Raw genomic sequence first — 230,686 nt, 5'->3', positions numbered from 1 at the left:
CATCCCGCGTTTTCTCATCGGTTAATAGTTGGAACGCGTTAGCGCGAAGCCGAACCGGTACCCGCGTTGTTCCGCCACCCGCCGGAACCTCAATTCGTTGATTTAGAAAGCCGTTAAACAACTCCTGGTCAGCCAGCAGAATTTTATACTCCAACTGGTTAATCCCCGCCTTCCGATTTGTCGGATTGTAGATATCGAGGTTCAGGCGGGCACTCAGGGGCACGCTCTTGGCAAAAACTCCCGCTGCTAACTGCGGATACTTTAGCGGATTAATATCGTCCAGCTTTTTAAATTGGCGCACATCGATGCCCGATAAAAAGATGCTATCGGCTGATGCAACGCTGTATTTACAGTCGCCCAGAACCTTCGCTTCGGCGAGTTGTCGGTTAACGCTGCATTGGCTGAAGGTAAGCATGGCAACCAGCACCACCAGGAGAGAAATACTTTGTTTCATGATTGGAAAAATCAGTTCGATTTATAAACAGAAATAGGCCAAAAAAGTCTGATAGGCGACGTAAATAAGGCCTATTTTTATGAATTTAGACCTAAAAGTAAGCCTTGGGTTTAAAATGTGATCTACTATTTTACGGCTTTCGAGAATTTGTCCTCTAATTCTTTTGTTTTTGCTTTATAATTATCTGGCGCGTGGATTTTAAGCTAGGAAATCAGGGAAAAATTTTGTATTTTTACTACTCCAATACCTGCCTTTTCCTATAGATTTTTATAACATTTCCGCAAAACGGTAATAGACAAATTACTGATTTATGACGAACGAATTAATTGAAACTGACATCAAGCCTGAAGACAGTACACCCAAGGAATATGGAGCCGGTAATATTCAGGTATTAGAAGGACTGGAGGCTGTCCGGAAGCGCCCGGCCATGTACATCGGTGATGTTGGAATCAAAGGATTACACCACCTCATTTGGGAGGTAGTTGATAACTCAATTGACGAAGCCCTAGCTGGTTACTGTGACACCATCCACGTCACGATCAACGAAGACAACTCAATAAAGGTTAGTGATAACGGACGAGGGATTCCGACTGGAATGCACAAGACAGGCCGATCGGCCCTGGAAGTTGTAATGACCGTGCTCCACGCAGGAGGAAAATTCGATAAAGATACTTACAAGGTCTCGGGTGGTCTTCACGGCGTGGGGGTTTCCTGCGTTAACGCCTTGTCGACCCATTTGCGGGTAGAAGTGCACCGGGAAGGAAAAATATTTGAGCAGGAATACAGCACGGGACATCCCCTGTATTCTGTTCGGGAAATCGGAACGGCCGAAGATACGGGAACGCAGGTTCAATTCAAGCCTGATGATTCCATCTTTACGGAGGTCGTTTACAAATATGACACCGTAGCCGGACGTTTGCGCGAGTTAGCCTTCCTCAACAAGGGCATTCGTATCACGCTGACGGATCTACGCGACCGGAATGAGCAGGGCGAACCGCTTTATACAGAGTTCCTATCGGAGGGCGGGTTGATTGAGTTCGTAAAATACATGGACGAAAATCGGCAGTCGCTCGAAGGCATGTCTCCAATTTATATGGAGAGCGAAAAAGGCTCTACACCCGTTCAGGTGGCCCTAGTTTATAACCTGGAAGCAGGGGAGAACATTTCGTCGTATGTGAACAACATCAACACAATTGAAGGCGGGACCCACGTTCAGGGATTCCGTTCGGCTTTAACGCGGGTGTTGAAGAATTACGCGGAACGCAACGCGCAGGTGCTGGGCAAGAATGCCGGTAAGGTTACCTTCAGCGGGGAAGACTTCCGCAAAGGATTGACCGCCGTTATCTCCGTGAAAGTAGCTGAGCCTCAGTTTGAAGGACAGACGAAAACCAAACTGGGTAACCAGGATGTGGTAAGCGCTGTTAGTCAAACCGTTTCCGAAATGCTCGAAACCTGGCTGGAAGAACACCCGAAAGAAGCGCAGGGAATTATCCGTAAAGTGTTGATTTCGGCGCAGGCACGGATTGCTGCTGAGCTGGCTTACAAACGCATCATGGCCGACCGCAAGGACTTCATGAGCGGAATGGGCCTGCCCGGTAAACTGGCTGACTGCTCCGATACAAACCCGGAACACTGTGAGCTATACCTGGTAGAAGGGGATTCGGCCGGTGGTTCAGCCAAGCAAGGACGGAACAGGGCTTTCCAGGCAATTTTACCACTACGCGGTAAAATTCTGAACGTGGAGAAAGCCATGGAGCATAAAATTTACGAGAACGAGGAGATTAAAAATATCATTACAGCGCTTGGAATCCGGTTTGAACGGCAGGGCGATGAGACAGTGATGAATCTGGAAAAACTCCGGTATCACAAAATCATCATCATGACCGATGCTGACGTTGATGGTAGCCACATTCGGACCCTGATTCTGACGTTGTTTTTCCGGTACATGCGTCCACTGATTGAGAACGGATATCTGTATATCGCCCTGCCGCCCCTGTATTTGGTGAAAAAAGGCAAAGAAGAGCGGTATTCCTGGACCGAACAGCAGCGCGAAGCGTCCATCCGTGAACTGGCGGGTGCTGGCCGGGAGGAAAACGTAGGCGTGCAACGTTACAAAGGTTTGGGTGAGATGAACCCTGAACAGTTGTGGAGCACAACCATGGATCCAGAAAGACGGACCCTCAAACAAGTAACAATTGAATCGGCTGCCGAAGCTGACCACGTTTTCTCCATGCTGATGGGGGATGAAGTAGCCCCAAGGCGGGAATTCATCGAGCGAAACGCCAAATACGCTCGGGTGGACGTGTAAGAAAAGAAGAGAAAAACGGGCCGAAAGGCCCGTTTTTTTGTTATAGGTAGTATAAAGATAAAGCCGGAAACTAAAACTTAACATACATGCTTTATGATTTATACGTTACTTAACTAGCGATAAGCATACAGTACATCATGTCCACGAAATACTCTTCCGATAAATCAGATAAAAAAGGTTCTTTCGGGAATCTTTTTTCGTTTCTCTCGAGCCGAAAACCCATTGTTGCGCCCGATGGCGAAGATAGCAAGGCCGTAAAAATAAGTGAAAAACTGGCGAATGTAATTGACCAGAGTAATTACATCAGTCGGGATTTAAGCTGGCTCAAATTCAATGATCGGGTGCTGGACCAGGCTAAGAATCCGGACCGGAACCTGTTTGACCGATTGAAGTTTCTGGCAATTACGGCTTCAAACCTGGACGAGTTTTTTACCATCCGGGTTGGGAGTTTGTATAATTACCTGGACTACAACAAAGAGCGGATTGACTATTCCGGTTTGCGCGAAATTCCGTTTCGTAAGGCATTGCTAAAATCCGTACAGCAGTTCAGCAAGGACCAGCGGACGATTTTTGCGGAATTGAAAGAGGAGTTCTCCAAATACGATTTTCAACTGGCCAAGCTAGGCGACCTGACGGACGACGAACGCGAACAGGCGATTGCGTATTTTGATCGGACAATTTATCCGATGCTGACGCCCATGGTGTATGATTACACCCATACGTTTCCTGTTTTGCTGGCAAAGGTCTTGATCTTTGGGGTAGTTACACACGATCCTACGCGCCCAGCCAAGCCTGGGGATGAAGACGAAAGCCACCGTTTATCTTTTGTTCAGTTGCCGGCAAATTTACCCCGCTTTTTATCTTTTGAGCGGGACGAAGAATTGTTGTTGCTGCCCATTGAAGAGGTTGTGCGTCAGGAGATCAGGAAGCTATATCGCAACATTGAAATCCTGTCGGTTAATCTGTTCCGAATGACCCGAAATGGAGACTTTACCCTGGAAGAGAGCGACGATATAGAGTCTGATTTTATCGATGAAATTAAGCAGAAGATCAAAAACCGCCGCCTGGGACGGGTAGTTCGGGTGGAAATGGAGCCGGGCGCTTCAGAGTGGATGATCAATCTGCTGAAAAAAAGGTGGGAAATCGACGAATACAACCTCTTTGAAAACGACCAACTGATTGATTATACCAGTCTGTGGCAGATTATTCGTCATCCGGAGTTTCGGGATCAATTGACAACGGCCCCGCCGCCCGTACCTGCGTTAGGATATAGTCGGGAAAAAAATCTGGATATTTTTGACGTGATGAAAGAGCGGGACATTCTGCTGCATCATCCCTACAATAATTTCGAGCCGGTACTGTCTCTGCTGGAAGAAGCGGCTGAAGACCCTAACGTTCTGTCGATTAAGCTAACTGTTTACCGCCTGGCGAAAAATTCGCGCGTGACGGAAGCTTTGTTGAAAGCGGCAGAAAATGGCAAGCACGTTTCTGTTCTTTTTGAAGTAAAAGCCCGATTTGACGAAGAAAATAACATTCGTGAAGCGCAGCGTCTGCAAAAGGCAGGATGTTTTGTGATTTACGGAATTAGCAAATACAAGACGCACACGAAGCTTTTGCTGGTGGTCCGCAATGAAGGCAGCCGGGTTGTGCAATACGCCCACCTGTCGAGTGGGAACTACAACGAAGATACCGCAAAACTATACACCGATATTGGTTTGCTAACGACAGACCAGGTCTATACACGCGATATTTCGGAGTTTTTCAATGTCATTACCGGACACTCCTTGCCGAGTAGTTACCAGTACCTGATCACGGCACCGCGCGACATGCGGAAGCAATTGATCAAACTGATTCAGGGGGAAGCTGAGAATGCCATGAACGGTTTACCCAGCGGCATTTGCATTAAACTCAACTCGTTGGAAGACAAACATATCATCGACGAGTTGTATAAAGCTTCCCAGGCAGGTGTGCCAATCCAGCTTATTGTGCGGGGAATTTGCTGCCTGCGCCCCGGAAGGCAGGGCTTAAGTGAAAACATTGCGGTCCGATCCATTGTAGGTGATTTTCTGGAACATACGCGTCTGTTTTATTTCCATAACAACGGTGATCCTAAAGTATACGGGGGAAGTGCCGACGTGATGGTTCGCAGTTTTGACCGGCGGATTGAGTCCCTGTTCTTGCTGGTTGATGAGCGGGTTAAACAACAAGCCATTCATATCCTGTCGTATAATTTACAGGACAACATCAATACGTATGTTCTTCGGGAAGATGGCTATTATGAAAAATGCTGCCTTGTAGAAGGCGTAGAAGAGCCCTTCGACATTCACAAAAAGTTCTTTGAAGTGACAGATGAAGAGGTAATGGAAGCGCATTTGTTCGCCAACATACAACTGGGAGTTGGTCAGGAAGCCAAAGAACAGGAAACTCAGGACGAACCGACCGATGTGCAGGAGAATGAAAACAAAAATGAGGCTATAAAAGAAAGCTTGTAAAAGCGTGCTCGGGCTACCCAGGTAGCCCGAGCAAAACCTACCGCACAAACTCCAGAACTGCCTGTATAAACTTATCTGTTTCAGTTAAGAAAGGTTCGTGCCAGGACTCTTCAAAAGCGACAAAGGAAGTTCGTGTATTGCTAAGCAGATCACGAGTTTCATACCCTACTCCAACAGGCACGACTCCATCTTTGGTACCCCAGAAAAGCGCGACAGGAATACGGATATTCTTCAAGAGGGCCCCTTTCTCAAATCGGCGCAATTCAGTTTTACCGTATTCTTCATAGGCTTTGGGGTGCGTAAACTGCGCCAGGGCTGTATTGGGTGAGGCAAATGCATAATTCAGCAAAAACTTTTTATCGTCATACAGGGAAACCGGGTTGCCTCCCAGATCAAACATATAGCGGTACAAGGCTGCCAGATCAAGCGTTTTTACGGATTCTTCCGTAATAGGATGCGCGAGCATGTAGTCTTTGGCATCGGCATTACCCTGGCGGTCGGCTTCCCGCAGGATCCATTCCCGCATCTGGTAAAGCCAGCGATAGGTAGAGAAGGTTCCATTGATGACAATCAGGCTGTTAACTAGCTTTTGATTGTCGTTCGTTGTTAGGAACTGCCAAGCCAGATCAACCCCAAAACTGTGCGCGAGCAGGTGAATTTCGGCATTCGGGAATTGTTCTTTTAAGAGCTTAATTACGTAATAAGCATCTTCGCCAAATTGTTCGTAATTGAGCGTCTTCAGATCGACTTTGCCCGAGGAGGCCCCTGCAATGCGCTGGTCCCAGTACGCAACGGCGACCTCGCTTTCCAGCTTTTTAAAATAATAGCGGTAACACATGGCACAATCGCCCGGGCCACCGTGCAGATACAGGACGATTTTGTTGGATGCAAGATTGCCGCGTACCCAAATAGGCATATCGGCTCCTTTATGCCGCAAATGTAGATTCCGTTCAATGTCCAGGTCGTTGCTTTTATCGCAGGAAAAAAGAAGCACCAAGCTAAAAAATAGCAGGTTACGGAAAAATAAGACTAACGCTCTCATGATTTCTTAAGTGGTTTGATGATGCCAAGTTCGATGCCAAAACGCAGGAGCGAAGAGGCATTATACGGGCGTTGCTGCATGACGTTTAACCGGGCATACCAGGCGAGCGGAATCTGTCGCCGAACGGATAAATCCTTGCCCCAACCGATAGATACAGTGGGCAGGAAAGCATGACGCCCTGCCAAAGGTACCCGTTCAAACTGGCCATTTTCACCAACTTCAAACGTTTGGCCTTCCAGAAAATACCGGAAATAACTGGGCGAAATAGCCAGCTCAAAGGTGCCTCCGCGACGTCCAAGGCGACGATAAGCGAATTCGGGCGAAAGGATAACGCCAACGTGATTGGCTGGATGACGGTAGACCGCTAAGCCAGGAGTAAAAAGAAAACTTTTCTGCGTGGAGGAAGCTTTCTTCTGGTAGCGATAAATGGGGCTTTCATAAGCTACTTTTACGCCGTAATGAGTAACGGTTTCGCCAAAATAGGCGACCCGAATAGCCTGAGCTTGCGCCGTAAACATACAGATTACAGCCAAGCCAATGGTACATACTATTTGTTGCATAGTGAGGAAGGAAATTCGGCCGCAAAATTATCCTTTTTGCGTGTAAATAGTTGACTATCAAGTCACCGTAAAACCTGTATCAGGTGCTTTTGGCGCTGAATCAGGTGGAAAAAGAAGTGAATCAGGAGAAAAAAGGGGCGAATTAAACCCTATTCTTCCAGCCATTTTTTAAAGGCGGGGGCTTTTTGCTGACTAATAATGATCTCTGTAGCGATGGGCGGAACAACCTCAAGCCTTAGCTTGCCGTAGGATTCGTTGAGGTAGGACTTGCAGGCCCGCCGGTGAACAAGGAACTGCCGATTGACCCGAAAAAAAAGCTGCGTGCTTAGATCCTGGGCTAATTCATCCAGCGAAGAACTGACCAGGTATTTTTCCTCTGAAAAGGTCATGACAAAGACCGAACTAGCCTCAATGTAAAAAAAAGCGGCGTCGGTAGTGGCTAACGGAATGTTTCTCAATCCACTGTTAACAATCAACGTTTGTCGAGTAAAAGAAACGGAATTGGTGACAGCTTCATTCTGAGATACATTCTCGACGGTCTTACTGGCCCGAACGTAAAGGTAAGCGCCTACGTAATACAGGTTAATAAAAAAAATAACCAGTACACTGATTGGAAATTCATAGACTGGAAAGCTGGACGTAGCAATGTCTTGTTCGATAATAAACCGAAAAAACAGCATCGTCAATACCAGAGAAACGAGTACGGGCAAGCCAAAACCCAGAAGAATTTGGCCGATGCTGCGGCGCGTGGGATGAGTAAACCAATCGTAATGAACGTCGAGAAAGACGGTGGCTGTTCGAACACTGGTCCAGACAATAGCTGTAATTAGAGCGGTAACCACCACATCCCGAAAATAGAGTGGCCGCGACCACAAGACAAAAAGACTATCTGTTTGACCGAGGTGGACAAAAAAATAGCCAAGTAGCAAACTTCCTGCAACAATGATCCAACGATCCTGGTAACGAATCTTCATACGAGCGGGTAACCGGTTCCGCAAGTTACAAATTTGCGAAAATGCCTCGTATTTTTTGCGTCAGGTTCGGATAAACGTCGGATGGACGCGCCGTTTCTTTTTTTCCTTTGTATCTTCGCAAGCTTTTCTAACCGTACACTTCAAAATTTAACTGTTTGTGAATCGTTTTACCGGGCTGATTGGAATTGTATTAATTCTGGGTATTGCCTACGCAATGTCAAACAATCGTAAAGCCATTAATTACCGTACTGTAGGTGTTGGATTATTGTTGCAGTTTGGTCTGGCCCTGTTTGTCTTAAAAACTGAGCTTGGACAAGTTGTATTTCAATGGTTGGGGCATAATATTGACCGGTTACTGAGCAAAGCTTCTAAAGGCGCAGAATTTGTATTTTCCCCTTTAGTGAAGCCCGAAGTCTTGAGCCGCGCTTTTGGCTCCGACAACAATTTTATTTTCTTTTTCCAGATTATTCCGACCATCATTTTTGTCGCCGTATTGGTCAACATTTTCTACCACCTGGGCATCATGCAGCGTGTGGTTTCTTTTATGGCGCGCGCGATGAAATGGCTGATGGGCGTGAGCGGTGCCGAAGCCTTATCTAATGTGTCCAGCACGTTTGTGGGGCAGGTGGAAGCGCAAATCATGATAAAGCCTTACCTGAAAGGCATGACCAATTCTGAATTGCTAGCCTCCATGTCGGGAAGTTTTGCCTGTATTGCGGGTGGGGTGCTGGCGGTTTATATTTCGTTGGGTGTACCGGCTCCTTACTTGCTGGCTGCTAGCATCATGGCTGCTCCGGGCGCGCTGGTAATCAGTAAGATCGTGTTTCCCGAAACCGAAGTTTCCGAGACGCAGGGAAGCGTTAAAGTGGACATTAAGAAGTCGCACGCCAATTTGCTGGATGCCATCGCCGGTGGCGCTAGCGAGGGCTTGAAAGTGGGCTTTAACGTCATTGCCATGCTTATTGGGTTTATTGCGTTGATTGCACTGCTCGACAGTATTCTGTTTCGTATTGGTTTTTACATTCTGGGAACCAGCAATTTAAGTCTAAATTTCCTGCTAGGAAAAGTATTTTCTCTGTTTGCCTGGGCGATGGGCGTGCCTACAAAAGACATTGAAACCGCTGGTGCGCTGATGGGGACCAAAATGGTGGTAAATGAATTTGTGGCTTATCTGGATCTGGTTAAAGTGAAAGGAACGCTTGATCCTAAAACGGTGGCCATTACGAGTTTTGCGCTTTGCGGTTTTGCGAACTTTTCGTCCATTGCAATTCAGGTGGGCGGGATCAGTGAGCTGGCCCCTTCCCGTCGCAGTGATCTGGCGCGTTTGGGTTTTAAAGCGCTGATCTGCGGAACGTTGGCTTCCTATATGTCAGCGACATTCGCGGGGCTGCTTCTCTAACGTGCTGATCATTTATGACCCGAATAGGATTACTTTCTGATACGCATGGTTACTTAGATCCGCAGATTTTCACTCATTTTGATCGTTGCGACGAAATTTGGCATGCTGGCGACATCGGCAACCTTGAAATTATTGACCAGCTACGGGCTTTTAAGCCTTTTCGCGGCGTTTTTGGCAATATCGACAACAAGGAGATACGAATGGAATGCCCCGAACACCAGCGATTTAGTTTGGAAGGGCTTACGTTCTGGATGACGCACATTGGTGGAACGCCACCGCGCTATAATCCGATTATTCGTCCAAATTTGCAAATTAGTGCCCCGGATGTCTTTATCTGCGGCCATTCGCATATTTTAAAAGTAACGCGTGACCCAAAACTTGATAACCTGCTGTACGTCAATCCCGGAGCGGCGGGTAAACACGGCTTCCACCACGTTCGAACCTGTCTTCGGTTTTCGCTGGACGATGGAAAAATAGCGGATATGGAAGTGATTGAGTTAGGGAAGAAGTAAAACAGCCCTTACTGATTTATAGTCGGTAAGGGCTGTTTTACTTCTTACGACAAAGATTAAAGCGGTATTTGCTCAAACTTCAGGGCTGGCTCGCCATTTTTGAAAGAAGGGCGCGGACGAATATTCAACGTCTGGAACAGTTGCTTATCGGCATCTTCTTCGGGATTTGGCGTTGTCAGCAGTTTGTCTCCGGCGAAGATGGAATTAGCACCGGCCAGGAAGCAGAGAGCCTGTTCTTCCACATTCATCCGAACGCGACCCGCCGACAGGCGAACCATCGCTTTGGGCATGATAATCCGGGCAGTAGCAATCATCCGAATCATTTCCCAAACCGATACGCGCGGCTGCTCTTCCAGGGGCGTTCCTTCAACGGGAACCAGCGCGTTTACGGGCACAGATTCAGGATGTTCGGGTAGATTCGCCAGCGTCAATAACATACCGATGCGGTCATTGTGCGACTCGCCCATACCGATAATGCCCCCCGAGCAAACCGAAATTCCGGCGTGACGTACATTGCCCAGCGTGTCTAGCCGGTCGTCATAGGTACGGGTTGAAATAATATCACCGTAATATTCTTCGCTGGTGTCGAGATTGTGGTTATAGGCATACAAGCCGGCATCCTTCAGCTTTTGGGCTTGCGATTCAGTCAGCATACCCAAGGTACAGCATACTTCCATGCCCATCCCGTTCACGCCTTTTACCATGTCTAGCACCTTGTCAAAGTCGCGGTTGTCGCGTACTTCGCGCCAGGCAGCACCCATGCAGAAGCGGGTACTTCCGGAGTCTTTGGCCCGTTGAGCGGCGGTCAACACCTCGTCCACTTCCATCAGTTTGTGCACTTTTACCGCCGTATGGTAACGAGCGGCTTGCGGGCAATAGGCGCAATCCTCTGGGCAGCCACCGGTTTTGACCGAAAGAAGCGTACAAACCTGCACTTCCTGCGGGTCGTGGTGCTGGCGGTGAACAGTGGCCGCGCGGTAAATAAGGTCCAGAACGGGGGAGTTATAAATGTCGGCGATTTCCGCGCGAGTCCAATCAGTACGGATATAAGTCATAAGTCAGCAGTCGTAGAGCAAGCGTCACGAATCTATTCCAAAAGCCAAAGATAGGTGGTACGTTGTTTTAGCGCAAATAGAACATAAAGCCTGATTCTGTATCTTTGTTTTTCAATAAATGATTAAATATGGCGAAATCGCCGAAATATTACGTTGTCTGGAAAGGGCGCCAGAAGGGAGTTTATGATAATTGGGATGATTGCCAGGCTCAAATTCAGAATTTTCCGGGTGCTTTGTACAAATCATTTGAGAGTCGCACCGTAGCCGAAAAAGCGCTGGGTGAAAAGCCACACGTTCATTTTCAGGGCGGCGCGAAATCGACCGTGGGAAAGCAAAGCAAATTGGCCGTTATTGGACAGCCTATCCGCGATAGCATTGCCGTTGACGCGGCCTGGAACACGGCCTCGGGCGCGATGGAATACCAGGGCGTTCACGCAACGAGCAAGCAACTGCTTTTTCACCAGGGACCCTATGCAGATGGAACCAACAACATCGGTGAGTTTCTGGCCATTGTACATGCTCTGGCGTGGCTCAAACAGCGTGGAAGCAGTTTGCCAATTTATTCCGATTCGCGCACGGCGATTAGCTGGGTTCTGAAAAAGCGGGCGAACACCAAGTTGGAAGAAACGCCCAACAACGCCGTCCTTTTCGAACTCCTCGATCGGGCGGAAACCTGGCTCCAGGACAATACGTACCCGAATAAAATTTTAAAATGGGAAACCGAGCACTGGGGAGAAAATCCGGCTGACTTTGGTCGTAAATAAGAAACTACTATCCACTTTAAATGAAGGCGTTTTTTGTTTCGGTTTAAACAGTTTACCATTCAGCAAGATCGGACGGCCATGAAGGTATGTACGGACGCCTGCATTCTGGGAGCCTACGCCCCTGTGGAAGGCGCGAACTTGCTGGATATTGGCACCGGAACGGGTCTACTGGCGCTCATGGCGGCCCAGCGAGCTGAAAGCCTACGCGTTGATGCCGTGGAGATCGATGAGGGGGCCTATGGGCAGGCAGCAACCAATGTGGCGGCTAGTCCATTTGCGGAGCGGGTGCGGGTGTGGAATATATCTATCCAGGCATTTAAACCTGATCAGGAAGGCAATTACGATACCATCCTGACCAATCCTCCTTTTTACACGAATCACCTGCGTTCGCCGGATGCCAACGTCAATCGGGCGCTGCATAACGACGAGCTTCCTTTTGAGCATCTGGCAGTGGCGATTCAGCGTCTATTGAAGCCGGACGGACAGTGCTGGGTGTTGCTACCCCCTTTTGAAATGGAACGGTTTCGTAAAATAGCGGAGAAGGTTAGTTTGTTACCATTCCGGCAATTAAATGTCCGTCACCACGCTCAGAAACCGTTTTTTCGGCAGATTTGCGGCTTTTCGTTTCGTAACTTACCGCTTGAAAAAGAAACGCTGGACATTTACGAGACTGACGGGAAAACCTATTCAGAACCTTTTCGTCGTTTATTGCAGCCTTTTTATCTGATATTCTGAAACCTTTACGAACTTTGCATCAAGTGAGAACACAAGCCTGGCGAATTGAAAGAGCAAACCACTGAATTTTCTCCCAATGCTCTGCTAAATTCTTTGCGTTCTCCGTGTTTACTAAGTATGACTAACGAACCATTGCAACTTTCCGTTATCATTCCGCTCTTCAACGAAGATGAGTCGCTACCCGAACTGCACGAATGGATTGTTCGCGTGGTTACCGAACAGAAATTCTCGTACGAGATTTTGTTCGTAGACGATGGTAGTACGGATAATTCGTGGGAAGTAGTTCAGCAACTGGCTGCGCGCAATCCACACGTCCGGGGCATTCGGTTTAATCGGAACTACGGCAAGACGGCGGCGCTTCAAACGGCTTTTCAGGCGTGCCGGGGCGAGGTGGTGATCACGATGGATGCAGATTTGCAGGACAGTCCCGACGAGATTCCGGAGCTTTATCGGATGATTACCCAGGGCGGATACGATCTGGTATCGGGCTGGAAGCAGAAACGATACGACCCGATCAGTAAGACGCTGCCAACCAAGTTGTTCAACGCCGCCACCCGCCAGATTTCGGGAGTTTATCTGCACGATTTCAATTGCGGTCTGAAAGCTTACCGGCAAAAAGTAGTGAAGAACGTCACGCTTTACGGCGAAATGCATCGCTATATTCCGGTGGTGGCCAACTGGAACGGATTCAAGAAGATTGGCGAAAAAATAGTGCAGCACCGGGCGCGTAAATACGGGACTACCAAGTTCGGGCTGGAACGCTTCGTAAATGGTTTCCTGGATTTGCTCGTCATCGCTTTTGTCCACAAATTTGGTAAACGTCCCATGCACTTCTTTGGCAGTCTTGGTACATTATCCTTTTTTGTTGGTACAATAATCACATTCTACCTAATTGGCGAAAAAGTATATAACATTGCCCGGCACCTCAAATTTCGCAACGTAACCGATAACCCTTTGTTTTTTCTGGCATTAGTAGCTATTATTCTGGGCGTTCAGTTATTTTTAGCCGGTTTTTTAGGTGAATTACTGATTAGGCAATCGACAACCAATAAAACAAGTGATTTATTAATTGCAGAAAAAGCGGGCTGAAGCCCCCTCTGTGCCTCTTTACAAACTTATTTTTTCTGGCCGCAGAGAATAGAAAGAACTTATGGAAAGCACGGAGGTTATGAAAAGAACTATGAATCAACAATTTAAAGCACATCCCTGGCATGGGATTTCGATCGGAGAAGATGCTCCGAATCTGGTAACGGCTTTCATCGAGATTGTTCCTACGGATACGGTCAAATATGAAGTAGACAAAGAGACAGGGTATCTGAAAATCGACCGCCCGCAGAAATATTCCAACATTGTTCCGGCCCTGTATGGCTTCCTTCCGCAAACGTATTGCGATGAGCAGGTAGCTTCTCTCGCGCGCGAACGGTCAGGACGGGACATTGAAAAAGGAGATGGCGACCCCATTGATATCTGCGTTTTGAGCGAGCACGCCATCACGCACGGAAACATCATTCTGCAAGCCATTCCCATCGGTGGATTCCGTTTGCTGGACAAAGGTGAAGCTGACGATAAAATCATCGCTGTTCTGAAAGGAGATGCCATGTACTCGCTGTACAAAGACCTGAAAGATCTGCCGAAAGATGTTGTTATGCGGTTGCAGCACTATTTCTTAACGTATAAAAACTTACCGGCTGAGCCCATGACTTGCGAGATCGTCAACATCTACGGTCGTGAAGAAGCCCACGAGGTGATTCGTCGGTCAGTAGAAGACTATTGGCAGCTAATTCGCACGCAGGCGACGATGAGCTTATAGCAAACTGAAGAGTGGGATAGAAGCAGTAAGCTAGTTTCTCCTTCTATCCTCTAATTATGACTTCCAACACATTTTTGCGGGACTGGGAATAGTCCCGTTTTTATTTTTGTTAACTAAGTATCTAAAAACATTAGTTAAATATACCTTCATGCGGCAATTTTTGAAATATGTTCTAGCCACCTTCGTCGGACTCATCGTCTTTTCGTTTGTGGGATTTATGCTGCTCATTGGAATCGGATCGGCCCTCAGTTCTGCTTCCAGCGATGAAACTACAGTAAAAGAAAATTCAGTATTAAAGCTTAACCTGAACAATCCGATACGGGAAATTGGCGTCGAAAACCCGTTCTCCAGCTTTGGACCTTTCAATTCGGACGGTGACGTCATTGGCATCATTGACCTGAAACAGGCCCTGGCGAACGCGAAGCTCGATCCGAATATCAAAGGAGTTTACCTCCAAACTGAGTATCCGCAGGCGGGTTGGGCAACGCTTGAAGAAGTGCGCATGGCGCTGCTGGATTTTAAAAAATCGAAGAAATTTGTCTATGCTTATGGCGAGGTGATGACCGAAAAAGGATATTACCTGGCATCAATAGCCGATAATATTTATGTGAATCCAGCCGGAGCCGTCGAATGGAATGGTCTGGATGCCGAGTATACCTTCTTCAAAGGAACACTTGACAAGTTGAATATCAAGCCGGTAATTTTCCGGGTAGGAGAGTTTAAAAGCGCTGTAGAGCCGTTCCTCTACGAAAAAATGAGTGAGGCCAGCAAATTGCAGACCGCTTCTTTCCTGAACTCAATGAACAATCATTTCGCCTCAGCCATTGCTACCAGCCGAAACGTATCGGTTGCAGCCTTGAAGAAAGAAGCTGATGAATTGTCTATCCAGACGCCGCAAGATGCCCTGAGAGCAAAATTGGTTACCCGTGTTGCCTATTACGATGAAGTGGAAACCGACATGCGGAAAAAATTAGGCATCGACGAAAAGAAAAAGATCGATTTTGTTTCGCTGGGTAAATACGGAAAAGCGAAAAAATACGTCGAAGAAGGAAACATCAAAAACCGCATTGCTGTCATCGTCGCTTCGGGCGATATCGTTTCGGGAAAAGATGACAACAACATTGCTTCGGACAACATTACGGAACAACTGCGCAAAGCTCGGCTAGACGATAAAGTGAAAGCAATTGTGATGCGTATCAACTCGCCGGGTGGTAGCGCGCTGGCGTCGGATGTGATGTGGCGTGAAATTGAGCTGGCCAAAAAAGCCAAGCCCGTCATTGCTTCCATGTCTGATTATGCTGCCTCTGGAGGCTATTATATGGCGATGGGTTGCAATCAGATTGTGGCTTATCCTAATACCATTACGGGGTCTATCGGGATTTTCGGCATGCTGTTTAACACCGAAGGCTTCTTCAAGGAAAAACTCGGAATTACGTACGACCGGGTGCTGACCAATGCCCATTCTGACTTCCCGACCTTAACGCGTGAAATGTCGCCGTTTGAGCGGGATGTGTTGCAGAAAAACGTGGAGCGCGGTTACGCCATCTTCACTTCTAAAGCGGCCCAGGGACGCAAAATGCCGGTTGATAGCCTGCGCAAGCTAGCTTCAGGAAGGGTTTGGACGGGCGAACAGGCGAAAGCCAACGGGCTGGTCGATAAATTAGGCGGCTTGGATGATGCCATCAAACTGGCGGCTCAGTCGGCTAAGCTGAAAGAAGGCGATTACCGGGTTCGTTATATTCCCGAGAAGAAAAACGCCATTGAAGAACTGCTGAAAGGGTTCACCGGTGGGGACGAAGAAACGAAATTGAGCGCCCACGTTGGTGAGTTGGCTCCGTACATTCAATACCTGAAAAAACTGAAGAACATGCAGGGGGTACAGGCGCGCTTGCCCTTTGAAATTGATATTAAATAATTTACTGTAGAGAGTTATGGGAAAGCCTCAGAGCAGTCGCTCTGAGGCTTTTTTTCTATAGTGAAGAGGCTTTTGGCCTTGGTCTATTCGGCAGTTTTTGACGGTCAGTATTGCTTCGCTAATCGGTAGGCTGATTTATTGATTCCTGATTCGGCTTTTTCAGCTAACAAAAAGGAGGCTTATTAAGTATTCTTGATCTGAACGCGTTGCTTATTTGGATCGTAGCTCGTGAAGATAGTCAACCAGCTTCGACGGGCCAGGCGGAAAAAATAAGGCGTCAATAGCACTAAAGTAGGCGTCAACCCGATGAGGTAATAATCCAGATCAACCTTTAGCCACTGAACAAAAACAAAGAAAGTAAGCAACGTATAGATGGTATAAAACGCATAGCTTACAAACATAGCGCCCCAATAAAAGCCGGGTTCCGGGGTAAGCGGTTCGCCACAGTGCGGACAGTCAGTATGCATTTCGTCAAAGCGGCGGCTGAATGCACTTTTAGTAACAAAAAAGTCTCCTTGGTGGCAACGTGGGCATTTATTAAAGGCAATGCTGTATAAAGGGCTGTCTTTTAACATGGCTATTGGGTCGCCAGAGCGACATTTTGAGTGGAATATTAGCTAGATGACCAGCAGTTATTACTCTACAAAAATACCAGTTAGCGCTCTTTTTTTCGAAGACAGAACAAGGAGGGTATGGTACAAATCAACGATTGTTGAGTAATTGTTGACGGAAATCAGCGGGTGTAGAGCCGGTCTGCTTTTTGAAGAAGCGCACAAAATAGGAAGGGTCGTCAAAGCCTAACAGAAAGCCAATTTCCTTGATTGATTGAGTCGTATGAGTTAATAGGCGCTGGGCTTCAATAACCTGGCGCTCGTGCAAAAGCTGGCTAGCCGTTTTACTCAGTACTTTTTTACAAATATGATTGAGGTAATTAGGAGTAAGGTTCATTTTCTCCGCGTAGGCACCTACTTCGCGGGTTGTCAGGAAATGCTTCTCCAATAAATCTTCATATTGCCGAATGCGGTCGTATAGATGCGTGTCGGTTTCGGTTAACTGTTGACTATAAAGGCGGTTTGCTGTTTCCAGAATAATGTGGATGTAAGAAAGAAAAACCTCAGATCGGTTTAGACGCCTATTTTCGTATTCCTGGAAAGCATACGAAAATAGGTCCTGAAAAAGTCCCTTCTGATCGGAAACTTCCAGAAGCGGCTGGTGCTGGTGGGAATGAAAAAAAGGATACTGTTGCAGGCGATTTCCGAAGCGGCTTCGAAAAAAATTAGCTTCCAGAAATAAATTATACCCTTGAATATCAGGAGATAACTGCCAGCTATGGACTTGCCCGGGCGTAAGAAAATAAAGTTGGTTAGGGGCTAAGTTATACGTTTTGAAGTCGATGGTATGAGTGCCTCCTCCGGTTCCAATCCACATAACCAGATAGAAGGTATGCGAGTGTGGTTTGTCGATGCCTTTAAATTCCTGTACCAGCTTCTCCAACCGGGTCATGTAAAAAAGCGCTTCGGGCTCATGACGGGGAAAGGAATGAAGTTTGTAAACGGGAACGTTAGACTGCATAGGCACTAAAATTCAGGAAAGCATGGTGGATCATTCCAAATTAGGTAGTTGTCCTGCTGTAAGCCAGTAATCGCAAATCTGTTTCACCAAAACTTTCATTTCCCGGTAGGAAAAGGGTTTGCTGATATATGCATTAAGGCCTTGTTCGTAAGCATGTTGAACCTCTTTCGGCTGATCGGAACTGGTGAGCAATAAAATTGGAATAGCTCTGAAAGAATGCATCTGGCGAACGGCCTGGGCAACCTCAATGCCATTTCGCCCGGGCAAGCTCAAATCCATAAGAATAAGGTGGGGACAGTCCGAATGAGTGGAGGCTAATAAATCGCTAAGTAAATCCGTGCCGGTATTGTAACGTTTTATGGTAACCTGGTCACACTCAACCTGCATGGCCCGAACAAATAAATCCATAAAGTTAGGGTCATCATCGATGAGAGCGACCCTGGGTCTTTTTACCATTTTGTTGGTGAAGCGCCTTAACGAGTTTATACGAAATCTTGGTTATATTTTGTCAAATATAACCATTGCTACCAAATCTTTTGTGGTAGTCTACCATAAAATAGAGGAAGAAATGTAGTATTTCGAGCTTAATTATAACTGGAAGAATCCATAATTAATTGGAAGAGCTTAGCAAAATGCAGCGACTTTTTCAGTTTGGGATCAGACTCTTGCCACTGCCGGAAAGGATTTTCCGGATGCCAGGTAATGCGCTGTATGGTAGGATTGTAAACACCAACTGGATCAACTTTTTCGTGAGTGGCCAGATCAGAAAGAATTTCTAAGCCTTCTTCTTCTGAGACGCACTCCAGCATGGCATACTGACCCCTATACATATAAATTACCACAGGCCTCATAGGCAAACCAACTTATGTTCGGATGGAGATAGGGTTAAGACAGCTTTTTGGAAAATTGGTCACATAGGCGCGTTGATAAGGAAATTAGACCAGGGATTTATTAGACTTTCGAAAGCCTGATAAGACAAAACCCCAGCAAGCGCCGGGGCATGTCTATGCGTAAGTGCCATACTTACGAATGAAGAGTTGAAAAAGATTTACAGACCGGCTTTGGAACCGGACTTTTTTAGAGCCAGCTGAAAATTCTGTACAATAGATAAATAATTAAAAACGTAAACGCGTTCTATTTTCCCAGTGCAACTGCTCCCGGCTTCAAATACTTATCAAACCATTGCAGGTAGCGTTCAATTCGGTCGCGCTGGTAGCTAGGCGTAGTAATGCCGTGAAACTGACCGGGATAGATGATCAGCTGCGTTGGAACACCCAATGAGGTAAGGGCCTGGTACATTTGTTCACTACCCGCCACCGGTACGTTGAAATCTTTTTCGCTGGCCATAAACTGCGTGGGCGTTTTAATGCGATCTGCTTTTAAAAAAGGATAGGAGAGCTTCAGCCATTTATCCAGGTTTTTCCAGGGCGTTCCAAGCTCATGTTCGTATTGATTGACATATTGATCGGAGCCGTACATGGTTAATTGTAACGAGCTGCCCGCTCCGCTGGCTGCCGCCTTGAAACGGGTATCCGTCGCAATCGTATAATTCGTCAGAATGCCCCCATAGCTCCAGCCCCCAATGCCCATGCGTTCGGGGTCGGCAATGCCTTTCTGCACCAAATAATCCGTAGCGCCCAGAATATCCGCCACTTCTTTATTGCCCCAATCGGCGTAAATGGCTTTGCAGTAAGCCAGACCCCGACCGCTGCTACCTCGGTAATTAACGGCGGCAACGGCATATCCACCGGCAGCCAACAGCTGCCGGGTCAGGTCAAATCCATACGTATCCTGGCTGACAGGCCCACCGTGAATGTATAGAATGAGCGGGAGCTTTTTGTCGGCAGGTATATTGGACGGGCGGTACAGTAAGCCCGAAACCTGCGTGCCATCTTTGCTACGGGAGGTAAAGCCTTCCACGGAAGCAAGCTGAAGAGAAGCCACAAATTCGTCCTGTATTTTGGTTAACCGGCGCAGGTTCCCACCTTCCAGCGCATACAATTCACCGGGGAGCTGGGGTTCGGCCATCATCGTTAACCAACTGCCTGAACCCTGATTTTTGAGATCAGTGAAGATGCGGTCGCCGCCGATAACTTTGGTGAATTTCCCGGTATTCAAAGCATATTGACCTACGTATGCCTGGCGGTCGTCATCAACCAAAACAGCAATTGACTGCCCATCCGTTGACCAGCGCGGATTGCGAACGGGCCGGTCGAGGGCCTTGGAGAGGATCGTTGGCTCACCGCCATCGACTGCCAACACATTCAGCGTTGGCTGATCGTACATGATAAAATTATCCGCCGAGGTCGAACGCAGGTAAGCCAACCGTTTCCCATCCGGACTCCAGACGGGGTTGTAATCACGACCAGCCCAGGTGGTCAATTGCCGGGGCGTGGCACCGCGCCGGGTGTCGATAAGCCAGAGGTCGGTGTTTTCGTTTTTGTCGGGATCAGCCGTGCGGTTGCTAACAAAGGCAATTTTAGTACCGTCAGGCGACCAGACCGGCGTCGATTCGTCGTGTATCCCGGTTGTTAAGGTATCTAGTTTTTTCGTGGCTACATCAAATAGGTACAGGTGAGCTGGGCGCCGATCCAGATAGCCTTTTATATCCTGCTTAAATTGGTAGCGGTCAACCAAATAGGGCGTTCTGGCTTTTCCCTTAGCAGAGTCGGCCACGCTTTTGTCTTTAATGATCAGGGCAATTTTTTTGCCATCCGGTGACCATTCGTATTCTTCAATTTCGCCCTTTAGGTCAGTTAATTTTTTGCCTTCGCCACCCCGGCGATCCAGTAGCCAGAGCTGGCTTTCCGAACCGTTTCGAGCGGCCATGAAAGACAGGTATTTTCCGTCGGGACTCCAACGTGGCCGGGATTCACTATCGGGGCTGTTCGTCAGCTGAACCGACTGCTGGCCATCCCAGCTTACCATCCAGACATCAGCGTTGCGTTTGTCTTTGGCTGCATCGACAGACGAAAGAACGTAGGCCACCCAACTACCGTCAGGGGATACTTGCGGATCACTGATGCCTTGCAAGCGCTCAATGTCAGACGGGCGCATGGGTCGTTTGGCCGGTGTTTGAGCCAGCGTTATGCCCGAAAGGAGCAAGCTGGTTAGTAGTAAAGAGGAACGTTTCATAACGACTTAGGTTGTCAATAAATCCCTACAATTTACAAAAAGCTACAGATTTTCGTGAAGCAGAACGCAACAGCAACCAACCTGACCAAATGCCCACTCCATCACCTAAAGAAAATGACAGACAGGAAACAAAAAAGCCGCCTGGCAGTCAGGCGGCTTTTTAATTATTTAAAAAGTGGAGCGTGTATCTCGCGCAAGGTTTCTACCGGAATCTTAATGACTTCCCGGTCGTAGGTGAGGAGCCCGTTAACCTCGCCTTCTACATCCGTTGTTTGGGTGTAAACGGCGGCAGAAACGCCCAATTTCTGGTACATTTCTACCATTTTGGCGTATTTAGTCCGGTAAGCCTTCAACACGGCATCTTTGTCCTGGTAGGTCTGGTAGCCCCAGTTTCGGTTATTGGGGTTCCATAAATGTCCGGTTATTGGCCAGCCGATACCGCCAAATTCACCAACCACAATCACGCGGTCTTTTTTCGCTGCCGGTTCACGGGGTACTTCCTCGTACGTGTGGATGTCGTAGAAATCACCTGCACCCAGATCGCTCCAGCCACTAACTGCATTAACTAACCGACTCGGATCGAGTGCTTTGGTCCAATTAGCCAGCCGCACGTTATCGTATTGTCCCCAGCCTTCGTTATGCACAACCCAGGTAACAATGCTGGGGTGATTATGAAGTCGGTTCATCATGCGGCGGAGCTCCAGTTCAAATTGCTCTTTGCCCTTCGAGCGGCGCAATGGCTCAACGGTTTCTCTAGGATCCATGTTCTGGCCCTCCAAGAAGCCAGACGGCATGTCCTGCCAAACCAAAATACCCAGGCGGTCGCAGTGGTAATAATAGCGAGCTGGTTCGACTTTGATATGCTTCCGAAGCATGTTAAAGCCCGATTTTTTCAGAAAATCGATCTCAAAAACCATGGCATCATCGGAAGGCGGCGTGAGCAAGCTACCCGGCCACCAGCCCTGATCGAGCGGGCCATTCTGAAACACAGGCTTGTTATTCAGCAATAAAAACGGTTGACCTGCTACATTTCCGGGGCCCATCGAAATTTTCCGCATCGCGAAATAGCTCGTTACGGCGTCAATTGGCGTTCCGCTTACTTCAGCCTTGGCGTATGCCGAACGTTCGGCTTCGTTGTGGCGGGGCCGATTGCGGTTTTCTGTACCCTGGAAGGGGTCTTTCACCGGAACAATCTCGACTTTCAGGTTATACAGAAAAGGAGTATCGGGTGACCAGAGCTTCGGATTTTTCACGCTCAGAAAGCCCGTTCTACCGGCACGAATGATGGTTGTAGCAACGGTCTGGGTACCGTCCATCGCGGTGAGGCGGAAGCCAGTTGTTGGGTTAGTAATTGGCCGATTCGTTAAAACTTCTACCCGAACGCGGCTGGAGTCCAGCTCAGGAGTCAGGCGAACTTCTTCGATAAAGACCGGATTGGGCACGGGTTCCAACCAAACTGTTTGCCAAATACCCGAAACAGGAGTATACCAGATGCTATGGGGGTTGAATACCTGTTTGCCGCGCGGTTGCTCACCTTCGGTCGTCGGATCGGTCACGCCCAAAACCAGTGTATTCTGACCCGATTTCAGAAAGTCAGTAATGTCAAAATCGAAAGGATCGGAACCGCCCGTGTGCGAGCCAACCAGCCCGCCGTTTACCCACAAATTGCATTCATAATCGACCGCGCCAAAATGAAGCAAAACGCGCTGGTTTTTCCAGTCGGCAGGAATGGTAACCGTTCGGCGATACCACAAACGCTGGGCGTCGGTTAGAGGCTTGGTCACCTTGGAAAGGGTCGATTCTACGCAGAAAGGCACCAGAATCTGGCCGTCAAATTTGGCCGGCTGTCCTTCGGTTTTGGGGCGGATTGCGTATTCCCACCAGCCGTTCAGGTTCTGCCAGGCTGACCGAACCAGTTGAGGACGGGGGTATTCCCGCCAGGCATTTTCGGGCGTCACTTGCTTTTCCCAGCGGCTAAGAATGGTGGCTGGAGTCAGCTTGTTGGTGGCTGATTGGGCAAAAATGGTGGTGCTTATTCCTAAAAGAATCCAAAAGAATAAGCAGGATCGCAGGTAATTAAGGGTTTTCATACAGATGAAAAGGGTTAAGCAGGCAAAATAGTAAAAAACAGAGCCGTTCGTTGTCTTGTCGATCAGGAAGCATGTCTGGTCGGTGAAAGATCAATTACAGCGTCTCGTTGAATTTCGGCAAACTAACAAAGAAGGAAGGACGATGCTTTCTTTTTGTGGATCAAAGTAGGTTTTTTCCAGGTTGCGGAACAAGGCTATGGCGGCGGCCTTTCCCATGTCAAAAGCGGGTTGCGTGATCGTGGTTAGGGAAGGGTTGAGCAAAGAGGCAGTCTCCAGGTTGGAAAAAGCGATGATCTTAACCGCATCCGGGATGGTCAGGTTGAGTTCTTCACAAAGCTGGTAGGCGGTAATTGCCAGCTTTTCAACCGAAGCCAGCAAACCATCAGGCCGCTGCGGACTTTGTAATAGTGTTCGAATGAGTTCCTGACTAATCTCCCTTGATCCGTTAACAATTAAGTCGTCCTGAGCCGCGATCTGACTCTCCGCGAGCGCTCGTTTGTAGCCTTCAAGGCGTTGATTACTAATGGATAAACTATCTGAAAGAGAGAGGAAAGCCACGCGTCGGCAGCCTTGTTCGATCAGGTGCCGGGTCGCCTGGTACCCACTTTCAAAATCGTTTGTGGTGATTTGGGCCATAGTAGCTTCATCAAAAATGCGGTCAAATAGCACAATGGGAATGCCTTTGGCCTGCAAGGTTTCCAGGTGCCCAATGCGATTGGTTTCGCCGGAAAGCGACATAATCACACCGTCAACCCGTCCGCTCTGAAACTCCTGTAAGATGGTTTGTTCACGCGCCAATGATTCATAGGTTAGGTAAATAAGGGTATGATACCCTTTCGGTTGCACAATGGATTCGATTCCTTTGATGGCTAATGAAAAAAAACTATCCGTGACTTCAGGAATGACAACGCCAATGGTTTTGCTTTTTTTTCGGCGCAGGCTGCTGGCATATGGATTGGGGACATAGTTCAGACTTTTGGCTAAATCCAGGACGCGCCGCTTCGTCTCCTGGCTGATTTCGTGGCTGTCCTGCAACGCTTTCGAAACGGTTGATACCGACAAATTCAGCGTTTGGGCCAGTTTTTTGAGATTAACGTTTTCCATACAGTTGCAAAATGATCAACGGAAAGCAGGAAACAAATCCGGCTGAGCGCGTCAGGCTGCTTTTCGTTGAATCAGCCCCCAATACTACGAAAACGTTTTCGTAAAAAAATATAAGTTTTTCCCACCAAAGGCTAATTGAACTCTTTAGATTGCGTAGAAATTTAACCGTCATCGCGGATCATCTATTAGACTAAAAGCCTATGAACTCCCTAACTGAAACAGAAAAAACTCCTTTGACCAGTCTGGATGAATGGGAGGATGATTTGCTCGAACGTTATCCTGATCCCGAAACGATTGCGAAGGAAAAGACAACAGACGAGTACCGGAACTACGACAACCCCGGCCGGGATACCGTCCGTGAATTTTACCGCCTGAACCATACCTACCAGACGTATGATTTTGTGCGGGAAAAAGAGCGGGAATTTCTCGCTTTCAACAAGAAAGAAATGCCCGTTTGGGATGCGTTTACCTTTCTGAATCAGTTGGTTGACGACTCCGATCCAGATACCGATTTAGACCAGTTGCAGCACCTGCTTCAAACGTCGGAAGCGATTCGGGCGGATGGCCACCCGGATTGGTTTGTGCTGGTTGGTTTGCTGCATGACATGGGCAAAGTGCTCTGCTTGTTCGGCGAACCGCAGTGGGCTGTGGTGGGCGACACATTTCCAGTAGGCTGCGCGCATTCGGATAAAATCGTTTACCCTGAATTTTTTAAGGACAATCCAGACACATACGATAGCCGATATAATACCAAATACGGCATTTATTCACCGAATTGCGGCCTGCGCAACGTACATATGTCGTGGGGACACGATGAGTACGTCTACAACATGGTGAAAGACCATCTGCCAGAACCGGCTCTCTACATGCTTCGGTACCACTCATTTTATCCGCAGCACCGCGAAAATGCCTACGATCACCTGATGGATAGCCATGATCACGAGATGTTCAAATGGGTGAATCTGTTCAATCCGTACGATTTGTACTCGAAGAACCCGACGCCACCAAACTGGACAGAATTGCGCCCGTATTATGAAGACCTGGTAGCAAAATACCTGCCTGCCACCCTGAAATTTTAAAGCTCATCTTCAAATTAAAGCCAGACCGGATGCCTATGCGTCCGGTTTTTTTATGCCTTTCCGTTCCGCTACGTCGAAAAGTAACCAGATATGAGTATTTCTAAACAAAACGGGCATTTGGGATAAAGTAACCCCACTTTTAACTTCTCTGGCCACTATGAAAAAACTCACGTTGCTATTGATTCTAGTAGTAGCCTGTCTGCGCGTGAACGCTCAAAATCAAGACCTGTTGAGCAGTAAATACCCCAAAGGCGAACTACAAAAAATACTGATTCCGCAGGCTAAATGGGTGCCTTTTCCCCGGCGGGAAGACCGTGCGGGCTGGGCAAAGGCCGACCAGGCGATGATGAAAGCGTATGTAACCAAGGCCGAATCGTACCTGAATTATGACTGGCCCTCTATTCCGGCGACTAAATCGCTACTCATCGAGCGAACCGGCGACCGGGAAGAATACCAGTCCATGAGTTTTCAGAAACGGAACGTATTAGGTACGCTGGTGCTGGCGGAAATTTACGAGAACAAAGGACGCTTTATAGATCCTATTATCAACGGCGTATGGTCGATTTGTGAAGAATCATTTTGGGGTGCTCCGGCCCACTTGCCCCGTAGTAAAGAGTATTCGGGGTTGATGGATGTGTCGAAGCCGTTTGTCGACTTATTTGCCGCTGAGACAGCCACTTATCTGGCTTGGGTAGATTATTTTCTGGGCGATAAGCTGGACGCGGTTTCGCCGCAGGTGCGCAAACGAATCTATCACGAAACCAATTACCGCATTTTTCAGCCCCTCATGACACAGCACCACGGTTGGATGAGTGCCAACGCCAGTGGGCGGGCACCCAACAACTGGAATCCCTGGATTTGCTCTAACTGGTTGAATGCGGTGCTCTTGCTCGAAAAAGACGACCAGCAGCGGACGGCATCCGTGGCCAAAATCCTGAACGTGCTCGATAATTTTGTAAACCCATACCCACAGGACGGCGGCTGCGACGAGGGCCCAAGTTACTGGGGAGCGGCGGCGGCTTCGCTCTACGACAACATTGCCCTGTTAAACACGGCCAGCAACAACGCGTTTCAGTATGTTTATGAAGACGAAAAGATCAAAAACATGGGCAAATTCATTTACCGCGCGCAGATTAGCCCAACCTATTTCCTGAATTTTGCCGATGCCGATCCGCAGCCGGGCATGGCGGCCAACATGATATATCGCTTCGGAAAAGATATAAAAGACCTGGATATGATGAAATTCGGAGCTTATTACCGCAAATCTGAAAACGGCTCTATCGGAAAGTTTCATTATTTCCGGCATTTCTACGCGCTCTTTATGCAGAATGAGTATCAGAAAGCGGCGCAGGGGCTTCCGTTACCAAAAGATGTGTGGTTGCCTGATCTTCAGGTTTTTGCGGCGCGGGATCGGCAAGGAACAACGAATGGTTTTTATGTAGCTGCGAAGGGTGGGCACAACGATGAGAGCCACAACCACAACGACATTGGCAACTACGTGGTCTATTATGACGGCCACCCGCTCTTGATTGATGTAGGCCGGGGTACTTACACGCGCAAAACGTTCAGTGACAAGCGCTATGACATCTGGTACAATTGTTCGAATTACCATAATTTGCCCACCATAAACGGGAAGGACCAGCCGCCGGGTGGGAAATACAAAGCCGGTGACATCATTTATAAGCAAAATCCAGGATCAGCGCAATTTACTCTGGATATGGCCAAAGCCTATCCCGCTGCTGCGGGTGTTACGAGTTGGCAACGAACCATTCAGCTCAATCGCGGGAAAAACGTTCAAATTAACGATGAGGTTAAATTAAGTAAGGCCGACAGCATTACCCAGCACCTGATGACCTGTTACCCCGCCGCCATAACCAGGCCCGGCGAAGTGACCATTCGTTATAAGCCCAAGAATGCAACCGGTAAGGACTTTGTAGTGCGGTATGACCCGAAGCAGATGGAGGTTTCGGTCGAGAAGGTAATACTGGATGATCCGGAAGACAAAGGAATTATTACCAAATGGGGCGATACCATTTACCGAATCAATTTCAAAGTTTTAGCGCCAAAGACGTCCGATAAATTCAATTTTGTGGTAGCAGCTAAATGACAAGAGCAACCGCAGAGCGTGCCTTACTTCAAGCACGCTCTGCGGTTTACTACCTAAACTTCTGTGCGCAGCACTTCCAGCGGCGGACGAACCAACACCTCCCGACTGTTTAGCAAGCCAATGACAACCGTCAGTAGAACAACGGTCAGCGAGACAACAAGCAGCGGTACGAGATCCGGTGAGAAAGGCATTTCAAAGACAAAATAAGCCAGCGCCCACGTTCCGAAAAGGGATAAGCCAATGCCAGAAAACGCCGCCAGAAAACCCAGAAAGAGGTATTCAATCAGTGTAATGAGCAGGATTTGTCTTCGGTTAGCGCCAATGGTCCGCAGCAAAACACTTTCCTGAATGCGTTGGTATTTACTAATTACAACGGAGCTACCCAGCACCAGCAAGCCCGTAATAATGCTAAATAAGGCCATAAATTGAATCACGAAGGAAATCTTACTCAGAATTTCATCCAGCGTTTTCAAAATTAGATTTAGGTCGATGGCCGACACATTGGGGTATTGCTGAACCAGACTACGCTGGAAAGTAGCCGATTGCTGCGTGGAATCGACGCGTGTCATCAACACGTGAAATTGGGGGGCTTGTTCGAGAACACCGCTCGGAAAAACAACCAGAAAGTTAGTTTGGACCCGGTTCCAGTCAATTTCGCGGGTGCCCCCCACAATGGTAGGAATCAGCGCGCCCTGCACATTGAACGTGAGTGTATCACCCAACTTTAGTTTCATGCGTTTCAGATAGGAATCTTCCAACGAAATGTGAATGGCTCCGTTGGCCTGAAAAGGAGCTTTTCCCGCCACTAATTTTTCGGATTCCGCCAGCTTATCGCGGTACGTAACGCGGTATTCCCGCGTCAACGCCCAATCCGGTATCTTGGCGGTTGTATCCTGCTGAATCGCTTCGGTGGTCCGTCCATTGATTTGCGCCAGCCGCATGGTTACAATTGGCACTTCCTGTAAAATCGGTAATTGATGTTGCGCCACTAACTTTTTAACGCCTTCCTTCTGCTCATTCTGAATATCGAATAAAACCATATTTGGCTGGTTTTCGCTGGAGGAGAACTGGACGCGGCTCAGGAGCAGGTTCTGGGTTAGATACAACGTAGCAATCAGAAATGTACCCAGTCCAATAGAGGTCACCAAGGTGAGCGTCTGGTTATGTGGCCGGTATAAATTGGCTAAACTTTGCCGCCAGATGTAACTCCACGAAACCGGGAAGAATTCGCGCACCAGCCACATCATCAGAAAGCCCGCCGCCGTCAGGATCGCGAAGGTCGCGCCTAGACCCGCCGTAAAGCCCAATGCCAATTTCCAGTCGCGGGTTTGCCAATACGCAAATCCCGTAATGAAAAGCAAAATCAAGCCGTAAACAAGCCAGCGAAGCGGATCGCGGCTGTCAACATCGTCATCAAAAGAACTGCGTAACGTACGGAGCGGCGATATTTTCCGAACGACTAAAAGAGGAAGCAGCGCAAAAAGAATCGAGATAACGACACCAGTGATAATGCCCTGCGCGATGGCTTGCCAGGAAAGCGAAACGCTTACTTCTACTGGCAAAAAGCTGCCAAATAATTCGGGAAGAGCAAACTGAAGGACGGTGCCCAGAAGCGTACCCGCAATAGCACCCAGCAATCCCATCAGCGCTGTCTGAATCAGGTAAATTAGAAAGGCCTGACGCCCGCTTGCGCCCAAACAGCGCAAAACAGCTACCGAGGCCAGTTTTTCTTTAACGTAAAGATGAACCGAGCTGGCAACACCCACGCAGCCCAGCAGCAAGGCCACAAAAGCGACCAAATTCAGGAACTTGGCTAAGTCTTCGAAGGCACGGCCCGTCTGGCGTTTTCGCTCAGAAACGGTGTCGGAGTTAATGCCTGCTTTGTCTAATTGCGGTTCCAGCTTCTCGACCAGCGCATCAACGTCGGTTCCTTTTTTAAATTGGTAATAAGAGCGATACTGCGCCCGGCTTCCCAGCTGAATAAGTCCAGTCTCTTTCAATAGTCCCCCGGGAATAAAAACCGTGGGGGCTACCGTGCTTGTTACCGCCGTCTGGCCCGGCGTTTTCAGCACCCGACCCGCAACGAGAAACGTAAGCTCACCCACTTTGACTGAATCACCGGGCTGGGCTCCAAATTGTAGCAGGAGGGCATCATCGACCAGCGCCAGCCGTTGATTGGCTTTGCTGGCTTTTCGAAAGGTTGCGGCGGCGGCGGTAGGCTCCGTGTCCCAGCTTCCGTAATACGGAAAATTACCTTCAACGGCTTTAACCTGCGCCAGACGCACATTCCCCGATTTCGGGAAGTAAACCATCGACGGAAAGGCAACCTCCGTGGAGCGTTCGGGCGCGATGGACTGTAAAAATTCAGCGTTTTTCTTACTCGGTGTTTTATTGGTCGTTAAAACCAAATCGGCGCCGAGCAATTCCTGCGCCTGCTCATCGATGCTTTTGGCCAGGTTGTCGCTGAACGAATTGATAGCCACCAGCGCGGCAATGCCCAAGACGATGGACGACATGAACAAAAACAGCCGTTGCCGACTGCGGCGGCTGTCGCGCCAGGCCATTTTCCACAGCCAGCCATTAAAAAGCGAAGCCGTGGGCGTTTCTATTTTAGGAATGGAACGATCCATTTGATACGTCAGAGGAAGTGTACAGTTAATTTTAACCAGATCAGTGCGTTACACTTCTAGTTTGGAGCGGTCATTGGTGGTATCCGAAACAACGGTTCCGCCTTTGATGCGGATGATTCGCTGCGTGCGGGCGGCTAATTCGAGGTCGTGCGTGACCAGAACGAGCGTTGTGCCAGCTTCCCGGTTTAACTCAAACAGTAAATCGACCACCGTAGCACTGGTGTCGGTATCGAGGTTCCCCGTTGGTTCGTCGGCAAACAGAATTTTAGGGCGGTTGGCAAAGGCACGCGCCAGAGAAACGCGTTGTTGCTCGCCTCCCGAAAGCTGGTTGGGGTAATGATGCCCTCGCTGGCCCAGCCCAACGCGTTCGAGCAATTCGTTTGCCGTGCGGCTGGCGCCCTTTTCGCCGCGTAGTTCGAGCGGCACCATCACATTTTCCAGCGCAGTAAGCGTTGGCAGGAGCTGAAAATTCTGGAAAATAAAGCCAACATGCTGGTTTCGCACCGCCGCCCGTTGGTCTTCAGTCAGGTCATCCAGTTTTATATCGTTCAGATAAACACTCCCCGAAGAGGCGCGGTCCAGGCCAGCACATAAGCCCAGCAGCGTTGTTTTTCCGCTTCCAGACGGCCCGACAATGGAAAACGTGTCACCAGCATTAATGTCAAAATTGACCGTGTTTAGTACGGTTAGGTTGCGACCGCCACTCTGGTAAGATTTGGTTAAGTTCTCGACGCGCAGAATGCTCATATTAGTTGATTTCGCTTTCGTAAACAACGATTTGTTGATGATACGTTATTAGAAACAACCGTTATTTTCTGGATTATATTCAAACACGCCGTTATTTTTTGACAAAAGGCTGTGCTGGTAGGTTAAGTGGCGCACACGAAGTTGATTCGAAGCAAACAATTACAGACGCTGGGGTCGATTTTGCTTCTGAAACTCCTTGATTAATTTAGTATTACCCGCTAGCCAGATCACATCGCCCGCCAGCAAAACAGTGGTCGATTCTGGATTTAGAATGCGCGTGCCGTTGCGCTCAAGCCCAACAATCAGGCCCTGGGTTTTTTCCCGAATACCAGAGTTTCGAATGCTCTGGTTGAGGTGGGGAAACTGGGCGTCTACCGTAACGCGGTGGAGGGAAACTTCCTGATTATTGACCGGAGTTGGAGCAGCTGTTTCGGTCCGTTCAACCATGCGCTGAAACTGGCTAAGTTGCTGATCGGTGCCAATAACGGCAATGCGATCACCGGGAAAAAGCCGGTCGTGCCGATCAGGAACCAGTTTGGTGGAGTTGCCTCGTTCAATCGAAATGATGTTAACGCCGTATTTTTCCCGAAAAGCCAGTTTTGCCAAGGTGTTCCCTACTCCCGGAGAGTCGGCACCAATGTCGAAATAGGTTAAGTGAGCATCCCAGGGCAATAAATTCTTTCCGGTGCGGGCCTCCTGATCCTGCTGACGTGCATTTAGATTACCCAGGAATCGCTTTTCAATTAGTTCATAAACCAGAGATAACCAACGGCCCAACAAAAGTAGAAGCACAATGAGAATACCCATGGATACCAGCAAGGTCGGAACAGAGAATAACTGGTCGAGAAGAAAAATAATCAAACCAAGGGCGACAATACTACGTGCGGCGGCTAACGCCACCAGCGGACCCCGGTAGGATTTTTTGGCCGTCCAGAGCCGAAGATAGACCGGCTGACGAACGGGTTTGAAGACCAAAGCCCAGATAAAGGGCGCGATGAGCGAAATAGCCAACAGAGCGGTCAGGATTTGCGCCCAGGGACTATTCAGCACGTCTTCGAGCAGAAAAGGTAACAGGACCCGTGATAATAGTAAAATAATGCCTACTACTACCACGGTATGGGTAATAACCAGTTGAATATGCGCCCGAATCAATACCTGCCAATCGCTGGCCCCGCCGATGGTTTGCGCTCCCGAACTGTAGTGTCCCAGAAAAAGCTTGGTGCGGGCGCTGATTCGGCGATCTACCCAACCGTAAACCGGTTTGGCAGCCCGGATCATGTAAGGCGTGGTAAACGCTGTTAGCGCGGAAACCGCAACGGCAATTGGATACAAAAAATCGCTGGTTACTTTCAGGCTTAATCCAAGGCTTGCGATGATAAAGGAAAATTCGCCAATCTGGGTTAGACTCATGCCCGTCTGGATGGATTGCTTTAGCGGCTGGCCGGAGAGCATCGCACCCACGGATACAAAAAAGGCTTTCCCGGCAATAACCACAACGGTTAATAAAGCAATAGGTCCCGCGTATTTAACCAGCATTTCGGGGTCGATCAGCATCCCGACGGAAACAAAGAAAACGGCCCCAAAAAGGTCTTTAATTGATTTTAGCAGGTGCTCGATGCGTTCGGCATAGATGGTTTCGGCCAGAATAGAACCCATAATAAAGGCTCCGAGGGCGGGCGAAAAACCGGCGTTGGTCACCAAAACAACCATGAGCAGGCAAAGGGCCAGGGAGACAATCAGGAGCGTTTCATCATTGATGAATTTGCGGCTGGTACGCAGAAAGGTCGGAACCAGAAAAATACCCGCCAGAAACCACACGACCAGGAAAAAAGCCAGCTTCAGCACCGCAGTTAGCATTTCCATGCTGAAAAACTGCTGACTAACGGCCAGCGTGGATAAAAGCACAATCAAGACAACCGCCACCAGGTCTTCTACGACCAGAATACCAAAAACGATACCGACAAATTGCTGGGTTTTGACGCCTAGTTCTTCAAAGGCGCGGAAGATGATAGTGGTTGATGAAATGGAAATAATGCCCCCTAAAAAAATACTATCCATGGTTGACCAACCCAGCGCCATACCCGTTGCATAGCCGAGAAAAAGCATGGCTGTAATCTCAATGATGCCCGTTATGGAAGCAGTTCCGCCCACTTTAACTAATTTTTTAAGACTGAACTCCAGTCCCAGGCTGAAAAGCAGCATAATTACGCCAATGTCCGCCCAGATACGAATCGTTTTCTGATCGGTGACGGTAGGAAGCAGCGTAAAATTAGAGCCAACCAGCAGGCCCGCCAGAATATAACCCAAAACGAGCGGTTGTTTCAACCACTTGAAAAGCAGCGTTGTAACAGCAGCTACCCCTAAGATGAGCGCCAGGTCGGTGATCAGGTGAGGAATATGTGCCATATAACTAAATTGAAGGTGTTACTTACAAAAAAGGGTGATATGGCCGAAGGTACATAGGGATTTACCACTATAACAAGCCGCCCATCATTCTTTAACGGCTCAAAAAAAGGCTTTCGTGCCTCATTAGCCGCTTATACGGTTTGATCCGCTGGTTAAGATGCACTATTTTTCGGTTTCTTTTCAACGATTAACGAATCCAACAACATGCAGCTAGCTGGTAATACGGTCTTAATTACCGGGGGGACTTCCGGAATCGGTCTGGCTTTTGCCGAGCAATTTCTGAAAGCGGGGAGCAACGTGATTATCTGCGGTCGGCGGGAAGACCGGTTGGCTGAAATTAAGCAACAATATCCTGAATTGATCACCAAAGTTTGCGATGTTACCAACGCCAAAGAGCGGGAAAGTCTGGCGCTCTGGATCATGCGGGAGCATTCCGAAACAAATGTATTGATCAACAATGCCGGGATTCAGTTGAAAACCAAGCTGACCGATCCGGTGGATATGAGTCGGATAAGCGCCGAGGTAGAAACCAACTTTATCGCTCCGGTTCACCTGATTTCGCTGTTTTCCCACCAACTGGCGTCTCAGCATGAAGCGGCCATTATTAACATTTCGTCGGGGCTGGCTTTTGCTCCGTTGGCGCCAATGCCAATTTATTGCGCAACTAAAGCGGCCATTCACTCGCTAACGTTGTCTATCCGGCATCAATTCAGAGACACGCCCGTCAAAGTTTTTGAAATTGCTCCCCCAGCGGTGGACACCGAATTAGGCCACGATCACCGGGAAGATAAAACGCAGTCGCACGGCGGAATGCCCATCGACGCCTTTATTCAGGAAGCGATGGAGGCCATTAAAAATGACACACTGGAAGCCGCCATTGGTCAGGCAGCAGGATTGCGGTCGGGGCGCGAAAGTTTGTTCGACCGCATGAATCCGTAAGGCTTAAAGCCCACCCGTTATGGTTTTTAGGTAGTCGAAAAAAGCCTTTTTGCGGGGAGAACTGATCTGCCAGTTGACAGGAACGGACTGGTAGCCCTCATTAAAGCCTTCGTCCTTCATCCGGTAATCGAAAAAGCCCCAGGAAGCGTAGGCGCTGGTGGCAGCCTGAAAGTTATTGCTCGGCTGATCGAAGTTGAAATGATCGTCTTCGTTGAAAACGATGGGCATTTTTCGGTAGCCCGCCACCGCGCGGGTCTGCTGCACCATTTCCACAATACGGGCTGGATCTTTAACGCCATTGCCGTGCAAAAGCAGGAAATCGGCTTCCCGAACGACGTTCTCCCGTGGAACCTTGCCGCCGCTGTAACTTGTGCTGACCAGAAACCGATAGCCCCGCGTTTTGTAGGCTTTCACGCGTTGCATAAGTTCATGCACCCGTTCGGCTTTCAGAATGTCGTGGTCATACTTGATGTCGCATTCGTTATTAATCTCGATCAGGACGTTTTGGTACCCGCCTTCGGCGAGGATTTCCAGCAGATTATCGACGGAGCGAATCACTGCCGCTTCGTTTTTCAGGTATTGATCCTGCCCAAAATAAAACAGTCCCAGAATGACCACCATGCCCAGTTCATCGGCTTTGTCCAGAATCTTTTTGAGTCGGTTGTGGTAATACGGTTCCCAACTTCCATCGGGATTAAACATGGAGTTGATCCAAGGTTGGTCTTTTGAATACCCTTCGGGGCTGCCCCCTTGCAGGTTGAGCGTAAACGCCAGCAGACCGTGCGCCTTCCAGGCAGGCATGGCCTCGATAAATTCGTTGGTGTTGCGGTTAGGGTCCCAGGTTTTGGTATCCGGGTAAGCCCATTTTGATCGGGTTTCGGTGTTTCGATCCTCGAAAATACCCTGCACCATCCGCGCATTGGGCAAGAGCCCTTCAATCTTGTGGCCGTTCCAGGTACGCCCTTTAAACGTCGGTTTGCCGTTGATGTAAAACTGATCGCCGACGATGGAGACGGTTGTTTTTCGCTTCGGTGGCTTTGGCGCCGACTTTACCGTTGCCGGGTAGAAAAGATAAAGCATAGCACTAAGTAGGAGCAATAACCAGGGTCGGCGGTCAGCAGTAAGGGCCATACTGAATAAGTAAAAAGTTTAGGATAATAACGGAATTGCTAAGTAAGCAAAAAAGCCGCTCGCAATGCGAGCGGCTTTCCAGAAATAACGTAGAGTGGCTAATTATATCCGTTCAATTTGTGCCCCGATGGCGTTCAAACGAAGGTCAATATTTTGGTAACCCCGGTCGATTTGTTCGATGTTGTCGATGATGCTATCTCCCTGTGCCGACAACGACGCGATCAGCAACGCAACGCCCGCGCGGATATCCGGCGAAGACATCCGAATGCCTTTTAATTGCTGCTGGCGGTTCAGACCAATTACGGTCGCGCGGTGCGGATCGCAAAGGATCATCTGAGCGCCCATTTCGATCAGCTTATCAACGAAGAAGAGACGGCTTTCGAACATTTTCTGATGAACCAGCACCGTTCCCTGCGCCTGAATGGCCGTTACTAGAATGATGCTCAGCAGGTCGGGAGTAAAACCAGGCCAGGGAGCATCGGAAATAGTCATCATGCCACCGTCCAGAAAACTTTCGATCTGGTAATGTTCCTGAGCTGGAACGTAGATGTCGTCATTTCTGATTTCCATCTTAATCCCCAAGCGTCCAAATACGTTCGGGATGATACCTAGCTCCGGTACGCGGCAGTTTTTAATGGTAATTTCGGACTGGGTCATGGCGGCCAACCCAATGAACGAACCAATTTCGATCATGTCGGGTAGCATCGTATGTTCGGTTCCGCCTAGTTTTTCCACGCCTTCAATGGTCAGCAGGTTTGACCCGATTCCACTGATTTTAGCGCCCATGCGATTCAACATCTTGCTAAGTTGCTGAAGATAAGGTTCGCAGGCAGCGTTGTAAATCGTGGTGGTGCCTTCGGCAAGAACGGCAGCCATGAGGACGTTAGCGGTTCCGGTCACGGACGCTTCGTCCAGGAGCATATACGTTCCCTTCAGGTGGCTGGCATCCACGTGGTACATCCCGCCGTCATTGGCGTCGTAGTTGAATTGAGCACCAAGCTTTTCGAAGCCCAGGAAGTGAGTATCCAACCGACGACGGCCAATTTTGTCGCCACCGGGCCGTGGAATCCGACCTTGCTTGAAACGGGCTAGCATGGGTCCGAGCAGCATAACCGACCCCCGCAAAGCTGAGGCCTTTTTGCGGTAATTTTCGGTGTCTAATACGTCAACATCGACGTCATCAGCCTGAAAACGATACGATGAATCACCGTGGGGAGTACTGGATAAAAGCTCAACCTTGACGCGGAGATCCCCCAATAATTCAATCAGTTTATTGACATCGCGAATATTCGGAATATTATGAATAATAACGGGCTCGCTGGTGAGCAAAACGGCGCACAGGATTTGCAGGGCTTCGTTTTTAGCTCCTTGAGGGAAAAGTTCGCCTTTCAGCCGACGGTCGCCGGCAATGCGGAAAGAGGCCATTGATTCTAGGAAAAAGTGATGCGCTATTCGCATAAGCTGGCTTTGTGGAGCCAGCTTATACGACTAAACGCGTGAATTGTCTTAACGTTTTCTGCGGTTGTTCGGGTTATGGTTGCCCCGGAAGCTGCGGTGGCCGCCTGAATCCCGGTTGTCCCGGTTTTGATTTCCCCGCGATGGATTATTTGGATTCTGGTAGTAGTTCCGCCCTTCATTTCGTTCGCGGTGGCCGGTATCCCGGTGCCCAGAATCCCGGTTACTCTGACCCGTATAAGCCTGAACAGGCGTCGAGCGGCGGGGTTGCTGGTCGCCCGTGCGTTCGCGCGGCGTCGCTTCGACAAAGCCATTGGTCCGAATGATTTCAATATCGTCCTGAAGGCTGCCGTTTGACATTTCGTGGAGGCTTTGCAGAATCGTTTCCTCCTCGACGGATTCCTTGTTCCAGGTCGTGTAAAACGTTCTCATCAGGCGCGCCAGATACGAGACAAAAGCCCGTCTTTCGTCAGCGTCTTCCAGAGATACGGCCTTGTTAATGAGAAGTTTCATGTTATAGCCGTAGTGCTTGTGCTTCAGGGCGTGGGTGTTGTATGGAACCTGTTGCGGTTTTTTACCCAGCACATCCGGCGATGGCGGCGGATAGGGACTGTCTACATCAAGCGTGAACCCCGACATGATGTAAAGATCATCCCACAATTTATTGTAGTAATCCTGATTATCCCGCATGTTGGGATGGATCTGTCGCATCAGTTCCACCAGGATGTGGGCGTAGCGTGTCCGTTTCTCCCGATCCTCAATGGTTTGCAGGTGAGTGACAAGCTTCTGAATATTGCTGCCGTATTCTTTCAAACGCTGTTTTCTATTAAGTGTGCAACAAAAATAAAAAGATTTAGGGAATAAGGGATAGAACCGAGGCCGTAGAAAGGATTTTATACTGTCCGTTAGCTCATTTATTGACTTTGCCTGCGCTAAGCATTTCCTTTTCGGCGGAACATCCCCGATTGATGCCGTGTTGTGTCAATCTATGAAACAATGGTTACAAATTTATAAATCGGAATTCTCAGATACCCTTCGGCTCAGTATTCCCATCGTAATTGCACAATTAGGCGTTGTTTTAATGGGAGTAACCGATAATTTATTTGTCGGACGATTACTGGGTGCGGTGCCTCTGGGCGCGGCGGGGCTGGCCGTTTCACTGGCTTTTCTGGTATCCAGCATTGGAGTAGGTGGCCTGGCTGTAGTGGGAACGCTGGTTTCCCAGGCGCGTGGGCGCAACGATGGCGCCGAAATTAACCGCCTTTTCCGGGGTGGAATTCGCGTGGCCTTGCTGCTGGGTCTGGTTTTGGGACTGGCCTCGATGGCGCTGGCTTATTTTTTCGGCGTTTTCCAGCAAACACCCCAGGTAACCGAACTCGCCCGGAACTTCATGATTATCATGAGCGTGTCTAATATTCCGTTGTTTCTGTTTGTGGCCGCGCGGCAGCTGTGTGACGGATTGGCTTATCCGCGCGTTGCGATGGGCATTACCATCTCCGCCCTGGCCATTAATGCGTTGCTAAATTACGTCTTGATTCTAGGAATTGGTCCATTTCCGGAGATGGGCTTGTACGGCTCAGCCACGGCTACGCTGCTGTCGCGAACATACATGGCGGTCGCTATTTTGGTGTATATTCGGCGGGCATCGGTCTTCAAGCAGTACTTTTCCCCGGCATACCGGCAACAGCAAATAACTACCGAAGTTGGCAAAGTATTGCGGCTAGGCTTACCCGGTGGCATGACCTTCTTTTTCGAAATTGCTACGTTTTCACTGGCGCAGGTGATGGTGGGCTGGTTGGGCGAAAGCTCCCTGGCGGCGCACCAGATTGCGATGAACATGGCGTCAACGACCTACATGATGGCCACGGGGGTTTCGGCAGCCGGAGCCATTCGGGTGGGGAATGCGGTGGGGCGGCGCAGTTCGCTGCTGGTGCGCCGGGCCGGAACGGCTGCTTTTTTATTGTCGGGGGCGTTGATGGGCTTCTGTGCGCTAATTTTTGTAACGGCTAACGAACAGTTGGCTACTCTTTATATTCAGGATAATGCCGAGGTCGCTACGATTGCCGCTGGACTGTTGTTAATGGCTGGGGTTTTTCAGCTGTCAGATGGTATTCAGGTAGTGGGTGTAGGTGTGCTGCGGGGCTTGTCGGATGTGAATATTCCCACGATCATTACTTTATTTGCCTATTGGATCATGGGTCTCCCTGTTAGTTACGTCCTGTGTTTCTGGTTTGGAATGGGCGTAACCGGCGTCTGGGTTGGCCTACTGGCAGGTCTTTCGGTAGCGGCTATTTTACTAACCACGCGGTTTTTTCGGATGGTGAAACGAATGCATTTGCCCGCTCAGGAAGGAACAGCGCTGGAAACATTGCCGACTCTTTGAAGCGTTTATTATTGGTTGAAAAAGAATTATTATGGTAAAAAAAACGTCCCCCCGTGGTTTGGGTGCCCTGTATGAGTTGGCTGCCCGGGCTGGTTTAGACTGGTTTTTGTTGGCTCTTCTGGGCATGATTGGTCTGGCGTATCTCTGGCCGACACCGGGTATACAGGAAGGTCCGTTCTCTTTGTCGGAACTGGCTAATTACGGGGTGTCCGTAATTTTCTTTTTTTACGGATTGCGGTTAAGCGGGGATAAGCTGCGGGCGGGACTAAGCAACTGGCGGCTGCACATTACCATTCATTTGGCCACTTTTGTGGTCTTTCCATTATTGATTCTGGCTGGGAAAGAGCTGTTTAGCACCGAGCAGACAGCTTTGTTGTGGATCGGGGCTTTCTACATGGGTGCCTTACCGTCCACGGTTTCGTCGTCCGTCGTGATGGTGTCCATCGCGGAGGGAAACATCCCGGCGGCTATTTTCAACGCCAGCATTTCCAGCCTGATCGGCATTTTCATTACGCCTCTGTGGATGGGACTTGTTTTGTCGAGCAGTGGCGGCGATTTCGATTTGGGGGGCATTATCCTCAAACTCGTCATTCAGGTATTAGTACCGGTCGTGGCGGGGATTTTACTGAACCGCTGGCTAGGGGCGTTTGCCGAGCGACAAAAGAAGTTTTTGCGCTATTTCGACCAGATTGTCATCTTGCTGATCGTCTACACATCCTTCTGCGAATCCTTCGAAAAACGGATGTTCCAAAGCCTGACTGGCATCGACTTGCTGATTCTGGGGGTTTGTATGCTGGGACTGTTTTTTCTGATTTTCGCGCTTATAAACTTCGTTAGCAACTGGCTGGGTTTCAGTCGGGAGGATCGGGTTACGGCTTTGTTTTGCGGTTCGAAAAAATCGTTGGTGCAGGGCGGTGTTATGGCCAGCGTTTTATTTCCCGGCAACATGGCAGGGATCGTGCTGCTGCCCATCATGATGTACCACGCCCTGCAACTCATCGCGGCCAGTGCGATTGCCCAGGCGATGGCCCGTCAGGGCAAGGCAACCAGCAAAAGCGGAACCGCGTAGCTTAAGCAATTCGAAGGCCATTGGGCGTTTCTCGGTCGGGGAGCAGCAAGGTTACTTCTTTATCCGCCCCCACAACACCCAGGACCAGGCATTCGGAGATGAAATTGGCAATTTGTTTGGGCGGAAAATTAACGACGGCAACAATTTGTTTGCCGATCAACTCCTCTGGGGTATACAGCTTCGTGATTTGCGCGGAGCTTTTTTTTGTGCCCAGTTCGCCAAAATCAATCGTCAGCTGGTAGGCCGGATTGCGGGCTTTTGGGAAGTCAGCCACGGCAACAATCGTTCCGGTGCGGATGTCCACTTTCTCAAAATCATCCCAGGTCAGCATTGTTTTGGTTTTATTGGTTAATAATTGAAAACAGGAAAGTAGAAAATCTTGCCAAAAGTGCCTATTTTTTGTTAACAAGCTTGATGTCCTTCCAACGGATTAAACGCAAAAAGAGTCTACTTAGAAAACAAAGGCTTATGAAACGATTATTACCAATATGTTTGATTTGTTTGCTCTGGGTCTTCAGCGCCGGGAGCGCGTTTGCCTGTAGCTGCATGGATGGTGGCCCTTTCCTGTCCATCGCGGAAAAATCGGCCTGGCAACCCGGGATTCTGATGGTGCGGGCCGAAGTGAAAAGCCAGGAAGAACACGGAATGGACGTCAAAGTCCTCGAGGTGTTGCATGGCGCCGAAAACAAGAATGTTATCCGGGTATGGGGCGATCCGGGGCACTTGTGTCGCTTGTATACGCATGGATTCAAAAAAGGAGAGAAGCTGGTGCTGATTCTCCGCCGCCTCGAGACTCCCTATTACGGGAACGAGCAGGTAAATGACTATGAATTAGGCGGTTGCGGTACTTATGTGTTGCGGGAAGGCGATCGGATTTCTGGACGGATTTCGGCTCGGGACGGCGAACTTTCCAAGAATAAGTTTTACGATGAGCTTCACGAAATTTTGAATAGATTTAAACCCGAAGAGGCCAAAGTTTATCCCAATCCGGTGTCTGATCAGTTGACGGTTGATATGCCTGATACGCCGGACACACCTTTATCTTTGCAGGTTTTTTCGGTTACGGGTCAACGCTTGCGCACCATGCAATTGAGCGAAAAGGAACAGCACGATCTTGATTTTTCGACCCTGGCGGCCGGGCAGTATATCTTGTTTTTTAGTTCGGAACACCAGCGATACCAGCGGCGCGTTATAAAGCAATAAAGCAATGCCATTCGGTGGACATGTCCACCGAATGGCATTATAGTTTCCGGAAATCTGTTTACAAAGCTTCGTCCTTGGTCCCACGAATCAGGCCAATGCCGGAGAAGAAGAAAATACCTCCCAAAACCAGGTAAACCAGCGAGGCGCGGGCAACGCCACCGCTGGTCAGATCCATCGCCCCGTAAATCAATCCAATCAGACCGGCCACCGTCAGGAGGAGGCCCAACACACGTTTCAAGCTCATATTTATATTGTTTTATGGAATCAGTTCACATTCCCTATACAACTAGAGCTTGCCCGAAATGGCCGATTGGTTTGTCATTAATTTATTTATTGGCTTACCCGCGCCAACAAACGTCAGGAAGAGACGGGCATTTAGGCAGTATTTTTACGGTTTTAGCGTAATTTTACTAGTCTATTTCGACTTGCTCTATGTTTCGCCTAAATCATAAAACCCTGCCTTTTGACGCGTTGAATGCGGCCATGTCGGGCGATCTCTACTTTGATGAGTCGTACCGGCACGAAGCCATGCGGTGGCTGTACGCAACGGATGCTTCTGTCTACCAGGAAAAACCGCTGGCGGTAGCCGTTCCGAAAACGGTGGATGACATCCGCCATTTGATCCAATTTGCGCAGGAACACAAAACGTCACTGATTCCAAGGGCCGCCGGAACGTCGCTGGCGGGGCAGGTGGTGGGGAGCGGTATTGTTGTCGATATTTCCAATTACTTTACGAATATTCTGGAAATCAATGCGCAGGAGCAATGGGTGCGTGTGCAGCCGGGCGTTATTCGGGATGATCTGAACGCGGGTGTGAAAGACCACGGGCTTATGTTTGGTCCAGAAACGTCGACGGCCAGCCGCGCCATGATTGGCGGCATGATTGGGAACAATTCCTGTGGCTTGCATTCCATCGTCTGGGGCAGCACCCGCGATCACCTGGTCAGCGTTAAGGCCCTGTTGAGCGATGGGAGCGAGGTTGAATTTCGGAGCCTCACGGAAGCCGAATTTCGGGCGAAGTGCGCCGGTCAGGACGTTGCCAGCCCTCTGGAGCAGCAGCTTTATCAGCATATTGACGATATGCTTGGAGAAGCCGACAAGCAGCAACTGATTCGGGAAGGCTTTCCCAAACCAACCATCACCCGGCGAAATACAGGCTACGCTCTGGACGCTTTGTTGCCCTTTTTTGAACCAATTCCGCTGAACGATCTGGCGGGGGAAAAAACCTTTAATTTCTGTCGCCTCATTGCGGGGTCGGAGGGGACGCTCTGTTTCATCACTGAGGCGAAGCTGGCTTTACTGCCATTGCCGCCGAAAGAAAGTGCGCTCGTGTGCGTCCATACCCAGACAATCCGGCAGTCGCTGGAAGCGAATTTGGTGGCTCTCGAACATGGTTGCTACGCCTCCGAACTGGTTGATGACTACATCCTGCAATTAACCAAAACCAACATCGAGCAGGCCAAAAACCGCGATTTTGTTCAGGGCGATCCCAAAGCGATTCTGATGGTCGAGTTTTTTGCAGAAGAGGCCGCAACCTTGGCCAGAAAGGTTGATAACCTGATTTTTGCGTTAAAAGAAGCCAACCTCGGCTATGCCTTTCCGGTATTGCACGGCGAAGACGCCAAAAAAGCCTGGAACCTGCGGAAGGCGGGTTTGAGCATTATGTATAATGTGCCGGGCGATGATAAGCCGGTTAACCTGATTGAAGATTGCGCGGTTGATGTGCGCGATTTGCCGAATTACATCGACGAATTGGAGCACATGGCCGCCGAAAAACACGGTCTGGCGCTGGAATATTCGGCCCATGCCGGTGCGGGCGAACTGCACGTTTTACCCCTGATTAACCTGAAATCAGTAGAAGGTCGGAAGAAATTTCGCGCTTTGCTGGCTGATACGGCGGCGCTGGTGAAGAAATACGGCGGATCGTTGTCGGGGGAGCACGGCGATGGCCGCTTGCGGGGTGAATTTATTCCGTTTATGATTGGCGAAGCGGCGTTTAAACTGGTGCAGGACATTAAGCGTACGTGGGACCCGCAGAAAATTTTCAATCCCGGCAAAATTGTGGATACCCCGCCGATGAATGAGTTTTTGCGCTACGAAGCGGATGTTGCCGAATCAAACCAGAAAACGCCTTTCGTCAACACCGTTTTTGATTTTTCGGCGGATGAGGGAATCTTGAATCTGGCGGAAAAATGCAGCGGCTCCGGCGACTGCCGCAAAACCCACATTACGGGCGGTACGATGTGTCCCAGCTACATGGCGACCCGCAACGAAAAAGAAACCACCCGCGCCCGGGCGAATATCCTGCGGCATTTTTATACCAACCCTACCGAACGATCCAAGTACGATTACGACACTGTAAAGGAAGTTTTGGATCTGTGCCTGTCCTGCAAAGGCTGCAAAGCCGAATGCCCGTCCAGCGTTGACATGGCCAAGATGAAGGCTGAATTTATCAACGAATACAACGAGAAAGTAGGCGCTTCGACGCGCACTCGGTTGATTGGGAATTTTACCAAATTGATGTCCCTGGCCAGTCTGGCGCCCTGGGCCTACAACGCCATCTACAACACGCCCAGCCTGCGGCGGTTGGCCAACAAAACAGTGGGTTTTCACCCGGACCGAACCATGCCCCACTTGGCCGGAACGACCCTGAAGAAGTGGTTTTCGGGCCGAAAAAAGAGCGAGGTACGTGGTCAGGGACCCACCGTTTACCTTTTCTGCGACGAGTTTACCAATTACAACGATGTGGAAGTTGGGCAGAAAACGGTGTTGTTGCTGGAACGGCTGGGCTATCAGGTGCTAATACCCGAACACGTGGAAAGTGGCCGAACGTATCTGTCGAAAGGGTTGGTGAAAGAGGCGCAAAAGATTGCCACCCGGAACGTAACATCTTTAGCCAAATTGATTACGGACGACACCCCCTTGGTCGGCATTGAGCCTTCCGCGATTCTGACTTTCCGCGACGAATATCCCGATCTGGTGGGCGATTCGCTCAAGGCGGATGCGCAGCAAATTGGCCGCAATGCCCTGTTAGTGGATGAATTTATCGCGCGGGAAATTGATGCGAAACGGATTGATAAAACGCTTTTTACGAGCGAAAAGCGTCTAATTAAGCTGCACGGACATTGCCACCAGAAGGCACTTTCGTCGTTGGTCGCTACTAAAAAAATGCTGTCTCTACCGAAAAATTACGAAGTACAACTCATTCCGTCGGGATGTTGCGGAATGGCGGGTTCTTTTGGGTATGAGTCGGAGCATTATACGCTGTCGATGCAGGTAGGCGAACTGGTCTTGTTTCCCACCGTTCGGCAGCAGCCGGAAAGCGTGCTGATTGCCGCCCCCGGAACGAGTTGCCGCCACCAGATCAAGGACGGAACGGGCCGGATTGCCAAGCACCCCGCCGAGATTCTGTACGAGAGTCTGATTAATTAACAATGTGTTACCAAATTATTCTGAGCAGTTATAAGCGAAGGTCTGGGTAGCGCGTTGGGTTTGGGTATTGGGGTGGATAACCTGCTCGATTGTCCGGCGGACGGGGTTGTTGAATGCGTCGTATTCCGCCTGACACGTCGCTGATTCCAGCAAAACAGGGTTGTTGGTTCGCAGCAGTTTTCGCTCGTAGGAAACAAAATCATTGACCTGAAGAAAGCGGGCGGGCAAGACCTCACCTGGGTTATTGGCCATGGAAAGAACCAGGAAAATAGGCGATTGGCTAAAGTCGGCGTAGGGGCTGCGGTGCAACAACGAACCCATTTTGAATTGCCATTCTTCCTGCGTTTGCAACTGGCCCGGAACGGTCGTCGTCAGGGTTTGCTGGATGACATTGTGTTTGTCGTCGCGCACAAACTGAAACGTGCGATTAGCGGGCTGGTTGGCCTGTAAATCGGCCTTTCTGACTTCATTCAGGCTGTTGATGCGGCCATTGTCGTAGACAAAAGTATAGATGGCTTGCTCAATATTTTTGCTGTAATAAATGGCTTTCGACATTTTATTCTCAGCATTGTAGAAGAACGTAACCTGTTGATCAGGCTTACCCGTCAGATAGGCATGAACGGCGGACTGGCCCTGGTACTCAATCGAAAAATGAACATCCTGACCGTTCCGCTTTTCGGTAAAATCGGTAGGCTGGCCCTGAATGTTAAATACAACAGTTTGCTGACCAGACGTAATGGTTTTTCCGCCCTGAACAACCTGTTCGGTGGCATTGGTCAGGAGGCAAACCCGATCCGTTATTTCTTTCGTAGCCAGTTGGCAAGCCGATAGGCTACCAATCAGCCCGATAACAAGAAATTTATTTTTTAGCATATAGATAGAGGAAGTAGAGGGATTACTGTTATATCTATCATTCGCGATCATTATACTTGTTGGACACTAAATTAGAGCATGGGTCACCAGGAACAGCGACAACTTTTACTAGAAAAGCTTCGGGAGATCCGAAATCCAGAATCGATTCGCCGCTTTTTCGGATTATTGAAAGAGCTAATTGATTTAATAAATGTACCAAATGGCGACAATCGGTTAGCATTAGTAACCCGAAAAGATTTAAAGGGGATTGCCGCTAACATTAATTTTTTCTGGGCCTTGCGCTTGCACCAGCCACGGCGGGGGGAAACGGAATTCTGGCTAACCATTAAAAATAGCTGCCGGGATCAGCTCACGGGCCTGTCGGAGATTGATTTTGTGCCGCTTTCGGAAAAGTCGCCGTACGTGTCGGTGGTGATCGGGCAATCGGACATGCATTTGCTAAACCATCCGGTTTTGCGGCGGTGCTGGGAAGATTGCCTGCTGGAATTGGTCGAAAGCGCCAAACGTGGGCCGCATACGTACCGGCATAACGCGGAGATGTACAAAGCTGCCGAAGACGAAGCGTACCTGAGCGAAATTCTGCGGCTGACCGTTGATCCATCGTTGGCCGAGTCGCGTTCAATGACGGTGGAAGAACCCGAGGTGGCCTACGCAGAAAATGCTGTTGTTCAGCCAAGTATACCGCGCAGCCTGGTTTACTACGGTCCGCCGGGTACGGGGAAAACCTACGCCGTTCAGCAATTAATTCAGCCGTATTCCTCTGACTGGGTAACGTTTCACCCCTCGTTTGGCTACGAGGAATTTGTAGAAGGCATCCGACCCGAAGTGCGGGGCGGACAGGTAGATTACCGGGTGCGTAAAGGCATTTTTTACCAGGCTTGTGTCAAAGCCATTCAGTTGGCGGGGTATGGGGGAATGGGTGATTGTCTGAACGATTCTGCCGAAAATCGACAGCTAAAATTAGGGAAAGCACCGGTGCATTTTCTGGTCATCGACGAGATCAACCGCGCTAATATTTCCAACGTTTTTGGAGAACTAATCACCTTGCTCGAAGACAACAAACGGTTAGGTGCTGAAGATAGTTTGCACCTGACATTGCCGTATTCTGGCGAGCGGTTTGGCGTTCCGCTGAACTTGTACGTAGTGGCCACCATGAATACCGCCGACCGGTCGATTGCCTTGCTGGATATTGCCCTGCGGCGGCGATTTAGCTTTACCGAACGTTTGCCAGAGCCTGCTTTACTGCCTGTTATTGAGGAAGTTGATTTGAAAGAATTGCTTCGGGTAATTAACAATCGCATCGAATACCTGTACGACCGCGACCACCAGATTGGACACGCTTACCTGCTGGCCGTACAGACGCTACCGGACTTGTGCGCTGTTTTTCGGGATAAAATTATTCCGTTGTTACAGGAGTATTTTTACAACGATTGGCGGAAAATTCAGTTAGTTTTAGGAGATAACGCCGCTTGGGGGAAATTGCCCGATCAGAAACTTGTATGGGTAAAACGGAAGTATACCGCTGCTTTATCCAAAGACTTGTTTGGGGAGGAGCCCGACGCCTATGAGGACGTAACGACCTACGAAATTAATCCGAATTTGCAGCGTCAGGCGTACGAAGGCATTCCAAAAGAGGCGTTTATTTTGATGTATCAAAAACCTTGAGAGAAAGATTGGATGCGTAAAGCGCCTTTCACTCTTTATCACTTTCGCTCTTTATAAACCATGAAAGCACTCGTTTTAACGGAATATAAGCACTTTGAATTACAGGATTTGCCGCAGCCAAAACCGGCCAGCCACGAAGTATTGGTAAAAGTACAGGCCGTTGGGATTTGCGGCAGCGATGTCCACGGCATGGACGGCAGCAGTGGCCGCCGGATTCCGCCGATTGTGATGGGGCACGAAGCGTCGGGCATCATCGTGGAAGTGGGTGATGCGGTGAAAGGCTGGGAAGTAGGTGATCGCGTGACCTTCGATTCGACGGTGTACGCGCTTGACGATTGGTTTAGCCGCCGGGGCATGTACAACCTCAGCGATGGCCGGGAAGTGCTGGGCGTCTCAACGCCCGATTTTCGGCGTCAGGGCGCTTTCGCGGAATTTATCACGGTGCCGCAACACATTCTGTATGCCATTCCCGACAACGTTAGCTTTACGCAGGCCGCCCTGGTCGAGCCCGTGGCGGTGGCGTTGCACGCCTTAAGCCTGACGCCGCTAACCGTGAACGATTCGGCGGTGGTGGTTGGAGCGGGCATGATTGGCTTATTCGTGATTCAGGCGTTGAAGATAGCTGGTTGTAGCCGCATAATTGCCGTCGATCTGGAAGACAACAAGCTGGAATTGGCCCGCCAACTGGGTGCCACCGATACGCTGAATCCGAAAACGGATAACGTGGCCGCCCGCGTTCAGGAACTGACCCAAGGGCGGGGGGCGGATGTCGCTTTTGAAGTCGTGGGTGCCGGTGCTACGGTTAATTTGGCCATCGATTGCGTACGCAAAGGGGCAACGGTGACACTGGTCGGTAATCTGGCACCCAAAGTCGAAATTCCGTTGCAGGCCGTCGTAACCCGGCAGTTGCGGTTGCAGGGTTCCTGCGCCATCAACGGGGAATACGAAGCGGCGTTGCAGTTAATCTCTTCGGGCAAAATTGACGTAGAAGCGATTTTGAGCGCTGAGGTGCCGCTGGATGAAGGGGCCGATTGGTTTCAGCGGCTTTACGCCAAAGAACCCGGATTAATCAAAGTGGTCTTAAAACCGTAAGTATGAAGTGGTTTCTCGCTGGTTTGTGTCTGTACTTTCTTGGAACGGCTTCGGCGCTGAGTCAGGCAGACACAACCGCGGTGAACCGAGTTTTAGGAGCCAAAATTCATTCGGGATTTATTATTCCTCATTCCAGCGAATTGAGGTCTATTTCTGGCTCCAAGCCAATTGGGTTTGAGCTGACTTACAGCCGAATGGCGCTGAGTCGGCGGGCTTGGGAGCGGTGCAACTGTTTTGCCCGCGTCGGGGCGTATGTGAACTATTACAACTTTAACGACCCGGTCGTTTTAGGCCAGACCGTTGGAGCGGGTGGGTATTTCGAACCCTTAATTTCGTACCGGAGCCGGCTCTATTTCTCGGCGCGCATCACGGCGGGTTTTACCTACCTGACACGCATTTACGACAGCCAGACGAATCCGGAAAATGTCTTTTTTAGCCTGCCTGTCAGCGCCTTGGTTGGGTTAGGAGCTAGCGCGCATTACCGCCTGAATAATAATCTGCATTTCGTGCTTTCGGGAAACTACAACCACATTTCGAACGGGGGGATTCGGAAGCCGAACAAAGGAATGAATTTTCCGACCTTGTCGGTGGGGCTGGAATATCATCCTCAGCCCACCACTTTTCCGGCTTACCAGAACCAGATGCGCCGCAAACCCGACCGGCGCTGGACCTACCGGGCGGTGGCATTCGGAGCAATCAAGGTGATGGAAGCGACCGACCGCCACCCGGAACTGCCGCGTACTTTGCTAGGCAGCACACTCACGGCTGGGTATCGCCTAAACAGTTTCCACGCGCTTTCCGGTGGGTTTGACCTCATTGCTGACGGCAGCGTGCGCGAAACAATCCGCCGCGATAGCCTGACAACGTCTTCCGGTCAGTTGGCTTTGCTGGCGGGCTATGAGCTTTGGCAGGGCCGCTATACGTTTGCCGTACACATGGGCTGGAACCTGCTTCATCCCGGCAAGCCTTACTCCGACGTAATTTATCAGCGCTATCAGCTTCTGTATCGGTTTACGGATCAGTTAGTAGCGGGGGTAGGTCTAAAGGCCAACAAACAGGTCGCTGAAGGGTTTGACGTGCGTCTAGGCGTTAATTTTTAGCCTTATTTTGGCCAGAGGGTCGTTCGGTTTGCTGGATTCATCAACTCTTGAACGAATGGTTGGGTCATTGGCTGGTTGATAACTGGATCACCCTCACAAGTATATAAAGTACAATAGCTACAGGACATATAGCTCTTATAAATCTGGATGTAGGACTGACCGTTGACCTTAATGAGTATAACGGTAGTGATCGCTTCTTCTTTGTCTTGCCGGAGCTGGTCCATCTTCTTTCGTAGCCACTTCAGGTTATTGAGTGGATCACGAACGCCGCAGGCTTCCTTTGGACTCAGATCACTTTCCTTTTTGCAGGACAAGGAGATAACCACAACCAAGAAAATAGGTACAAAAAGCGATTTTAGAAAGTAAATTCGTTTCATATTATTTAGCCAGGATATAAGTATCTATTCGCTTCATGTCGGGGGTAAATGTGGTTTCAATGGTTAGGTTTGTATCAATAGATACTATCTTCCCTGATGAGGCAAAGAGGCAGTCTACATGAGGACAGGAAACGGTTTCTGTGTAGGTAAGAACATTGCCGGAGCGGGTAAATCGCGTTGGTGCACAACAAAGTGTACTGTTATCTTTACCATCGTACAGGATTTTCCCATCCCGGGTAAACTGAAGGTAACCGTTAGGGTCAACCGAGATAGACGGCTGGCCAGACATTTGGGTAGACGAAAGCTGCCAGCGACTGTCATAGAAGGCATCTGGGATTACCTCGGCTTTGCGATCGCAGGCAAATAGGCTAATTATAAACAAACCAATGAACCAACTTTTCATAGCTTTCTTACTTTTGCCAAGAGGATTCATAATTTAATCCAATAGTTGGAATAAGTCATTAAAACAATTCCTAAGCACACAATGAACATCGCCCTTATTGGCCCCGGCAAAGTAGCTCACCTACACGCCAAAGCAACCTTACAGGTTCCCGAAGCAAAATTGGTTGCCATTTGTGGCCGAAATACCGCTAAAACCGACGCTTTTGCCCAAGAATACGGCATTACGGGATACAGTGACATCTACGACATGATTGACCGCGAAAACGTCGATCTGACCATTATCTGCACGCCCCATCCGGCCCACCGCGATCCGGCTGTAACGGCGTTGGAGGCAGGTTCGCACGTGTTAGTGGAAAAGCCACTGGCCTCAACCTTAGCCGATTGCGACGCAATGATCGAAGCAGCCCGTCGGGCGGGTCGTTACCTAGGCGTGGTTAGCCAGCGTCGTTTTTACACGTCCTGTAAGCGGATGAGACAGGCCATCGACGACGGAAAAATTGGGCAACCGGCCCTGGGAACCATTCAACTGCTGGGCTGGCGCGACGAAGCTTACTACCGCAGCGATCCGTGGCGGGGAACGTGGGAAGGCGAAGGCGGCGGCATTCTGGTAAACCAGGCACCGCATCAACTGGATTTGCTGCTCTGGTACATGGGCGAGCCAACCGAGGTGTATGGCTTATGGCGCAACATGAACCACCCGTATATTGAAGTAGACGATACGGCGGTTGCCGTGGTTAAATTCAAGAACGGCGGTATTGGGAATATTCTGGTGAGCAACAGCCAGAAGCCGGGTATTTACGGGAAAGTACACGTTCACGGGCAAAATGGGGCCTCGGTCGGTGTGCAAACGGACGGAGGAGCTATGTTCATCGCGGGGATGTCGTCGATTCTGGAACCGCCGGTAAACGACCTGTGGACCATCGAAGGCGAGACCGAAAAACTGGCGGACTGGAAAGCCGAAGACGCGGCTTTTTTCAACCAGATCGATTCGACAACCTACTTTTTTACAGAGCAGATTGCGGATTTTTGCGCGGCCATTCGCGAGGGGCGGCCACCGCTGATAACGGGCGAAGATGGCCGTCGGGTAGTTGCTTTATTCACCGCTATCTATCAATCCACCGAAATCGATCAGGTCGTCAAGGTATCCTAACTGCAAAGCTGGGTCGACCGCAAAAGTTGGTAACCTTTCGGCAAGGTTCGTAGTTGAGTAAGCAGATTTAGTAGCTTGTCCATGAAAACGATTCCATTAATTGGTTATTTAACCCTTCTGCTCTTCATTTTCGAGGGTTGTCATCGTAAAAGCACACCAGACCGCGATTCCAATAACGGCACTGATGCGACGGTTTCTGCCGATTGGAACACCAAACGCCGCCAAGGTATTGATTTTACCGCTTTTGGAAACGATACGGGCTGGACACTGGATGTTGATTTTGCCAAACAGACTCATTTTCGGGCACCCGGGGCGCGAACCATCACCATGACTACACCCAAGCCCCAGCGTTCGTCAAAAAGCCGGGGTGTTGTGCTGGAAGCCAAAGACGCCAAAGGTCGCTTGTTGATTGGGATTGATCCGGTGGTTAGCCGGGACAAAAAATCAGGGGAAGAGTTTGCGTATACCGTTTGGGTCGAATCGGGCGGGAAGCGCTACAACGGCATGGGGAGCTTTCTGAATGGTCCGATTCGCCTAAATACCAACTGGGTGCTGGAAACGTTTCGCGGCCAACGGATGCGCCCGGAACAGTTTTCGGGCCGGTTACCCAATCTCACCATCAACACCGTGGAAAGTAAAGTACAGGGGTTTGCGGGCTGCAACGAAATTCGGGGCAACATCAAGGCGGAAGGCGACCGCATCAAGCTGGCTCCCAACACCGCCACGCGTAAATATTGCGCCTCTAGTTTCGAGACGGCTTACCTGAAAACGCTCCAGAGTGTTACGCTGTATCGCGTTGCCCAAAACCGCCTGACGTTGCTCGCGGACGGACAATACGTGATGACGTTTCGGAAAAGATAGCTTAAATGCCAAAGATATACGCTGTTGCTGAATACGGATTGATTCGCCGGGAAGCGGATTTTCCCGATCAAACGAATTCATGGACGGCCATTTACCTGCCAGCCGATGCTTTTGAAAGCCTGAAAGGTTTTATTGCCGAACATGAGGCCGACAACGTATTGTCCTACGGCTGGCAGAAAGGGCGGGAACTAATCCGAACGAAAAACTACGTCGGGTTGATCGAAACGCGCGAAGGCGTGCAAGTGGAGATTCTGCCGAAAGTGGCCGGAAATCCGCAGGTCGTGCTGCTGCACATGCTTCGCCACCTCCGCGATGTGCCGTTTCGGTACCTGGCTACGGCTCTTTCCGGTACCGCCCGTCTGCCTTTGTGGGAAGTATTCATTACGGCCTTTTTGGACGAAGTAAGTACGGTTATCAGACAGGGAACCCAGCAGGCTTATGTGCCTATTGAAACGTCCGAAGCCTTCTTGCGGGGTAAACTGCGGATTCGGGACCAAATCCAGAACCAGATTCAACACCCCGAACGACTAGCCATTGCCTATGCCGAACGATTAACCAACGTGGCACCCAATCGGCTGTTGAAAAGCAGTCTGCTGTTTGTCCAAAGCCGGGCGCGAACCGTTGCGAATCAGAGCCGTGTCCGGCAACTGTTGTTTGCGCTGGATGATGTGCCTGTTTCGAACCGCATCGGTGACGATATCCGGCTGGCTCAAAAAGCCGGTCGGCTGTTTAACCGGTACCACTCCATTATTCAGTGGGCTGAAATCCTGCTTGCTCAAACCTCGTTTGCGCCTAAAACGGGGTCTTATCGAATGCTGACGCTGCTTTTTCCAATGGAACGGGTTTTTGAGGATTACGTGGCGGCGGGTTTCAAGCGGTATTGCACCGAGGGAGAGATCACGCTTCAGGAATCTTCGCGCCACCTGATTGATGAACACGGCGGCGAGCGGCGGTTTCGGCTGCGTCCCGACATCATCTGGCGGCACGGAAAGGAGGTCATTGTGCTGGATACCAAATGGAAAACCATTGACGCTGCCAACCAGGCTGGAAACTACGGCATCGACTCGGCGGATATGTACCAGTTGTATGCCTACGGAAAGAAATACGAAGCCAGTAAACTTGTGTTAATCTACCCGACCAGCGACACGTTTCGGGAGCCCTTGCCCGTATTTGGCTACGATTCGGGCCTTCAGTTGCGGGTGGTTCCGTTCGATGTGGTAAAGCCTTTGGAGCAGGAGGTTCGCAAAATAATGAATCAGGAAGGGTGAGTATGAAATGCTTTGCATTAACTTACGACCACAGTTGACAATTGCTTCAATTTGTACGCCTAAATCCATAAAACGTAGTTTACATGCCGCTTCTACTAACCTTTCTGGGCATCCTGGCCCTGGTTTTTTTAATTGCCTTCGTTAAGTTAGATACCTTTATTTCGTTCCTGCTGGTTTCCATTGGGCTGGGGCTGGTTGCCGGGATGGACGTGGCTGCCATTGGTAAAGCCATCCAAAGTGGGATTGGAGGGACCCTGGGTGACCTTGTGTTAATCATTGGCTTCGGGGCCATGCTGGGTCGGCTGGTAGCCGAAAGTGGTGCCGCCCGACGCATCACCAATGTGTTGATTAGCTGGTTTGGTATGAAAAATATTCGCTGGGGACTGGCTCTGGCTGGCTTCATCATCGGTATTCCGCTGTTCTACAATGCCGGTTTTATTATTGTCGTCCCCTTAATTTTTACCATCGCCGCTTCGTCGGGACTGCCCATGCTAACGATAGCTATCCCCATGCTGTCGGCCTTATCGGTGGCGCACGGCTACCTGCCACCGCACCCATCACCCGCCGCCATCGCCAACCAATTGGGCGCACCCATCGGCCGAACGCTGTTGTATGGCATTATCGTTTCCATTCCCGCCATTGTCATTGCCGGACCGATTTTCGGAAAAACGCTGAAACGGTATACCCCTAAACCCGACCGCGACCTGTTCAATATCCGCGAAGTTCCCGACACAAACCTACCCAGCACAGGCGTAAGCTTTCTGGTCGCTCTTTTGCCCGTCGTTTTGTTGACGGTATTCGGACCGCTGAAAACTGTTTTTGCGCCCGATTCGCTGGCTGGCAAACTGGTTACGCTGATGGCTGAACCTTATATCGGGATGCTGGTTTCGGTATTGGTGGCAATCTACGCCCTTGGTTTGCAACGGGGCGACAGCATGAAAGAGGTCATGAAACAGCTGGAAGAAGCCATTAAAGCAGCTTCACCAATTTTGCTGGTTATTGCCGGTGCGGGGGCATTAAAGCAAATCTTTATCGATAGCGGAACCAGTGCCTACATTGGCGAAATGCTCCGGGGCGTCCAGATTTCTCCCCTTGTCATGGGCTGGGGCATTGCTGCCGTCATTCGGGTATGTGTTGGATCGGCCACGGTAGCGGGTTTGACAACAGTAGGAATCATTTTACCCTTAATTCAGCAGCAGCACGTGCAGCCCGAACTAATGGTGCTGGCCATCGGCTCCGGTAGCCTGATGTTTTCGCACCTGAACGATGGCGGCTTCTGGCTGTTTAAAGAATATTTCAACTTGAGCATCAAAGAAACGCTTCAGACCTGGTCCGTGATGGAAACTATTGTTTCCGTGATTGGTTTGTTCGGTGTATTGACTTTGAACTTATTTATATGAACGAGGAACAGAAGGAGTGGTATTTAATTGACGAAAGTAAGCAAATCGACTCCCCAGCTCTACTGGTTTATTCGGAGCGGGTTGCGGATAATATTCAGGCCATGCTGGACATGGTGGGTGGCGATGCTGAAAAGCTGATTCCGCACGTCAAAACCACGAAAATGGCCGAAGTTGCCAAAATGCTTGTTGATGCGGGTGTCGATAAATTCAAATGTGCTACCATTGCCGAGGCCGAAATGCTGGCCGATACAGGTGCCAGACACGTACTGATTGCCTACCAACTAACCGGCCCAAAACTGGCTCGCTTTCGGGACCTAGTGGCCGCCTACACCTGGGTCGAATGGGCTTCCCTGATCGATAATGCCGAATCGGCAGAAGAGTTGGGGGAGGCGTTTGCCGAGACAACGCACAAACCAGCCGTTTACATTGATGTAAACGTAGGCATGAACCGAACGGGTCACGCAGCTAATGAAGAACTGACCCAGCTTTACTGGCAATTGTGCAACGACGAACGGTTTAATTTACGGGGATTTCATGCTTACGATGGCCATTTGCGCGATGCAGACGTAGCCGTTCGCCAGGCCAAAGCGGATGCCGCTTTGGCTCCATTGCTGGCCGTCATCGATCAGTTGGAAAGTGAGGGAGCAACGCGCCCGGCGCTAATTGTAGGAGGAACGCCTACGTTTACGGTACACGCCAACCGACCCGACGTGTGGTGCAGTCCGGGAACCTGCGTTTTCTGGGATTGGGGATATGATGATCTACTGCCCGAGCAGCCCTTTGAGTGGGCCGCTTTGCTGCTGACCCGTATTGTTTCAAAACCAGCTCCCGGCATCATTACCACCGATTTAGGACACAAGGCAGTCGCAGCCGAGAATCCAATAGATCGGCGGGTAAAGTTTTTGAATTTGTCTGGTTATGAAGTGATTGGTCAAAGCGAAGAGCACTTGGTTTTACGCGTTGCCAACTGGGAGACGCTCGAAGTTGGCAATGAGTTATACGGCGTTCCGTACCACATTTGCCCAACGGTGGCTTTACACGACGAAGCCAATGTGATTCAGGCCAATCAATTCGTCATGCGCTGGGCGGTTGAGGCCCGTCGGCGTCGGTTGACTTATTAAAAGTCATGTGAAAGTGCCCTGCCGGACGAGTAAAAAGGCATCATCAGTAACTCTTAACTCTAATTATTAACGTTTAATTGACCCATGCGTTTCTTTCCGTTTGTCTTTTTGACTTTGATTTGGGTGGCTATGACGCCAGCAAAACCGACCCGTGTTATTTTCTTTGGTGATTCCATTACGCAGGCTGGCATCCAGCCGGGCGGGTACATTACGCGCCTGAAAGACCGTCTGGCCAAAGAAAACAAGGGCAATGATTACGACGTTGTCGGTGCTGGTATCGGCGGGAATAAAATTTACGACCTCTTTTTGCGGATGGATGAGGATGTGATCGCTAAACAACCAGACGTCACGTTTATTTACATCGGCGTAAATGACGTATGGCACAAGAGCACCCACGGTACAGGCACTGATCCAGACAAGTTTATTAAGTTCTACGACGCGGTAATCAAGAAGTTACAGGCTGCCGGGAGCAAAGTTATTCTAGTGACGCCCGCCGTGATTGGAGAGCGTGCCGATGCATCGAACCAGCAGGACGGCGACTTAAATCAGTACACAAAATTTGTTCGGGATCTGTCGGTCAAACACAAGCTGCCACTGGTGGATTTGCGCAAAACCTTCATGGATTATTACCAGAAAAACAACCCGGATAACAAAGAAAAGGGCATTCTGACGACTGACCGAGTTCACCTGAATGAGATTGGAAATCAGCTTGTTGCGGATGAAATGTATAAAGCGCTGGTAGCGGTTAAGTAGAGTAAGGTACAAAACCTAGTCAAACTTCGGCCTGACGCGTTTAGTTGTAGTGTAAACTGACTACAAATGCCGCGTCAACCGTTCGATTATTCGCTGGATTATCGCTCGCTCGATCTTCGGGAGCAGCCCGAACTGTATCGGGTGGGTAAGGGAGAGCAGGGCGTTTTGCTGGTACAGCCCTACAAGTCGGAAATTTTGCCGCACTGGCGCTTTAAAACGCCGGAAATTGCCCGGGAATCGTCGGAAAAAATCTACCAGTTGTTTCTGGACTATAAAGCTGCCGACGATTTTATCGGCATGGACATGGCCCGGAAATTCCTGCAAATGGGCGTAACGCGTTCTCGCCGCTATGCCAATCACCGGACGGGTCAGAAATACGATGGCCCCGTGCCCGATGACCAGAAAGGGCGTAGTGGAGCGCACGGCCGGGATATGCTTCCCCTGGACGTGGATCCGGTGAAAGCCGAAAGCGCCGCCATTTTTCGGGAAAAGTACCTTCAAGCTCGCGAAGACCCTGATTATAAGCGACTGAGGAAAGAGTGGCAGGAAAAATATGGCTGACACGTGATGGATAACTCACCACGTGTCAGCCTTTTCAATTTATTTTCCTTGTGCCTCGACTACGGCAATGGCCACCATGTTGACAATTTCGCGCTCGGACGAGCCTAACTGCAACACGTGTACGGGCTTGCGCAAGCCAAGTAGGATCGGTCCAATAATATCAACGCCCGCTGCTTCCGACATTAAATTATAAGCAATGTTAGAAGCCGATAAGTTCGGGAAAATCAAGGTGTTAGCACCTTCTTCAACCAGCTTGCTGAACGGATAACTCTGACGCAGCAGCTCGGTATTAAAGGCAAGGTGAGCCTGAATTTCACCGTCAACAATCATGTCCGGGTGCTTGCGCTGAAGAATCTCGGCAGCGCGGTTCATTTTGGCACCATCTTCTCCCTTGGCGCTGCCAAAGTTGGAATAGGTTACCAACGCAATCCGGGGCTTGATGTTAAAACGCTCCACTGCCCGGGCGGTTGTCTCGGTGATTTCGACGATTTCCTCTGCCGTTGGGTCAAAGTTAACGGTGGTATCGGAGAAGAACAGCGGTCCGCGTTTAGTCAGCAGAATATACATCCCGGCCACTTTCTCAACGCCCGCCTCTTTACCAATAACTTGCAGGGCCGGACGAATCGTATCGGGATAGTTCCGCGTTAAACCAGAAATCAGGGCGTCGGCTTCACCGGTTTCTACCATCATTGCCCCGAAATAATTCCGGTAATACATCAGGTTTTCGGCTTCCAGGGAATTGATCCCTTTACGCTTCCGCTTATCGTAGAACAAACCAGCAAACTTTTGCACCAATTCAGCTTGTTCGGGTTCCCGTGGATCAATGATGGGTGTTGAACCTAAATCCAGTTTGTTGGCTTCGATCAGGGCCTGGATGGTAGCCGTTCTCCCCAGCAAAATAGGATGAGCAATGCCTTCATCCCGAACCTGTTGAGCCGCTTTTAATACCTTTAAATTTTCTGCATCAGCAAAAACTACCCGCTTCGGTGCCGACTTGGCTTTATTCAGAATAACCCGTGAAATCTGATTGTCCTGACCCAGACGATGAGCCAGTTGCGCTTCGTAAGCTTCCCAATCGGTGATGGGGTGTTTGGCAACGCCCGAAGCAATGGCTGCTTTGGCAACGGCCGGAGCCACGGTAACCAATAGGCGCGGGTCAACCGGTTTTGGGATAATGTAAGTCCGGCCAAACATCAGGTTCGCCTCATTATAGGCTAAATTGACAATATCGGGTACGGGTTTTTTGGCCAGATCGGCCAGCGCATGAACGGCGGCCAGCTTCATTTCTTCGTTGATTTCAGTCGCCCGAACGTCGAGTGCCCCCCGGAAAATGAAGGGAAAGCCTAGTACGTTGTTGACCTGATTTGGATAATCCGAGCGCCCTGTTGCCATGATGATATCTTCACGGGCGGCAATTGCTTCGGGGTACGAAATTTCGGGCGTTGGGTTGGCCATCGCGAAGGCAATCGGATTGGCAGCCATGGAACGAATCATGTCCTGCGATACGACATTCCCTTTGGAAAGCCCAATAAAAACGTCCGCGCCTGCCAGCGCTTCGGCCAGCGTATAGACGTCGCGAGTGGTAGTAAACTGGCTTTTCCGTTCGTCCAGGTCGGTGCGGTCAGCGCGAATAACGCCTTTGCTGTCGCACATGATAATGTTTTTGACATCGGCCCCTAACGAAACATAAAGTTTGGTACAGGAGATCGCCGAGGCACCGGCACCATTTACGACAATTTTAACCTCGCCAATTTTTTTGCCAACAATTTCCAGCGCGTTGAGCAGGGCCGCCGCCGAAATGATTGCCGTTCCGTGCTGGTCGTCGTGCATGACCGGAATATTCAGCTCTTTCTTGAGCCGCTCTTCGATTTCGAAGCATTCTGGTGCTTTAATATCTTCCAGATTGACGCCTCCAAAGGTGGGTTCCAGAATTTTGACGGTCCGGACAAACTCATCGACGTTTTTTGTATTTAGCTCAATATCAAAAACATCAATGTCCGCATAGATTTTGAATAGCAACCCTTTGCCTTCCATAACGGGCTTGCCGGCCTCGGGACCAATATCGCCCAGACCCAGTACGGCAGTACCGTTCGAGATAACCGCTACCAGGTTGCCTTTGGCCGTGTATTTATACACTTCTTCGACGTTGGCGGCGATCTCCAGACAAGGTTCGGCCACGCCCGGCGAATAAGCCAGCGAGAGGTCGCGCTGGGTATTGGTTTCCTTGGTGGGAATAACTTCTATTTTTCCCGGACGACCTTTGGCGTGGTATTCCAGCGCGTCTTCCCGGCGTATCTTTTTTTCCATGCGGTGTATTTTCTGATATAAGGCCGCAAAGGTACTGAAAAAACTACTGGGTTGTCAATCGCTGAATATTGACTACAAGGCTAATAAAGACGGGCTTCGCCACAAAGTCGGGAAGGTAGAAGGTTGATAATCAGTGAATCCTAAGAATGACTAACACAGGAAGCAGGAAAGAGTCGATTAGTCTAGCAAATCTTCGGTATCTGCGTAAAGTGCACGCATGGAAAGGGTCAGTCCAATACTTTCCAGCGTGATACTGCCTTCGATAGAGTTTGCTTCGGAAGCCAGCACCCAGAAACTGGAATCACTTTTGCGAAAAACTTCCGCCCGAATGCGTTGAGAGTCAATCATGACGTATTCTCGCAAGGTAGGAAGGTTGCGGTAAAGACGAAATTTCTCGCCTCGGTCGTATTTTGTCAAGTTTAAGATACAACAAGCGCTAAAAAAACAGCAAACCCCGCTCAAAGAGACGGGGTTTGCTGCGTAATATCGAATAAAAAAAGCTTACAACTGAGGTTGCTCAGCCAGAGCGCGCTCGTCAACGTGGCCGGGTTTCCGGTTCCGCATGATAAACCACAGAATGGTGAAAGCAACGATCAGAATGAGCGGGAAGGTCATGATGTTAATCAGTGTGGCTTGTCCAGCGGCTAGTTCCAGCGCGTCGCCCGTCAGTCCCTGAGCGGCTTTTTCAGACCGTTGGTCGTCAATCCAACCACCGATAATTGGCTGGAAAATAGAGGACGAAAGCATTCCTACGCCCCCAACAATCGACATACCCAAGGCACCGCTCAACGGAATACGCTCGGCTACAAAACCAATCATGGTTGGCCAGAAATAACATACACCAATCGCAAAAACGAAGGCGGCAACGTAAGCGCCGTTTCCGGTTTGCGTGCTAAGAAGATAGATACCGATGGTTGCAAAAACCGCCGAAGCCAAAAGCACACCGGTCTGATCGATTTTGTGAACAAGAGGTCCCGCGAAGAAACGACCAATGGCCATCAAGCCGGAAGTCAACGCCAGAATCAACATCGGGCTGGCACCACTTTTAGACATAATCAAACCTACCCACTGCGACGGACCAAATTCAGTGATGGCTGTAAGAGCCATGCAGCAGAAAATAAAGATGTACAGCGGCGTCAGCATGGCCTTGAAGTTTTTGGACAGCGACGTAGCACCTTCTACCTGTGGTTTAGGGAATGCCTGTCCGAAGAACAGGAAGACATAAATCAGGGTCGGAATCATGATGACCCAGATTTGGGCCTGCCAGGAGAATCCCGCATCCGTCATGAATTTTGAAATCAAGCTACCAATGAAAATTCCACCCGGGAACCACATGTGAAAGCGGGCGAGCATCTTATTCATTTTTTCGCCCTGGTACATATCGGCAATCATTGGGTTGGCCGCTGCTTCGGTACAACCATTACCAAAACCGATAAAAAAGGTGGAAACCAGCAACCCTGTGTAACCTCCTGCGTAAATGGTCAAAAGAATTCCTAACGTGTGGGCCACGAAGGCAACCTGCATAATTATTTTCGGACCGACGGTGTGATAAACCAATCCTCCAATAACCATTGAGATGGGAAAGCCAAAGAAAAACATGGAATTGATAAAGCCCAATTGAGTGGCTGTTAGTCCAAACTCCGTCGCTAACTGTGGTAGAATCCCAGCCCGAATACTAAAGGAGAAAGCCGTGGTAATGAGCGCAAAGCAACTGGCGTTGAAGAGCCGGCTTTGGTTTACTTGCATTGTTGACATAATTATTTTGAGAGAGGTTTAGTTGAAGCAACTGGTTTCTTTAAGTAGTATTTTATGATTGAAAATATACAAAATTTCCGAAAAATAAGGAAACCTGCTAATTTCCCCGCCATATTTCAGGATTAATTCTCAGTCAATACAGATATGATTCAAAGAAAACTGCGAATGGGAATGGTTGGTGGGAGCTTAGATGCTTTCATTGGAGCCGTTCATCGCCGGGCGGCGGCCTTCGACAACGAGATCGAGTTGGTATGTGGTGTGTTCAGCCAAACCCCCGAAAAATCAAAGGCTACCGGTAAAGCCCTGTACCTTTCCGACGAGCGGGTGTATACCAGCTTTGAGGAAATGATTCAGCGTGAAAAAGAGCTTCCCGAAGGTGAGCGGATGGATTTTGTTTCCATCGTAACGCCAAATCACATGCACTTTCCACCGGCGAAAATGGCCCTGGAAAATGGCTTCCACGTCATCTGCGATAAGCCCATGACGCTGAATTTGGAAGAAGCCAAGACGCTGGCCGGGACCATCGAGAAGTCAGGCCTGGTCTTTGCGTTGACGCATAATTATACGGGCTACCCGATGGTGAAAGAAGCCCGCGACATGGTGCGGAGCGGCAAACTGGGTAAGCTCCGGAAAGTGGTGGTGGAGTACCCGCAGGGCTGGCTTTCCAAATACGAAGAAGGCAATAACTACAAGCAGGCCATCTGGCGGACCGACCCGGCTAAATCGGGAGCGGCAGGCTGTATCGGCGACATCGGTACGCATGCCGAAAACTTGGCGGAGTACATTACCGGCCTTAAAATAACCGAACTTTGCGCCGACCTGACTACCTTCGTTGAAGGTCGCCTGCTGGACGATGACGGCAACATTCTGCTGCGCTTCGAAGACGGCGCGAAAGGGGTACTGCACGCCAGCCAGATTGCCAACGGCGAAGAAAACTCGCTCAAAATTTACGTGTACGGGGAACTGGGCGGCCTCGAGTGGCACCAGATGGAACCGAATACGCTCAAATACAAAACGCAGGAAGGCCAGCGGATTATTCGGCCAAATGTGGGGGATTTGTCTGCTTCGGCCAAGGCGCACTGGCGGATGCCGGCGGGTCACCCGGAAGGTTTCTTCGAAGCATTTGCCAATCTTTACCGCAACTTTGCCTTTGCCGTGAAAGCGCACATCAACGGCGAAGAACACGATCCAATCTATGACTTCCCGGGTGCCGAAGACGGCGTTCGCGGCTTAGCTTTCATCGATACAGTCATTGCCTCAAACAAGTCCGAGCAGAAGTGGACGAAGTTTGTTCAATGAAGGGCAAAGAGTGAAAGAGTGAATTGTGAAAGAGCGATGGTGGGGAATACCGGGCCGTCAGGCGGTGAATAAGTGAAAGCGGGCGATGCGAGTTGCCTTTAGAGAACTAATTTTAACCAAATTCTATAAATCAGTGAGCGACTGCATCAAAGAGTGAAAGAGCGGGAAGTGTGAAAGAGCGAAAGCTGGGCAAGAGCTTATCTTTCGTTCGTTCACTCTTTCGCTCATTCACTCTCTCGCTCTTTAAATCTATGTCAAAAATTAAAGTTGGTGTCGTCGGGACAGGTTTCATTGGACCCGCTCACATCGAAGCCCTCCGTCGCTTGCCCAATGTAGAAGTGGCTGCTCTTTGCGAAGTAAATCTGGAACTGGCGCAGCAGAAAGCTGCTCAACTCGGTATCGAGCGCGCTTATACGTTTGAGGACTTGCTGAAACAGGACGACATCCAGGCGGTACACATCTGTACGCCAAACTTCCTGCACTACTCACAGTCGAAAGCGGCGCTGGAAGCCGGTAAACATGTCATCTGCGAAAAGCCCTTGGCGAAGGACCTGGACGAAGCGCGGGAACTGGTGGAACTGGCGGCTAAATCGGGGCTGGTCAACGCGGTGCACTTCAACCTGCGGTATTATCCGCTGGCCCGCCAGATGAAAGTGATGCGCGAGAAAGGCGATCTGGGCGAAGTATATTCCATTATCGGTTCTTATTTGCAAGACTGGCTGTTTTACGAAACAGATTACAACTGGCGGCTTGAGCCGGACAAATCGGGCGATTCACGCGCCATTGCCGATATCGGTTCTCACTTGATGGACATTATCGAGTACATCACGGGCCTGAAAACGGTGGCAGTAATGGCTGACTTTAACACCATCCACAAAACCCGCAAGAAGCCGTTGAAGCCGGTCGAAACGTATTCGGGCAAGATGCTGCAACCGGAAGATTACGCCGATGTACCCATCAACACGGAAGACCACGCCAACGTGCTGCTGCGCTTTGACAACGGCAACCGGGGTGTCATTACGGTGTCGCAGGTATCGGCGGGTCGGAAAAACCAGATGAAACTGGAAATCGCCGGGTCGAAGAAAACGTTTGCTTGGAATTCGGAAGCGCCGAACGAAATGTGGATTGGTAACCGCGATGGTTACAACGAAAGCCTGATGCGTGACCCGTCGCTGGCCCATGCCGAAGCGCGGTCGGTTATTTCGTTCCCTGGCGGTCATAACGAAGGCTTCCCGGATACGTCGAAGCAAATGTTCAAGGAAGTTTACGCCGCCATCGAAGCGGGCAAGCAACCCGAAAACCCAACCTTCCCAACCTTTGCCGATGGCTACCGGGAATTGCTGATTTGCGAGAAAATCCTGGAATCAAACCGCAAACAGGCGTGGGTTGAAGTTTAAATTGTGACGGGCCCGCCCGCGCGGTGAGTGAATGATAGAATGAGCGAAAGAATGATTGAGCGAATGAGTGAAATTGACAACTGCGATAATGAACTGGTTGGTGAACAGCCAGCGAATTACTCAAACTATTCGAAAGGACAGTTTCTGGACGATATTGAACGCCGGTTGAAGATGTTTATGCTTCGCTGCGTCAAACTTTGTCGTTCGTTGCCGGATAATTTTGAGAGCCAGCATTTCGGACGTCAGCTTATTCGGTCTTCCTCCTCGGCAGCAGCGAATTTCAGAGCTGTCAGGCGAAGTAGAAGTCAGAAAGAGTTTTTTGCAAAGCTTAGTATTTCGCTAGAGGAGTTGGACGAATCGCTTTTCTGGCTCGAAACACTTATTCTAACAGACCTCATTCCAGAACATCGATTGGCTGATTTAATTGACGAAGGAAATCAGCTTCTTAAAATCTTGTCAAAATCACGAAAAACAGCGGGCGACTGAAATAAAGAGTGAAAGAGACAAAGACCGGGTCGCCGGGCGGTGAATGAGCGAAAGTTGGGCAGGGGCTTGTATTTCGCTCCCGGATGTTAATTTCATCGTCCGTCACTCTTTCGCTCTTTCACTCTCTCGCTCTTTAAAACCATGAAAACCATCAAAGGGCCAGCTATCTTTTTAGCGCAGTTTTTAGGCGATGAAGCGCCTTTTAATTCATTGGATTCTATTGCCAAATACATGGCTGACCTGGGGTATAAAGGTATTCAGATACCAACCTGGGACCCGCGTATGATTGACCTCAAACAAGCGTCGGAAAGCCAGACGTATTGCGATGAGCTCAAGGGAAAACTGGCTGATATTGGCGTAGAAATTACCGAGCTGTCGACGCACTTGCAAGGGCAGTTGGTGGCGGTTCACCCGGCTTATTCGGCGATGTTCGCGGGCTTTGGTCCGGCGGAACTAGCTAACAGCCCCAAAGAGCAGCAGGAGTGGGCTACCAACCAGTTGATCATGGCCGCCAAAGCCAGCCAAAACCTGGGCCTGACGTCGCACGTAACGTTCTCGGGCGCGTTGATGTGGCCGTTTGTTTATCCCTGGCCACAACGTCCGGCGGGACTGCTTACGACAGGTTTTCAGGAACTAGCGAAACGCTGGTTGCCGATCCTGAACGCGTTCGACGAAGCCGGGGTCAACGTTGGCTACGAGCTGCATCCGGGCGAAGATTTGCACGATGGAATTACGTTCGAAACCTTCCTCGATCACGTCAATGGTCATCCACGGGCGGGGATCAACTACGATCCGAGCCACTTCTTGCTGCAACAGCTGGATTACCTGCAATTTATTGATTTCTACCACGACCGGATTTATGCCTTCCACGTCAAGGATGCCGAGTTCAATCCGACGGGAAAACAAGGCGTTTACGGCGGTTTCCAGGGCTGGGTTGAGCGTGCGGGCCGGTTCCGTTCGTTAGGCGATGGCCAGGTTGATTTCGGTGGTATTTTCAGCAAACTGTCGCAGTACGATTACGACGGTTGGGCCGTGTTGGAGTGGGAGTGCGCCATCAAGCATCCAGAGCAGGGTGCGGCAGAAGGTGCACCGTTCATCGACAGCCACATCATCCGGGTCACCGAACGCGCTTTCGACGACTTCGCCGGAACAGGCGCTGATGAGGAATTTAACAAGCGAGTTTTAGGCTTGTAAGGTTTTGAAAAACGAAGAAGGCCGGTTTTGTCCGGCCTTCTTTATTCGTCTGATCGAATCGCTATGGTTGCAATCGTCTGTTTTCTATCCCTGCTTTTCATCGCCATTGGCTTTATCGTCACGCCGGACAATGCCCGGTATCTACTGTCGGGCTATAACACCATGTCGGAGGAAGAGCGGGCTAAAATCGACATTGCAGCCTATTTGCGGTTCTTCAAGCGCTTTCATGTGTTTCTGGGTATATCGCTTCTGATTTCGGTACTAGTGCTGCATTTTTTGATCGATAAAGACGCCGCCGGTATTGTTATGGTATTATATCCGCTAATGGCTTATCTTTTTTTTGTTGTAAAAAGTAGACGTACCGCCACCGCCACTAAACAGCAGCGCCGCATAGCTATTCTTCCGATTGGACTGATGGTAGTAGTAATCATCGCCGTTACTATGTTGCTGCGCAATGGCACCGAGGCTAATCCGATAAAAGTGACCAGGGAAGAATTGATTATTGACGGGATGTATGGCGAGCAGATTCCCAGAAAATCAATCAAAGCCGTCGAGCTGGTCGATGAGCTGCCCAAAATCGCGTTAAAGACAAATGGTTTTGCGATGGGAAATCATAAGAAAGGAAAGTTTAAGACCAAAGAAGGAAAAATAATCACCTTGCTGGTCAATACGAAAAACAAACCTTATCTGAAATTGAAGACCGACACGCGCGAAATTTACATCAGCTCAGGTGAGGTTTCAGCCAGCGATTTGTACCAAAAGCTAAAAGAAAACTGAATTGCCGGGACAGCAGAGGGAAACACTGGTTACCTTTGTGGATATTAGATATTAAAGTATGTTTTGGTACGAAGAAGAAGTTCGTCTCCTCGAAAAAAGAATTCAAAAAGAAATCATCGAACCCGATAATGTGGTTTTTTACGGCAGTTCCTCCATTCGGCTTTGGACAGGTCTGGCGCAGGATTTTCCCGAGTATAAACCCGTAAACCTTGGCTTTGGTGGCTCTACACTGGCCGCCTGTGCCTGGTTCTTCGATCGGCTGGTCTTGCCGGCACACCCTACCTCCCTGATTTTTTACGCGGGCGATAACGACCTGGGCGACGGTCGCCACCCGGAAGAAGTGTATCTCTTTTTCTGTGCCTTTGCCGAGAAGATGGCGCGGCAGCTACCCGGGGTTCGGCTGGCATTCATGGCCATCAAAGCCAGTCCGGCGCGCTGGAACTTGGTTGACCGCATTCGCTTTGCCAACGAAATGATCCGAAAAAAAATAGCCGAATTGCCCTTCTGTGTCTATATTGATGTGCACACGCCCATGCTTGATGCCGCAGGAAAGCCGCGTCGGGAACTGTTTGAGGCGGATGGGCTGCACCTGAGCAAGGCCGGATACCAGCTCTGGAAACAGGTTTTGCTTCAGCATCCCGAAATCTTTTAACGATTTCTTTCTGTTTTGCTAACAGAGGGTTCGTAAAATCATCCGATTTTCGGTTAACTATTCAGTATGACCATGCAGCGTGAATATTACGAGTGGTTTAGTCCGCATCTCCACCGAAAGATGGAAATGCTCGTTTTTGGGCATGCCGGAGCACGCGTACTGGTTTTCCCGACTCGTCACGGCCGCTTTTACGATTACGAGGATTTTGGCATGCTGGGTGCGCTGGCGGAGCCAATTAACAACGGCTGGCTACAGTTATTCTGCGTTGATAGTGTCGATAGCGAAAGTATTTATAATAAATATACGCCGCCCCAAAATCGGATTGAGCGCCACAACCAATACGAACAGTATATTCTGAAGGAGGTGCTGCCCTTTACGCAGCACCTTAACCCCCAGCCGTTCCTGATTGCGCACGGCTGTAGCCTGGGGGCCTACCACGCGGTAAATGTTGCCTTTCGGCACCCGCACCTTTTTGGTAAAGTCGTGGCCCTGAGCGGCCGCTACGACATCGCTGTTCCTACTCCTGGATTTCGGGGGCTGTTTGATGATTATTACAACGAGGATATTTACTTCCATAACCCCAATCACTACCTGCCCAATCTGGAAAACGACGCAATTCTGACGGAATTACGCCGGATGGAAATTGTGCTGGTAATTGGCACTGAAGATCCGTTTCTAAATAGCAATCTGGTACTGAGCGAAATATTAAAATCCAAAGGTATTTCCCACGAGCTGTACATTTGGGATGGACGTGCGCACGAAGCAGTTCACTGGCAAAAAATGGTGCAGCTCTATTTGTAATTTATTATAAGTAACTGGTTATTAGTCTGTTATTATTAGCGTTATTTTCTTCTCTACTGAGTATCAAGCGCTCTAGAAGTGCAAGCATACTGCCTACCACTACCTCCTCCCTGAATAACTCGACAATCGGCATTGTTTTTGATAAACCGGAAAATTGAATAAATCATTTTGCGGAGGATTCAATGACTTAAAAATGAATTGACGAACGAAGCCTTACAGAAAAGGCAACCTTCAACTGAGCGTACAAATGCCGCTAGTCCGGCAGAAGCCACTTTCTTCACTTAGTATACTAAAATCGCAGCCATCACCAGCAAAAAGCCTCGTGACGTGGCTGCACAACTTTAAACGGAAAACTTATGAAAAACATCCACTATGCGACTTTTACCCAAGCTGCTTTTGCAGTTAGCTATGATTGCATCGCCACTCTACACGGTGGCACAACTTCAAATCTCTGATCCAAAAACCCGCGCTGTATTCCAGCGTAACAACCAGAACCAGGCCGTCATACCCGTAAAAGGAACCTGTGCTGCGGGAACAAATCGCGTGGAAGCGAGGTTGGTTGCCCGAGACAATCAGGGAACGTCCACCGACTGGAAAGTAATTGATTACACCATCGAAAACAATCAGTTTTCGGGTGGACTTGCCGGAAGCGCCGGCTGGTATAATCTTGAAATTCGCTCACTTTCGACCAGCGGAGTAACCGCCGCATCCACGCTTGAGCGGGTGGGCATTGGCGAAGTTTTTATTATTGCTGGCCATTCCGTATCGCAGGGAAACGAAACCTCGACCGACGGAACTGCCGAAGACCGGGTAAACCAGGTCTACCAGCCCTACGATGCCAATTTTCAGGATTACGAGCGAACAGCTAACCCGGAGAAATTAAGCGGCCTGGTTTTCAGTCAGTACAACAACTCTGCGCGACCGGGTCCTTTCGGCTATAATCCACACATCTGGGGCAAATTCGGCGAATACGTAGCGCAACGCTATAACGTTCCAGTCTTGATTTTTAACGCTGCTTTTGGGGGAACAAACCTGGAACATTGGGCTAAATCGGCCCAGGGCTTGCCTTTCGAGCACAGCTTTGTTCATTCAAGCATCCGAATGCCCTACATCAACGTAAAAAATACGCTGGATCGGTATGTCAGGTATTTAGGAGTACGGGCAATTCTTTGTGATCATGGACAGAATGACTACCAGAATCAGAATGTTAGTCAACTGCTGGACTATTATAAAACGTGGGTAGCGCAGGCTCGAAATGATTTAGGGTATGCTCCTTTAGCTGTTATGATTAACCGCGCAACCCCGCAGATTCTTCCTTCACAGCCGAACCAGCCAATTATAAAATTTCCGCATATTCGCTCTGTGCAAGAGCAAATGAGCCAGCAGCCCAATGCTTTTCCGGGACCGGATTATGACACGGGCCTCGCCTCGCCCCATCGCCCGGATGGAATCCATTTGACACCGGATGGTCAAAATCGGGCTGGTCAACTGTGGGCCGATGCTGTTTCTGCCAATTTCTTAGGTGCCTCGCAGCCCTGGCTGCCTGGCTATCAGGAAACGGCTCAACAAGGGCCGAGTACGCCTCCGCCTGCCAACACGGCTCCTACCGTAGCTCAGGCCATTCCCGCTCAAACGGCTACGGTTGGCGTGGGGTATTCGTATGCCATTCCCAACAGCACCTTCTCGGATGCTCAGAACAACATCACCACCTACCAGATCACGGGCTTGCCAGCGGGCCTTTCAGCCAGTGGCTTAAGCATCAGCGGCACACCCACCACGGCGGGTTCCTCGACTGTGACGGTGAAGGCCACCGACTCGGGCAACCTCTCGGTGCAGACCACCTTTGTGCTGACGATTAGTCCGGCAGGTACCACACCGCCACCGACGAATCCGCCGCCGACCACGGCTTATGTTAACCCGGAAGGGCACTTGGATCAGGCGAGTTGCACCACGGCCTCAGGTTGGGCCGCTGATCGGGGACGCTTGAACCAGTCCATTAGCGTGGATTTGTATGTAGATGGCACCCTGGTGGGCACGGTGCTGGCCAATCAACTCCGGTCGGATCTGGCAGCGGTGTTAGGCGATAATGGCTTGCACGGCTTTAGCTTCCAGATCCCGGCTCAGTTCCAGACCGGGGGCACCCACACCCTAACGGTGAAGTATGCGGGTTCGGATCGGTTGTTGAACACCGCCAGCAAGACCTATAGCTGTGCCGGTGGCAGTACGCCTCCGCCTGCCAACACGGCTCCTACCGTAGCTCAGGCCATTCCGGCTCAGGCAGGAGTGGTGGGGGTGGGGTATTCGTACGCTATTCCCAACAGCACCTTCTCGGATGCCCAGAACAACATCACCACCTACCAGGTCACGGGCTTGCCAGCGGGGCTTTCGGCCAGTGGCTTAAGCATCAGCGGCACCCCCACCACGGCGGGTTCCTCGACTGTGACGGTGAAAGCCACTGACTCGGGCAACCTCTCGGTGCAGACCACCTTTGTGCTGACGATCAGCCCAGCGGGCACCACGCCACCACCAACGAACCCCCCGCCCACCAACCCGCCGCCCACTACGGCATATGTGAATCCAGAGGGGCACTTGGATCAGGCGAGTTGCACCACGGCTTCGGGCTGGGCGGCTGATCGGGGACGCTTGAACCAGTCTATCAGTGTGGATTTGTATGTAGATGGCACCCTGGCGGGCACGGTACTGGCCAATCTGCTTCGGTCGGATCTGGCAACGCACCTGGGCGATAACGGTCTACACGGCTTTAGCTTCCAGATCCCGACCCAGTTCCAGACTGGGGGTACGCACACCCTGACGGTGAAGTATGCGGGTTCGGATCGGTTGCTGAGCACCGCCAGCAAGACCTATAGCTGTGCCGGTGGCAGCACGCCTCCGACTAATACCAACACGGCTCCCACCGTAGCTCAGGCCATTCCGGCTCAGGTAGGAGTTGTAGGGGTGGGGTACTCGTATTCGGTGCCCAATAGCACCTTCTCGGATGCCCAGAACAACATCACTACCTACCAGATCACGGGCTTGCCAGCGGGGCTTTCGGCCAGTGGCTTAAGCATCAGCGGCACACCCACCACGGCGGGTTCCTCGACCGTGACGGTGAAGGCCACCGACTCGGGCAACCTCTCGGTGCAGACCACCTTTGTGCTGACGATTAGTCCGGCGGGCACCACGCCACCACCGACGAATCCCCCGCCAACCAACCCGCCGCCCAGTACGGCATATGTGAATCCAGAGGGGCACTTGGATCAGGCGAGTTGCACCACGGCTTCGGGCTGGGCGGCTGATCGGGGACGCTTGAACCAGTCTATCAGTGTGGATTTGTATGTAGATGGCACCCTGGCGGGCACGGTACTGGCCAATCTGCTTCGGTCGGATCTGGCAACGCACCTGGGCGATAACGGTCTACACGGCTTTAGCTTCCAGATCCCGACCCAGTTCCAGACTGGGGGCACCCACACCCTGACGGTGAAGTATGCAGGTTCGGATCGGTTGCTGAGCACCGCCAGCAAGACCTATAGCTGTGCCGGTGGCAGTACGCCTCCGCCTGCCAACACGGCTCCTACCGTAGCTCAGGCTATTCCGGCTCAGGCAGGAGTGGTGGGGGTGGGGTATTCGTACGCCATTCCCAACAGCACCTTCTCGGATGCCCAGAACAACATCACCACCTACCAGATCACAGGCTTGCCAGCGGGGCTTTCGGCCAGTGGGTTGAGCATCAGCGGTACACCCACCACGGCGGGCTCCTCGACTGTGACGGTGAAGGCCACTGACTCGGGCAACCTCTCGGTGCAGACCACCTTTGTGCTGACGATTAGTCCGGCAGGTACCACGCCACCACCGACGAACCCACCGCCCACCACGGCATATGTGAATCCAGAGGGGCACTTGGACCAGGCGGGTTGCACCACGGCCTCGGGCTGGGCCGCTGATCGGGGGCGCTTGAATCAGTCCATCAGCGTGGATTTGTATATTGACGGTAGATTAGTGACCACTGTTTTCGCCAATCAGTATCGGTCAGATCTGGCGGGTGTATTGGGTGACAACGGTCTGCACGGCTTTAGTTTCCAGATACCTACTCAATACCGGACGCCAGGGGGGCACACTATGACCGCTAAATATGCGGGTTCCGATCGTTTTCTGACTACCTCAACAAAAAGCTATACCTGTTCGCCAAGTGGAGGCCGGGTTGCTGCCCCTGCTGAAGAAAAAGCAACGGACGCCGAAGGAAACTGGTTGAGCTATCCGAATCCCGTGGAAGATAAAATCACGGTAACCATTCCAGCGGCGTTTAATCCGTCGGAACTGGGTTATGCAATTGCTTCACCAACGGGATATGAAACGCCAGTAACGCCCCACGCAGTTGATGGACAGCGTGTGGTGCTACCGGTATCGTCTTTAAAAACAGGGTTTTATATTCTTTCGGTGAAGAAGGATGGCCGGGTAATTAAAGGCCTGAAAGTGTTTAAAAAATAAGTGGTTTTCAGTAACAGGCGCGCTTCTATAGCGCGCCTGTTTTATGCTTTTTTATTTGCTATAACGGTCGTTCCGCCACGGATAAGCCGTGTTGGAATAGCCCCGCTCTTCCCAAAAACCTTTGCTGTCCCCCGCCAGAAATTCAATCCGCTTAATCCACTTCGAACCTTTCCAAGCGTAAAGCTGGGGCGTAATCATGCGCACGGGGCCACCGTGTTCAAGGGGAAGCGGTTGCCCATCAAACGTATGCACTAGCAAAACGTCGGGCTTTAATGCTTCTACCAACGACAAATTCGTGCAGTATCCATCATAGCCGTAGCACATGACGTGCGTAGCCGTGTCCTTCGGCATGACTAAAGCAGCCAGATCGGCGAAGCGAACACCGACCCAGGACATATCCAACTGCGACCAGGTAGTGACGCAGTGAAAGTCACTCACGTCGTTGGTTTGGGGTAACGCCATGAAATCGGCCCATTTCAATCGGGTTGGATTTTCGATCTCCCCATCCAGATTTAGTTGCCATTTGTCTAGCGGAATATTGGGATGGTACCCCAGATCAAGAACCGGCCATTTCTTAGTAACTGTCTGGCTTTTGGGAATTTGTGGCATCCCATGCCGATTGGTTGGCCCCTTGCCCAGCGGTTTATCATCCGCCATGGAAGGGGTGTTTTCCATGTCTTGCTCAAACCGGCGCTTGAGCTTCATGCGCGCTTCAACGATGCGGTCGAGCTTTGAATTGGTAGGATCCTGCGGTGCGCTTTCCATAGTCAGATAAAGGCAATTTGTCCTCTATTAACAGCAAGGAAAAGCGACTTGTTCGCGGTAGTAGGGGTAATTTGGCAGGACGGCGATGAAACCGTACCTGCCCCATTTTTAGGCTTTGCGGCGGTTCTCCGTGAATATAGCCAGACCGATAAACGCCAGGAGTAGCACCGAGCTGATCAGGTCTACTGTTTTACCGGCAGAAACCGAAATCGGATCGAAGCGGAAGACAATGATATGTTTTCCAGCGGGTACGCGCAAGGCTCGTAATACGTAGTCGGCGCGGAGGTGCGGAACCTCTTTGCCGTCGATGGTCACTTTCCACTCATCGCGCACATTGTAGTATATCTCCGAAAAAACGGCCAGTTGTTCCGTTGTGGCGTTGCTTTCGTAAGTTAGCTCGTTGGGCTTGTAGTTCGTCAGTCGGATGTTATTTGCCACCGAATCGGCCTGGATGGTCAAACCTTTGAGTTGTTCATTGAAGCGCTGATCTACCACGGCGGTTTTCTTTGGATCAAGCGTATTCATGGCCGTCATTTCGGCATTGGCATCGGGAACAATCTTATACTCACTTACAAACCAGGCGTTGCCCAAGGCATTCGGATTCAATTGGGCAACAGGTGCACCTGCCTGTTGTTGGCCGGGAGCAGGTTGACCCTGACTAATCAGGTATTTTGTGTTGAGCATGTTGATGACATTCTGATTGTTGCGGTAAATCTGGAACGTCACCAGTTCTTCGTAGCGCCGGATTTTTGCCGCGTGATATCCCCCCAAAGACTTATGGAAATAGGAAGCGCGCGCATCGCTCATGAAATCCGTAGTTACATCAAGCACCCGGAAATTAGGGTCCTTGTCGGCTAGAATCTGCTGGTCGGCTGGCGAAGGTTCCAGCGTTTGCTGAATGGCGCTTTTACTCACAAAATCGTCATTATTCAGGTAGCGCTTGTCAACCCCAAACAAATCGAAAATCATCAGGCCCAATAGAGCCGGATAAATAACGACCGGCTTCACTTTATCCCGCAGATACAGCCAGATAAGACCGCCAGCCAATAAAATCAAGACGGCAGACCGGAAGGCATCCCCGCGCAACAGACCAACGCGGTCGTCAATCATGGCCATCAGGATTTGATTGGCCAAATCTTTGCTTTGCAAACCCTGTTCGAGGCTAGCCACAAAATTATCATCGCCAGCGCCCCGGAAGTTAATAAACACGGTAGGAGCAATGGCCAGCAGCAGCGACAAGCCCCCTGTTAGCGCCAGACTAATCAGTAAGGGGCGATTGACGTCTTTAGTTGGGATTTTTTTATCCAGAATTTGTTTCAGGGCCACAATGCCCAGCGCGACCATCGGAATCTGGGCCAGCGACAAGACCATCGTTACCGCCCGGAACTTGTTAAAGACAGGGAAATAATCAAAAAAAGCGTAGTTGACCGCCGGGAAATTCTTACCCCACGCCCAGATAATATACAGCAAGGTAGTGGCCAGCGCCCACCATTTCAGTGGGCCACGTACGGTGAATAAGCCTAAAATAAACAGGAAAATCACGATAGCGCCCGCGTAGGCCGGTCCACCCGTCAAGGGCTGGTCACCGTGGTAAAGCGGGAGTTGCCGGACAAATTGCTCGGCCATATTTGGGTCGATGCCGATACCAACCATTTTCTTATACGTCTCCGAACTGGTGGACAGTGAGCCCATGCTGGAGCCCCCCACAAAGCTGGGAATCAGCAAGGTAAGCGTCTCGGATTTGCCGTAGCTCCAGCGAAAGGCGTATTCTTTGCCTAAGCCATCTTTGGGAGTAGCATCGTCGGTCGTCGTGGAGGCAGCGCCTGCGGAGGGTGGCGTGAGGGTGAGTTCGGCTTTACCACGCTGCGTAACCGTTGCGTAGTCAGCAGCGCTCCAGAGGCGGGTTGTATGGGTCCCTACGGCAATCAGGGCGGCGGCGGCGAGGGCTCCTCCAGCCAGCAAAAGATGACGCATTTGCCCTTTCTGAATGGCCCGAACGCTTTCTAAAACAATGTAAATCACCATTCCAATGGCCAGATAGTACGTAATCTGGATGTGGTTGGCGTAGAGTTCCAAGCCTAAAAACAAGGCGGTTAAGGCGGCACCCGCGATGTAGCGTCCGCGCAGTGCCAAAATCGCTCCGGCTAAAACGCCCGGTGCGTAGGCAATGGCCAGCACTTTCGAAACGTGACCGGCTTCCAGACTCAGCAGGTGATACGAGGCCAATCCGTACGCAACCGCGCCTAAGGCCGAGAGCCAGACGTTGGTGCCCAGCGCCAGCATCAGCACATAACCACCCAGCATCAGCAACCAAATGTAGTTGGCCGGATCAGGCAGTAGCAGGTTGATGTATTGACCTAATTTGGTAGTCAGACTCGTTGGATACTCCGCCGCAATCATGAACGAAGGCATCCCACCGAACATGCTATTGGTCCACCACGAATGTTCGCCGGTTTGTTTTTTATATTCGACAATCTCGCGGGCAGCGGATACTGACTGAATGATGTCGTGTTGGTTAAGGCGTTTGCCGTTCAGTACTGGCGAGGCATACAGTACGGCCAGAATAGCGAACCCGATGACGGCAATCAGGTGAGGAAGAAACCGTTTAAAATTCATAAAAACTCGTTACTCGAAGGGAGCCGATTCGTTTAGTTTCGGAATTAACGAGTAAAGAAACACTTTTTTTGCCGAAAGCCGAGAACGCAAAGCTGGATTGTTGCTTACTTCTTCTTCAAGTCGGCTAGCGTACCTTTAATTTGGCTCACCAGCTGGCTTTTATCAAAAGCGCTATTGCCATCGGGGCTAACCAGTTTACTCCGAAACTCGATCAGGTAGGAAGTCTTTTTCTTCTTAAACAAGGCTTTCCAGGCCACATTATCAAATTTGCCGGGCTTGAGCGTTACCGGAAAAACAACGGGCCGGGTCGAATTTTTTGGAATAATGATCGGTTCAGGCTGCGATCCTTCCGCGACCAAATCCTCATCGATTAGGACTTTGTAGTGGGTATCCGTAAAGTGAATGGGAAAAACATTCGGGTTGGTAATCTCGACTTTGGCCGCCAAATCCGTTTCCTTGAAGCTTATTTTGCCCCAGTCAATATCCTGCACCTTGACCTTGGGTAACCGCAGGGCAGGAAGGCGCTTTTTGCCTTCAACTTTAAACGTGCGCTCGCCCAACACGGGTACATCCATGGCAAACGTAGCCTGAACTCGATAATCAACGCTATCCACGCCCCGTTGTTCTAACTCTTTCAACAAGTTGTTTGTACGCTTCATGAATACCTTGACCGGCAACGTAACCAAGCTGCTATCAGAGGATTCTATTTCAATGGCTTTTTTGTATAAATCTTTAGAAATCAGGGTTGTATCGATGTAAAAGGCGTAATCAAGCTCCCGCGCCTTGAACGACACCGGCAAAGGATTGTCAATCAGCATCTTCATATTTATGCTGACTGCATCGTCGGCAATGTCGGTGATTTCAAACTTGCTTAGTTCGAGGCGAGGCTTAAGAGCGGTTCCGTAGGGCTCCTGGGACGCCTTTTCTTTTTGGCGCTGGTACCAGACGTAAGCGCCTAAAGCGCCGATAAGCAGTAACAATAGCGCAACCCATCCTCCCTTTTTCATACCGTTGGTGTTAAGTATGTGTATAACCTCCTCAGTCGAACTACTGTTTATTTATAATCCTATCCATAACCCCTATCCATAACCTGAAGTAATAAGCAATAATCAAAAGTAAAGCGTACTTTGCTCGGTGGAACGGAATACGGGTTACTTTTGTATAAGACTAAATTTCCGACTGTGCCAGCCTGCCGCTGGCACTTTCTTTAGATTGATTAGTTTACTAACTCGATAGAGAATATTAATTTATATAACCTATGTCCTTTCAATTCACCGATAACGTTAGCTCAGCGGCGCAACGCGATATTCTGGATTTACAGAAAAAAATAAATGTGTTTTCGTCCGGTGAAATGACCGATGAACATTTTCGGAAATTCCGTCTGGCAAGAGGGGTTTATGGACAACGGCAGCCGGGGGTGCAGATGATCCGGATTAAATTGCCCCACGGACGCCTCACCGCTGATCAATTAACCCGCATTGCCGATTTGTCGGATAAATACGCTACGGGAAACCTACACGCTACAACGCGGCAGGATATTCAGCTTCACTTTGTTAAACTGGCCGATACGCCCCAGCTCTGGGCCGAATTGGAAGACGCCGGAATTACGTTACGGGAGGCCTGCGGCAATACCGTTCGGAACGTGACGGGTTCAGCCAAAGCGGGTGTTGACCCTGATGAACTGTTTGACATTACGCCTTACGCCTACCGTATTTTTGATTATTTCCTGCGGAATCCAATTTGTCAGGAAATGGGTCGGAAGTTCAAAATTGCTGTTTCTTCCAGCGATAAAGATTCGGCGTATACCTACATGCACGATGTGGGCCTGATTCCCCGGATTCAGGACGGCAAACGGGGCTTTAAGGTCGTGATAGGTGGTGGCTTAGGGGCTCAACCTTACTCGGCAGAAACGGCGTTTGAGTTTTTGGAAGAAGACAAAATTATTCCCTTCACGGAAGGCGTGATTCGCGTTTTTGATCGCTACGGCGAACGCAACCGTCGGCACAAAGCCCGGATGAAGTTTCTGCTGCAGGATATTGGGCTGGAAGAGTTTTTGAGACGCGTTGAGGAAGAGCGACTGGCGCTGAAAAATAAAGAATTTGCGATTGACACCGAGGGCTTCGAAGCGAGCCTGCCCGATGGAAGCGGAGATGCCCCAACTGTGAGTGCCGATTTAAGCGAGGATGAAAACTACAACGCCTGGCTGCGTACCAACGTTTTCGAACAGAAACAAAAAGGCTGGTATGCGGTGCAGCTTCGGGTTTTGTTGGGCGATATGCATGCCAATACGGCGCGGGCACTGGCCCAAATCGTAAAGAATTACGCAGCCGACGACATCCGGGTGACGGTCAACCAGGGGTATCAACTACGGTTTGTCCGTCCTGAAAACTTACCGGCGCTGTACGAAAGCCTGAACGCTTTGGGTCTTGCCGATCCGGGCTTCGATACCACGGCTGACATTACGACTTGCCCCGGTACGGATACCTGTAACCTCGCTATTTCGAGCAGCTACGGCATTACGCGGGCGCTGGAAGTAATGATGAAGCAGGAATTTCCCGACCTGATTTATAATAACGATATCAAAATTAAGATTTCGGGCTGTATGAACGGTTGCGGTCAACACAGCGTGGCCAATATCGGGTATCAGGGCAGCTCGCTGAAAAGCGGCGCTTACGTACTGCCTGCCTTGCAGGTGCTGCTGGGTGGTGGCTTCAACGGAAAAGGGGAAGGTCTGATTGCCGATAAAGTAATCAAAGTGCCAACCAAGCGGGGACCGGAGTCTTTGCGGGTGCTGCTTAACGACTACGATACCAACGCCTTTGAAGGGGAATATTACAGCGATTATTACGCGCGTCAGGGCAAGAATTATTTCTACACGTTGCTGAAGCCGTTGGCCGATCTGAAAACGCTCACGCAGGACGACTTTATCGACTGGGATCATACGGAACAATTTGTAACCGAAATCGGGGTTGGCGAATGCGCAGGCGTTATGATTGACCTGGTGGCAACGACCCTGACCGAAGCCGAAGAAAAAATAAACTGGGCCTGGGAAGCACAAGCCGACAGCCGCTGGGCCGACGCAATCTACCATGCCTACAACGTCGTTATCACCAGCGCCAAAGCAGCTCTGATGACGAAAGAAGTTCCGACCAATACCCAGCACGGCATTGTTAGTGATTTCGACAAAAATTTCCTGAATGAACCGGGCTTCCACACGGAAGAAGGCGCATTCAAAACGCTGGTTTTCAGTATCAATAAAAACGAACCATCCGAAAGCTTTGCTCAGCAGTTTACGGAGCTGGCCAATGCCTTTTTGATTCAGGTTAAAGCGTACCGCCAGCAGCAGATTGCGCTGGTAGGATTACCTGATTTGCAGGAATTGAGCATGGCAAAAGACAGTTAATTCCAAAAGGCGGATGTGGAGCCGAAAAGCTTTGTAATAAAATGATGAAATTAACACTCGTTGGCGCTGGACCGGGCGATCCGGATTTGATCACGGTAAAGGGAATTAAGGCGTTGCAACAGGCCGATGTGGTCATGTACGATGCGCTAGTGCACCCTGATTTACTGGAACATTGTCGCCCCGACGCATTGAAAGTATATGTTGGTAAGCGCTTGGGCGCGTATTCGTGTGTGCAGGAAGAAATTAACCCGCTGATTGTGCATTATGCCAAAAACTACGGGCACGTTGTTCGGCTGAAAGGCGGCGATTCGTTCGTATTTGGGCGGGGTTATGAAGAGTTGGAGTATGCCCGGCAGCATGGGGTTGAAATCAATGTGATACCGGGCTTGTCGTCAAGCTACGCAGTGCCCGCCTTGGCTGGTATTCCCATGACCACGCGGGGGCTGAGCGAATCCTTCTGGGTTGTGACCGGAACCACCAAAAACGGTCAGTTTTCGCAGGACTTGCGTTTCGCGGCTCGATCAACGGCAACGGTCGTTGTCTTGATGGGCATGCACAAACTGGCGGAAATCATGGACGTTTTCGAAGCCTGTGGCAAGGCCGATACGCCCGTAGCTATTATTCAGAACGGCTCCTTACCAGAAGAAAAAGTAGCCGTAGGCCAGGTTTCAACGATTGTTGACATTGTGGCACAAACCAACATTGGTAACCCCGCCATTATTGTAGTTGGCGAAGTGGCTGCTTTAAGAAATGAATCATTAGTAGATTTGCAGGAAATGATCAGTATCCAGCGATGAATACCTTATTTCCGATTTTTGTCAAAATTGAAAAATTGCAAACGCTCGTTGTGGGCGGCGGTTATGTCGGGTTGGAAAAGCTAACGGCTTTGCTCGCCAACGCTCCGGAAGCGCCCATTACGCTCGTTGCTCCGGAAATTCGCGCGGAAATCGTTGAACTGGCCAGCCAGAACGCCAACCTGACGCTAATCAAGGACTCGTACGATTCGAGCTACTTAACCGACAAAGACCTGGTTATTGCCGGGACAAACGACAAGGCGGTAAATCTTCAGGTGCAGCAGGAGTGCAAAGCTAGACGGATTCTGGTTAATGTGGCCGATACTCCTGATTTATGCGATTTTTACCTCAGTTCCGTGGTTCGGAAAGGGGATCTGAAAATTGCCATATCAACTAACGGGAAGTCGCCGACCTTTGCCAAGCGGTTTCGGGAAGTTCTGGAAGCCATTTTGCCCGAGAGTTTGCAGGAAACGCTGGATAATTTACAGACAATCCGCAATCGCCTGAAAGGGGATTTTGTGCAGAAAATGGAGCGCCTCAACGAGATTACCAACGTGCTTCGTTCCCCAGCAGAAGAAGAGAAACGAGAGTTATAAAAGCAAAAACGGAATAGCTGACGAACAGACTATTCCGTTTTTGCCTTTCAGGCCGCGCCACTCATCCGGCGAGCAGTACTCAGATGGAAAAATGGCAACGAAAAATAATACAATGATAAAATGCTAAGGCAGGACGTGAGCCAGCGAAGGTATTTTGTTCCCTAGAATGAAAAAGTAAACCAATCCGCCTAGTACCAGGTAGCCAGCAACCAACCATTTCTTTTTCTGCTCAAAATCGGAAGGATGATGGTGGTAGTCATAGTACATCGATGTTGATAAGGCCATAACCATCAGGAAAAAAGAAAAGACACCGCAGTCGCTGCGATACGTCTGGAGCTCTTGCAGGAAACGAGCACCCATGAGGATATAAAGTAACCAGAAGCCAAATCCGGCGCGGTATAAATAAACACTTAGCCGGCGGTCATTTTTGATGTCAAAGAGGCGGTCCGACATGATTGTCAGGAATTTATTTTAGTGAAATTACGTAATTTGTACCAAAGAACCAAGCTGGTAGTCAGCATGCATACTATCATAACGAAAAAATGACAACAAACAATCAACCCACCGACGCACCAAAAACGAAAACAATGAAGGTAGAATTGAATCGGGTAGATGATGCCTTTCATTTTGAAGCCACGGGTTTGTCGGATGTTCCCATTCATATCGACGGTGCTGTTGACATTGGTGGCCATAACGCGGGTGCTCGTCCGATGGAACTCTTGCTGATGGGGTTAGCGAGTTGCAGCGCCATCGACGTGATTCTGATTTTAAATAAACAACGGCAACGCATCGACGATTTCCGCATTACCGTTGAAGGAGTGCGTCCGTTGGATGTGAATCCAGCGCCATTTTCAACCATCAATTTGCATTATATCCTGAAGGGCGATATCAGCGAAGACAAAGCGCGTCGGGCTATCGACTTATCGATGGACAAGTACTGTTCCGCCACGGCGCAAATTCGTCCAACGGCTCAGATAACCTATTCGTTGACCATCGAAGCCGCTTAATCAGGACTAGAAATTAGTAGAAAACCCTTTGCTGATCGGTGAAGGGTTCTTTCTTTTTTGATAATTTTGCGATTGGTCAACTGGCCACTCGAATTTGATTTCCTCTATGCAGCAATACCACGACTTACTCACGCATATTCTGAAAAACGGCACGCGGAAAACCGACCGCACGGGCACCGGAACCATCAGTGTTTTTGGCCACCAGATGCGCTTCGATTTGCGAGAAGGCTTTCCGCTGGTTACGACCAAAAAAATTCACCTGAAGTCGGTTATTCACGAATTGCTATGGTTTATTAAAGGCGAAACCAATATTAAATATTTGAATGACAACGGGGTACGTATTTGGGACGAATGGGCGGACGAAAATGGAAACCTGGGTGATGTGTATGGAAAGCAGTGGCGAAGCTGGCAAGCGCCCGATGGCCGGACGATTGATCAGTTGCAGGATGTGCTGAATCAGTTGAAAAACAAGCCTGATTCGCGCCGGATTATTGTTTCAGCCTGGAACCCGGCGGATGTGCCCCACATGGCGCTGCCGCCCTGTCACGCCTTTTTTCAATTTTACGTAGCCGACGGAAAACTTTCCTGCCAGCTTTATCAGCGCAGTGCCGATGTCTTTCTGGGTGTTCCGTTCAACATTGCGTCCTATGCCTTGCTGACGATGATGATTGCGCAGGAATGCGGCTACGAAGCGCACGAATTTATCTGGACCGGGGGCGATACCCATATCTACCTGAATCACCTGGAGCAGGTTGATTTACAGCTTTCCCGGGAGCCACGGGAGCTGCCAAACATGCGCTTGAATCCATCGGTAAAGTCCATTTTTGACTTTAAATACGAAGATTTTTCGCTGGAAAATTATAATCCTTACCCGACCATAAAGGCACCTGTTGCCGTATAAATCACGGGGCGCGAAGAACGAGTACTGTTTTGTATCGTTCTTCGCGCCTTCCAGTGCTCAATCAAGCCCGTTTCTGACGTAATTTCTCATATTCGCGTTCTGCCAGATTGTTTTCTCCCTGGCCGTGGTAAACGGTGAAATAATGGGAGGCAAGGCCAATTCCCCAACCCAGCATCGCCCAGATAGGCCAGGGGTAATGAAAGCCGTTCCAGCGGCCATTCGAGAATAACAGGCTCGTTAGCAGCCATATAGCCCATAAGCAACTAATGACAATCAGGTATGAGCGCAGGTGAATTTTAAAACCTGCACGGGCTTTCGCTTGCTTCCAGAGTTGGGGGTCACGATTTTCCATTTCAGTAGTGTTTATGTGGTAAGTGGCGTTTCTTTCCGATGTAACAAACTTAAGTTTTTATTCCCCGCAGCTCTATCTTTTTCCGATTAACCTCTCTCTGAGCCGGATAAACACTCTTTTTATTGTCGTGAATGGCACCTTTTCTCAAAGCTGCTCAAGTTTATAACTTACTATCAGGTTTTAAAAAAAGAGTGTTCAACATGGCAGACAGTCTTACGAGTCCAAATTAAAGAATGAAATGAAGTTGAAAGCTGTGCCTAAAATAAGGCTGAATCGGGCCATTTCGTCTTGATCCAGAGGCTAATAAAGCGTCGGCTAACTTGGATTAATGATATTTTCTCCGTAACTAGAATCTGATATCTGAAAGAACAACCAGACTTCGCCAGCAAATGATAACACAAACTGAGACCTATAAACTTACTCAATATAGCACCGCTGCCGGCAGCGGATGCAAAATTTCTTCTGATGTATTGGCCAAAATATTACACGGAGCAGATAGCACTTCGCCTGTCATTGGGGCCAATTACGCCAATTTACTCGTTGGCAACGACAGCCGCGACGATGCCGCCATCATGGAATTAGGCAACGGCGAGGCGATCATCAGCACAACCGACTTTTTCACGCCAATCGTGGATGATGCCGCCGACTTTGGGCGCATCGCAGCTGCCAATGCGATTAGCAATGTATATGCAATGGGGGGCGAACCAATCATGGCCGTTGCTATTTTGGGGTGGCCATTGGATAAGTTACCGCCTGAACTGGCAGGGCAAGTATTGGCCGGGGCGCGGGAGACCTGCGCGGCGGCGGGAATTCCGCTGGCGGGTGGCCATAGTATTGAAAGTCCGGAGCCTATTTTTGGCCTGGCCGTGACGGGCAGAACGCGCCTGAACCGAATTAAACAAAACAATACCGGAACGGCGGGCTGCTGTCTTTATCTGACGAAACCACTGGGAACCGGCATCCTGAATACGGCGCAGCAACAAGGCGTGCTTTTGCCAGAACAGGCAGGCTTGGCGATTGAACAGATGGCGCAGCTCAATCGCTTTGGAATTGTGCTGGGTAAGTTGCCGTATGTGAAGGCCTTAACGGATGTTTCCTCTTTTGGCCTGTTGGGCCATTTGGTGGGCATGGCGGAAGCCAGCGGCTTGAGTGCCGAGATTCATTTTGACAAAATTCCTCAATTGCCAGGGCTCGAAAACTACCTGAGCTATAGCACCATTCCTGATTGTACGCATAAAAATTGGGATGGATATAGCCATAAAGTCGGTGCTATGACGGAAGAACAACGTTATATCCTGGCTGACCCGCAGGTTAACGGTGGCTTGTTAATTGCCATTGAACCCGGTAGCGCCTCGGAATTTGAACAGGTTGCATACGAAAACAACTTGAAACTAACGTCTATCGGGCAGTTGGTAGAAAAGCGGGAAAATGTTATTTATGTAGTTTGACAAGAAGGACGGAGATAAGCGGGCGCTGTTCCTGCTTCTTTTTGGCCATCTTTTACTGTTTGCTATGAAACTTTATTACCGCCAGGTAGGAGAAGCTGGCACCCCAATTATTATTCTCCACGGCATTTTTGGTTCGTCTGATAACTGGCTGACCATTTCCAAGTCTATTGCGGATAATAACCACCGTGTTTTTCTGGTTGACCAGCGGAATCATGGGCGGTCGCCGCGCAGTGATGTGTTTGATTATGAATCGATGGCGTCGGATTTAGCCGAATTCATTCGGGAACATCAATTGGATAAACCCGTTTTGATCGGGCATTCAATGGGCGGGAAAGTGGTTATGCAGTTTGCCATGGACTACCCGGATCTATTCAGTAGAGTGGTGGTGGTTGACATTGCCCCAAAGTTTTACCCGGTCCACCACGGCGAAATTCTGCGCGGCCTGGATGCCATTCCGCTGGAAAGTATCAAAAGCCGCAGCGAAGCGGATGACTTACTCAGTGAGTATGAACCGATTCCAGCAGTCCGACAATTCCTGTTGAAAAACCTTTATCGCAACGAAAAAGGACAATTCGACTGGCGATTGAACCTGGATGTAATTAGCCGCGAGATTCACGGCGTTGGCGAAGAGCTACTTCATGCGCGTACGGTTACCGAGCCAACTTTGTTTATTCGAGGCAGTGAATCAGGCTACATTCGGGATGAAGATATTGACATCATCCAGAAGCTATTTCCTAATGTTACGCTCGAAACCATCGAAGGTGCCGGGCATTGGGTTCAGGCCGAGAAACCAGAGGAGTTTGTGAAGGTATTAAGCCGTTTTCTAGAGTCCTGATGCCAACGCTTTATCTTATTCCAACCTTGCTCGCTGAAGGAACGGCTGAGCAGGTGCTGCCTTTATCCATTCGGGACGTTATCAGCCAGACCAGTACGTATTTCGTAGAGAACGCGCGCACGGCCCGGCGCGCCATCAGTGGCCTGAAAACGGGGCAGGTAATTGATGAACTGACGTTTCACGAATTGCACAAAGATACGCCAGAAGCCGAAACCCGCCAGCAACTCGACAGCCTGACAAAACAAGGCCGTAATGCGGGCGTATTGTCGGAAGCAGGCTGTCCGGGCGTGGCTGATCCGGGGGCGGTGGCCGTGCGACTAGCTCACCAGCGGGGCTGGAAAGTAGTGCCTCTGGTTGGTCCCTCGTCGATTTTGCTGGCCCTGATGGCTTCGGGCATGAGTGGGCAGTCCTTTGTTTTTCATGGCTATTTGCCCATCGACCGCAACGACCGAGTTCGGGTGCTTCGTCACCTGGAAAAAGAAGCCCAGCAACGGCAGCAAACGCAGATTTTTATGGAAACGCCGTACCGGAACAACCATTTGTTGCAGGATATTCTCGCCAACTGTCAGGCTGAAACGAGGCTTTGCATTGCCAGTAACGTAACGGCGCCGGACGAAGTTATCCGCACTCTTTCTATTCGCGAATGGAAAAGTCAGAAAATGGATTTGCATAAAAAACCTACTGTATTTCTACTTTTATAAAGCTATTTAGAAGGGGGTATGGATCGTTACAGCAGTCTTATTGCCTATCATAACTGGGCCAATCGGAACACGTTTGACCAGGTTAAATCATTATCAACCAGTGAATTTGAGCAGCATCTGGGCGGAAGTTTTCCGTCTCTAAAACTGACAATTACGCATTTGCTTATCTCAGACTGGATGTGGCTGAATCGCTGGCAGGGTAATTCTAAAGTGACTATTCCAGCTGATTGGGATACAAGTACTGTAGGATCGATAGAAGCAATCTGGCGGCCCATTCAAGAGAAAATTGAGCACTATTTTCAGGCTGATTTGACAGCTCGGTTGGAGGAAACCGTAACGTTTATAGCAGTTTCAACGGGTGATACCTACACAGTGCCGCTGTGGCAAACCATTAATCATGTGGCTAACCACGGAACTTACCACCGGGGCCAGATCACGAACATGGTGCGTATGTTGGGCTACCAGCCTGTCAAGACAGATTTATTTATATTCTATAACGAAGAAAATAAGCGCGAGTAAGATTCCAGGATACTTCTTACTTTTGCGCTATGGTACATTCTTTTGTTTTCTCGCCCTTTCAGGAAAATACATATGTAGTAGCCGATGACGCAACGAGCGAAGCAGTTGTAATTGATCCGGGTTGTTACGAACAGCATGAGAAAGAAGAACTGGCACGCTTTATTGAAGAGAAAAGGCTGAAAATAAAGTACTTGTTACTCACTCATGCGCATTTGGATCACGTGTTTGGCTGTGCATTCGTCAAGCGGAAATATGGCGTAAAAATGTACCTGCACGAGAAGGATCTGCCTATTTTCAACGATGTGCCTGCGCGAATGGCGATGTTTGGGCTTCGGGGCTACGATCCTGCCGAAGTAGACGAATACTTGCATGAGGGCGAGAAGATTAACTTTGGGAGCACCACCTTTGACGTTGTTTTCGTGCCGGGCCATGCACCGGGGCACGTGGCTTTTATCAATCACGCGGAGCGGTATGTCATTGGAGGCGATGTGTTATTTCGCCGTAGTATTGGGCGTACCGATCTGCCTTTTGGTGACTTTGAAACGCTGGAAAATAGCATCCGAACCCAATTCTATACGCTACCGGATGATTATACAGTCTATGCCGGGCATATGCAGCCAACGACCATTGGCCAGGAAAAGCGGTCAAATCCGTTTGTAAACGAATAATATCCACCAAAAGCCTACCTTCTTGAAGTCTCTTTTAAAACACGTGCCCAATGCCATGACCTGTGGCAACCTGCTGTGCGGGTCCATTGCCGTAGTGCTGGCTTTGCGCAATGACTTGGTTACAGCGGCATGGCTTATGATTGCGGCTGGCATTCTGGATTTTGGCGATGGTTTTGTGGCTCGAATGGTCCGGGTTTCGGGACCATTCGGTAAAGAATTAGACTCCCTGGCCGACATGGTAACCTTCGGCCTTCTCCCGGCGATACTGGTCTTTCAACTTTGCCTGCAACAGGGATGGGGCGACGTGGCATACGTGGCTTTTTTGATTACCATTTTATCGGCCTTACGTCTGGCCAATTTTAACATTGACACGCGTCAAGCTGAAGGGTTTATTGGGGTTCCAACGCCAGCAAATAGCCTGATGATTGCCTCTTTTCCGCTAATGGCCCATTATCAGCCGCAATTTAATTCGTGGTGGCAGAATGATATTACGCTAGGGTTTCTGATTGTTTTTTCGTTTATGCTCGTTGCCGAACTGCCCCTATTTGCCTTGAAATTTAAATCATTTGGCTGGCAGGAGAACCGGATTAAATATATTTTTCTGATTACGTCGGCCCTGCTCTTACTGTTTTTGCAATTCGCAGCCGTACCACTGATTATTTTACTGTATATCCTTTTGTCACTTATAGGTAAAAAGTAGTGAACAGATAGCTTTTAGCCGCAAGAGCAGTTTATTTTTGGCCGAGGGATGAGTCTACTTCCTTTAATCGCTGGAAAGCTTGTTGCAGAATTGACTTTCTTCTCTGAAAAGAAATTCTGAATCTGCTAGTGACAGCTTTGCATAACCCGCTCATAAAACAAGCTGACAAAACTCATGGCTAAATCTTATCCATTTTCATTGACGTTTCCGTATAAAATTGCTTAATTGAATTAGTTAAAAATCTCATTAATGACTAGTACCTTAGTGAGGTTTTTTAGTAACGGAGTATTATGAAGTATGCAACCATCACGGGCTTAGGTTATTATGTTCCCGATAATGTGATTACGAATGAAGATTTGACCCAGTACATGGAAACCTCTGATGAGTGGATCCAGGAACGGACAGGGATTCAGCAACGCCGGTATTTCACGTACGGAAAAGACACCAACGCCAGTATGGCTGCCGCTGCTTCGCGCATGGCCCTTGAACGGGCTAACGTGACGGCCAAAGAAGTTGACCTAATCGTCTATGCAACCATAACGCCAGATTACTTTTTTCCCGGTTCTGGCTTTCTAATGCAACGTGAACTGGGTATGGATGGAATCGGTGTCATTGACATTCGCGACCAATGCTCGGGCTTTGTTTATGCGCTTTCCATTGCGGATCAGTTTATCCGAACCGGTACGTACAAAACAATTCTGGTCGTCGGGTCAGAAATACAATCGACCTGGATTGACAAAAGTAACCAGGGCCGGAGTGTCGCCGTCATTTTTGGTGATGGTGCCGGGGCAGCCGTAGTACAGGCAACCTCCGATCCGGCGCATCGCATACTTTCAACGCACCTGCACGCTGATGGCCGCTTTGCCGAAGACCTCTACGTGAAAGATCCTGGTAGTAGCCGCCCAAACCGCTCAGCAACGAAGGAGATGGTGGATGAAGGAGGCTTTAATGTAGTTATGAACGGCAATGCGGTGTTTAAACACGCCGTTGTGCGGTTCACAGAAGTAATTCAGGAAGCTCTAAAAGCCAATGAACTTAGTCCGGAGGATATTTCGTTGCTGGTACCCCACCAGGCCAATATCCGGATTTCTGACTATGTTCGCCAGCAATTAAAGCTACCGGAAGAGAAAGTAATCAATAACATTCAACGTTATGGAAATACAACAGCTGCTTCTATCCCCATCGCCTTAAATGAAGCCTGGGAGCAAGGCCGGGTTCGGCCAGGCGATTTGGTATGCCTCGCTGCTTTCGGCAGTGGTTTCACGTGGGCGTCAGCCCTGATCAGGTGGTAAAAAAATCCGGGCCGGATTCCTTTACCATTTTCGAAAAGACCTTAGTAGGCCCCAACCGACAACATAACTAATGTACAGCCATGAATGGGCTCAATCCCTTCCTGAATTAATTCCTGCTCAAAAGCTGGGTTTTCAGTTCCTGGATTGAAGATCACTCGTTGTGGTTTCAAATGCTTAATGTACTCCGTGTAGCCTGGCTGATTTTTTGCAGATACGTATAAAGTAACTGTCTCTATATCAGAAAGTTCTGGTAGGCCGGTTTGAATTGGGTTGGATCGGATTTGGCCCTCGCGCAAGCCAACCATTTCAATATCGTGTCCGTATCGTAACAAGCTATGAGCGGCTCGATTGGCGTAGCGATCTGGATTTTCAGAAGCGCCAATAATCAGTGTTTTTCCTTTTTTCATGTTCGTTTAATCGATAGCTATCCTTATAACCTTGATGGATTAAATCTGGTTCTCAATCTCTTTTTAACGGATTGGGCCAGCCATTTACCGGTGAAAAAAGTTGTTTAGTTTTTCACAACATTTGTTAAACAAGTTTGTTCATATAATGTAGCTACACTAATTTACCGAAAAATTAAGCCATCGTCTGTTTTGGATATACAATAAAAAAAGGTCGTTTCAGGCGCTTAATTGATGTTTTGACCGTTTGTTGAATGATTGGCTATACCCTTGATGAATGAAGAAATATCCATATTTTGTAAAGTGCATTAATCATGAGTGAGAGGAGATCAAGTAGTTATTGGAACGAGAAATGGGTGGCTATTGTCTTTGACGGGCTTGAAAATCCTCCCCGTTACGAGGTTTCAAATTTTGGGAGATTAAAAAGTTTTCAGACTGAGCCTAAGGAAGGGACTATTATTAAGGGATCTGTTATTCAGGGGTATAACTCACTCAACATTCGGACTGCTGGGAAAACGCTGAATCGTTACGTGCACAAACTGGTGGCAGAGTTTTTTGTCGAGCGCAATCAAACGGATCTGGTGTATGTGATTCATTTAGACCATGACAAAAAGAACAATCATTTTCAGAACCTGAAATGGGTAACTAAAGAGGAGATGATTGAGCATAACCGCGAGAATCCAGCGCTTCTAAACCGGGAAATGCCCCGCCGCACCCGGAACTACAAGCTGACGGAGTCGAAGGTGAAAATGATCAAAAAACTGCTTAAAAACGATAAAAACCGGCTAAAAATGATTGCCAAGCAATTTGGCATTACGCACACTCAATTGAATCGCATTCGTTCTGGCGAAAATTGGAAGCACGTAACTATTGACGGCGAATAGTAACTAGCGCTTTACGGTGCGTTTATGATTCGTCACGGGTGGTACTGACAAGGCATCGGTTTGAGGAATGGAAATAAAGAACGTTGTTCCCACATTTTCCACTGTCTCAAACCAGATGCTGCCACCTGCATGCTCAATGCCTCGTTTCGCGATGGCTAGCCCCAGGCCCGAGCCGCCTTGCTTGGTGCTGAAATTAGGAAGAAAGACCTTAGTCCGGATTGCTTCCGGAATGCCCGCCCCATTGTCGCTAACCTCAATATTGATATTTCCGTCATTAACGGCCAGCTTCAACCGAATAGTGGGTTTTCTGCCAATAGGCACCGATTGTATTCCATTAATAATCAGGTTAGTAAGTATCCGGCCTATTAGCTGGCGATCACCGACAATCATCACGGGATGCGGCGCAATGCTCCGTTCCAGCGAGATTTTTCCGTCATCGGCGTACAGATCCGCGGCTTTATTAATAACCGTAGTGATTTCAAAAAGCTCGTTCTTCGGGAGGGGCATTTTGGCAAAATCCGAAAACGAAGTGGCAATGTCACTCAGGTTATCAATCTGGTCCAGGAGTGAGTTTAGCGTACGTTGAATGCCACCCCGGCCTTCCTGACTATCTTTTGGAAGCGTTCGCTGTAGATGCTGGAGGGTTAACTTCATGGGAGTCAGCGGGTTTTTGATCTCGTGCGCAACCTGCTTAGCCATTTCGCGCCAGGCTGATTGTTTTTCACTATGCGACAAGGCCCGTTTGTTTTCCTCTAATTTCAACAGCATTTTGTTGTATTCAGCAATCAGAACGCCAATCTCATCATCAGATCCCCAGGGTAATGGTTCGTTCAGTTTATCCAGATTTGTCCTCCGAATCTTCTGGGTAATCATTTGCAGTGGCTTGGTTAGACTCGTTGAAGCCCAGTAAGATACAAAGAAAAAGACGAGCAGCAGTCCGGTAAAAACGCTCAAAACGGTCGAGATGACCTCAATAAGTTGCCGGTCCAGCTCAGCCTGGGAATCAAAATGAGGAACGCCTAAGACGCCAAGCAATTTGCGGTCCGTTGATTTGATGCTAACGTAAGCAGTCCGGTACTTCTTCGTACCGAGCGACTCCATGAGCAAAACCTGATTCTCTTTATCGTCAATCAAATGGCGGTACGCCTTGGGATTAATGTATTTCGACAGATGCCCGCTTTCATAAAGCAACGGCTGCGAAGAGGTCCAAAGCTGGCCATTAGGCTTAAACAGATTAATGTCAATTTCTGAGCCCCGGGCAATTTTCCGCATTTCCTGCTCCATGTAGGCTTTGCTGGACTTACCGGCCAAAAAATTCTCGATATAAGGCAGAAAATTAGAGGCAATATTCTTCGTGTTGTTGATGTACGTATTCTGTTGATTTGCGTCGAAATTCGAACTGATAGCGCTTAATGTAATGACAACAATCAGCAGCAATGGCAGAAAAAAGGCCAGATTTAAGAGAATCTGGGTCTTTGTGGAGTAATTGAGCCGGTAATTTGACAGACTGTGCCGGATGGCGTAGGCGAGTATAATACCCAGTACATACAAAACCAGCGTCAAATATTGAAAGGAGAAATTAGCCAGGATGTTTTTGAGGGGGTAGGCCAGCGAGGACACAACAATCAATCGTCCATTCTTGCCTCGCTGCGCAATGTGCTTGTAGCCATGATGCGAAACGCCGTCTTCGTATAAAGCACTGGTTTCCAGTAGCTCCGTAGGCATACGGCGTTCATAATTATAACTACCTACGCTCGACACCACGTGCTGCTGCTTATTAAAAACAGCGTAACTATAGGCCGATGTCTCCGGTGCCTGAACAAACTGACGCTCGGCGAGCTGGTCTAGGCTTGAGCTTTTAAGCCGGTCCTTGCGCATCTTTAGATCAAGCACTACATGCCCGAGGGGTCGGCTGCCGCGTTTGATATCAATAAAACAGATATACTGCTTTGTAAATCGATTATTAACATCGTTGATAAAGAACAGGTCGGTGTATTGGGTTTTATAAAGCGGCCGACGGTAATTATCCTGGTAATAAAGGTATTCTGGAGCAAATTGCCGATTATCCAGAGGAAGCCCTTCCGCATTAAACGACAGTACTTCAACATCATAGCGGTCAAAGTATTTGTCGAGATGAGCGCTTTTAACGCGTTGCTGAATGCGCTCACGGCCAAGCAGGGTATCCGTTAGCAGCGTTTGCTGGATGCTGTTATCCTCTTGAATAGCCTGCTGGGTTTTCTGAAGCATAAACTCACCCAATTCATCGTTTTCGGACAGAAGCTGCTGGCCAAATTCCTGTTTGTTGCTGACATCCTTTAACGTTTCCTGTTTGTAAACGACATAGGTGGATAAAATAGCACAGATAAACGCCCCCAGCAGAAGGTAAGTGGAGGTTTTGTAGCGGAAAGCAAATAATACTCTTGGAAAGCGGCTACGGTAAAGAATCAAGTAATACAAACCATTGAGAATCAGAATCCAGTCTGGCCGGAAGCCGCATAGCCACAGGAACATTCCCGCAAGCAGACTGCCGATGACAAGCCATCCAATACCGGGCAGGATGCGTTTGTTCAACCGGATAAAAAGCAGACTCAAAACATGCAGAACAAGAAAATAAATCGTCGAAATAGCTACAAATATCAGCAGGCAGGTGATCTTGAGCGAGGTAACAGTTATGCTTAAAGTAATATCAAGCGTAAAGTTCGATTGAGCATAAATCTGGCTTAATTCGACAAAACAGCTATAAAACAAGAAGTAGCTCAGTACAACCAATAAAATAGACACAAGCCCTTTGGACCACTCCGGTTGATGCAGTAGCCACGCATAGAGTTTGAATCGGTGAATGGAAACAGCCAGGTACAAGGCTAGTATACCCACACAAATGGCATTCAAAAGCAGATCTCCCAGCGAAGGCGCCACTTGAGATGAAGTATAGAAAATAGGCTTAAAAATTGCAGACTCTATCAGCAGAAAGGGTACTTTGAAATAAAGCATAACGGCCCGTAGCAGCGCCAGGTAGCCCAATAGTAGCATAAAACCCAATTCACGGTTCCGCCGCTTTTGCAGTTGCCTGATGGTGGAAATCAAGAACAAACCCAGCATAAAGACCGATACCAGGCCCAGAATAACGGTGTTAATTGGTGCCGTTTGCGCGTAATACGCGGCTTGCTCCGGAGGGGATACCGAAAAGAGAAAGACTTGATTGGCTGCGTAAATGTTTTGCAAAGGCTCCTGCGAACGGCCAGCCGCTACCTGTTTTGGTGCTTGCGGAAACAACCCTGGGTTGTAGGTCGAACGCAGGTAATTGTTTTCGTTCTGGTAGGAGCGGTAGATACTAACCAGCGAAAAAACCTCAATGGAGTCACCGGGTAGCCTGAGCCGGTTAACGAGAAACTGGCCTTGCTGGAGTGAAACAAAGTAGGGATACGATGAGCTTTCAAGGCAGTCAACTTCCGGAATAAAGCGATGATCAGACCAGTAAATCAGCCGTTGGTGGCGGAAAATAAAATAAGGGTGAACCGTGGGTATTTCGCAATTGGCAAACGAATAATCCCGACTTTGCTGCAACTGTTGAGAAATCTGCTGTAGCTCTTCGGTGCTTTGTGTTAATTCCTGTTGAACCCGATGCTGAACTGTTTTGAGGTATCGCTCATCAGAAGCGCTAATGGACCCCTGATTAGCCATAAAATAGCAGGCAGCAGAAAGTCCCAAAGCCAGAAAAGCAAGCAGGAGAAAGAGGTATTTTTTAAGAAAAATCACAAGTGGGTTCTGGGGCAGTTTTCAATGTTCACCCTAAAATCATGCCAATATCCCCTTTGTTGGCGATTCAACAACAAAAATAAGGAAGAATAATGCCTGTTAAATGACCTCTGGTTTGGATGGCTCTGGTTTCTGAACCGTAAAGCCCGCACCCGCTTCACCTTCGCCGTAGCCAACCTCCACGCCAAGCACATAAAGCAAATGTTTTTTGTCAATAATAACCCGCACCCCGTCCACTTCGTAGAGTTGGTCGGTAGTGCCCGGTTGATCGAAACCCAACAGCCACGAAGCGCCACAGCCACCCCCTTTTATTCCTACCCTAAGTCCGTAAGAATCAGGGATTTTGTTTGCCCGCAAGGTGTCCAGAATCTGTTCGCGCGCCTCGGGGGTAAGACCAATCGGACGGTCAATTAAATCGGAAACTAGCATACATATTTCGAATTACCCACCGAATTTACAAAATTTGCTGTAGTTTGATTCCTGATCATTATGAACCTTGTCGCAGAATTATTACAATTAACCATACCCGCTGGGCTTGTTCTTTTGGGCATGTACCTGGCTATCAAGGCCATGCTGGAACGTGATTTCCGAAAACAGCAGCAGGAAATTCGCCATCAGTATAGCGAGACCGTCATTCCAATCCGGTTACAGGCCTACGAGCGCATGACCCTTTTTCTGGAGCGCATCAGTCCGAACAATTTGCTGTTGCGGATGGGTGGCCAGGAATTAACGGCGCTGGATCTTCAGCAGTTGTTGCTCCGCGAAATCCGGGATGAATACAATCACAACCTATCGCAGCAGGTATACATGAGCCAGGCGAGTTGGGACCAGATTGTGCAGGCCATGAACGAAGTGGTGGCTTTGATCAACCAGGCGGCTAGCGAAGTAATGCCCGATGCGCCCGCCCTGGATTTATCGAAAAAGATTTTTGAACAGGTGATCCAGCAAAACAACCAGCCGGTAGCTTTGGCGTTAAAAGTCATTAAGGAAGAAATTCAGCAAACGTTTCTGTAGCTTACATAAGCGCCGCAGACTGGATTAAAGCGGTTGCCAGTTCCGTTTTATCGATGGACAAGCGAGCGCCATCCTGTTCCAGCACCGCAATGATTTCTTCCGTAGGTAAGTTACCCGTCAGGTCATCTTTGGCCATCGGACAGCCCCCAAAGCCGCGTAAGGCGCCATCAATGCGTTGGACGCCTGCCCGCGTGGCTGCCCGCACTTTGCTCGCTGCTTCGCCGGGGCGGGCGTGGAGGTGAGCCCCGAACTCAACGTCTGGAAAGTGGGTAATTAAGTAACTGAAAAGCAGTTCGATGCTTTCAGGCGTGGAGGTGCCCACCGTGTCGGAGGGCGCAATGATGCCAATGCCAAGTTGGACCAGTTTTTCGGTAAACTGCGCAATGATTTCGGGGCTGTACGGATCGCCGTAAGGATTACCAAATCCCATGGATAAGTACACCACAAATTCCTTTCCGCCGGACAGGCAAAGGGCTTGGATGGCAGCTACTTCGGTGAAAGCCTGCGCGATGGTCTTGTTGGTATTCCGAAGCTGAAACGTTTCCGAAACGGACAGGGGAAAACCCAGGTACCGAATGGCTTCGTGTTCCATGGCCTGTTCAGCGCCCCGTTGGTTGGCAACAATAGCCAGCAGCTTTGTGGAAGTAGCCGATAAGTCCAGGCCAGCCAGCACCTCGGCGGTATCGCGCATTTGGGGAATGGCCTTCGGAGAAACAAACGACCCGAAGTCAAGAGTATCGAAGCCCACCCGAAGCAGGGTGTTCAGGTAACGGATTTTTTCTTCCGTGGGAATAAAGTTCGCCAGACCTTGCATGGCGTCGCGGGGGCATTCAATGATTTTCATCAGCGTGTGGTTTGGTAGCCCAATGCTCCGCCCTGAAGGTAGAGAATCCGGCTACCAATCACAACGCAGGATTGTCGACTTATATTCCCAAAAAGCCGAGAATCTCCGCTTTGTTGGCGGTATAGTATTGCTCCGCGTACTCTTTCATGGCCCGAAGGATGGCGGGACGTTTTTCATCCAGACCAATGGGTTTCTTATTGATCTCATTACGAATGACGGCGGGTGCTTTGGGACTATTAAAAGAAAGGTTAATCCGGTGATAATGAGCTTGGGGCAGTACCTGACGCACATAGTAGTCCGAAACCTGAACATTGGATTCCGTCAATAAATCAGGCAGGTATTTTACCCATTGAATTTCACCCCAGTCGCCCGTACGGATGCCCGATTCAGGAATATTATTCTGGTTGGATGTGCCACAGCCGATGGAAAACAGGTGCAAGTCGTTGATTCCCAAACCGAGGCCTTTTTTAAGCCCTTCTGGGTAGCAATCTTTCTTTTCCGGGTCGTCGTTTGCATTAATGGCAAAGGCGACGGCAGCCATAGCCGGGTGATTGAGTGCAACGCCACCGTCAATATATTTGCGGTCATAGATCGGAAAGTAAGTTGGCCCAGCCGAAGTTCGTAACGCCAGATCCACTAACTTTTCATCTTTATGTTTCATTAGAAACGAATTAAAAATAACCGCCCTGAAATTGATTGGTTCGTTCTTTTCAATGGGATTAAGGTCAAAGCTAGGCACCATAAGAATCTTCTGACCGTGGTACGGCAGCGAGCGGGTAAAATCAACGTCACGATTTACGCGGTCGTGGACCTGCCCCAGCGTTGTGTCACCGAAAAGGTCTTTTAAAATTTGCGTAAGGTGCTCATTTGAGTAGTCAGCGCCTGTCTTTTTACCTAAATCTTTCAGATCGTCTAGCCAGTCATCGTAAAAAATATCATTCGCTTTGTCCAGATAAAGCGCCAGCAGGTCTTCCGTAGGGATGCCGAAAAAAAGCCCAATACCAATAATACCGCCGGTTGACGTACCGATGATCAGATCGAACAGCTCGGTAGGTGTTTTGCCAGTGTCTTGTTGTATGCAGTTAAGAATGGCAGCCGGAATAACCCCACGGGTGCCACCGCCATCAATGGAAAGAATGCGTAATTTTGTGCTCATTTTGGCTCGATTTAGGAAAATAGGCGTAACCCAAATCTACAAAATGATGACTATTAGTTAATTAGGGGTTTTTCCGGTTTTGTAAACGCATTTATACGCTTTTTCCTAATCAAGAACTGACGCTTTCAAGAATTCGTTATCTATTTACAGTCCCGGTGCTAAACCAGGCTGCTAACAACAAATTATAAACGGAATTAATGCTTTACCCTGAGTCTTTCGAACAGAAATTAGGTTTTGATAAAATTCGCGATCTGCTGCGGCAGGCTTGTTTAAGCCCGCTGGGACAGTCGTACGTGGAGAAAATCCGGTTTTCGGACAACTTTCAACTAATTGAAAAAATGCTTCGGCAGGTGGCCGAATTTAAAAATATTGTTCAGTATGAGCCCGACTTTCCGTCCTCCAATTACCTGGATATTCGCCCTCAGTTGCAGAAGACCCGCATTGAAGGAATGATGCTCTCGGAAGAAGAGTTTTTTGAACTGAAATTAACCCTCCGAACCATCCAGCAATGCCTGCGTTTTCTGGAAGCCAAAGAAGAGGGGAGTTACCCGTACTTGTCGGAACTGGCCGAAGTAGTAACGATAGATAAAAAACTGACCGACGCCATTGAGCGCGTGATCGACGACCGGGGCCATGTTCGTGACTCAGCTTCACCGGCCCTGGCGGATATTCGGCGGCGCATCATTTCGGAGCAGGCTGGTTTGCGGAAAAAGCTGGATGGAATCTTGCGCAATGCCCGCCAGCAAGGTTGGGTGGCCGATGATGTTTCCCTGACCATTCGGAACGGGCGCATGGTTATCCCGGTGGCGGCGGAGCACAAGCGTCGCCTGAAAGGATTTATTCACGACGAATCGGCAACGGGGCAAACGGTCTTTATCGAACCGTCGGAGGTATTTGATACGAACAACGAAATTCGGGAATTAGAATACGAAGAACGCCGGGAGGTGCACCGCATCCTGCGCGAATTGACAGATACGTTACGGCCCTATTTGCCTGATCTTCACAAAGCAACGACGTTTCTCGGGCTGGTGGACTTCATTCGGGCAAAGGCGAAATTAGCCAGCCAAATGGCCGCTGATCTTCCCGAACTGGTGAACCAGACGCTAATTGACTGGCAGGGTGCGCGCCACCCCTTGCTGTACCTTTCCTTTGAAAAACAAGGAAAAAAAGTGGTGCCGCTAAGCATTCGGCTGGACCAGAAACAACGGATTCTGATTATTTCCGGACCGAACGCCGGAGGTAAATCGGTGGCGCTGAAAACCATCGGCCTGTTGCAGTATATGGTGCAGTCGGGGCTACTGATTCCGGTGTATGAAGGGTCGAAAGCGGGTATTTTTCAAAACCTGTTTATCGATATCGGCGACGAGCAATCCCTGGAAAATGACCTAAGTACGTATAGCTCACACCTAACCAGCATGCGCACGTTTCTGACGCTTTCCAACAAGCGGACCTTGTTTCTGATTGACGAATTTGGAACCGGAACAGAACCAAGTCTGGGCGGGGCCATTGCCGAAGCCATTCTGGAAGAATTGAATAAATCGGGTGCGTATGGCGTCATTAACACGCACTACACCAACCTGAAAATGTTTGCGGATAAAACCCAGGGACTGGTTAACGGGGCCATGCGCTTCGATGGTGAAAACCTGGAACCGCTGTATACGCTGGAAGTTGGCCGACCGGGCAGCTCGTTTGCGTTTGAAATTGCGTCCAAGATCGGTCTTCCGAAAGCCGTTATCGAGCGGGCCAAAGACAAGCTCGGAACCCAGCAGGTAAATTTTGAAAAACTGATTAAGGAACTCGATATTGAAAAGCGCATCTTCTCGGAAAAAAACCTGGAAGTGGGCATCAACCAGCGAAAACTGGCCCAGCAACTCGCTGAGACGACCGCCCTGCAAACCCGCCTTGAAAACGATCAGAAACGAATCCTGAACGAGGCCAAGCTAAAGGCAAAAACGCTGGTTTCAGAAGCGAATCAGCGCATCGAGAATACCATTCGGGAAATTCGCGAAAACAAAGCCGAACGAGAGCAAACCCGGCAGGTACGGCAGAAGCTGGAACAGTTTGACCGTCAGGAATTAGTAACCGAAGTACTGGTTGATGAGCCGAAGCGGGCCAAAGCGCAGGATGCGGAAGAAGAATTTCTCCCCGCAGAAGGAGCCATTACCGTGGGCAGTTACGTGCGGATTCAGGGACAAAATGCCATTGGTCAGGTGCTGGCTTTAAAAGGCAAAGACGCCGAGATCAGCATTGGCGATCTGAAGTCGAACATAAAGCTAAACCGGCTGGAAAAAGTAAGCCGAAAAGTGTACCGCGAAGCAACCGGGGAGGCGGCCAGACCCAAAGTGCAGGGCATTGACCTGAACGAAAAGATGATGAGTTTCAGCTTTAACCTGGATATACGCGGTAAACGGGGCGAAGAAGCGATGGTTGAATTGGATAATTTCCTGGACAATGCCATTATGCTGGGCTATCCTGAACTGCGCATTGTGCACGGGAAAGGCGATGGGATTCTGCGCAATCTGGTCCGGCAACACTTGCGGTCCTTTTCTCAGGTTGGCCCTATGTCCGATGAACACGCAGATCGGGGCGGGGCAGGCGTTACCATCGTGAAAATGAAATAAATAGCTTTAAAGGGGCTGCTGGCTGATTACCGTTTACGAAAGAGACTGTAAACTAATTGCATATTTCATATATGTTAATTAGTTTTATTCGTCCTCTTAACTGTCTGGTAATTAGTACCTATGAAAAAAGATTTGCCCGAAAAATTGCTGCGTTTCGACGTGTTGCGGGCGGTAGCAATACTTAGTGTATTCTTTTTCCATTTTATGATGGAGTTTTCAAATGAATTGACGTACAAAAATCAATTCGTTTTAGACACGCACCAGCAGCCTCTGATAAAGTTTTTTTACACGTTCTTTCCCGCTGCCTACGGAAATTCTGGAGTCAAGTTATTTCTGGTTATCAGTGGCTTTTTGATTCATTATTCTTACCTCCGAAGCCAGCAGGAAAAATTGGCGTATCGCTCCTTCATGATGCGTCGTTTCTGGCGAATTTATCCTCTCTATCTACTGGTTCTGCTGTTTTTTTCGTTCAGCAACGAGCATTATAGCCTCTCCATCCTGACGACCAAAGAAGGGTTGATTTCGTTTTTTGCGCACGTGTTTTTGCTTCATAACTTGTCAGATGCGACCTTTTTCGAGATCAATCCGTCTTTTTGGAGTCTGGCGTTAGAGTGGCAGTTTTATCTCTTGTATCCTGTTTTTCTCTGGTTGCGCTCCCGCTTTGGCATTCAAAAAGCCGCCTTCGGACTGCTGGCCCTAAACCCGATTTACATGGCTTGGATCGGCTTAAATGATCCAAATGCCCACGCTCAGCCAGCGCTAGCCTTATCGCTGGTAGCTACCTGGGGCATGTGGTGCCTGGGAGCCTGGCTAGCTGAGAGCTACGTAAATGGTACCCGACTTTTCAAGGTGTCAAATACGTTTTTGGTATTGTTTACGCTGGCCTATTTTGCCGCAAAATATTTCTTTGTCTGGTTATACGTGGCTGCCTTGTGGGAAACAATTATTTGGGCCATTGTTGCTGAAAAATACATTTCGCAACCGCAACGGCCTGCCTATCGCTGGGAAATTATATTGGTGCCTGTTGGCCTTTGCAGCTACAGCCTTTACCTGATTCATCAGCCGCTACTGCAACCCCTAAGCAATTACATCAGCGTTTTAGGGTTGTCTAAAAGGATTAATGTGCTTAGCCTACTCGACTCATTGCCTATCTTGGTCATGTTGTTCTTGATTGCTTATTCCATGTACCAGCTCCTGGAATTACCCATTATCGAGCTAGGGAAAAAGTGGCAAAAAAAGTCCGCGCCACAAAACCCGCTGGGAGCATTTGTTGACAAACGGACTTTTATGAGTGAACAGGAACGCTAGCTTTAGAAGCCAATTTTTCCTTTGCGACCTTTTCCGGCGTTGCCTTCGTAGTATTCTTTTAGTTCGCGCAGTTCTTTTTCAAAACCACTGTTCAGAATCGGGAATCGGCACCATGTTTTTGGATCCAGATTCTCGTCGTCGAGGTGGAAAGAAGGGGCATAGCGTTCTCGTTTCCATTGATTTCGGCTCCACAGACGGAAAAATCGATCGACTGACAGATAAAGTTTTTCGCGGGAATACTGTCCGTTAAAAACAACATCCAGTCGTTGCAGCACTTCTTTGGGCGATTGCTTGTCGCGAATGCCAAACTTCTCGATGGCATTCAGGACATCGTATGGCATCAAATCTTCCTCATCGGTCTGGTTGCGTTCGAGCGGACGCAATTCGGCGGTAGGCTGGAGGCTATTTACCTTGGCGAGTCCCGTTACTTTGAGGTGGCCGCCAACGCCTTCGGTTTCGGCCCAGCGCAACCACTGGCGCAAATACTGCTTGTCGATGCCAGCAATGGGTGAAATACTTCCGGCGGTGTCACCATCCATGGTAGCGTAGCCTACAGCTGCTTCGGAGCGGTTGGAAGTAGCGAGTAACAAGGCATTTTTCACGTTGGTTAGCAGCCAGGCGCTTGGAGCCCGGACACGCGCCTGAATGTTTTGTAAAGCCAAATCATCCGTATCCCAGCTTAGTTTTCGCCCTAATTGCTCTTCAATAAGCTTTGTATAAGTCTCCACCAGACCATTAATATTGATGTTGTAGAAGGTCGCGTTGATGGATTTAGCCAACGACTCGGCGGATTCGTAGGTATCCGTAGAGCTATTTTCAGTGCCCTGATACATGGTGGTTAACAAGGCGTTGCAAATCTCTTCTGCCGTTGTAAACTCCTGAATGCCTCTGATGTACGATAATTTCTGCTTCAAACCACCAATGCCAATGCTTTCTTCGGCCAGCTTAATCATCAGAAATACCAAAGCCGCCAGCGCTGACGAATCGGCCCCACCGCTAAGGGACAGCACAAAGCCGTATGAGTGGCTTTTTCGTAGATAATCAAACAGCGACAAAGCCACCGCCCGCGCAAATTCTTCTTCTTTCAGGTGATTACCGCGTTCCCAATATTCCAGCTCGGCGGTAGGCTGAACAAACGTAGCTTCCGGCCAGTTGAATGGGGCTTGAACGCGCAGGTTAGGAAACAGACCCGCTGGATTTGCTTTACTCTGTACCTGGCTCAGGCGCGTATCATCCACATCAATTACAGCCGTAACAATCAGGTGATCGGCATAGCTGAAGCGAGGGCTGGAAGCCACCAACTGGCCGTTTGACGCCATGAAAGCATCCCCGTCGAAAATGGCTCGCCCCGACTCATTACCCAGCAAGTTGCAGTAGATATAGCTAACGCCAAACGCGCGGGAGCCATCGAGCACGAAGCGTTCGCGGACCTGCGATTTAAAGAAAGAGAAGTGGCTGGCACTGGGATTCAGGATAATATCGGCTCCCCGGTCGTGCAGGCTGCGTCCCGGTCGGTTAGCAATCCAGGCATCTTCGCAAATCTCAAAACCGATTTTGACGCCGGATACGTCGAATAGCAAATCGCCCACCGGATAGGTAAACTCACCAATCTGAATCTCATCCCGCAGGCCGGGTTGCCAGGGCTGAAACCAGCGGGTCTCGTAGTGAATACCATTATTGGCTAAATATTGCTTACAGACAAAGCCCAGAATGCGCTTGTTCGCAATGAGGCAAGCCGTGTCGTAGGTTCTGTTATTAGCCAGACGCAGTGGCAAGCTCACGGCAACAACAATATCGCCCGTGTGAGGGACAATATCCAGCAAGGATTGTTGGGCCTGTTCGATCAATTCGTGCGAGAAAAACATATCCTCGCAGCCGTAGCCGGTGATGCAAAGTTCGGGAAGACAAAGCAAGCTAACGTCCTGACTTTTGGCTTCTTCGATCGCATTAATAATGTTTCGGCGGTTATGCTCCCAGGCCATCGGGATTTGATTCACAACGCCAGCGGCAATTTTCAGTAGTTTCATGCAGCGATTTTGTTCCTGTTAAGGCAATAACAAATATGGATCGAAAATAGATTTAGAGGCATGCATTCTCCGGCTAATGCCACCTAGTTATCCGTTTCGGAGCTGCAATATCAGGTTGGTCTTCAACTCATGCAACTGCTGCTCCAAACCAACCGGATAAGTGTGGGGATTGGTAAAGCGTTTAATGCCGGGGTGAAACTGCGCCAGTTGCGCTTGAACCCGCTCCCGGATCTCGTGAATGGTTGGGCTTTCGTAAACTACTTGCCCCTGCTGAACAACGGGAACAACCAAATCCTCAAAAGGGACTGCTAGGCTAAAAGTGCGTCGGCGGGTAAAATCCAGCGGATCAATCATCGTGGTGGGCAGGGGCGGCGGCATTTCTTCATTGAAAATCATGTCCGCGACAAAGCCTGTCGAGTCGCGAAAACGTCGAATCTGCTGAATTCCCGGCGTTGATATTTTAATGGTTTGCTCGGATAATTTCAGTTTATAGTCCCAGCTTCCCGTTTTATTGCGGATGGCCGTCAGCTTATAAACGCCGCCCAAAGCAGGCTGATCGTAAGCGGTTACCAGTTTGGTGCCGATTCCCCAGATGTTGATGCGCGCGCCTTGTTCTTTTAGGCTGACAATTAACGTTTCGTCCAGATCGTTGCTGGCTACAATGCCCGTGTCGGTAAAACCCGCTTCGTCGAGTAACTTACGCGCTTCAATGCTGAGGTAAGCCAAATCACCGGAATCCAGCCGGATTGCCGCCAGTTTGTGCCCGCGCGAACGCAGTTTTTTGCCCGCCTCAATGGCATTTCGAACCCCATCCAGGGTGTCGTAGGTATCAACCAATAAAGTGACGTTGTTGGGAAGAACGTCTGCGTAGGTTTGAAAAGCCTCCCATTCGCTGTCAAAAGACATAACCCAACTGTGGGCGTGGGTGCCGTTTACCGGAATGCCAAACAGTTTGCCCGCCAATACATTAGATGTTGCATTGCCGCCGCCAATGTAAGCGGCACGACTGGCTGTTAGCCCCCCGTCAATTCCTTGAGCGCGGCGCAAGCCAAACTCCATGACGGTATCTTTCTGCGCGGCCAGGCGAATCCGGGCGGCTTTGGTGGCAATCAGCGTCTCAAAATTGATAAGCGTCAAAAGGGGCGTTTCCAGTAGTTGGCATTGCAAAATCGGTCCCTGGACGCGAATCAGTGGCTCGTTGGGAAAGACGACCGTACCCTCGGGAACAGCATCAACCGAAACGGTAAGACGCAGGTTTTTCAAATAATCCAAAAAGGCAGGATCGAACAAAGGCTGCGCGTCATTGCCTGTCAAGGTGCGCAGATAGGCGAGATCATCGTCGGAAAAACCAAAATTAGTTATATAATCAATAACTGTTGCCAAGCCGCAAGCCACGGTAAAATTGCCCTGAAACGGAGCTTTTCGAAAGTACAGGGTAAAAACAGCCTCTTTGTCGGCGCTACCGGATTTCCAGTATCCGTAGGCCATCGTGAGTTGGTAGAGATCGGTAAGAAGGCTAAGGGAGGTATGATAAATTTTTTCGAGCATGGTTTTTCAGGTCTTCTTCTATAACTGAGATTTGGCTAAATGGGTATTAAAACCACTCAAATAGCTATTTAACCATTCGCCACAATGCCAGAATCCGGTGCAACCCAACGCCCTGAATCGTCATCTATCCCGAAAATAGAAGCCACAAAAAGGCCTTATGATGTATCGACCAGTCATCCCTTTTTATCAACCATTTGTGTAAGAAAAGGAACTGGGTTATACATACTACCTAACTTCGCACTGTACTTCGGAATAACCTAACAACAAATACTAATGAAAACGTTTACACTACTTGGACTAGTACTTGGAATAAGCACTTTGGGCGTTCAGGCCCAGGGTCCAGCCAAAGGGAAAGTTAGCGGAATCGTGCTAGACGGTACGCAGAAACCGTTTGAGTACGCAACCATGATGCTATTGCGGGCCAAAGATTCCACCCTGGTGAAAGGGGCGGTTTCGGGTGCGGCAGGTAAATATGAGTTTGAAAATGTGGCTGGTGGTCGCTATCTGGTCGGTGGGAGCATGGTTGGGTATAAGAAGGTTTATTCCGAAGCCTTTGTGATTGATGAGACGACCAACGAGGTGCAGGTGAAAACGCTCACGATGGCAGAAGAAACCAAGAACCTGAAAGAAGTCAATGTGGTGGCGAAAAAGCCTTTCATTGAGCAGGAAATTGACCGAACCGTTGTAAACGTTGAAAATAGCATTGTATCAAGTGGTAGCACAGCCCTGGAAGTATTGGAGAAAGCACCGGGTGTTACCATTGATCGCCAGAATGACAACATCCAGTTAAAAGGAAAAGGCGGAGTTATTGTCATGATTGATGGCAAACAAACGTACCTGTCTGCGCAGGAAGTATCCAATCTACTGAAAAATACACCAAGCGATAACATCGAAAAAATCGAGATTATCACCAACCCTTCTTCTAAATACGATGCAGCCGGAAACGTTGGGATCATCAACATCCGGATGAAGAAAAACAAAAATTTCGGTACCAATGGAACGGCCATTGCCGGGGTAGGCTACGGACGCTACGAAAAAGCAACCGCTAGTTTAAGCCTGAATCACCGGGTTGGCAAAATCAACGCCTTCGGCAATTACAGCTTTTCACACAACCGTCGCTTTCAGGAAAATGACCTGAATCGGATATTGCCTGACAGCCTGGGACGCCCTAAGTATTTTGATCAGGCTTCCCGCCGTCCGAACGTAAGCAAAGGTCATAATTTCCGGGGGGGGCTCGATTACTTTATTAATAAGAAAAGCACCGTTGGGTTTCTGGTAACGGGTTTTGTGAACGACTGGCGGCAGGAAAATGCGTACAACGAAACCATCATTCGTGATTTTAATCGGCAGGTCATTCTCAAGCCATTTACAGATGTAGAAATGAGAAACCAGCTGACAAACGTAACCAGCAACCTGAATTATAAATATGATTTTGACGGTAAAGGCCGCGAGTTAACCGCCGACCTGGATTATTCTCGGTTCAACGGGAATTCGTATAACCAGCTGAATACGACTTACAACGGTCCCGAAGGATTCCCCATTCAGCCAATGGAGCAGATTCGGAACGACATGCCTTCCACCATTGACATTTGGGCGTTCAAATCAGATTACGTGCATCCGCTGAAGAAAGGAGCTAAGTTTGAGGCAGGGGTGAAGAGCAGCTACGTCAACACCGACAATAACCTGATTTTTGAGGATTTTGTAGACGGGAAATGGCTGTTTAACACCGAGCAGAGTAACCAGTTCAAATACACGGAGAAAATCAACGCAGCTTATGTCAATTACGCCGGAAAATTAGCCGAAAATCTAACCTTGCAAGTTGGCTTACGCCTCGAAAATACCATCTCGAGAGGAAACTCGGTTACGATGAACAAAATCGTGGATCGTAACTACACCAACCTGTTCCCAACGCTTTTCTTATCGCGTCAGGTTAACAAAAATAACGTTCTGAATCTTTCGTATAGCCGCCGCATCGACCGTCCTAACTACCAGAACCTGAATCCGTTCCGTTTTTACCTGGATCCGTACACCTACCAGCAGGGCAATCCCTACCTGAAGCCACAGTTTACCAACTCGTTTCAGTTGACACACGTATACAAAGGGGCTATCTCAACCACCTTGGGCTACAGTCGCACCATGGATGTAATTGTTGACGAAGTGCCGGGGCAAATCCCAGAAAGAAACATTACGTTCGTCACATCCGACAACCTGGCAACGCAGGATAATGTAAACCTGACGGTTAGCTTCCCGGTGCCCGTGACGAAGTGGTGGAACATGCAGAACAACATCAACGTTTATTACAATAAATTTAACTCTCCGTACCTGGGAGCGCAGTATAATGTTGACTTTGTTGCCTTTAACTTATATTCATCACAAAACTTCGTGTTAGGCAAAGGGTTTACGGCGGAAGTTTTCGGCTGGTACAACTCCAAAGGACTATATGGTTTCTATCGCTACGAGCCACAAGGGTCTTTCGGTTTGGGAATTCAGAAAGCCCTGCTTAACAAAAAAGCCAATCTGAAATTAAACATCAACGATCCGCTTTGGTTGAACAAGTTTAGCGGACACGCTAAATACCAGGATATTGACTTCCGGGTTGCGTCGCGCTGGGAAAGCCGGATTGCCCGTCTGACATTTACGTACCGCTTTGGGAATCAAAACGTAAAAGCCGCCCGCCAACGGAGTACGAGTACGGAAGCCGAGCGCAACCGTGCAGGCAGTGGCAATTAAAAATATAAATACTAGTTTAGGTTAAGAAAGCCGGAAAGCCGTTCCCTGATTGCGGGGCGGCTTTTTTGTTTGCCTATTTTGAGGCTGATTTTCAGTCCTGTTTTTCGAAAAATTAAGCCGAGTTAGCCCGTACGTGTCGAAAAAGGTTCCTGCAAAGCCGGAAAGGTGTATATTTGCCCGAACATCGCTTGTACCGACCAACTCAATGACTTACTGTTTAGGAATGAAAGTGGCCTCCGGTTTAGTGGCCATTGCCGACCGAAGACTTACTTCCGGCACCGAAGTTTCCAGTAATCGCAAGGTTTCTGTTCATCAATTGGATCACCATTCCTTATTCATCATGACTTCTGGCCTGCGGTCCGTACGAGACAAGGCTATTACGTATTTTAAAGAGGTTATTGAGGAAAAAGACCGGTCGTTCAATAAATTATACAAAGCGGTCAATGCTTTTGGTGAGCAGGTCCGGCGGGTGGCCAACGAAGATCGGGAGGCGTTAACGGCAGCTGGTCTTAATTTTAACCTGAATGCCATCGTTGGTGGACAGCTGGAAGATGACGATGAGCATAAGCTGTACATGCTGTATCCGGAAGGAAACTGGGTGGAAGTAGACCAGGGAACGCCTTTCCGAATTATTGGCAATTCTGGTTATGGAAAACCCTTACTTTACCGCAATCTGAAGTACGACGCTTCCTTGCAGGATGCCCTGAAAATTGGCTTTCTGGCCTTCGATGCAACACGAATCAGTGCCAATGACGTTGATTATCCGCTGGATGTGGTTATCTATCCAAAAGATAGCTTTCACCTGACCGAACACCGGCTGGAGAAAGAAGACATGGAAATAATTGCCAATCAATGGAGTGCATTGCTCAATAATTCAGTCCGGAAATTGCCCGATGACTGGATGAGTCCCATTTTTGATAAAATTCCTCACTGAGGCTTTTATGGAACTGCACGTACGGCACCGGCTCCGCTATGATTACTCAACTCCAGTCAAGCTGGAGCCGCATACCCTTTATTTATATCCTAAAATCTATCCGTATCAACGCCTGAACAGCTACGAGCTGCGCATTGAACCGGAGCCCGTTAAATTGGTTCGGAATATAGATGCCGAAGGAAACGTGCAGCAAATCGCCTATTTCGAAGCACGTGCGCAGGCATTGACGGTCGAAGTGGATATGAAGGTGCAGTCGGAGCCGTTCAATTCGTTTGATTTTATTTTATACCCATTCGAGACCCAGCAATTGCCCTTTACCTATCCGGAACCGCAGCAAAAACTGCTGGCTTCCTACCTGGTTCGGCACGGGGTTACCTCGCTGGTTGAGCAATATGCGCGCCAGGTGGCAAACGAAGCCCAATGGCAGACGATTCCTTTTCTAACGCTGCTTTGCAGTACCATCCGCGATACCTTTGTCTACGAGATTCGGGACGAGGGACCAGCGCATGAACCCGAAGCGACGCTCTCCAACCGGAAAGGCACCTGCCGCGATTATGCAACCTTGTACATTGCCTGCTGCCGAAGCTTGGGCATGGCTGCTCGGTTTGTAAGTGGCTATTCGTTTAGTAATCCGCAAAGCGTACATGAGTTGCACGCCTGGGTAGAGGTATATTTGCCCGAAGCGGGCTGGCGTGGATTTGATCCTACAGAAGGTAATATGGTGACTAATAATCATTTGTACCTGGCTGCATCCCTCTACCATGATCAACTGGCACCGCTAAAGGGATTAATCTCCTTTCAGGGAAAACAGGTGCAATCAACCATGCAGGCCAGCGTTGAGATTAATCAATTGTAGGAAGGGACGAATAAAAAATAGTAATTACTAACTACTGAGCACTCCCTGCTGCTATATTTGTTAAGCATAAAACATCATTACGATACAAAGCAACGTGGCATTAATTAAGTCAATTTCGGGAATTCGTGGTACAATTGGCGGTCAGGTAGGAGAAAGTTTGACACCGCTGGATGTGGTTAAGTTCTCAGCGGCATTCGGACAGTGGTTGCAGGGACGGCATCAAAAGGGTCCCTTGACAGTTGTGATCGGGCGGGATGGACGAATCTCAGGCAGCATGGTTTCGCAATTGGTTTCGGCGACGCTGCAAGGGTTAGGAATCCACGTTATTGACTTAGGACTCTCGACAACCCCAACGGTCGAAGTAGCCGTGCCGGGCGAAAATGCAGCGGGTGGTATCATTCTGACGGCCAGCCATAACCCAATTCAATGGAATGCGCTTAAGTTGCTAAACGAGAAAGGAGAATTTATCTCTGGCGAAGACGGGGCTGAGGTCTTGGCTTTGGCGGAATCTGAGGCGTTTGTGTTTGCCGAAGTGCGTAAATTAGGAAGCTACCGAACGGACGATACCTGGTTACAAAAGCACATTGACTCGATTCTGGCCTTGCCGTTGGTGGACCGGGAGGCCGTTGCCGCCCGGAAGTTTCGGGTGGTCGTTGATGCCGTTAACTCAACGGGCGGAATAGCGGTTCCTATGCTGCTGGAAGCCCTGGGCGTTGAAAATATCCAGCGGCTGCACTGCGAACCGACGGGTTATTTTGCGCACAATCCTGAGCCGCTGCCGGAAAACCTCCGCGACATCATCAAGGAACTTGAAAAAGGCGTGTATGACTTGGGTATTGTGGTTGATCCAGACGTAGACCGACTGGCAATTATTTGTGAAGACGGTTCGCCATTCGGAGAGGAATACACCCTGGTTGCCGTGTCAGATTATATTTTGAAACACGGATCGACAAAAGAAAACCCCGCAAATACAGTATCCAACCTGTCTTCGACGGTGGCTTTGCGTGATGTGACGCAGAAGCACGGTGGGAAGCACTTTGCATCGGCTGTCGGTGAGGTGAACGTGGTGGAAATGATGCGTAAGCAAAATGCCATCATTGGGGGCGAAGGCAACGGCGGTATTATTTATCCGGAACTGCACTATGGCCGGGATGCGCTGGTGGGTATTGCACTTTTCCTGACGCATTTAGCCAAATCAGGTAAATCGGCCTCGATGCTACGGCGGACTTATCCTAATTACTACATCTCCAAAAATAAAATTGAACTCACACCCGACGTTGACGTCGATGCGGTGCTGGAGCGGATTAAAACCAAATACGCTAAAAACCCAATTAACACCATTGATGGGGTCAAAATAGAGTTTGATAAAGAATGGGTTCACCTGCGAAAATCCAACACGGAACCAATCATTCGCATCTATTCAGAGTCCGATACGCTTTCGACAGCGGATTATCTGGCCAATAAGATCATTTCAGACATCAAGGAGGTAATTGCGACCCGCGTGTAGCAACCCGATCTCGCGACTGGCTAATACCCACAAGACCCAGAAAAGAAGGCAAAAACTTCTTTGGATCTTGTGGGTATTTTGTTTTTTTCCTGCTCTTGTCCCGGGTCTCTTTTTAACCTTTTCTGCATTTTCGGGTTATAGTATTACAGGGGAATGTTACCCCTATAGCACTAGACGCTCACATATTATGGCAGATAAAGAACAAGAACTCCGTCAGCAAGGCGAAAAAGGTGTTCGCCACGAAGGAGCACAGATTACTGGCCGCACAGATGGACCTTATGGACCAGATGATACCGACGTTGATCGGGCGATTCAGGACAATAAAAATCAGGACGAAGTAGAAAATTCAGCTAACGGACTGGACAGTATTCAGATACGTGGTGGCCAGGATGGTCGCAATAACCGGGGCATTGGAAGCACCGATATGGATAGCGAAAATGGTCTTCTCCGATTTGGCGACCAGGATGATGACCTTCCCGAGGATGTAACCCAGGAGGGATTAAGCCAGGCTGGAAAATCCAATACATCGATGGCTAACGTAACCACGCATGGGCCAGACGACTATGCCTCGGATGACGAAGTGCCTACGCCTAAAGCGCAGGAAAAAGCCAAAGAGCAGGGCGATAGCACTGATGCCAACGATTCTGATACTAACTCAAACCAGTCGCAGGAAGAGAAAGAGGAAGAAGTTAGTCAAACGGGAACTTCCACCTCCCATCAACCCGCCTATTAATCAGGAGAAGTTCTTGATTTTTAGCTCTTAAAACTTACCCTTTAATTAACAACGTTATGAGTATCTCAAGCAAATCCAGAAAAGAAAGCACTGATTCCTACGCGTCTCAGCGTTCAAATAATGTTATGGGCGTACCTTCAGAATTAGCCCAAACTTACGATCGGGAATTAAATCACGAACTGCCTTCGAGGAAAGCCGATTCAAGCGATATCGAGCCGACAGATGTGCAGCCAATTGATACAGAACCAAACAACCAGGCAGATACCCTGGATGACACCAAACGGTGGAACCAGGATGGAAGCGCGGTTGAAGTAACCGACACAGATCGGGAACTCGACGCTGACCTGAACGATTTGCGGATGATGGATGACAACACGAGTCGTCGCAATGTTCCGCCAACGGATGCCGAAGTTGAAGAAGCCCGCCGGGCTTCCTGGGGGCAAGATAAAGACCCGGAAACTGACCCTAGAGCAGAGCTAGGCCATTCCTAGAAACAAACTGATTAATTGCAAAAGCCCGACCCATTGGCCGGGCTTTTGCATGACTTATAGGTTAGTAAGTTGGGCCGGGGTGATAGGAGCGTCTAAATTAGCCTGTCGGGGAATGCCTTTGGCTTTTAGGACGGTTGTTGCCGCGCGGTAGCCCTGTACAACCAGTTGGCCAATGTCGTCGGGAGTAAATTTCATGATGTTTAGCCGGAGTGGCTCATCAGGACGAATAACAGTCAGGCTTACATCGCGGCCACTGAGTTTTTCGCGTTCGACGAAACGTTCCGCCCAGGCAATATCATTATTGACAATTTGATTGATGGTAATGTCTTTGACACGTTCAACCAACGTAAAGATGCTGCGGTAATTGACGTGTTCGTTGAAAACTCGTTTGGCATGACAAGCCACGCAGACGATTTCGGTGGCTCCGTCATCAATAGCAATGCGCAGCGGAGCTACTTCGCGCAGGCCACCATCGAGGAAGGCTTTTCGATGATCGCCCCCAATAGAAACAGCAGGCATCAGAAAAGGCAACGAACTGCTGGCAAAAATGTAATCCAGGATGTGTTCGTCCTGCTGGTCTACATAGACCATATCCCCATTAATTATATCAACAGCTCCGACTTTTAACCGAACCGGGCTTTTACGCAGCACATCCAGGTCAAGATTATTCCGAACAAGCGTCTGAATCGGCGTGTTATCCAATAAACCATCAAACCGGCTCATCAAGGTGTTGAAGCCAAGCATAAATCGGGAACGAATAACGGCTACATCTTCCGGCTTTGTAATGTTCTTAATCCAGAATTCCAGCAGATGACGACCAACCTTTATCCAATCGACGGTTTCATTGTTAACAAACTGTCTCCCAGCTTCGTGGACCAGAAAACTCGCATTGAGGCTTCCCACAGAAATACCGTAAATAAAATCAGGAACGAAACCAGTTTCCAAAATGGCTTGAACGGCCCCGGTTTGAAAAGCGCCTTTCAGGGAGCCACCACCTAGAACAAGTGCACGCATAATTTTTGAATGAGTTCGAAGTAAGATAGCTTTTTTCCACTAATACACGATGGTATCTGAAGTTTTTAGAACTTCGATAGCCTTAATTTGCCTTTTCGGTGGTATACTTGCCCCCTCAAATACACATGGCTCTTTCGATTCAGAATATACAGGCTCCCATTGCCGCCGAAATGAAGAACTTCGAGCTGAAGTTCCGGCAGTTTATGAAAAGCGACGTAATGCTGCTGGATCAGATCATGAACTACATCGTTCGGCGGAAAGGAAAGCAGATCCGGCCCATGTTTGTTTTTCTGACGGCGGGCGTTTGCGGCGGAATCAATGAGTCGACACACCGCGGCGCAGCCCTGATCGAACTGCTCCACACGGCTACGCTGGTTCACGATGATGTGGTGGATGATTCCAACTACCGGCGGGGCTTTTTCTCCGTTAATGCACTCTGGAAGAACAAGATTGCGGTGCTGGTGGGCGATTACCTGCTATCACGGGGATTATTGCTATCCGTAGACAACGCAGAATTTGATTTACTCCGTCTGGTATCAACAGCCGTTCGGGAAATCAGTGAGGGCGAATTATTGCAGATTGAAAAAGCCCGCCGCCTCGATATTACGGAAGAGGTTTACTACGAAATTATCCGCCAGAAAACGGCATCCTTGATTTCAGCTTGCTGTGCCGTCGGAGCGCGTTCGGCAAATGCGGCAAAAGACGTGATAGAAAACGCCCGGCTTTTTGGGGAAAAAGTAGGTATTGCGTTCCAGATTAAAGACGATTTGTTTGATTACGGCGAAGCTGAAGTAGGTAAGCCATTAGGCATCGATATCAAGGAAAAGAAAATGACCTTGCCGTTGATCTATGCGCTGAATAAATCGGGATACCGGGAAAAACGCCGCATCATCAACATCATCAAAAACGAAAGCGATAATCCCAAGCGCGTCGCGGAAGTCATTAGTTACGTAAAAGAGTCGGGGGGCATTCAATATGCAACCGAAGTAATGGGACGCTACGTTGACGAAGCAAAAACATTTCTTTATACCCTGCCCGAATCGACTTTCCGAAATTCACTGGAACAATTAGTGCAATACACCATCGAACGCAGCAAATAGGTTATTCTCCGTTATTGGCTCATCGCTTGTTTCTCCCGCGCTTCGGCCAGCTTCCACCACGGCAAATACGGATACGCATGGTGTTCGTAGTGATACCCGAAAAAATAACAGGACAAAAAGGCGGCTACGTGATTGACTTTCTGGCTGCGCGCGTAGTGCGGTGGGTTGTGATGCTCGCCCCGGTGGGGGAGATAGGTACCAAAATAGAATAGCTGAAACGTACTCAGAATGGCCGGGACCATCCAGAAAAGAATCAGATTTTCCATGGGGATCCAGATTTTCAGGATGTTATATGTAACCGCCATCAGAACAATTTGGGCAATAGAGATATATTGCTTCAGAAAGCTATAGTACCACGCAAAAAAGTTAGGATTCCCTTCGTGATAGTCTGGATCCTCTTCAGTAGCGGAATGCTTATGATGCAAATGATGTTTCTGATGAAGCTTGTTGTAATTATTGAAGGCAAAAAGCGTCGCACAAAGGGCGCCGATCCAGTAGTTAAGCCGCTTGTTATGGGGCGCTACTACGCCGTGAATGGCATCGTGAGCCGTAATAAAAACGCCTGTATACAAATGCATCTGCACAAGCACAAAGAAGTAAATCAGAGGATTTTGCCAGTTGATGGGAAACTGTAAAAGAAAAACCAGCATCCCCGCCCAACTCACTAAAATGGCAGCGGCGAACCAAAGTCCCCGATTACCGATGCGGACGGGTTTGATCGTTGCAGTTGGTGTCATGGTTTTATAAATCCTTTAAGGGCTAACGGTAACCTTGCCATAAATGTTCTTTATTTTTGTGAATTGTTAACCTAACCGTTTGAACACTTGCTCTCCCAATCTAAAATGCGAATTTTTTCTTCTTTATGCCTCCTGTTATCCCTGACAGGAAGTGTTTTTTCACAAAATACGGTCAAAAAACCGGCGGTTAATCCGTTGGCCAAGCCAAAATTGGTAGTTGGTTTTGTGGTTGATCAGATGCGGTATGATTATTTGTATCGCTATTACGACAAATTTAGCGAAGGTGGTTTTAAGCGATTAATGCGCGAAGGATTCAACTGCCGGAATAACCATTATCACTATGCCGCTACGATTACGGCACCCGGCCACGCCCACATCTATACCGGCTCTACACCAGCCATCAGTGGCATCGTGGGTAACGACTGGTTTGACCGTCAGGCCGATCAGACGGTTTATTGCGTAGAGGATTCGACGGTGTCAACGGTAGGGATGGCTTCACCAGCGGGTAGAATGTCGCCGCGTAATTTGTTGGTAACCACCGTTACGGATCAGCTCAAGGTCGCCTCGCAGGGGCGTTCCAAAGTAATCGGCATTGCGCTAAAAGATCGTGGAGCCATTCTGCCCGCCGGTCACGCCGCGAACGGAGCCTATTGGTTTGAGTCAAAAGAAGGAAACTGGATTTCCAGCTCCTTTTACATGAAAGATCTGCCGCAGTGGGTAAAAGATTTTAACGCCCGGAAGCTGGCCGCGCAATACGTGACGCAGACCTGGACAACGCTGTTGCCCATTGATCAGTATGTAGAAAGTACAGCCGATGATGTGCCTTACGAAAACGTGCTGCAAGGTGAAACCAAGCCGGTTTTCCCGCACCAGTTCGTCGCTTCGATGGGGAACAAATATGAGGAATTACGCACGAGCCCTTTCGGTGATTTGCTGACGAAAGAAATGGCACTGGCGGCACTCAAAGGCGAAAATCTGGGCAAAGGAAAAGAAACAGATTTTCTATGCATTAGTTTTTCCTCTACCGACTACATCGGACACCGCTTCGGGCCGGACGCCATCGAAACTCAAGACGAATACCTTCGGCTGGACCGCGTGCTGGCTGATCTGCTAAACTCCTTCGATGCGCAGGTTGGTAAAGGCAACTACCTGGTTTTTCTTTCGGCGGACCACGGAGCTGCCGACAATCCGGCTTATTCGCAAAGCATGAACCTTCCGGCTGGTTTCCGCAACTCGGGAGACGCCCTCAAGGTAGCCAATGAGGCTGTTCAAAAGGCATTTGGTCCGGGATCGTGGATTAAAAAATACGATAACCAGCAGCTTTACCTGAATCAGGACCTGTTACGCGAGAAAAAAATCAAAATGGCCGATGCGGTCGAAGCTATTCGGTTGGCGTTGCTGCAACAGCCGGGTGTGGTGAACGTGATTAACTTCCACGACCTCGCGGCGGTGTCGGTGCCGGAATACTGGCTGACGTTGCTGCGCAACGTGTACCACCCCAAGCGCAGCGGCGATCTGTACATTATCTATGAATCAGGCTGGCTGGAGGGCTACCGAAAAGGAGGGACTTCGCACGGAACGGTCTTTAACTACGATACGCACGTGCCTTTGCTATTCTATGGCTGGGGCGTGAAACCCGGCGAAACGACGCGTCGGACGCAGATTGCCGACATTGCGCCTACGGTTTCGGCCCTGTTGCACATTCTGGAGCCGAGCGGAAATATTGGTAATCCGGTTTCCGAAGCGATTAAGTAAAAAACAATCCGCCGCCTTCCTAATTTGAGGAAGGCGGCGGATATATTATTGTAGGCTGCTAACGGTGACGGCGTCAACAATGGCCCGAATGCCGTCCATGCGCTTGATGACGACCTGTTTTCCGGCCATGATGGACAAGTTAGTATCAGTAGCTGCAATCCATTCGGTTCCCCGGTAGGCAATCCGCCCTTCGCCCAGCGCAGGAATCGTTTTGGTAACCGTCGCTTTGTCGCCAACGTATTCCGTGTATTCCTGTTTGCGCGTGCGGGAACTCATCCACCGGCGCAGCGGCTGCCGACCAACAACCAACGTAGTGATGGTTACGACCGAAAACGCCAGGAGCTGGCTGCTGATGCCGGGTGTGATGCCCAACCACGCCAGCAGGGATGTTGCCAGCGCGCCAACGCTCAAAAAGGCAAAAAAGAAAGAGACGCTGAAGAGTTCGGCGATTAAAAACAAAAGGCCACCAATGAGCCATAGTTGCGATTCTGTGAAGAAGTCCATGCGTTAAGGCGTTTTTTCCTGTTGTTTAACAACACTCATTGCGGTAGAAATGATTGACGACAAGTCGCCAAAGTTGGCGGGCAAAATCAGCGTATTGGTTTCTTTGGCCAGATTTCCGAATTGGTCAACCAACTGTTCCGCTACCCGCAGTTGCACGGCGTTCATACCGCCCTCTTCCTGAATCGCCAGGGCTATTTTACGAATACTCTCGGCGGTGGCATCCGCAATGGATTTAATGGCTTCTGCCTCTCCAGAGGCCTCGTTGATTTGTCGCATCCGAATCCCTTCCGATTCCAGGACAACTTTCTGTTTTTGCCCTTCAGCCACGTTAATAGCCGACTGTTTTTGCCCTTCCGATTCCAGAATGACCGCCCGTTTTTCACGCTCGGCTTGCATCTGTTTTTCCATGGCGTTCAGAACGGTTTGGGGCGGGGTAATGTTCTTAATTTCATACCGCAACACCTTGACACCCCAGCCAATGGCTGCTTCGTCAATGGATTGAACGACCGCCTGATTTATCGTTGTTCGTTCTTCAAACGTCTTATCGAGTTCAATTTTTCCCATCTCGCTCCGCATGGTGGTTTGCGATAACTGACTGACGGCGAATTTGTAATCACTAATCCCGTAGGACGCCTTCATGGGGTCAATAATCTGGATAAAAATAACCCCGTCCACCCGCACCTGCACGTTATCCCGGGTGATGCAAATTTGCTCGGGAATATCAAGCGCGGTTTCTTTCAGGCTGTGTTTATAAGCTACCCGGTCGAAAAAAGGGATAATAAAGTTAACTCCCGGTTGCAGGACAGCGAAAAACTTGCCCAGCCGTTCGACGACGTACGCGTTTTGTTGAGGAACTACTTTGACGGTCGCAAAGACAACCAGTAAGGCAAGAATGGTAAGAGTAAGAAATACATATCCCATGTAAGTGAGTCGATTAAGAATTGAGGCGGAAATTTGGCAGAAAAGCGGATACGCTTCAAGATATGTGATGATAAGCAGAAAAAATCAAAAATGAAAGGCCGCTGGTAATGAGAAAAGGCAAATTCGCTTGAGGAATTGGGCTTCTTGCGTTATTTTGTATGTTTATTTATTGGTAACAAAGACATGGCTATTCGCTACTCGGATAAATGGCTTCGCTGGTTGGGAATCCCTTTCCTGACTTTTTTTACCCGCCATCTTGGTGACCCGACGTCTTTGTTTGAACTGCTGAAAAAGCGGGAATATTACGCCGACATCCTAGCCTATTTTGTCATTACGTGGATCGTTTGGGAAGTGAATTACCAGTTAATTCGCTATTTCGACCGGCGCTATTCCTGGCTAACCGAAACCTTCAAGCGATTCATTTTGCAGGCGGTGGTCAATCTAGGTCTTTCGGGTATCATCCTTGCGGTGGCCATTTTTGTCTACCAGATTCCAATCATGCACCGCGAGCAGGGCTTTTACATCGAATACCTGTTTGCCGGTGATGTGCCGATGTTTCTGGTTTTCGTCTTTATTATCAATCTGTTATACGCCATTCTGAATATCGTGCAATTGTACGAAAGCCGGGTTCAGGAGTTACAGCAGGAATTGGCGCAGCTTAGAGAGCAGCCCCAGTCAGAAGCTGAGAAAACCACTAAAAAGAATTTAGTAGTCAATAAAGGCAACTCGATGGTGCCGCTGCCTACCGACGATATTGCCTATATCTACAAAAGCAACGAGTATAATTTTGTAAAGGCGTTTGATAACCAGGAGTATAGAGTGGATTATACGCTCGAGCAGCTTTCTCAAATGCTGTCGGATGCTGAGTTTTTCCGTATTAATCGCCAGATGATCGCTAACATTGAGGCTATTAAGCAGGTCCAGCAGAAAGAACAGGGCGGTTTCATGTTGCGTTTGCAACCCCAGTTTTCCGACGAAGTAACGGTTAGCAAAAAGAAAGCCAGTGAGTTTAAGGCCTGGATTGATCGGTAAATTCGGCCAGGGTCCCTTAGTGAATCCTGGCCGATTCGCTTTACGGAAGGAGTTGCAGCGCTTTATCCAATTGAGGGTCTTTGCCCTTCATTAAATCTTCGTCTGTATTGGCAATCGAAACGTCGGGAGCCAGTCCTTTGCCCTCCCAGCTAAGGCCGTTATGATCCAGGTATTCGCCAATGGAAAGCGTGAACTGCCAGCCGTTGGGCATCTCGCGGGTGGCTTTGTCCGAAATCGCACCGGGCGTGGTGAGTCCAACCTGCTTGAGGTAGGGCAGGCGCTTCATCGCCATGGTGAACGTTTCGGCGGCACTGGCGGTATTATCGGAGGTTAACAGGATAATCGGCTTGGTGTACTGGCTTTTGCCGGTGGGTTTAAGATACCATTCCTGCCACGGCGTGAAATCCGTGTGCTTCGGGCCCGACCGTTTTCGCGATTTAAGATATAAATAGGTTTTATCAGCAAATCGCCCGGCTACGTACTGCCCGATCTCATCGCGCCCGCCCCAATGATCACGAATATCCAGGACCAGTGCTTTTGTATCTTTCAGGTAATCAAGCACAATGTCCAAAGTCGGTTCGTAATTTTTAAAATTATCCTCAAAACCAGTGATGTACAGATAACCCACGTTGTTTGGCAGTTTACCGTAACTGATTTCCGGCGTTGCGATTTTGGCGTCTGTGAGGTAGTTTTTTTGCAACACCTCCAGGCTGGTGCGGTTCAGAATAGGATAAGCATCCTCGCCGGAGGTGTAGCGTTTGTAGTTAGGGTCTGTCGGAATGATACTTACGTGCGCATCTTTCAGTGGATCAATCAGTTGTTTTAAAATACGATACAGATCCTCATTGGTCGATTGTGCCGTTAGTTGAGGGCGGTATTGCTGGTAAGCCGCGTTCCAGTCAAGTTTCTTGACGCTAAAACTGCCGTACATCTGGTCAAACTCATTCCAGACATACTCAAAATTGGTAATTACATCCGTCGACGGTTTTACGGGTTCCATTGACTGACAAGCCCCCAGCCCAAGCAGGCTAACGAGCAAAATTTTTATCTTTTTCATGATGATGGTGGGGCGATCAAAAGTTGAATGACGAATTAAGCTGAAGGCTGTTAGACCAGGAAGCCAGCGGACGCGGATGGGGATAGCGAAGTAAATCAAATTGATACGTCAGCCCAAGCGATGCGCGTCGGCTGATCTGGTGATCAATCGCCCAGGTCCAGGATACCTGCCGAAGACGGTGGCCGCTTGCTAACTGCGTATCATTTTGGTAGAGGGCCTTGAACTGGCTGCCAACTTCGGGAAGAGAATACGTGTTGTGCCAGGGAAGGCGAGTCACCAACCCAGCCAGTGAATAGCTTAGTTGAGTTGAAAGCTGTGTTTTGGGGCCAAGACTATAGGTTGCCTTGACAATCAGAGGAACCGACGTAATCATAGACAAGCCTGCGTAAGGCGCTTCAAATGGATAGTGAATCCGGTGATGAATACCTGTTCCCAGCAGAATAGTGCCTTTTGAATAAGTGCCAACGCGGCGAAGGTAATTGGCAAAAACATGGCCCGCCAGAAGGCCACCGGCCATCGGTACGGCAAGGTCCTCGCTATAATGGATTACCCGACCGGGATAGGCTTTGGCGTCGAAGTTTGGGCTATAGGACATCTGAAGTCCAGCCTGCCATTCGGTTTTGGTGGAACGGCGAACGTAGCCAAGCCTAGTTGAAACGGACGCGTCTGATAGGTAAGGGGGCTGGCGTTTCGGTCATTAATGGTAAGCTGGCTAATCCCCAGATTGAGCTGAATGGCGTGCTGGTTTCGAAGCGTCGGAGCTTCCTGCGCCTTGGCGATAAGCGTTGTCCAGAGGATTAGCAGGAGAGACAGAGCTTGTTTCGTATTGATCATTCGATTTGTTGTTTATGGCGCAAAATTGCCCCTAAATGCGTTTATGTGCCGTTTTTGAACTACCGAAAGACCTGGAAATAGCGCTGAAGCGCCTGAATTACGGGTTGAAATCGCCCGGAAAAGGCATAAAAAAAGGAGCAGAAAATCGTCTGCTCCTTTTACTCAGCCAAAATGAAATTAGCGAATCACGACCTTGGCAACCACGGGCTGGTGATCGGAAGGATAGCGTTTTTCTTTCGCGTCGGTTAAAACACCATATTTCAGCACGTCGATTCCTTTCTTAACAAAGATGTAATCGATGCGCTTGTCCATAGGCGCGTCAAACTTAAAGCTGTTGAACGTACCTTCCGGGCCGTAAGGTGGCTGGGCGGTCACGTCGTGGGCATCGTTGAGCAGGGTTTTGATGGTTTGAATCTGCTCGGTTTCGGGCGTTGAGTTGAAATCGCCAGCGAGAATAACGGGTTCGTTCTTCGCAATTTCCTTGATCTTCTGCACCATCAGTTTGCCCGATTGCCGCCGCGCTTCGACACCCTGGTGATCGAAGTGAACACTAAAAAAGAAAAACTGCTTTTTAGTCTTCAAATCCTGGAATTTAGCCCAGGAGCAAATGCGGTTGCAGCAGGTGGCGTCCCAGCCTTTGCCCGGTTTATCGGGCGTTTCGCTGAGCCAGAAATTACCCGATTGCAGCATCTTGAACCGATCTTTTTTGTAAAAAATAGCCGAATGTTCGCCCGCTTCTTTACCATCATCGCGCCCCGCCCCAAAAAAGGCGAACTCATTCAGTTCAGCAATGCCATCCAACTGCATCCGTAGCCCTTCCTGGGTGCCAAAAATATCAAACTCGTGGTAGCGCACCAGACTTTTGACCATTTCCTTGCGGTTCGGCCAGGCGTTGACCCCGTCGTTGGCGGTGTTATAGCGAATGTTATACGAAGCAACGGTGATTGGCGTATTAGCCTGGGGAAAAGCAGCGTGAGACACCAGAACACCGCAAAGCAAAAAGAGCAAAATAATTCTCATGGGTTCGTTTTATTGTTAAGAGTTGACCTTACCGGATCAGGAAAGAATCTGGTAAGGTCAAAAGTTACTGTTTCGTATTTTCTACCAGCCTGGATTCTGACCAATTTCTGGATTCAAAAGCCGATCCGTCTCTGGAATAGGGTAGAGGTAGTATTTATCATTCCATTTTCGCGGAATATTATTCAGCCACGTTAGCTCACCGGACGTATCGTTTGAAAGCCGCTGCGGATTCGGAACGCCGTTCACTGTTTCAGCCACGTTGATGTACGTAACGCCAGCTTGCTGGGTGGCGGGTTTCACTTTGTAGAACACCACATCGGCCTTCCCATCTTCATTCAGATCGAGCGGTTTGTCGAGCGCCGGGACGTAAAAACCGTTCCAAACCTGCTCCATCAGCTCGCCGCGTTTCCAGCGAATAATATCTGCAAAACGGAAGCCTTCCAGCGCTAACTCGATGCCGCGTTCCCGCCGGATTTCCAGCAAGGATGGGTCAGAAATGTTAGGGAAATAGTTTGTTTGCAGGTAGGTATCGACCACGGTTGGTTTAGCCGATAAGCCGCCCGTAATGCCTGCCCGTTTGCGCAGAGCACCCACGGTTCTAGCCCAGTCGGCGTCGGTAAGTGTACCCAGCTCGGCTTTCGCTTCGGCGTAGTTTAGCAGGATTTCAGCATAGCGCATGATCGAAATAGAGTTGTCATTGCGCGTTCCGCCATCGTAATACGCATCATCCAGGGCCCACTTGATGGGCTGGTAACCCGTATAGGTGTACGAAAAAACGGGAGGTGCAGGCTCGGTAGCCCCGCCATTGACACGGGTGTAGTTCCCCATCCGAATGGTTTGTTGCAACCGCTTATCCCGGCCTTTAACTTCGTCCATAAAGGTCATTGTCTTGTAACCCGCCTTGTTGGTAAATGGCGTTCCGTCGATGTTCAGATACGTATTGACGAACGTCCGGTTAAAGCTCACCCGCGCTCCGTAAGTGGCACTGGTCCACCACCAGTTAGCATCGTTAAAAACGCTCAGCGCAGCATCAGATACCGCCGAAAGCATGATTTCGTTGGTGACCGGCGTTTTGTTGATGAACAGTTGCCGGTAGGATTTATCGGTTCCCCCCGCTTCGTTGAGCGAGAAGCCACCTTCCGTCATCACGGCCTGAGCCGCGTTGGCCGCTTCGTTGAGCCATTTGTCCGCCGAACTGCCGAGGTTATAGGTAGTCTGGTACTTACGGAAAGTCCCTTCAAAAAGACAAATCCGCGATTTCAGACCGTAGGCCACGGATTTGGTAATCAAACTGCGCGAGTTGTCCGTTGTGGTGCGGATATTCTGGGTTGCATAATTCAAATCGGCCAGCACGGAGTCCATCACCAGCACGCGCGGGTCGCGGCCCCGGAACAAGTCAGCGTCGGTTACATCCATTGCTTTGTTAATCCAGGGAACATCGCCGAAGCGTTTTACCTTATCAAAATAGAACCACGCCCGGAAAAAGCGAGCCAGACCGATGTAGTGCCTTCTCGCGTCGGCTGGAACCGCGGGGTTGGTAGCGTTGGCAATGAAGTAATTGATGTTTCGCAAAGCGCGCCAATCCCAGCCAGAGCTTTGACGGGGACCATATGCCCCGTCGCGCAGAAAGTCAGGAACTTGCGTCCGAGCCGCAAAATCAGCCATCTCATCGCTACGGATGATACTACCAGCCGTAGGCAAAATACTGAAATCTGGACCAGTCAAATTATCGTAAAACGAGTTAGCGTACAGTTCCAGACCTTTTTCGCTGCTGAAGACGGCGTTTTTAGAGGCGGTTGATTCTGGAACTTGTTCTAGTTCACTACATCCGGCTAAAAAAAGGCCCGCCAGACAAAGACCAATATATCGTTTTTTCAAGGTTTTCATGATCAAAAAGTGGCTGAAAGTCCCATCGTAAAGCTTTTGAGAATCGGGTAGTTATGGCCATTTCCGCTGCCACCATCAGTTAATACCCGGTCTGATTCAGTAGCGCTTTCAACATCCAGATCGCGCGTGATTTTGTACAGCGGTGACCAGGCCCAGAGATTTTCTCCCGACACAAATACCCGGGCGTTTGACATACCTACCTTACGAATCAGGAGCTTCGGTAAATTGTAACCGATCTGAATGTTTTTCAGGCGGAGGTAAGCAATATTCTGGAGGTATCGGGTTTGCGTTTGCCGTAATTCGCCAGAACCGTTCTGGGCAACATAACCCCGGTAGCGAGGCAGATAGGCATTCGGGTTTTCCTCCGACCAGATATTATCGAGTTGCCACGTTGGCAGGCGGTTGTAAGGGCGGTTGTATTGTCCCCAGAAAGTGCCCGCTTCAGCACCCGGATACCAATCCTGCCGACCCACGCCCTGGAAGAAAGTCGAGAAAAAGAAGTTGTTCCAGTCGGCGTTTAGCATGACACCATACGTATAGCGAGGCGTCGTGTTTCCGATAATTCGGCGGTCGCCGGGTTTAGCCACGGTATTATCGCCGTTGTCAATTACGCCATCGCCGTTTAGATCGCGGAACTTAATATCACCCGGTAACCACTGGCCAGTGTTAGACGCTTTGTACAGCGTTTGCTTTGGCGAGTTTTTTACATCTTCGGCGGACGTGAAGAATCCAGCGGTTTCGAAGCCCCAGATTTCACCCACAGTCTGTCCGGCATAATAATCGCTTAATTTCTGATCCGGGTTGTTGAATTTGTCGATGGTCGCCGTGTAGTCAGCCATCGTGAATCGGACTTCATAGTTCATCGGTTTTGACGCCACCGAGAATTTATCCCGCCAGGTCAGCACGGCTTCCCATCCTTTGGTAGTCAGGTCGGCGTAGTTTCCTTTGGGCACCGAAGTCCCAAAAACCGCCGGCAGTGTCATTCCCACGGTAAACATATCCGTCGTTTTGCGAATATAGGCGTCGGCAATCAGTGTCAGGCGGTTGTTAAGCAAACCCAGATCCAGACCAAGGTCGGCAGTTGTCGATGTTTCCCAGGTCAGACCATCGGGAATAACACTAGGCTGGCCCGTTTTCTGCGGACGAACCCCGTTGAGTACCCGTCCCGATTGAGAAATCGAGAACTGCTCCTGAAAGGCGTAAGACCCGATGCTACCGTTACCCAAAGAGCCATAAGATCCTCTGATTTTCAGGTCAGTAATGATTTTAGGCGATACGTTCCAGAAGGATTCGTTTGCGATGCGCCAGCCTGCCGAAACCGACGGAAAAAAGGCGTAACGCTGCCCGGACGGAAACTTCGAAGAACCATCATAACGCCCATTTACTTCCAGCAAATAACGATCCTTAAAGCCGTAGTTCAGGCGGTAGAATCCACCCAGAATGGCCCAGGTTTCCCGGCCACCGGCAGTTGTAATGGACTGACCCAGCGCCAGGTTAATATCCTGAGCATCCTCATAGATCAAACCATTCCGCATGGCTTCCAGGCGTTGGTAATTGGAAAACTCGTAGTTATATCCAGCCAGCGCTTTGACGTAGTGATTCGTGCCGATTTTAGGCTCGTATTCGGCGTATAGGTTAGTAGCCGTGTACATCGTCTCGCGGTAGATATTCTGTAGGTCGTTGGTGTTAACACCCACGTACTCAATCACGCCCGGTTTGCGGCTGTAAGGCACGGGTACCCGCGTGCGGTATTCGTTATTATCCGTATTCTGGAACGTGAAATTTCCCTTAACGCGGAATTGGTCGTTGAAGAACTGGGTTGCAAAATCAATCGTGTTACGGAATACGCGCCGATCCATGTCAATGCCGTTCTTACCGTACCAGAAATCGCCCACCGTATACGCCGCCGAGTAGCTCAGCGTACCGTCTGGATTAAACATGGGCGACATGTTGTGGCCTTCGTCGGAGATATTGCGCCAGATGCTACCACCTTCACCCACATTCAGCGGGTTGTGGTATTTCATCGACGAATAATCGGCATTGTTCGTAATTTTTAACCAAGGATAAAGCTGAATCGATCCTTTGGCGCGAAGGCTAAGTAGTTTATAATCATCCGAGTTATACCGAAACAAACCTTCCTGGTTGTAGTAACGACCTGTCACGTAAAAATCAGCTTTGCCGCTGCTGCCCGAGAAAGACAGGTTGTGCTCTGTAGCCGTGTTTTGCCGTTTGTACAACTCTTTATACCAATCCGTATTTTCGTAGTAAACATACTCGCCCGTTGTGGGGTCAACGACGGTTTTAGGCAAGCTGGGATCTTTGTCACGGCGTTCAAACTCCGCCAGATAGGCTGGCGAAAAGCGCACCGTTTTATTCACGTTCTGGGGCGTTTGCGAATAATCGTTCCACGCGCTCCAGCCTTCATTGAACATCTTGGCGAACAGATACCCGTTCGTTACAAAATCGGGCACAGCCGTCGGGCTCTTGATGGAGTGATTTAGCGAATAGGTGATGCTGGTGCGGTCTTTAATGGGGCTTTTAGTCGTAATTAATACCACGCCGAATGCACCCCGGGCTCCGTAAATAGCTGCTGAAGATGCATCTTTCAGGACCGAAACCGTGGCAATGTCGTTGGGGTTAAGTCGGCTGGGGTCGCCCTCGACTCCATCGATCAGGACCAGCGCATTGCCTCCCTGCCCAATCGAGGTTGTTCCCCGGATGTTGTAACTGGGTGATTGAGTGGGTTTTCCATCGCCCATGCGTAGGTTCAGGTTTGGAATAGTTCCCTGAAGCCCCTGCGTCAGGTTGGGTAACGAGCGATTTTCCAGAACCTCACTGCCAACCTGGTCAACAGCGCCGGTCAGGTTTACCTTTTTTTGCGTACCATAACCCACTACAACGACCTCTTCCAGCGCTTTTGTGTCGGCTTTCAAGGTGACGTTGATGGTTGTTTGCTTGCCCGGCGCAATTTCCTGAGGGAGATAACCAACAAAGGAAAAAATCAGAACGGTAGGTCCTTCAGGCGCATTAATTTGGTATTGTCCGTTGGCGTCGGTGGTAGCACCACGTTGGGTGCCCTTAATCACAATGCTAACACCGGGAAGTCCGTCGCCTTTTTCGTCGATTACGCGGCCTTTGATTAGCTCATCAGCCAACGAAACGCTCGTGCGCGGCCGGTCGAAAGTTGGGATTTCCCGAGCCGAAAGAGAGTGACTCAATGTTAAGCCACAGAGAACGACCGGAACAAAAAGTTGCGTGATGGCTGTACGCGAAGCCTTAGTCCATACGCGCTCAGGCGGTATAGAATTCTTCATAAAATGAAATTTTTTGGTGTTTTTCTTCTAGACTAATAATGCATAAGTAGCTGTGCCTGAATAAGATTCAGTGTAGAAGAGCGGTGTTCGATTCGTAGAACAATGCATTTTTATTTCGCCACAAAAGTAAGGAGCCTAATGTTTTGGAAATGTTAAGTATTGGGGCGTAATGTTAGGATTTTGCTAAAGTAGCGCAGGCAGAATTTGCCTAATTAGCAAAAAAAATCCAGTTAAGAATCCGGCATGATACTGACTGCCTGATGCTTAACTGGATGTTGCGGAAATGTAAAATAACGAATCATATAACATTTGGTTAGGAATGAGAAAATGCACGTACCAAATGTATATAATTATAAAATTAATTTAAAAAGTTTAATTTTTAAATTTACAAATTGCTCAAAATGGTTACTTATCGCAACAAGTTTCGCGAAATAACCAGGCGCTGAATCTCACTGGTGCCTTCCCCGATGGTGCATAATTTAGCATCCCGGTAATATTTTTCAACCGGAAAATCCTTCGTAAAACCGTAGCCGCCGAAAATCTGCACCGCTTCGTTGGCAGCCTTAACCGACACTTCCGAGGCATACAATTTGGCCATGGCCGAGGCAGTGGTTACCGCTTGTCCGGCATCCTTGAGGTCGGCGGCGTGATAGGTGAGGAGCCGGGCGGCTTCAATTTCGGTGGCTAGATCGGCCAATTTGAACTGGATGGCCTGAAAACGGGCAATAGCCTGACCAAATTGCTGGCGTTCCTGCGCATACCGCAGCGCATGGCCAAAAGCTCCCTGCGCAATGCCGAGGCTGAGCGCCGCAATGGAGATGCGCCCGCCATCCAGCACCTTTAGGGACTGAACGAAGCCGTCACCGACCTGGCCCAAGCGCTGGCTATCGGGAATCCGGCAATCCTGAAAAATGATCTCCGCCGTTTCGGACGCCCGCATGCCCATTTTGTCTTCTTTTTTGCCGGCTGAAAAGCCAGGGGTATCCCGGTCAATAATAAAAGCCGTAGCGTTGCGGGCCGTATTGGGTTCACCGGTTCGGGCGATCACGACCGCTACGTTTCCGCTTTTTCCGTGCGTAATGAAGTTTTTCGTGCCATTTAGAATCCAGGAATCGCCGTCGCGGACCGCCGTTGTCCGCATGTTTCCCGCGTCAGAGCCCGTGTTAGGTTCCGTCAGGCCCCAGGCTCCAATCCAGGTTCCGGTAGCGAGTTTGGGTAGATAATGCCGCTTTTGGTCTTCATCACCAAAAAGAAGAATGTGATTGGTGCACAACGAATTGTGAGCAGCCATCGATAGGCCGATGGAGCCGTCTATTTTGGAAAGCTCAACGATAGCACTGACGTATTCCCGGTAGCCAAGCCCTGCTCCGCCGTATTCTTCGGGAACCAGTACGCCAAGCAAGCCTAACTCGCCGAGCTGGTGCATGATTTCAATCGGGAAATGTTGTTTCTCGTCCCATTCGCGCACAAAAGGCTGGATGTGGCGATTGGCAAAATCACGGACAGTTTGTTCAATTAATTCTTGGTTTTCTTCAATTTGTGTATTCATACTATTGGAGTGGATTCATCAAGTTCGATGAAGTGGTTTTGTAAAAATTACAAGGAAAAAAGAGAACTACCAAATGGGGGTAAACAAGTGCAGAATGTTCTTATCTGACGGTCTTTAAAGGGTAAAAATGCCGGACAATCAAGGTCTGTAGAGAATACAGAAAAAAAATCTATTTTTGCAGCAATCGACTCCAAATATGTAAATAGTACAACTCATATTTCCCCACTAAAACAATTTCGTTTCAACCTAGCCACCCCATTTTATGAAATTAGCCGTTGTAGGAACTGGATATGTCGGACTCGTTACTGGTACTTGTTTTGCCGAAACGGGCAATCAGGTAACCTGCGTTGACATTGATATCCGGAAAGTAGAGAAACTGAATAACGGTATTCTTCCTATCTATGAGCCTGGTCTTGACTTATTATTTAACCGCAACACCGCCGAAGGGCGTCTGAAATTCACGACCGATCTGGCCGAAGGAATTGAAGGCGCTGAAGTGATTTTTCTGGCCCTTCCCACACCTCCGGGTGAAGACGGTTCTGCCGATCTAAAATACATCCTGAAAGTAGCCAACGATCTGGGGCCACTTTTGAAACAATACGCCGTTATTGTGGATAAAAGCACTGTTCCCGTCGGAACGGCGGAGAAAGTAGCGGCGCATATTGGTGCTAATGCTACGGTCGATTTTGATGTGGTTTCGAACCCGGAATTTCTGCGGGAAGGGGTTGCCGTGGAAGATTTCATGAAACCAGACCGCGTGGTGATTGGCACCAAATCCGATAAAGCCAAGAACGTCATGAACCGGCTGTACGCACCGCTGGTACGCCAGGGTAACCCGGTGATTTTTATGGACGAGCGTTCGGCGGAGATGACTAAATACGCAGCGAATGCGTTCCTGGCGACGAAAATTACGTTCATGAACGAAATCGCTAACCTCTGTGAGAAAGTGGGCGCCAATGTGGATGACATTCGGAGAGGCATCGGGACCGACAGCCGAATTGGCAAGCGATTCCTGTTTGCGGGTATTGGCTACGGCGGTAGCTGCTTCCCGAAAGATGTGCAGGCACTGGCAAAAACGGCGGAAGAGAACGAATATGATTTCCGGCTTCTCAAATCCGTAATGGCGGTTAATGACGATCAGAAAACCAAGCTGTTGCCCATGATCAAAAACTATTTTGGGGGCGATCTGCGCGGAAAAACCATTGCAGTCTGGGGACTCGCCTTTAAACCGTATACTGACGATATTCGCGAAGCCCCGGCCCTGGAAAACATCCAGGAGTTGCTGGCGGAAGGCGTTAAAATCACGGCTTACGACCCCGAAGCGATGGACAACGTGCGGAACATTCTGGGCAACCGCATTACCTACGCCCATACGTCCTATGCGGCCCTGGATGATGCCGATGCCCTGGTGATTATGACCGAATGGCCGCTTTTCCGTACGCCTGATTTCGCCAAAATGAATCTGCTGTTGAAGTCGAAAGTGATCTTTGACGGACGGAATGTGTATGAGCTTGACCAGATTAAAGAACAAGGCTATACCTACTATAGCATTGGCCGCGAACCGATCTTAAGTGAGCAATTAGCTGGGAGCAACTGACCTCTGCCATCTCCTGATTTTCGATTTACGCAGGCTATATATTACTGACTATCAACTAAATTGATACTAAATCAATGAAACGCGTACTAATTACAGGCGGGGCTGGTTTTCTGGGTTCGCACCTTTGCGACCGGTTTATTAAGGAAGGCTTTCACGTCATTGCGATGGATAACCTGATTACGGGAGACATCCGCAACCTGGAGCACTTGTTCAAGCTTCCTAACTTCGAGTTTTACCACCACGATGTATCAAAGTTCATCCATGTTCCGGGCGAATTGGATTACATCCTGCATTTTGCTTCGCCAGCCAGCCCCATTGACTATCTGAAAATCCCGATCCAAACGCTGAAAGTAGGTTCGTTGGGTATTCATAACTGCCTGGGTCTGGCCCGGGTGAAAAAAGCGCGGGTCATCATTGCGTCTACTTCCGAAGTATACGGCGATCCGGCGGTACACCCGCAAAACGAAGATTACTGGGGGAATGTAAATCCGGTTGGGCCGCGTGGCGTATACGACGAAGCCAAGCGGTTCCAGGAAGCCATGACAATGGCGTACCATACCTATCACAAGCTGGAAACGCGGATTGTACGGATTTTCAATACCTATGGTCCACGGATGCGCCTGAACGACGGACGCGTTTTGCCCGCCTTCATCGGACAAGCGCTGCGGGGCGAAGACCTGACGGTATTCGGCGATGGCAGCCAGACTCGCTCTTTCTGCTACGTGGATGATCTGGTAGAGGGTATTTATCGCCTGTTGTTAAGCGATTACGCTTATCCGGTCAACATCGGCAATCCGGGTGAAATCACCATCGGCCAGTTTGCGGAAGAAATCATCAAGCTCACGGGCACGTCGCAGAAAGTAATTTACAAACCGCTGCCAACGGACGATCCGAAGCAGCGGCAACCGGACATTACGCGGGCAAAGGAAATTTTAGGCTGGGAGCCAAAAGTGTCGCGCGAAGAAGGCCTACGTATAACGTATGAATACTTCAAAAGTCTACCGGAAGAAGAACTCTACAAAGCCGCTTATCACCGGGATTTTGTAAAGAATCAAGTTTAGACAGGCACCTGTAAATTTCAGTAAAGGAAAATCAGGTCGTTTAAAGAAGGATGCCTTTGTGCATCAAAGTATTAGCTCTTTGTCTGAAAACCTGTATTGTCTGAAAGGATGATACAGGTTTTTTCTATTGGTATCATTCTTGTTTAAGTTGTATTTTAGGGGTGTCCACCGTTAATTCTCAACAAGAATGAAAAGCTTTACCCTTTTGGGGTTAGGTTACCAGCCAAGATGGTATAAGGTTCGGTTGACCTTTGGTCTGTGTCTGTTAACAATGCCGTTACAGACAATTTCTCAATCGATTCAGGAAACACTAAGTGATTCGGTTCGTGTGGGCTACGGATCTGTTTCCCGGGAAAAGCTCAGTGCGCCGGTCGAAACGGTTTCGGGCGAAAGCCTGACCCGATTCAGCACGGGTAACGTGTTACAGGCTTTGCAGGGGCGCGTAGCGGGCGTATTGGTAACAGCCAATTCCGGCGATCCGGGCGGAGCCGTGACGGTAACCATGCGAGGACCCGGTCGTTTTGGTGACACCAACCCGCTGGTTGTGGTTGATGGTATGATTATTGGACAGACCGACAACCTCAACTGGTTAAGCCCAAATGACATTGAAACAGTATCCGTTCTGAAAGATGCTTCGGCTGCCAGCTACGGCATGCGCGGCGGCAACGGCGTTATTCTGATTACGACAAAACACGGCGGAAAAGGCAAGGCGGGCGGACTTCGGGTGAGTGCTGAAACGTACGTGGGTGTGCAAAGCCTGACAACGAAACCACAACTCCTGAACACACGGCAGTACCTCGATTTTGTGAACCAGAGCCGGGCCAATGGCGGCTACCTGCCCGCTGCCCGATTGACAAATGCCCAATCCGTTGATACCCTGCTGCGAACCAATACCGACTGGGTGGGGGCGCTGTTTCGCTCGGCGGCGGTGCGCAACTCGGCAGTGTCGGTTTCGGGAAGTGGGGATAAAGCGCGGTATTACTTTTCGGCAAATCAGTACAAACAAAAAGGAATTTTGCTGGGCACTGATTTTGAGCGTCTGGCCGCGCGGATAAACACGGAGTTCGATCTGCGACCTGATCTGCGGGTTGGCCAGCATTTGACCATCAACCAAACCAACCAGCACATTAATCAGGGGACCACCAGCCGCACGGCCATCGAGCAAGCCCTGAAAAGTGCTCCTTATCTACCGATCAGAAATAACGCGTTTATCGGTGGTTACAACGGCCCCAATTACATGGACGCCAACAACGATGCTCGCAATCCAGTCGGCCAGTCCAACCTGATCCGTACGGGACAGAAAACTTTTGGAATAACCGGGGATCTATACGCAGAATGGGATCTATTTGAAAACCTGACCTATCGTGCCACGCTGGGCTATGATCGCCGCAATTTTGAGGGGCTTAGAACTGCTCCGGCTTACATTATGGGCGAATTCGATAGCAATCCAACGGCAGCATCGGCGCGGGTCAAGCAAAACTATCAGAGCCTTTTGCTGGAGCACCAGTTAACGTACGTCGGCAGTGTAGACGATCATTCCCTGACGGTGTTACTGGCCGGAAGCCGCCAAACGAGCAAGGTGGATGACATCGAAATCGCGAAGGAAGGACTGCCGGAAAATGACATCTGGTCGCTATCAGCGGCGCAAACAACGCCCAATGGAATAGCAGGAGGGCAGTACACAACCTACCGGATCGTCAGTCTGCTGGGTCAGGTTTTTTACGAGTATAAAGAAAAATACGTTTTGACAGGAACGGTGCGGCGGGACGGTTCTTCGCGATTTGCTTCGGGCAACCGCTTTGGCATTTTTCCCGCTATCTCGGCAGGCTGGTTGGTTAGCGAAGGACGTTTTTTCGACAAAATTCCGCTGACGCGCTTAAAGGTTCGGGCGGGTTGGGGACAAACAGGCAACGACAACGTGGGCGATTACCGCTATGCTTCCCGGATTTCGCAGAATTTCAACTATCCGTTTGGTAGTCAGAATACATTTTTGGGAATTGGCGCCATTCCCGCCACTTTGCCTAACCCGCTGATCCGTTGGGAAACCACCAGCACGAGCAATCTGGGTATCGATTTTAACACACCGAACGATGCTATTTCGCTGTCGATTGATTATTACCTGAAACAAACAAAAAACATTCTGGTGGAAACGCCGCTGCCCAGTTCGGTCGGTGCGGCAGCGCCCCTGATCAATGGCGGTAAAGTGCGCAACCAAGGACTCGATGTGACTTTAACCGCAAAAGAAACAGTTGGTTCGGTTTCGCTAGACGTGTCGGGGTTCGCATCCTGGCAGCGGAACAGGGTCATTTCTTTAGGGGCCCGAACAGAGCCCATTTTAAACGGTAGTTTTGATGATAAGTTTGTCAACCGCACCATGCCGGGTTATGCGATGGGTAGTTTTTACGGCTTGAAACAGCTTGGTATTTACCAGAACATAGGCCAGGTCAATGCGGCTCCGGGCCTGCCGGGATCGTCGCCGGGGGATATTCAGTTTGTGGATTTGAACGGCGATAACGAGGTGACGCTGGCCGACGATCAGGCTTTTATTGGCAAACCAATTCCGTCCTTTCATTATGGCCTTTCGCTGGCGGCTTCGGTCAGCGGGTTTGACGTGGTGATGCTCTTGCAGGGCGTTGCCGGAAACCAGATTTACAACACAACCGCTTACTGGCTGAACGGCTACCAGGGACGCTACAACGCCGGGACACAGGTACTAAACCGCTGGACGGTGGACAACCCTTCGACCACGCAGCCCCGCGCCAACGCTTCGGATAACGTTAATTTTCAGGTTTCTAACCGCTTTGTGGAAAGTGGCGCCTACTTCCGCCTGCGAACGCTTCAGATTGGCTACACCCTGCCGAAAGACCTGCTGTCCGGTTTGGGCGTGAGCAGTCTGCGGATTTATGTGGGTGGTCAAAACCTGTTTACCAAAACAAAATACAGCGGCTTCGACCCTGAGTTCAGCAACAACCAATCGCTGGTGAGCGGCATCGATGTGGGCGTTCAGCCGCAACCGCGGACTCTGCTGGGCGGTATCCAACTCAACTTTTGACAGACATGAAAAAATTAGTGATTCTGGTCGGCTTGTTGGTCATGTCGTTTGGGTGCAGTGATAAGGCACTGGATGTATCCAATAAGAATGATCTGACAACGGAGAATTTCTATAAAACCGAATCGGATGCCCTAAAAGCAACCAATGCCGCTTATTCGGCGCTTGCCTCCCCGAATTTATACGGGCGGATGATGCACGCGGCGCAGGATATGATGTCGGATGAAACCGAGCTGACGCTGGCTGCCAGTCCCGAATGGATGGCCCTGCGTGAGTTTGAAACGGATGCCAGCAACGAAGTTATTACGGCCATCTGGACGGGTGCTTATCAGGGTATTTATCGGGCTAATCTGGCGCTTGAGCGGATTCCCGGGATTCCAATGGATGAAAATTTGAAGAAGCGCCTTTTGGGTGAAGCCCGTTTTCTGCGGGGGTTGTATTACTTCATTCTTGCAACCAATTATGGTGATGTACCGCTGATTCAGAAAGTGGTGAATGTGGAGAACAACAGCGAGCGGCAACCCAAGCGCACGCCTATTGCCGAGGTTTACGAAGCCATTCTGACGGATTTTGCCGAGGCGGAGAAGGTCCTACCTACTTCGTATACGGGGAATGATATAGGACGCGTGACCCAGGGGGCGGCCAAAGGATTTCGGGCGAAAGCCTTGCTATACCGGGGCAACCTAACCGAAAGCAAGGCCGACTACGCCAGGGCGGCGGCACTCTTCAAAGAGATCATCGATTCAAAGGTATATGACTTAATGCCGGACTATCACGATAACTTCACCGAGGCCGCGGAGAACAACCGGGAATCGCTCTTTGAGGTGCAATTTTCGACCACGGTTGATCCGGGAGCCTTTTGCGATGAGTGCGGGACCGGCAGTTTGCGGGCGCTTGAGTTCGGGGTTCGCGGGCGGGCTTACAACCGAATTATTCCGTCGTTGAACCTGGTGGCGAAGTTCGAACCTACCGATAAACGTCTCCTGGCCACTGTTTTTGGACCGCAGGGAAGCTTGTTCGACGGGCAGGATTATTACCTGACCTTGCAGTATGCTAACTGGGGGCGAATCCGCCCGGCAGACTACGCCGCCCGGAAGTTTCAGAAAGATTCCGGCAATGAATTTGCCTGGACGACTGGCTCGGGCATCAACTTTCGGCTGATGCGTTTTGCGGATGTTTTACTGATGTATGCCGAAGCGCAACTAGAAGCTCAGGGCGTTAATGACGCCGTGGTGGCGGCTGTCAATCGCATCCGTCGGCGGGCGGGCGTTGCGGAAGTGGCTACGGTTACCCAAGAGAGTCTGCGGCTAGAACGGTTGCTCGAACTGGGGCTGGAAGGACACCGCTGGCGGGACCTAATCCGCTGGAAAATCGCCGAAGAAACCTTATTGGACCAGGGGCGGCCTTTTAATCGGAAAAAAGATTACCTGTTTGCTATTCCGGCGAACGAACTAAAACTCAATCCGAACCTGACGCAGAATCCGGGCTGGAATTTTTAATCGGGAAAAAGGAAAACGCCATGACTATGAACGGCATATTGCTGATTCATGGTCATGGCGTTTAAAGAATAGGGGCTTAAACAACCATAATATCCTGCTCTTTGCTGGCCAGGATCTCGTCGATTTTAGCCACGAAGCTGTCGGTCAGTTTCTGAACGCGTTCTTCTCCTTTTTTCACGTCGTCTTCCGAAACGCCTTCTTTCGTCAGTTTCCGGATTCCTTCGTTGGTATCTTTCCGGATGTTGCGGACATTCACTTTGGCCACTTCAATTTCCTGCTTTGCTTTTTTCACCAGATCGCGGCGGCGCTCTTCGGTCAAAGGCGGAATGTTGAGGCGAATAATATCTCCATCGTTTGTTGGCGACAGACCCAGGTTGCTGTTGCGGATCGCCTTCTCGATTTCGCCGATTATTTTTTTCTCAAAAGGCTTGATGGCGATGGTGCGGGCATCGGGCGTCGTTACCGAAGCAACGTTGTTCAGCGGTGACAAAACGCCGTAATATTCAACCTGAATACCATCGAGCATATTGGGTGATGCTTTTCCCGCCCGGATCTTGCCTAATTCAATCACGAGGTGCTTGATTGCCCTGTCCATCGTGTCGCGGGCATCTTCCAGATATAATTCAATCTCTTCCATTATTTTTCTAAACTGTAATTACACAGGTTAAAGTAGCCTAGTTTCACCCAGGCTGGCCGTTTAGCTTTATAGATTATACAGTAGTCGGTAAATCAACCGTAATCAGCGTGCCCACATTTTCGCCTTCGATCAAGCGGAGCAGGTTTCCTGAACGATTCATATCGAAAACGATAATGGGCAGGTTGTTTTCCTTACAAAGCGTAAAAGCGGTCAAATCCATGACGTTTAGCTTTTTCTCGTAAACGTCCTGAAAAGTAATGTTCGTGTAGCGGGTTGCGGTTTTATCTTTGAACGGGTCAGCTGTATAAACCCCATCCACACGGGTTCCTTTCAGCACAACATCTGCTTCGACTTCGATGGCTCGGAGGCTGGCAGTGGTGTCGGTGGTAAAATAAGGGTTTCCGGTTCCTGCGCCGAAGATCACGACCCGGCCTTTTTCGAGGTGACGCACCGCCCGGCGACGAACGTAGGGTTCGCAGACCTGCTCCATCTTGATGGCCGACATAACGCGGGTGTACATGCCGTGCTGCTCCAGCGAACTCTGAATGGCCATGGCGTTGATCACCGTAGCCAGCATGCCCATGTAATCACCCTGAACGCGGTCGATGCCGGAACGCTCACCTGTCACACCCCGGAAGATGTTACCACCACCGATAACGATGGCTACCTGTACGCCCAAATCAACAACTTGCTTAATTTCCTGGCTATACTGTTCGAGAATAGATGGGTCAATGCCGTAGCCATTTGCGCCGCTTAGCGCCTCACCACTTAATTTTAGTAAAATACGCTTATACTTGAGTTGAGCCATACGAAGTGTTTTGGCTGTAAAGATAGGGAAAAGTTACGAGTGAAATGACAGCGTATGTCGGAAGCCTGCAACAACCGCGAGCTGGCATTCTGGCCTGTGCGGCGATAAACCGCAGCCCTGACAGAAATTTATTTATTTTTCAAAGGGTTGATTATCAGGCTAGTTTCGGTCAAGTAGAAAAAAGGAATATTCCACTTTTACGGGCAGCATCCTAAAGAACTTTCTTTTCCTAATGAAACAAACTTTTACCGCTTTACATCGGGCAAAAAAAACGGGCTATCCGTTGGTCGTATTTCTTCTCTTCTGGCTAGTTGTGGCACCGCTGTACGCCCAGGAAGCCGGTAAAATCAAAGTGAAAGGAAAGGTGCTTGATGCCCAGACAAATTCGGCGCTCAGTTATACCAATATTCGTTTGTTTAAGCAGGCCGATAGCTCGTTTGTAACGGGTGGAATAACGAATGATGCGGGCGAATTTGCGGTGGACGCGCCGGTCGGAAGCTACTACGCTTTGCTGGAATTTGTCGGGTATAAGCCTTTGAAAACGGGTCCTATCCAACTCGTGGCGGGCCGCTCCCCGCAGGACGTGGGAACGTTCAAGCTGGCATCCTCCTCCCGAACGCTGGACGAGGTGGTGGTGCAGGCCGAGAAAAGTACGATGGAATTTTCCCTCGATAAAAAAATATTTAACGTCGGGCAGGATCTGGCCAATGCTGGTGGAACAGCCGTTGATATTTTGAGCAATGTTCCTTCGGTAGCGGTCGATGTAGAAGGCAATGTCAGTTTGCGGGGAAGCGGCAGCGTCCGGATTCTGATTGACGGCAAGCCTTCGGGCTTGGTGAGCATCAAGGGCGCCAGTGGTTTGCAGCAGTTGCAGGGCAGCAGCATTGAACGCATTGAAATTATCACGAATCCATCAGCTCGCTACGAAGCGGAAGGCATGGGAGGCGTCATTAACATCATTCTCAAGAAAGAGCGCAAAGAAGGTTTTAATGGCTCTTTTGATGTCATTACCGGCTATCCGACCAATTTCGGCGCGGCGGCCAACGTTAACTACCGGCGTAAAAACCTGAATTTCTTCGTTAACTATACGGCTGCTTTTCGGAATACGCCCGGACGGAGTTCGCAGTACCAGGAAGTGTACCGCAACGACACCACTTTTTTGACCCGGCAAAGCTCAACCAGCAAGCTGAAAGGACAGAATAACAACGCCCGGGCGGGTCTGGATTACTTCTTTGATTCAAAAAATATCCTGACGGCTTCGTACACCTGGCGCATCAGCAAAGGCAAGCGCTACTCGGATATTCAATACCTGGATTATCAGTTCAACACGGCGGCGGAAAACCTGCAAAGCATCACCAAACGAACCCAGGACGAAACGGAAACCGAACCCAACTCGGAATATGCGCTGAGCTACAAACGCACGTTTGCCCGCGAAGGACACGAATTAACCGCCGACGTGCGCTACCTGGATAACTGGGAAAGTTCGGATCAGTATTTTACTCAGAACACCTTTCTGCCCAGCGGAAAAGAATCGAGCCTGCCGAGCATTTTGCAGCGGTCGCTGAACGACGAAACCGAAAAGCAGATTCTGGTGCAGGTCGATTACGTACAACCATTTAGGAAAGACGGAAAACTGGAAGCTGGTCTGCGCAGCAGTTCACGGGATATGACCAACGATTATTCGGTAACGGAGCGAAGCCAAACGGGAATATGGGTGCCACTGCCGGGCTTGACCAATGACTTTCTTTACGAAGAAACGATCCACGCGCTGTACGGCATTCTGGGAAATAAAATTCGGAAGTTTTCGTACCAGCTGGGCGTGCGGGCAGAGTGGACCGGCGTAACGACGACACTGAAACAGACCGCCGATGTCAACAACCGAAAGTACGCCAATCTCTTTCCGAGTGTGCACGTTACCTACGATTTGCCGCGTCAGAATGCCGTTCAGCTGAGTTACAGCCGCCGCGTGCGCCGTCCGCAGTACAATGATTTAAGCCCGTTTGCGACCTTTAGCGATAGCCGGAATTTCTGGAGTGGCAATCCCGATCTGAACCCGGAGTTTACGGATGCGTTCGAAGTTGGCCATATTAAATACGTGGAAAAAGGGTCGATCAGCTCGTCGGTTTATTACCGGTATACAACGGGCAAAATTGTTCGAATTCGCCGGGTAGATGAACTGGGTAACGCCACCACGCGCCCCGAAAACCTGGCCACCGAAAACTCGTATGGGGCCGAATTTACCAGCTCATACGCCCCCTACAAATGGTGGAAGATTGACGGCAGTCTTAACTTTTTCCGGGCTGTCACCAACGGGGGCAACCTGGATGCGACCTACCAGAGCGATACGTATAGCTGGTTCGCGCGGGCGACCTCGCGGTTTACTTTCTGGAAAAATACGGACTTCCAGTTACGCGGCAATTATGAAGCGCCGCAACAGACCCCGCAGGGAAAACGAAAAGCCATTGCCACGCTGGACTTAGCCATTAGCAAAGACATTCTGCAAAATAACGGCACACTAACCCTGAACGTTCTCGACGTGTTCAACTCCCGGCGTTTCCGCTCCATCACCGAAGGACCTAATTTCTACACGGAAACAAATTCGCAGGGACGGTTGCGGCAAATCAACCTGACGTTCAACTACCGCCTGCGGCAAGCCAAGAAAAAAGCAAAAGAGATGGGCGAAGGAGAAATGTAAAGATGGATGATTGCTGACACTACAATAAGTATTCAGGACTCTCAACAATGTTAAGAAGTAGTTAACGTTTTCAGGAATATAGAAACATTCCTATGAACAGACTTGCTTCGGTTTTTTTACTGGTTGTACTTCTCGGAGGCTGCAAAAAACAGGAGCAGACGCCCGATCCTGATTTAACCGTCGGGATGGAAGGGACTTTTAATATGGTGCAGGTTTATTTGAACCGGGGAACAAACCAGCAGGTTACTTATAGTCCTGCCGACTCAGCGCAGACAGCCAGTATCACCATCAAAAAGCTGGCTAATTCAAAGGTAGAAGTTAAAACGCTGCTGCAACGCCGGAACGGGCAGATGATTATCAATAGCACTTTTGAAGGAACGTTAAGCGTCGATTCAGGCTTATCCACCCGCATAAACATCACCGGAGCCGATCAGGCCAACAACGGCTATTATCATCAGGAAGCCAACTCCCTGTTGCTGGATTTAAACGGCGCTGGGAGCGGAAATTCGCGGATTATTGCGCAGAAGAAATAGCGGCTACCGAAGCCCGTTGATGAACGCCGCCATTTCGTCCGAATCAAAAACAAAATCGATGTCGGTGTGCTGGATGGCCTGTTCGGGCATGAAGGCTACTTTAGCCGTTTCGGGGCTTTGGGCAATGATGATTCCGCCCGCCCGTTTGATGGCATCCAAACCCGCCGTTCCGTCTGAATTGGCCCCAGATAGCAAAATTCCGACGAGGGTGGGGCCGTATACATCAGCAGCAGACTCAAACGTAACATCCAGCGACGGACGGCTGTAGTTTACTTTTTCGGAACTGTCGAGCGAAAAAAGGAAATCGCGCTCAATGAGCAGATGATAATCGGCGGGAGCCAGATAAATCATACCCGGCAAAACGGCGTCTTTGTCTTCCACTTCCTTGACCGGAATGGACGTCTTGTACGAAAGCAGGTTGGCCAAGGGAGAATCAGGGGCGTTCTTTCGGTGTAAGACAACAATAATTGTCAACGGGATGGCTGGATTCAGCGCGGGGAATAGCTTCAACAGCACATCGAGGCTCCCCGAAGACCCGCCGATAACGACTGCTTTTATCCGATTTTTCTCCATATCTTTTCTTTTTCCAATTGCTTGTAGCGGGTTTGGATTGACGAAAATTTCAAAGTTTCTTTTGTGCCCAGAGCCAAATAGCCGAGCTGCCCCAAACTCTCGTCCAGCAAGCTCAATACCCGGTCCTGCAAATCCTTGTCGAAATAGATCAATACATTGCGGCAGAGAATCAGATCGAATTCGTTGAAAGAGCGGTCAGAAACTAAATTATGAGTGGAGAAAATCATCTTCTCGCCCAGCGATTCATCAAATTTTACTTGTCCATAATGCGCTGTGTAGTAGGAGGAAAAGTCGTGTATACCACCCGAGGCAATGTAATTCTCGGAGTATTGTTTCATGTGCGGCAGCGGAAAAAAGCCTTTGCGGGCTTTCTCCAATACGGTCGGGTTTAGGTCGGTGGCGTAGATCAGGGACTTATGCAACAGATTGGCTTCTTTTAGCAGAATGGCCATGGAATACACTTCCTCGCCGGTTGAGCAGCCGGCATGCCAGATGCGAATAAACGGCTTGGCAGCCAGCGTACTGATTACCTCTGTTCGGAGAGCTTTGTAGAACTGCGGGTCACGGAACATTTCGGTTACATTGACCGTCAATTCCTCCACAAAATGTTTTAGATAGCCCGGATCAGAATTGACGCGGTATCGTAATTCGGCAAAGCTTGGAAACTTGTCAAGCGAGCACAGACGCACAATGCGTCGCTTCAGAGATGCCCGGGAATAATTGGTGAAGTCGTAACCATATCGCTCAAAAAGGTCATTCAGCAGCAGGTCAACTTCTTCATCCTCAATGGTTAGTAATTTATTAAACACGTGCTAATAACTGTAAAAGTCGGTCTACGTCAATGGGTTTCGATATATAATCCGTTGCACCCGCGGCAAGGCATTTTTCCCGATCGCCTACCATTGCCTGGGCGGTTACGGCAAAAATGGGTGTTTGTGCCCGCTGGTCGATCATTTTGATGCGCGGAATGGCTTCATATCCGTCCATGTCGGGCATCATCATGTCAATCAAAATGGCGTCAACGACCTCATCGGTCTGCAACAGAGTCAAGGCTTCCTGAGCACCCAGGCAGGAGATGCAGTCGAACGATTTAGCCCGCAGCGTTGCTACTAAAGCAAAAATATTTCTTGAGTCATCATCAATGATCAATACCCTTTTTTTACGCATAGTGTTTTTTAAAATTAAGGATAGCTAGTGTGTTTTTTGGAATAGCTTCTTAGGAGCGTTCATAGAGCCAGACGCGGAGCAACGAGATCAACTGGTCAATGTCAACCGGCTTGGTGATGTAATCGGAAGCGCCCGCCTGGATGCACCTCTCCCGGTCGCCGGTCATGGCCTTGGCGGTAACGGCAATTACGGGCAGATTTCGCCATTGGTGGTTTTCTCGGATCTTTTTCGCCGTTTCGTACCCATCCATCTGGGGCATCATCATATCCAGCAGAACCACATCAATCGCTGGATTTTCCTCTAATTTCTGGAGTGCCTCCTTGCCATCGAGAGCCGTAACGACGTTCATTTTGTAGGTTTCCAGCGCCTTGGATAGCGAGAAAATGTTGCGTACATCATCATCGGCTACCAGCACCGTTTTGTTGTGCAGGATCTGGCCAAGCGCCCCCAGCTTTTTGAAAGCACTATCTGCCTTGGCGGGTTGTTTGTTTTCTTCCACCAAATGCAGGAACAGCGAAACCTCGTCGAGCATACGCTGGTACGAATGCGCCGTTTTAACAATGATTGAATCAGCGTATTTTTTGATTTTCAACTCCTCTGCCATCGACAGGCTTTTCCCGGTGAAGATAATGATCGGCAGGTTCTCCAGTCCCGGGTTCTTTTTGGCTTCCTCCAGGGTGTCGTAGGCCTTTGAGTCGGGAATACCCATGTCCAGAATAACGCAGTCTACCTCTTTGCGTTTCAGGGCTTCGATGCCTTGTGAAATAGTGCCGCTCAGCTCCGAATTGATGTTGAACGTTTCCAGAAAATAGGCCAGCGCCTTGGCGTGCTTCGGATTATCTTCCACAATGAGCACTTTTTTGGAATTTCGATTCAGTACGTATTCAATCTTTTTGAACACATCGTGCATCTGTTCAAAGGCCATGGGCTTGTTGACAAAATCAATCGCTCCCTTCAGTAGACTTTCGTTTTTCAGCGAGTGCGAAGACATGATGTGAACCGGAATGTGTCTGGTTCGCGGATCGGCTTTAAGAGCATCCATAACCTCCCAACCACTCAGAACCGGTAGCTGAATATCCAGCAGAATGCCCAGCGGTTTGTAAATACTGGCCAGTTTCAAACCTTCATCGCCGCGCACGGCCACAATGCCTTTGTAGCCTTTTTTGCGGGAGTAGTCCAGCAGTGATTTCGCGAAATTCGTATCGTCTTCGATGATCAGAATGGTTTTATCCGATTCCTGAATGGCATTTCGGTCGTCGGGTATCGCCTCTGGAATGACGGTGCTGATGTAATTATTGCCTGTTTCGGGCTTTTGCGGAGTGGGCTTGGGTTCGGGTTGCCGGGGCACGTAAGTCTCGATCTTTTCCGGCTGGGTAGTTCGGGGCACCTCCGAGATAGGCAGGTAAACGGTAAATTCGCTGCCTTTATTGACCTCGCTGGAAAGCATAATTTCGCCGCCCAGAAGCTTGGCCAGCTCGCGGCTGATGGACAGCCCCAACCCTGTGCCGCCGTATTTCCGTTTGGTCGACCCGTCGGCCTGCTGGAATGCCTCAAAGACCAGGTGCTGCTTTTCGGAAGGAATGCCAATGCCGGTATCCTTAACGGCAAAGCAAAGCGTATTTTCCGTTGAAGACTGTTTATGAATAGTCAGCGAGACGCTACCTTTTGCCGTAAATTTAAGGGCGTTGGAAAGCAGGTTTTTCAAAATCTGACCCAAACGCATCTTGTCCGTTTCAATCGTTTTGGGAACGTTTTTGTCAACCGACACGATAAATTCCAGTCCTTTTTCCTTTGCCAAGGGGCCAAAAAGCGCCTGCAATTCCTCTGTAATTTCGCGGATGGATACCGTAAGGTATTCCAGTTTCATCTGTCCGGCTTCAATCTTAGACAGGTCTAAAATTTCGTCGATCAGGCCAAGCAAACCATTACCCGATGACTGAATGACTCTGGCGTATTCAACCTGGTCTTTGGAGAGCGTTTTCTCGTCGTTTTCGGCCAGCAGGCGGCTTAAAAGGAGGATGGAGTTAAGCGGCGTGCGCAGTTCGTGCGACATATTAGCCAGAAATTCTGATTTGTAGCGGGTGCTGATTTCCAGCTCTTCGGCCTTTTTCAGGATCTCGTCGTTTTTCTCTTCCAGAAGCAGGCTTCGTTCTTCCAGCTCGGAATTCGTTTGTTGCAGTTCTTCCTGCTGAACGCGCAGTTCTTCTTCGGAGGCCTGTAGTTTCTGCGATTGAGCTTCGAGTTCGGCGTTGAGGTTTTCCAGCTCGTTGTGCTGAGCCTGTAGCTCTTCCGATTGGGCCTGCGTTTCTTCCAGAAAATTCTGCAACTGAATGTAATTCAGCGCCGCATTGATCCCAATAGCCAGGCTATCCAGGTTATTTTCCAGAAACTGAAGTTCCAGTTCGCTGGGTTTGTGCAAAAGGCCAATTTCAAGGACGCCCACACACTCCTGCGCGTAAAGCAGCGGACAGATAATTAACGAACTGGGCGTTGTGGCTCCCAGGGAGGAGGTAACCCGTAAATAGCTGCTTGGCAAATCGTTAACCAGGAGCATTTTTTTGCTGGTAATAACCTCACCCGCCAGTCCTTCGCCGGGTTTAATCATTGCCGGTGCATCCTGGGTAGCAAACGTTCCTTCCAGCTTGAAATTGGCGTTATGATCAACAATGTAGACCGTTCCCACGGGGGCTTCCAGGTACTCGGCAATGGTATGAATCAGGTTGGTCGATAGCTTTTTAATGTCTCTTTCGCCCCGGATGGCCTCGCTGAGTTTGAGGGTGCCAGTTTGTAACCAGTTTCGGTTGTTTAGATCCGCAAAAGTAGTCTCCAGTGAATCGGCCATGCTATTCAGAGCATTACCAATACGCCCTAAATCGTCGTCGGCCGTATCCAGACTGCGAACCGTGTAGTTGCCTTCGGCGATGTCGGTTGTAATGTCTTCCATTACCCCAATGCGCTGGTTGGTCTCCTGATATTTCTTTTCGGCCTGTTTCTGGTGCGCAATCCGGTCGTCCAGGTCTTTTTTGATCCGCAGGTAAGTGCTAACGGTGATCGCTATGGAAATAAGGGCGGCAAGCAGCAGCAGGTAAGGGGTATACGTAATGTAAATCTGTTGTTGCTCAATCCGCATTTTCAGAACCTCAGATTCTTCTTCTTTTACATCATTGATCATCTTCCGAAGACCATCCATGACCTTTTTACCCCGCGCCATTTCCTGATGCCGTTGAATCGTATCTCTGGAAAAGGTACGGCTTTTGTTAGTCATGTCGATGATGCGTTGCATCTGCGTAAACTTAGCTTCGTATAGCTGCTCTATTTTAGCCAGCTTCTCCTGCTGTGACTCATTGTCACGCGTCAGTGTACGCAACTGGCTATAGCTGTTTCTTACCTTGTCCAGCGAACCGTTGTAGGGTTGTAAAAAGGTAGCGTCCCGCGTAATGAGAAACCCGCGCTGGCCGGTTTCAGCATCTTTTGTGAAGGAGATGATGTTCTCCGCTTCGAGCAGAACCTGATTGGTATGATTAACGAGCTGCGAATTGCTGATTAACTTTTGTGTGCTGTAAAAAGAGGCCAGCAAGCTGACAATCAGCAGGAGAATAGAAAAAGAAAAGACAAGTTGCAGTTGTCTAATGACGGAATGAGAGGTAGAATATTGCGGCATAATAGGTAATTAAAATCGGCGATCACTAATGGGTCAGTACTTCATTCGTCTGTGTAACGGGAAGAACCAGAATGAAACGGGTACCTTCATTCAGGTGGCTTTTCGCCGAAATGAGACCGTGGTGTTTGTCGATATTTTTCTTGGCAATGGCCAGCCCGATTCCGGTACCTTCGTAGCTGGTTTGGGTATTTAAGCGCTGGAAAATAATGAAAATGCGATCCAGAAAACGTTCGTCGAAGCCAATGCCATTGTCACTCACCACAATCCGGCAGAATTGGCCCGTCGGCGATGGTGGACTCTCAATTTCTTTTGTCTCTACTAATTCGGCACTGATGGTAATAATCGGCGGTTCGTCTGGTTTAGAGAACTTCAGGGCATTGCTAAGCAGGTTTTGAAAAACCTGCCGGATGCGGCTCGGAATGGTATCGATTACCGGCAATTCTTCAACCGTAACCAGCGCCCCTTTATTGCTGATTGTTTCGTCGAAATCACTGAGAAGCTCTTTTAGTAACAAATTAAGATCCGTTGGTTGAAAGGGATCCGTTACAGACAGTTGAGAATACGTCAGAAGATCATTGATCAGCCGCGACATACGGGCCGACGAATTGATAGATCGCTCTAGAAAAAACGTTGCCTCTTCATTGTCTTTCAGGAACTTCTCTTTTACCATATCGTTGAGAACCTGGATTTTACGAAGCGGTTCCTTCAGGTCATGCGATACGACCCAGGCAAATTGCTGGAGTTCATGATTGGTACGTTCTAGCTCTACGTTCTTGAGCAGCAATTCTTTGGTCCGCAGTTTAACCTGTTGCTCCAGTACTTCGGCGGCCAGCTTTTGCTGGTGGATATCCGTAAATGTTCCTACCCACTTGAAAATGGTATCTTGCTGTTTAACGGGAATAATCTTCAGGAGATGATATCGGTAGTCAAGTGTAGCCAGTTCAAGGAGTCGAACTTCGCGGGTTAGTTCAAGACCTAGGGTAAGATAGCTCTTCCAAATCGTGTATATATCGTCGTCGGGATGGGCTTCCGGAAAGGTTTCGGCGTCTTTGGCGTAGCGGAACCAATGCTCATTAACGTACTCAATCCGGCCATCGGCGGCGAGCGTAAAGGCGATTTGGGGCAACGATTCGAGCACAGATCGCAATTCGTGCATGCGGTCTGCCAAACTTTCCTGAGCCTGTTTCCGAACCTCAATTTCCTTGCGCAAAGAATGCTGCGTTTCGCGCAGTTCCTGCTGCTGCTCGTAAAGCTTGTGCAGGGTTTTCACTTTCAGGACCAGAATATCCGGATCAACGGGTTTGGTTAAATAATCAATGCCGCCCGAGGTGTATCCTTTTGTGATAAATCGTTTCTCTGTATTAACTGCGGATAAGAAAATGATGGAGGTGTCTTTAGCTTTGCTAAAGCCAGCAACGGCATTTGCTACTTCGAAACCGTCCATTCCAGGCATTTGTACGTCCAGAATAATGACGGAATAGTTGGTTTTAAGGATCTTTTTTAACGCTTCTTCACCCGACTCAGCGGTATCGACCGAAAAATGATGAAGTTCCAGAATTTTTTTAAGCGGAAGAATATTTTCGGGTCTGTCGTCAACAATAAGAATCATACGGAATGAACCTGTTTAAGACTAGCTATCCCCTTAGAGGAGTAAATTTGAGTAAAATGGTGATCAATGGCGTGCCATGCATCGCTATCAATTCTTTTCTGTAAAATTTTTGTGAAGATATGCGTAGGAGGGGCCTACTTCCAAATAACAATATCAAATGGTCTCTGCGGGGTGTTTTTGCCATTTAGCGGGCAAATGTCGTATCAATTTTTTGGCGTCCCAATTCGCTGGCCCACCGGTAGCGCAAGGCGTTTCGTCGGGTTTCAAAATCGCGGCGGCCTGAAATCTTCAGGTGATATTTGCCCGAATTACCCCGTTGCAAAAACAGGCGACTTTTGAAGGAATTGCCCAGACGAGTCGAATCCACCGTTTGTATCTGGCGAATGCGTCGTTTGTTGTTACCAAATAGCAAATCCATCAGGCCAACTTCCACCAGAAACGAACCCGTCTGATTTAAGGTATAATCGCCCCCGAGATGCAGATGGGAAAGATTGTTGGTCAGGTTGACTCCCGGCGTCATAATTCGGTTTTGCGCCAAAAGGAACCGCACTTCTACATCCTGAAAATAAATATGACTTGTTTTGGCTTTAGGCAAAAAATGAAGCGCCTGCTGAATGGGTTCCACATTGATTAATTCCATTTCCCGAAGCGTAGCGCGGGTGTAGGCCGTTGTCCGGTTGAGGTCGGGCAAAAAGGTTTCATCCAGCTCTGCGCGGTAAACAATGGAGCAATCCAGATTACCCCGAATATTCTCACTTTTGAAAACGTCCAGTTGCAGTTCATCGGCGGCCCGGAAAAGGTGGTACAAATCGACCTGGCGCAGGTTGACGTTCAGGCGAACCGGGTATTGATTGGCCGATGGACCATTCAGTTTTAATACGCCGCGTGCGCCCAGGCGTCCATTGAAAGCATTCATGGTCAGGCGCTCAAGCCGAGCTTCCTCGTCCCGAATAACAGTCTTAAGCGCAAAGTTTTCGCCTTTGAGTGCCCGGTAAGCCAGCTTATTAGCCTTTACCTCCAGATCAAATCGGTAGTCCAACTCATTTTTGCGCTTTCGAGTAGGGCGACGGTAGTTGGTTTGCACTCCGTTCAACTCCGACAAAAAAGCAAATAGGTTTTGTAGATCCAGGGAAGGATAGGAGAGGGTCAGCGCGGCGTAAGGTTGCTGAATGCCATTTTGATTCAGGCGAAACTGTCCTAAACCCGCGATATGGCCCCCGTACGTGGTCTGGCACTGCACTTGCGGAATCCGAACTAGTTCTCCCTGCTTATGAATCCGTACAAACACATTGCTTAGGTTCTCGCGCGAGGGAAGCCGCACTTTATCAACCTGAACAGTGGCCAGACACTCGGCGCCGAACAGAAAGTCCGACAAAAGGCTATCGGGTGGCGGACTTGGTTTGTCGGGTTTGTTTTTGGCAGGTCGACGCAGCTTAAGGTTAGAAAAATCCATTTCGGACCAGTGGGCCTCTAGCCGCGACCGAACCGGATAGGCTTTATGGCCAACCTGCAACCAATACCGAAGTAAATTTCTGATTTCGCCGTTGATGCGGAAAGAGCGTCCGTCCAGTTTACCGCTTACCTCCCGAATTTGAAGCAGATTGTCTTCTTGCATAAACGCGATATCTGCGTTGAGTGCCGTGCAATGACCGGATTCTGAAGCCACCTGGAAGCAGCCGTTCCGGACCTGAAGGGTGCCTTTCCAGAAGGGCTCGATCAAGGACGAATCCGACGTACCCGTAGGTCGTAAAGGGCTATTCAGGGCCAGATCGATGGAAGCGGTACCACTGTAGAGCGAATCGCCCGACCATTTCATCAGGTGTGCCATTTGCGTCAGGGAAAGATTGCCGATAACGGTCCCCTCGAGGACGGGTGATTTTAAGTTCGTTAGGCGTCCCTGCACCGAAATGGTATTGGTATCAGCCTGCATTTTAAACTGCTGGATGGTAAGCGTGGAGGTTTCCAGCGTATTCTTTTTACCATTGTCAAATTCTCCCTGAACCTGTAGGGCCTGAATGACCAGCGGACTTTGGGGCCAGTGATAATCGCGGGCCGAAAACTGAAATGCCATCCGACTATGGGGCCGCGTTTTGGGCCCGCTTCGGCCGTGCATGTGAAATTTAAAGGTGAAAGGGCGCTTGAGGGCGGGATCATCCGCGTAATTTTTGAGTGAATCCGGGAGCAAATCGGTAAGCAGAATCCGGGCCGGCTGGGCGCCTGACAACCGTAAATCCAGCAGGGAGTGTTCCTGATCAGGTAGTTTCTGGTGCCTTCCACTAAACGCAATTACTGAGCCATTGGCTTTGAGCTGGGTATGATGAATGGTGCCGGTTTTGGTGGCGGGATTATAATCATAGGAAGCCGTTGCGGTAAACGGTTGCTGCCGGAATATCTTTAATTTTCGGCTGCTAATGTGTTGAACCGTGCCGTTGAGCGTACCGTGCAGGCGCAAGGCGGGCTTACTCAGGTCACCTTTTAAATCAGCGTGATGAACAAGAAGCGCAAATCCTGTGCTTTTATAAGCATTTTCTACGGTTATGCGGGCATCTTCAATTCGTAAGGCGGCAATATCAACCAAGTGCCCTTTTCCAGCTCCCGAGCTTTGTCTTTTGGCCGCTTTCCAAACCAGAGCCGTTTTTTTGCCCGTAGAATCGACCCACTGGTGATAATTAAGGCCTTTTAGTAGTACTCTGCGGATTGTCCAGCGTTTTTGCAGAAAATCGGTTAAGCCAATCACTACCTGCGCTTGTCGAATGCCAAGAACCTCGCTTTGGGCAGAACTGATATTATCCCGAATGGAAACATTATCGACAGCTACCGAGAGGCGTGGAAAGTGGCGGAGAAGCGAGAAATGAACGTCAAAATCGGCCAATCGCTGCTCCGAGTGCTGGGCAAATTCCTCGCGTATTGTTGAAACAATCTGATCTTTGTAGACCGTGGCTAAGAGAAGCGGGATGAGTAAGCCAACTAGTAAGAAAATAACTGCGGCTGCCAGCAGCACCTTAGCCCAATGAGAAAGCCGTGTCATATCTTAACTGATGGAAGAAATCCTATAGCAACCTTTATGGAAGATGGTACATGATTTAACCATCAACTGGCCATCTGTGTTTAATTCTGATTCTGATTAATAAGGCTTACTAAATACAAAACACCTGTCAGTTAAGGTGAAAAGGCTGATTCCCTCGATCCGTTATTTTCGCGCTGTGGATCAAGCCCAGAATCAGTAACCCAATGACAATGGCAATTGTAATCTGAAAGGTAGATACGGCCTGAAACTGGATCGCTTCGCTGTGGGAGTCCTTAAGCAGTTTCTGACCGACAACAGATTGTATTTTAGTAAGTTTGTTTAACTGTTTAATAGCTTGCTGAAAGACAAGCGTACCTTGTTGTTCAAACAGCTCCTGTCCTGCTTTTTTGTTGTCCGCTTCCAGCAGTTGCAGGACGTTTTGCTCCAGCGAGGTATAGGCTTTGATATGGCTCTTCAATGCCGACAGGCTTGCCGATTCTTCTTTAACCAGATTCGTTTTCTCAAACGCATTGATTAACGAGTCAATGCACTGATTATGTGCCTGAAGCTGGACTTTAATAGCCGGGGAGGTGACCCGCGTGTCTGACAAAAAATGCCTGCTCAGCGCAATTCGCTTGTGGTACAGATTTTCACTTATATAGACGATGTCGATGGTAGGAACCAGCCGATCCTCATAAATGGCTGAAAAAGAATTGTCCATTCCACGGATATTACTTCTGGAAATAAAGGTACTCAGAATAATAAGCGCCATAATTGCCGTTAGCAGAAGGGCCGCTTTTAATTTTTGCTGTATGATAAATGACCATTTCATAGCTGAAACAAAAAAATTAGGAATTAAGACTAACCTATTTCCACATACATCTTCTTTCTAATAACGAAGCCGAGACGCAGAGCTTGTTCGTATAGTTAGATGAATTAGACAAATTTAGCTAAGATTATTGCAATAAATAGAGATTTTTTGCAGTGAACTGATCTTATTGAGCCACATAGATTCATAGTTTTATAAATAACTATTGTTCTAGGAGATTGCCAGTACCTATAGATTTAAGCCATTTTGAGCAAACCAGGTGCTCAAAATCTACGTATATAGCTATGCTCTACACTACTCACTAAATGAAAAAACATGGAATTCCCACTCCCAAACTCACTCAAGCCATTCTATGACGCCATTAAACAAGCCATTGATGAAAACAACGACGAAGTATTAAGGGTTGTACTGACTGCCACATTTTGGGCAGGATACAACCGCCGGGAAGAGGAGTGTTTGGAACAGATGAAAGAGATTCCCGACCAGATTAATTTAAATTGATTCTGCCTTCCGAAGCCATAGTTTTTAGTCACTTTCAATATTATTTTTCAGGGAATTTACGCGCTCAACGTTTATTGGTGAAGCGCCTAAATTCCCTGATTTTTTTGTCAGCCAGCGTAGCGGAAAGACCTTATTTTGTTAGTCGATACCAATTATATCCGTACCCTGGCAATTGCAGGGCGTTGGTGCCGTTGGCTTCTGCGTTGGTTTTAGCCTGGTCAAAAAGGCTAACCAGCGTGGTTGCCTGTTTAAGGCCGGTTGTGAGCTGAAACTGTTGCGGTTCACTGCTAAAATTATGAACCATGACTAGCGAACGCCCCTCCCAATCGTACCGAATTGCCAGCAGGTTGGTCGAGTTGGTGTTAAGAACAGTCCATTTTCCCCATCCAATCTCCGGGCAGGATTTGCGTAGCTTGGAAAACTGTTTGATTCGATTTAGAAGAGAAGCCGAATCGGACAACTGGGCGGCTACGTTTCGTTGCGGATAGCCATACATCCCTTTTGTAATTACCGGACGAACAGTATTACCCGTGGTCGAAAAGCCAGCGTTCGGTTGGTTGGACCACTGCATGGGTGTTCGAACGGAAAGGCGTTCTTTAAGGGTCAGGTCATCGCCCATGCCGATTTCCTCACCGTACCGGATAACCGGCGTACCGGGTAAGGAAAACAGGAGGCTATACGCCATTTCGATCTGGCGGAGATCGCCCAGCATGGGGGCCAATCGCCGACGAATTCCCCGGTTATAGAGCTGCATGTTGGTATCTGGCCCAAACTTGGCGTAAGCTTTGGCGCGTTCCTGGTCGCTGAGTCGATCCAGGTCAATTTCGTCGTGGTTGCGCAAAAAGAAAGCCCACTGCGCGTTGAAAGGTATTTGTTTGGTATCGTTCAGCGCTTTGACAAGGGGTTCTACCTCGCCCGAAGCCAATCCGTAGAAAAGATACTGATTGGCAAAGAAATTAAACATTGTCTGAATGCCCTGCCCGTCTTTGCCAAAATAAGGCTCCTGTTCTTTCGGATCGACGTTGGCTTCTCCCAGCATGATGGCATCTTTTTTATGCCACTGAATGTATTGCCGCAGAAGAGAAATCATGTCGTACTGATGTTGTGGATGGTCCGGATCAAAGTCTGAATGGGCAACCTCAATCAGGAAGGGAACCGCGTCGAGCCGAAATCCGGCAATGCCTTTATCGAGCCAGTGCTTAATAATTTTCCGAAACTCCTGTTGGACCTCTGGATTTTGGGCGTTCAGGTCCGGTTGAAATTCATAGAAGCGGTGGTAATAATATTCACTAGCCACGGAATCGTAGGTCCAGACTGCTTTTTGCACCCCCGGAAAAACCATGCCTGTGTCCCATTTTTCGGGTCTTTCTTTTGACCAGACGTACCACGAGCGATAGCGGGAGTTTTTGTTGCGCCGGGCTTCCTGAAACCAGGGGTGCTGGTTAGAGGTGTGGTTTATCACCATATCCATCATAACCCGAATCCCACGCTGGTTGGCGGCACGCATGAACTCGTCAAAATCGGAGTTGGTGCCAAGACGGCGGTCAATGCCGTAAAAATCAGCTACATCATAACCATCATCCTGGCTGGGCGTCGGCTGAAAAGGAGCCAGCCAAATGGCGTCAACGCCCAGGCCCTTGAGGTAATCCAATTGCTGGGTTAATCCCTTGAAATCACCGACACCGTCGCCGTCGGAGTCCTTAAATACCTCTACATCAAGGTTATAAATAAAACTGTTTTTATACCATAATTCTTCAATAAAGTCCGTTGGAGTTGCAACTGGAGGCGTTGGTGTCTTTTGAGTTTCTTTAGCTTCTTTCTGACAGGCTGTAAATAGGCTTATACCAAAAATCAGGAGTAATCTTTTCATAGATCGACGATTAATTTGCGGAGTGGCAAACACTTAATCTTCTAACCATTCTCGTCAAAATGCTTCTGCCTGATTTTCATTTCCTGATTTTCCGGCCCTTGTATTTATATTTTTTCGATTTAGTCTATAATTAATTCAATAAAGCAAATCTTTTTATTTTATTACCGAGTTCCGTGAGGGATGAAAAAAGATGAAATTCATTTAGGAGACTGGAAGCGCATATTGATTGGCGATGCCCCCTTCGAATTCTTGCTGGAGGTGTTTATTCGGACGTCGCTGATCTACTTGATCTTTCTGGTAACCATGCGTTTGCTGGGTAAGCGCATGAATGGTCAGCTTACGAATCTGGAAATGATTGTTATGCTGACCCTGGGGGCTATTATATCACCAGCCATGCAGCTACCTGATCGTGGTTTATTGTCTGGAGCGCTGGCCTTGGTTTGTGCACTGGCTTTTTTGAGGGGAACAAGCCTTTTGGGTTTTAAAAACAGCAAAGCGGAAAAAATAATCCAGGGAACGGCAACGGTCCTGATTAAAGATGGGGTTATTCTTTTGGAAGAAATGGCTAAAAACCGCCTGTCTCACCAGCAAGTTTATGCAGCTCTGCGTAGTGGTGAGGTTTATAACGTTGGCAAGGTAAAGCGTTTATATTTAGAGGGTTATGGGATGTTTAGTATTTTTGAAGAACCGGAAGATAAACCCGGTTTGTCGGTATTACCGCCCGATGACGACGAAATACACACCATTCACCGCTCCACTGAAGGGAAATTCGTTGCTTGCAGGAATTGCGGAAATACGATAGCTGCTCAGCCTAAACCGGGTCTTTGTCCAATCTGTCAGTCTGACCAATGGGTAGCGGCTGTAATCTGAAAAAACGATGAAAAAGGAAGAAATTCATTTAGTTGATTGGTACCGGATTTTGGTGGGTAACGTGCCGGGGTCTTTTTACATAGAAATTCTGATTCGAGTTTCTGTTGTTTACCTGATCCTGGTGGTTTCCATGCGTCTGATGGGACGGAGGATGGCCTCCAAATTGAGTCGCAACGAAATGGCAGCGATGGTTTCCATGGCGGCCGCTATTGGGGTGCCTATCCTGGATACGCAGCGTGGGTTGTTGCCTGTCATTATCATTGCCTGCGTTATTGTGGTTTCCCAGCAATTAATCTCCCGACGCGCGGCTAAAGATGAAAGCTTTGAGGGAGTTTCGCAGGGAATTATCACGATTTTGATCGAGAATGCCGTTTTGAAACTAGATAAAATGCGGGAGGTTGGCATTAGCCGGGAGTTGTTATTTGCGCAGCTCCGCTCAGAAGGAATTGCTCATCTGGGCTACGTGAAACGCCTTTATCTAGAGGCCAACGGGGCCTTCACGCTGATCGAAGAGAAAGAGCCGAAGCCGGGCCTGTCTATTTTGCCTTTCTGGGATACAGAATACATCGCCGAGCAGGAGCAGGTTGACGATCAATTGGCTTGCAGTTATTGTGGACAACCGCATCCGTCAATGAATAATAAAGAGACGCCTTGCCCTACCTGCAGACGAACGGAATGGGTAGCGCCCATTAAATAGCCTACCCGAATTACGGTTCTTACTTTTGTCCCACGGGCTAGCTTTCGCTGGTCCGTGGGACTTTTTATGCTTGCCTGTTAACGTTTCTTCCTTTATTTTCCCCTAAAATGGCCCGGCACCTGTGAGCCGGGTCGGCACGATGAAGCTTATTTTAAGCTGAAATACAGCACGTGTTCCTGCTAAATGACCCCGACCAATCCCTGTAGTTATGAAAAAACTCCTTTGCCTTTTACTCCTAATCACCTTTATCCTTGGTTGCCAGGACCAGCAACGAGAAAATGAGTTGCAAAAAAGAGAGGCTACCGTAGCGCAGAAAGAACAAACCTTGCAGTTGAAAGAAAACGAGCTGGTCCTTCGGGAAAAAAAACTTCTGGAGAAAGAAAATGACCTCGACAGTGCCAATAATGTAATGGCCATAGACACCGTCTATAACCGGATCGTGGGAGGAACCTGGGCCGTAAAGATGAACTGCATCGAAACAAGCTGCCTTGGGTCGGCCATTGGGGACGTAAAAAATGAACAATGGGAAATTACCAACGAAGAAGGCAAAATAGCGGCCAAGGCTTTTGTGAATAAGAAGCAGGTACGCCAGTATACAGGTTCAATCACGGCAAATGCGCTGGAAATGACCGTTCAGCACATGGAAAACGAAACGCTGCCGGATGCGCAAATGACCGTACGGCTTCAAATGATTAATGACCGTCGCTTGGAAGGTAAACGGGAAATTGTTCGCTCCGATAACTGCAAAATCGTCTATGCGCTGGAGCTGACAAAAAAATGAACCATCACTTAAAAACCGTGCAATGATTTTATTAACCACTCTGGATTTCTCCTTACCGCTGAAAAATCCGGTAGTTATTTTTTCGCTTGTTCTCTTTATCATACTTTTTGCCCCTATTCTTTTCAATCGGATAAAAGTTCCTCACATCATCGGGCTGATTATTGCGGGCGTCATTGTAGGTCCGTATGGACTGAACTTGTTGGTGCGGGATAGTAGTATCGTCCTTTTTGGTACGGTTGGTCTCTTGTACATCATGTTTCTGGCAGGCCTGGAAATCGACCTGACGGAGTTTAAAAAGAATCGGAACAAGATCCTTGTTTTTGGGCTGGCTACGTTCTTATTGCCTCTGGTGTGCGGCGCGCTGGCCAGCTATTACCTGCTCGGCTACGGTTTTTTGTCGTCGGTCTTGCTGGCGAGTATGTTTTCGACCCACACGCTGGTGTCGTATCCAATCGCGAGCCGCTACGGAGTGACGCACAACCGGGCAGTGCTATTGACCATCGGGGGAACCATGATTACCGACATCCTGGCCCTGCTGATTCTAGCCGCTATTTCAGGCATGACGCGCGAAAATGTGACCGCCTCGTTCTGGATTACATTGGGCGGTTCTTCAATGGCTTTCGTTGCCGTCGTCTTTTTTGTGTTTCCCATTATCATCCGCTGGTTTTTCAAGCGCTTCGACGACAGCGTATCGCAGTATATTTTTGTACTGGCTATTGTATTTTTGGCTTCGTTTCTGGCCGAAGCGGCTGGTGTGGAAGCCATTATCGGGGCTTTTTTCTCGGGACTTGTTCTGAATAAATTTGTGCCGCATTCCTCACCACTCATGAATCGAATCGACTTTGTCGGCAATGCCCTGTTCATTCCTTTTTTTCTGATTGGCGTGGGTATGTTGGTAGACGTTGGCGTTCTGGTGAAAGGGACAGGGGCTTTAAAAGTGGCGGGTGTCATTGTGGTGGTTGCCGTAGCGACAAAGTACCTGGCCGCCCGATTAACCCAAAAGGCCTTTAATCTGACGAATGAGGAAGGGCGGCTAATTTTTGGCCTCAGCACCTCCCACGCGGCTGCTACGCTGGCGATTATTCTGGTCGGCTACAACATCATCATTGGTGAAGCGCCCAATGGCGAGCCCATCCGTTTGTTGGATGAAGACGTACTAAACGGGACCATCCTGCTGATTTTGGTGAGTTGCGCCATTAGTTCGTTTGAAGTCGAGCGGGCTGCCCGAAAACTGGCTTTGCTGGAAGAGCGAAATAATGCATCCGAGGAAGATACGAACGAGAAAATCCTGATTTCTCTCGCTTATCCCGATACCGTTTCAGAAATGGTCGATTTTGGCTTGAGCATGCGTCCCCGGAAAAGCAAGATTCCCGTTTATGCCCTGCATATCGTCAGTGATGAGAATGAAACCTTGCAAAGCGGTGCGAGTGCCGGGAGAAAAATGATGGATAAAGCGCAGATGCACGCGGCAGCCACCGAAAATACCATCATACCCCTAACCCGGCACGATGTCAGTATCAGCAACGGAATTATTTATACCATCAAAGAGCAGAATATAACGAGTGTGGTCATCGGCTTGCATCGTTCGTTTAGTCCAAAAAACTTTTTCGGTCCGGTGGCGGAGAAAATACTGAAAAATGTTCTCGAAACCATTTTCGTTTACCAGCCTGTTCAACCCCTGAATACCTTGAGCCGTATTGTGGCCGCTATTCCGCCTAACGCAGAACTGGAACCGGGTTTCTTACACTGGCTGGAGAGCCTGACTATTATCTCAAAAGAGGTAGGTCTACCGCTTTTTTTCTACGCCCACCCCGATACGCTGGAAGTTCTGCAAGACCAAAACCGGTTGGCTGCCAACCCAGTACAGGCTGTGTACAACGCCTTTAGCAATTGGGACGATTTTCTGATTTTTAGTCGCGAACTAAAGCCCAACGACCTGTTTTTTCTCGTTTCCTCCCGCAAATGGCATGTGTCGCACAACACCCAGCTGGATAAGCTCCCGTATTATTTATCCAATTACTTCAAGAACAATAGTTTTATCATCCTTTTCCCAAAGCAGCTGGATCATGGCGTCCACATCGAAGACATCGAGCAGGCGGATGGATCGCTTATAGAAACGCTTTCCGAGAAAATGGGTGCCGTTAATAAAGCCGGTAATTACCTGAAAGGACTGTTTAAAAAATAGCGTTACCGCGCTTTATTTGGAGATAAGGGTGAGTCGGTAATAATCGGCGTCGGCATCCGTTGGGCCCGCGTCCAAGCGCGTCGAAACCACAAATTCGGGCGTTTCCGCCCGAAAATTCCTACCCGTCCGAATGCTTCGCAGGAGTCCTTCCGGGAGAGTTGTCTTGAGCAACTCGAACAGCAATTCGGTTTTGTTGGCAAAGGTTGATTGGGATTTACTCTGGTAGCCTTTGCGGTAACGCAGCATTGTTAATTGCAGTTTTCGAACGTGCTGTTTGTTGCCAGATTCCAGGAAAAAAGCCAGGTTATCCCGGAAGCCATCTGCGTTGCCAGGACCAAACTCGTAGAAATCGGTGGCTGCCAGCCAGCTTTTTCCGTCCGATGACCACGGCTTCAACTCACCAATCCCAACCCGGCTTAACTGGTTCCGAAGGCTATCGACATGCGTGAAAAGGTTAATTTTTGGGGTGCTGGTTATTTTGGTTAACGAAGAGTCGGCGGCCAAGCTGCCCGGGTTGCTTTCGGTTTGTTGAGGAGAAGAGCAAGCTAAGACAAGAAAGCCGGTTAGGGCAAGCAACTGTGTTTTCATACGGGTTATCAAACGAAGAGAATAGCCTTATTCTGGGAACGGGCTGGACTGCCTGCTCTTGTTCCTTTAACTCAAGAAAACAATCGTGATTGTAGGGTGAGTCTGTAACAAGAGCAGTGCTTAAGTCCGCCTAACATACCACTAAAACAGCATCATTTGCAAAGTTTTCTGATTTTTAAATACGCAAATGAGTGCAAGTGCTGTCTTTTCAAAGGATAATGAAAAAGGTTAAGGCCCTTTTCGAATCCTGCTTAGCCGGTCTTCAACCTGTGGCCAGCGACGTCGGCTGACGGGAAGTTCAGTACCGTTCACGAGAATAACCACACCCGACAACGTGTGGGGAAACGGCTTGACCTTTCGGATGTAAGCGGGGTTAACCAAAAAGCTTTTGTGAATTCGGATGTACTCTGGCAGAACGGATTCAAGGTGTTTCAGCGTCTGGGCGGTAATATGCTTTCGACCATCAGAGTAGTGTAACCAGGCGTAGTTTCCCTCGCCGGTTAAGTGAGTAACTGATTCTTTTTTCATGGGACAGAAGTTGGACTATTATTAAGCTACCGACCGCTGCTTATTTTCGGAAGAAGTTTTAAGCAAACGGTAAGTGCAAATCCAAATATCGATTTAAATTGCTGTAAGTCAAATACTTTATGAAGTATCTATTTTAAGGTAACTTACGCGCAATTACTTAATCCCTTGAAGAGGTTACAAAGCCTTATTTGAAACCTAATAAGACCTAGACTACATTAAAAAGGTGATTCCGCAAACGGAGAAGTGCAGAATTTGATCAATTTCCAGGCATTAGGAAGCCCAGGCTGGTGTTAGCGGAGCAACCAGCCTGGAAAATAATTATAGTTGATTTGCTTAGACTGCATTTGACATGGCTACATCGCTAGCCGACTTTTTGGCTTCTGGTAGTTCCAACTCGATCTGCAAATGATCTAATATTTTTGCTAGTGTTCCATCCCGTTGCCAGCGCTTAAAACGGTCGTAGATGGTTTTCCAGGAACCGTATCGTTCTGGCAAATCCCGCCAGGGGGCACCAGAATTTAGAATCCAGAGAATTCCGTTCAGTGTTTGTCGATGAGAATTCCAGGGGCGTCCAGGGCGATTATTAATGGGAAGAAGGCGTTGAATCTTGTCCCATTGCGCATCATTCAATTCATATTTACGCATTATTCCAATAAATAAACTAAGTGAAACAAGTTACTTAACAATCAAACAACGTTCCAAGTTGGATGGATTTATACATAGAATTTACCGTATAGTCTTTAAAATGTAACGAAAGTGACAGATGTTGTCTTATATCTCTATAAATAAAAGACAACGATTAAGACCTAAGATTCGGTAAATGGTCACATATCAGATATAAAAACTCCACTTTGGATATTTTTATACAGCCTTTTTTAGCGGTATAAATGTCTGATTAATCAGTAGATAAGATAATGATACTTTAAAAAAGAAAATTATGGGTCAGGCAGGATTTTTGCGCGATTTTATTTTTTCACGGCCAATAATAAACCTGTCGACCAATTCATTTTTGTTATTCGAAAGGCTTCATTTTCTTCAAACCACTGCACTAGTCGGGCCGCTTTTTCGCCATGTCCAGCCGGCCAGTTGGGTTGGGGAAGCATATCGTCAATTAAATAAATACCTCCTTTTTTGAGTAACGCCAAGGCTTCGGTGAGGTGATTGTATTTGCCCGGCCAGGCATCAGCAAAGATAAAATCGATGCTCTCGGCAGGCAGGCGACTAATCACATTTTCGCCGTTATCCAGATGGATCTCTATGCGGGGGTCGTTCCCCAGGTATTTCCGAGCCACCGACAGCGGTTTTTCGTCATTGTCGACAGTGATCAATCTGGAGTGATCGTCCATGCCATCGAGAAGCCAGCAAGTAGAGATGCCGGTACCCGTTCCGAGTTCCAGAAGATGCCCACCCGGCCGGGTAGCAGCCAGCGTCCGGAGTAGCGAACCGGTCTGTTTATCGGAAGGCATTCCAAAATTCTGGGCTATTGTTTCTTCCCAAATGGCGTCAAAATGAATCGGCTCCTCAAAGTTGATCTGGTCGTTTAACATAATTTATATTTCCATTTATTCATTTTTGGCAATTTACTAATTACTCCATCTTCAGGAGGATTTTTTGTGTTTGCTGTGCATTAATCGCGCCAATTCGATCCACTTTAATTAGTTTTCGGTATTTATTATTGCTGCTGAAGCCAAGCCGTGCAAAGACCTAATTGCTTTTTGGTAGTGGTACACAGGAAAATAACTGCCAAGACAAAGTGATCGTCGTGAATCTACCAGGCGAGCATTGCTGTAATTTGGAACGAGCCAATTTTCTGGAGTAACACTATTCTCAGAGGCCGAAAAAGATAAGCTTTCGTGTAGACATAGGCTAGTTGCCAGGTATTTCTGTGTCTGACAAAAGGAAAAAGGCTAGTCTTGTCAAGCGTCAAATTCCGTTACTTTACCTTTTTGCGTTTTATGGCTTGTTCGGCGTTTTCCTGAATCCGAAAGGTAACGATTTGAGTAATTAAATCGAGAGGGAGTGGCTTATTGAGCGGAAAATGAATCGATCCTTTAGTGCCTTTATAAGGGGCAATTTCCTCCTTGAATGCACTAGTTCCAGAAGGGGTAGGGTAGAGTCCAAAATGCTTTTTAAAAGCGGCAAAGTGAACCAAGTTTCCGTTTAACACAAAGGTTGGTATACCATATTTGATGGCCTCTTTTGCCTCTGGTGCAGCTTGATGAATGGCACCCCGGATTTGCTCAAGACCCTCGGCAATTTCTTCAGGAAAGCCAGCGATGTAGGCATCGACAGTCGTAGGGTTATGCATAGTAGTTTAGGTTTTGCGGTTAAATATTGGTTAACATACAAATTACTATTTCTCCGTCATATTTTTTGATTCAACAAGTCGAAGTAACCTTAATCACTGGTTTTAAAAATAAGAAATAGAGGTAAATAGGATTGCCGCTATTTTCAAAAGTCAAGGAAAAGATTTGTTTGTAAGCCAGCTATGGACTATTTAAACTATTAATTTTTGTTGATAATTATGTCTGATAATAGTTTATTGAGCAGACGATAAGTACTATTTTTCTTGGTCTCCTTTAAAAGATAGGAGTTTAGCGAGTGGCTTGCTGCTCCATCGACTAGCCTGTACTTTTGTCTGTCCATTGTTAACCTATTCAGGTTCTAGTCGAAAATAGCGATCAGGAACGGTGCAGGACATTTAGTCAAACCAGCGAGTTGCAAACGATTTTACTTTCTTTTCTTTTTTTTACCCTATCCTGGAGCCTTGGTTCCCCATTATCGGAAGGGAGTGCCGGTACTTTTACTCATGCGATGGGAAAGCCCCAGACGGGAAAGTCCCGCGTTACGGCTGCCCCGCCGAAAGCAGGGAATAAAAAGCAGCAAACCCGAAAAACCAGTACCAAATCGGCTAAGCAGGTGAAGCGCGTTCGGGTGAAGAACGCGAATAAATCCTCGAAGGTGAAGCAACAGGCAAATCGTTCGTTAGCAAATAAAACAACGTCCCGAAAGCCGCTCGGTGGCACTGTTTTCTATCTTGCTTCGGGCCACGGTGGACCGGATCCGGGCGCTATTGGGCGCTATGGCCGTTATTTGCTTCCCGAAGATGAGTATGCCTACGATGTTACTATCCGTCTCTCACAGATCCTGAAACAGCAAGGAGCTACCGTCTATATGATGGTGCAAGACCCTGATGATGGAATTCGCAACGAGGCTGTTCTGAAACTGGATAAAGACGAGGTAGCTTACCCCAACCTGCGGATTCCCCTCAACCAGACGGCTCGGTTAAATCAGACGACAACGGCCGTGAACCGGCTTCATGCACGTCATAGAGAATCCTACCAGCGTCTGATTACCATTCACGTTGACAGCCGCAGCCAGGGGCAAACCATTGATGTGTTTTTCTATCACCACGAGCGTAGTGCGGCGGGGCGCAGACTGGCGGAACACATACACCGTCGGTTTAAAACCAATTACCGGCGCTATCAACCTGCCCGGTCCTATTCCGGGAATGTCACTACCCGAAGCAGCCTTTATGTCGTTCGGAATAGCCATCCACCAACCGTTTTTATTGAGTTAGGAAATATCCAAAACCGACAGGATCAACGTCGGTTCTTGTTAGCCAGCAACCGCCAGGCGCTGGCGAGCTGGATGGCACAAGGTATTTTGGATGATTATCGTTCCCGCAAAGGCCAGTAAAAAGAGTGCCGCTTAATATTCGTCGCAGTTTTTACCTTAAATAAGGAGTAGAAAATAAGGAAAACAATACTTTATAGAGTAGTTTAGGTTTAAACTATATTATTAGGTGAATAAAGAAGTAATGATTGTACAGCCCCAACATTTGTTGGGGTTTTGTGTTGCTGGGTATTAGATCAATAAAGAGGGTCGGTTAACTGACTTTAAGATGCTGTGGTAGTGATTCAGAAATCGCTAATGTTATAGGGTTTGGGTTTGGGTAATTTGGGAGCTATCTTCGATAAATAATTGACGACAACAACACAGGAGTCTTGTTTCGCGGTTTCAACGTAGGAGAGGGCTATAATCGTCCGGGGCTGCTCCCAGGCTTTAAGCAGATAGGAGAAGTCAAAAAGATCCAGGGCGTATTCCTGGCCTGGTGCGCTCTTTTTCAAGGCTTTCAGGTCAAGGTGCTCAAGGGGTTTGCCGTATTTTTGTGATAGAACTTTTTCTAAATCCAGGTAAGCGGTCATGCATTCTTTCTGCTCGATGCTATAAGGGCGGTAGTTATAGTTTGCCCGAACCAATTTACCCCGTTCAAAATCGTAATCCACGGAAAACGTATCACCAGCCAGGACGATTCCTGTATACCGGATTCGGTCCTTCCCAAGGTCTATTCGCTTGCCTGCTTTCTCGGAAGCAATAACCTGTTCCTTGGTCATGTTCCAGCTAGTCTGGCGGAAATCATAATTTTTTTGCCGGAAGGAGGCAAGGCCAATAACAAGTAGAAGAGCGCAAAGGGCGGATATCTTTTTCATAGTCGGCAGCTATGGGGAAGTAAATATTTTGTTAGAATTCTGATAACTCAGCTATTTGGGACGGTATTTACTGAAAAACGTCACTGAGGCCGGGGTGGCAAATTCGCAAGTTTTTTGGTTTACATGCCTCTGGAACCCTCTTTTTTAGTCTGTTTGACTATTTAAGACAAGCCAATCAGCGATTCTTCTATGCTCGCTAATCGGGGCCTTCACCAGGGGTTTAGTCTATTAATTAGAAGAGGATTGGATCATAGAGCGGCCAAATAAAAAACTATTTGCGCGTTAGAAGGTATATATTTTACCTAATTGAACGGGTTCCTGGACAGGGGTTAATACATGAAAAAATGAAACAAAAACCCGAAATTTGGATGGTGGATGATGATGAGCTTGTAGGAGATCTGATTCAGCATGCCTTTCTCAAAGAGAACCTTTCCTGCCAGCTCATTAATTTCGGCACTGGATCGGAGTTGTTGGCGCATATCGAAAATGCATCTGAGCTGCCTGCCTTGTTGCTACTAGATTATTATTTGCTGGGCCAAAATGGCATTGAGTTATTTAAGGTGCTGCAAGAAAACCCGGATGTGCGAGCTGTGAAGGTCGTTTTGTTCAGCGATTATCTGAAGTCCAGCATCGTGCGTCAGGCTGAAGAAGCTGGTTTGTATGACGTGGAACGCAAGCCCAGCAATTTTAACGAATGGCGTCGATTTGCGAAGGATCTTTGTCTAGCGGGTCATTTTTCCTAGTGACGAGTGATGGCTGAACGGACTCTTTAATGTCAATCAACTTAGTAGCAGGCGTCATCGGACTACTTATTCTTGCGAGCTTCACAATCATCGAAATGCATCATTGTGGGTGCTGGAGCCGCAACAGTGGCTATTCCTTCACTAGTAGGACATATTTAAGCGAAATCATGGCCACCGGCCATAATTAATGGCAAGCAGTCGTCTCATAAGCCCTTTATTAATGGTTTATATCGCCGTTTTGTTGACTCTGGCCGTTATCAGCCTATATATGATATAAATCATGCCTTCTGGAGAGCTTAGTTATACTATGATCAAGCTTTATAGTCTAGTTTAGTATCTAGGTACCTTTAGAGACAGTACTTTAGATGTAGGCATAAATCCCATTGGCACTGTCGATGGGATTTATTTTGCGAGAGGTGCTACCTGGAAACAGTGGAAGCCTTTAAAAATTGGAGGCCACCTTATCCAAAATGGGGAATATAACCGATATAAAACCAAAAAGCCTTTAGTATTTCTACTAAAGGCTTTTTGGTTAAGTGCACTCGTAGGGATTCGAACCCCAAACCTCCTGATCCGTAGTCAGCAGGGATAGCACTATGTTTATTTATGAATAGCCAATAATGTTCGATTCTGGGCAAATTTAAGGCTTTTTTGTTATGGATGTTTATGTTTGTTTATGGATGATTGTGTAAATTGTGGGCGAGTCACTGGGCGAGTCTCGCCCAAATCACCAGCCCCATGAACCCTCTGCAAGCCAGCCTTAAGCTCTCCTTTGACAAAGCTAAACATGATTTGGTTTCCCTCAAACTCCGCGTCAATTACAAGGGCGATCGCAAGCGCTACGCCCTGCCCATCAAGGAAGGGATTCTGATTTCAGAAACCGAGTTCGAGCGCCTGTTGAAGTTCCACGAGTCCCAGAACAAGCGGGTAGCGGCCGAGACCCAGAAGCTCTACGCCCGCATTCTACCCTTCATCGAAAAAGCTGAGGCGGTGATCGAGCAGCTCGGAGCTAATTTCTCGTTTGAACTTTTCAAAGAAGCCTTCTACTCGGAAGGAAAGGCTGAGGAGGTGATCATTCAACCGCACGACGTGATTACCCTCATGCAGGCCAAGGCCGAGGCCATGGATGCCGAGGATCGTCCCGGCAACGCCGATATGTACATCGTGGCGGCCAAGTCCCTGATTCGTTTTAGGGATGCCATGACGCCCCAGCAGCGCCGCAGCCTTATGCCCGGTAGCGGCGATTCGCTTTTGTTTTCCCACCTGACACCGACTTTCTTGAAAGCCTACGAACGCTGGATGCTAAAAAGCGGGAAGATTTCCCAGAAACCGGGCGGGCCGAGTAGTGGAGCCAGCATCACCACGGTGGGTATCTACCTCCGCGAGGTGCGGGCCGTTTATAAAGAGGCTATCAAAAAAGGGCTGGCGGGACAGTCGGACTATCCCTTCGGGGAGTACACCATCCCGTCAGGCAAGAATACCAAGAAAGCGCTCACCAAAGAAGATATCCTAAAGATTATGCAGCACCCCTGCGCTGAGGGCATGGAGCAGCGCGGGCGGGACCTGTGGGTGTTTTCCTACCTGTCTAACGGTATGAACCTTTCGGACATTTGCCGCCTGCGCTGGCGGGACATTGACAAAGAGAAAAAGGCCATCTCGTTTGTGCGGGAAAAGACCAGGGAAACCAGCAAGGCCGGACAGGCTAAAATTACCGTCAAGCTTTTCCCTGAATCGCTGGCCATCCTGGAGCGGTGGGGGACTAAGGAAGCGGCGGATGGCGACTTTGTTTTTCCGTTCCTAACCGATGAGATGACCGCCCGGCGCAAAAAGGAGATCATCAAACAGGTCGTCAAGGATACCAACAAGCACGTCAACAAGATCGCCCAGGCGGTGGGCATCAAAGGGGAGGTGAACACCTACGAGGCCCGGCACTCATTCGCCACGATCCTGCTTCGATCCGAAGCGCCGGTGGCGTTTATTAGCCAGGCACTGGGGCATAAGAACATCGCCACGACCGAGGCCTATCTGGGGAGTTTTGAGGACGAGCAAACGCAGAAGTATCTGGATTCGCTGTTGTAGGGAATCAAAAAAAAGGAAGACTTATCGTAAGTCTTCCATGAGAAATTAATACGGTAAGTAGAAATCGAAAAACGTGATAATGACAAGTAGCGCAACTGCTACGAAGATCACGTCCTTAACGTAGATGCGTTTCCAGGTCCAATGTCTGAGCTTAGGGATCATACCAATAGTAAAGTATTGGATAAAGTACAAAGTCAGTATGGCAACTGTAAACGAGGCAGCAAATGAAATGCTATTCAATGCAACCCTCATGGTTCCTCCTCTGTTTTAGTGTATTTAATCATTAACACTTTTAGATGGCTTATCGTTCGAGTCCTGCACTCTCATTTCCAGCACCTTAATAAGATCTTCTGGTTTTTGAATTTGCAATTTTTTAATATTATTATCAAGTACTTGCTTCTTTATGTCTCTATTTTGTTGATTATTTTGATAGTCAATCACTTTTTGAATTAATCCAACTGTACTTAAATCAAGCTCAAAACTTCCTGATTTTATTTTAAAACCCCCTCCGAAGGCACCAATGACAAGTATACCAATGATAACCGCAACACCCTTCTTCTTAGTAGATAATTGAATGCGCCCTGGAGATTGAAGAGTTAGCTTCACCTCTACATCTGAGGTGTCAATCGCAAGATTATTTTCCTTACAAAATTCATCGACCACATTCAGAAGAGCGTATCCCATATTAAAAAGGTCTCTTGCTTTGATGTCCTCTTCAGTTTGGACATTTAAAATCAAATTGGCTTCGTTCCCTTTAATATAGAAATCATTTAACATATTATCTATATAGTTTGCATAGGAAGTAGCTTCGGTGATAATATGATGAGAAAAAAGTAGTTTATATAGAATAGGCTCTAAGTCATCTCTGCGAACTTCTTTTAACCATTTAACGGGCTTTCTTTTCTGATAAGTACAGATTTCATGCTCCGAAAAATTTCCAGAGGGGTATTTTATTTCTTCTTCGATTTTGACCTCCGTTTGAAGAACCTCACCAATTGTTATTGACTGAGAGCTAACACTCGGTATCAATACGATATCTCCCTCCTTTATTTCATATGTAAACCTCATTAACTGTGAAGCCCCATATTTTGGTCTTTTTTCATCAGGCTGCTGAATTCTGATTTTATTTATCAATAATTCTAAAGGAGAGGTTTCATTCGTCTGAGAACCAATGATGTCGTCTAAGGTTATGTAATCATACCCAATCGCTATGAATCCATCTTGTTTAAAATGCTCATAATAATGTCCGCCTTGCGTCCGAAACAACCAGTAATTCCGCTTTGGATCAATTCTTAAAGCGTGTTTTAGGATTTTATCTAGTTCTGTGATTTCCATCTATCTGAAACAAATCTAACTGAATTCTCTAAAATTCAGTTAGTTATATTGGTTTTATGTAAGGTAATAGCTACAAGTTTTAAGCTTAAACTGTAAAATTAAACTTCTCCTAGCCTTTCAAGCAGCCTGTCCAAGCGAGGAAGTAGCCATCTAGTACGCCAATAGGTTACAAGTTCCGTACGGGAGTATTTAATAAACTTGGGTTTTGCATCCTTCATTGTTAAGAACTCGCGCCAGTTTACCGCTAATGGACAAGTATAGTAAGCCCGCTTCCAGCCAATCGTAAGCATTCCATCGTTATTAAAGCCTAAATTCTCCAAACCTACTATAAGGGTCCTTAATTTCCAGTTTGAACCTTGACCATAGGCATAACTTGAGAACTTTTCTTTAGGAACAAATTCCTTAATAATTTCCCAACTGCCATTAGCCGTGATATGCAAATGGCTCTTTCCTTGCGTATAATCAACAAAGTTCCAATTAAGAAGCCGGGTGTAGATGGAGGACTTTTGAAAAGCGCCATAAGTATCAATCATTACTAACTCCGGGATTTTTTTCTTTCCAGAAATAATAGTTTCATTATTCACGTATTTTTTGCGAAAAGCTGTCCTCACTTCTGGCAACATGGCACAAAGAGCAACTAGCTTAGAACCGAGGAGTGTGTTATAAGGAGGAACCGATCCTAAAACATAAGCAGTCAGGCAGTTATAAAGCCTCTCTATTTTTTGTTCTCTATTCCAGCCAACAAAGTTATCCCTTAAGGTTGACCCAATTAGTGGATCGCAAAGGCCGAAAACGCCGATGACTTTGTTGTTTTGTCGGTCAAATACTATAAATCGCAAACGTCTTCCGTAACCTGCACTTACGGGTACAGACCAGAAGGTCATAGCATAAGACCAAATTTTACCACTTAATTCATTGCTTTTTACTTCGACCAAATAAGGGTTTATCCGCATTGGATCTATCTCTGCTGGTTGAGCAAAATAGCTTTTTACCTTATCGTCGAATTTATTTGCATTGCCATTCGTTAATCTGGCCAACCTCAGTTGGGTGTCACGAAGATCCGGTACCTCTAAATGGCGCTTTTGATCGTTCCAATTAATCCCATAAGAAGACAGTTTATGGAGAATAGCTTTCCTGGCTTGACGCCTTTTTATTTTTTCAAGGACTTCAAGTAGCCTTTCTGATTTATCTATTTTCATAAACTAATAAAACCAATATATCTCAGTGATTATTAATCAACGATTTGACTTGTGCTTTCCTAATTGAGCATCAGAGTACACAAACTCTTTAACTTGTTCTTCAAATTCAGATACTCTAACAGGTATTGCAAATGACTGATTAGAGGAAACCATATATAAGTTGCCTACAATAGTTTCTGACTGAATAAACTTAGCAATAACACCATCATAATTTATATTGCTTTCAACCAAAGCCTTAATATCTTTTAAATTACCCATATGCAGTACAAAGAAATTTTCGGCCTGTGTACGAATCTCTTCAGAAATTGCAGAGGGCCTTTGAGTAATAGCTACCAAACCCAAGCCGAATTTTCTACCTTCTTTTGCAACTCTAACAAAAGCATTAGCGTTAGATCTTACAAATTCTTCTGATAGTACATTTTGTGCTTCTTCAACAAAAACAACAGCGTTAATTACTGATGCACTTGAGGACGCTGGTGAAGTATAATAACTTTTGTTGTTTTCAAAAAGCTTCCTAATCAGGATAGTTGAGATGATACTTGATTCAGCATTATCCTTTAGGGACAAATCAATAATGACAGTCTTACCCCTTTTTAGAGATGCAAATACGTCTTCAACCAAATTAGATTGACTATAATGTAAACCTTTGTTATTATCTAGTAAAAAAGAAAGGCGTTTACGAATAGCTAAAATAGTTTTTCTTGCACTTACGTCTTCTTTGACTTCACCTTTTGTATTTTTATTTTCAGGCCAAAAATCAGAGAAATCTCTATGTAATAGACTTGGCTGTGCAACATAGGTATCTATTTTTGAAACAAAGTCTCCTATTTGGTTGTCATCTAAATATAGGAGAAAGGACTTCATCACTTCAGAAAAGCCTGCACTGAAATTAAGTATATCACCAACGGACAGGTGCTTGTGCATATTTATTGCAACTTTTCCGGAATAAGAAAATCTGCCCTTAGGATCAATGTTATTATCTGAATAAACAATTAAATTCTTTCTAATAGCGTCTGAATCAATGTCTCCAAAGCCATATGTTTTAGGAGTACTTTTTGAATATTCGCCGTTTAGATCAAATATAAGCTTTCCATACTTTGCGTTATTGATAGTATTATGTATCAAGACCTTCATCAGATTGGTTTTTCCAAAGCCTGACTGAGCGAAAACCATTGTGCGTTTTTCCCTTAATTTATCAGTATCAAATAAAATTGAGGTATCACTATGTTGATCCTCCCCAATACATAGCGTTCCAATTAAAGTCCCCTTTTCGTTTGTTTTATTCAAGATATTTTCTGCCTCCCTGGGTTTAAGATGTCTGGCATGATACGAAACAACGGGTAATTTCCTGACTGCCGTTGTGAAGTTTTTGCCATCACCCTCAAATGTTCCCAATATTTTTACCTTATAGGTATAACTGAACATCTTCTGCTTGTCTCGGTCAGAAAGTTCTCTCTCTGAAATCCGAGCATAGTGTACGGCAATTAATGTTTTATCTTGATTCCTAAAAATAGGATCTTCATCATAAATTTCGGCTTCGACACGCGCCAAAAACTTTCTTCCATCTTCATTTTTTGGCGTAAGCACTATGAAGTCCCCCGTTTGAGGGCTGGCTTTTGCATCGTCGTAAGAGGAATAGATTAATAAGGCATCTTCAGTGGTCTTTTGACCATAAAGGACGCCGAAATCATGTTGGGTTGATCTTGTCATTTTGAAAAAGAAGGCTCAGAATCTATCGTGAATATCCAAGAACATGTTTTCAATATCAACATGCTCCATTCTTAAGTCTTTGTAAAGAGCTATTTTTACTCGATTGATTATTTCTTGCTTAAACGTATTTTTTAGGCTTACAAAACTATGGGCTTCAGTTAATGGATATGGATAACCCAGTATATAATGCTCTTGCGTTAGCCTGGTTAGCTCTAAAAATATTTTCTCAATCTTATTTATATCTCTAGTTGTATCGTTGTTTTCAATATTTGGTATGCAATCGAATATATTAATATCTGCAACAAGCCAGTCATAGTTTTGGAGCTTTTCAACATAATCTAATCTTGCTACAAAATACAACCCAAAGCCCCTCCCGCCTTTAATGCTCTTTTTTGTTATCATACTATTTTGGAAAGCTTTTGTTAAATAGTAATCTGTCACTTCCAACCAACAGCATATTTTTCTTTTCGCTTCCTCTGTCTCAGTGAATTGAAATTTATACTTTAAATCTTCTTGTAAGTATTGGTCTAACTCTCTAAAAGCAGAAGACATGTGGAGCTTTATTGCGGAATTCTTTGTGATCGAAACTAGGTAAATGTTTTTTTCGTGTAAATACTTGCCAAGCTTGATCAAGTATTTTTGTTTGATATCCAAAGATCTTAAGTTTCCATCTCTCAGTATAAAGTCACCCGATTTTATAATATCCAAGTTTGATATTTCGTAAACTAGCGCCCATTCTAATACTGCCTGGCAAAATGAAAATAACTTTGAGTTATTGCTACATATAATTTCTCTAGCCTTTTCATTACTATCTGCCCATCCGGACCAATCCTCCGGATTGCCAATAAATTCTATAAACTTCTTTACTGGCTCCAGCTCCAAGAATTCATCATAGATTAAATACTTGTCGACATCATTAGTAATCATTATGTTTTTAGGGAAATAATTTTTCCCTTTAATTATGGCACTGTCTATGTCATTGAGCTTTATCTGTTTACCTTCATTAAAGCAAACGTACCCGGCTGTGTATACCCCAATACTAATTCCATTATAAAATTCTTGAAAATTGTAACTTCCGTCAATAGCAAAGAAGTTGATAGTTGACTCATCTATTTTATCAAAGGGAATTATCTCAAAATAGTGAGGAGTTTCAGACTCACCTTCTATAGTCCTTACCGTAACCTGAGAGGGGCGATTTACGGTATCATTTATAGCCTTAGCTACTGAGTCTATAGCATAACTTGGAATTTCGATCTGATTCATATAAAACTCAGCAAAGCCATAGTTAAGTTAAAAAAGCCTTCTATGCGCGTTGATTTTGTAGCTTTTTAATGCAGTCTTCTACTTCCTTATCAATAACTTCTTTTGTGATTTCTTTTATTGGATATAGGCTATTATAATCCAATGCTGAAAATTTGTGAAAGGCAAAAGAAAAGTTAACTGTTTGCATTAAAGAATTTGACGAGATAGTCAATAGTGCTTCTACACTTCTAAATTTAAAATTTAAAGACAAAGAATTTATTGTTGACGTTTCACCAACATGATGAACTTGCGGTCCAAAATTTGCTTTATAGCCATTTTGCTGGAATGAGTTTATTATACTTTCTAATGCTGGCCTTACAACTGAGTTAAAGAGGGTATTCGAGGTAGATCTAAATTCTTGATCGGCTTTATTTTTTGCTGCTCGCTTTGCCTCTTCAGCTCGTTTTTTCTCATTTTCGTCTTCTCTATCCTTTTTGAGTAAGTCATCTAGTCCCATACCTTTTAAGTTAATTTAAGTAGTTATAACTGAAAGCTATTTTTAATGAGATTCAAAATATCACCCAAACATGATCAATTATCAATGTTTTGAGTGAACGGTAAAAATTATTGGATTAAAAGCTCGTATAGGGCAATAGCTAAGTGGGAGAGTGCTTGACTTACTCTCTGGCGTATTGAATTGGCCCACTTAAAATGTTCAACTTCGTAGTCTGGATGATTGGCAATTGGCATTATCACAAAGCAGACGGGCTTCTCCTCATTTGACTCTTTCATAGCTGACATTTTTACACGGTCAAGGATTGTATCACCCCTTCATCAATTGACCTGGCAAAAGGTGAGTCAAAAGATTGAATTTTTTTGAGGCCTACCAGTCTTTCTCTTTTGGCAACATGGTTGGGGCTATTCTTTGGCGTATACGATCGATCCGTTTAGGGCTTGCTTCAAATTGATGGCTTTTACCTAGAAAGTAGTTTCTGTTTTTGCTCCTGGAACTCAGCTTCAGTGAGGATGCCGCTATCACGCAAGTTGGCTAGTTTTTGAATTTCGTCGGCGATTTGATTAGTTGAGGATGTTGCTGCAATGGGTGATTGCTGAGACCTTTTCCAGTTAGCGATGTAATCGTTAATTTCCTGAATGGTTTGCTTTGATTGATCTGATTTACGGATAGAGACTTTTTCGTTCTTCCCTCCACTTGCCAATACAATATATTCGGCGACCCCAAGGCTGGTATTATACTGAACACCCTGAACAGCCGATAGAGGATAGGTTGCACCCAGCGGAAAGCTTTTATAAGATAGCATTCCGTTTTCAATCCAAATGGTGCCCCCGAGCATACCAAACTTCCACTCCTTAATATCTTTTGTTTGCGTTTGGACGGGCGGGGCAATGGGATGTTGGTTATCCTGGGCCTCGCTTTTACTCTTCTTGTTTTGATTCCGGATAACCCACCAGACTAAACCAATGGCTATTGTCAGCGTGACAACCAATACACCTGTCGCTGAACCTTTTGGTTTTTGCTGAGAAACAGGGTCGGTAGATATTTCTACGCTACTGACTGGAAAAATGCGAGTCGATCGTATTTCTGGACGCTTCTTCTTACCTCCATATTTCCGGTAATCATCATCGTAATAGGGGAAAAACGACAGTTCGTTTATCGTATTTACGCCTGTAAAATCAGCGTATAGGTTTTCGCAAACATATTTCCAGTTCGCCTTTTTCCAGCGATCCTCAGCCTTTAGCCACTTATCTTTATTGTAATCATATTTATCAATGGTCAGCTCGTTTCTTTTAAACATGAGCTTCTGGTAAGCATCCCGCGTTTTCCAGAAGTAAACGCCATTACAACCAGGGGAGCCTGAACAATACTGATTAACCAGTGATTGCGCCACGGCTTCAATCTGCTTAGGATCTGTACTAATTTCAGGTACCCAAAAATGAATGTTGTAGTAGCCGCTCACCTCGGCTTTGTCTAAGACTTCATGCTTGACAGAATCTTTTTGGGCAAAAGTGATAGTCGATAGAAGGACAAATAAGGCTAGGTACAGTTTCTTCATGAATTACTTAAGTGAAATAGATAGAGAGTTACGGTTTTTGGTTTATCAATTCTCGCTAGTATTATAGCGGTCAAGAGCCTTCCATCTGGCAACGACATTCATTAACTCTTCCAGCTTGGCTTTCCGTTCTGGATCTAGAGCATCTAAGTTGTTGAGTTTGACTGCCGTGCCTGCTGCACAAACTAGTAACATCCCTTTTTCGCCCCCAACTTCTGAATAGTCGATATCTGTCCCGACTACGGCATTACCGCCATACTCCAAGGCTTGTTTTCGAAGCTGAGCAAAGCAAATCCTTTCTCCTGACTTAATCTTAGCATTGTACCTTCCGGACTGTAATCCAAACATATCCGTGATAGACGATGTGAAATCAGAAATAGCCCCCGTGCCGGTTGTCGATTGACCAGTCACCATTCCAACAACTGTATAATCCCAATTCAGCGGGGATTGAATGGAAAGCACCGGAACGGCGCTAAGTAAGTCTTTAATCTTGTCCCACATTTGACTGCGCTCAGTCCTAATTTGACCAACTGAACTGGAGTACAAATCAGGGCCGCATTTTGTGCAGTAGCCTGCCGATTTTTGGCTTCGGTATTCGTTAATAATCCTGATTTGATGCTCAGGTAAAAGGCTTGCATTAGAGAACATGCCTCCTTTCAACTTTGCGTCGCAGTTAGGACAGGCCGTTAATTCGGTTGTCATGTAGAGTTTAGGTCAAATAGATAAAGGGTTACTAGACTTATAAAACAGGCGCATCAACCACTCGAAGCACCTTCCAAATATTTTGAATCTGATTGGCGGGTACATCAGAACTGCCGCCAGTTTCGGTATTGTCTGAATGCAGGGTAAGGTAGCCCTTAGCAAGCAGTTCGTTGTTTTTAACGCGCTTGATAACAAAGGAATTGGCGTAGCTAACTGCATAGACCCCTGAACTAATGTATGGCCAGTCCTCAGGCAGCACTTTCTTACACCGAACTTTTGTGCCACTTGGCAGACGAGGCTCCATACTGTCTCCATTGACCGCAAAAACAATCTGGCCTTTAGTATCCTCACCTGGGTAGACTCTGACCTGAATCCGACTCAAACGCCCGTAGTTTGCCTCCGGGTCTGACATTTCAGCAAATGAGGCCCGAAGTGGAACAGATACATAGGGGAGTGTAACCATTTCATAACTGCTCTCGTCATCAATAAAAGGAATGTGTGGCTCAGTAACCTTAAAGTGCTTCTCGAGTTCTTCATTTTGATATTTCACAGCCTGTTTTCCTTTCAGAAACATTTCACCTTCACCTGTTTCAAACCAATCAGGATTGAGCTCAAAAGCACTAATTATCTCTTTTGATATGCGTTTGCCAATTGGGCGACGCCCTGTCTCCATACCAGAGTAATTAGATTGAGTTGTTTCAATCCTCTTACTCATCTCTTCTTGATTTACACCAAGGTACTCTCTTAACTCTTTTAGTCTATCCGACTTCACAACCGTCTGTAATTCAAGTGTATTTGAGTAATTGCTCATTTGATATAAAATTTATTAGCTCATTTGCTTGACAATAATATATCAATTGCGCTATTTTTGACTCAATGATTGATTGAACGGTCAAATAAACGATCCGCTAAACGCAAAGCTATAAAAGCTATGGAATTAACCAAACAGGACATTGCCGCACTTCGTAACCGGTTAAAGAAAACCGATCGCGGCATCAAAGGCGCTGCTGAGGAGGGCGGTATTACAGAAGCAACTGCTCACAAGATTTTAAGGGGGGATAATTGCAAAGAGGAATCAATTAAAGCATTCCTTGACGGTGTAGGGCTACTTGAAGCAAGCGAGCAGCAGAAAAAGAAAAGCATCAGTGTTCAAGCTCGACAATCGCCAATTCAAACTTTCTAAACTATGAAAGACCTGATTCAGATCTCAACTAATGAGCATGGAGCGCAGACGGTCTCGGCCCGTGAGTTACACACTTTCTTGCAAGTGAAGTCAGAGTTTGCTAAATGGTGTAAGCGTATGTTTGGGTACGGTTTTTCTGAAGGCGTAGACTATGTGGAGGTTTTCGTCAAAAATGGCGAAAACCAATTGGGTGGTAGACCCTCAATTGATTACGCCCTTACTTTGGATTGCGCCAAAGAAATCTCCATGCTTCAGCGCAATGAGCGGGGCAAACAAGCTCGACTGTACTTCATCGAATGCGAAAAGCGGCTCCGTCAGGTAGCAACCTCTCAGTCCAAAAAAGCTACCAAGTACCAGCGGCTGGGCAAAGGCGAAAAGTGGATTGAAGGCAGAATGCAAGGCGTTGCCACCCGAAATAGCTTCACCCGGGCGCTCGGCGCTCACGGTGTAACCAAAGAAGGGTTCCGCAACTGTACCAACGCCATCTACACGCCCCTGTACGGAGGAACGACCAGCGTGGTTCGTCTCAAGAAAGGCCTCCCCGACAAAGCTAATATCCGCGACAACATGACTGAACTGGAGCTAGCAGCTATCAATCTAGCCGAACTACTAGCCAGTCAGGCGATCCAAAGCGAAGGCTTGCGCGGAAACGGGGAATGCGAACTGGCTTGCAACAGAGCATCCCGCTCGGTAGCAACAGCAATCATTCAGAATCAGAAAAACAAACCCTCGCAAACCGCCTGAGCCATGAACCTACTCGAAATCACCGTACCGGTTTGGGCTGCCATTGTGGTCACTGCCGCCGTCATCGCTGCCATGCACGTTTGGAAACTGGTTCAGCTACGCAATCAGGAAAAAGCGGAGGAAGAGGCTAAGTTAAATGCATGGACTATTGAGCGCCAATTCGCCGCCGCCTTGGCTAAGGTTCGCGAAAGGCATCAGACAAAGGGTTCAACGCTGGAGCAAGCCACACTGACCGACCGGATGCCAACGGCCAAAGTAAAGCAGCAAATCTGCTACAAAGACGGCAAAACGCCTTGCAACTGCCCCGGCCTGTGCCGCGAAAACTGCTAAATCAACCCTGTTATGTCAGCCAATCCTATTTCAATTTTAAAACTAGGGGCGAACCTGGTTGCCTTGGGTGCTAAGTTCAGGGCCGTAGCTAAAGCCGCTGAGAATGTGGGGGCCGCTGCCGAATACGCCTGGAAGGAACGCATTCGAAAACGCGATACCACCTACGCTGAACTCCACCGAACGCACCAGCGCATGCGCGAACTCGCCGCCCGCCAGGAGGAGGCAACAATCGATGTGATGAAGAATCACTACATCAAGCTTTGCAGAAGGTACCGAAGCCTGGGAGGGATGGAGTATCTGCCTGATTTCGATTTTACCGCGTAGCCTTTCCGATTCTATCCAACCGAATTCTAACAATGGAAAATCCCTTAGACGTCATCCTTAAGCGGTTCGATCAGCAGGATCGCCAGATCTCGACCCTGACCAGTATGGTAGCCAGGCTTCAGGGCGAAAAAGAGACGGCCGCAAAACCTATGAATGCGGCCGAGGCGGCCGACTTTCTGCACATGAAGAAAAACGCGCTCTACCAGAAGATTGGCCAGATTCCGCACCGCAAGATCAACAAACGTCTGCTTTTCTTCCGATCTGAGCTACTGGCCTACATCGAAAAGAACGCCGTCCATAGTCACACGGAAGCTTAATCTTTTAACCCATTCACGTTTAACAAACCATTTTATGAGCGGTAAAACTGCCCGGCACTTACGGCGCCAACTGGACGGAGCGTCCTTTCCAAAACAAATGACCCAGGTTCTTCAGCCAGACCGGTTTATTTCAGACCCAGGCGATCCGAAGAATTTCCTCAAAAACCGCCGCATTCCCAGCCAGAATTACCAAGTGGCCGTGAATCACAACCGCCGCATCCGTCGCATCGCTGGCCAAATAGGGGGGGGGATTCCTGCAGCTGTAGCCTACTACAAGGCCAAGGTGCTGCCTAATATTCCCAAAACGGTAGACCTGCGCTAAAAAACAAAACCCCGACAAATGCCGAGGCCTGTGAGTATCTATAGTTTTAAATAATTCCGAAATCTATGCAAGCGCATTCACTTATGCAACGACCCGTGCCCCTTGTCAACAGCTTCCGGGAGCCACCCGTGGAGAAAACCTCCGCCGAGCCCCGGTTTAAAACCCACGCCACGACCCGGCCAGTGGAACCCGTAGCACCAAAGCCCAACGTGTCACTAAAAAAGCGGGCCGTCAAGTTCCTGAAAAACATCCCTTACTGGATCGTTATCGGCTTTCGATGCCTCGGCTGGCTGATCGGCATGGCTATCCTGTCGCCCTTTGCGCTGGTGTACTGGCTAGGTAATCTGGGAAAGCCCAAAAGACCAAAGTACCGCCGCACGCCGGATAATTTCTAATCACCTTTTTTCAAACACCTTATACTGTCATGAAAATCATCGCTTCTGCTGGCGAGGGCGGCTTTACGCGCCAACTCATCGAGCCGGACTTGTATTACGCCGTCTGTTGCCGTCTGATTGATATCGGTACCATCGACGATGCCTACCAGGGCAAGCCCAAGAAAACCCACAAGATTCTCGTTAGCTGGGAACTGCCCGACGTGCGGCAAATCTTCAATCCCGACAAAGGCCCCGAGCCGCGCATCATCAGCAAGGAGTTTACCCTCTCGCTGGGTGATCAGGCCCATCTGCGCCGCATTTTGAAATCGTGGCGGGGCCGGGACTTTACGCCCGATGAACTGAGGGAGTTTAATATTGTCAATCTGTTGGGGGCGCGCTGCATGCTCAACATTGGCCACTACCAGGGCAAAGACGGCAACACCTATGAGGAAATTACCGCCGTCACCAAAGCCCCAAAGGATTATCAGCCTACGCACCCGCCGCAGATGCCAGTGCAGGGACTAGCCTACGACGAGTTCGACTTTACCCTGTTTGATTCGCTTTCAGAAAAACTCAAAGACAAAATCAAATCGTCCGATGAGTACAAGCGCATGACCTCGCAGGAAACCGTAGCCAGCCAGGCTGAGCAGCACGATGATTACGACGATCTACCTTTCTAAAACCTAGCCAGTTATGCAATACGTAGAAAACGCACTTCAGAACGAAATCGCCCGGGTCAAGGCCGTGGCTCAGGACTACAGCCGCCAGCCTAAAGGCATCGGCCGTTTTGCGGCCAACCACATCAAAGGCGACCTGGCCAAAGCCGAGAATGCGCTGGCCAGCGGCAACGAAAACGCCATGATTGATCATCATCAGAAACTGAGCGCTTACCGGTTTTAGTCATGGCAAGAAAATCTGAATGCACCCTATCCGATCTGGAATTGATCGAAAAGGTGGACCAGTGGAACGATCGGCTCATTAAATCCGGCGGCAAAGATTGGGTACTTAGCGTTCCCGCCAACCCGGACAGCGACCCCGATCTATTGATCGAAGAGTTACTTAGTCGGTTTAAAAAGGTCATTTCAGGGCTAGTAACCGAAACCAGCGAGCAGATGTATTTTATCATCAGCTACCGATACTCCGATAATGGCAGGATGATGTTTTGGCGTCCCCGAAATGCTGACTACACGACCAACCTGCTTGAAGCGGGTCAGTATTCGGAAGAGGTTGTCCGGGCCAATATGAGCTATTACCATACCGGTGAATGTTCGGTAGCCGTGCCGGTCGAGGAAATCTATGAACGGTACCAGATTCGGCAGGAGGTGCGGGTTGATCCTGACTTGCGCCGGGAGCACCTGCGCCGGGCAAAGGCGGGGATTCTCAGCTACCAGAATGAAGTTATTTCAAAGGAGTCAACTTCTAATTAGTAAACCATGAACACATTCCACGTCCAGATTCAATCGGTAGCCGAGGCCGAACTGGTGGATCTCTACCTGAAAACACACCGCACGCATTTGCGGCCTGCGCACGGCGGCGAGTCGATCGCAGAATGTTTTATCCAGTACATCGACAAGGGACTTAAGTATGTCACCATCACGGATGAGATTGTCAATGTCGATTTTGAGAAAACCGTTTCAGAAGAGGTAATCGACCTGCAAGCCTTCTTAAAACGCCCCTACATTCAAAAGTCGTTTGTCGTATTCGGTTTTGGCCCCGCCAGTTACGATACCTATGCACTGGGAGTAACGCCCATCAGATCGTTCGGCACGATCGGCAAAGCGGAAGAATGGGTGAACGAGGAATTGCCCAAAGGCATCGAGCAGCCCGGCTTTCACACGTTCAATAGGGTGGTGATCATTCCGCAGTTCGAATGCATTACGCCCGGCGCATCGGCCACGGTCGATTTGGAAAAAGTTTAATCAATCCCAAGCCTCTACCCTCAATGAATACTGAAACCTCAAAAATGACTTATCAGCAGTGGCTTGATAATCGAAAAAACCTGGATGCCTTTCAGCCTAAAGATGGCGACGAAGTGGATTTTCTCTTTCTCCGTTGGGATGAAAATTGGGAGTTTGACTGTCCGATCGTACTGGCTAGCCCCGTGTTTAAATACGCTGATGACGGAGCCGTTCCTGAGCAATTGCTGGATGATATTCTTGTCAACATCAGCATAGGGGAGGGAACTCTGGACGAATCCGAAGACTTCGAAGGTGAAAGTGAATGGCGAAGCTGGCCCAATCCGAAACGCTTTCTTGCCATCATCCGCGAACGGCTCAAGGGCAAAACCACATGGAAGAAGTGGTCTGCCGTCGCAACTCGAATCAAGGTCAGATTTTACTGGAATCAGGACGAGGAATTGCTGGAGGCAGAAATCCTCGAAACTCAAGAAGCTTAAACCCATTACAGCCTAGCCTCCGCCACCGCCGTCTATCTTCTAACTTAAACCAATATTATGTCGTGGTTTTGTATACCGGCGGGGTGCGAGGTGAAAGGCTGCTGCAAATGCAATGATCAAGCAAGGAAAAAGTGCCACTGACAGCTACGAGCGGCTAAGTTCCGCCCGTCTGATCGAGCTCCACAGCGCTCATCAGGCAGGCGAGCGAGCCCGAAAGCTAAAGGCCGATTTAGACCAGGCCGAAGCCATCCGGCAGGGCCGGGAAAGTATGTAATCACCAATTTTTAACACCTAACCATGGATCAAGTATTTATGCCGCTTTCGACTCCAGAAGAGAGACTAAAGCATCTGGAATCCAATGCCGATCGCATCGAGCATGAGAGTTACGTTCGCTACTTCAGCGACTCCGAGCTCGAAACCAAAAAGGAAGAGTTCTCGTCCATAAGCATCGAGATCAGCAGCATCGAAGAGCAGAAAAAGAAGTCCGACGCTGAGTTTAAAGCTCTCTTGACGCCCATCAAACTGGACGCTAAAAAACTGCTTCTGGAACTACGCACGAAAGGGGAACCAGTTACCGGCGAGGTCTACGTGATCATCGATCATAATAACAACGAGGCGGGGTATTATTCACCCGATGGTAATCTGATCCGGCAGCGTGGCCTTTACCCCAAAGAACGGCAGGTAACACTCATGTCGGTAAACCGCTCGGGCAACCTGACCGGCACCAACGACTAATTCTCAATCATTTTCTAACGCATTATTGCTTGTTGTTTACCATGAATAGCGAAACCAATATCCAAGTATTTCCCGACGGGAACGAAGTCACTATCCGCAAAGGCGAGGCCTTGCCGGTAAAAGAACCTAAAATTATTAACCTGACTGGGATTCTGAATAGCCCCTTTAGGTACCTCGAAAAGCGCATTGGCGAAATCGACCAGAAACAGTGCCACATCGTGGTGAACCGCGAAAAGATGTGGATATCCCTCAAGGTCAATGAGGCCAACCACTACGCCACCACGGTCGGAGGGCTTCTGGAATTCCACCCCAAGTATTTGGAGTTTGGCATCAATGATCCGGGCAAGGCGCTCACCAACTTCAAAATGGCCGAACTCTTCAAGCGCAACCGGCCGTCGTTTGAATCCATGGCCGAGGCCATGAAGCTGGTTACCGAGCTTCAGAATTTCCAGGCCAAGGTGAATAAGGAGATCGAAAAGAAAGACGACAACCGGGGCAATAAGCGCGACCTGAAAGAGCAAGTCGTCAGTAGCAACCTGCCCGATCGCTTCAACCTCAACATTCCCCTGTTCAAGGGTACGCCCAAAGTCAAGATTGATGTGGAGGTTCAGATCAATGCCGATGACTTCTCCTGCACTCTGGTTTCGTACGCAGCGGGGGACTACATCGAGGAAATGCGGGACACGGAAATCGACAAAGTACTAACCGACATCCGCGCCATTGCTCCCGACATCGTGATCATCGAGCAGTAAGAATTGGCTAGCGTATACATACGTACGTTAGCGGTAATCAGGGGCCGGGCCTGACCTGTCCGGCCCTCCTTTAAATGACCTATTGAGATCGAAAATAGACCGTGGATTACTTTAAAATCAGTAAACTATTTTGGGACAAGGCACCCCAGTTGGACGGCTACAAAGCCGACCACGCGGCTCTATTTTTCGCAGTAATGGACTCTGTTAATCGTAACCTATGGCGCGAAACCGAAATCGAATACGACCGACTCATCAACAAAGTTCGACTGGGAAAAAAGAACTACCTCGCTGGGCGAAAGTGGCTGGAAGACCACCACTTTATTACCCTTCAGCCGGGACGGGGTGACTACGCGAAGGCCCGGTTTAACATGGGCAGTGCGGTTCTAGGTAGAACCGCATCCAGTACCGCACCCGATACCGCAAAAGGCAAAAATGCGGTGTCGGATGAGGTGTCAGATAGAACCGCACCCGACACCGCACCCGGAACCGCATCTGATACCGCATCCGACACCCATATAAATAAAGACGTTTTTACTATTAACGATAAGACGTTTATAGAAAGACGAAGAACGCCTGCGGGCGCAGACGACGACGGAGGCGATGATGGGAATGAGATTATTGTTCCGGATTCGGTAGAAGAGGATCGGCAAGCCGCCGAGGCAAGCCGCCCTCAAACCCCCAACCCCCTTTCTCCCTCCGAGGAGGAAGTGCGAAAGGATTTGCTGGGGTCGGTCTACCACCAGACCTATGCCGCCGAGCGGCTCAAGCTCACCAAAGCCCCGACCGATTACGCCGAGCTGGTGGAAGCATTCATCCTTCAGCAACTGGCCGGGGTCGAAGAGGGCAAACCCGCTTTCAAAAAAGATTACCGCAAACATTTCCTGTACTGGATGCCCAAGTGGCGCGACGTAAACCAAAACGCTAAACCAACCCATGGAACCACAAACCAACGAACTCCAGGCGCTCTCCGGCCTACTTCCCTTGGCAATCCTGACTACCGAGGAGAAGCAAGCACTTGCGATGTGGACCTCTAACCCGCGCCAGTATCCCGAGCTAACGCCCGAGGAGACCGCCGAGGTTTTGCAGACGGCCCGCCGGGAGAAAGGGCGGCAGGCTTATCTGGAAGCCTACACCAAGCAGGTGCACGGGGAAAAGCAGTGGCCTGATCTTGATGCCAGGACCTTCCGGGATTTTGTGGTCCGGCGCGGCAAGGCCCGGGCTGCCGATCGGGGCTGGGCTGATTTCGACATTGACGCCGACAACCGGGATATTCTTAAAATTCTGGCGCTCTACTTCGTGGGCGATGAGCGCTTCGAAAAGCTAAAGCCGGGCTACTCGCTGGGAAAGGGGATTCTGTTGATCGGCGGGACGGGCGTGGGCAAAACGCAGCTCATGGAGCTTTGCAGCGTCAATCCGCATGCGAGCTACACCGTCCACGAGTGCCAGGTCATTGCCGAGGAGTTTGCCGCCAAGGACGGAGGAAAGCCCGTGCTGGATCACTACTCCGGCCACGGCCGGGTTTCCAAGACTGATTACACTTTCGGGCAGACCATCACCGGCCGGTTTTTTGATGACCTCGGCCAGGAAGCCAACGCCCGCCACTTTGGCAACGAGCGCAACGTGATGGGTGAAATCATCCAGAACCGCTACCGGCTGGGCAATTACTTCCTGACGCATTTTACCTCCAATCACGACATGGAGCAGCTCGGGCAGTTCTATGGCCCCCGGGTGGAGGATCGGCTGCGGGAGATGTGCAACATCATTCAGTTTGCGGCCTCGGCCAAATCACGCCGTGGGAGCGTCGCAAATCCTATAGCCACTACAGTGGTCGAAAAATAGGCAATCGCCTCGCCACGGGGCTAAAAAGTGACAAGAACCGGCACATGTCCGGTAAATCATCCAAGTAAAATTCAAAGCAATGGCTTTCAAGAAAAACCAAACCAATATGACTACCCAGAACCGGGATCTAAGCGACCACGAGACCATGCTGGCGCTGGAAGCGACGGCGGCCTGTCAGTTTCTGATCGAAAAACTGGAGCAACTGGAAAGCACCAGCTTCTACGTGCAGAAGGTCAAATTTGTGGCCAAAAACTTCAAGGAAACCCTCATTGCGCACGCCAACGGTAGGGTTTGGGCCCAAACGCCCGAAGGCATCGATACCATCACCGCCATGGAACAACTGGAAAATGTTGTCCGGGTTTTTGGCGACCTGCTGTCGGTGGTCCTAGCCCTGGACAGCGTTCCCAGAGATGCCTGGCAGCCATTCTGGGCCGCGATGGATCGCCAGTTTCAGGCCTTCGGAATCCCGTTGCAACTCGACGAGGATGGCGAGCTTACCCTGCGGGAATTAGCGCCGGTGGTAGCCGGGGAAGGAGGGGAGCAAGCATGAATCCATACACGGATATTTCCGAAGAACTCGAACTGGATTATGACGCCTTTATCGAGAAAAAGATACTCGAATCGCCCGTTAGCGGGTTTTTTGTCGAAGATGCAGACCTGCACGAAAGCCTGTTTCCGCACCAGCGCGATACGGTAAAGTGGGCATTGGCCGGGGGCTGTAGAGCCGTGTTTGCCTCCTTTGGTCTGGGCAAAACCCGCACGCAGTTGGAGATTGGCCGCCAGGTTAACCGGGTTAAAGGAGGGCTCGTTTTGTTTATTGCCCCCCTTGGTGTTCGGCAGGAGTTTACCGAAAACGACGGGCCGGATATGGGCATGACCATTCGGTACGTGCGCACTGATCAGGACATTGCCACATGTGATTCGGGCTTCATGATCACCAATTACGAACGGGTTCGGGATGGCCAGATCGCTGACTTTTCGGTGTTCACCTGCGTTTGTCTGGACGAAGCTTCTGTATTGCGATCGTTTGGGTCGAAAACCTACCAGACGTTTTCGGACGTGCTGGAAGCCATACCCCACCGATTTGTCTTCACGGCTACTCCTTCGCCGAATCGGACCAAAGAGCTAATTCACTACGCCGGGTTTCTGGGTGTGATGGATACGGGTCAGGCCTTAACGCGCTATTTCCAGCGCAACAGCGAAAAGGCGGGGGACTTGACCCTGTATCCGCACAAAGAGCGGGAGTTCTGGCTGTGGGTAAGCAGTTGGGCGTTGTTTCTGTCGAAGCCCTCTGATCTGGGTTACTCGGATGAGGGCTATGATTTACCGGAACTGAAGGTTCAGTTTCACCGCTTGCCCGTTGATCATTCGATCGCTGGCGCCGACAGCTGGGGGCAGTACAAGCTCCTGCGGGATGCGGCGCTGAGTCTGAAAGATGCCGCCCGGGAAAAGCAGTTGTCGATTCTGGACCGGATTGCCAAAGCTGTTTCGATAATCAAGGAGGATCAGCCCGATAAGCACTGGTTGCTGTGGCATCACCTGGAGGCGGAGCGGAAAGAAATTGAATCAGCTCTACCCGAAGCCATAACCGCATTTGGCAGTCAAGACCTTGAAAAACGGGAAGAGCTGATTCTGGGATTCAGTCGCGGTGAGCACAGAATCCTAGCTACTAAACCCGAAATCGCGGGCAGTGGTTGTAATTTCCAGCGTTTTTGTCACGCCAATATCTTCCTGGGCATTAACTACGAGTTCAACGACTTCATTCAGGCCATTCACCGTACGCAGCGTTTTCAGCAAAAGCACCCCGTAGAAGTCCACATCATTTACACCGAGTCGGAGGATCAGATTATGAAGCAAATGCTCAAAAAATGGGAGCATCATCGCCATCTGACCGGTATTATGCAGGAAATCGTAAAGAAATACGGGCTAACGGGCAACGCACTGGATTTTGAGGTTCGCCGGTCGCTGGGTGTAGAACGGCTGGAAAAAAAGGGCCAGTACTTCACCGCTGTGCGGAACGATACCGTCAAGGAAACCAAGCTGATGAAGTCCAACAGCGTGGGACTGACGGTAACCAGCATCCCCTTTGGTAATCAGTACGAGTATTCACCCGCCTACGAGGATTTCGGCCACACCAGTGGCGATGAGGCGTTCTTCGCTCAAATGGACTTTTTGATTCCCGAACTACTTCGGGTCACCATGCCAGGGCGGGTCTGCGCTGTGCACGTCAAGGATCGGCTGCTGTTTGGCTCCATGACGGGGCTGGGTATGTACACGGTCAACCCGTTTAGCGATAAGACCGTTGCGGCATTCATGAAGCACGGCTGGAATTTCTGCGGTCGGATCGTGGTGGTGACGGATGTGGTTCGGGAAAACAACCAAACCTACCGGCTGGGTCATAGCGAGGTTTGTAAGGACGGCACTAAGATGGGTTGCGGTACCAACGAATACATTCTCATTTTCCGCAAAACACCCTCGGATACATCCAACAGTTACGCCGATGTGCCCGTTGCTAAATCCAAAGAGTCTTATCCGCGCCGTCAGTGGCAAATCGACGCGTCTGGCTTTTATAGGTCCTCGGGCGACCGGCTGCTAACACCCGAAGAGCTCACCGGCAAAGATACCGATACGATCCTGCGGTGGTACCGGGAATACAACACCAGTAATGTGTACAACTACCAAGAGCACGTTGATCTGGGCCGGGAACTGGAAAAGGCGGGCCGGATGCCTAGCTCGTTTATGCTCTTTGCGCCGGGCTCGCATTACGATCACGTCTGGACCGACATCGTTCGGATGCGCACCCTCAATAGCAACCAAAGCCAGAAGCGCAACGAAAACCACGTCTGCCCACTTCAGCTGGATCTGGTAGAGCGCCTGATCGATCGCTACAGCAATCCGGGCGATGAGGTATACGACCCCTTTGGCGGCTTGATGACCGTGCCGTACGTGGCCGTGCAGATGGACCGGCGCGGACGGGGTACCGAGCTCAACGCCGCCTACTGGCGGTTCGGGGTGGAGTACTTACAGGAAGCAGAATACAAAAAGACCGTTCCGACCCTATTTGATTTCCTAGGTGAGGATGTAGCCTAGTCCACTTTCAAGAAAAACCAATCATGTCAAATCGAACTATTGCCGCACTGGCTAAGCAGCCAGACGGGCTTCTTATTGACCCAAAACGCGTAAAGCTGATTGTAATCGACAGCTTCTGCGGTGCGGGCGGATTTACGCAAGGGGTTGAAACGGCCGTCGATAGTGAGGGGTACCGGGTAGCCGTTGTGATCGTGGGCATCAATCACGACAAAGGAGCCATCGAAAGTCACGCCAAAAACCACCCCGAAACCGTGCACTTTGTGGAGGATATCCGGGATAAGTCCCTGCCTAAGCGGATTCTGGCGATCGCTAAACAGGCCCGCAAGTTGTATCCCAACGCCAAACTGCTGTTTCATGCCTCGCTGGAGTGCACCAACTTTTCGAACGCCAAAGGAGGCAAGCCCCGCGATGCCGACAGCCGATCACTGGCTGAGTTTATGCCCTTCTACCTCAAGGTGCTGAGGCCCGATATTTTCACGGTCGAAAACGTGCGGGAGTTTATGAGTTGGGGGCCGCTGGGTGACAACGGCAAGCCCATCAGCCGCAAGCGGGGTGAGGATTACGTGCGCTGGTACCAGGGCATTGAAGCGATGGGTTACCGCTACGATTTCCGGCTCCACAACACGGCCGACTACGGAGCCAATACCAGCCGGACGCGCTATTTTGCCCAGTTTATCCGGGAAGGCATACCGATGGCCTGGCCAGAGCCGACCCACGCCAAAGACCCTGAAAAAAGCGCCATTTTTGGTCAGAAGCTTCAAAAGTGGCGACCCATCCGGGAGTGCCTGGAACTGGAAGACAAAGGCCGGTCGATTTTCCGGAATCCGCCGCTTTCGCCCAACACCTACGAGCGCATTTTCGAAGGCCTGGTCCGTCACGTGGGTAATGGCGATCGGCAGTTTCTAAGCAAGTACTTCACCGGTACGGGCATGAACTACAGTGTTGACGAGGCGGCGCACACCATCACGGCGGTGGATCATAACGCGCTGGTATCAGCTGAACCGTTCATGGCGCAGGTCTTTGCCGCCAATTCCAAAGGCCATAACACCTATCCGTCCAGTCGTCCGGCCCGTACTATTACCACCCAGGATGGCCACGCCCTTGTAACACCGCAGCCTTTTGCGATGACTTACTATTCGGGCAGTCCGCAGAACCGGGTGAAAAGCATGGAAGAGCCCGCCCTGACGCTAACGACCGAAAACCGAATCGCCCTGGTATCGCCCGAAGCGTTTTGCGTGAAGTACCACGGCACTGGGGATAACACCTTCGGGTCAGATAGGCCATGCAGCACCCTGACGACTACCGACCGGGTAGGGCTTGTGCAGACTCAGCGGGCCGATCAGTTTGTGAGTCTGTACTATTCGAACGGCCAGCAGGAGCAGTCGGTGAATTCGCCCGCAGCGGCGCTAACCACCATCCCCAAGCACCGGCTCGTATCGGCGGAATTCATCGATCAGCAGTACGGCCAGTCTAACCCCTCCTCCGTTGAAGCGCCCGCTCCGTGTCTGACGGTTAATCCAAAATGCGCCCTGGTGCAAGCCAAAGCGTTTGTCTATGATCCGCAGTGGAACGGGCATTCGCACAGCCTGGAAAAGCCCTCGCATACCATTATTGCCCGGCAGGATAAGTCGCCATCGAGTCTGGTCAGTGCGGAATTCATTACGCAGCGCAACGGGGGCGAGCCTGAGCACCGGAATACCTCGTTGGATGAGCCCGCCCGGACGGTCACCACCACTGGCGGCAACCTGGAGCTAGTGAGCTCGCAGTACGTGATGGATACGCACTTTCAGAACGTGGGTACCCACCTCGGCGAAGCGGCCAAGACCATCACCGCCGATCGGCACTGGAGTTATCTGGTGACGGCCGAGGGAGGAGTAAAGCCGGTGATCATCGTGCACGAATCAGACTGCCTGGCCGTGCGCAAAATCAAAGCCTTTATGGCTGAGTACGGCATTGTCGATATCCTGATGCGCATGCTCAAAGTGCAGGAGCTAAAGCTGATTCAGGGCTTTCCGGCGGGTTACGTTTTGCTGGGTAGCCAGACTGATCAGAAAAAATACATCGGCAACAGTGTCCCACCCAAATACGTCAAAAAGTGGATTGAAGCCATTGCAGGAGCACTGAAAGGAGGGGTTGCAGCATGAAACGCAAACAACCCGCGACCGGCCCCAAAGCCGCCGCCCGGCTCATCGAGTGGAGCATTAGCCAGCTAATGGGCAACGCTGGACTGCGTAGGGAGCTAAACTTAAGCCTTTACGACCTCGAACAAGCCGCCAGTGTGCGGAGAAAATTGCTCCGGCAATTCAATCAGGAATCAACACCTAGCCAAAAGCCCCGAAATCGGGGGAATTAAAACAAGATGGATATACTCTCTAAAATCCAGTGGACCACCTTTACGTGGAACCCCTGGACGGGCTGCAACCACGTCTCGCCCGCCTGCGATTACTGCTACGCCGAACGCACCATTGAGGGCCGTTTCGGGCGCAACTTCAAAAAAGTGATTCGCTCCACAAGGCCGACCTTCAACAAACCGCAGCGGCTGCATAAAGCCATCACGACCGACATGCCTGTTGATCAGCGGCTAGTATTCACCTGTTCCTGGAGTGATTTCTTTCACAAGCAGGCTGACCCCTACCGGGCGGAGGCCTGGGAGATCATCCGCAAGTGCCCGAACCTGATTTTTCAGATTCTCACCAAGCGACCCGAGCGGATTCAGCAGTGTTTGCCCGAAGATTGGGGCGAGGGTTGGCCCAACGTCTGGATCGGTACCACGGTCGAAAATCAGGACACCGTGCACCGGATTGCGACACTGACCCAGATTCCGGCAGTCGTTCGGTTTGTGAGCTTTGAGCCGCTACTGGGGCCAGTATCCATTGATGATGCCCTATGGCTATATAGCCAGACATCAAACCAGCGAATGCCACGGATAGGGTGGGACTTCTGGGATAAAAAAGGTCATTCAGGTATTGATTGGGCTATTCTGGGAGGGGAATCTGGAAACAATGAGGGTAAGTACCTGTTTCGCCCAATGCAAATGAAATGGCTGGAAGATCTAATTCGGGAACTGACACAGGAAAGCACCGCCGTCTTTGTCAAGCAGCTCGGTACCCACCTTTCCAAAGAGCTAGGTCTCAAGGATCGCCACGGTGGGGATATGGAGGAGTTCCCCGAAAACCTGCGCATTCGTCAACTACCCATTTTTGAACCCCAGCCATGAATCCAATTAAAGAACTAACCTATCAGCAGGCCCATATCATCGCCTCGACACTCGGTATCAACTTATATCACGCCAAGAACTCCAAAGGCAAGAGTGATAAAGTTTTGCCGGCCGAATTCTACCGGAATAAGTTTGTGTCACCTGCCCCTGATCCAATCATTGATGATTTGGAAACCATGGGCCTGATGGGGCGCTACGAAAAAACCAATGAGAAAGGCTGGGTGTGGTGGTTTGTAACTGAAGAAGGTGAGAAGCGATTCCGGGAAGCTTTTCCAAGTCTGGTTAGGTCGGATATTCCGATTCTTTACTCAACCCCGATGGTTCAATCCATCCAGAATGGCCGGAAAACCAACACGCGCCGGGTAGTTAAACCACAGCCGGGTTTCGATCGAATGGGCTTGACGTCGGCGGGATGGGTCTATAAGGATGGATTATGGCATTATCCTGAGGCTAGCCCCGAAATCTCCATCAAATGCCCCTACGGGCAAATCGGGGATACTCACTGGGTACGGGAGACCTGGTGCGAACTTGTTCCTGAGCACGTCGGCAAGTCCAAGTATGTCTACCGGGCAGACCTGAGTTTTACGGATGGCGACGGGGAGCGGTGCCGTCAGGATTACATCAAGGCCGGATTCCCCTACCATTGGAAGCCTTCCATCTTCATGCCGAAAGAGGCCTGTCGCATCTGGCTACGCATCAAGGACATCCGAATCGAGCGCTTGCAGGATATTTCCGAGGAGGATGCGCTGTCTGAAGGCGTTGAGCGGTGTACGGTTTACTTAATCGATACAAAGCAGGATGCGTTGCGTTTTCGGGATTACACGTCTCGCTACGACTTAGATCATCCGAAACACCGCTGGCTACACACGGCCAAAGATTCATTCCGTAGCCTATGGCAGAAGATTAACGGCTGGGAATCGTGGCGGGAGAACCCTTGGGTTTGGCGAATTGAATTTGAACGCATTGCTGTCGAAAAACCAGCGGAGGAATGAAAAAGCAAGTCATTTTCGGCTCCGTGCCTAGCAAGTCCAATGCTTACAAAATCATCTACCAGAAAGGATCTCCGACGCTGGCCAAGACGCCTGCATTGACTAAGTATGAAAACGACTTTTTCATTCAGTGCAACTTCTACCGGAATGCGAACATTGAAGGCTATTTCGAGATGACGATCGATGTGTTTTACCCCAATCAGCGATCGGATTTAGACAACGCCCTCAAGATCATTCTGGACTGTTTGCAGCGGGTCAAAGCCATCAAAAACGACAACAAGTGCACCCGGATCCTGATCAACAAATACCTCGACAAGGCCAGTCCCCGGGTGGAGTTCATTCTTCAACCAGTCTAACCAACCCTAGTCCCCATGCGAAACCTAATCTATGTCATCCTTTTGGCCATTATGGCCGCCACTGCCGCCAAGGCGCAACTGAGTCCTGAGCACCACATCCCGCAGCGGATACCCAGCGATAGCTTGGAAGTGTATTTTATTTTTAATGATAAAGCAACCCAGTCCATGAACGACCAGAAACTAAAAGAAGCCAATGAGCTTCAAGAATCCATTACTCAAAAGAAATACGAAATCGAGCAGCTACAAGGAATGCAGGTTGCCGTAATGGCAGGCACGGCTCCAATTCAGGTTCGTCTATTAGCCCAAGAAACAGACCAAAACAAAGAGACTCATGCTTTACTGTTTTTGGGTCCAAATGATCCTATTATTCAGGGCTATATCGTAACCCAGATAGAAGTCACTAAGGCGCAATTGCAAAAGATGGAGGCTGACTACGCCGCCCTCTAACTACCTAGCCAATGAGCAAAAAAAAAGAAGTAAAGCCCGTGACTGAGGAGGAATTAGCGGAACAGGTTCGCCAAATCAACGAGGTTTTTCCGCCCGCTGAGCCTCAACCGCCAAGCGACGCATCTCAGTCATAAAATGCAGACAAGCCTGGCCCAACAGCCGGGTTTTTGTGTTATATACGACCCTTTTATGTTACAAATCAAACATTTTAGTAACATTAATTGTACTATATGTTTTTTCTGTTACATATTGTGACTGTTTTGTTTACCATATCCTCACGTATCACCAATATGCCGTATGATTAGCCAGTTCCACCTCCTAGACCGCCTGTCGCCCGAGAACTTCTACAAAGCCAAGGTTGGTGCCAAGATACCTATCCCTTTTTTCGACAGCAAAGTAGCGGCGGGCTTTCCTAGTCCAGCCGAAAACCACATCGAAAAAGTCTGCGATTTAAACGAGCTCTGCATTACCGATAAAGAGGCCACGTACTTTGTCCGGGTAGGCGGGGATAGCATGTCGGGGGACCGGATCGAACCGGGCGACGTGTTAATCGTGGACTGCACTAGGGAACATGTCGAGGGCAAAGTCGTCGTGGTCTGGCTAAACGGGGATCATGCCGTAAAACGGATGCAGCGGCTCAAAGAGATGGTGGTCCTGCATTCCTCCAATCCCAAGTACAATCCGATCTACGTGCATCCCGGCGATGATTTCCGGCTGTTTGGAGTTGTTACCCACGTCATACAGAAACTAGCATGATCGCCATCATGGACTGCAATAACTTCTACGTGTCGTGCGAACGTAGTTTCAATCCCAGGCTAGAGAACCGGCCGGTGATTGTGCTTTCCAATAACGACGGCTGCGTCATTGCCCGCTCCAACGAAGCCAAAGAACTTGGCGTCAAGATGGGTACGCCCTACCACGAGATAGGGGAATTGATTGATGCGGCAGGTATCGAGGTGTTTAGCTCCAACTACGTTTTGTACGGGGATATGTCATCGCGGGTGATGTCGATTCTGGCCCGGTTCGTGGAAACCGTGGAGGTTTACAGCATTGATGAGGCGTTTCTGGACCTATCCAGCGAACCCGACCCCGAAGCCTTTTGCAGGACCCTGCGCGAAACGATAAGCCGTTGGACGCGCATTCCGGTTTCATTTGGCATTGCACCCACAAAAACCCTCGCCAAAGTGGCCAATAGGCTCGCCAAGAAAAACCCGAGCTCCGGCGGCGTTCTTTCCCTTATACATGCCGATCAGATACGGGATGCATTGATGAGTTTCCCCATTGGCGATCTTTGGGGCATCGGCTACCGGTTTGAATCCATGCTGAAGCGGAACGAGATTAAAACCGCCTGGGAACTGAGCCAGACCGATGAGGACTGGGTTAGCGAACGCATGACCGTAAACGGCCTGCGGCTTGTCTACGAGCTCAGGGGCGTACCAGTGAAGATGCTGGAACTTGAGCCAGCCAAGAAAAAGAACATCTGCGTAGCGCCCTCGTTCGGCGTAGAGGTGCACGACATAGCCCGGCTTCGCATGGCCCTGGCCACTTACCTAGCCAGAGCCTCCGAAAAATTACGCAAGCAGGATTCCGCCGCCAGTAGCATTACAGTCTTTGTGCACACCAACCGGTTTAAGAAGAATGCCAAGCACTACTACAATTCGCGCACCGTCATCCTGCCACACCCATCTAGCAGCAATACCGAGCTTTTGAAATACGCCAGCGCCGCGCTGGATGAGATATTCAGTTTTGGATATGCTTATCAGAAGCTTGGTGTATTCCTCAATGACCTGGTGCCCGACAATCACCGCCAGGCTAATTTATTCACCGAGCTCCCCGATGACAAACTCGCCAAGCTGAGCAAAGCCGTTGATGGGATCAATAAGCAGTACGGAAGGGATAAGGTACGTTTGGCGGCTCAAGGCTATGACAGAACCTGGCCCATGAAGCAAAAGTGGCTAAGCCGGTGTTACACTACCCGCTGGTCGGATATTCTAGTGGCGTCTTAATTTAGAACCTTCCCTGATTTGAGAAATTCTAAAAACTCACGACCCGGCACCTGTAGGAGCTGGGTTTGCTTTGTTCCTTTGGCGAGGGTAACGTCATAATTAACGCTTTCATCTGGATTGTCCGGCACATTCATCGAAGCCAGCAGGCTAGCCCCGCCGCTGAGGTGCGAGAATATTTTAAGGGGATAGAGTTCAGTGACCTCCAATGTAAGTACCTGGTACGCTTTTCCCACCACCCGCTGCCCTCCCAGAAGGGCTTCCTGCAAAAACGAATACGGCGTTTCCATGCCTGCGAAGATACAAAGAAAAGCCATGCTTTAACCGCTCCCTCAAGGGCTTAGCCCATTGCGACAAAAACCGAGTATCTTTGCCTCATAATTAAGTACAGTTACGGTGGGTATGGAATCCCTGACAGTTTTGCTATCAGGGATTTTTTGTGTTCTGGTTTATAAATAAACTCTATCAATCATAGAAACATATCAATATTGTATATATTTGTCCCAGCCGCTATTTCGGCTCCCACCGCAACTTAAATGACTTCCATCCGATTAGGAAGACGCAGTGTCTTCCTTAAATCCATTATCCGTGTCGAGGCGGATTGTAACTACTCTAAATTCCATATCCGAGGTGACCGCTTTCCCATCATGACCTCCATGACGCTGAAAACGGTCGAGAAGATGCTCCCTGGCTTCATTCGCATTTCCAAGCATAATTTGATCAGCCCCCGCTACCTGAAAGCCTGGATTGCCCGCTCCGGGATCGGCATGGCCTTTCTAACGACTGGCGAGGAATTGCCTATTAGCCGTCGCCGGGTAAAAGATTGCACCCGGCGGTTTCTGGAACTTACGGATCGGTCGAAAGTACTTATTGAGCGGCGGTAATTTTACCCTAAATCGCATTACCTCACCACTGTACTCATGGCTGTTATTCAATCCGTCAAGCGCCCCTGGCAAAAGGCTCGTCCTGCTACGCCTGCACCTCAGCAAGGCCGCAAGAATCCCAACCGGAAGATCTACGCTACCGAGCGGTGGAAGAGGGAGTCTGCCGAGTTTCGCCGCAAAAATCCCCTGTGTGCCGAGTGCCTCAAACAAGACGTACTAACCGATGTGACGCCGGGCGGAGGTAAAGGAGTCACCGACCACATCATTCCCATCAACCAGGGTGCTGATCCCTGGAACCAGACCAACTGGCAAAGCCTCTGTAAACATTGCCACAACGCCAAATCGGGACGAGATAAAACCGCTAAACCCAACTAATAGCCATATGGATACGAAAATAGAGTTCGGAGTATGCAGTTTAGATGAGCTTTCCCTAGGCTTTCATTTGCAATACGGAGAAGATGAGGACGGCAGCTTTCACATGCTGACTATCGGCTTTTTACTCTTTTGGATCACTATCCAGCGGTATAAATAAAAAACCTAGCCTATCAATCATGCTTAATCTACTCATCACTTTCATTTGGTGCCTTATCGGGTTTGCTTGTCTCCTGTGGCAGACTAAACGTATTAACGGATTTGTAAAAGTAAGAGACGTTACGGACGCTGTGGCTATGTCGCCGATTGGCATTTTCGTTGTAATCGGGGCTTTGGTGGAGAAGAGGTTTGGCGATAAAAAACTATTCTGACGATGAACTACGCAGCGGACATAAAACTATCGCTATACCGGGCTGGATTCACCAACGAGATTGGGAAAGATCTTTTTATCAAAAGAGGTGCCGTTGAATATCCGGTATCTGAACTACTGGAAAGAGGCTTTCGGGATCGGAAGTGTTCGAATATCTGGAATGTAACCAAAAAAGTCATCAAGGGGATACTGTATAGCAATCTCCTTACCGACTCGCCGCACAACGACCTTATCATCAAGATTGGGGACAAAGAACTGGCTTTAGCTGGTCTGTTGGCAGAGCAATTTGCCGCAATAGGCAAACGGGCCAAAGAGGCTTTGGGGGATGACTTTTCAGGTCACAGAGAAAACCCCGAGCATGTATTGCCGAAAGAATATCTCAAGGACTTGGGTCATGCTGGTGTCTTTAATCCACTGCAATCATATTTAGTTGGGAAAGCATACTGGAAAGACGGGGCGCCGGATAAAATCAAATACGACGTTGGCGATAAGGTTTGGGGTGTTAATAAAAAAGGAGTCTTCTTTCGCCGGGCCATTACTGAGATAATTGTCCATGATTTCAAATGCGAGTTTAAATACAACCGGGTAACGCTTTACCGAGTAACTGGAGATAATATTCTGTACATGAATCATCATCTACACCTTACCTATGCCGAGGCTGTAGCGGATAGAGAAACGACCTGGAAAGTAGAGCGGAAAAGAGAGGAGGACGCCGAGGCGGAGGCCCGGACAAAAGCAGCCGAACGATTTAATAAAGCTAAAGAAGGGCTTCGTAGGATCAATCAAGAGCGGTGGGAAAAGGAAGAGCGAGAGATGGCTGAGCTCAATAAAGACTATTCCTTTCTAGATGAACCAGAGTCTGCACTGGTTTTTCTATTTGGATTGAGTTTGTTTTTTCTGGCCTGTGTCTATGGTGCTAAGCGTCTACCAGAATACGGGAACGCCGCAATAGTTTTGGGTGTCATTGTTGGTTTAATTTTCGCAGGCCTGCTCTCGGCTTTCTTTTTCAAGATCAGATGGAGGCCTAATCCAAAGACGAATATAAAGCTGCCATATATCCCACCTCATCCAGCCTCAGATGCCGATGAGTCGAGCAAATGAATAGTTGCACATGCAAGTGTTGCGACCAAGGGGGGGGGTAGGGTAAATCCCTAAATCGGGCCGTTCTCCCGACCGATGTCTCCTAGAGAAAAACCGCGTGTCAAAACTCAGGGGAAAAATTTAGCCATCTTTAGCGGATTTATGTCGTTATGAGTCAGAAAGTTAGTTTTGCCGGGAATAGTGAAAAAAATGATGATTTTGGCCCTTTTTTGGGCCATTTTTCGCCATTAGACGACGAGTTTCCGAAAAATACGGTCGTGCGTCACAAGTACAGTACCGAGCTTCCTGACGCCATTGCGCGGATGAGCGTGGGCAACGAAATGCGCTACATCGAGCCGCCGCTGGTACCCGAGATGCCCGAGCGCTGCATCACCTATGATAACGCGCGTGAACTGGTCGACGCCATCCAGATTACGCCCGGCAGCGTGCACTACGGCTACGTGAGCGGATCGTTCATTTTCGGCGACTTTATCGAAGCCTTGATGGTGCAAAACAACTTCCATACCGAGCGAATGCTACTGGCCACGCTATCGCTCAGCGAGGAAAACGTCGATAGCCTGGCTAACCTGCTGGACGGCGGTTTTGTGGATAATCTGGATTTGCTGATCTCTCACTTTCAGTATGCCCACAAACAACACACGCTGGTACCTTACATCTACAAGCAGCTGGATAAAGATAACCGGTTTCAACTGGCCGTGGCGCGAGAACACCTCAAGCTCTGCGTATTCAAAACCGATTGCGGCAAACACATCGGCATTCGCGGCTCGGCCAACCTGAGCTCAGCCGACTGCATTGAGTTTCTGTTCATTCATGACAACAAGGCACTCTACGACTACGACCTCGAAAAGTGCGGATTCATTTTCGATCATTTTTTCACCATTAACAAACCCGTTGGGGGGGAAAGCACTATGGCAAAAAGTAACGGCAGCGCCACCGGAAACGGCAAAGGAAAAGGCGGCGCCAAAAACCAAAAAGGCAGCGGATCGGGCAACAAAGCCAAAAAAAGAAGCCCGAAACTAAAAATCTTCAAGCCCTCGCCCGGCTTTGACATACCAACCCCCTTTTAAACTAACCCATGCCTGGAGGACGTCCCCGAAAACCCGTTGAGGTCAAAATACTGGAAGGCACCCACCGCAAAGACCGGGAGGTGGCCAGTCCCGCGCAGCCAACCTTACTCATTGAGATGCCCGAGCCGCCTTGCCCGCTGGGCCGGTTTGCTTTGGGTATCTGGGTGAGCCGGTGCACCTGGCTCATGGACATGAACCTGCTGGGCACCACCGACCGGGAGGCGCTGGCGCAGTACTGCATTGAGATGGCCAATTACTTCAAGTACAACCGGTTTCTGGAAAAGGATGGGGAGTTCAAAGAGATTCAGGATGAGGAGGGGAATTTCATCAAGTATGTCACCCATCCCTACGTGGCCATGCGGGACGCGGCCTTTAGCAAGGCCAACCAGCTATCGACCAAGTTTGGGTTTACGCCCGGCGACCGCAGCAAGATCTCAGCGGGTGTGCCCAAAAAGCAGGAATCCAAGCTGGAAAAACTAATGAAAAGGGGCCGGTAATCTAATCCCAAGCCCTAAAATACCCAACCGCGACCATGGCTAAACCACCGAAGAACTATAACCTAACCGTCTGGCAATACGAGGAAGACATCCTGTCGGGGAAAATCGTGTCCGGAAAGCTACTCAAGTGCGCCATCAAACGGCACCGGAAAGATTTGCGGGACGGCAAAAGCCGGGGACTTTACTTTGACACCGAAGTCGGACAGGCGGTTTTGGATTTCGGGGAGCTGGTTAACCTGGCACCCGACACGCCGATCGAGTTGTTTGCTTTCCAGCAGTGGGAGCTCTACGTTTTTTACGGCTGGCAGCGGGTAGACGGTACGCGCCGGTTTCGAAAGAAGTACAAGAGTTGCGCCCGGGGTAACGGAAAGACGCCCATGGAGGCCATGCAGATCCTTTACCACCTGACCGTGGACGGTCCCCACAAAGCCGAGGCCTACGTATCGGCCAACAAGGAACTTCAGGCCAAAATCTGTTTTGACGACGTCAAGGCCATGCTCAATAACTCGCCCGATCTTCAGGAGGTGATGTCAACCAGTGCCGAGCAGATTTATTGCCGGGAGCGGGAGGCCAAATTTCGGTTTCTGACTTCCAACCCCACCACCGCCGACGGGAGCCGCCCAACCTACGCCGTACTGGATGAGTACCACGAGTTTGAAAACGACAAGATGCGGGAGGTACTAGCCTCGGGTCTGATCAAAAAGCGCAACTCGGTCGAGGCCATCATTACCACCCGGGGCTTTCACAAAGATTGGCCGTGCGCGGTCTACGAGAAGCGGGTCGCCATCCCTACGCTGGAGGGGTCGCTGGTGAACGATGATTTGTTTGTCGTGATTTATTCGCAGGACAGCGAGGATGAATTCGACAAACCCGAGACCTGGCAGAAATCCAATCCGATGCTCTGCAAAGGGGGCGTGCTGGATTTGGCGACGCTGATCCGGGAGCGGGATGACAAAATCCGCAACGGACAAGAATCCATTGTGGCCTTCAAAACCAAAAACCTCAACTGGTGGTGCGACGCGCCAACGAATTTTATTCCCGACGATATCTGGGTGAAGTCCGGTTCCCGCTGGCCCGAGGGAGACTTGCGCGGCCGGGAGTGCTGGGGTGGTCTGGATATGGGTGCTACCAACGACTTTTGCGCCCTGGGGCTGTTTTTTCCGCCCGATGACTGGGCCATGCACGACGAACTGCCCGAGGATGCCGATAAGCTGCTCTACGTGCGTAACCCCATCCGGGTACCGGGCAAGTACAAGATGCTGTGGCGGTTCTGGATTCCCGAGCACAAGTTTCAGAACCGGATCGACAACGGCATGCACGCCCTTCGGGACTGGAAAGAGGCGGGCTATATCCGTTTTCTGGAAGGCAATGTGATTGATCCCCGAGAAATTGAGAAGGACATCAAGGCGCTCAGCGACCGGTTCAACATCAAGGCGCTGGCCTATGACCGCTACAACGCCACCTCGACGGCCATTTCCTTGCAGGAATACGGCATACCGGTCTACGAGTTTCCCCAGACGATGAGTCAGTTTGCTGAGCCCACCAAAGCCTTCCGGGATTTAGTGCTGCAAAAGCGATTGGACCACGGCCAAAACCCCATTGCTCAGTGGATGATGCGCAATGCCGTGCCGATCACGGATACCAATGGCAACATCAAGATTACTAAAGATCCCAAGCGATCGGGCGAAAAGGTGGACGGCATTGTGGCGGCGATTATGGCAGGGGCGGCCTGGATGTGGGATCGTACCGAAACAGCCCGATCCCGCTACGAAGACGAGGATGCCGAAATTTTCTTTCTGGACTAACTGACCTAACTACCTACCCTATGAACCAAACTATATCTACCCAAGCCGTAACGATGATGAATAATGTAATAAATGATGGAATGCCTTTTCAGGCGAAGATGGTAACCGAGCAGTTTATCCTAATGATCGGCTGGCTAGCCAAAGGCCGGGCAGACCTGACTCTGGAAGATCGGTACAATTTGGCGGAGTCAGTCCACCAGGGAGCCTATAACTGCCGCCGGTATGCCGATTTCAAGACCTTTGAAACGATTTATTACCGCACCTTCCGCAAAAACTAAACATTGTTAAGCAAAACAGTTTCCTAGCCTGCTGAACTTCACTGCCCTAATACAGCGCGTACGCGTACCCACCGTTTAAGGCGACCATGTGAATATCTGGCAGCGAGCAACTTCTTTTTGGTCTAACCGCTCCGAGAGTCGGTCTACATCCGGCAGCTATTCGCTGACGGATAGTCGGCTTTTGGAGCAACTCCACCTCAATAGCGGTTCCGTCCATGTTTCCGTTGAAACGTCTTTGTCGCTGGCGACGGTGTACCGCTGTGTTGACTTGCTTTCGTCGTCCGTAGCTTCTCTACCCTGGGAGCTTTTTCAGGTAGGAGCTAACGGCCGCAGCAAAGCCGTCAATCACCCCGTTTACCGGCTCTTAAAAACCCGTCCGCACCGTTTATACACCTCGTTTCAGTTTCGCAAGACGCTGGTTAGTCACGCCCTTCTTTGGGGCAATGGCTACGCGCTCATCAAGCGGAATGGCATCAACCGGCCGGTGAGTCTGGAGATTTTCCACCCCCGGGAGGTAACGGTGCTGGAATCCAAGCGGATCGACGGGGAGAAGTACGTTTTCTACCGCTTCAACGGCATCGACCGGGATGTGCCCGCCGATGACGTGCTGCACCTGAAACTCTTCGCTCTCGATGGCATCATCGGCAAGTCCGTCATTCGCCAGGCCGCCGAAGGAAGCTTTAAAACCGCCCTGCAATCTACCCGCTTTATCAATTCGCTGCTGGAAAACGGCGGGCGTCCGGCGGGCATTATCAAGGTAGTCAAAGCCCTGACCGATCCGGCTTTAAAACGCCTGAAAGGGAACTGGTTTTCCGATCACGGCGGCACTGAAAAGGCGGGGAAAGTGGCCATTCTGGACGAGGGCATGGATTACCAGGCCATTAGCGTCAATCCGGTCGATGCCCAGCTGCTGGAGATGATGAAGCTCAGCCGCGAAGACATCTGCGCCCTGTTTGGCGTTCCGCAACACCTGGCTAACATCCTTGACAAAGCCACTTTCTCCAACATCGAGCACCAGGATTTAGAGTACATCAAGTACTTCCTCATGCCGCACCTGATCAACCTCGAACAGGAGACCGATTACAAGCTGCTGCGGGAAGAGGAGCAGGGAAGCTACTACAGCAAATTCAATCTGAACGCCCTTTTGCGGGGTGATCTCAATAGCCGCAAAGAGTTTTACCGGGCCATGGTCAACGCGGGCATTATGACCCGCAACGAAGTCCGGGAACTCGAAGACCTAAATCCCGTCCAGGACGGCGATCGCCTGCTGGTGCAATCCGGCATGGTCTATGCCGACCGGCTGGATGATTTTATCGACAGTAAACAGAGTAAAAAACTAGGGGATCCACCGCCCGCCGTAGCTGCTTAACGAACATGGAAGAAAAGGAATTGCGGGTTTTCGAACTCGGCAAACTGACGATCGAAAAACGCGCCGTGAAACGCGATGACGGCTCCGAGGAGGAAGTTGATGTCATTGTGGGTCTGGCCGTGGTGTTTAACCAGCTCAGCCAGAACCTGGGTTGGTTCCGGGAACAGATCGCCCCGGAAGCCTTCGACGACTGCGATATGAGCGACGTGGTGTGCCTCAAAAACCACGACAGCAATTTGCCTCTGGGTCGGACTCAGGCCAAATCGCTGGAACTGGAGATCCGCACCGATGGGCTCTATTTTGTGGCCTATCCGCCCAATACCCAGAACGCCAAAGACACCATCGAGGAAATCCGCAGCGGCAACATTCGCGGCTGCTCGTTCCAGTTTCAGGTGGCGCCCGGCGGTTCGGACTGGAATCAGGATCCCGAAACGGGCGGCGAAATCCGCACGGTCAAAAAGATCTACAAGCTCTACGACGTAGGGCCAGTGACGTTCCCGGCCTACCTGCAAACCACGACTGACGTGGCCAAGCGCTCGTTCGATGCCCACGTATCGGAACGCAGCAAACTACAGGACCGCCCGGCCGTTGCGCCGCTGTCAATTTACCAACGCAAACTTAAACTTCTTACTATAAACCACCGTACGCAATGAAAACGGCTAAACAACTCCGCGATGCGCGCGGAAAAAAATTAGAAGAATTAAACGCTTTGACCACCAAGGCGCAGGGAGAATCCCGCGACTTTACGCCGGATGAAGCCACCCAGTTCGATGCGCTGGAAGCTGAGCTTCTGGATTATGACAACCAAATTCGCCGGGCCGAAGCTGCCGAAAAACGCGCCGCCGAATCGGCCGCTCCGGTCAACACCGGCACGCAGGGCAACCGCGATATTTCCGATAAGGACAAGCGGGACTTAGGCCAGGTGAGTATTGTTCGGGGCTTGCGACTAATGGCCGCCGGATCCAAACTCGATGGCGTAGAGGCCGAGGTGCACAGTATCGCTGAGCGGGATGCTCAACGTAATGGTATTCAACTCGAAGGCTTTGGCGTACCGGCTTTCCTAAGCGAACAACGGGGTCAGACAGCGACGGGTCAGACCACAGCCGCTGGCGACCAGGGCGGGGTAACCGTGCCGACCGTTTTAAACGGCATGATCGACGCGCTTTGGGCCCGGACATTCTTAAACAACGTTGGCGCTACGCGTCTGGCGGGTTTGCAAGGCAACCAGGATTTTCTGGTACAGGATACGGTACCGGTCATCTCGGAACTAACGGAGATCGAAGAGATCGTCGAAGGCGAGATGAAGTTCTCCAAGTTCTCCATGCAGCCTAGCCGCCGGGGCGCTTCAATCCCCTACAGCAAGCAACTTCTGCAACAGTCCTCATTAGACGTCGAGCGGCTGATTCTGGACAACATGAACAAGGCGCTCGGATTCAAACTGAATGCCGAAGCGGCTTTGGCGGTATTGGCAGCCATCACCTCGGGCAATGGTAACCTGTTGGCCTTATCGGCTAACGGAGCGGCGCCATCTTATGAAAACATTGTGGCACTGGAGAGTTTGATTGACAGCTTCGAGACCAACGATAACCTGCGGTACCTGACTAACACCAAGGTGAAGGGTAAACTGAAGGTGACTCAGAAATTCGCCAATACCAACGGCGAGCCGGTGTGGGAAAAAGGCGACACACTGAACGGCTATCCGGCTGTTGTTAGCAACATTATCCCGTCCAACCTGACTAAGGGGACGTCTTCCAGCGTGGCCTCGGCCATTGTGGCGGGCGACTTCTCGATGCTCTACGTGGGTATCTGGGGTGGGGCCGACTTTGTGGTGGATCCATTGACCCGCGCCAAAAAAGGCGAGGTGCTGGTGACTTGCAACATGTTCTGGAAAAACACCGTGGCCCGCGCCAAATCGTTCGCCGGTATCAAAGACGCTCTGACGGCTTAATCCGCAGAACTGTCCCGTTAAGAAACTCCCATCGCCTGCCCGGCAGCAACCTTGCCGGGCAGGCTAATCCACAAAACCCCCATGGCAGAGGCCGCTAAAAAAACCGAAAAGAAAGGTGAGGAAACCACTACGGTTCGATTCCTCAAATACCACCCGCGCTTTGCCCACGACGTGGGCGACGTGACGACGCTCTTAAAAAAGGATGCCGATGAACTGCTCGAATCCGAACACGTAATCGAGCATTCGGAGAAAGAAGACAAAACCGCCTAATCCGCTTTTTCGATGTACCCCGTATCCTCCCTTACCCCGCTGACTACCGAGCTTGCCGATGATGTCCTGTCGAAAGACCGGGTCATGGGCTGGCTGCGTATTAGTGGCGAGGCGGAGGTAAAGGACATCGAGGATCTGATTCTCGGCGCGATGCAGTGGGCCGAAAAGTATTGCAACCAGCCGCTTTTTGCGAGAGCTGCAACGGCCCGGCTGGATCGGTTTGAGGGTGGCGAGTTCAACGGCTTTTATGTGGCCTCGGTGGACAAGGTCGAATTTCGGCTTACCGGCCAGACAGCCCTCCATACGCTGGACGCTACGGAGTACGAAGCGGAAATCCTTCCTGAAGCCGCGTTTTTGAGGTTTTTTCAGGCTACTGCCGCTCGCACCGACATCGACCGGGTGATCATTCACTACACGGCTGGCCTCACGCCGCCGCCCCAGAGCATTCTGTATGCCCTTCGGCTGTGGATCGCCTACATGTACGACAACCGGGCGGACTCCAAAAAGGCCGCGCCAAGTGCCGCCGAAGTTCTGCTTGATCATTACCGTAAACCGTCTACCAGCTTATGAAAAATCTGCAAGCCGGAGATTTGGACCGGGTAATTCACCTGATAAAGCCTACGCCCAAGGAAAGCCGCTTCGGTGGACCGGGTACAGAGGTGGAATACCTGCCCGAAAATGGAGTAAAGGTCTGGGCTAATCGCAAGGACGAAATAGCGGGAGCCTCGGAAGAAGTGGAAGGAAAACGCGTAACGGCGGTTTCTCTGGTCAGTTTTTCGATACGCTACCGGTCGGATATCAATCCCACCTGGCGCATTGTGGAAGAAGGAGGCCAGGTGTATAACATCGTGCACGTAGCGGAACAGGGGCGCAGGCAATGGTTAGTCATCAAAGCAAAGCACCATGATTAACTACCGGGCTGACTTTACGGAACTCAATAACCTGGCTATTTCTTTCTACCGGGGCGCTCAGAACCTGTTTCCCAGGGGAGTGACAAATGGAGCCATGCGGGAAGCCGCTAAACCCATGCTCCGAGGGGCCATTCAGGAAGCGCCTGTTAGTGGAGGTGGTAGGCAGCGGATTTCACTCCGTCACCGGGGCCGAAATGCCAATGAGTACCGCCGGGGCGGAGCAACGCGCCGGGATTTGCGCACCAAAACGGTGAGTCCCTCGGGTGATGAAGCCTCCCGGATTATTGTGGGGGTTTCGTCTAAATCGGGGCACGTCGGTTGGCGGACTCACTTTCGGACTCGGCCTAATAAGCAGAACCGAACCATGGACAATTTCCTGCAACGAGCCTACGACCAGACCATCGGCCAGGTTGTGGCCTCGGTTAGTCGCTTTTTCGTGGCTCGGTCACAGGCTTATCTAAACGGACAAAATTACCGCAGCAGACGATGATTGGAGAGCCATTATTCGCAATTCTGCTGGCCAATGAAAAGGCAAGTAATCTATTTGACAACCGGATTTACGCCACTGTTTTACCACAAACGACTGCTTATCCGGCGGCTGTTTACCGCGATGAAGATGTGAAACCGCTTTCAGTTCGCGACAACCGAAGCTCCTTTTCGGGAACGCTGCAAATCGAAGTAGCTTCCCCTAGTTTCGACCAGGTGCAGGATGGTTTAGCAGTCATTCGCCAGGCGCTGGATAACTACACCGGGCGTATTAATGGGTTTGGCTTGCGGTTCGGATACGGATCAACGTTGGAAGCGGGGTTTGACGATACGACAAAAGAGCATTTTCAGGCCCTGGCCTATCAGGTTCACGGGCAAAAATTTACCACTGTAACCACTTAACACCATGGCAGCAGCAGCGCGCACATTGGAAGCCGTCATCGGTAAGGAGATCGTCCTGGCCGTTGATAAGGCCGGAAACGGCACCTTCATCCCCGTGGGATGTATGGACAAAGTAACCATGAAGACCGACAAGGGAATGCTGGAGTATTCCTGCCGGCAAAAAACAGGGCAGCGCCCCAGTGGCAAAGATGCCGTTACCTCGCTATCCATTTCCGGTATCACTCACTTTTACGGTGCCGACAATTCGGATGATTACGTTTCAGCGGCCGAAATCGAAGAGTGGTGCGCCAACGGTACCGTAAAATCGTGGCGTTGGGGCGGCATTTACGCGGGTGATCCTCAATGGACGGCCACCATGGCCTGCGGTTCGTTTACGCTCGACGCGCCGAACGACGAAAACTCGACTTATTCTGCCGAGCTATCCTCGCTGGAAAAACGGACTCGTTCGACAGTCGCGTAACCCCTTGGAGTACACCAACAGGTGTACTCCTTCCTCTTTTACCCACCTATATTTTACTTCACCATGAATACATTAGAATCTACTCGCGGCAAAATTACAGTTCAATTCGGCGGTCGTCAACGGACGTTCAAATTTGGCCTGCGGTCCAATATCATCCTGTCGGAACTGATAGACTTTAAAAAACTCAGCGAAGGAGACATCGAGACCAGCGCCAACTCACTGGCCGCGACCTTTCTGTCGGGGCTTATAGCCGCCGGGGAAGCCGAAAACGAGGTGACCAAAAAGACCCCATTCGAACAGGTTGAAGACTGGATTTTTGAGATGGGTGAAGAGTCGGCCGCTGATGTGTACGAGCTCGCTCAGCACGCTATGGGGTTTACCAGCCGACTGACCGAAATCGTAAAAGACCGGCACGCTCGAAAAAGCGGCGGGAAAAGCTAACCAACTGGAGCGAAGTATTGGATTTCTGCTACGGTGAACTGGCTCTAAGCCCTGCTGAGGTCTGGGAGTTAACCATTCCTGAATACAATAGAATGGCCGTGGGCTTTTTTAAGCGGCAGGAATACCAGTGGCTGCATACCCGGAGCCTGGAAGCAACCATACTGAACGCCTCCGCGAACCGGGACTTTTCCAAGCCGCCGGTAACGGGGCCGGAAATCAGGCCGCTCTCTTTTGATAAATACATCAAAAAGCCGCGTCCGAAGAAAAAAGAAAAGAAACTCAGTCGGGAAAACTACGCAGCGTTAATGCGCAAGCTCAATCCGCACCTGAATACCCCCGTAACACCATGATCGTAGGAGCAGCTAACATTCGATTAGGCGCGATTGTATCCGGTTTTATCAACGGATTCAACCAGGCCGGACAGGGCGTCAGAGCGTTTACCCGACAGGCCAATGCTGATTTAGCCACCTTCTACAGAGCCCAGGATAACCAAAGTCGCGTTTTTAATAAAGGCCTGGGCCGCATGGCCAGTGATATGCAGGGATTTGGCCGGGCGATTACTACCTACATTGCCGCACCACTCGCCATTGCAGGTGGGGTGATGTTCAACACCTACGCCGAAATCGACGGCATGCAGCGGGGTCTCAAAGTCTTCGCCGGTTCGGCGCAGGTGGCGGGCGCTCAGTTTAATCTCTTCCGGGAAGCGGCTAAACTCCCCGGCCTTGGGTTAGAAGAAGCGGTGCAGGGTGGTTTGCGACTGGAAGCCCTAGGCTATAACGCCACGACCGCCACCCGGTACATGAAGGAGTTTGGGAACGCCATTGCTCTGGGCGGAGGGGGTAAGGTGCAGTTTGATGCCGTCCTAACGCAGCTCACCCAGATGTCGGGAAAGTCCAAGGTATTGGCTGAGGACTTAAAACCCATTGTCAACGCTTCGCCCGCCATTGCTAAGGCCATTACCGATATGTTCGGCACAGTAGACTCCGAGCAGATCAGCGCTAAACTCCAAGCCGCTGGGAAAGGCCCCAAGGACTTTATCGACATGCTCGTTAACCAGCTCGGCAAGCTGGAACGGGTTTCGGGTGGCCCTAAGAATGCCATCGAAAACATTCAGGATTCACTTAAGGTAGCCTCTTTCGAGTTTGGCAAAGCCGCCGATCAAACCTTTGGACTAACCACAAAACTGGAAGGTTTAGGCGCTTCCATTGAAGGAGCTGCCACAGGCTTTGCCAGTATGTCGAGTCCAACCAAGGCCACTATTCTGGGTGTAACGGGTATGGTCGCCGCGCTAGGCCCCTTATCCCTTGGCATTGGTACGCTAATCAAAATGGCACCCCAGTTAAAAATGGGGCTGGATGCTTTGAAGTTGGGTTTTGTCACCCTGGTAAATCCCATCACGGTAACCATTGCTGCCCTAGCCGCCATTGGTGTAGCTGCCTACTCGCTTTATAATTTCAATAAAGAAATTCAGGTAACGGTCGATAAACAAAAGCTGCTGAGCGAAAGCACCGCGCAGGCAAAACAGCAAATCGCGGGCGAAACCGGATTGCTGGAAAGTCTTTTGAAAGTAGCCCGGGACGAAAAGGCGACCAAAGAGCAGCGTTTGAAAGCCATTCGGGAGTTGAACGCCATTAGTCCGAAATATTTGGGGGATCTGAATCTGGAAACGATCAACACCCAAAAGGCTACCCAGGCCCTTGCCCAATACACCCGCGTTTTAACACTGAAAGCCCAGGCGCAGGTCTTTGCCAACAAGCTAGCCGAGGCGGAAGCGAAAGTGGCCGAAGAATCCAATGTAAAAGCGGCTGAGCGGGTTGATTGGATGGACCGTCTCGGAGCTGGATTCAATAACATGTTCGTTGGCGGAAAGAAATTTAACGAAGAGTTCAACAAAGACCTGGCCGCAAAGGGCGCCGAGAAGCAGGCCGCCGCCCTCGGAGAAGCCCGCCAGACCGCCGACTTTTATAAAAAATCACTGGATGGGGTTGTGGCTTCGCTCGCCAAAATGGGTGAAACGGCCACCAATACCGCTATTGTGCCTGATTTTACCGGAAACACGGGCAAAAAAGCCAGCGGCCCCAAGTCCTGGAAAGAATACTCCCCGGCCGACATTGCTAAGAATGCCGTCAAGGATCTGGATAATGAAATCAAAAGTCTGGAACTAACAGGTAAAAGCTTTTCGACGCTTTACAACGAGCGGATTGAAAAACTCAAGGAATACAAAGGGGTTTGGATGGATTTGATGGGCATAACGTCCGGGAAAACAGCCCTGCCTGATGCGGACGCACTCAAGCCCAAAAAGGCGCCTTACCAGGCTAAGCTGGAAACGAACTTCAATGCGATCAAAGGCTGGAAGATGGACAACGCCTTTGATGCCATTAATCCCGGCATTCAAAAGCTGATTGACACCCAGGCTTTGCAAGCCCAGTTCGACCACTTTAAAGTCTTCATGGGCAAAGGCATGAAGGATATTGCTGATTTAGGTGAGCAGTACAAAGGCATTGCCGTTGGTTTTGGACAATCCATTCAGGATGCCAGCATCAGTATGGCCGAATCTCTTTCGGGTGGATTCGGGGAAATGATTGGCGGCTTGATTTCTGGCCAAAAAGGAGCCTTGCAACAGTTCGGAAAGCTGATGGTCGAATCCATTGCCGCCATGCTGGCCCAGATGGGAAAGGCGAAGATTGCCGCTGGTACCATGTTACTAGCCGCGTCCCTTTTTCCGCCAAATCCGGTTGGAATGGCGGCAGGTAAAAAGTCAATTGCGTCTGGCATTGCCCTCAATGTGGGGGCTGGGGCCATTCGGGCCATTGGTTCAGCCATCAATATTCCTAGGCTGGCCAAGGGTGGAATTGCGTACGGAAACAGCATCGTCAACGTGGCTGAGTATGCCGGAGCTAGCAATAATCCCGAGGTAATAGCGCCGCTGGATCGACTCAAAGACATCATTGGCGGGGGCGGCACAACAGTCGTCGAGGGCGAATTTGTGCTACGTGGTGACGATCTATACCGGGTAATTAAACGAATGGCCAAGAAAGAAGGAGACCGTTAATGGCTTACACCGATCGATATATCGCCTATTTTCAGCGGCACTACAACCAGCAGTTAGTCCGTATCCGACTGCAAAAGCAGGATTATGCCGGAGCCGTGGCTGAACTGGATTGCAATGGTGAATCCGCCCTGACGCTAAGCTATCAGGGCGACGAGCGGTTTACCCCGATCCGTACGCTGGTAGCTTCGGTGAGTCTGGTATCGGATCAGCAGTTTGAATTATCCGAGCTTTACTCCGACACCGAACGTACCTGGCGCTGCGTAATTCAGCGGGAAATCGGAGCCGACATCTGGGAGGATCTTTTTATCGGCTGGCTCGAACCCTGGGAAGCCCAGGAGCCCTACGCCCAAAAGCCGTACATCGTCAGCTTTTCGGCCGTCTGCGGCCTGGGTCAGCTCAAGCAATTGCCATTTGCGCAGTACCCGAGCGGCAAGGTGGACTGGGAGGTGCGGCAGGTGTTTGCGATTATTTCGCGGGCACTCGCCTGGTCGGGGCATTCATTGGCCATTTACTATAGCTCGAACTACATCGAAAAAAATCAGCTTGATCCGGCGGGCGGGGCCAATGCCACGCAGTTAGCCGGTCAGTTTGGCATTCTGTCCCTGCGCCAACACACCCGACTTTTCCAGAACGAAGACGGCAGCCCTAAAACCTGCTACGACGTACTGGAGACCTACATGGCGGGTCAGTTCACCATTTGCCAGGAAGGCGGCAAGTGGAAAATCTATCAGTGGGCCAAAGCCTACGGGGAAGGCACGGCCAACCTGCAAAAGTGGGTCGTTTTTAATGACAATACCGGCACGAATGTTACTTATCTGACCCGCACGCCCCGGCTGACAATCAACTACGACGCCTCGGGCAAACCCATTGCGGGCGGCAACCTGGCGGTCGAGCGGTCAATCACCAAGTACAAATCCGTCTTTAACTACGGTCGGGACTGGAACGAGCTCATCAACGGTGACTTTTCGGCCTACAACGAAACGACCAAAACCTTTCCCGGCTGGCAGAACAACGGCTTTTTGCCCAACGAAGTAATCCGGGACGGACAGGGGACGGCCGATGATCCGTACCGCATGCGCATTGGTGGCCACGTCACGCAGCTCAGCCGCCGGTTCGTGGACCCAAAGTTCATGCAGCAAATCTATTCCCTGCCCACGCAGCCGGGCATCAAAAACGAGTTTCGCTTGCGGGGCAAGTTTAAGAATGTTAACACCGCCGGGGCGAAAATCTCGGTGGCCGTAGGGCAAAACGGCAGTGCTTCCTACTACCTCCAGAGTGACGGGAAGTGGACCCCCGTGGCCAGCATTCACGACAACGGCAAAAGCCAGTACCTGTGGTTTGATAATCAGGAAGAGGACAAGGCCATCAATGGTCCCAACACGCCGGAGAAAAACCTGAAATACCGTTCCAAAAACAGCAACGGAAGTTTTGAAGTGGCCATCCCTCCGGTGCCTTCCGGCACCACGACGTTTGGGCAGCTTCAGCTCATCGTGGGCCTCTACCGGGGCAAGACACTGGGGGGCTACGAATCCGCCTCGGTGCAGCACCCCTCACCCGACTACATCGATTTTGAGTTTGTCGAGCTGGTTACCTACATCTACGGCAACGGAGTGCGCACCGACATTGAGGAGGAAACCTACGAACTGGATTACCAGGTAAACAACGGTGCTTTTAAACGCAGCGCCGACGAACTCACCTTCAAAACCGGTGACTTGCCCGGCTTTAAAAAATACGGCCGTCTGCTCCGGCAGAATAACACGCCCGCTACGGGCTGGTACCACGAGGGCGCACCCGTTGTGGAGGGGGGCAGGCATTTGGCCCTGATGAACACCGAGGCGATGCTGTCCCAGACGGCAACCCAGAAACGAGTCTACGAAGGCAAAATCCTGGGGGAGCCGCTTCTTTTTGACGTGCTACACCTGGAAGAACTGGGCAAGTACATGCAGGCATTAGGCTACAAGTGGGACGTCATGCGGGGGGAAGTAGAGGTGCGGGCTATCGAGGTGGCCCCGCCGCTGTTAACGGGCTTTACCCGCAAGGCGACCATGACCACCGAGGACGGCAACGTGATTCCCTTTCCGGCCGGCACGAGTCCCGACCTGCCCGCCGGGCACAAACTGGATTACCTCAAAAATCAGGTGAAAGGGCTAGCGGGCTTTATCAAAGGCTCGGGCATGGCCGTACCGGGGAAGGTAACGGGCGGTACGAGTGGCGTGATTGTTTCGGGCGGGCTCATTTTCGAGTTCAAAAGCAACATCAATGAAATTTTAAAGAGACTAAAAGGTAGATAGCCATGGCTGAGCATTATATCCGAATCAAAAGTCCCGCTGGCCGCTACTACTGCGTGACCAAGCGCGGCATCAATCCCAGCAGTCAACCCGACCGCTGGATGTATTATCCCGAAGGGCTGGAATTTATCGACATCCTCACCGACCAGGACGGGGATCCATTTATGCCCGGGGCTTACTACGTGCAGCACCGCCGGGTACACCCCCGGGACGACGCCAACGACGACACCTACGGGCCGTTTCCGTTTCGGGCCAACCAGGTGGATGTTTCCGCTCCGCGTCTGGCTCCCTTGTTGTTGCCTCCCACGCACGGGTCGTACCTGCTCAACCAGCCCCTGCCGGAGGGTACCGTTGCTTTTTACGCGCTCTGTAAAAAGGAGACCGTGCTGCCCATTGCCCAAGAAGGGCGCTGGGTGCAGTATGGCCCCAATCCCCAACCCATCCGCTTTACCCTCGACCAGGACGGTGATCCGCTGCGGCTGGGGGATCAGTACAAGCTCTTCCGGGTTACCAACCAGGTCACGCTGGCCGATCTGGAAGAATCTGCGGTGGCTTTGGCGGCGCAGGACGGCCAACCCGAACCCGAACCGGAAGGAGGGTGGCTGGCGCATTGGCCCGCCTCCGACTATGAGCGGGAAGCGGAGTTTCTACTGACTAAGCAAGGCGGTGAACCTCAGCCGGGCGACGAGTGGCAAACGGAAGGGACGGATTATTTTCTGTTTTTTAAAGACCGCGACGGGGACAAGCTGGTGCGGGGGAACACCTATTACCAGTTTGCCCGTCCGGTTGGCACTAAGGTTTTTGATGCCTTTCTGGATGCGTTTAGCTTTATCTACGATCCCCTGCAACCGCCCACCGAAGGAGACACGCTGGACGACGTAGTAAACCGGGGCGCCGAAACGGACAAAGAAATCATTGTCGGCGGCCAGATTATCCGCAAGTTTGGCGACAGCCCGAACCTGCTGTTTCAGGAAGTCATCCAGAATAAGCTCCGCAACCGGCTCAGCGTGGGCGGAATGCCCAACAACCGCACCGACACGCGTTTTTACAACGAAATACTCGAAATCGGGATTTCCCAAATTCTGGATGCGGCCCAAACGGCGATCAATCAGATTACGGGCAAGCTTGGCATTACGGATTTGCCGCTCATGCCTGATGCGCCGAGTGTCTTAGTGGCCAAGTCCATGAACGGTCTTTTCCGCGTCGGCATGATGAGCGTCGAGGAGTTTGCCGCTCTGGTGGCTCCGCTGGTTGTGCCTAGTGAGGTATCGGATGTTCTTCAGGCCGATATTCTGGCGGTTGGTATTTCCTACCATCCTGTTGGGCCGCAAGGCAATCCAAGCAAAGAGGGCACCGTCTGGGTACGCACCCGGAATGGTATTCTCGGTGCCATGCTCTGGATCGAGGATCCAGCCGAAGGGGCTACGCAACCATTTGGCAGCGGTTGGCAGGCCAAAAAGTGGCTCCCCTTCGATTACGATACCGTACGGCAGTTTCCCAACGATCCGTGGAACGCGTTGCTGCGGGTGAATCCGATTGCATTAGGCGACATGAATGCCCTCCAACCGGGGCGTACCTACACGTTCATGCTCAAGATCTTGGGACAGAACAAGATTTTTGCCAAGGAGTTCACCATGCCCACGGCCTCTACCTCGGGCGTGCTGGTGATTGCCCAGCAAAACGGCGGCACTGATCCCGGTGGGCCGACTGATCCAACTAACCCAACGACGCCAATCATTGAGTTTATCGATGTGGCTACGGCGGGCGGACCGCCTTCAACGGCCTTTATGTTCGTTCGCCTGAAGATGAGCAATAGCTCCGACGTGCCCGAGTTAATGTACCTGCACCGGGGGGTTCCCGGAGATGACAATTATCCCGGTTGGCAATCGCCGTATATCCCCATGCTGCCCGTTACCAATACCTTGCCGCGCAACGTACTGGGCTATTCGGACGTGCTGACACAGGTGCCGGGTTATCCACAAGGGTACTACGTTCCCAAAGGGGCCAACTGGTTTTTGGCGTTCAAGGATGAAACCGATACGGAGTTTTTCTTTGGCTTTTGGCCCGCTACGATTTGGGTGAAGCTGGGCAATGCCGCGCCGATCCAATTCGACGTGCCACCCCGGGCGGATTTGAACAATACGGCGGACTTTATCCGTTACTACCCGGCTTCAACGAGCTACACCAATCATTACAACTCCCTCAACGACCCGCGCGGCATGGGGGGAAATTTAGGTGAGTTCGACGTAGACACAATCCCGCAGTAAGACAATAAAACCAACACCCCGTAACTATGCATCGTTTTATCAAGGTCCTTTCGCTTCTGCTCCTGCTGGTGTATCTGCCAGCAGAGGCGCAGTTTGTGCGGCTCAAACAGACGGTCTCGACCACGCCGCCCGGCGGCTACCAGGACGTGTATTACGTCAACTCCAAACTGGTCGGTACTACGGGCATCGATGCCCTGATGCCACCCAACCACAAGCTGCTCATTGCCCGAATTCGCACCTCCAACCCCGTGCAAACCGGCCAGAACGGTTTTCGCTTCGTGGATTGGGACGGCGGCTGGCGAACCAGCCAGATGTCCATTATCCGCCGGGATATGCTCATCCGGGATACCCGGCACCCGAATGTACCCATTACCGAAAAGACGCTGACGGGCAACGGCACGACGGGCGTGCTGCTTCCTTTATTTGAAAAGTGGTACCTGGAAGCCGAGGGCAACGTCAGTGTATTTCTCAAAAACGCGCCTCCCTTTACGGCGGCCGAGCTGGAAATCCAGAAGAATAAAATCTTCGGCGGTACCATCCCCGACGGGAAGGCTACCAAGGCAGACCTGGAAAATCGCGGCTGGAAGTTCACCGAAGCCCGGAGCCGCAACGAACGACCCTTGAGCAACACAAGGGAGATTTTCCAGATTCCCAACGGCTGGCAGTTCAAATACGAGATGATGAACGGGGCGGACTACCTGGGGCCCGTCATCTACGACGACCATCCGTCACCCACCTACGAACAGGGCCAACAGGCAGCGTCTCACTTCTCGAACCACAATTACCCCATCTGGGTGGATCAGATCAGCGAGGGCAACCCCGCCTCAACGTCCGTGCCCAACATCTCACCCGGTTATCTGGGCTTTGTGGCCAAGCTGAAGCAGCTTTACCCGAATCGCATGGTCACCCCGGGTTATGGGGAAAACGTGCAACTCGTACTCCCCAACGAAGGCCGCAACTACCTGCATGCAAATTACCAGCACTACTGGAACGGCAACCCCCGCAAAGACCCAAATGGGCAGGATGATCCCTTCTTTCAGCTTCGCTGGGGCATCACCTCGTTCCACCAGGCGGGCATCGATTTTCTGAACCAAATTTATCCCGATGACCCGGGCGATCCGGATTTTTTCATTCGCACCGCCCTTAAACTTGAAATCAAGCTCAAGCAGGACGCCACCCGCTACATTATTGGCTTTGGCTGGCCGTGGTTGGAAACGCCGGGTTCGGCCCGCTGGGATGCCACCGAGTACGATCTGAAAGCGACTAACGTTACCGTGCGCCGCATTGCCGGGGGCATTCCCGACCTGATTGGTCAGGAGTGGATTACTTTGCAGCATACGCTCAAAGGGAACGGGTTTCTCATGTGGGCCGATCATCACAACGCCATCGATGATCCCAATGCCATCAATCCGTCCGATGATCCGAGCCACTCCCAGATTATCCCCAAACCGGGTACCGGGGGCAACTTCTCCTACACGAACGGACCCGCCCGCCCGCGTTTTCCCTACATCGGCTATGACAGCTATTTTCATGGCTACCGGAAAGCGGTCAAGATTCTGGCGCACCTGGGTAATGACTATCCGATCTGGAGTCACGCCACGTATAGCATGCAGGGGCAAACCTTCAGCCCGCCCTCCAACGGCATGGGACTGGCGGCTTCGGCCTTTTATTGCCGTCCCATCGTGGAGGTGTATTCCAACCCCGCCAATGGGAAGCAGGCCGTTGTCGCCGTGGATTTCTTCTGTGATCCGTGGAACATAAAAACCATCACGGTCCAACTCGGCAACGGCAAGACCATCGACGTACCGCTGGAAGGCAATGCCATTTCGGCGGTTCTGGTTGGTGCCACCGCGAACGTGCCTCCGGCGACCACGCCGCCGGTAGTCACGCCGCCGACCTCACCGACAAGTTCGGTTAGCGGATATGTCCTGCCGGACATGGCCCTGACGTATTATTTGAATAACAACAACATTGCGGAGCACACCTCTGCGCTGGGTCAGTTCAAGGCAGCGGCTACCGATAACGGGGCGCATGCCGAGGTGAAAGTGGGAGCCGCACTCAGCCAGTTTTGGCCGGAGTGGGAGACCTCTCCCGGCGTGTGGAGTTCAGCCCGGGCGGCGCAGCTGACGGGCATTATGGATTGGGCGCAGTCGAATGGGCTCAAGATGGGCTTTAGACCGGTACCGCTCCGCAACAACCACGAGAAAACCGGCTTCTACACGGATGACCAGTGCCAGCGGACGTGGGACGGCAACCTCTCGGTTGGCCTTAACCGCTCAGTGCCACACTATGAGTATTCGGTGCAGGCCCTGCAACCGGGCGGACTAAGTGATCAAAATAACCCGGCCGTCAAACAGTACGCTTTCGTCAAGCACCTGGCCAGCCTGTATAAGCCTTACCACGCCAATGGAACGCTGACGTATGCTCTCATCGGCGGAGGCCAGAACGAAGAGGCACAGCTGGCGGGGGATTTGGGCCATTACATCGAAGAGAACGGGGAACGAATCTATTTTCCCATGTGGGGCGACTTTCACGAAGTCGTTCGTCAGGGGTATAACAATTATTACAATTTAGGCGGCGGGGCGCAGCTTCCCTCGGTCAACCGCGACAACACCTGGTACGTTTTAACGCAGGGGCAGAACCGGGGCTTCATGAATTACCGGGTGCAGACGCTGGGACATTACCTGCTCTTGCAGGCCGCAGCGGTTTACTCGGAAATGCCGGGCCTTCCGATCTTCCTCGACATTGGCCAGTGCATGGAAGGCGGCGGGCAGTACGTAGGCAGTTGGGACACCCCTGAGCTCCTTAAGATTGTACGCAACGGTTTGGCATCTCGGTTCCCCGGGGTAACCATTCGCGTTCACTTGAAGAAGAATCCCGCGCCGTCTTATAATATGGAATGGGATGGGGCTTTCGCGGCCGCGCACTCCCTTTCGGCCAACGACCCGGCGGCTCCCTCGGCAACGGAGCAGGACTATTATACCGCCTCGCAGGCCGGTTCGAATGGTCTGGTAGAAGGCAGCGAGAACGGCTATGCTATGGCCCAAAAAGCGGTGGCGGCTTGGAAGGGGGCGGGTGGGCAGCACATTACGTTCCTCGCCCAGTGTCAGGATCAGGATGGCGGGGCTTATCCGGGTGCAGCCTGGAATCTGGCCCTGGAAACGGCCCGGCAGTACGGGCGCATTCGGGGAGGTGAAACTAGAGCCAGTGGAGCGCCGACGCACACCTACACCTTTGATCCGAACGTCTACCAGAACAACAGTTCGGAGTTTAAAGGCAATCTGTACAACTGGTGGATCAGCAATGGAAAGCCCCGTTTCCGCTACATCAAGAACGATGCGGGCGAGTGGATGGCTTTGATCCTGCTGGCCGCCCTGACTTCGCGCCGAACCCGTAAAAATATACGTTCTCGCCAACCCATCCGGAAAACCGCCGGAGGGTTGGCCTCTCGTGTTTCAACTAAGCATACCAACCCCCGTTAACTATATGAAAAAGCTCTTAAGTATCTGGTTCTTTCTGTTTGCCTTCAGTCTGGGTGCCTTCGCCCAAACTGGCGAGAAGTACAATTACGTGTTTCCCATTGGCGACACGGCCAATATCTCCTACGAAAACACGCTGAGTAGCTGGCTCTCTGGCCAGCTCGTTATGCTCAAATTGGGCCAGATCAACACGCCTAATTTCACCGAACTGCCGAGCAGCTTGCAGCCGAGTCGGGTAGTCAATGGCCGCACCCAAACCTTTACCATCACGCCCTGGCAGTCCGCGCAGCTCGGTACGGGTGTGTATGCCTACCAGGCCTCCTACAACGGCCGAACCTTCGCCCAGGGCACGATCCGGTTCTCCTTTCAGAATGCGATTCTGAATAATTACCAGCTCCCCGTTACCATCAACAACGGTATTGTCAATGTGCCGGTGGTCATTACAACGGTCGGCATTGGGCCGAAGGGAGAGCGGGGACCGAAAGGGGACACGGGGACGATTACGACCGAACTGTCCGCGCTCCGGGATGAGGTACGGGCCGACCGGGTAACGGTTGTTAATTCCACCTCGGTAGCGACCGGGGCCGCTACCACATCGACCACCAAAGCGGGGGAGGCCGCTACCAGTGCAACCGGTGCCGCACAGAAAGCTGCTGAAGCGCAGGGGTACGCCACCAGTGCGGAGGTTGCGGCTTCAACAGCCACCACCAAAGCGGGTGAAGCCGCAACCTCTGCGACTAATGCAGCAGGATCAGCCAGTACTGCCGCCACCAAAGCCGGTGAAGCGGCTACCAGCGCCACCAGCGCCGCAAATTCGAGCAGTATAGCCACCAGTGCAGCCACCAGTTTGTCGGCCTCAGTCGAGCAGGTCACTGCCTCAAAAACCCAGACTCTAGGCGCATTTAATGCCATCACCCAGTTTGCCGCCAAGGGGCCAGTCGAGGTTCGGCTTATTGGTACCAGTATTCTGAATAACACCAACTCGGCAGGCAAGCACTTCTATGCCAGTCTGGTCAAACAGTTCGGTGATTCGGGAAACCGAACCATACATCTGGGCAGTACGGGCGGCTCATACGCTTCATTAGGCTGGGATTACCAGGTTTACGGTGGGCACGTTTTCTCCCGGCTGGCCAGTAAGGTCGGCTCTCAGGCGCTGAAATTCCAGTACTACATGAAGCGTTACGTGCTCCGCTACTCGAAAGAGGTAGGGGGCGGAACCTTCGAGGTGTGGGCGGACGGCGTGCTGAAGCAGACGGTTAACTGTGCTGGTACACAGGCCTACGGACAAGAGGTAACACTTACCTGGCCAAGTATTGGCATGCATACCATCGAGATTAAGAACATAGTCGGTACGGTGTATATCGAATCGCAGGATGCGTGCCAGGATAAGCCCGGCCTTCATCTGGTAGACGGTTCTTATGGAGGCTCAGCCATCAATAACTTTCTGACGCTAAAGGGTAAGGAATTAAATCCGGACGGTACGCCTAAACAGCTAGACGGTATTCCCATTATCGGCTGGAACGGCATCGACGCGGCATTCGGCTTTAATTCGGCCATTTTGCCCAAGCAGGTTTTTCTGCATCACGTTGTTAACGATGCGGGTCGGCAAGCTGACTTTTTCGATCTCTACTACAAACCCGGTATCGAATACATCGTTCGAAGATGCCAGGAGCTGAATATTCAGCTCATTATCATTGTGGAAATGGGCGGGCATATGTCTATGCCAGCAAGCCCTAGTTATTCGAATTTTCTCAAGCATCGCCAGTTGCTGCTCGATCAACGGGGAAAAACGAATGTGACGGTACTGGACGTACACGGCAAGTCAGGCCTATTGACCAGTAATCTGGTCGAGTTGGAGCGATTGCTACGGAAAAACTACACCGTTACTTCGCTCAACATCAATACGGGAGCCTTCACCGGTGATCTGATCCACCCCACCGAGGTGGGGAACGCCATCGAGGGAGAGATGCTCAACACCGAAACGGCCGTTGTTCCCTCCGGGCGGCAGGGCGATGCGTTCGAGGTATCCTTGCTCAACAACAAACCCCGGACCGCCCTGGTGACTAGCACGAAACTTTACGCCGAAAGCCAAATCGGACTCGTAGGCGTTCAGCGGACGCTCAAAAATACAATCGGAGCCCTGAATACGTACCGAAATATTGGGGTCTCAACTTTGGCCGCCACGGGTGAAAATGAAGCGGTTTGGGCATCGAGCGAAGAAGTTAATTATCTGCCCGAGCCGAATAACCAGATTGCTGCCGCCGCTACGTCGGACACGTACGGACCGTATGCATCTTTTCTCTTCAATAACTTCGGCGGGAATATCAGCAACGCCGCGGGCAACCCCGTTCGGTTCGTCATAACCCTGGTGCTGGGGAAAGGTACCGCCTCGGTACGGATTAATACCAACTCGAACAGCGCCGTCTTCAACCAGTACGTCAAGGACGAATTATTCACGCCAATACACCCCGTCACGAGCGGCTTTTCGGTGAAAAATGAGTCAGACACGCCCATGATTGCTCACTTTACGGTCGAGGCAGTCGGCGGAGCCTACCCGCTGATTACCCTTTCGGCAACCAGGTTGTACGGCTTCTACATGACCCCAACGGATTTTGCTTGTATCCCAGGACGATCCCTGGATAAGCTCCGGGACATGATACCGAGCGCGACGGTTACCGGGGAAGTACCAGTTGAGAAAGTCAACCTTGGCCAGCGGTACGTGGAGAGCGTCAATGGCAAGCTCGTCAAGTCGGTTGCGATTGGAAAGGAAATCTATAAACCCTTACAGGCGGGCTTTTTCGGGATGTACCGGCTTCAGAATACGACTGAAGTCGATATTCGGGAGTTTTCAATCGTGGGTACGGTGGTGAACAACAACTATTCGGAGAAGTACAATTCGAATGTCACCACGGTCAATTCGAACCAGGCTTACGCGCAGGCGGCGGGAAATTTCGACGGTACCTACGCGGGTAAGACCTACACGCTGGTCGGGGCGATTCCTGGGGAGGCCACGGGCATAAGTGTGCAGCTATTCGGAAACGCGACGTACCTGGGCCTACGGGCGGACGGGAGCTGGGTAAACGATGGGGGCAACCACGGCACCGCACCGGACGTATTGGCCAATACGCGCCACTACCGAGGGCGGACGATAGCCATTACCTTTCAGATGCCTTCTGAGGCATTGTTCGGGACTGGTGTTAGTCGAACACTCCGAATCTTTTACAAAACGGGTGGCGGTGACCACGCTTGGCTGGACTGGGTGCTCTGCGAAGGATCGAAAGCGACGGTACTATAATGCGAAGGATCACTCACGGGCTCCTGCTGCTGATTCTAGTAGCAGGAGTCTCCTGCAAGCCTTACGAGCGCCTGGTTCGCAAGTATGGCAAAGAGGTCACCGACACCCTCCGCGTGACCGTCCGCGACACGATCCGAATTGAGAAAGATTCGGTTGTCCTGGCTTACCGCAACGATGCCGCCCCGTTCACCCGCACTGTCAAGCAGGGGCGGGCTACGCTCACGATCACCAAGCGCCAGGCCGAAACGACCGCCGAGGCCGAGTGCCAGGGAGACACGATTTACATCAACAAAACCGTCGAGGTGCCGGTAAAAACCACCTACATCGGCGTAGATCCGGGGCTGCTCAGATCCGCCGAACGCAAGGCACAAAGCTGGATGTATTCCACTATTGCCCTGGCGGCGGTCGTGGTGCTCATGGCCATTGCGTTTCTGTTCTCCCGGTTCTTCCGAATTAGTGTTACCCGCAAATAATCGCAACCATCGCTTCGGCGATCCATTTAAAACCACCGTATATGAAAAAGTTAATCGCATTCTTTCACACTGTTATTATTCGCCTCAAAACCGAAAGCCCGTCGTTTTTCAAAAAGCTCTCCCGTGTTCTCATCGCCTTGTTTTTGGCTTCGGAGGTAGCCTATCCGGCGCTTCTGGAATATGCCGCTACGCTTACCGAGCGCAACATCACCATGCCGCCCTACATTGATGCCATCATCAAGGCCGTGGGTTTTATGGCTGCCGGTGCCGCCCTGGCCTCCAAACTAACTGTCGCTTTCGGGGCCGTTTCTGAAAAGCACAAAGACACAATCGGCCAATGAACCTGAAACTGCCCCGCGAAGTCGAACCCAGTGCAACACTGGGTCGGCTTTGGGTGGATGGCGTCTTTGAATGCCACACCCTGGAAGACGTCAGCCGAGGCCTGCGTCAAACCATGCCCCTGTCGGAAATCAAAGAGCTAAAGGTGTACGGCAAAACAGCTATTCCGCTAGGCACCTACCAGGTAGCGCTCACCTATTCGAACCGCTTCAAACGAATCCTTCCACTTCTGATCGATGTGCCGGGGTTTTCCGGAGTTCGGATTCATCCGGGCAACACGGTCGAGGATACTGAGGGCTGCATCCTGGTTGGTACCGGGCGGAGCGGTAACAGCATCACCGAAAGCCGGAAAGCATTCGCCGCTTTAATGAAGAAACTAACGGCCGTCTCTGGAAAGGAAAAGATTTACATCACCATATGCTAGGTGCCCTTTTTGCCTCCGCGCTGGCGTTGCTGGTTGGTGCAGGCCTGGGATGGGTAGCCGAGCGATTAACTCACCGTACAAATGAACAAATACACCGACCAGATTCTGGTGGCCATGGTGATTCAGACGATTCTTTTTGTGGCTGGCCTGGTCTGGTCCCGAACCATTGGCAAAGACACCAAAGCCGCCGAAAAGCAGGAAGAGGCTTTCCGTGCCCGAGTGGACAGCCTGGAACAAAAGCAACGTAACATGGAGGGCGAAATTGCCGAACTAAAGTTTCGTCAGTCCACTACTGAAGAGCTATTCAAGAAAGACATTCACCAGATCCGCGACCGCATGCAAACGGGCTTTCTGGGCTTAAACGAAAAGTTTGATGATCTGAAAGAATGGATGAGGGAGATGCTTCACAAAAATCAGTAAAGTCTTAATTTTGCTGATCAATTCTTTACTAAGTAAACAGTACTTAAATCCCGCCTGGCGTTGCTGGCGGGATTTTTTATATGTTCAGCAAAAACGTACTTTAGCGGCTGAAGATTATTTAACTACATGAGAATGAAAAGCCTGGCTGCCTTGCGGTCGGGCTTTTTTTTGTTTAAGTAACCAGTTTGTATCAAACTGTAACAATCATAAGAATTTGTGAGCTTAAAGAAAGAACATGATTGCGCGGTCAAGCTTCTCACCTGCAAGTGGATATATTTGAATGCTTCCGCATAAAAATATTAACGTTCATGAAAATCTTAGCCGTTATTTTTAATATTCTTACTCTTTCCCGAAGGTTTACTACTAAAAAGTCATGCCCATATTGCGGCGAACAGTTCTCGGTAGACCGTATCCCCCGGAATTCTTTGATAAAGAATGCTTTATTCTTTGTCCCAAATCGATTGTACCGTTGTAATGCCTGTTGGAAGGCCTATATTAAAATTGGGGAGAGCTAGTTTCTTTGAAGCTAATCCGCAAAGCAGTTAGGTCTTTCCTTGAATCGCCTTTATTCTAACACTCTATTTATTGGTCGATGCGCCTACTCATCATTTTATTATCCTTGCTGAGTATTTTTCTAGTGTTTTATTTGAGCTGGATACCAGATTCCAGGATGGGCCATTTATGGTTTCTTCCAAAATGGTTAGCAAATTGGGCCGATGCCGAAGATAATTTGGATCTTAGAACGGGGGTTCCATTTGTGGTTTTGGGCTTGTTGGTTGGGTTGTGGCTAGAAGCTTCTCGGGTAACAAGGTACGGGTGGGGGATTGCCTGCATAAGTTTAATGGGCCTTGTTATTCTGGCTGAAGTTGGTCAGCTAGCTATCGCTGGTCGAAATTTTAGCTGGATGGATGTAATGTGGGGATGCCTTGGGGCCATCGTGGGTCTAACCCTGAGCCTGGTCTTTAAAGTCACAAAGCTTATTAAAGCGTAGTGATTCAGCTCGCAATGTCATTGCGCACGAGTTGTATATACAGCACTTCGTCGATCGTCAACTCTTTGATGATACCGCCTTTGATAAGAACCCGGATTGCCTCACTCACTTCGCTTTCTGGGTGGCCGCGATCATAGAGTTCATCTTTGTCCAGTGGAGCAGGTTGCTTTGCCTTCAGTTCGGCGATTACAAAGTCGTAGGCGTTCATAAAGTGTAGCAGTAAACCCAATCAGACTCGCCCAAACTTTACGATCTGGGCGAGTCTATGGGCGAGCTAAAAGAAAAAAGCCTTTAACATTTCTGCTAAAGGCTTGATTTTCAGTGCACTCGTAGGGATTCGAACCCCAAACCTCCTGATCCGTAGTCAGGTGCTCTATCCAATTGAGCTACGAATGCGTGTCCCGTGTTGGGAATGCAAAAGTAGTGATTGCCTTTTAAAATCCAAATAGCTGCGCAAGGAAAAATGGCCTTGAAGTACTAAAAAAGGCGGAATGTGCCTTAAAATAAACAAGTTGTACGCTGAAATTTTTTTGAAAAAAATTACTTGCCCCTAAAAATAGGCTTGCGTTTGGCCAAAAAAGCCATAATTCCTTCAGCCGTGTCCGCCAACGTTCCCAAGTAATCCTGATTGGTAGCTTCGCACTCCAACTGCTGCTCTAGATCCGAATGAAAGGATTGATTCAAAGCGTCCTTCATGGCGGCGATGGCTTTCGTGGGAGCTGCGGCATAATAATCCACAAGCTCATCAACAGCTTTGTCTAATTCCGAGGCCGGGACCGCCCGATTTACCAACCCCAGCTGCTGCGCCTCCGGTCCATACACGCGGCGGCCTGTACTGCACAATTCAAAGGCTTTTTGCGTGCCAACGAGTCGGGGAAGAAAGAAGGTGGAGCCAGCATCAGGCATCAAACCAATCTGAACGAATAGCAACGAAAAATACGCTTCGTCGGTAGCGATGATGGCATCACAGGCCAGCGCCAGGGAGCAGCCAGCTCCCGCAACTACACCGTTGAGGCGGCAAACCACGGGTTTAGGCAGGCTTCGAATGGCACGAATCATCGGATGATAGCCATTGCGTAGGGCTTCCCCAAGGGCTAAGCCAGCACCCGATTGGGCCGCACTAAATCCTTCTTTCAGATCAGCCCCCGAACAAAACGCTTTGTCGCCCGTAGCCGTTAGCACCACTACGCGTACCGCTTCATCGTCCCGGGCAGCTTCCATCGCCCGGGTAATTTCCTGAATCAAAGCCGGACTGAGTGCGTGATGCACTTGCGGGCGGTTGAGCGTTATCCGGCAAATACTACCCGATACCTCATACAGTAAGTTGTCATACATAAGAAACAGGCTTAAATGAACCAGATTACCGCCGTTAGACTAATAGCAAGCCCCAGACCGAAACCTGCTCCAATTTGTGATGGTGTATGTGCATTCAGGTGCAGGCGGGCCGAAGCCAAGAGACCGGCCAGCATAATCAAAGCCAATAAGGGTAGAAAAAGTACTTCCTCGCTGGACTTAATAGCAATGCCGGTCAGTGCACCGATCATACCACTAATGCCAACACTATGGGCGCTGATCTTCCAATATAAACTAATAAGAGCAACTAAAGCAACAGAAACAGTAACACTGCCGAGAACAATGCCGATTTGCGGCGCTAATTCAGAAAGTTGCTCCAGTCGATAGCTAAACATGACCGTGGAGACAGCATACATGATAGCCGTGACAAAATAAGGCAGACGCCGGTCGCGCAATTCTTCCATGTGCAGACTCTCAACAAAGCCCAAACGGTGTAAAAAGACGATCAGCAGAGCCGGAACCAAAAATGTTGTAATCGCGATGAGCAATAGCAAACTCAGTCGGAGGCGAAAGACAGACGTGCCAAGACCCAACGCACCCGGCGTTAAAAAAAGCAGCAAACCAAACAGTAGAGTTGGCATTAGCAGCGGGTGGAAGACGACGGATAAGATACGAGCAAGCGTAGTATTCAACGAAAAGCGTAATTAACTGCGGCAGACCGCAATGAAAAATGAACAGTAATCCAATTCAGAACGCAAATGTACGCAAAGCCAATCTGACATTTTTACCTGTTATTGGATTACTGCTCCGTCAATTTAGTTAAAGCTCTTTGCGAAGGCGGGCCACCGGAATATTAAGCTGTTCCCGGTATTTAGCGACGGTTCGCCGGGCAATGTTATACCCACGCTCATTCAGAATTTTTTCGAGTTTATCGTCCGAGAGCGGCGACTCTTTCGATTCATTGTCAATCAGTTCTTTCAGGATATTTTTCACCTCCCGGCTGCTGACGTCTTCACCCGATTCGGTGGCAATCCCTTCCGAGAAAAAGTATTTTAGCGGGTAAATGCCAAATTCTGTCTGCACCGATTTGCTGTTGGCTACCCGCGAGACCGTCGAAACGTCCATGTTAATGAGGTTGGCAATGTCCTTCAGAATCATGGGGCGCAACTTGGTTTCGTCGCCCGTCAGGAAAAAGTCATACTGAAACTTGATGATGGCATTCATCGTCTTCAACAAGGTCGTCTGCCGTTGCTTGATGGCATCGATAAACCACTTGGCCGAATCGAGTTTTTGCTTGACGAAAGACACGGTTTCCCGCAGGGATTTGCTGGCTTTATTGCTTTTTTCGTAGGTGTCCAGCATTTCGGCAAACGAGCGGCTAATGCGCAATTCCGGCGCGTTTTTTGAGTTTAGCGACAGCTCCAGCTTTCCATTGTTACTAACTAGAATAAAGTCTGGAAGCAGGTATTGAACCGTGCCGCCTTCGCTTTCTACGGAACCTGGCTTCGGATTAAGTTTTACAATCAACTGAATAACCTTCTTGAGCCGTTCCTCGCTGATATTCAGTCGTTTTTGGATTTTATCAAAGTGTTTTTTGGAGAATTCGTCAAAAAAGTCCTCGATAATTCGGATGGCCAGGCGTGCATTGGGTTCGTTGTGTTCCAGACGTTGTAACTGAAGAACGAGGCACTCCTGGAGCGTGCGGGCGGCAATGCCCGGAGGGTCAAAGGTTTGGATGAGTTTCAGGATTTCTTCCAACTCATCGACATCCGTGAAAATATTGTGGGAAAAAGCCAGGTCATTGACAATCGCCTGCATGGACCGACGGATATACCCATCGCTCTCAATGCTACCAATCAATTGAATACCAATCAGGTGTTGTTCTTCGGTAAGGTCCAGATAACCAAATTGTTGCAATAAAGAGTCGGTCAGCGTTGATTGGGTAGCCAGGGGCATTTCGCGCTCTTCTTCAGCGTAGTTGCCATCGCCCTGCATTTTATAACCCGAATAGTCGTCCTCGTTCAGATAACTGCCCAGATCAATGTCGTCGTTGCGCTCCTTGAAATTATCATCATTGTAGTCATCGTTGAATGGATCTTCCGCATTAGGCTCATCGTAATCGTCCATCCCTTCTTCCAGAGCCGGATTGATTTCCAACTCTTCTTCTATGCGCGTGTCGAGCTCTGCCGTCGGTATTTGCAGGAGTTTAATAAACTGGATCTGCTGCGGCGACAGCTTTTGCTGTAACGTTTGATTAAGACTAAGTTTTTGCATCGGTAAGCTAAAAAACAAGAACTACACCATGCGGGGACTTTGGTCACAAAGGAGGAAAGTCTCTGCACAAATACCAGACCAATTATACAAATTTTTATTGGTATTGGTGGATAAAACAAGCAAAGCCCGGTTTTATTATCTTGCAAAGCAGGAAGTTAAATGCAAAATATTGAGCGTAGGGTTTTTGAGTCAAATGAGTTTTCGGTGCGTAAGGGCCTATCAGATTTAGAAACGAATACCTACCTTTGCGGCTCATCTGTTCGTGTCGGTTAGTAACCAGGAAATAGTTTACTGAATATTATATGAGCCTTACACCCATTAAACAACTGCTTCAATCCGCGGAAATCGGCCAGACCGTGACGGTGAAGGGTTGGGTACGTACAAAGCGGGAAAGTAAAAATGCCATTTTTATTGCCATCAATGATGGGTCAACCATTCATACCATCCAGGCCGTAACCGAACCGGGACGCTTCAGCGAAGACGTGATCCGGCTGGTAACAACGGGGGCCTGCGTGGCAATTACGGGAACCATGGTGGAATCGCAGGGCTCGGGTCAAAGAGTCGAAGTGCAGGCAACGGATATTCACGTCTATGGCCCGGCTGATCCGGATAAATACCCACTGCAACCCAAAAAACATTCGCTGGAGTTTCTGCGCGAAATCGCCCACCTGCGCCCGCGTACCAATACATTCAGTGCCGTGCTTCGGATTCGGCACGCGTTGGCCTTTGCGGTACATAAGTACTTCAACGACAACGGCTTTTACTACCTCCATACGCCCATCATTACGGCCTCCGACGCCGAAGGAGCCGGGGAGATGTTTCGGGTTACGACACTCGATCTGAACAACTTACCGCGTACGGAAGAAGGCGCCATCGATTATAAGCAGGATTTCTTCGGTCGTGAGGCCAACCTAACCGTATCGGGCCAGTTAGAAGGCGAGCTTGGCGCGTTGGCCTTGTCAAAAATCTATACCTTCGGACCTACTTTCCGGGCGGAAAACTCGAACACCACCCGCCACCTGGCCGAATTCTGGATGATTGAGCCGGAAATGGCTTTTTACGAGCTGGAAGATAACATGAATCTGGCCGAGGATTTTCTGAAATACCTGGTCGGTTATGCGCTCGAAAACTGCATTGATGACCTGAAATTCCTGGAAAGCCGCCTGATCGACGAGGAAAAAGCAAAGCCCCAGGCCGAACGCAGCCCCATGCCGCTGCTGGAAAAACTGCGGTTCGTGCATGAAAATGAGTTTGAGCGCGTAACGTATACTGAAGCCATTGATATTCTGCTCAAGTCGAAGCCGCATAAAGAAAAGAAATTCCAGTATCCGGTAGGGTGGGGCGTTGATTTGCAGTCGGAGCACGAGCGGTTCCTGGTTGAAAAGCACTTCAAAAAACCCGTTATCCTGACGAATTACCCGCGCGAAATCAAGTCGTTTTACATGAAGCAGGATGAAGATTCGTCGGCGGCTCCGGGTCCAACCGTTCGCGCGATGGACGTGTTGTTCCCTGGCATTGGCGAAATCATTGGTGGTTCGCAGCGGGAGGATAATTACGAAAAACTACTGGCCCGGGTGCATGAAGTAGGCATCGATCCGGCCAACATCTGGTGGTTCCTGGAAACCCGCCAGTTTGGTTCTGCACCGCACTCTGGCTTTGGTTTAGGCTTCGAGCGCCTTATCTTGTTTGTGACCGGAATGGGGAATATTCGTGATGTAATTCCTTTCCCACGGACACCGAAAAGCGCGGATTTTTAACAGAAATTCGTTAACTTTGATCAAAGAAATCCCGCTATCTGCCGACTCCGATAGCGGGATTTTGCGTCTAAGAAAAATAGACTAAACTGAAATTGTATGCTGACGCCCCCGAGCTTGCTATCCCTGGTTGAAGAACCGCATGCTGGTCAACCCCTGGATCTACTAAAACAATATTATGGTTACGATCGCTTTCGGCCCATGCAGGAAGCCATTGTGCAATCCATTCTGGCGGGTAGAGATACGTTGGTCTTGATGCCGACGGGGGGTGGCAAATCAGTCTGTTTTCAGATTCCGGCACTGATCAAACAGGGCGTTTGTGTGGTTGTGTCGCCTCTAATTGCCCTGATGAAGGACCAGGTGGAGGCCTTGTTGCTGAACGGAATTCCGGCGGCTTACCTCAACAGCACCCAGACCTCGGGCGAGCAGCGCCAGATTGAACAGGACGTAACGGCCGGGCGATTGAAACTGCTGTATGTTTCGCCCGAAAAAATGCAGAGCGAGTCGTTTTATATTTTTTTAAAATCCATTCGCATTAGCCTGTTTGCAATCGATGAAGCGCACTGTATTTCGTCCTGGGGGCACGATTTTCGTCCGGAATACCAACAGCTAAACATTTTGAAAACGCACTTTCCGGCGGTTCCGGTTGTGGCGTTGACGGCAACGGCAGATAAACTGACTCGGCAGGATATCATTAGTCAACTCAATCTGAATGATCCAGCGGTATTTATTGCCTCGTTTAACCGCCCTAACCTGAGTCTGAATGTGTTGCCGGGAATCAAGCGTGTTCAGCAAATTATCCGTCTAGTCGATCAGCGTCCCGATCAATCAGGCATCATCTACTGCCAGAGTCGTCGCTCAACCGAATCGTTAGCGGCCAAACTGGAAGAAAAGGGCTATTCGGTGGCTTACTACCACGCGGGCATGGAAGCTGGTCGGCGGGCGAAGGTGCAGGAGGAATTTGTGCGGGATAACATCAAAATCATGTGTGCAACCATCGCGTTTGGGATGGGCATCGACAAGTCGAACGTGCGTTGGGTGATGCATTACAACATGCCCAAAAATCTGGAGAGCTTTTACCAGGAAATTGGCCGGGCGGGGCGGGACGGGCTGAAGGCGGATACCTACCTGTTTTACAGCTTTGCCGACATGATGATGTGGAAAGACATGCTGTCTGAGAATGCCCCCGCCAACCTGGGTGTGCAGCTGGCCAAACTGGAGCGGATGCAGCAATACTCCGAGGCAAACTGCTGTCGGCGGCAGATTTTGCTAAGCTATTTCTCGGAAGAGCTGGGTGACCCTTGCGGCAACTGCGATGTTTGTCAGAATCCGCGGGTAATGTTTGACGGGACTATTCTGGCCCAAAAAGCGCTTTCAGCCGCCATACGCCTGCAAGAGAAAGTGCCCATGAATACGCTCATTGATGTGTTGCGCGGCTCACGAAGCCAGAGCGTTATGCAGCATAATTATCACCTGATTAAAACCTACGGAGCGGGCAGCGACCTGAAATTTGAAGAGTGGCGGAACTAC

The 230,686-nt window shown here is 49.5% G+C and carries 209 protein-coding genes, 1 tRNA gene and 1 pseudogene (2 of these 211 only partly in view); 132 read left to right on the top strand and 79 right to left on the bottom strand.

Going from position 1 to position 230,686, the window contains the following annotated elements; translation table 11 throughout:
- Nucleotides 1-454, bottom strand: the 5' portion of a protein-coding gene (locus L0Y31_RS19080; RefSeq protein ID WP_234734682.1) for an LEA type 2 family protein. It extends 167 nt beyond the left edge of the window; 454 of the gene's 621 nt are visible here — the first part of the coding sequence; its start codon is at nt 452-454; the stop codon falls past the left edge of the window.
- A gap of 310 nt (nt 455-764) precedes the next feature.
- On the opposite strand from L0Y31_RS19080, the gene gyrB reads away from it, so the two are divergent.
- Both gyrB and ppk1 read left to right on the top strand, forming a co-directional pair.
- The gene (gene gyrB / locus L0Y31_RS19075; RefSeq protein WP_234734681.1) at nt 765-2,762 is read left to right on the top strand and encodes a DNA topoisomerase (ATP-hydrolyzing) subunit B; all 1,998 of its coding nucleotides are present in this window, start codon (nt 765-767) and stop codon (nt 2,760-2,762) included.
- A 137-nt stretch (nt 2,763-2,899) separates the two neighbouring features.
- The gene (ppk1, locus tag L0Y31_RS19070; protein WP_234734680.1) at nt 2,900-5,254 is read left to right on the top strand and encodes a polyphosphate kinase 1; all 2,355 of its coding nucleotides are present in this window, start codon (nt 2,900-2,902) and stop codon (nt 5,252-5,254) included.
- 37 nt (nt 5,255-5,291) lie between these two features.
- Here the strand turns inward: ppk1 and L0Y31_RS19065 are convergent, their stop codons facing one another.
- The 3 genes from L0Y31_RS19065 to L0Y31_RS19055 all read right to left on the bottom strand — a co-directional run bounded on the left by L0Y31_RS19065 (nt 5,292) and on the right by L0Y31_RS19055 (nt 7,830).
- Nucleotides 5,292-6,296: an alpha/beta fold hydrolase gene (locus tag L0Y31_RS19065; RefSeq protein WP_234734679.1), complete on the bottom strand. Its 1,005-nt coding sequence runs from the start codon at nt 6,294-6,296 to the stop codon at nt 5,292-5,294.
- Nucleotides 6,293-6,856, bottom strand: a complete 564-nt coding sequence (locus tag L0Y31_RS19060) for a hypothetical protein (protein WP_234734678.1) — start codon at nt 6,854-6,856, stop codon at nt 6,293-6,295. Before L0Y31_RS19060 ends, L0Y31_RS19065 begins: the two co-directional genes overlap by 4 nt.
- Nucleotides 6,857-7,005: 149 nt before the next feature.
- The gene (locus L0Y31_RS19055; RefSeq protein WP_234734677.1) at nt 7,006-7,830 is read right to left on the bottom strand and encodes a LytR/AlgR family response regulator transcription factor; all 825 of its coding nucleotides are present in this window, start codon (nt 7,828-7,830) and stop codon (nt 7,006-7,008) included.
- 157 nt (nt 7,831-7,987) lie between these two features.
- Here L0Y31_RS19055 and L0Y31_RS19050 point away from each other — a divergent pair, with 157 nt between their 5' ends.
- Nucleotides 7,988-9,229 carry a NupC/NupG family nucleoside CNT transporter gene (locus tag L0Y31_RS19050; RefSeq protein WP_234734676.1) on the top strand — a complete coding sequence of 414 codons (1,242 nt, stop codon included), beginning with the start codon at nt 7,988-7,990 and terminating at the stop codon, nt 9,227-9,229.
- Between the two features lie 14 nt (nt 9,230-9,243).
- A complete protein-coding gene (locus L0Y31_RS19045) occupies nt 9,244-9,741 on the top strand; it encodes a metallophosphoesterase family protein (RefSeq protein ID WP_234734675.1) in 498 nt (165 codons plus the stop codon).
- 56 nt (nt 9,742-9,797) lie between these two features.
- On the opposite strand, the gene bioB is transcribed toward L0Y31_RS19045, so the two are convergent.
- Nucleotides 9,798-10,796 (bottom strand): biotin synthase BioB, encoded by a 999-nt coding sequence (gene bioB, locus L0Y31_RS19040; protein WP_234734674.1) that lies wholly within the window; start codon nt 10,794-10,796, stop codon nt 9,798-9,800.
- Between the two features lie 128 nt (nt 10,797-10,924).
- On the opposite strand from bioB, the gene L0Y31_RS19035 reads away from it, so the two are divergent.
- The 5 genes from L0Y31_RS19035 (at nt 10,925) to sppA (ending at nt 16,020) form a co-directional block, all read left to right on the top strand.
- Nucleotides 10,925-11,560 carry a ribonuclease H1 domain-containing protein gene (locus tag L0Y31_RS19035; RefSeq protein WP_234734673.1) on the top strand — a complete coding sequence of 212 codons (636 nt, stop codon included), beginning with the start codon at nt 10,925-10,927 and terminating at the stop codon, nt 11,558-11,560.
- A gap of 33 nt (nt 11,561-11,593) precedes the next feature.
- Entirely contained in the window at nt 11,594-12,295 is a 702-nt protein-coding gene (locus tag L0Y31_RS19030) for a tRNA1(Val) (adenine(37)-N6)-methyltransferase (protein WP_234734672.1), read from the top strand.
- Between the two features lie 117 nt (nt 12,296-12,412).
- Entirely contained in the window at nt 12,413-13,384 is a 972-nt protein-coding gene (locus L0Y31_RS19025; protein ID WP_234734671.1) for a glycosyltransferase family 2 protein, read from the top strand.
- Nucleotides 13,385-13,475: 91 nt separating this feature from the next.
- Nucleotides 13,476-14,105: an inorganic pyrophosphatase gene (locus tag L0Y31_RS19020; protein ID WP_234734670.1), complete on the top strand. Its 630-nt coding sequence runs from the start codon at nt 13,476-13,478 to the stop codon at nt 14,103-14,105.
- Nucleotides 14,106-14,253: 148 nt separating this feature from the next.
- A complete protein-coding gene (gene sppA, locus L0Y31_RS19015; protein ID WP_234734669.1) occupies nt 14,254-16,020 on the top strand; it encodes a signal peptide peptidase SppA in 1,767 nt (588 codons plus the stop codon).
- A 182-nt stretch (nt 16,021-16,202) separates the two neighbouring features.
- On the opposite strand, the gene L0Y31_RS19010 is transcribed toward sppA, so the two are convergent.
- From L0Y31_RS19010 to L0Y31_RS18980, 7 genes are all read right to left on the bottom strand, one after another.
- Nucleotides 16,203-16,595: a DUF983 domain-containing protein gene (locus L0Y31_RS19010; RefSeq protein ID WP_234734668.1), complete on the bottom strand. Its 393-nt coding sequence runs from the start codon at nt 16,593-16,595 to the stop codon at nt 16,203-16,205.
- A 127-nt stretch (nt 16,596-16,722) separates the two neighbouring features.
- Entirely contained in the window at nt 16,723-17,592 is an 870-nt protein-coding gene (locus L0Y31_RS19005; protein ID WP_234734667.1) for an AraC family transcriptional regulator, read from the bottom strand.
- Nucleotides 17,593-17,622: 30 nt separating this feature from the next.
- Entirely contained in the window at nt 17,623-18,048 is a 426-nt protein-coding gene (locus L0Y31_RS19000) for a response regulator (protein WP_255772883.1), read from the bottom strand.
- A gap of 128 nt (nt 18,049-18,176) precedes the next feature.
- On the bottom strand, nt 18,177-18,401 hold the full coding sequence (locus L0Y31_RS18995) for a hypothetical protein (protein ID WP_234734665.1): 225 nt from the start codon (nt 18,399-18,401) through the stop codon (nt 18,177-18,179).
- A gap of 325 nt (nt 18,402-18,726) precedes the next feature.
- The gene (locus L0Y31_RS18990) at nt 18,727-20,727 is read right to left on the bottom strand and encodes a S9 family peptidase (protein ID WP_234734664.1); all 2,001 of its coding nucleotides are present in this window, start codon (nt 20,725-20,727) and stop codon (nt 18,727-18,729) included.
- Nucleotides 20,728-20,891: 164 nt separating this feature from the next.
- A complete protein-coding gene (locus tag L0Y31_RS18985) occupies nt 20,892-22,817 on the bottom strand; it encodes a glycoside hydrolase family 2 protein (RefSeq protein WP_234734663.1) in 1,926 nt (641 codons plus the stop codon).
- Nucleotides 22,818-22,907: 90 nt separating this feature from the next.
- Nucleotides 22,908-23,921 (bottom strand): LacI family DNA-binding transcriptional regulator, encoded by a 1,014-nt coding sequence (locus tag L0Y31_RS18980; RefSeq protein WP_234734662.1) that lies wholly within the window; start codon nt 23,919-23,921, stop codon nt 22,908-22,910.
- Nucleotides 23,922-24,121: 200 nt separating this feature from the next.
- Here L0Y31_RS18980 and L0Y31_RS18975 point away from each other — a divergent pair, with 200 nt between their 5' ends.
- Nucleotides 24,122-25,000, top strand: a complete 879-nt coding sequence (locus L0Y31_RS18975) for an inositol oxygenase (RefSeq protein ID WP_234734661.1) — start codon at nt 24,122-24,124, stop codon at nt 24,998-25,000.
- Between the two features lie 157 nt (nt 25,001-25,157).
- Nucleotides 25,158-27,107 carry a heparinase II/III domain-containing protein gene (locus L0Y31_RS18970; RefSeq protein WP_234734660.1) on the top strand — a complete coding sequence of 650 codons (1,950 nt, stop codon included), beginning with the start codon at nt 25,158-25,160 and terminating at the stop codon, nt 27,105-27,107.
- Nucleotides 27,108-27,160: 53 nt separating this feature from the next.
- Here the strand turns inward: L0Y31_RS18970 and L0Y31_RS18965 are convergent, their stop codons facing one another.
- From L0Y31_RS18965 to L0Y31_RS18955, 3 genes are all read right to left on the bottom strand, one after another.
- Entirely contained in the window at nt 27,161-29,737 is a 2,577-nt protein-coding gene (locus L0Y31_RS18965; RefSeq protein ID WP_407084044.1) for an ABC transporter permease, read from the bottom strand.
- 48 nt (nt 29,738-29,785) lie between these two features.
- Nucleotides 29,786-30,484 (bottom strand): ABC transporter ATP-binding protein, encoded by a 699-nt coding sequence (locus tag L0Y31_RS18960; protein WP_234734659.1) that lies wholly within the window; start codon nt 30,482-30,484, stop codon nt 29,786-29,788.
- Nucleotides 30,485-30,643: 159 nt separating this feature from the next.
- Nucleotides 30,644-32,890: a monovalent cation:proton antiporter family protein gene (locus L0Y31_RS18955; RefSeq protein WP_234734658.1), complete on the bottom strand. Its 2,247-nt coding sequence runs from the start codon at nt 32,888-32,890 to the stop codon at nt 30,644-30,646.
- Nucleotides 32,891-33,094: 204 nt separating this feature from the next.
- On the opposite strand from L0Y31_RS18955, the gene L0Y31_RS18950 reads away from it, so the two are divergent.
- A complete protein-coding gene (locus L0Y31_RS18950) occupies nt 33,095-33,829 on the top strand; it encodes an SDR family oxidoreductase (RefSeq protein WP_234734657.1) in 735 nt (244 codons plus the stop codon).
- A gap of 3 nt (nt 33,830-33,832) precedes the next feature.
- On the opposite strand, the gene L0Y31_RS18945 is transcribed toward L0Y31_RS18950, so the two are convergent.
- The 3 genes from L0Y31_RS18945 to L0Y31_RS18935 all read right to left on the bottom strand — a co-directional run bounded on the left by L0Y31_RS18945 (nt 33,833) and on the right by L0Y31_RS18935 (nt 37,228).
- Complete coding sequence (locus tag L0Y31_RS18945) at nt 33,833-34,960, bottom strand: hypothetical protein (RefSeq protein WP_234734656.1); 1,128 nt, start codon at nt 34,958-34,960, stop codon at nt 33,833-33,835.
- A 102-nt stretch (nt 34,961-35,062) separates the two neighbouring features.
- Nucleotides 35,063-36,385, bottom strand: coding sequence for a UDP-N-acetylglucosamine 1-carboxyvinyltransferase (gene murA / locus L0Y31_RS18940; protein WP_234734655.1), 1,323 nt, complete (start codon nt 36,383-36,385; stop codon nt 35,063-35,065).
- A gap of 81 nt (nt 36,386-36,466) precedes the next feature.
- Nucleotides 36,467-37,228 carry a DUF4290 domain-containing protein gene (locus L0Y31_RS18935; RefSeq protein ID WP_234734654.1) on the bottom strand — a complete coding sequence of 254 codons (762 nt, stop codon included), beginning with the start codon at nt 37,226-37,228 and terminating at the stop codon, nt 36,467-36,469.
- 175 nt (nt 37,229-37,403) lie between these two features.
- Between L0Y31_RS18935 and L0Y31_RS18930 the strand changes: the two genes are divergently transcribed.
- The gene (locus tag L0Y31_RS18930; protein ID WP_234734653.1) at nt 37,404-38,798 is read left to right on the top strand and encodes an MATE family efflux transporter; all 1,395 of its coding nucleotides are present in this window, start codon (nt 37,404-37,406) and stop codon (nt 38,796-38,798) included.
- A gap of 31 nt (nt 38,799-38,829) precedes the next feature.
- On the top strand, nt 38,830-39,867 hold the full coding sequence (locus L0Y31_RS18925) for a bile acid:sodium symporter family protein (RefSeq protein WP_234734652.1): 1,038 nt from the start codon (nt 38,830-38,832) through the stop codon (nt 39,865-39,867).
- 1 nt (nt 39,868) lies between these two features.
- Here L0Y31_RS18925 and L0Y31_RS18920 read toward each other — a convergent pair whose 3' ends face one another.
- The gene (locus tag L0Y31_RS18920; protein WP_234734651.1) at nt 39,869-40,198 is read right to left on the bottom strand and encodes a tRNA-binding protein; all 330 of its coding nucleotides are present in this window, start codon (nt 40,196-40,198) and stop codon (nt 39,869-39,871) included.
- 137 nt (nt 40,199-40,335) lie between these two features.
- On the opposite strand from L0Y31_RS18920, the gene L0Y31_RS18915 reads away from it, so the two are divergent.
- Nucleotides 40,336-41,070 carry a T9SS type A sorting domain-containing protein gene (locus L0Y31_RS18915; RefSeq protein ID WP_234734650.1) on the top strand — a complete coding sequence of 245 codons (735 nt, stop codon included), beginning with the start codon at nt 40,336-40,338 and terminating at the stop codon, nt 41,068-41,070.
- Between the two features lie 58 nt (nt 41,071-41,128).
- Here L0Y31_RS18915 and L0Y31_RS18910 read toward each other — a convergent pair whose 3' ends face one another.
- On the bottom strand, nt 41,129-41,314 hold the full coding sequence (locus L0Y31_RS18910; RefSeq protein ID WP_234734649.1) for a hypothetical protein: 186 nt from the start codon (nt 41,312-41,314) through the stop codon (nt 41,129-41,131).
- A 188-nt stretch (nt 41,315-41,502) separates the two neighbouring features.
- Between L0Y31_RS18910 and L0Y31_RS18905 the strand changes: the two genes are divergently transcribed.
- Nucleotides 41,503-44,502, top strand: a complete 3,000-nt coding sequence (locus tag L0Y31_RS18905) for an FAD-binding and (Fe-S)-binding domain-containing protein (RefSeq protein ID WP_234734648.1) — start codon at nt 41,503-41,505, stop codon at nt 44,500-44,502.
- Between the two features lie 15 nt (nt 44,503-44,517).
- On the opposite strand, the gene L0Y31_RS18900 is transcribed toward L0Y31_RS18905, so the two are convergent.
- Complete coding sequence (locus L0Y31_RS18900; RefSeq protein WP_234734647.1) at nt 44,518-45,375, bottom strand: hypothetical protein; 858 nt, start codon at nt 45,373-45,375, stop codon at nt 44,518-44,520.
- A gap of 78 nt (nt 45,376-45,453) precedes the next feature.
- On the opposite strand from L0Y31_RS18900, the gene L0Y31_RS18895 reads away from it, so the two are divergent.
- From L0Y31_RS18895 to L0Y31_RS18885, 3 genes are read left to right on the top strand one after another with little or no spacing between them, the layout of a single operon-like run.
- Complete coding sequence (locus L0Y31_RS18895) at nt 45,454-47,040, top strand: McrB family protein (protein WP_234734646.1); 1,587 nt, start codon at nt 45,454-45,456, stop codon at nt 47,038-47,040.
- Nucleotides 47,041-47,100: 60 nt separating this feature from the next.
- Entirely contained in the window at nt 47,101-48,132 is a 1,032-nt protein-coding gene (locus L0Y31_RS18890) for a galactitol-1-phosphate 5-dehydrogenase (RefSeq protein ID WP_234734645.1), read from the top strand.
- Nucleotides 48,133-48,134: 2 nt separating this feature from the next.
- Complete coding sequence (locus L0Y31_RS18885) at nt 48,135-49,232, top strand: acyloxyacyl hydrolase (RefSeq protein ID WP_234734644.1); 1,098 nt, start codon at nt 48,135-48,137, stop codon at nt 49,230-49,232.
- 2 nt (nt 49,233-49,234) lie between these two features.
- Here L0Y31_RS18885 and L0Y31_RS18880 read toward each other — a convergent pair whose 3' ends face one another.
- Together L0Y31_RS18880 and L0Y31_RS18875 are read right to left on the bottom strand one after the other, a co-directional pair.
- Nucleotides 49,235-49,609 (bottom strand): hypothetical protein, encoded by a 375-nt coding sequence (locus L0Y31_RS18880; protein ID WP_234734643.1) that lies wholly within the window; start codon nt 49,607-49,609, stop codon nt 49,235-49,237.
- Between the two features lies 1 nt (nt 49,610).
- Nucleotides 49,611-50,012 carry a hypothetical protein gene (locus tag L0Y31_RS18875; protein ID WP_234734642.1) on the bottom strand — a complete coding sequence of 134 codons (402 nt, stop codon included), beginning with the start codon at nt 50,010-50,012 and terminating at the stop codon, nt 49,611-49,613.
- An 81-nt stretch (nt 50,013-50,093) separates the two neighbouring features.
- Here L0Y31_RS18875 and L0Y31_RS18870 point away from each other — a divergent pair, with 81 nt between their 5' ends.
- From L0Y31_RS18870 to L0Y31_RS18840, 7 genes are all read left to right on the top strand, one after another.
- Nucleotides 50,094-51,161, top strand: coding sequence for a Gfo/Idh/MocA family protein (locus L0Y31_RS18870; protein ID WP_234734641.1), 1,068 nt, complete (start codon nt 50,094-50,096; stop codon nt 51,159-51,161).
- Between the two features lie 81 nt (nt 51,162-51,242).
- On the top strand, nt 51,243-52,022 hold the full coding sequence (locus L0Y31_RS18865; RefSeq protein ID WP_234734640.1) for an META domain-containing protein: 780 nt from the start codon (nt 51,243-51,245) through the stop codon (nt 52,020-52,022).
- 5 nt (nt 52,023-52,027) lie between these two features.
- On the top strand, nt 52,028-53,290 hold the full coding sequence (locus tag L0Y31_RS18860; RefSeq protein WP_234734639.1) for an McrC family protein: 1,263 nt from the start codon (nt 52,028-52,030) through the stop codon (nt 53,288-53,290).
- An 83-nt stretch (nt 53,291-53,373) separates the two neighbouring features.
- Nucleotides 53,374-54,690 carry a gluconate:H+ symporter gene (locus L0Y31_RS18855; RefSeq protein WP_234734638.1) on the top strand — a complete coding sequence of 439 codons (1,317 nt, stop codon included), beginning with the start codon at nt 53,374-53,376 and terminating at the stop codon, nt 54,688-54,690.
- Nucleotides 54,687-55,811 (top strand): D-TA family PLP-dependent enzyme, encoded by a 1,125-nt coding sequence (locus tag L0Y31_RS18850; protein WP_234734637.1) that lies wholly within the window; start codon nt 54,687-54,689, stop codon nt 55,809-55,811. Before L0Y31_RS18855 ends, L0Y31_RS18850 begins: the two co-directional genes overlap by 4 nt.
- Nucleotides 55,812-55,940: 129 nt before the next feature.
- Nucleotides 55,941-56,564, top strand: coding sequence for an SGNH/GDSL hydrolase family protein (locus L0Y31_RS18845; RefSeq protein ID WP_234734636.1), 624 nt, complete (start codon nt 55,941-55,943; stop codon nt 56,562-56,564).
- A 66-nt stretch (nt 56,565-56,630) separates the two neighbouring features.
- Nucleotides 56,631-57,125 carry a DUF4385 domain-containing protein gene (locus L0Y31_RS18840; RefSeq protein ID WP_234734635.1) on the top strand — a complete coding sequence of 165 codons (495 nt, stop codon included), beginning with the start codon at nt 56,631-56,633 and terminating at the stop codon, nt 57,123-57,125.
- A 39-nt stretch (nt 57,126-57,164) separates the two neighbouring features.
- Here the strand turns inward: L0Y31_RS18840 and L0Y31_RS18835 are convergent, their stop codons facing one another.
- The 3 genes from L0Y31_RS18835 to L0Y31_RS18825 all read right to left on the bottom strand — a co-directional run bounded on the left by L0Y31_RS18835 (nt 57,165) and on the right by L0Y31_RS18825 (nt 61,178).
- Entirely contained in the window at nt 57,165-59,432 is a 2,268-nt protein-coding gene (locus L0Y31_RS18835; protein ID WP_234734634.1) for an NADP-dependent malic enzyme, read from the bottom strand.
- Nucleotides 59,433-59,609: 177 nt separating this feature from the next.
- Nucleotides 59,610-59,849 (bottom strand): Uma2 family endonuclease, encoded by a 240-nt coding sequence (locus L0Y31_RS18830; RefSeq protein ID WP_234734633.1) that lies wholly within the window; start codon nt 59,847-59,849, stop codon nt 59,610-59,612.
- An 84-nt stretch (nt 59,850-59,933) separates the two neighbouring features.
- Nucleotides 59,934-61,178, bottom strand: coding sequence for an MFS transporter (locus tag L0Y31_RS18825; RefSeq protein WP_234734632.1), 1,245 nt, complete (start codon nt 61,176-61,178; stop codon nt 59,934-59,936).
- Nucleotides 61,179-61,352: 174 nt separating this feature from the next.
- On the opposite strand from L0Y31_RS18825, the gene L0Y31_RS18820 reads away from it, so the two are divergent.
- The 8 genes from L0Y31_RS18820 to L0Y31_RS18785 all read left to right on the top strand — a co-directional run bounded on the left by L0Y31_RS18820 (nt 61,353) and on the right by L0Y31_RS18785 (nt 72,278).
- On the top strand, nt 61,353-62,486 hold the full coding sequence (locus L0Y31_RS18820) for a Gfo/Idh/MocA family protein (protein ID WP_234737204.1): 1,134 nt from the start codon (nt 61,353-61,355) through the stop codon (nt 62,484-62,486).
- A gap of 251 nt (nt 62,487-62,737) precedes the next feature.
- A complete protein-coding gene (locus L0Y31_RS18815) occupies nt 62,738-63,883 on the top strand; it encodes a Gfo/Idh/MocA family protein (RefSeq protein WP_234734631.1) in 1,146 nt (381 codons plus the stop codon).
- 63 nt (nt 63,884-63,946) lie between these two features.
- Nucleotides 63,947-64,369 carry a four helix bundle protein gene (locus L0Y31_RS18810; protein WP_234734630.1) on the top strand — a complete coding sequence of 141 codons (423 nt, stop codon included), beginning with the start codon at nt 63,947-63,949 and terminating at the stop codon, nt 64,367-64,369.
- Nucleotides 64,370-64,510: 141 nt separating this feature from the next.
- On the top strand, nt 64,511-65,563 hold the full coding sequence (locus tag L0Y31_RS18805) for a sugar phosphate isomerase/epimerase family protein (RefSeq protein ID WP_234734629.1): 1,053 nt from the start codon (nt 64,511-64,513) through the stop codon (nt 65,561-65,563).
- Nucleotides 65,564-65,626: 63 nt separating this feature from the next.
- On the top strand, nt 65,627-66,340 hold the full coding sequence (locus L0Y31_RS18800) for a DUF3784 domain-containing protein (protein WP_234734628.1): 714 nt from the start codon (nt 65,627-65,629) through the stop codon (nt 66,338-66,340).
- A 58-nt stretch (nt 66,341-66,398) separates the two neighbouring features.
- On the top strand, nt 66,399-66,992 hold the full coding sequence (locus L0Y31_RS18795; RefSeq protein WP_234734627.1) for a GDSL-type esterase/lipase family protein: 594 nt from the start codon (nt 66,399-66,401) through the stop codon (nt 66,990-66,992).
- A gap of 66 nt (nt 66,993-67,058) precedes the next feature.
- Nucleotides 67,059-67,793, top strand: a complete 735-nt coding sequence (locus L0Y31_RS18790) for an esterase family protein (protein WP_310587112.1) — start codon at nt 67,059-67,061, stop codon at nt 67,791-67,793.
- Between the two features lie 372 nt (nt 67,794-68,165).
- On the top strand, nt 68,166-72,278 hold the full coding sequence (locus L0Y31_RS18785; protein ID WP_234734626.1) for a putative Ig domain-containing protein: 4,113 nt from the start codon (nt 68,166-68,168) through the stop codon (nt 72,276-72,278).
- 51 nt (nt 72,279-72,329) lie between these two features.
- On the opposite strand, the gene L0Y31_RS18780 is transcribed toward L0Y31_RS18785, so the two are convergent.
- The 3 genes from L0Y31_RS18780 to L0Y31_RS18770 all read right to left on the bottom strand — a co-directional run bounded on the left by L0Y31_RS18780 (nt 72,330) and on the right by L0Y31_RS18770 (nt 76,666).
- Nucleotides 72,330-73,043 carry a molybdopterin-dependent oxidoreductase gene (locus L0Y31_RS18780; RefSeq protein ID WP_234734625.1) on the bottom strand — a complete coding sequence of 238 codons (714 nt, stop codon included), beginning with the start codon at nt 73,041-73,043 and terminating at the stop codon, nt 72,330-72,332.
- Between the two features lie 108 nt (nt 73,044-73,151).
- The gene (locus tag L0Y31_RS18775) at nt 73,152-75,659 is read right to left on the bottom strand and encodes a YfhO family protein (protein WP_234734624.1); all 2,508 of its coding nucleotides are present in this window, start codon (nt 75,657-75,659) and stop codon (nt 73,152-73,154) included.
- Between the two features lie 104 nt (nt 75,660-75,763).
- The gene (locus L0Y31_RS18770; protein WP_234734623.1) at nt 75,764-76,666 is read right to left on the bottom strand and encodes an LEA/WHy family protein; all 903 of its coding nucleotides are present in this window, start codon (nt 76,664-76,666) and stop codon (nt 75,764-75,766) included.
- Nucleotides 76,667-76,917: 251 nt separating this feature from the next.
- Between L0Y31_RS18770 and L0Y31_RS18765 the strand changes: the two genes are divergently transcribed.
- From L0Y31_RS18765 to L0Y31_RS18755, 3 genes are read left to right on the top strand one after another with little or no spacing between them, the layout of a single operon-like run.
- Nucleotides 76,918-79,062: a nitrite/sulfite reductase gene (locus tag L0Y31_RS18765; protein ID WP_234734622.1), complete on the top strand. Its 2,145-nt coding sequence runs from the start codon at nt 76,918-76,920 to the stop codon at nt 79,060-79,062.
- Nucleotides 79,063-79,106: 44 nt separating this feature from the next.
- Complete coding sequence (gene cobA / locus L0Y31_RS18760; protein WP_234737202.1) at nt 79,107-79,859, top strand: uroporphyrinogen-III C-methyltransferase; 753 nt, start codon at nt 79,107-79,109, stop codon at nt 79,857-79,859.
- Entirely contained in the window at nt 79,856-80,452 is a 597-nt protein-coding gene (locus L0Y31_RS18755) for a precorrin-2 dehydrogenase/sirohydrochlorin ferrochelatase family protein (protein WP_234734621.1), read from the top strand. The genes cobA and L0Y31_RS18755 overlap by 4 nt, the downstream gene beginning before the upstream one ends.
- A gap of 123 nt (nt 80,453-80,575) precedes the next feature.
- Here L0Y31_RS18755 and L0Y31_RS18750 read toward each other — a convergent pair whose 3' ends face one another.
- On the bottom strand, nt 80,576-80,905 hold the full coding sequence (locus tag L0Y31_RS18750) for a hypothetical protein (protein WP_234734620.1): 330 nt from the start codon (nt 80,903-80,905) through the stop codon (nt 80,576-80,578).
- Between the two features lie 89 nt (nt 80,906-80,994).
- Here L0Y31_RS18750 and L0Y31_RS18745 point away from each other — a divergent pair, with 89 nt between their 5' ends.
- Complete coding sequence (locus tag L0Y31_RS18745; protein ID WP_407084043.1) at nt 80,995-81,459, top strand: OsmC family protein; 465 nt, start codon at nt 80,995-80,997, stop codon at nt 81,457-81,459.
- A gap of 106 nt (nt 81,460-81,565) precedes the next feature.
- Nucleotides 81,566-82,360, top strand: coding sequence for a thymidylate synthase (locus L0Y31_RS18740; protein WP_234734619.1), 795 nt, complete (start codon nt 81,566-81,568; stop codon nt 82,358-82,360).
- A gap of 61 nt (nt 82,361-82,421) precedes the next feature.
- Here the strand turns inward: L0Y31_RS18740 and L0Y31_RS18735 are convergent, their stop codons facing one another.
- The gene (locus tag L0Y31_RS18735; protein WP_234734618.1) at nt 82,422-82,712 is read right to left on the bottom strand and encodes a 2TM domain-containing protein; all 291 of its coding nucleotides are present in this window, start codon (nt 82,710-82,712) and stop codon (nt 82,422-82,424) included.
- A gap of 389 nt (nt 82,713-83,101) precedes the next feature.
- Between L0Y31_RS18735 and selD the strand changes: the two genes are divergently transcribed.
- From selD to L0Y31_RS18700, 7 genes are all read left to right on the top strand, one after another.
- Nucleotides 83,102-84,160, top strand: coding sequence for a selenide, water dikinase SelD (gene selD / locus L0Y31_RS18730; RefSeq protein WP_234734617.1), 1,059 nt, complete (start codon nt 83,102-83,104; stop codon nt 84,158-84,160).
- A gap of 64 nt (nt 84,161-84,224) precedes the next feature.
- Nucleotides 84,225-84,995 (top strand): alpha/beta fold hydrolase, encoded by a 771-nt coding sequence (locus tag L0Y31_RS18725; RefSeq protein ID WP_234734616.1) that lies wholly within the window; start codon nt 84,225-84,227, stop codon nt 84,993-84,995.
- Nucleotides 84,995-85,696, top strand: coding sequence for an SAM-dependent methyltransferase (locus L0Y31_RS18720; protein ID WP_234734615.1), 702 nt, complete (start codon nt 84,995-84,997; stop codon nt 85,694-85,696). Before L0Y31_RS18725 ends, L0Y31_RS18720 begins: the two co-directional genes overlap by 1 nt.
- A gap of 18 nt (nt 85,697-85,714) precedes the next feature.
- Entirely contained in the window at nt 85,715-86,215 is a 501-nt protein-coding gene (locus tag L0Y31_RS18715; protein WP_234734614.1) for a DinB family protein, read from the top strand.
- A gap of 29 nt (nt 86,216-86,244) precedes the next feature.
- Complete coding sequence (locus tag L0Y31_RS18710) at nt 86,245-86,883, top strand: MBL fold metallo-hydrolase (RefSeq protein WP_234734613.1); 639 nt, start codon at nt 86,245-86,247, stop codon at nt 86,881-86,883.
- 22 nt (nt 86,884-86,905) lie between these two features.
- Nucleotides 86,906-87,583, top strand: a complete 678-nt coding sequence (gene pssA / locus L0Y31_RS18705; RefSeq protein ID WP_310587111.1) for a CDP-diacylglycerol--serine O-phosphatidyltransferase — start codon at nt 86,906-86,908, stop codon at nt 87,581-87,583.
- A 290-nt stretch (nt 87,584-87,873) separates the two neighbouring features.
- Nucleotides 87,874-88,875: a 3-oxoacyl-ACP synthase III family protein gene (locus L0Y31_RS18700; RefSeq protein ID WP_234734612.1), complete on the top strand. Its 1,002-nt coding sequence runs from the start codon at nt 87,874-87,876 to the stop codon at nt 88,873-88,875.
- Nucleotides 88,876-88,916: 41 nt separating this feature from the next.
- On the opposite strand, the gene L0Y31_RS18695 is transcribed toward L0Y31_RS18700, so the two are convergent.
- Nucleotides 88,917-89,282, bottom strand: a complete 366-nt coding sequence (locus tag L0Y31_RS18695) for a CoA-binding protein (RefSeq protein WP_234734611.1) — start codon at nt 89,280-89,282, stop codon at nt 88,917-88,919.
- A 311-nt stretch (nt 89,283-89,593) separates the two neighbouring features.
- On the opposite strand from L0Y31_RS18695, the gene L0Y31_RS18690 reads away from it, so the two are divergent.
- Nucleotides 89,594-90,163 (top strand): NUMOD4 domain-containing protein, encoded by a 570-nt coding sequence (locus tag L0Y31_RS18690; RefSeq protein ID WP_234734610.1) that lies wholly within the window; start codon nt 89,594-89,596, stop codon nt 90,161-90,163.
- Between the two features lie 3 nt (nt 90,164-90,166).
- Here L0Y31_RS18690 and L0Y31_RS18685 read toward each other — a convergent pair whose 3' ends face one another.
- Both L0Y31_RS18685 and L0Y31_RS18680 read right to left on the bottom strand, forming a co-directional pair.
- On the bottom strand, nt 90,167-93,919 hold the full coding sequence (locus L0Y31_RS18685) for a sensor histidine kinase (RefSeq protein WP_234734609.1): 3,753 nt from the start codon (nt 93,917-93,919) through the stop codon (nt 90,167-90,169).
- Nucleotides 93,920-94,018: 99 nt separating this feature from the next.
- Nucleotides 94,019-94,348, bottom strand: a complete 330-nt coding sequence (locus tag L0Y31_RS18680; protein ID WP_234734608.1) for a HesB/IscA family protein — start codon at nt 94,346-94,348, stop codon at nt 94,019-94,021.
- Between the two features lie 60 nt (nt 94,349-94,408).
- On the opposite strand from L0Y31_RS18680, the gene L0Y31_RS18675 reads away from it, so the two are divergent.
- On the top strand, nt 94,409-94,933 hold the full coding sequence (locus L0Y31_RS18675) for a DUF7935 family protein (protein ID WP_234734607.1): 525 nt from the start codon (nt 94,409-94,411) through the stop codon (nt 94,931-94,933).
- 1 nt (nt 94,934) lies between these two features.
- On the opposite strand, the gene L0Y31_RS18670 is transcribed toward L0Y31_RS18675, so the two are convergent.
- Nucleotides 94,935-95,777: a hydroxymethylglutaryl-CoA lyase gene (locus tag L0Y31_RS18670; RefSeq protein ID WP_234734606.1), complete on the bottom strand. Its 843-nt coding sequence runs from the start codon at nt 95,775-95,777 to the stop codon at nt 94,935-94,937.
- Between the two features lie 79 nt (nt 95,778-95,856).
- Nucleotides 95,857-96,933, bottom strand: coding sequence for a patatin-like phospholipase family protein (locus tag L0Y31_RS18665; protein ID WP_234734605.1), 1,077 nt, complete (start codon nt 96,931-96,933; stop codon nt 95,857-95,859).
- Between the two features lie 197 nt (nt 96,934-97,130).
- On the opposite strand from L0Y31_RS18665, the gene L0Y31_RS18660 reads away from it, so the two are divergent.
- Together L0Y31_RS18660 and L0Y31_RS18655 are read left to right on the top strand one after the other, a co-directional pair.
- On the top strand, nt 97,131-99,554 hold the full coding sequence (locus L0Y31_RS18660) for an endonuclease MutS2 (protein WP_234734604.1): 2,424 nt from the start codon (nt 97,131-97,133) through the stop codon (nt 99,552-99,554).
- A 120-nt stretch (nt 99,555-99,674) separates the two neighbouring features.
- Nucleotides 99,675-100,862, top strand: a complete 1,188-nt coding sequence (locus L0Y31_RS18655) for an acyltransferase family protein (protein WP_234734603.1) — start codon at nt 99,675-99,677, stop codon at nt 100,860-100,862.
- 2 nt (nt 100,863-100,864) lie between these two features.
- Here the strand turns inward: L0Y31_RS18655 and nadE are convergent, their stop codons facing one another.
- Entirely contained in the window at nt 100,865-102,889 is a 2,025-nt protein-coding gene (gene nadE / locus L0Y31_RS18650) for an NAD(+) synthase (protein ID WP_234734602.1), read from the bottom strand.
- Between the two features lie 87 nt (nt 102,890-102,976).
- The gene (locus L0Y31_RS18645; RefSeq protein WP_234734601.1) at nt 102,977-104,437 is read right to left on the bottom strand and encodes a nicotinate phosphoribosyltransferase; all 1,461 of its coding nucleotides are present in this window, start codon (nt 104,435-104,437) and stop codon (nt 102,977-102,979) included.
- 273 nt (nt 104,438-104,710) lie between these two features.
- On the opposite strand from L0Y31_RS18645, the gene L0Y31_RS18640 reads away from it, so the two are divergent.
- From L0Y31_RS18640 to L0Y31_RS18615, 6 genes are all read left to right on the top strand, one after another.
- Entirely contained in the window at nt 104,711-107,167 is a 2,457-nt protein-coding gene (locus L0Y31_RS18640; protein WP_234734600.1) for a TonB-dependent receptor, read from the top strand.
- Between the two features lie 205 nt (nt 107,168-107,372).
- The gene (locus L0Y31_RS18635; protein ID WP_234734599.1) at nt 107,373-108,101 is read left to right on the top strand and encodes a proteasome-type protease; all 729 of its coding nucleotides are present in this window, start codon (nt 107,373-107,375) and stop codon (nt 108,099-108,101) included.
- A gap of 7 nt (nt 108,102-108,108) precedes the next feature.
- Nucleotides 108,109-108,957 (top strand): transglutaminase family protein, encoded by an 849-nt coding sequence (locus L0Y31_RS18630; RefSeq protein ID WP_234734598.1) that lies wholly within the window; start codon nt 108,109-108,111, stop codon nt 108,955-108,957.
- Nucleotides 108,958-109,051: 94 nt separating this feature from the next.
- The gene (gene glmM / locus L0Y31_RS18625; RefSeq protein ID WP_234734597.1) at nt 109,052-110,464 is read left to right on the top strand and encodes a phosphoglucosamine mutase; all 1,413 of its coding nucleotides are present in this window, start codon (nt 109,052-109,054) and stop codon (nt 110,462-110,464) included.
- Nucleotides 110,465-110,651: 187 nt separating this feature from the next.
- Nucleotides 110,652-111,197 carry a hypothetical protein gene (locus L0Y31_RS18620; protein ID WP_234734596.1) on the top strand — a complete coding sequence of 182 codons (546 nt, stop codon included), beginning with the start codon at nt 110,652-110,654 and terminating at the stop codon, nt 111,195-111,197.
- Between the two features lie 125 nt (nt 111,198-111,322).
- A complete protein-coding gene (locus L0Y31_RS18615) occupies nt 111,323-111,688 on the top strand; it encodes a hypothetical protein (RefSeq protein WP_234734595.1) in 366 nt (121 codons plus the stop codon).
- Between the two features lie 54 nt (nt 111,689-111,742).
- On the opposite strand, the gene L0Y31_RS18610 is transcribed toward L0Y31_RS18615, so the two are convergent.
- Complete coding sequence (locus L0Y31_RS18610; protein ID WP_234734594.1) at nt 111,743-112,702, bottom strand: patatin-like phospholipase family protein; 960 nt, start codon at nt 112,700-112,702, stop codon at nt 111,743-111,745.
- Nucleotides 112,703-112,827: 125 nt separating this feature from the next.
- Here L0Y31_RS18610 and L0Y31_RS18605 point away from each other — a divergent pair, with 125 nt between their 5' ends.
- Entirely contained in the window at nt 112,828-113,802 is a 975-nt protein-coding gene (locus L0Y31_RS18605) for a polyprenyl synthetase family protein (protein ID WP_234734593.1), read from the top strand.
- Between the two features lie 11 nt (nt 113,803-113,813).
- On the opposite strand, the gene L0Y31_RS18600 is transcribed toward L0Y31_RS18605, so the two are convergent.
- On the bottom strand, nt 113,814-114,539 hold the full coding sequence (locus L0Y31_RS18600) for a fatty acid desaturase (protein ID WP_234734592.1): 726 nt from the start codon (nt 114,537-114,539) through the stop codon (nt 113,814-113,816).
- 105 nt (nt 114,540-114,644) lie between these two features.
- Between L0Y31_RS18600 and pafA the strand changes: the two genes are divergently transcribed.
- Nucleotides 114,645-116,294: an alkaline phosphatase PafA gene (gene pafA / locus L0Y31_RS18595; protein WP_234734591.1), complete on the top strand. Its 1,650-nt coding sequence runs from the start codon at nt 114,645-114,647 to the stop codon at nt 116,292-116,294.
- Between the two features lie 45 nt (nt 116,295-116,339).
- On the opposite strand, the gene L0Y31_RS18590 is transcribed toward pafA, so the two are convergent.
- Entirely contained in the window at nt 116,340-116,798 is a 459-nt protein-coding gene (locus tag L0Y31_RS18590) for an NfeD family protein (protein ID WP_234734590.1), read from the bottom strand.
- Nucleotides 116,799-116,801: 3 nt separating this feature from the next.
- A complete protein-coding gene (locus tag L0Y31_RS18585; protein ID WP_234734589.1) occupies nt 116,802-117,719 on the bottom strand; it encodes an SPFH domain-containing protein in 918 nt (305 codons plus the stop codon).
- A gap of 183 nt (nt 117,720-117,902) precedes the next feature.
- Between L0Y31_RS18585 and L0Y31_RS18580 the strand changes: the two genes are divergently transcribed.
- Nucleotides 117,903-118,751, top strand: a complete 849-nt coding sequence (locus L0Y31_RS18580) for a LytR/AlgR family response regulator transcription factor (RefSeq protein ID WP_234734588.1) — start codon at nt 117,903-117,905, stop codon at nt 118,749-118,751.
- 40 nt (nt 118,752-118,791) lie between these two features.
- On the opposite strand, the gene L0Y31_RS18575 is transcribed toward L0Y31_RS18580, so the two are convergent.
- From L0Y31_RS18575 to L0Y31_RS18545, 7 genes are all read right to left on the bottom strand, one after another.
- Nucleotides 118,792-119,808 carry a S41 family peptidase gene (locus tag L0Y31_RS18575; protein WP_234734587.1) on the bottom strand — a complete coding sequence of 339 codons (1,017 nt, stop codon included), beginning with the start codon at nt 119,806-119,808 and terminating at the stop codon, nt 118,792-118,794.
- 16 nt (nt 119,809-119,824) lie between these two features.
- On the bottom strand, nt 119,825-120,403 hold the full coding sequence (locus L0Y31_RS18570; RefSeq protein ID WP_234734586.1) for a hypothetical protein: 579 nt from the start codon (nt 120,401-120,403) through the stop codon (nt 119,825-119,827).
- Nucleotides 120,355-120,642 carry a hypothetical protein gene (locus L0Y31_RS18565; RefSeq protein ID WP_234734585.1) on the bottom strand — a complete coding sequence of 96 codons (288 nt, stop codon included), beginning with the start codon at nt 120,640-120,642 and terminating at the stop codon, nt 120,355-120,357. Before L0Y31_RS18565 ends, L0Y31_RS18570 begins: the two co-directional genes overlap by 49 nt.
- A 177-nt stretch (nt 120,643-120,819) precedes the next feature.
- The gene (locus L0Y31_RS18560) at nt 120,820-121,662 is read right to left on the bottom strand and encodes an endonuclease/exonuclease/phosphatase family protein (RefSeq protein ID WP_234734584.1); all 843 of its coding nucleotides are present in this window, start codon (nt 121,660-121,662) and stop codon (nt 120,820-120,822) included.
- A gap of 81 nt (nt 121,663-121,743) precedes the next feature.
- The gene (locus tag L0Y31_RS18555) at nt 121,744-123,549 is read right to left on the bottom strand and encodes a RagB/SusD family nutrient uptake outer membrane protein (protein ID WP_234734583.1); all 1,806 of its coding nucleotides are present in this window, start codon (nt 123,547-123,549) and stop codon (nt 121,744-121,746) included.
- Between the two features lie 2 nt (nt 123,550-123,551).
- Entirely contained in the window at nt 123,552-126,863 is a 3,312-nt protein-coding gene (locus L0Y31_RS18550) for a SusC/RagA family TonB-linked outer membrane protein (RefSeq protein ID WP_234734582.1), read from the bottom strand.
- 409 nt (nt 126,864-127,272) lie between these two features.
- Entirely contained in the window at nt 127,273-128,412 is a 1,140-nt protein-coding gene (locus tag L0Y31_RS18545) for an acyl-CoA dehydrogenase family protein (RefSeq protein WP_234734581.1), read from the bottom strand.
- 262 nt (nt 128,413-128,674) lie between these two features.
- On the opposite strand from L0Y31_RS18545, the gene L0Y31_RS18540 reads away from it, so the two are divergent.
- From L0Y31_RS18540 to L0Y31_RS18525, 4 genes are all read left to right on the top strand, one after another.
- Nucleotides 128,675-130,009 (top strand): UDP-glucose dehydrogenase family protein, encoded by a 1,335-nt coding sequence (locus L0Y31_RS18540; protein WP_234734580.1) that lies wholly within the window; start codon nt 128,675-128,677, stop codon nt 130,007-130,009.
- Nucleotides 130,010-130,083: 74 nt separating this feature from the next.
- Nucleotides 130,084-131,070, top strand: a complete 987-nt coding sequence (locus L0Y31_RS18535; RefSeq protein ID WP_234734579.1) for a UDP-glucuronic acid decarboxylase family protein — start codon at nt 130,084-130,086, stop codon at nt 131,068-131,070.
- A 271-nt stretch (nt 131,071-131,341) separates the two neighbouring features.
- Nucleotides 131,342-134,122: a SusC/RagA family TonB-linked outer membrane protein gene (locus tag L0Y31_RS18530; RefSeq protein ID WP_234734578.1), complete on the top strand. Its 2,781-nt coding sequence runs from the start codon at nt 131,342-131,344 to the stop codon at nt 134,120-134,122.
- A gap of 5 nt (nt 134,123-134,127) precedes the next feature.
- A complete protein-coding gene (locus L0Y31_RS18525; protein WP_234734577.1) occupies nt 134,128-135,618 on the top strand; it encodes a RagB/SusD family nutrient uptake outer membrane protein in 1,491 nt (496 codons plus the stop codon).
- A 76-nt stretch (nt 135,619-135,694) separates the two neighbouring features.
- Here the strand turns inward: L0Y31_RS18525 and frr are convergent, their stop codons facing one another.
- Entirely contained in the window at nt 135,695-136,255 is a 561-nt protein-coding gene (gene frr / locus L0Y31_RS18520; RefSeq protein WP_234734576.1) for a ribosome recycling factor, read from the bottom strand.
- Nucleotides 136,256-136,328: 73 nt separating this feature from the next.
- Nucleotides 136,329-137,063 carry a UMP kinase gene (pyrH, locus tag L0Y31_RS18515; protein WP_234734575.1) on the bottom strand — a complete coding sequence of 245 codons (735 nt, stop codon included), beginning with the start codon at nt 137,061-137,063 and terminating at the stop codon, nt 136,329-136,331.
- A gap of 232 nt (nt 137,064-137,295) precedes the next feature.
- Here pyrH and L0Y31_RS18510 point away from each other — a divergent pair, with 232 nt between their 5' ends.
- On the top strand, nt 137,296-139,758 hold the full coding sequence (locus L0Y31_RS18510) for a TonB-dependent receptor (protein WP_234734574.1): 2,463 nt from the start codon (nt 137,296-137,298) through the stop codon (nt 139,756-139,758).
- A gap of 92 nt (nt 139,759-139,850) precedes the next feature.
- On the top strand, nt 139,851-140,291 hold the full coding sequence (locus tag L0Y31_RS18505; RefSeq protein ID WP_234734573.1) for a hypothetical protein: 441 nt from the start codon (nt 139,851-139,853) through the stop codon (nt 140,289-140,291).
- A gap of 3 nt (nt 140,292-140,294) precedes the next feature.
- Here the strand turns inward: L0Y31_RS18505 and L0Y31_RS18500 are convergent, their stop codons facing one another.
- The 7 genes from L0Y31_RS18500 to L0Y31_RS18470 all read right to left on the bottom strand — a co-directional run bounded on the left by L0Y31_RS18500 (nt 140,295) and on the right by L0Y31_RS18470 (nt 151,140).
- A complete protein-coding gene (locus tag L0Y31_RS18500; RefSeq protein ID WP_234734572.1) occupies nt 140,295-140,864 on the bottom strand; it encodes a chemotaxis protein CheB in 570 nt (189 codons plus the stop codon).
- The gene (locus L0Y31_RS18495) at nt 140,846-141,673 is read right to left on the bottom strand and encodes a CheR family methyltransferase (protein WP_234734571.1); all 828 of its coding nucleotides are present in this window, start codon (nt 141,671-141,673) and stop codon (nt 140,846-140,848) included. Before L0Y31_RS18495 ends, L0Y31_RS18500 begins: the two co-directional genes overlap by 19 nt.
- The gene (locus tag L0Y31_RS18490) at nt 141,666-142,031 is read right to left on the bottom strand and encodes a response regulator (protein ID WP_234734570.1); all 366 of its coding nucleotides are present in this window, start codon (nt 142,029-142,031) and stop codon (nt 141,666-141,668) included. Before L0Y31_RS18490 ends, L0Y31_RS18495 begins: the two co-directional genes overlap by 8 nt.
- A 49-nt stretch (nt 142,032-142,080) precedes the next feature.
- Complete coding sequence (locus L0Y31_RS18485) at nt 142,081-145,692, bottom strand: response regulator (protein ID WP_234734569.1); 3,612 nt, start codon at nt 145,690-145,692, stop codon at nt 142,081-142,083.
- Between the two features lie 25 nt (nt 145,693-145,717).
- Entirely contained in the window at nt 145,718-147,301 is a 1,584-nt protein-coding gene (locus tag L0Y31_RS18480; RefSeq protein WP_234734568.1) for a hybrid sensor histidine kinase/response regulator, read from the bottom strand.
- A 184-nt stretch (nt 147,302-147,485) separates the two neighbouring features.
- Complete coding sequence (locus L0Y31_RS18475; RefSeq protein WP_234734567.1) at nt 147,486-150,329, bottom strand: AsmA-like C-terminal region-containing protein; 2,844 nt, start codon at nt 150,327-150,329, stop codon at nt 147,486-147,488.
- Between the two features lie 127 nt (nt 150,330-150,456).
- Complete coding sequence (locus L0Y31_RS18470; protein ID WP_234734566.1) at nt 150,457-151,140, bottom strand: MCP four helix bundle domain-containing protein; 684 nt, start codon at nt 151,138-151,140, stop codon at nt 150,457-150,459.
- 312 nt (nt 151,141-151,452) lie between these two features.
- On the opposite strand from L0Y31_RS18470, the gene L0Y31_RS18465 reads away from it, so the two are divergent.
- Nucleotides 151,453-151,638, top strand: a complete 186-nt coding sequence (locus L0Y31_RS18465) for a hypothetical protein (protein ID WP_234734565.1) — start codon at nt 151,453-151,455, stop codon at nt 151,636-151,638.
- A 130-nt stretch (nt 151,639-151,768) separates the two neighbouring features.
- On the opposite strand, the gene L0Y31_RS18460 is transcribed toward L0Y31_RS18465, so the two are convergent.
- On the bottom strand, nt 151,769-153,508 hold the full coding sequence (locus L0Y31_RS18460; RefSeq protein WP_234734564.1) for an alpha-amylase family protein: 1,740 nt from the start codon (nt 153,506-153,508) through the stop codon (nt 151,769-151,771).
- A 180-nt stretch (nt 153,509-153,688) separates the two neighbouring features.
- Between L0Y31_RS18460 and L0Y31_RS18455 the strand changes: the two genes are divergently transcribed.
- The 4 genes from L0Y31_RS18455 (at nt 153,689) to L0Y31_RS18440 (ending at nt 158,041) form a co-directional block, all read left to right on the top strand.
- Nucleotides 153,689-154,378: a YetF domain-containing protein gene (locus L0Y31_RS18455; RefSeq protein ID WP_234734563.1), complete on the top strand. Its 690-nt coding sequence runs from the start codon at nt 153,689-153,691 to the stop codon at nt 154,376-154,378.
- A gap of 7 nt (nt 154,379-154,385) precedes the next feature.
- Entirely contained in the window at nt 154,386-155,075 is a 690-nt protein-coding gene (locus tag L0Y31_RS18450; RefSeq protein ID WP_234734562.1) for a DUF421 domain-containing protein, read from the top strand.
- Nucleotides 155,076-155,283: 208 nt separating this feature from the next.
- On the top strand, nt 155,284-155,856 hold the full coding sequence (locus L0Y31_RS18445; RefSeq protein WP_234734561.1) for a hypothetical protein: 573 nt from the start codon (nt 155,284-155,286) through the stop codon (nt 155,854-155,856).
- Between the two features lie 22 nt (nt 155,857-155,878).
- The gene (locus L0Y31_RS18440) at nt 155,879-158,041 is read left to right on the top strand and encodes a cation:proton antiporter (RefSeq protein ID WP_234734560.1); all 2,163 of its coding nucleotides are present in this window, start codon (nt 155,879-155,881) and stop codon (nt 158,039-158,041) included.
- Between the two features lie 12 nt (nt 158,042-158,053).
- On the opposite strand, the gene L0Y31_RS18435 is transcribed toward L0Y31_RS18440, so the two are convergent.
- The 5 genes from L0Y31_RS18435 to L0Y31_RS18415 all read right to left on the bottom strand — a co-directional run bounded on the left by L0Y31_RS18435 (nt 158,054) and on the right by L0Y31_RS18415 (nt 161,465).
- On the bottom strand, nt 158,054-158,629 hold the full coding sequence (locus L0Y31_RS18435; protein WP_234734559.1) for a hypothetical protein: 576 nt from the start codon (nt 158,627-158,629) through the stop codon (nt 158,054-158,056).
- 228 nt (nt 158,630-158,857) lie between these two features.
- Complete coding sequence (locus L0Y31_RS18430) at nt 158,858-159,157, bottom strand: LytR/AlgR family response regulator transcription factor (RefSeq protein ID WP_234734558.1); 300 nt, start codon at nt 159,155-159,157, stop codon at nt 158,858-158,860.
- Between the two features lie 333 nt (nt 159,158-159,490).
- Nucleotides 159,491-159,802, bottom strand: a complete 312-nt coding sequence (locus L0Y31_RS18425; protein WP_234734557.1) for an IS5 family transposase — start codon at nt 159,800-159,802, stop codon at nt 159,491-159,493.
- A gap of 320 nt (nt 159,803-160,122) precedes the next feature.
- Nucleotides 160,123-160,704 (bottom strand): O-methyltransferase, encoded by a 582-nt coding sequence (locus L0Y31_RS18420; RefSeq protein ID WP_234734556.1) that lies wholly within the window; start codon nt 160,702-160,704, stop codon nt 160,123-160,125.
- A 386-nt stretch (nt 160,705-161,090) separates the two neighbouring features.
- Entirely contained in the window at nt 161,091-161,465 is a 375-nt protein-coding gene (locus L0Y31_RS18415) for an iron chaperone (RefSeq protein ID WP_234734555.1), read from the bottom strand.
- A gap of 506 nt (nt 161,466-161,971) precedes the next feature.
- Between L0Y31_RS18415 and L0Y31_RS18410 the strand changes: the two genes are divergently transcribed.
- Nucleotides 161,972-162,856, top strand: coding sequence for an N-acetylmuramoyl-L-alanine amidase family protein (locus L0Y31_RS18410; RefSeq protein WP_234734554.1), 885 nt, complete (start codon nt 161,972-161,974; stop codon nt 162,854-162,856).
- Between the two features lie 221 nt (nt 162,857-163,077).
- Here the strand turns inward: L0Y31_RS18410 and L0Y31_RS18405 are convergent, their stop codons facing one another.
- Nucleotides 163,078-163,650: a hypothetical protein gene (locus tag L0Y31_RS18405; RefSeq protein ID WP_234734553.1), complete on the bottom strand. Its 573-nt coding sequence runs from the start codon at nt 163,648-163,650 to the stop codon at nt 163,078-163,080.
- Between the two features lie 344 nt (nt 163,651-163,994).
- Between L0Y31_RS18405 and L0Y31_RS18400 the strand changes: the two genes are divergently transcribed.
- Together L0Y31_RS18400 and L0Y31_RS18395 are read left to right on the top strand one after the other, a co-directional pair.
- Nucleotides 163,995-164,393, top strand: coding sequence for a response regulator (locus L0Y31_RS18400; protein ID WP_234734552.1), 399 nt, complete (start codon nt 163,995-163,997; stop codon nt 164,391-164,393).
- Between the two features lie 738 nt (nt 164,394-165,131).
- A complete protein-coding gene (locus tag L0Y31_RS18395; RefSeq protein WP_234734551.1) occupies nt 165,132-166,472 on the top strand; it encodes a tyrosine-type recombinase/integrase in 1,341 nt (446 codons plus the stop codon).
- Between the two features lie 276 nt (nt 166,473-166,748).
- Here the strand turns inward: L0Y31_RS18395 and L0Y31_RS18390 are convergent, their stop codons facing one another.
- The 8 genes from L0Y31_RS18390 to L0Y31_RS18355 form a co-directional block, all read right to left on the bottom strand.
- Nucleotides 166,749-167,807 carry a hypothetical protein gene (locus tag L0Y31_RS18390; RefSeq protein WP_234734550.1) on the bottom strand — a complete coding sequence of 353 codons (1,059 nt, stop codon included), beginning with the start codon at nt 167,805-167,807 and terminating at the stop codon, nt 166,749-166,751.
- Nucleotides 167,808-167,905: 98 nt separating this feature from the next.
- Nucleotides 167,906-169,006, bottom strand: coding sequence for a Druantia anti-phage system protein DruA (locus tag L0Y31_RS18385; protein ID WP_234734549.1), 1,101 nt, complete (start codon nt 169,004-169,006; stop codon nt 167,906-167,908).
- A 36-nt stretch (nt 169,007-169,042) separates the two neighbouring features.
- Nucleotides 169,043-170,716: an ATP-binding protein gene (locus L0Y31_RS18380; RefSeq protein ID WP_234734548.1), complete on the bottom strand. Its 1,674-nt coding sequence runs from the start codon at nt 170,714-170,716 to the stop codon at nt 169,043-169,045.
- Nucleotides 170,717-170,731: 15 nt separating this feature from the next.
- Entirely contained in the window at nt 170,732-171,979 is a 1,248-nt protein-coding gene (locus tag L0Y31_RS18375; protein WP_234734547.1) for a DNA double-strand break repair nuclease NurA, read from the bottom strand.
- A gap of 40 nt (nt 171,980-172,019) precedes the next feature.
- Nucleotides 172,020-172,475, bottom strand: coding sequence for a hypothetical protein (locus L0Y31_RS18370; RefSeq protein ID WP_234734546.1), 456 nt, complete (start codon nt 172,473-172,475; stop codon nt 172,020-172,022).
- Nucleotides 172,476-172,932: 457 nt separating this feature from the next.
- A complete protein-coding gene (locus L0Y31_RS18365) occupies nt 172,933-174,030 on the bottom strand; it encodes an SHOCT domain-containing protein (protein WP_234734545.1) in 1,098 nt (365 codons plus the stop codon).
- Between the two features lie 45 nt (nt 174,031-174,075).
- A complete protein-coding gene (locus tag L0Y31_RS18360; RefSeq protein WP_234734544.1) occupies nt 174,076-174,729 on the bottom strand; it encodes a heavy metal-binding domain-containing protein in 654 nt (217 codons plus the stop codon).
- 37 nt (nt 174,730-174,766) lie between these two features.
- Nucleotides 174,767-175,540 carry a helix-turn-helix domain-containing protein gene (locus tag L0Y31_RS18355; protein WP_234734543.1) on the bottom strand — a complete coding sequence of 258 codons (774 nt, stop codon included), beginning with the start codon at nt 175,538-175,540 and terminating at the stop codon, nt 174,767-174,769.
- 120 nt (nt 175,541-175,660) lie between these two features.
- Here L0Y31_RS18355 and L0Y31_RS18350 point away from each other — a divergent pair, with 120 nt between their 5' ends.
- The 29 genes and pseudogenes from L0Y31_RS18350 to L0Y31_RS21070 all read left to right on the top strand — a co-directional run bounded on the left by L0Y31_RS18350 (nt 175,661) and on the right by L0Y31_RS21070 (nt 194,149).
- The gene (locus L0Y31_RS18350; RefSeq protein ID WP_234734542.1) at nt 175,661-175,912 is read left to right on the top strand and encodes a hypothetical protein; all 252 of its coding nucleotides are present in this window, start codon (nt 175,661-175,663) and stop codon (nt 175,910-175,912) included.
- Nucleotides 175,913-175,915: 3 nt separating this feature from the next.
- The gene (locus L0Y31_RS18345) at nt 175,916-176,656 is read left to right on the top strand and encodes an antA/AntB antirepressor family protein (protein WP_234734541.1); all 741 of its coding nucleotides are present in this window, start codon (nt 175,916-175,918) and stop codon (nt 176,654-176,656) included.
- A gap of 3 nt (nt 176,657-176,659) precedes the next feature.
- Entirely contained in the window at nt 176,660-176,986 is a 327-nt protein-coding gene (locus tag L0Y31_RS18340; protein WP_234734540.1) for a hypothetical protein, read from the top strand.
- 12 nt (nt 176,987-176,998) lie between these two features.
- Nucleotides 176,999-177,310: a hypothetical protein gene (locus tag L0Y31_RS18335; RefSeq protein WP_234734539.1), complete on the top strand. Its 312-nt coding sequence runs from the start codon at nt 176,999-177,001 to the stop codon at nt 177,308-177,310.
- A 32-nt stretch (nt 177,311-177,342) separates the two neighbouring features.
- Nucleotides 177,343-177,627 carry a helix-turn-helix domain-containing protein gene (locus tag L0Y31_RS18330; RefSeq protein ID WP_234734538.1) on the top strand — a complete coding sequence of 95 codons (285 nt, stop codon included), beginning with the start codon at nt 177,343-177,345 and terminating at the stop codon, nt 177,625-177,627.
- A gap of 34 nt (nt 177,628-177,661) precedes the next feature.
- Nucleotides 177,662-177,949 carry a hypothetical protein gene (locus L0Y31_RS18325; RefSeq protein ID WP_234734537.1) on the top strand — a complete coding sequence of 96 codons (288 nt, stop codon included), beginning with the start codon at nt 177,662-177,664 and terminating at the stop codon, nt 177,947-177,949.
- 83 nt (nt 177,950-178,032) lie between these two features.
- Nucleotides 178,033-178,344 carry a hypothetical protein gene (locus L0Y31_RS18320; protein WP_234734536.1) on the top strand — a complete coding sequence of 104 codons (312 nt, stop codon included), beginning with the start codon at nt 178,033-178,035 and terminating at the stop codon, nt 178,342-178,344.
- Nucleotides 178,345-178,373: 29 nt separating this feature from the next.
- Entirely contained in the window at nt 178,374-179,003 is a 630-nt protein-coding gene (locus L0Y31_RS18315) for a phage replication initiation protein, NGO0469 family (protein ID WP_234734535.1), read from the top strand.
- A gap of 13 nt (nt 179,004-179,016) precedes the next feature.
- A complete protein-coding gene (locus L0Y31_RS18310) occupies nt 179,017-179,223 on the top strand; it encodes a hypothetical protein (RefSeq protein ID WP_234734534.1) in 207 nt (68 codons plus the stop codon).
- Nucleotides 179,224-179,225: 2 nt separating this feature from the next.
- Nucleotides 179,226-179,750: a hypothetical protein gene (locus L0Y31_RS18305; protein WP_234734533.1), complete on the top strand. Its 525-nt coding sequence runs from the start codon at nt 179,226-179,228 to the stop codon at nt 179,748-179,750.
- Between the two features lie 6 nt (nt 179,751-179,756).
- Entirely contained in the window at nt 179,757-180,242 is a 486-nt protein-coding gene (locus tag L0Y31_RS18300) for a hypothetical protein (RefSeq protein WP_234734532.1), read from the top strand.
- 23 nt (nt 180,243-180,265) lie between these two features.
- On the top strand, nt 180,266-180,718 hold the full coding sequence (locus tag L0Y31_RS18295) for a hypothetical protein (RefSeq protein ID WP_234734531.1): 453 nt from the start codon (nt 180,266-180,268) through the stop codon (nt 180,716-180,718).
- A gap of 112 nt (nt 180,719-180,830) precedes the next feature.
- Nucleotides 180,831-180,992 (top strand): hypothetical protein, encoded by a 162-nt coding sequence (locus L0Y31_RS18290; RefSeq protein WP_234734530.1) that lies wholly within the window; start codon nt 180,831-180,833, stop codon nt 180,990-180,992.
- Between the two features lie 23 nt (nt 180,993-181,015).
- Nucleotides 181,016-181,453 carry a hypothetical protein gene (locus L0Y31_RS18285; RefSeq protein WP_234734529.1) on the top strand — a complete coding sequence of 146 codons (438 nt, stop codon included), beginning with the start codon at nt 181,016-181,018 and terminating at the stop codon, nt 181,451-181,453.
- 41 nt (nt 181,454-181,494) lie between these two features.
- Nucleotides 181,495-182,205 (top strand): hypothetical protein, encoded by a 711-nt coding sequence (locus L0Y31_RS18280; protein WP_234734528.1) that lies wholly within the window; start codon nt 181,495-181,497, stop codon nt 182,203-182,205.
- Between the two features lie 194 nt (nt 182,206-182,399).
- Nucleotides 182,400-183,239: a hypothetical protein gene (locus L0Y31_RS18275; protein WP_234734527.1), complete on the top strand. Its 840-nt coding sequence runs from the start codon at nt 182,400-182,402 to the stop codon at nt 183,237-183,239.
- Nucleotides 183,139-184,044, top strand: a complete 906-nt coding sequence (locus L0Y31_RS18270) for a hypothetical protein (protein ID WP_234734526.1) — start codon at nt 183,139-183,141, stop codon at nt 184,042-184,044. Before L0Y31_RS18275 ends, L0Y31_RS18270 begins: the two co-directional genes overlap by 101 nt.
- A gap of 79 nt (nt 184,045-184,123) precedes the next feature.
- Complete coding sequence (locus L0Y31_RS18265) at nt 184,124-184,594, top strand: hypothetical protein (protein ID WP_234734525.1); 471 nt, start codon at nt 184,124-184,126, stop codon at nt 184,592-184,594.
- A complete protein-coding gene (locus L0Y31_RS18260) occupies nt 184,591-187,134 on the top strand; it encodes a DNA methyltransferase (RefSeq protein ID WP_234734524.1) in 2,544 nt (847 codons plus the stop codon). The genes L0Y31_RS18265 and L0Y31_RS18260 overlap by 4 nt, the downstream gene beginning before the upstream one ends.
- Nucleotides 187,135-187,157: 23 nt before the next feature.
- The gene (locus L0Y31_RS18255) at nt 187,158-189,278 is read left to right on the top strand and encodes a DNA cytosine methyltransferase (RefSeq protein ID WP_234734523.1); all 2,121 of its coding nucleotides are present in this window, start codon (nt 187,158-187,160) and stop codon (nt 189,276-189,278) included.
- The gene (locus L0Y31_RS18250) at nt 189,275-189,487 is read left to right on the top strand and encodes a hypothetical protein (RefSeq protein ID WP_234734522.1); all 213 of its coding nucleotides are present in this window, start codon (nt 189,275-189,277) and stop codon (nt 189,485-189,487) included. Before L0Y31_RS18255 ends, L0Y31_RS18250 begins: the two co-directional genes overlap by 4 nt.
- 6 nt (nt 189,488-189,493) lie before the next feature.
- Nucleotides 189,494-190,351 carry a DUF5131 family protein gene (locus L0Y31_RS18245; protein WP_234734521.1) on the top strand — a complete coding sequence of 286 codons (858 nt, stop codon included), beginning with the start codon at nt 189,494-189,496 and terminating at the stop codon, nt 190,349-190,351.
- Complete coding sequence (locus L0Y31_RS18240) at nt 190,348-191,343, top strand: hypothetical protein (protein WP_234734520.1); 996 nt, start codon at nt 190,348-190,350, stop codon at nt 191,341-191,343. Before L0Y31_RS18245 ends, L0Y31_RS18240 begins: the two co-directional genes overlap by 4 nt.
- Nucleotides 191,340-191,696: a RusA family crossover junction endodeoxyribonuclease gene (locus L0Y31_RS18235; protein WP_234734519.1), complete on the top strand. Its 357-nt coding sequence runs from the start codon at nt 191,340-191,342 to the stop codon at nt 191,694-191,696. Before L0Y31_RS18240 ends, L0Y31_RS18235 begins: the two co-directional genes overlap by 4 nt.
- Nucleotides 191,697-191,711: 15 nt before the next feature.
- Entirely contained in the window at nt 191,712-192,143 is a 432-nt protein-coding gene (locus L0Y31_RS18230) for a hypothetical protein (protein ID WP_234734518.1), read from the top strand.
- Between the two features lie 11 nt (nt 192,144-192,154).
- Nucleotides 192,155-192,277: a hypothetical protein gene (locus L0Y31_RS21020; RefSeq protein ID WP_255772871.1), complete on the top strand. Its 123-nt coding sequence runs from the start codon at nt 192,155-192,157 to the stop codon at nt 192,275-192,277.
- A gap of 163 nt (nt 192,278-192,440) precedes the next feature.
- Nucleotides 192,441-192,899, top strand: coding sequence for a LexA family protein (locus L0Y31_RS18225; protein ID WP_234734517.1), 459 nt, complete (start codon nt 192,441-192,443; stop codon nt 192,897-192,899).
- Nucleotides 192,896-193,324 (top strand): annotated as a pseudogene (locus tag L0Y31_RS21075) (Y-family DNA polymerase); the annotation flags it as partial. The gene L0Y31_RS18225 and the pseudogene L0Y31_RS21075, both read left to right, overlap by 4 nt.
- 210 nt (nt 193,325-193,534) lie before the next feature.
- Nucleotides 193,535-194,149, top strand: coding sequence for a DinB/UmuC family translesion DNA polymerase (locus L0Y31_RS21070; RefSeq protein ID WP_407084080.1), 615 nt, complete (start codon nt 193,535-193,537; stop codon nt 194,147-194,149).
- Here L0Y31_RS21070 and L0Y31_RS18215 read toward each other — a convergent pair.
- Nucleotides 194,146-194,463 (bottom strand): hypothetical protein, encoded by a 318-nt coding sequence (locus L0Y31_RS18215; RefSeq protein WP_234734515.1) that lies wholly within the window; start codon nt 194,461-194,463, stop codon nt 194,146-194,148. The genes L0Y31_RS21070 and L0Y31_RS18215 overlap by 4 nt on opposite strands.
- A gap of 219 nt (nt 194,464-194,682) precedes the next feature.
- On the opposite strand from L0Y31_RS18215, the gene L0Y31_RS18210 reads away from it, so the two are divergent.
- The 28 genes from L0Y31_RS18210 (at nt 194,683) to L0Y31_RS18075 (ending at nt 223,835) form a co-directional block, all read left to right on the top strand.
- Nucleotides 194,683-195,030 carry a LytR/AlgR family response regulator transcription factor gene (locus L0Y31_RS18210; protein ID WP_234734514.1) on the top strand — a complete coding sequence of 116 codons (348 nt, stop codon included), beginning with the start codon at nt 194,683-194,685 and terminating at the stop codon, nt 195,028-195,030.
- Nucleotides 195,031-195,066: 36 nt separating this feature from the next.
- On the top strand, nt 195,067-195,405 hold the full coding sequence (locus tag L0Y31_RS18205) for an HNH endonuclease (RefSeq protein ID WP_234734513.1): 339 nt from the start codon (nt 195,067-195,069) through the stop codon (nt 195,403-195,405).
- A 370-nt stretch (nt 195,406-195,775) separates the two neighbouring features.
- The gene (locus L0Y31_RS18200; RefSeq protein WP_234734512.1) at nt 195,776-196,873 is read left to right on the top strand and encodes a hypothetical protein; all 1,098 of its coding nucleotides are present in this window, start codon (nt 195,776-195,778) and stop codon (nt 196,871-196,873) included.
- Nucleotides 196,874-197,022: 149 nt separating this feature from the next.
- Nucleotides 197,023-197,940, top strand: a complete 918-nt coding sequence (locus tag L0Y31_RS18195) for a hypothetical protein (protein WP_234734511.1) — start codon at nt 197,023-197,025, stop codon at nt 197,938-197,940.
- A gap of 8 nt (nt 197,941-197,948) precedes the next feature.
- Nucleotides 197,949-198,437: a phage terminase small subunit P27 family gene (locus L0Y31_RS18190; RefSeq protein WP_234734510.1), complete on the top strand. Its 489-nt coding sequence runs from the start codon at nt 197,949-197,951 to the stop codon at nt 198,435-198,437.
- Between the two features lie 35 nt (nt 198,438-198,472).
- Complete coding sequence (locus tag L0Y31_RS18185) at nt 198,473-200,242, top strand: terminase large subunit (protein WP_234734509.1); 1,770 nt, start codon at nt 198,473-198,475, stop codon at nt 200,240-200,242.
- A gap of 20 nt (nt 200,243-200,262) precedes the next feature.
- Nucleotides 200,263-200,520: a hypothetical protein gene (locus L0Y31_RS18180; RefSeq protein WP_234734508.1), complete on the top strand. Its 258-nt coding sequence runs from the start codon at nt 200,263-200,265 to the stop codon at nt 200,518-200,520.
- Nucleotides 200,521-200,608: 88 nt separating this feature from the next.
- Nucleotides 200,609-201,889 (top strand): phage portal protein, encoded by a 1,281-nt coding sequence (locus L0Y31_RS18175; RefSeq protein WP_234734507.1) that lies wholly within the window; start codon nt 200,609-200,611, stop codon nt 201,887-201,889.
- 5 nt (nt 201,890-201,894) lie between these two features.
- Entirely contained in the window at nt 201,895-202,542 is a 648-nt protein-coding gene (locus L0Y31_RS18170) for an HK97 family phage prohead protease (protein WP_234734506.1), read from the top strand.
- Nucleotides 202,539-203,837 carry a phage major capsid protein gene (locus tag L0Y31_RS18165; RefSeq protein ID WP_234734505.1) on the top strand — a complete coding sequence of 433 codons (1,299 nt, stop codon included), beginning with the start codon at nt 202,539-202,541 and terminating at the stop codon, nt 203,835-203,837. The genes L0Y31_RS18170 and L0Y31_RS18165 overlap by 4 nt, the downstream gene beginning before the upstream one ends.
- 81 nt (nt 203,838-203,918) lie before the next feature.
- A complete protein-coding gene (locus L0Y31_RS18160) occupies nt 203,919-204,107 on the top strand; it encodes a hypothetical protein (RefSeq protein ID WP_234734504.1) in 189 nt (62 codons plus the stop codon).
- A gap of 12 nt (nt 204,108-204,119) precedes the next feature.
- Nucleotides 204,120-204,677, top strand: a complete 558-nt coding sequence (locus L0Y31_RS18155; RefSeq protein ID WP_234734503.1) for a hypothetical protein — start codon at nt 204,120-204,122, stop codon at nt 204,675-204,677.
- A complete protein-coding gene (locus tag L0Y31_RS18150) occupies nt 204,674-205,018 on the top strand; it encodes a head-tail adaptor protein (RefSeq protein WP_234734502.1) in 345 nt (114 codons plus the stop codon). Before L0Y31_RS18155 ends, L0Y31_RS18150 begins: the two co-directional genes overlap by 4 nt.
- Nucleotides 205,011-205,508 (top strand): hypothetical protein, encoded by a 498-nt coding sequence (locus tag L0Y31_RS18145; RefSeq protein ID WP_234734501.1) that lies wholly within the window; start codon nt 205,011-205,013, stop codon nt 205,506-205,508. The genes L0Y31_RS18150 and L0Y31_RS18145 overlap by 8 nt, the downstream gene beginning before the upstream one ends.
- On the top strand, nt 205,505-205,906 hold the full coding sequence (gp17, locus tag L0Y31_RS18140) for a tail completion protein gp17 (protein WP_234734500.1): 402 nt from the start codon (nt 205,505-205,507) through the stop codon (nt 205,904-205,906). Before L0Y31_RS18145 ends, gp17 begins: the two co-directional genes overlap by 4 nt.
- Before the next feature lie 4 nt (nt 205,907-205,910).
- Entirely contained in the window at nt 205,911-206,366 is a 456-nt protein-coding gene (locus L0Y31_RS18135; protein ID WP_234734499.1) for a phage tail protein, read from the top strand.
- 63 nt (nt 206,367-206,429) lie between these two features.
- Nucleotides 206,430-206,807 (top strand): hypothetical protein, encoded by a 378-nt coding sequence (locus L0Y31_RS18130; protein WP_234734498.1) that lies wholly within the window; start codon nt 206,430-206,432, stop codon nt 206,805-206,807.
- Between the two features lie 17 nt (nt 206,808-206,824).
- Nucleotides 206,825-207,157 carry a hypothetical protein gene (locus L0Y31_RS18125; protein WP_234734497.1) on the top strand — a complete coding sequence of 111 codons (333 nt, stop codon included), beginning with the start codon at nt 206,825-206,827 and terminating at the stop codon, nt 207,155-207,157.
- Nucleotides 207,154-209,859: a tape measure protein gene (locus tag L0Y31_RS18120; RefSeq protein ID WP_234734496.1), complete on the top strand. Its 2,706-nt coding sequence runs from the start codon at nt 207,154-207,156 to the stop codon at nt 209,857-209,859. The genes L0Y31_RS18125 and L0Y31_RS18120 overlap by 4 nt, the downstream gene beginning before the upstream one ends.
- Nucleotides 209,859-212,150, top strand: coding sequence for a hypothetical protein (locus L0Y31_RS18115; protein ID WP_234734495.1), 2,292 nt, complete (start codon nt 209,859-209,861; stop codon nt 212,148-212,150). The genes L0Y31_RS18120 and L0Y31_RS18115 overlap by 1 nt, the downstream gene beginning before the upstream one ends.
- A gap of 2 nt (nt 212,151-212,152) precedes the next feature.
- Nucleotides 212,153-214,414, top strand: coding sequence for a hypothetical protein (locus tag L0Y31_RS18110; protein WP_234734494.1), 2,262 nt, complete (start codon nt 212,153-212,155; stop codon nt 214,412-214,414).
- A 26-nt stretch (nt 214,415-214,440) separates the two neighbouring features.
- Nucleotides 214,441-217,896 carry a hypothetical protein gene (locus L0Y31_RS18105; RefSeq protein ID WP_234734493.1) on the top strand — a complete coding sequence of 1,152 codons (3,456 nt, stop codon included), beginning with the start codon at nt 214,441-214,443 and terminating at the stop codon, nt 217,894-217,896.
- 4 nt (nt 217,897-217,900) lie between these two features.
- The gene (locus L0Y31_RS18100) at nt 217,901-221,188 is read left to right on the top strand and encodes a hypothetical protein (RefSeq protein ID WP_234734492.1); all 3,288 of its coding nucleotides are present in this window, start codon (nt 217,901-217,903) and stop codon (nt 221,186-221,188) included.
- Complete coding sequence (locus tag L0Y31_RS18095) at nt 221,188-221,661, top strand: hypothetical protein (protein ID WP_234734491.1); 474 nt, start codon at nt 221,188-221,190, stop codon at nt 221,659-221,661. Before L0Y31_RS18100 ends, L0Y31_RS18095 begins: the two co-directional genes overlap by 1 nt.
- Nucleotides 221,662-221,702: 41 nt before the next feature.
- Nucleotides 221,703-222,002 (top strand): hypothetical protein, encoded by a 300-nt coding sequence (locus L0Y31_RS18090; protein ID WP_234734490.1) that lies wholly within the window; start codon nt 221,703-221,705, stop codon nt 222,000-222,002.
- The gene (locus L0Y31_RS18085) at nt 221,999-222,424 is read left to right on the top strand and encodes a DUF5675 family protein (RefSeq protein ID WP_234734489.1); all 426 of its coding nucleotides are present in this window, start codon (nt 221,999-222,001) and stop codon (nt 222,422-222,424) included. Before L0Y31_RS18090 ends, L0Y31_RS18085 begins: the two co-directional genes overlap by 4 nt.
- Nucleotides 222,425-222,505: 81 nt before the next feature.
- The gene (locus L0Y31_RS18080) at nt 222,506-222,844 is read left to right on the top strand and encodes a hypothetical protein (protein WP_234734488.1); all 339 of its coding nucleotides are present in this window, start codon (nt 222,506-222,508) and stop codon (nt 222,842-222,844) included.
- Nucleotides 222,845-223,436: 592 nt separating this feature from the next.
- On the top strand, nt 223,437-223,835 hold the full coding sequence (locus L0Y31_RS18075; protein WP_234734487.1) for a VanZ family protein: 399 nt from the start codon (nt 223,437-223,439) through the stop codon (nt 223,833-223,835).
- Between the two features lie 4 nt (nt 223,836-223,839).
- Here L0Y31_RS18075 and L0Y31_RS18070 read toward each other — a convergent pair whose 3' ends face one another.
- The 5 genes from L0Y31_RS18070 to rpoN all read right to left on the bottom strand — a co-directional run bounded on the left by L0Y31_RS18070 (nt 223,840) and on the right by rpoN (nt 227,402).
- The gene (locus tag L0Y31_RS18070) at nt 223,840-224,064 is read right to left on the bottom strand and encodes a hypothetical protein (protein WP_234734486.1); all 225 of its coding nucleotides are present in this window, start codon (nt 224,062-224,064) and stop codon (nt 223,840-223,842) included.
- Nucleotides 224,065-224,157: 93 nt separating this feature from the next.
- Nucleotides 224,158-224,231 (bottom strand) — tRNA-Arg (locus L0Y31_RS18065).
- 144 nt (nt 224,232-224,375) lie between these two features.
- The gene (locus L0Y31_RS18060) at nt 224,376-225,170 is read right to left on the bottom strand and encodes an enoyl-CoA hydratase/isomerase family protein (protein WP_234734485.1); all 795 of its coding nucleotides are present in this window, start codon (nt 225,168-225,170) and stop codon (nt 224,376-224,378) included.
- An 11-nt stretch (nt 225,171-225,181) separates the two neighbouring features.
- Nucleotides 225,182-225,769 carry a hypothetical protein gene (locus L0Y31_RS18055; RefSeq protein WP_234734484.1) on the bottom strand — a complete coding sequence of 196 codons (588 nt, stop codon included), beginning with the start codon at nt 225,767-225,769 and terminating at the stop codon, nt 225,182-225,184.
- A gap of 178 nt (nt 225,770-225,947) precedes the next feature.
- On the bottom strand, nt 225,948-227,402 hold the full coding sequence (gene rpoN / locus L0Y31_RS18050; RefSeq protein ID WP_234734483.1) for an RNA polymerase factor sigma-54: 1,455 nt from the start codon (nt 227,400-227,402) through the stop codon (nt 225,948-225,950).
- Nucleotides 227,403-227,704: 302 nt separating this feature from the next.
- On the opposite strand from rpoN, the gene asnS reads away from it, so the two are divergent.
- Together asnS and recQ are read left to right on the top strand one after the other, a co-directional pair.
- Nucleotides 227,705-229,159 (top strand): asparagine--tRNA ligase, encoded by a 1,455-nt coding sequence (gene asnS, locus L0Y31_RS18045; RefSeq protein WP_234734482.1) that lies wholly within the window; start codon nt 227,705-227,707, stop codon nt 229,157-229,159.
- A 96-nt stretch (nt 229,160-229,255) separates the two neighbouring features.
- Nucleotides 229,256-230,686, top strand: the 5' portion of a protein-coding gene (gene recQ, locus L0Y31_RS18040; RefSeq protein ID WP_234734481.1) for a DNA helicase RecQ. The gene runs 732 nt beyond the window's last position; the window shows 1,431 of its 2,163 coding nt (coding positions 1-1,431); its start codon is at nt 229,256-229,258; its stop codon lies off the right edge, out of view.

This window comes from Tellurirhabdus bombi, assembly GCF_021484805.1.
Lineage (GTDB): Bacteria > Bacteroidota > Bacteroidia > Cytophagales > Spirosomataceae > Tellurirhabdus > Tellurirhabdus bombi.
This window is presented reverse-complemented; position numbering and strand designations above follow the sequence as displayed.

Excerpts from the sequence above, each read along its gene's own strand:
- gyrB (WP_234734681.1), top strand. The coding sequence starts at position 765 with ATGACGAACGAATTAATTGAAACTGACATCAAGCCTGAAGACAGTACA.
- ppk1 (WP_234734680.1), top strand. The coding sequence starts at position 2,900 with ATGTCCACGAAATACTCTTCCGATAAATCAGATAAAAAAGGTTCTTTC.
- L0Y31_RS19065 (WP_234734679.1), bottom strand. The coding sequence starts at position 6,296 with ATGAGAGCGTTAGTCTTATTTTTCCGTAACCTGCTATTTTTTAGCTTG.
- L0Y31_RS19060 (WP_234734678.1), bottom strand. The coding sequence starts at position 6,856 with ATGCAACAAATAGTATGTACCATTGGCTTGGCTGTAATCTGTATGTTT.
- L0Y31_RS19055 (WP_234734677.1), bottom strand. The coding sequence starts at position 7,830 with ATGAAGATTCGTTACCAGGATCGTTGGATCATTGTTGCAGGAAGTTTG.
- L0Y31_RS19045 (WP_234734675.1), top strand. The coding sequence starts at position 9,244 with ATGACCCGAATAGGATTACTTTCTGATACGCATGGTTACTTAGATCCG.
- bioB (WP_234734674.1), bottom strand. The coding sequence starts at position 10,796 with ATGACTTATATCCGTACTGATTGGACTCGCGCGGAAATCGCCGACATT.
- L0Y31_RS19035 (WP_234734673.1), top strand. The coding sequence starts at position 10,925 with ATGGCGAAATCGCCGAAATATTACGTTGTCTGGAAAGGGCGCCAGAAG.
- L0Y31_RS19025 (WP_234734671.1), top strand. The coding sequence starts at position 12,413 with ATGACTAACGAACCATTGCAACTTTCCGTTATCATTCCGCTCTTCAAC.
- L0Y31_RS19020 (WP_234734670.1), top strand. The coding sequence starts at position 13,476 with ATGAATCAACAATTTAAAGCACATCCCTGGCATGGGATTTCGATCGGA.
- sppA (WP_234734669.1), top strand. The coding sequence starts at position 14,254 with ATGCGGCAATTTTTGAAATATGTTCTAGCCACCTTCGTCGGACTCATC.
- L0Y31_RS19010 (WP_234734668.1), bottom strand. The coding sequence starts at position 16,595 with ATGTTAAAAGACAGCCCTTTATACAGCATTGCCTTTAATAAATGCCCA.
- L0Y31_RS19005 (WP_234734667.1), bottom strand. The coding sequence starts at position 17,592 with ATGCAGTCTAACGTTCCCGTTTACAAACTTCATTCCTTTCCCCGTCAT.
- L0Y31_RS19000 (WP_255772883.1), bottom strand. The coding sequence starts at position 18,048 with ATGGTAAAAAGACCCAGGGTCGCTCTCATCGATGATGACCCTAACTTT.
- L0Y31_RS18995 (WP_234734665.1), bottom strand. The coding sequence starts at position 18,401 with ATGCTGGAGTGCGTCTCAGAAGAAGAAGGCTTAGAAATTCTTTCTGAT.
- L0Y31_RS18990 (WP_234734664.1), bottom strand. The coding sequence starts at position 20,727 with ATGAAACGTTCCTCTTTACTACTAACCAGCTTGCTCCTTTCGGGCATA.
- L0Y31_RS18985 (WP_234734663.1), bottom strand. The coding sequence starts at position 22,817 with ATGAAAACCCTTAATTACCTGCGATCCTGCTTATTCTTTTGGATTCTT.
- L0Y31_RS18980 (WP_234734662.1), bottom strand. The coding sequence starts at position 23,921 with ATGGAAAACGTTAATCTCAAAAAACTGGCCCAAACGCTGAATTTGTCG.
- L0Y31_RS18975 (WP_234734661.1), top strand. The coding sequence starts at position 24,122 with ATGAACTCCCTAACTGAAACAGAAAAAACTCCTTTGACCAGTCTGGAT.
- L0Y31_RS18970 (WP_234734660.1), top strand. The coding sequence starts at position 25,158 with ATGAAAAAACTCACGTTGCTATTGATTCTAGTAGTAGCCTGTCTGCGC.
- L0Y31_RS18965 (WP_407084044.1), bottom strand. The coding sequence starts at position 29,737 with ATGGATCGTTCCATTCCTAAAATAGAAACGCCCACGGCTTCGCTTTTT.
- L0Y31_RS18960 (WP_234734659.1), bottom strand. The coding sequence starts at position 30,484 with ATGAGCATTCTGCGCGTCGAGAACTTAACCAAATCTTACCAGAGTGGC.
- L0Y31_RS18955 (WP_234734658.1), bottom strand. The coding sequence starts at position 32,890 with ATGGCACATATTCCTCACCTGATCACCGACCTGGCGCTCATCTTAGGG.
- L0Y31_RS18950 (WP_234734657.1), top strand. The coding sequence starts at position 33,095 with ATGCAGCTAGCTGGTAATACGGTCTTAATTACCGGGGGGACTTCCGGA.
- L0Y31_RS18945 (WP_234734656.1), bottom strand. The coding sequence starts at position 34,960 with ATGGCCCTTACTGCTGACCGCCGACCCTGGTTATTGCTCCTACTTAGT.
- murA (WP_234734655.1), bottom strand. The coding sequence starts at position 36,385 with ATGGCCTCTTTCCGCATTGCCGGCGACCGTCGGCTGAAAGGCGAACTT.
- L0Y31_RS18930 (WP_234734653.1), top strand. The coding sequence starts at position 37,404 with ATGAAACAATGGTTACAAATTTATAAATCGGAATTCTCAGATACCCTT.
- L0Y31_RS18925 (WP_234734652.1), top strand. The coding sequence starts at position 38,830 with ATGGTAAAAAAAACGTCCCCCCGTGGTTTGGGTGCCCTGTATGAGTTG.
- L0Y31_RS18920 (WP_234734651.1), bottom strand. The coding sequence starts at position 40,198 with ATGCTGACCTGGGATGATTTTGAGAAAGTGGACATCCGCACCGGAACG.
- L0Y31_RS18915 (WP_234734650.1), top strand. The coding sequence starts at position 40,336 with ATGAAACGATTATTACCAATATGTTTGATTTGTTTGCTCTGGGTCTTC.
- L0Y31_RS18910 (WP_234734649.1), bottom strand. The coding sequence starts at position 41,314 with ATGAGCTTGAAACGTGTGTTGGGCCTCCTCCTGACGGTGGCCGGTCTG.
- L0Y31_RS18905 (WP_234734648.1), top strand. The coding sequence starts at position 41,503 with ATGTTTCGCCTAAATCATAAAACCCTGCCTTTTGACGCGTTGAATGCG.
- L0Y31_RS18900 (WP_234734647.1), bottom strand. The coding sequence starts at position 45,375 with ATGCTAAAAAATAAATTTCTTGTTATCGGGCTGATTGGTAGCCTATCG.
- L0Y31_RS18895 (WP_234734646.1), top strand. The coding sequence starts at position 45,454 with ATGGGTCACCAGGAACAGCGACAACTTTTACTAGAAAAGCTTCGGGAG.
- L0Y31_RS18890 (WP_234734645.1), top strand. The coding sequence starts at position 47,101 with ATGAAAGCACTCGTTTTAACGGAATATAAGCACTTTGAATTACAGGAT.
- L0Y31_RS18885 (WP_234734644.1), top strand. The coding sequence starts at position 48,135 with ATGAAGTGGTTTCTCGCTGGTTTGTGTCTGTACTTTCTTGGAACGGCT.
- L0Y31_RS18880 (WP_234734643.1), bottom strand. The coding sequence starts at position 49,609 with ATGAAACGAATTTACTTTCTAAAATCGCTTTTTGTACCTATTTTCTTG.
- L0Y31_RS18875 (WP_234734642.1), bottom strand. The coding sequence starts at position 50,012 with ATGAAAAGTTGGTTCATTGGTTTGTTTATAATTAGCCTATTTGCCTGC.
- L0Y31_RS18870 (WP_234734641.1), top strand. The coding sequence starts at position 50,094 with ATGAACATCGCCCTTATTGGCCCCGGCAAAGTAGCTCACCTACACGCC.
- L0Y31_RS18865 (WP_234734640.1), top strand. The coding sequence starts at position 51,243 with ATGAAAACGATTCCATTAATTGGTTATTTAACCCTTCTGCTCTTCATT.
- L0Y31_RS18860 (WP_234734639.1), top strand. The coding sequence starts at position 52,028 with ATGCCAAAGATATACGCTGTTGCTGAATACGGATTGATTCGCCGGGAA.
- L0Y31_RS18855 (WP_234734638.1), top strand. The coding sequence starts at position 53,374 with ATGCCGCTTCTACTAACCTTTCTGGGCATCCTGGCCCTGGTTTTTTTA.
- L0Y31_RS18850 (WP_234734637.1), top strand. The coding sequence starts at position 54,687 with ATGAACGAGGAACAGAAGGAGTGGTATTTAATTGACGAAAGTAAGCAA.
- L0Y31_RS18845 (WP_234734636.1), top strand. The coding sequence starts at position 55,941 with ATGACGCCAGCAAAACCGACCCGTGTTATTTTCTTTGGTGATTCCATT.
- L0Y31_RS18840 (WP_234734635.1), top strand. The coding sequence starts at position 56,631 with ATGCCGCGTCAACCGTTCGATTATTCGCTGGATTATCGCTCGCTCGAT.
- L0Y31_RS18835 (WP_234734634.1), bottom strand. The coding sequence starts at position 59,432 with ATGGAAAAAAAGATACGCCGGGAAGACGCGCTGGAATACCACGCCAAA.
- L0Y31_RS18825 (WP_234734632.1), bottom strand. The coding sequence starts at position 61,178 with ATGCAAGTAAACCAAAGCCGGCTCTTCAACGCCAGTTGCTTTGCGCTC.
- L0Y31_RS18820 (WP_234737204.1), top strand. The coding sequence starts at position 61,353 with ATGGGAATGGTTGGTGGGAGCTTAGATGCTTTCATTGGAGCCGTTCAT.
- L0Y31_RS18815 (WP_234734631.1), top strand. The coding sequence starts at position 62,738 with ATGTCAAAAATTAAAGTTGGTGTCGTCGGGACAGGTTTCATTGGACCC.
- L0Y31_RS18810 (WP_234734630.1), top strand. The coding sequence starts at position 63,947 with ATGAGTGAAATTGACAACTGCGATAATGAACTGGTTGGTGAACAGCCA.
- L0Y31_RS18805 (WP_234734629.1), top strand. The coding sequence starts at position 64,511 with ATGAAAACCATCAAAGGGCCAGCTATCTTTTTAGCGCAGTTTTTAGGC.
- L0Y31_RS18800 (WP_234734628.1), top strand. The coding sequence starts at position 65,627 with ATGGTTGCAATCGTCTGTTTTCTATCCCTGCTTTTCATCGCCATTGGC.
- L0Y31_RS18795 (WP_234734627.1), top strand. The coding sequence starts at position 66,399 with ATGTTTTGGTACGAAGAAGAAGTTCGTCTCCTCGAAAAAAGAATTCAA.
- L0Y31_RS18790 (WP_310587112.1), top strand. The coding sequence starts at position 67,059 with ATGACCATGCAGCGTGAATATTACGAGTGGTTTAGTCCGCATCTCCAC.
- L0Y31_RS18785 (WP_234734626.1), top strand. The coding sequence starts at position 68,166 with ATGCGACTTTTACCCAAGCTGCTTTTGCAGTTAGCTATGATTGCATCG.
- L0Y31_RS18780 (WP_234734625.1), bottom strand. The coding sequence starts at position 73,043 with ATGGAAAGCGCACCGCAGGATCCTACCAATTCAAAGCTCGACCGCATC.
- L0Y31_RS18775 (WP_234734624.1), bottom strand. The coding sequence starts at position 75,659 with ATGAATTTTAAACGGTTTCTTCCTCACCTGATTGCCGTCATCGGGTTC.
- L0Y31_RS18770 (WP_234734623.1), bottom strand. The coding sequence starts at position 76,666 with ATGAAAAAGGGAGGATGGGTTGCGCTATTGTTACTGCTTATCGGCGCT.
- L0Y31_RS18765 (WP_234734622.1), top strand. The coding sequence starts at position 76,918 with ATGTCCTTTCAATTCACCGATAACGTTAGCTCAGCGGCGCAACGCGAT.
- cobA (WP_234737202.1), top strand. The coding sequence starts at position 79,107 with ATGAAATTAACACTCGTTGGCGCTGGACCGGGCGATCCGGATTTGATC.
- L0Y31_RS18755 (WP_234734621.1), top strand. The coding sequence starts at position 79,856 with ATGAATACCTTATTTCCGATTTTTGTCAAAATTGAAAAATTGCAAACG.
- L0Y31_RS18750 (WP_234734620.1), bottom strand. The coding sequence starts at position 80,905 with ATGTCGGACCGCCTCTTTGACATCAAAAATGACCGCCGGCTAAGTGTT.
- L0Y31_RS18745 (WP_407084043.1), top strand. The coding sequence starts at position 80,995 with ATGACAACAAACAATCAACCCACCGACGCACCAAAAACGAAAACAATG.
- L0Y31_RS18740 (WP_234734619.1), top strand. The coding sequence starts at position 81,566 with ATGCAGCAATACCACGACTTACTCACGCATATTCTGAAAAACGGCACG.
- L0Y31_RS18735 (WP_234734618.1), bottom strand. The coding sequence starts at position 82,712 with ATGGAAAATCGTGACCCCCAACTCTGGAAGCAAGCGAAAGCCCGTGCA.
- selD (WP_234734617.1), top strand. The coding sequence starts at position 83,102 with ATGATAACACAAACTGAGACCTATAAACTTACTCAATATAGCACCGCT.
- L0Y31_RS18725 (WP_234734616.1), top strand. The coding sequence starts at position 84,225 with ATGAAACTTTATTACCGCCAGGTAGGAGAAGCTGGCACCCCAATTATT.
- L0Y31_RS18720 (WP_234734615.1), top strand. The coding sequence starts at position 84,995 with ATGCCAACGCTTTATCTTATTCCAACCTTGCTCGCTGAAGGAACGGCT.
- L0Y31_RS18715 (WP_234734614.1), top strand. The coding sequence starts at position 85,715 with ATGGATCGTTACAGCAGTCTTATTGCCTATCATAACTGGGCCAATCGG.
- L0Y31_RS18710 (WP_234734613.1), top strand. The coding sequence starts at position 86,245 with ATGGTACATTCTTTTGTTTTCTCGCCCTTTCAGGAAAATACATATGTA.
- L0Y31_RS18700 (WP_234734612.1), top strand. The coding sequence starts at position 87,874 with ATGAAGTATGCAACCATCACGGGCTTAGGTTATTATGTTCCCGATAAT.
- L0Y31_RS18695 (WP_234734611.1), bottom strand. The coding sequence starts at position 89,282 with ATGAAAAAAGGAAAAACACTGATTATTGGCGCTTCTGAAAATCCAGAT.
- L0Y31_RS18690 (WP_234734610.1), top strand. The coding sequence starts at position 89,594 with ATGAGTGAGAGGAGATCAAGTAGTTATTGGAACGAGAAATGGGTGGCT.
- L0Y31_RS18680 (WP_234734608.1), bottom strand. The coding sequence starts at position 94,348 with ATGCTAGTTTCCGATTTAATTGACCGTCCGATTGGTCTTACCCCCGAG.
- L0Y31_RS18675 (WP_234734607.1), top strand. The coding sequence starts at position 94,409 with ATGAACCTTGTCGCAGAATTATTACAATTAACCATACCCGCTGGGCTT.
- L0Y31_RS18670 (WP_234734606.1), bottom strand. The coding sequence starts at position 95,777 with ATGAAAATCATTGAATGCCCCCGCGACGCCATGCAAGGTCTGGCGAAC.
- L0Y31_RS18665 (WP_234734605.1), bottom strand. The coding sequence starts at position 96,933 with ATGAGCACAAAATTACGCATTCTTTCCATTGATGGCGGTGGCACCCGT.
- L0Y31_RS18660 (WP_234734604.1), top strand. The coding sequence starts at position 97,131 with ATGCTTTACCCTGAGTCTTTCGAACAGAAATTAGGTTTTGATAAAATT.
- L0Y31_RS18655 (WP_234734603.1), top strand. The coding sequence starts at position 99,675 with ATGAAAAAAGATTTGCCCGAAAAATTGCTGCGTTTCGACGTGTTGCGG.
- nadE (WP_234734602.1), bottom strand. The coding sequence starts at position 102,889 with ATGAAACTACTGAAAATTGCCGCTGGCGTTGTGAATCAAATCCCGATG.
- L0Y31_RS18645 (WP_234734601.1), bottom strand. The coding sequence starts at position 104,437 with ATGCTCGAAAAAATTTATCATACCTCCCTTAGCCTTCTTACCGATCTC.
- L0Y31_RS18640 (WP_234734600.1), top strand. The coding sequence starts at position 104,711 with ATGAAAACGTTTACACTACTTGGACTAGTACTTGGAATAAGCACTTTG.
- L0Y31_RS18635 (WP_234734599.1), top strand. The coding sequence starts at position 107,373 with ATGACTTACTGTTTAGGAATGAAAGTGGCCTCCGGTTTAGTGGCCATT.
- L0Y31_RS18630 (WP_234734598.1), top strand. The coding sequence starts at position 108,109 with ATGGAACTGCACGTACGGCACCGGCTCCGCTATGATTACTCAACTCCA.
- L0Y31_RS18620 (WP_234734596.1), top strand. The coding sequence starts at position 110,652 with ATGGCAGATAAAGAACAAGAACTCCGTCAGCAAGGCGAAAAAGGTGTT.
- L0Y31_RS18615 (WP_234734595.1), top strand. The coding sequence starts at position 111,323 with ATGGGCGTACCTTCAGAATTAGCCCAAACTTACGATCGGGAATTAAAT.
- L0Y31_RS18610 (WP_234734594.1), bottom strand. The coding sequence starts at position 112,702 with ATGCGTGCACTTGTTCTAGGTGGTGGCTCCCTGAAAGGCGCTTTTCAA.
- L0Y31_RS18605 (WP_234734593.1), top strand. The coding sequence starts at position 112,828 with ATGGCTCTTTCGATTCAGAATATACAGGCTCCCATTGCCGCCGAAATG.
- L0Y31_RS18600 (WP_234734592.1), bottom strand. The coding sequence starts at position 114,539 with ATGACACCAACTGCAACGATCAAACCCGTCCGCATCGGTAATCGGGGA.
- pafA (WP_234734591.1), top strand. The coding sequence starts at position 114,645 with ATGCGAATTTTTTCTTCTTTATGCCTCCTGTTATCCCTGACAGGAAGT.
- L0Y31_RS18590 (WP_234734590.1), bottom strand. The coding sequence starts at position 116,798 with ATGGACTTCTTCACAGAATCGCAACTATGGCTCATTGGTGGCCTTTTG.
- L0Y31_RS18585 (WP_234734589.1), bottom strand. The coding sequence starts at position 117,719 with ATGGGATATGTATTTCTTACTCTTACCATTCTTGCCTTACTGGTTGTC.
- L0Y31_RS18580 (WP_234734588.1), top strand. The coding sequence starts at position 117,903 with ATGGCTATTCGCTACTCGGATAAATGGCTTCGCTGGTTGGGAATCCCT.
- L0Y31_RS18575 (WP_234734587.1), bottom strand. The coding sequence starts at position 119,808 with ATGAAAAAGATAAAAATTTTGCTCGTTAGCCTGCTTGGGCTGGGGGCT.
- L0Y31_RS18570 (WP_234734586.1), bottom strand. The coding sequence starts at position 120,403 with ATGTCCTATAGCCCAAACTTCGACGCCAAAGCCTATCCCGGTCGGGTA.
- L0Y31_RS18565 (WP_234734585.1), bottom strand. The coding sequence starts at position 120,642 with ATGATCAATACGAAACAAGCTCTGTCTCTCCTGCTAATCCTCTGGACA.
- L0Y31_RS18560 (WP_234734584.1), bottom strand. The coding sequence starts at position 121,662 with ATGAGAATTATTTTGCTCTTTTTGCTTTGCGGTGTTCTGGTGTCTCAC.
- L0Y31_RS18555 (WP_234734583.1), bottom strand. The coding sequence starts at position 123,549 with ATGAAAACCTTGAAAAAACGATATATTGGTCTTTGTCTGGCGGGCCTT.
- L0Y31_RS18550 (WP_234734582.1), bottom strand. The coding sequence starts at position 126,863 with ATGAAGAATTCTATACCGCCTGAGCGCGTATGGACTAAGGCTTCGCGT.
- L0Y31_RS18545 (WP_234734581.1), bottom strand. The coding sequence starts at position 128,412 with ATGAATACACAAATTGAAGAAAACCAAGAATTAATTGAACAAACTGTC.
- L0Y31_RS18540 (WP_234734580.1), top strand. The coding sequence starts at position 128,675 with ATGAAATTAGCCGTTGTAGGAACTGGATATGTCGGACTCGTTACTGGT.
- L0Y31_RS18535 (WP_234734579.1), top strand. The coding sequence starts at position 130,084 with ATGAAACGCGTACTAATTACAGGCGGGGCTGGTTTTCTGGGTTCGCAC.
- L0Y31_RS18530 (WP_234734578.1), top strand. The coding sequence starts at position 131,342 with ATGCCGTTACAGACAATTTCTCAATCGATTCAGGAAACACTAAGTGAT.
- L0Y31_RS18525 (WP_234734577.1), top strand. The coding sequence starts at position 134,128 with ATGAAAAAATTAGTGATTCTGGTCGGCTTGTTGGTCATGTCGTTTGGG.
- frr (WP_234734576.1), bottom strand. The coding sequence starts at position 136,255 with ATGGAAGAGATTGAATTATATCTGGAAGATGCCCGCGACACGATGGAC.
- pyrH (WP_234734575.1), bottom strand. The coding sequence starts at position 137,063 with ATGGCTCAACTCAAGTATAAGCGTATTTTACTAAAATTAAGTGGTGAG.
- L0Y31_RS18510 (WP_234734574.1), top strand. The coding sequence starts at position 137,296 with ATGAAACAAACTTTTACCGCTTTACATCGGGCAAAAAAAACGGGCTAT.
- L0Y31_RS18505 (WP_234734573.1), top strand. The coding sequence starts at position 139,851 with ATGAACAGACTTGCTTCGGTTTTTTTACTGGTTGTACTTCTCGGAGGC.
- L0Y31_RS18500 (WP_234734572.1), bottom strand. The coding sequence starts at position 140,864 with ATGGAGAAAAATCGGATAAAAGCAGTCGTTATCGGCGGGTCTTCGGGG.
- L0Y31_RS18490 (WP_234734570.1), bottom strand. The coding sequence starts at position 142,031 with ATGCGTAAAAAAAGGGTATTGATCATTGATGATGACTCAAGAAATATT.
- L0Y31_RS18485 (WP_234734569.1), bottom strand. The coding sequence starts at position 145,692 with ATGCCGCAATATTCTACCTCTCATTCCGTCATTAGACAACTGCAACTT.
- L0Y31_RS18480 (WP_234734568.1), bottom strand. The coding sequence starts at position 147,301 with ATGATTCTTATTGTTGACGACAGACCCGAAAATATTCTTCCGCTTAAA.
- L0Y31_RS18475 (WP_234734567.1), bottom strand. The coding sequence starts at position 150,329 with ATGACACGGCTTTCTCATTGGGCTAAGGTGCTGCTGGCAGCCGCAGTT.
- L0Y31_RS18470 (WP_234734566.1), bottom strand. The coding sequence starts at position 151,140 with ATGAAATGGTCATTTATCATACAGCAAAAATTAAAAGCGGCCCTTCTG.
- L0Y31_RS18465 (WP_234734565.1), top strand. The coding sequence starts at position 151,453 with ATGGAATTCCCACTCCCAAACTCACTCAAGCCATTCTATGACGCCATT.
- L0Y31_RS18460 (WP_234734564.1), bottom strand. The coding sequence starts at position 153,508 with ATGAAAAGATTACTCCTGATTTTTGGTATAAGCCTATTTACAGCCTGT.
- L0Y31_RS18455 (WP_234734563.1), top strand. The coding sequence starts at position 153,689 with ATGAAAAAAGATGAAATTCATTTAGGAGACTGGAAGCGCATATTGATT.
- L0Y31_RS18450 (WP_234734562.1), top strand. The coding sequence starts at position 154,386 with ATGAAAAAGGAAGAAATTCATTTAGTTGATTGGTACCGGATTTTGGTG.
- L0Y31_RS18445 (WP_234734561.1), top strand. The coding sequence starts at position 155,284 with ATGAAAAAACTCCTTTGCCTTTTACTCCTAATCACCTTTATCCTTGGT.
- L0Y31_RS18440 (WP_234734560.1), top strand. The coding sequence starts at position 155,879 with ATGATTTTATTAACCACTCTGGATTTCTCCTTACCGCTGAAAAATCCG.
- L0Y31_RS18435 (WP_234734559.1), bottom strand. The coding sequence starts at position 158,629 with ATGAAAACACAGTTGCTTGCCCTAACCGGCTTTCTTGTCTTAGCTTGC.
- L0Y31_RS18430 (WP_234734558.1), bottom strand. The coding sequence starts at position 159,157 with ATGAAAAAAGAATCAGTTACTCACTTAACCGGCGAGGGAAACTACGCC.
- L0Y31_RS18425 (WP_234734557.1), bottom strand. The coding sequence starts at position 159,802 with ATGCGTAAATATGAATTGAATGATGCGCAATGGGACAAGATTCAACGC.
- L0Y31_RS18420 (WP_234734556.1), bottom strand. The coding sequence starts at position 160,704 with ATGTTAAACGACCAGATCAACTTTGAGGAGCCGATTCATTTTGACGCC.
- L0Y31_RS18415 (WP_234734555.1), bottom strand. The coding sequence starts at position 161,465 with ATGCATAACCCTACGACTGTCGATGCCTACATCGCTGGCTTTCCTGAA.
- L0Y31_RS18410 (WP_234734554.1), top strand. The coding sequence starts at position 161,972 with ATGGGAAAGCCCCAGACGGGAAAGTCCCGCGTTACGGCTGCCCCGCCG.
- L0Y31_RS18405 (WP_234734553.1), bottom strand. The coding sequence starts at position 163,650 with ATGAAAAAGATATCCGCCCTTTGCGCTCTTCTACTTGTTATTGGCCTT.
- L0Y31_RS18400 (WP_234734552.1), top strand. The coding sequence starts at position 163,995 with ATGAAACAAAAACCCGAAATTTGGATGGTGGATGATGATGAGCTTGTA.
- L0Y31_RS18395 (WP_234734551.1), top strand. The coding sequence starts at position 165,132 with ATGAACCCTCTGCAAGCCAGCCTTAAGCTCTCCTTTGACAAAGCTAAA.
- L0Y31_RS18390 (WP_234734550.1), bottom strand. The coding sequence starts at position 167,807 with ATGGAAATCACAGAACTAGATAAAATCCTAAAACACGCTTTAAGAATT.
- L0Y31_RS18385 (WP_234734549.1), bottom strand. The coding sequence starts at position 169,006 with ATGAAAATAGATAAATCAGAAAGGCTACTTGAAGTCCTTGAAAAAATA.
- L0Y31_RS18380 (WP_234734548.1), bottom strand. The coding sequence starts at position 170,716 with ATGACAAGATCAACCCAACATGATTTCGGCGTCCTTTATGGTCAAAAG.
- L0Y31_RS18375 (WP_234734547.1), bottom strand. The coding sequence starts at position 171,979 with ATGAATCAGATCGAAATTCCAAGTTATGCTATAGACTCAGTAGCTAAG.
- L0Y31_RS18370 (WP_234734546.1), bottom strand. The coding sequence starts at position 172,475 with ATGGGACTAGATGACTTACTCAAAAAGGATAGAGAAGACGAAAATGAG.
- L0Y31_RS18365 (WP_234734545.1), bottom strand. The coding sequence starts at position 174,030 with ATGAAGAAACTGTACCTAGCCTTATTTGTCCTTCTATCGACTATCACT.
- L0Y31_RS18360 (WP_234734544.1), bottom strand. The coding sequence starts at position 174,729 with ATGACAACCGAATTAACGGCCTGTCCTAACTGCGACGCAAAGTTGAAA.
- L0Y31_RS18355 (WP_234734543.1), bottom strand. The coding sequence starts at position 175,540 with ATGAGCAATTACTCAAATACACTTGAATTACAGACGGTTGTGAAGTCG.
- L0Y31_RS18350 (WP_234734542.1), top strand. The coding sequence starts at position 175,661 with ATGGAATTAACCAAACAGGACATTGCCGCACTTCGTAACCGGTTAAAG.
- L0Y31_RS18345 (WP_234734541.1), top strand. The coding sequence starts at position 175,916 with ATGAAAGACCTGATTCAGATCTCAACTAATGAGCATGGAGCGCAGACG.
- L0Y31_RS18340 (WP_234734540.1), top strand. The coding sequence starts at position 176,660 with ATGAACCTACTCGAAATCACCGTACCGGTTTGGGCTGCCATTGTGGTC.
- L0Y31_RS18335 (WP_234734539.1), top strand. The coding sequence starts at position 176,999 with ATGTCAGCCAATCCTATTTCAATTTTAAAACTAGGGGCGAACCTGGTT.
- L0Y31_RS18330 (WP_234734538.1), top strand. The coding sequence starts at position 177,343 with ATGGAAAATCCCTTAGACGTCATCCTTAAGCGGTTCGATCAGCAGGAT.
- L0Y31_RS18325 (WP_234734537.1), top strand. The coding sequence starts at position 177,662 with ATGAGCGGTAAAACTGCCCGGCACTTACGGCGCCAACTGGACGGAGCG.
- L0Y31_RS18320 (WP_234734536.1), top strand. The coding sequence starts at position 178,033 with ATGCAACGACCCGTGCCCCTTGTCAACAGCTTCCGGGAGCCACCCGTG.
- L0Y31_RS18315 (WP_234734535.1), top strand. The coding sequence starts at position 178,374 with ATGAAAATCATCGCTTCTGCTGGCGAGGGCGGCTTTACGCGCCAACTC.
- L0Y31_RS18310 (WP_234734534.1), top strand. The coding sequence starts at position 179,017 with ATGCAATACGTAGAAAACGCACTTCAGAACGAAATCGCCCGGGTCAAG.
- L0Y31_RS18305 (WP_234734533.1), top strand. The coding sequence starts at position 179,226 with ATGGCAAGAAAATCTGAATGCACCCTATCCGATCTGGAATTGATCGAA.
- L0Y31_RS18300 (WP_234734532.1), top strand. The coding sequence starts at position 179,757 with ATGAACACATTCCACGTCCAGATTCAATCGGTAGCCGAGGCCGAACTG.
- L0Y31_RS18295 (WP_234734531.1), top strand. The coding sequence starts at position 180,266 with ATGAATACTGAAACCTCAAAAATGACTTATCAGCAGTGGCTTGATAAT.
- L0Y31_RS18290 (WP_234734530.1), top strand. The coding sequence starts at position 180,831 with ATGATCAAGCAAGGAAAAAGTGCCACTGACAGCTACGAGCGGCTAAGT.
- L0Y31_RS18285 (WP_234734529.1), top strand. The coding sequence starts at position 181,016 with ATGGATCAAGTATTTATGCCGCTTTCGACTCCAGAAGAGAGACTAAAG.
- L0Y31_RS18280 (WP_234734528.1), top strand. The coding sequence starts at position 181,495 with ATGAATAGCGAAACCAATATCCAAGTATTTCCCGACGGGAACGAAGTC.
- L0Y31_RS18275 (WP_234734527.1), top strand. The coding sequence starts at position 182,400 with ATGGACTCTGTTAATCGTAACCTATGGCGCGAAACCGAAATCGAATAC.
- L0Y31_RS18270 (WP_234734526.1), top strand. The coding sequence starts at position 183,139 with ATGGAACCACAAACCAACGAACTCCAGGCGCTCTCCGGCCTACTTCCC.
- L0Y31_RS18265 (WP_234734525.1), top strand. The coding sequence starts at position 184,124 with ATGGCTTTCAAGAAAAACCAAACCAATATGACTACCCAGAACCGGGAT.
- L0Y31_RS18260 (WP_234734524.1), top strand. The coding sequence starts at position 184,591 with ATGAATCCATACACGGATATTTCCGAAGAACTCGAACTGGATTATGAC.
- L0Y31_RS18255 (WP_234734523.1), top strand. The coding sequence starts at position 187,158 with ATGTCAAATCGAACTATTGCCGCACTGGCTAAGCAGCCAGACGGGCTT.
- L0Y31_RS18250 (WP_234734522.1), top strand. The coding sequence starts at position 189,275 with ATGAAACGCAAACAACCCGCGACCGGCCCCAAAGCCGCCGCCCGGCTC.
- L0Y31_RS18245 (WP_234734521.1), top strand. The coding sequence starts at position 189,494 with ATGGATATACTCTCTAAAATCCAGTGGACCACCTTTACGTGGAACCCC.
- L0Y31_RS18240 (WP_234734520.1), top strand. The coding sequence starts at position 190,348 with ATGAATCCAATTAAAGAACTAACCTATCAGCAGGCCCATATCATCGCC.
- L0Y31_RS18235 (WP_234734519.1), top strand. The coding sequence starts at position 191,340 with ATGAAAAAGCAAGTCATTTTCGGCTCCGTGCCTAGCAAGTCCAATGCT.
- L0Y31_RS18230 (WP_234734518.1), top strand. The coding sequence starts at position 191,712 with ATGCGAAACCTAATCTATGTCATCCTTTTGGCCATTATGGCCGCCACT.
- L0Y31_RS21020 (WP_255772871.1), top strand. The coding sequence starts at position 192,155 with ATGAGCAAAAAAAAAGAAGTAAAGCCCGTGACTGAGGAGGAATTAGCG.
- L0Y31_RS18225 (WP_234734517.1), top strand. The coding sequence starts at position 192,441 with ATGATTAGCCAGTTCCACCTCCTAGACCGCCTGTCGCCCGAGAACTTC.
- L0Y31_RS21070 (WP_407084080.1), top strand. The coding sequence starts at position 193,535 with ATGACCGTAAACGGCCTGCGGCTTGTCTACGAGCTCAGGGGCGTACCA.
- L0Y31_RS18215 (WP_234734515.1), bottom strand. The coding sequence starts at position 194,463 with ATGGCTTTTCTTTGTATCTTCGCAGGCATGGAAACGCCGTATTCGTTT.
- L0Y31_RS18210 (WP_234734514.1), top strand. The coding sequence starts at position 194,683 with ATGACTTCCATCCGATTAGGAAGACGCAGTGTCTTCCTTAAATCCATT.
- L0Y31_RS18205 (WP_234734513.1), top strand. The coding sequence starts at position 195,067 with ATGGCTGTTATTCAATCCGTCAAGCGCCCCTGGCAAAAGGCTCGTCCT.
- L0Y31_RS18200 (WP_234734512.1), top strand. The coding sequence starts at position 195,776 with ATGAACTACGCAGCGGACATAAAACTATCGCTATACCGGGCTGGATTC.
- L0Y31_RS18195 (WP_234734511.1), top strand. The coding sequence starts at position 197,023 with ATGAGTCAGAAAGTTAGTTTTGCCGGGAATAGTGAAAAAAATGATGAT.
- L0Y31_RS18190 (WP_234734510.1), top strand. The coding sequence starts at position 197,949 with ATGCCTGGAGGACGTCCCCGAAAACCCGTTGAGGTCAAAATACTGGAA.
- L0Y31_RS18185 (WP_234734509.1), top strand. The coding sequence starts at position 198,473 with ATGGCTAAACCACCGAAGAACTATAACCTAACCGTCTGGCAATACGAG.
- L0Y31_RS18180 (WP_234734508.1), top strand. The coding sequence starts at position 200,263 with ATGAACCAAACTATATCTACCCAAGCCGTAACGATGATGAATAATGTA.
- L0Y31_RS18170 (WP_234734506.1), top strand. The coding sequence starts at position 201,895 with ATGGAAGAAAAGGAATTGCGGGTTTTCGAACTCGGCAAACTGACGATC.
- L0Y31_RS18165 (WP_234734505.1), top strand. The coding sequence starts at position 202,539 with ATGAAAACGGCTAAACAACTCCGCGATGCGCGCGGAAAAAAATTAGAA.
- L0Y31_RS18160 (WP_234734504.1), top strand. The coding sequence starts at position 203,919 with ATGGCAGAGGCCGCTAAAAAAACCGAAAAGAAAGGTGAGGAAACCACT.
- L0Y31_RS18155 (WP_234734503.1), top strand. The coding sequence starts at position 204,120 with ATGTACCCCGTATCCTCCCTTACCCCGCTGACTACCGAGCTTGCCGAT.
- L0Y31_RS18150 (WP_234734502.1), top strand. The coding sequence starts at position 204,674 with ATGAAAAATCTGCAAGCCGGAGATTTGGACCGGGTAATTCACCTGATA.
- L0Y31_RS18145 (WP_234734501.1), top strand. The coding sequence starts at position 205,011 with ATGATTAACTACCGGGCTGACTTTACGGAACTCAATAACCTGGCTATT.
- gp17 (WP_234734500.1), top strand. The coding sequence starts at position 205,505 with ATGATTGGAGAGCCATTATTCGCAATTCTGCTGGCCAATGAAAAGGCA.
- L0Y31_RS18135 (WP_234734499.1), top strand. The coding sequence starts at position 205,911 with ATGGCAGCAGCAGCGCGCACATTGGAAGCCGTCATCGGTAAGGAGATC.
- L0Y31_RS18130 (WP_234734498.1), top strand. The coding sequence starts at position 206,430 with ATGAATACATTAGAATCTACTCGCGGCAAAATTACAGTTCAATTCGGC.
- L0Y31_RS18120 (WP_234734496.1), top strand. The coding sequence starts at position 207,154 with ATGATCGTAGGAGCAGCTAACATTCGATTAGGCGCGATTGTATCCGGT.
- L0Y31_RS18115 (WP_234734495.1), top strand. The coding sequence starts at position 209,859 with ATGGCTTACACCGATCGATATATCGCCTATTTTCAGCGGCACTACAAC.
- L0Y31_RS18110 (WP_234734494.1), top strand. The coding sequence starts at position 212,153 with ATGGCTGAGCATTATATCCGAATCAAAAGTCCCGCTGGCCGCTACTAC.
- L0Y31_RS18105 (WP_234734493.1), top strand. The coding sequence starts at position 214,441 with ATGCATCGTTTTATCAAGGTCCTTTCGCTTCTGCTCCTGCTGGTGTAT.
- L0Y31_RS18100 (WP_234734492.1), top strand. The coding sequence starts at position 217,901 with ATGAAAAAGCTCTTAAGTATCTGGTTCTTTCTGTTTGCCTTCAGTCTG.
- L0Y31_RS18095 (WP_234734491.1), top strand. The coding sequence starts at position 221,188 with ATGCGAAGGATCACTCACGGGCTCCTGCTGCTGATTCTAGTAGCAGGA.
- L0Y31_RS18090 (WP_234734490.1), top strand. The coding sequence starts at position 221,703 with ATGAAAAAGTTAATCGCATTCTTTCACACTGTTATTATTCGCCTCAAA.
- L0Y31_RS18085 (WP_234734489.1), top strand. The coding sequence starts at position 221,999 with ATGAACCTGAAACTGCCCCGCGAAGTCGAACCCAGTGCAACACTGGGT.
- L0Y31_RS18080 (WP_234734488.1), top strand. The coding sequence starts at position 222,506 with ATGAACAAATACACCGACCAGATTCTGGTGGCCATGGTGATTCAGACG.
- L0Y31_RS18075 (WP_234734487.1), top strand. The coding sequence starts at position 223,437 with ATGCGCCTACTCATCATTTTATTATCCTTGCTGAGTATTTTTCTAGTG.
- L0Y31_RS18060 (WP_234734485.1), bottom strand. The coding sequence starts at position 225,170 with ATGTATGACAACTTACTGTATGAGGTATCGGGTAGTATTTGCCGGATA.
- L0Y31_RS18055 (WP_234734484.1), bottom strand. The coding sequence starts at position 225,769 with ATGCCAACTCTACTGTTTGGTTTGCTGCTTTTTTTAACGCCGGGTGCG.
- rpoN (WP_234734483.1), bottom strand. The coding sequence starts at position 227,402 with ATGCAAAAACTTAGTCTTAATCAAACGTTACAGCAAAAGCTGTCGCCG.
- asnS (WP_234734482.1), top strand. The coding sequence starts at position 227,705 with ATGAGCCTTACACCCATTAAACAACTGCTTCAATCCGCGGAAATCGGC.